Annotated in this window: 215 protein-coding genes and 12 pseudogenes (2 of these 227 running past the window's edge); 131 read left to right on the top strand and 96 right to left on the bottom strand. The window is 66.7% G+C overall.

Annotated features, from left to right (window positions below; genetic code table 11):
* Both QZ853_RS16860 and QZ853_RS16855 read right to left on the bottom strand, forming a co-directional pair.
* A protein-coding gene (locus QZ853_RS16860; protein ID WP_295576345.1) for a thioredoxin family protein crosses the window boundary here: on the bottom strand, positions 1–147 show its beginning. Its footprint begins 1377 nt before the window's first position; 147 of the gene's 1524 nt are visible here — the first part of the coding sequence; the start codon lies at positions 145–147; its stop codon lies off the left edge, out of view.
* Positions 148–253: 106 nt separating this feature from the next.
* Complete coding sequence (locus QZ853_RS16855; RefSeq protein ID WP_295575628.1) at positions 254–1228, bottom strand: LysR family transcriptional regulator; 975 nt, start codon at positions 1226–1228, stop codon at positions 254–256.
* A gap of 38 nt (positions 1229–1266) precedes the next feature.
* Between QZ853_RS16855 and QZ853_RS16850 the strand changes: the two genes are divergently transcribed.
* The gene (locus QZ853_RS16850; RefSeq protein ID WP_295575626.1) at positions 1267–2028 is read left to right on the top strand and encodes an SDR family oxidoreductase; all 762 of its coding nucleotides are present in this window, start codon (positions 1267–1269) and stop codon (positions 2026–2028) included.
* 12 nt (positions 2029–2040) lie between these two features.
* Here QZ853_RS16850 and QZ853_RS16845 read toward each other — a convergent pair whose 3' ends face one another.
* Positions 2041–2490: a GNAT family N-acetyltransferase gene (locus QZ853_RS16845; protein WP_295575623.1), complete on the bottom strand. Its 450-nt coding sequence runs from the start codon at positions 2488–2490 to the stop codon at positions 2041–2043.
* A gap of 66 nt (positions 2491–2556) precedes the next feature.
* Here QZ853_RS16845 and QZ853_RS16840 point away from each other — a divergent pair, with 66 nt between their 5' ends.
* The 9 genes from QZ853_RS16840 to QZ853_RS16800 all read left to right on the top strand — a co-directional run bounded on the left by QZ853_RS16840 (position 2557) and on the right by QZ853_RS16800 (position 13660).
* Positions 2557–3492: a TIGR03571 family LLM class oxidoreductase gene (locus QZ853_RS16840; RefSeq protein ID WP_295575620.1), complete on the top strand. Its 936-nt coding sequence runs from the start codon at positions 2557–2559 to the stop codon at positions 3490–3492.
* A 145-nt stretch (positions 3493–3637) separates the two neighbouring features.
* Complete coding sequence (locus QZ853_RS16835; RefSeq protein ID WP_295576338.1) at positions 3638–3949, top strand: DUF3817 domain-containing protein; 312 nt, start codon at positions 3638–3640, stop codon at positions 3947–3949.
* 153 nt (positions 3950–4102) lie between these two features.
* Positions 4103–5299 (top strand): MFS transporter, encoded by a 1197-nt coding sequence (locus tag QZ853_RS16830; RefSeq protein WP_295575618.1) that lies wholly within the window; start codon positions 4103–4105, stop codon positions 5297–5299.
* Positions 5296–6489 carry an isochorismate synthase gene (locus tag QZ853_RS16825; protein WP_295575617.1) on the top strand — a complete coding sequence of 398 codons (1194 nt, stop codon included), beginning with the start codon at positions 5296–5298 and terminating at the stop codon, positions 6487–6489. The genes QZ853_RS16830 and QZ853_RS16825 overlap by 4 nt, the downstream gene beginning before the upstream one ends.
* Positions 6486–8138: an AMP-binding protein gene (locus QZ853_RS16820; RefSeq protein WP_295575614.1), complete on the top strand. Its 1653-nt coding sequence runs from the start codon at positions 6486–6488 to the stop codon at positions 8136–8138. Before QZ853_RS16825 ends, QZ853_RS16820 begins: the two co-directional genes overlap by 4 nt.
* On the top strand, positions 8138–8770 hold the full coding sequence (locus QZ853_RS16815; protein WP_295575611.1) for an isochorismatase family protein: 633 nt from the start codon (positions 8138–8140) through the stop codon (positions 8768–8770). The genes QZ853_RS16820 and QZ853_RS16815 overlap by 1 nt, the downstream gene beginning before the upstream one ends.
* Entirely contained in the window at positions 8770–9027 is a 258-nt protein-coding gene (locus QZ853_RS16810) for a phosphopantetheine-binding protein (protein WP_295575609.1), read from the top strand. Before QZ853_RS16815 ends, QZ853_RS16810 begins: the two co-directional genes overlap by 1 nt.
* Entirely contained in the window at positions 9024–12911 is a 3888-nt protein-coding gene (locus QZ853_RS16805; protein WP_295575606.1) for an amino acid adenylation domain-containing protein, read from the top strand. The genes QZ853_RS16810 and QZ853_RS16805 overlap by 4 nt, the downstream gene beginning before the upstream one ends.
* Complete coding sequence (locus tag QZ853_RS16800) at positions 12902–13660, top strand: 2,3-dihydro-2,3-dihydroxybenzoate dehydrogenase (RefSeq protein WP_295575604.1); 759 nt, start codon at positions 12902–12904, stop codon at positions 13658–13660. Before QZ853_RS16805 ends, QZ853_RS16800 begins: the two co-directional genes overlap by 10 nt.
* Before the next feature lie 6 nt (positions 13661–13666).
* Here QZ853_RS16800 and QZ853_RS16795 read toward each other — a convergent pair whose 3' ends face one another.
* From QZ853_RS16795 to QZ853_RS16775, 5 genes are all read right to left on the bottom strand, one after another.
* On the bottom strand, positions 13667–14227 hold the full coding sequence (locus tag QZ853_RS16795; protein ID WP_295575602.1) for a YrhA family protein: 561 nt from the start codon (positions 14225–14227) through the stop codon (positions 13667–13669).
* A 244-nt stretch (positions 14228–14471) separates the two neighbouring features.
* Positions 14472–14849 (bottom strand): DUF2894 domain-containing protein, encoded by a 378-nt coding sequence (locus QZ853_RS16790; RefSeq protein ID WP_295575599.1) that lies wholly within the window; start codon positions 14847–14849, stop codon positions 14472–14474.
* Positions 14839–15477, bottom strand: coding sequence for an OmpA family protein (locus QZ853_RS16785; protein WP_295575596.1), 639 nt, complete (start codon positions 15475–15477; stop codon positions 14839–14841). Before QZ853_RS16785 ends, QZ853_RS16790 begins: the two co-directional genes overlap by 11 nt.
* Entirely contained in the window at positions 15474–17738 is a 2265-nt protein-coding gene (locus QZ853_RS16780; RefSeq protein ID WP_295575593.1) for a DUF802 domain-containing protein, read from the bottom strand. Before QZ853_RS16780 ends, QZ853_RS16785 begins: the two co-directional genes overlap by 4 nt.
* Positions 17739–17748: 10 nt before the next feature.
* Positions 17749–18402: a DUF3348 family protein gene (locus QZ853_RS16775; RefSeq protein WP_295575590.1), complete on the bottom strand. Its 654-nt coding sequence runs from the start codon at positions 18400–18402 to the stop codon at positions 17749–17751.
* Between the two features lie 144 nt (positions 18403–18546).
* Between QZ853_RS16775 and QZ853_RS16770 the strand changes: the two genes are divergently transcribed.
* On the top strand, positions 18547–19470 hold the full coding sequence (locus tag QZ853_RS16770) for a M14 family metallocarboxypeptidase (protein WP_295575588.1): 924 nt from the start codon (positions 18547–18549) through the stop codon (positions 19468–19470).
* On the opposite strand, the gene QZ853_RS16765 is transcribed toward QZ853_RS16770, so the two are convergent.
* From QZ853_RS16765 to QZ853_RS16735, 7 genes and pseudogenes are all read right to left on the bottom strand, one after another.
* On the bottom strand, positions 19374–21185 hold the full coding sequence (locus QZ853_RS16765) for a phosphoethanolamine--lipid A transferase (RefSeq protein ID WP_295575586.1): 1812 nt from the start codon (positions 21183–21185) through the stop codon (positions 19374–19376). The two genes, QZ853_RS16770 and QZ853_RS16765, sit on opposite strands and share 97 nt — an antisense overlap.
* 73 nt (positions 21186–21258) lie before the next feature.
* Positions 21259–21645, bottom strand: a complete 387-nt coding sequence (locus QZ853_RS16760; RefSeq protein ID WP_295575584.1) for a diacylglycerol kinase — start codon at positions 21643–21645, stop codon at positions 21259–21261.
* 59 nt (positions 21646–21704) lie between these two features.
* Positions 21705–22937, bottom strand: a complete 1233-nt coding sequence (locus QZ853_RS16755; RefSeq protein WP_295575583.1) for a HAMP domain-containing sensor histidine kinase — start codon at positions 22935–22937, stop codon at positions 21705–21707.
* Entirely contained in the window at positions 22934–23608 is a 675-nt protein-coding gene (locus tag QZ853_RS16750) for a response regulator transcription factor (RefSeq protein ID WP_295575581.1), read from the bottom strand. Before QZ853_RS16750 ends, QZ853_RS16755 begins: the two co-directional genes overlap by 4 nt.
* 118 nt (positions 23609–23726) lie before the next feature.
* Positions 23727–24257 (bottom strand): nuclear transport factor 2 family protein, encoded by a 531-nt coding sequence (locus QZ853_RS16745; RefSeq protein WP_295575579.1) that lies wholly within the window; start codon positions 24255–24257, stop codon positions 23727–23729.
* A 72-nt stretch (positions 24258–24329) separates the two neighbouring features.
* Positions 24330–24677 carry an RcnB family protein gene (locus QZ853_RS16740; protein ID WP_345777919.1) on the bottom strand — a complete coding sequence of 116 codons (348 nt, stop codon included), beginning with the start codon at positions 24675–24677 and terminating at the stop codon, positions 24330–24332.
* Between the two features lie 198 nt (positions 24678–24875).
* Positions 24876–25172 (bottom strand): annotated as a pseudogene (locus tag QZ853_RS16735) (hypothetical protein); the annotation flags it as partial.
* 603 nt (positions 25173–25775) lie between these two features.
* On the opposite strand from QZ853_RS16735, the gene moaA reads away from it, so the two are divergent.
* The 11 genes from moaA (at position 25776) to QZ853_RS16680 (ending at position 33741) form a co-directional block, all read left to right on the top strand.
* The gene (moaA, locus tag QZ853_RS16730) at positions 25776–26756 is read left to right on the top strand and encodes a GTP 3',8-cyclase MoaA (RefSeq protein ID WP_295575577.1); all 981 of its coding nucleotides are present in this window, start codon (positions 25776–25778) and stop codon (positions 26754–26756) included.
* Between the two features lie 8 nt (positions 26757–26764).
* Positions 26765–27763 (top strand): bifunctional molybdenum cofactor biosynthesis protein MoaC/MoaB, encoded by a 999-nt coding sequence (gene moaCB / locus QZ853_RS16725; RefSeq protein WP_295575575.1) that lies wholly within the window; start codon positions 26765–26767, stop codon positions 27761–27763.
* Positions 27760–29013 carry a gephyrin-like molybdotransferase Glp gene (glp, locus tag QZ853_RS16720; protein WP_295575573.1) on the top strand — a complete coding sequence of 418 codons (1254 nt, stop codon included), beginning with the start codon at positions 27760–27762 and terminating at the stop codon, positions 29011–29013. The genes moaCB and glp overlap by 4 nt, the downstream gene beginning before the upstream one ends.
* Positions 29013–29273 (top strand): MoaD/ThiS family protein, encoded by a 261-nt coding sequence (locus QZ853_RS16715; protein WP_295575571.1) that lies wholly within the window; start codon positions 29013–29015, stop codon positions 29271–29273. Before glp ends, QZ853_RS16715 begins: the two co-directional genes overlap by 1 nt.
* Positions 29274–29276: 3 nt before the next feature.
* On the top strand, positions 29277–29777 hold the full coding sequence (locus QZ853_RS16710) for a molybdenum cofactor biosynthesis protein MoaE (RefSeq protein ID WP_295575568.1): 501 nt from the start codon (positions 29277–29279) through the stop codon (positions 29775–29777).
* Between the two features lie 105 nt (positions 29778–29882).
* Entirely contained in the window at positions 29883–30425 is a 543-nt protein-coding gene (locus tag QZ853_RS16705) for a molybdenum cofactor guanylyltransferase (protein ID WP_295575565.1), read from the top strand.
* A complete protein-coding gene (locus QZ853_RS16700) occupies positions 30422–30787 on the top strand; it encodes a hypothetical protein (RefSeq protein ID WP_295575562.1) in 366 nt (121 codons plus the stop codon). The genes QZ853_RS16705 and QZ853_RS16700 overlap by 4 nt, the downstream gene beginning before the upstream one ends.
* 66 nt (positions 30788–30853) lie before the next feature.
* On the top strand, positions 30854–31630 hold the full coding sequence (locus QZ853_RS16695; protein ID WP_295575560.1) for a helix-turn-helix domain-containing protein: 777 nt from the start codon (positions 30854–30856) through the stop codon (positions 31628–31630).
* A gap of 22 nt (positions 31631–31652) precedes the next feature.
* Complete coding sequence (gene modA, locus QZ853_RS16690; protein ID WP_295575557.1) at positions 31653–32396, top strand: molybdate ABC transporter substrate-binding protein; 744 nt, start codon at positions 31653–31655, stop codon at positions 32394–32396.
* A 3-nt stretch (positions 32397–32399) separates the two neighbouring features.
* Positions 32400–33083 carry a molybdate ABC transporter permease subunit gene (modB, locus tag QZ853_RS16685; RefSeq protein ID WP_295575554.1) on the top strand — a complete coding sequence of 228 codons (684 nt, stop codon included), beginning with the start codon at positions 32400–32402 and terminating at the stop codon, positions 33081–33083.
* A complete protein-coding gene (locus QZ853_RS16680; RefSeq protein WP_295575551.1) occupies positions 33073–33741 on the top strand; it encodes an ATP-binding cassette domain-containing protein in 669 nt (222 codons plus the stop codon). The genes modB and QZ853_RS16680 overlap by 11 nt, the downstream gene beginning before the upstream one ends.
* Before the next feature lie 94 nt (positions 33742–33835).
* On the opposite strand, the gene QZ853_RS16675 is transcribed toward QZ853_RS16680, so the two are convergent.
* Positions 33836–35365, bottom strand: coding sequence for a sulfite reductase flavoprotein subunit alpha (locus tag QZ853_RS16675; RefSeq protein ID WP_295575548.1), 1530 nt, complete (start codon positions 35363–35365; stop codon positions 33836–33838).
* Positions 35362–35790 carry a PAS domain-containing protein gene (locus QZ853_RS16670; protein WP_295575545.1) on the bottom strand — a complete coding sequence of 143 codons (429 nt, stop codon included), beginning with the start codon at positions 35788–35790 and terminating at the stop codon, positions 35362–35364. The genes QZ853_RS16675 and QZ853_RS16670 overlap by 4 nt, the downstream gene beginning before the upstream one ends.
* A gap of 446 nt (positions 35791–36236) precedes the next feature.
* Here QZ853_RS16670 and glgA point away from each other — a divergent pair, with 446 nt between their 5' ends.
* Genes glgA through glgX form a run of 7 tightly spaced genes read left to right on the top strand, consistent with a single transcriptional unit; the run spans position 36237 to position 48366 of the window.
* On the top strand, positions 36237–37763 hold the full coding sequence (gene glgA, locus QZ853_RS16665) for a glycogen synthase GlgA (RefSeq protein WP_295575543.1): 1527 nt from the start codon (positions 36237–36239) through the stop codon (positions 37761–37763).
* Positions 37760–39994, top strand: coding sequence for a 1,4-alpha-glucan branching enzyme (locus QZ853_RS16660; RefSeq protein ID WP_295575539.1), 2235 nt, complete (start codon positions 37760–37762; stop codon positions 39992–39994). The genes glgA and QZ853_RS16660 overlap by 4 nt, the downstream gene beginning before the upstream one ends.
* Entirely contained in the window at positions 39991–41709 is a 1719-nt protein-coding gene (gene treZ / locus QZ853_RS16655; protein WP_295575537.1) for a malto-oligosyltrehalose trehalohydrolase, read from the top strand. Before QZ853_RS16660 ends, treZ begins: the two co-directional genes overlap by 4 nt.
* Positions 41706–43550, top strand: coding sequence for a 4-alpha-glucanotransferase (locus tag QZ853_RS16650; protein WP_295575535.1), 1845 nt, complete (start codon positions 41706–41708; stop codon positions 43548–43550). The genes treZ and QZ853_RS16650 overlap by 4 nt, the downstream gene beginning before the upstream one ends.
* Positions 43547–46120 (top strand): malto-oligosyltrehalose synthase, encoded by a 2574-nt coding sequence (gene treY, locus QZ853_RS16645; RefSeq protein WP_295575533.1) that lies wholly within the window; start codon positions 43547–43549, stop codon positions 46118–46120. The genes QZ853_RS16650 and treY overlap by 4 nt, the downstream gene beginning before the upstream one ends.
* Complete coding sequence (locus tag QZ853_RS16640) at positions 46089–46259, top strand: DUF2934 domain-containing protein (protein ID WP_080354897.1); 171 nt, start codon at positions 46089–46091, stop codon at positions 46257–46259. The genes treY and QZ853_RS16640 overlap by 32 nt, the downstream gene beginning before the upstream one ends.
* Complete coding sequence (glgX, locus tag QZ853_RS16635) at positions 46246–48366, top strand: glycogen debranching protein GlgX (protein ID WP_295575530.1); 2121 nt, start codon at positions 46246–46248, stop codon at positions 48364–48366. Before QZ853_RS16640 ends, glgX begins: the two co-directional genes overlap by 14 nt.
* A 68-nt stretch (positions 48367–48434) precedes the next feature.
* Here glgX and QZ853_RS16630 read toward each other — a convergent pair whose 3' ends face one another.
* Both QZ853_RS16630 and QZ853_RS16625 read right to left on the bottom strand, forming a co-directional pair.
* Positions 48435–48749: an AzlD family protein gene (locus tag QZ853_RS16630; RefSeq protein ID WP_295575528.1), complete on the bottom strand. Its 315-nt coding sequence runs from the start codon at positions 48747–48749 to the stop codon at positions 48435–48437.
* The gene (locus QZ853_RS16625) at positions 48746–49477 is read right to left on the bottom strand and encodes an AzlC family ABC transporter permease (protein ID WP_295575526.1); all 732 of its coding nucleotides are present in this window, start codon (positions 49475–49477) and stop codon (positions 48746–48748) included. The genes QZ853_RS16630 and QZ853_RS16625 overlap by 4 nt, the downstream gene beginning before the upstream one ends.
* Before the next feature lie 130 nt (positions 49478–49607).
* On the opposite strand from QZ853_RS16625, the gene QZ853_RS16620 reads away from it, so the two are divergent.
* From QZ853_RS16620 to QZ853_RS16550, 16 genes and pseudogenes are all read left to right on the top strand, one after another.
* Positions 49608–50072 (top strand): Lrp/AsnC family transcriptional regulator, encoded by a 465-nt coding sequence (locus QZ853_RS16620; protein ID WP_295575523.1) that lies wholly within the window; start codon positions 49608–49610, stop codon positions 50070–50072.
* Positions 50073–50379: 307 nt separating this feature from the next.
* Positions 50380–51060, top strand: coding sequence for a TonB C-terminal domain-containing protein (locus tag QZ853_RS16615; protein WP_345777910.1), 681 nt, complete (start codon positions 50380–50382; stop codon positions 51058–51060).
* A gap of 16 nt (positions 51061–51076) precedes the next feature.
* Positions 51077–51607, top strand: coding sequence for a sigma-70 family RNA polymerase sigma factor (locus QZ853_RS16610; RefSeq protein ID WP_295575519.1), 531 nt, complete (start codon positions 51077–51079; stop codon positions 51605–51607).
* A 69-nt stretch (positions 51608–51676) separates the two neighbouring features.
* The gene (locus tag QZ853_RS16605; RefSeq protein WP_295575517.1) at positions 51677–52669 is read left to right on the top strand and encodes a DUF4880 domain-containing protein; all 993 of its coding nucleotides are present in this window, start codon (positions 51677–51679) and stop codon (positions 52667–52669) included.
* A gap of 58 nt (positions 52670–52727) precedes the next feature.
* A pseudogene (locus tag QZ853_RS20590) lies at positions 52728–53015 on the top strand (hypothetical protein); the annotation flags it as partial.
* Positions 53014–53238 (top strand): annotated as a pseudogene (locus QZ853_RS16600) (putative porin); the annotation flags it as partial. The pseudogenes QZ853_RS20590 and QZ853_RS16600, both read left to right, overlap by 2 nt.
* Before the next feature lie 98 nt (positions 53239–53336).
* Positions 53337–53666, top strand: coding sequence for a hypothetical protein (locus QZ853_RS16595; protein WP_295575514.1), 330 nt, complete (start codon positions 53337–53339; stop codon positions 53664–53666).
* A 164-nt stretch (positions 53667–53830) separates the two neighbouring features.
* Complete coding sequence (locus QZ853_RS16590; protein ID WP_295575511.1) at positions 53831–54334, top strand: RNA polymerase sigma factor; 504 nt, start codon at positions 53831–53833, stop codon at positions 54332–54334.
* Positions 54335–54416: 82 nt separating this feature from the next.
* Entirely contained in the window at positions 54417–55373 is a 957-nt protein-coding gene (locus QZ853_RS16585) for a FecR domain-containing protein (protein WP_295575508.1), read from the top strand.
* Positions 55374–55555: 182 nt separating this feature from the next.
* Complete coding sequence (locus QZ853_RS16580; RefSeq protein WP_295575505.1) at positions 55556–58678, top strand: TonB-dependent receptor; 3123 nt, start codon at positions 55556–55558, stop codon at positions 58676–58678.
* 54 nt (positions 58679–58732) lie between these two features.
* Complete coding sequence (locus QZ853_RS16575; protein WP_295575503.1) at positions 58733–59497, top strand: Slam-dependent surface lipoprotein; 765 nt, start codon at positions 58733–58735, stop codon at positions 59495–59497.
* An 89-nt stretch (positions 59498–59586) separates the two neighbouring features.
* Positions 59587–61041 (top strand): porin family protein, encoded by a 1455-nt coding sequence (locus tag QZ853_RS16570; RefSeq protein WP_295575500.1) that lies wholly within the window; start codon positions 59587–59589, stop codon positions 61039–61041.
* A gap of 144 nt (positions 61042–61185) precedes the next feature.
* A complete protein-coding gene (locus tag QZ853_RS16565; protein ID WP_295576318.1) occupies positions 61186–61590 on the top strand; it encodes a response regulator in 405 nt (134 codons plus the stop codon).
* Positions 61591–61599: 9 nt separating this feature from the next.
* Entirely contained in the window at positions 61600–63174 is a 1575-nt protein-coding gene (locus QZ853_RS16560) for a PAS domain-containing protein (RefSeq protein ID WP_295575497.1), read from the top strand.
* Positions 63175–63264: 90 nt separating this feature from the next.
* Complete coding sequence (locus QZ853_RS16555) at positions 63265–63606, top strand: type II toxin-antitoxin system prevent-host-death family antitoxin (protein ID WP_295575495.1); 342 nt, start codon at positions 63265–63267, stop codon at positions 63604–63606.
* A gap of 3 nt (positions 63607–63609) precedes the next feature.
* Complete coding sequence (locus QZ853_RS16550) at positions 63610–64236, top strand: AAA family ATPase (protein ID WP_295575491.1); 627 nt, start codon at positions 63610–63612, stop codon at positions 64234–64236.
* An 81-nt stretch (positions 64237–64317) separates the two neighbouring features.
* On the opposite strand, the gene proP is transcribed toward QZ853_RS16550, so the two are convergent.
* Positions 64318–65805 carry a glycine betaine/L-proline transporter ProP gene (gene proP / locus QZ853_RS16545; RefSeq protein WP_295575488.1) on the bottom strand — a complete coding sequence of 496 codons (1488 nt, stop codon included), beginning with the start codon at positions 65803–65805 and terminating at the stop codon, positions 64318–64320.
* Between the two features lie 600 nt (positions 65806–66405).
* Between proP and QZ853_RS16540 the strand changes: the two genes are divergently transcribed.
* A complete protein-coding gene (locus tag QZ853_RS16540) occupies positions 66406–66822 on the top strand; it encodes a host attachment family protein (protein WP_295568921.1) in 417 nt (138 codons plus the stop codon).
* Positions 66823–66827: 5 nt separating this feature from the next.
* Positions 66828–67151, top strand: coding sequence for a thioredoxin family protein (locus QZ853_RS16535; RefSeq protein ID WP_295575485.1), 324 nt, complete (start codon positions 66828–66830; stop codon positions 67149–67151).
* Between the two features lie 87 nt (positions 67152–67238).
* Here QZ853_RS16535 and QZ853_RS16530 read toward each other — a convergent pair whose 3' ends face one another.
* Positions 67239–69260 (bottom strand): autotransporter outer membrane beta-barrel domain-containing protein, encoded by a 2022-nt coding sequence (locus QZ853_RS16530; protein ID WP_295575481.1) that lies wholly within the window; start codon positions 69258–69260, stop codon positions 67239–67241.
* Between the two features lie 946 nt (positions 69261–70206).
* Between QZ853_RS16530 and QZ853_RS16525 the strand changes: the two genes are divergently transcribed.
* The gene (locus QZ853_RS16525; RefSeq protein ID WP_295576312.1) at positions 70207–72567 is read left to right on the top strand and encodes a GH92 family glycosyl hydrolase; all 2361 of its coding nucleotides are present in this window, start codon (positions 70207–70209) and stop codon (positions 72565–72567) included.
* Positions 72568–72625: 58 nt separating this feature from the next.
* On the opposite strand, the gene QZ853_RS16520 is transcribed toward QZ853_RS16525, so the two are convergent.
* Both QZ853_RS16520 and QZ853_RS16515 read right to left on the bottom strand, forming a co-directional pair.
* Positions 72626–74005 (bottom strand): sensor histidine kinase, encoded by a 1380-nt coding sequence (locus tag QZ853_RS16520; protein ID WP_295575478.1) that lies wholly within the window; start codon positions 74003–74005, stop codon positions 72626–72628.
* Positions 73998–74672, bottom strand: a complete 675-nt coding sequence (locus QZ853_RS16515) for a response regulator (protein WP_295575475.1) — start codon at positions 74670–74672, stop codon at positions 73998–74000. Before QZ853_RS16515 ends, QZ853_RS16520 begins: the two co-directional genes overlap by 8 nt.
* A 62-nt stretch (positions 74673–74734) precedes the next feature.
* Here QZ853_RS16515 and QZ853_RS16510 point away from each other — a divergent pair, with 62 nt between their 5' ends.
* The 3 genes from QZ853_RS16510 to QZ853_RS16500 are packed head-to-tail and all read left to right on the top strand — an operon-like array spanning position 74735 to position 80225.
* Entirely contained in the window at positions 74735–75982 is a 1248-nt protein-coding gene (locus tag QZ853_RS16510; RefSeq protein ID WP_345777909.1) for a TolC family protein, read from the top strand.
* The gene (locus QZ853_RS16505; protein WP_295575469.1) at positions 75979–77151 is read left to right on the top strand and encodes an efflux RND transporter periplasmic adaptor subunit; all 1173 of its coding nucleotides are present in this window, start codon (positions 75979–75981) and stop codon (positions 77149–77151) included. Before QZ853_RS16510 ends, QZ853_RS16505 begins: the two co-directional genes overlap by 4 nt.
* Complete coding sequence (locus tag QZ853_RS16500; RefSeq protein WP_295575466.1) at positions 77148–80225, top strand: CusA/CzcA family heavy metal efflux RND transporter; 3078 nt, start codon at positions 77148–77150, stop codon at positions 80223–80225. The genes QZ853_RS16505 and QZ853_RS16500 overlap by 4 nt, the downstream gene beginning before the upstream one ends.
* Positions 80226–80255: 30 nt before the next feature.
* Here the strand turns inward: QZ853_RS16500 and QZ853_RS16495 are convergent.
* A pseudogene (locus tag QZ853_RS16495) lies at positions 80256–80363 on the bottom strand (DNA-binding response regulator); the annotation flags it as partial.
* Between the two features lie 33 nt (positions 80364–80396).
* Positions 80397–80873 (bottom strand): MerC domain-containing protein, encoded by a 477-nt coding sequence (locus QZ853_RS16490; protein WP_295575463.1) that lies wholly within the window; start codon positions 80871–80873, stop codon positions 80397–80399.
* A gap of 33 nt (positions 80874–80906) precedes the next feature.
* Here QZ853_RS16490 and QZ853_RS16485 point away from each other — a divergent pair, with 33 nt between their 5' ends.
* The 7 genes and pseudogenes from QZ853_RS16485 to QZ853_RS16455 form a co-directional block, all read left to right on the top strand.
* On the top strand, positions 80907–81443 hold the full coding sequence (locus tag QZ853_RS16485) for a DUF2796 domain-containing protein (RefSeq protein WP_295575461.1): 537 nt from the start codon (positions 80907–80909) through the stop codon (positions 81441–81443).
* Positions 81440–82135 carry an ATP-binding cassette domain-containing protein gene (locus QZ853_RS16480; RefSeq protein ID WP_295575458.1) on the top strand — a complete coding sequence of 232 codons (696 nt, stop codon included), beginning with the start codon at positions 81440–81442 and terminating at the stop codon, positions 82133–82135. Before QZ853_RS16485 ends, QZ853_RS16480 begins: the two co-directional genes overlap by 4 nt.
* Complete coding sequence (locus tag QZ853_RS16475; RefSeq protein WP_295575455.1) at positions 82128–83381, top strand: ABC transporter permease; 1254 nt, start codon at positions 82128–82130, stop codon at positions 83379–83381. The genes QZ853_RS16480 and QZ853_RS16475 overlap by 8 nt, the downstream gene beginning before the upstream one ends.
* A 2-nt stretch (positions 83382–83383) precedes the next feature.
* A complete protein-coding gene (locus tag QZ853_RS16470; protein WP_295575453.1) occupies positions 83384–83935 on the top strand; it encodes a DUF3299 domain-containing protein in 552 nt (183 codons plus the stop codon).
* A complete protein-coding gene (locus QZ853_RS16465; RefSeq protein ID WP_295575450.1) occupies positions 83925–84545 on the top strand; it encodes a DUF3299 domain-containing protein in 621 nt (206 codons plus the stop codon). Before QZ853_RS16470 ends, QZ853_RS16465 begins: the two co-directional genes overlap by 11 nt.
* Positions 84545–85291, top strand: coding sequence for a hypothetical protein (locus QZ853_RS16460; RefSeq protein ID WP_295575447.1), 747 nt, complete (start codon positions 84545–84547; stop codon positions 85289–85291). The genes QZ853_RS16465 and QZ853_RS16460 overlap by 1 nt, the downstream gene beginning before the upstream one ends.
* Before the next feature lie 70 nt (positions 85292–85361).
* A pseudogene (locus QZ853_RS16455) lies at positions 85362–85559 on the top strand (carboxymuconolactone decarboxylase); the annotation flags it as partial.
* Positions 85560–85595: 36 nt separating this feature from the next.
* On the opposite strand, the gene fdhD reads toward QZ853_RS16455, so the two are convergent.
* Entirely contained in the window at positions 85596–86444 is an 849-nt protein-coding gene (fdhD, locus tag QZ853_RS16450) for a formate dehydrogenase accessory sulfurtransferase FdhD (protein WP_295575444.1), read from the bottom strand.
* 243 nt (positions 86445–86687) lie between these two features.
* Between fdhD and QZ853_RS16445 the strand changes: the two genes are divergently transcribed.
* The 3 genes from QZ853_RS16445 (at position 86688) to QZ853_RS16435 (ending at position 89988) form a co-directional block, all read left to right on the top strand.
* Positions 86688–88973 (top strand): FdhF/YdeP family oxidoreductase, encoded by a 2286-nt coding sequence (locus QZ853_RS16445; RefSeq protein WP_295575441.1) that lies wholly within the window; start codon positions 86688–86690, stop codon positions 88971–88973.
* A gap of 25 nt (positions 88974–88998) precedes the next feature.
* Positions 88999–89340: a hypothetical protein gene (locus QZ853_RS16440; RefSeq protein ID WP_111203641.1), complete on the top strand. Its 342-nt coding sequence runs from the start codon at positions 88999–89001 to the stop codon at positions 89338–89340.
* A 114-nt stretch (positions 89341–89454) separates the two neighbouring features.
* Positions 89455–89988 carry a DUF411 domain-containing protein gene (locus tag QZ853_RS16435; protein ID WP_295575437.1) on the top strand — a complete coding sequence of 178 codons (534 nt, stop codon included), beginning with the start codon at positions 89455–89457 and terminating at the stop codon, positions 89986–89988.
* A 118-nt stretch (positions 89989–90106) separates the two neighbouring features.
* On the opposite strand, the gene blaL1 is transcribed toward QZ853_RS16435, so the two are convergent.
* From blaL1 to QZ853_RS16415, 4 genes are all read right to left on the bottom strand, one after another.
* Positions 90107–90979, bottom strand: coding sequence for a L1 family subclass B3 metallo-beta-lactamase (gene blaL1 / locus QZ853_RS16430; protein WP_295575434.1), 873 nt, complete (start codon positions 90977–90979; stop codon positions 90107–90109).
* A 96-nt stretch (positions 90980–91075) separates the two neighbouring features.
* On the bottom strand, positions 91076–93499 hold the full coding sequence (locus QZ853_RS16425) for a TonB-dependent receptor (protein ID WP_295575431.1): 2424 nt from the start codon (positions 93497–93499) through the stop codon (positions 91076–91078).
* Between the two features lie 70 nt (positions 93500–93569).
* Complete coding sequence (locus tag QZ853_RS16420; RefSeq protein ID WP_295575429.1) at positions 93570–94421, bottom strand: FecR domain-containing protein; 852 nt, start codon at positions 94419–94421, stop codon at positions 93570–93572.
* Positions 94418–94942 (bottom strand): RNA polymerase sigma factor, encoded by a 525-nt coding sequence (locus QZ853_RS16415; RefSeq protein ID WP_295575426.1) that lies wholly within the window; start codon positions 94940–94942, stop codon positions 94418–94420. Before QZ853_RS16415 ends, QZ853_RS16420 begins: the two co-directional genes overlap by 4 nt.
* A gap of 202 nt (positions 94943–95144) precedes the next feature.
* Between QZ853_RS16415 and QZ853_RS16410 the strand changes: the two genes are divergently transcribed.
* The 4 genes and pseudogenes from QZ853_RS16410 to QZ853_RS16395 all read left to right on the top strand — a co-directional run bounded on the left by QZ853_RS16410 (position 95145) and on the right by QZ853_RS16395 (position 97530).
* Positions 95145–95411 (top strand): hypothetical protein, encoded by a 267-nt coding sequence (locus tag QZ853_RS16410; protein WP_111203146.1) that lies wholly within the window; start codon positions 95145–95147, stop codon positions 95409–95411.
* A gap of 9 nt (positions 95412–95420) precedes the next feature.
* The gene (locus QZ853_RS16405; RefSeq protein ID WP_295575421.1) at positions 95421–96593 is read left to right on the top strand and encodes a low temperature requirement protein A; all 1173 of its coding nucleotides are present in this window, start codon (positions 95421–95423) and stop codon (positions 96591–96593) included.
* Between the two features lie 87 nt (positions 96594–96680).
* Positions 96681–97107, top strand: a pseudogene (locus QZ853_RS16400) (EamA family transporter).
* Between the two features lie 33 nt (positions 97108–97140).
* Positions 97141–97530 carry a DUF3224 domain-containing protein gene (locus QZ853_RS16395; RefSeq protein WP_295575418.1) on the top strand — a complete coding sequence of 130 codons (390 nt, stop codon included), beginning with the start codon at positions 97141–97143 and terminating at the stop codon, positions 97528–97530.
* 13 nt (positions 97531–97543) lie between these two features.
* On the opposite strand, the gene QZ853_RS16390 is transcribed toward QZ853_RS16395, so the two are convergent.
* The 7 genes from QZ853_RS16390 to pip all read right to left on the bottom strand — a co-directional run bounded on the left by QZ853_RS16390 (position 97544) and on the right by pip (position 105178).
* Positions 97544–98185, bottom strand: a complete 642-nt coding sequence (locus QZ853_RS16390) for a response regulator (protein WP_111203152.1) — start codon at positions 98183–98185, stop codon at positions 97544–97546.
* On the bottom strand, positions 98178–99233 hold the full coding sequence (locus QZ853_RS16385; protein ID WP_295575414.1) for an ATP-binding protein: 1056 nt from the start codon (positions 99231–99233) through the stop codon (positions 98178–98180). Before QZ853_RS16385 ends, QZ853_RS16390 begins: the two co-directional genes overlap by 8 nt.
* A gap of 198 nt (positions 99234–99431) precedes the next feature.
* Positions 99432–100169, bottom strand: a complete 738-nt coding sequence (locus QZ853_RS16380; protein ID WP_295575411.1) for an MgtC/SapB family protein — start codon at positions 100167–100169, stop codon at positions 99432–99434.
* 31 nt (positions 100170–100200) lie between these two features.
* Positions 100201–102960 (bottom strand): magnesium-translocating P-type ATPase, encoded by a 2760-nt coding sequence (mgtA, locus tag QZ853_RS16375; RefSeq protein ID WP_295575408.1) that lies wholly within the window; start codon positions 102958–102960, stop codon positions 100201–100203.
* 63 nt (positions 102961–103023) lie between these two features.
* Positions 103024–103323 carry a hypothetical protein gene (locus QZ853_RS16370; protein ID WP_164146350.1) on the bottom strand — a complete coding sequence of 100 codons (300 nt, stop codon included), beginning with the start codon at positions 103321–103323 and terminating at the stop codon, positions 103024–103026.
* A 286-nt stretch (positions 103324–103609) separates the two neighbouring features.
* Positions 103610–103909, bottom strand: a complete 300-nt coding sequence (locus tag QZ853_RS16365) for a hypothetical protein (protein WP_295575403.1) — start codon at positions 103907–103909, stop codon at positions 103610–103612.
* A gap of 321 nt (positions 103910–104230) precedes the next feature.
* Entirely contained in the window at positions 104231–105178 is a 948-nt protein-coding gene (gene pip, locus QZ853_RS16360) for a prolyl aminopeptidase (RefSeq protein WP_295575401.1), read from the bottom strand.
* A gap of 157 nt (positions 105179–105335) precedes the next feature.
* Here pip and QZ853_RS16355 point away from each other — a divergent pair.
* A pseudogene (locus QZ853_RS16355) lies at positions 105336–105581 on the top strand (TraX family protein); the annotation flags it as partial.
* A 156-nt stretch (positions 105582–105737) separates the two neighbouring features.
* Here the strand turns inward: QZ853_RS16355 and QZ853_RS16350 are convergent.
* Positions 105738–107933: a TonB-dependent siderophore receptor gene (locus QZ853_RS16350; RefSeq protein WP_295575399.1), complete on the bottom strand. Its 2196-nt coding sequence runs from the start codon at positions 107931–107933 to the stop codon at positions 105738–105740.
* 239 nt (positions 107934–108172) lie between these two features.
* Between QZ853_RS16350 and QZ853_RS16345 the strand changes: the two genes are divergently transcribed.
* Together QZ853_RS16345 and QZ853_RS16340 are read left to right on the top strand one after the other, a co-directional pair.
* Entirely contained in the window at positions 108173–108757 is a 585-nt protein-coding gene (locus QZ853_RS16345; RefSeq protein ID WP_295575397.1) for a TetR/AcrR family transcriptional regulator, read from the top strand.
* 77 nt (positions 108758–108834) lie between these two features.
* Positions 108835–109923, top strand: coding sequence for a crosslink repair DNA glycosylase YcaQ family protein (locus QZ853_RS16340; RefSeq protein ID WP_295575395.1), 1089 nt, complete (start codon positions 108835–108837; stop codon positions 109921–109923).
* Positions 109924–110050: 127 nt separating this feature from the next.
* Here the strand turns inward: QZ853_RS16340 and QZ853_RS16335 are convergent, their stop codons facing one another.
* The 3 genes from QZ853_RS16335 to QZ853_RS16325 all read right to left on the bottom strand — a co-directional run bounded on the left by QZ853_RS16335 (position 110051) and on the right by QZ853_RS16325 (position 112990).
* Entirely contained in the window at positions 110051–110977 is a 927-nt protein-coding gene (locus QZ853_RS16335) for an ABC transporter six-transmembrane domain-containing protein (RefSeq protein ID WP_295575392.1), read from the bottom strand.
* A gap of 216 nt (positions 110978–111193) precedes the next feature.
* Positions 111194–112270: an ATP-binding protein gene (locus QZ853_RS16330; RefSeq protein ID WP_295575390.1), complete on the bottom strand. Its 1077-nt coding sequence runs from the start codon at positions 112268–112270 to the stop codon at positions 111194–111196.
* 3 nt (positions 112271–112273) lie between these two features.
* Positions 112274–112990 (bottom strand): response regulator, encoded by a 717-nt coding sequence (locus QZ853_RS16325; protein WP_295575387.1) that lies wholly within the window; start codon positions 112988–112990, stop codon positions 112274–112276.
* Positions 112991–113244: 254 nt separating this feature from the next.
* Here QZ853_RS16325 and QZ853_RS16320 point away from each other — a divergent pair, with 254 nt between their 5' ends.
* Both QZ853_RS16320 and QZ853_RS16315 read left to right on the top strand, forming a co-directional pair.
* Positions 113245–114426 carry an efflux RND transporter periplasmic adaptor subunit gene (locus tag QZ853_RS16320; protein ID WP_295575385.1) on the top strand — a complete coding sequence of 394 codons (1182 nt, stop codon included), beginning with the start codon at positions 113245–113247 and terminating at the stop codon, positions 114424–114426.
* A gap of 2 nt (positions 114427–114428) precedes the next feature.
* Positions 114429–116372 carry a MacB family efflux pump subunit gene (locus QZ853_RS16315; RefSeq protein WP_295575383.1) on the top strand — a complete coding sequence of 648 codons (1944 nt, stop codon included), beginning with the start codon at positions 114429–114431 and terminating at the stop codon, positions 116370–116372.
* Positions 116373–116464: 92 nt separating this feature from the next.
* Here QZ853_RS16315 and QZ853_RS16310 read toward each other — a convergent pair whose 3' ends face one another.
* On the bottom strand, positions 116465–116980 hold the full coding sequence (locus QZ853_RS16310; RefSeq protein WP_295575381.1) for an alpha-amylase family glycosyl hydrolase: 516 nt from the start codon (positions 116978–116980) through the stop codon (positions 116465–116467).
* Between the two features lie 166 nt (positions 116981–117146).
* On the opposite strand from QZ853_RS16310, the gene xth reads away from it, so the two are divergent.
* On the top strand, positions 117147–117941 hold the full coding sequence (gene xth / locus QZ853_RS16305) for an exodeoxyribonuclease III (RefSeq protein WP_295576300.1): 795 nt from the start codon (positions 117147–117149) through the stop codon (positions 117939–117941).
* Here the strand turns inward: xth and QZ853_RS16300 are convergent, their stop codons facing one another.
* The 10 genes from QZ853_RS16300 to QZ853_RS16255 all read right to left on the bottom strand — a co-directional run bounded on the left by QZ853_RS16300 (position 117942) and on the right by QZ853_RS16255 (position 126557).
* Positions 117942–119660, bottom strand: a complete 1719-nt coding sequence (locus QZ853_RS16300; protein ID WP_295575378.1) for a diguanylate cyclase — start codon at positions 119658–119660, stop codon at positions 117942–117944.
* Positions 119661–119779: 119 nt separating this feature from the next.
* Complete coding sequence (locus QZ853_RS16295; protein ID WP_295575376.1) at positions 119780–119974, bottom strand: hypothetical protein; 195 nt, start codon at positions 119972–119974, stop codon at positions 119780–119782.
* Positions 119974–120609, bottom strand: a complete 636-nt coding sequence (locus QZ853_RS16290) for a DNA-3-methyladenine glycosylase (protein WP_295575374.1) — start codon at positions 120607–120609, stop codon at positions 119974–119976. The genes QZ853_RS16295 and QZ853_RS16290 overlap by 1 nt, the downstream gene beginning before the upstream one ends.
* Before the next feature lie 72 nt (positions 120610–120681).
* Positions 120682–121641 carry a cation diffusion facilitator family transporter gene (locus QZ853_RS16285; protein ID WP_295575372.1) on the bottom strand — a complete coding sequence of 320 codons (960 nt, stop codon included), beginning with the start codon at positions 121639–121641 and terminating at the stop codon, positions 120682–120684.
* 68 nt (positions 121642–121709) lie between these two features.
* Positions 121710–122291, bottom strand: a complete 582-nt coding sequence (locus QZ853_RS16280) for an AprI/Inh family metalloprotease inhibitor (protein WP_295575369.1) — start codon at positions 122289–122291, stop codon at positions 121710–121712.
* 204 nt (positions 122292–122495) lie between these two features.
* On the bottom strand, positions 122496–122753 hold the full coding sequence (locus QZ853_RS16275) for a hypothetical protein (protein ID WP_295575367.1): 258 nt from the start codon (positions 122751–122753) through the stop codon (positions 122496–122498).
* On the bottom strand, positions 122750–124102 hold the full coding sequence (locus tag QZ853_RS16270; RefSeq protein WP_295575362.1) for a TFIIB-type zinc ribbon-containing protein: 1353 nt from the start codon (positions 124100–124102) through the stop codon (positions 122750–122752). The genes QZ853_RS16275 and QZ853_RS16270 overlap by 4 nt, the downstream gene beginning before the upstream one ends.
* 21 nt (positions 124103–124123) lie before the next feature.
* Positions 124124–125263: an SPFH domain-containing protein gene (locus QZ853_RS16265; RefSeq protein WP_295575359.1), complete on the bottom strand. Its 1140-nt coding sequence runs from the start codon at positions 125261–125263 to the stop codon at positions 124124–124126.
* 101 nt (positions 125264–125364) lie between these two features.
* On the bottom strand, positions 125365–126240 hold the full coding sequence (locus tag QZ853_RS16260; protein WP_295575356.1) for an NAD(P)-dependent oxidoreductase: 876 nt from the start codon (positions 126238–126240) through the stop codon (positions 125365–125367).
* Positions 126241–126374: 134 nt separating this feature from the next.
* The gene (locus tag QZ853_RS16255) at positions 126375–126557 is read right to left on the bottom strand and encodes a CD225/dispanin family protein (RefSeq protein ID WP_295575354.1); all 183 of its coding nucleotides are present in this window, start codon (positions 126555–126557) and stop codon (positions 126375–126377) included.
* Between the two features lie 519 nt (positions 126558–127076).
* On the opposite strand from QZ853_RS16255, the gene QZ853_RS16250 reads away from it, so the two are divergent.
* Complete coding sequence (locus QZ853_RS16250) at positions 127077–128540, top strand: helix-turn-helix domain-containing protein (protein WP_295575352.1); 1464 nt, start codon at positions 127077–127079, stop codon at positions 128538–128540.
* Positions 128541–128595: 55 nt separating this feature from the next.
* On the opposite strand, the gene QZ853_RS16245 is transcribed toward QZ853_RS16250, so the two are convergent.
* The 17 genes from QZ853_RS16245 to QZ853_RS16165 form a co-directional block, all read right to left on the bottom strand.
* The gene (locus QZ853_RS16245; RefSeq protein ID WP_295575350.1) at positions 128596–129039 is read right to left on the bottom strand and encodes a hypothetical protein; all 444 of its coding nucleotides are present in this window, start codon (positions 129037–129039) and stop codon (positions 128596–128598) included.
* Positions 129036–130115: a hypothetical protein gene (locus QZ853_RS16240; RefSeq protein WP_295575347.1), complete on the bottom strand. Its 1080-nt coding sequence runs from the start codon at positions 130113–130115 to the stop codon at positions 129036–129038. Before QZ853_RS16240 ends, QZ853_RS16245 begins: the two co-directional genes overlap by 4 nt.
* Positions 130116–130135: 20 nt before the next feature.
* On the bottom strand, positions 130136–130483 hold the full coding sequence (locus QZ853_RS16235) for a hypothetical protein (RefSeq protein ID WP_295575345.1): 348 nt from the start codon (positions 130481–130483) through the stop codon (positions 130136–130138).
* Between the two features lie 47 nt (positions 130484–130530).
* A complete protein-coding gene (locus QZ853_RS16230) occupies positions 130531–131115 on the bottom strand; it encodes a RebB family R body protein (RefSeq protein WP_295575342.1) in 585 nt (194 codons plus the stop codon).
* Complete coding sequence (locus QZ853_RS16225) at positions 131112–131348, bottom strand: RebB family R body protein (RefSeq protein WP_295575339.1); 237 nt, start codon at positions 131346–131348, stop codon at positions 131112–131114. Before QZ853_RS16225 ends, QZ853_RS16230 begins: the two co-directional genes overlap by 4 nt.
* Before the next feature lie 70 nt (positions 131349–131418).
* Positions 131419–131691, bottom strand: coding sequence for a RebB family R body protein (locus tag QZ853_RS16220; RefSeq protein ID WP_005416651.1), 273 nt, complete (start codon positions 131689–131691; stop codon positions 131419–131421).
* 60 nt (positions 131692–131751) lie between these two features.
* Complete coding sequence (locus QZ853_RS16215; protein ID WP_295575336.1) at positions 131752–132018, bottom strand: RebB family R body protein; 267 nt, start codon at positions 132016–132018, stop codon at positions 131752–131754.
* A 26-nt stretch (positions 132019–132044) separates the two neighbouring features.
* Positions 132045–132314, bottom strand: a complete 270-nt coding sequence (locus QZ853_RS16210) for a RebB family R body protein (protein WP_005416649.1) — start codon at positions 132312–132314, stop codon at positions 132045–132047.
* A gap of 43 nt (positions 132315–132357) precedes the next feature.
* On the bottom strand, positions 132358–132648 hold the full coding sequence (locus QZ853_RS16205) for a RebB family R body protein (protein ID WP_005416648.1): 291 nt from the start codon (positions 132646–132648) through the stop codon (positions 132358–132360).
* 248 nt (positions 132649–132896) lie between these two features.
* Positions 132897–133850: an NUDIX domain-containing protein gene (locus QZ853_RS16200; RefSeq protein WP_295575333.1), complete on the bottom strand. Its 954-nt coding sequence runs from the start codon at positions 133848–133850 to the stop codon at positions 132897–132899.
* Between the two features lie 31 nt (positions 133851–133881).
* Positions 133882–135717, bottom strand: a complete 1836-nt coding sequence (locus tag QZ853_RS16195; RefSeq protein ID WP_295575330.1) for a hypothetical protein — start codon at positions 135715–135717, stop codon at positions 133882–133884.
* A 20-nt stretch (positions 135718–135737) separates the two neighbouring features.
* A complete protein-coding gene (locus QZ853_RS16190; protein ID WP_295575328.1) occupies positions 135738–137060 on the bottom strand; it encodes a transporter in 1323 nt (440 codons plus the stop codon).
* A gap of 48 nt (positions 137061–137108) precedes the next feature.
* Complete coding sequence (locus QZ853_RS16185; RefSeq protein WP_295575326.1) at positions 137109–137858, bottom strand: hypothetical protein; 750 nt, start codon at positions 137856–137858, stop codon at positions 137109–137111.
* Positions 137859–137870: 12 nt separating this feature from the next.
* Positions 137871–138575 (bottom strand): C39 family peptidase, encoded by a 705-nt coding sequence (locus tag QZ853_RS16180; protein ID WP_295575324.1) that lies wholly within the window; start codon positions 138573–138575, stop codon positions 137871–137873.
* Positions 138576–138674: 99 nt separating this feature from the next.
* Entirely contained in the window at positions 138675–139991 is a 1317-nt protein-coding gene (locus tag QZ853_RS16175; RefSeq protein WP_295575321.1) for an adhesin, read from the bottom strand.
* Positions 139992–140034: 43 nt separating this feature from the next.
* A complete protein-coding gene (locus QZ853_RS16170; protein WP_295575319.1) occupies positions 140035–140652 on the bottom strand; it encodes a hypothetical protein in 618 nt (205 codons plus the stop codon).
* Positions 140649–141179, bottom strand: a complete 531-nt coding sequence (locus tag QZ853_RS16165) for a hypothetical protein (RefSeq protein WP_295575317.1) — start codon at positions 141177–141179, stop codon at positions 140649–140651. Before QZ853_RS16165 ends, QZ853_RS16170 begins: the two co-directional genes overlap by 4 nt.
* Positions 141180–141576: 397 nt before the next feature.
* On the opposite strand from QZ853_RS16165, the gene QZ853_RS16160 reads away from it, so the two are divergent.
* The 4 genes from QZ853_RS16160 (at position 141577) to QZ853_RS16145 (ending at position 144125) form a co-directional block, all read left to right on the top strand.
* On the top strand, positions 141577–142932 hold the full coding sequence (locus QZ853_RS16160; protein ID WP_295575315.1) for a sigma-54 dependent transcriptional regulator: 1356 nt from the start codon (positions 141577–141579) through the stop codon (positions 142930–142932).
* A gap of 68 nt (positions 142933–143000) precedes the next feature.
* Positions 143001–143462 (top strand): helix-turn-helix transcriptional regulator, encoded by a 462-nt coding sequence (locus tag QZ853_RS16155; protein ID WP_295575312.1) that lies wholly within the window; start codon positions 143001–143003, stop codon positions 143460–143462.
* A gap of 10 nt (positions 143463–143472) precedes the next feature.
* Positions 143473–143895, top strand: a complete 423-nt coding sequence (locus QZ853_RS16150) for a VOC family protein (protein WP_295575310.1) — start codon at positions 143473–143475, stop codon at positions 143893–143895.
* Entirely contained in the window at positions 143895–144125 is a 231-nt protein-coding gene (locus QZ853_RS16145; RefSeq protein ID WP_295575308.1) for a hypothetical protein, read from the top strand. The genes QZ853_RS16150 and QZ853_RS16145 overlap by 1 nt, the downstream gene beginning before the upstream one ends.
* A 7-nt stretch (positions 144126–144132) precedes the next feature.
* Here QZ853_RS16145 and QZ853_RS16140 read toward each other — a convergent pair whose 3' ends face one another.
* From QZ853_RS16140 to QZ853_RS16130, 3 genes are all read right to left on the bottom strand, one after another.
* Positions 144133–144828, bottom strand: a complete 696-nt coding sequence (locus tag QZ853_RS16140) for an HAD family phosphatase (RefSeq protein ID WP_295575305.1) — start codon at positions 144826–144828, stop codon at positions 144133–144135.
* A 104-nt stretch (positions 144829–144932) separates the two neighbouring features.
* The gene (locus QZ853_RS16135) at positions 144933–145673 is read right to left on the bottom strand and encodes a DNA/RNA non-specific endonuclease (RefSeq protein WP_295575302.1); all 741 of its coding nucleotides are present in this window, start codon (positions 145671–145673) and stop codon (positions 144933–144935) included.
* Between the two features lie 298 nt (positions 145674–145971).
* Entirely contained in the window at positions 145972–147276 is a 1305-nt protein-coding gene (locus QZ853_RS16130) for a hypothetical protein (RefSeq protein ID WP_295575299.1), read from the bottom strand.
* Positions 147277–147566: 290 nt separating this feature from the next.
* Here QZ853_RS16130 and QZ853_RS16125 point away from each other — a divergent pair, with 290 nt between their 5' ends.
* From QZ853_RS16125 to QZ853_RS16105, 5 genes are all read left to right on the top strand, one after another.
* The gene (locus QZ853_RS16125) at positions 147567–150923 is read left to right on the top strand and encodes a S8 family serine peptidase (RefSeq protein WP_295575296.1); all 3357 of its coding nucleotides are present in this window, start codon (positions 147567–147569) and stop codon (positions 150921–150923) included.
* A gap of 110 nt (positions 150924–151033) precedes the next feature.
* On the top strand, positions 151034–152260 hold the full coding sequence (locus QZ853_RS16120; RefSeq protein ID WP_295576293.1) for a YadA-like family protein: 1227 nt from the start codon (positions 151034–151036) through the stop codon (positions 152258–152260).
* Between the two features lie 155 nt (positions 152261–152415).
* Positions 152416–153990 (top strand): alpha/beta fold hydrolase, encoded by a 1575-nt coding sequence (locus QZ853_RS16115; RefSeq protein WP_295575293.1) that lies wholly within the window; start codon positions 152416–152418, stop codon positions 153988–153990.
* An 87-nt stretch (positions 153991–154077) separates the two neighbouring features.
* Entirely contained in the window at positions 154078–155529 is a 1452-nt protein-coding gene (locus QZ853_RS16110) for a S41 family peptidase (protein WP_295575290.1), read from the top strand.
* 162 nt (positions 155530–155691) lie between these two features.
* On the top strand, positions 155692–156549 hold the full coding sequence (locus tag QZ853_RS16105) for a retropepsin-like aspartic protease (RefSeq protein ID WP_295575287.1): 858 nt from the start codon (positions 155692–155694) through the stop codon (positions 156547–156549).
* A gap of 17 nt (positions 156550–156566) precedes the next feature.
* Here the strand turns inward: QZ853_RS16105 and QZ853_RS16100 are convergent, their stop codons facing one another.
* Both QZ853_RS16100 and QZ853_RS16095 read right to left on the bottom strand, forming a co-directional pair.
* The gene (locus tag QZ853_RS16100; RefSeq protein WP_295575284.1) at positions 156567–157586 is read right to left on the bottom strand and encodes a sugar kinase; all 1020 of its coding nucleotides are present in this window, start codon (positions 157584–157586) and stop codon (positions 156567–156569) included.
* 10 nt (positions 157587–157596) lie between these two features.
* A pseudogene (locus QZ853_RS16095) lies at positions 157597–158445 on the bottom strand (GDSL-type esterase/lipase family protein); the annotation flags it as partial.
* Between the two features lie 46 nt (positions 158446–158491).
* On the opposite strand from QZ853_RS16095, the gene QZ853_RS16090 reads away from it, so the two are divergent.
* Positions 158492–158968: a serine hydrolase domain-containing protein gene (locus tag QZ853_RS16090; protein ID WP_295575278.1), complete on the top strand. Its 477-nt coding sequence runs from the start codon at positions 158492–158494 to the stop codon at positions 158966–158968.
* A gap of 90 nt (positions 158969–159058) precedes the next feature.
* Positions 159059–159181: a hypothetical protein gene (locus QZ853_RS16085; protein ID WP_295575275.1), complete on the top strand. Its 123-nt coding sequence runs from the start codon at positions 159059–159061 to the stop codon at positions 159179–159181.
* A 13-nt stretch (positions 159182–159194) separates the two neighbouring features.
* Here QZ853_RS16085 and QZ853_RS16080 read toward each other — a convergent pair whose 3' ends face one another.
* Together QZ853_RS16080 and QZ853_RS16075 are read right to left on the bottom strand one after the other, a co-directional pair.
* Positions 159195–160442, bottom strand: coding sequence for an arsenic transporter (locus QZ853_RS16080; RefSeq protein ID WP_295575273.1), 1248 nt, complete (start codon positions 160440–160442; stop codon positions 159195–159197).
* A gap of 13 nt (positions 160443–160455) precedes the next feature.
* Positions 160456–161691 carry an MFS transporter gene (locus QZ853_RS16075; RefSeq protein WP_295575270.1) on the bottom strand — a complete coding sequence of 412 codons (1236 nt, stop codon included), beginning with the start codon at positions 161689–161691 and terminating at the stop codon, positions 160456–160458.
* A 166-nt stretch (positions 161692–161857) separates the two neighbouring features.
* Between QZ853_RS16075 and QZ853_RS16070 the strand changes: the two genes are divergently transcribed.
* The 3 genes from QZ853_RS16070 to QZ853_RS16060 all read left to right on the top strand — a co-directional run bounded on the left by QZ853_RS16070 (position 161858) and on the right by QZ853_RS16060 (position 164009).
* Positions 161858–163057 carry a serine hydrolase domain-containing protein gene (locus QZ853_RS16070; protein ID WP_295575267.1) on the top strand — a complete coding sequence of 400 codons (1200 nt, stop codon included), beginning with the start codon at positions 161858–161860 and terminating at the stop codon, positions 163055–163057.
* A 99-nt stretch (positions 163058–163156) separates the two neighbouring features.
* Positions 163157–163369 (top strand): hypothetical protein, encoded by a 213-nt coding sequence (locus QZ853_RS16065; RefSeq protein WP_295575265.1) that lies wholly within the window; start codon positions 163157–163159, stop codon positions 163367–163369.
* A gap of 85 nt (positions 163370–163454) precedes the next feature.
* Entirely contained in the window at positions 163455–164009 is a 555-nt protein-coding gene (locus QZ853_RS16060; RefSeq protein ID WP_295575262.1) for a hypothetical protein, read from the top strand.
* Here the strand turns inward: QZ853_RS16060 and QZ853_RS16055 are convergent.
* The 3 genes from QZ853_RS16055 to msuE are packed head-to-tail and all read right to left on the bottom strand — an operon-like array spanning position 163966 to position 166661.
* Positions 163966–165000, bottom strand: coding sequence for a methionine synthase (locus tag QZ853_RS16055; protein ID WP_295575260.1), 1035 nt, complete (start codon positions 164998–165000; stop codon positions 163966–163968). The two genes, QZ853_RS16060 and QZ853_RS16055, sit on opposite strands and share 44 nt — an antisense overlap.
* A 39-nt stretch (positions 165001–165039) precedes the next feature.
* On the bottom strand, positions 165040–166017 hold the full coding sequence (locus QZ853_RS16050) for a DUF1852 domain-containing protein (RefSeq protein WP_295575257.1): 978 nt from the start codon (positions 166015–166017) through the stop codon (positions 165040–165042).
* Between the two features lie 56 nt (positions 166018–166073).
* On the bottom strand, positions 166074–166661 hold the full coding sequence (gene msuE / locus QZ853_RS16045; protein ID WP_295575255.1) for an FMN reductase: 588 nt from the start codon (positions 166659–166661) through the stop codon (positions 166074–166076).
* Between the two features lie 75 nt (positions 166662–166736).
* Here msuE and QZ853_RS16040 point away from each other — a divergent pair, with 75 nt between their 5' ends.
* From QZ853_RS16040 to QZ853_RS16025, 4 genes are all read left to right on the top strand, one after another.
* On the top strand, positions 166737–167651 hold the full coding sequence (locus QZ853_RS16040) for a LysR family transcriptional regulator (protein WP_295575253.1): 915 nt from the start codon (positions 166737–166739) through the stop codon (positions 167649–167651).
* Entirely contained in the window at positions 167651–168523 is an 873-nt protein-coding gene (locus QZ853_RS16035; protein ID WP_295575251.1) for a methylenetetrahydrofolate reductase, read from the top strand. The genes QZ853_RS16040 and QZ853_RS16035 overlap by 1 nt, the downstream gene beginning before the upstream one ends.
* Positions 168524–168668: 145 nt before the next feature.
* Positions 168669–170108, top strand: coding sequence for a serine hydrolase (locus tag QZ853_RS16030; RefSeq protein ID WP_295575248.1), 1440 nt, complete (start codon positions 168669–168671; stop codon positions 170106–170108).
* 40 nt (positions 170109–170148) lie between these two features.
* Positions 170149–170988, top strand: coding sequence for a trypsin-like serine protease (locus tag QZ853_RS16025; protein WP_295575245.1), 840 nt, complete (start codon positions 170149–170151; stop codon positions 170986–170988).
* A gap of 27 nt (positions 170989–171015) precedes the next feature.
* Here the strand turns inward: QZ853_RS16025 and QZ853_RS16020 are convergent, their stop codons facing one another.
* Complete coding sequence (locus QZ853_RS16020) at positions 171016–171267, bottom strand: hypothetical protein (RefSeq protein WP_295575243.1); 252 nt, start codon at positions 171265–171267, stop codon at positions 171016–171018.
* Positions 171268–171784: 517 nt separating this feature from the next.
* On the opposite strand from QZ853_RS16020, the gene QZ853_RS16015 reads away from it, so the two are divergent.
* Together QZ853_RS16015 and QZ853_RS16010 are read left to right on the top strand one after the other, a co-directional pair.
* Complete coding sequence (locus QZ853_RS16015) at positions 171785–172216, top strand: BLUF domain-containing protein (protein WP_295575240.1); 432 nt, start codon at positions 171785–171787, stop codon at positions 172214–172216.
* A gap of 363 nt (positions 172217–172579) precedes the next feature.
* The gene (locus tag QZ853_RS16010) at positions 172580–175246 is read left to right on the top strand and encodes an excinuclease ABC subunit UvrA (RefSeq protein ID WP_295575238.1); all 2667 of its coding nucleotides are present in this window, start codon (positions 172580–172582) and stop codon (positions 175244–175246) included.
* Between the two features lie 19 nt (positions 175247–175265).
* Here QZ853_RS16010 and QZ853_RS16005 read toward each other — a convergent pair whose 3' ends face one another.
* Positions 175266–176501, bottom strand: a complete 1236-nt coding sequence (locus tag QZ853_RS16005; protein ID WP_295575236.1) for an acyltransferase — start codon at positions 176499–176501, stop codon at positions 175266–175268.
* 167 nt (positions 176502–176668) lie between these two features.
* Here QZ853_RS16005 and QZ853_RS16000 point away from each other — a divergent pair, with 167 nt between their 5' ends.
* Positions 176669–177529 (top strand): LytTR family DNA-binding domain-containing protein, encoded by an 861-nt coding sequence (locus QZ853_RS16000; protein ID WP_295575234.1) that lies wholly within the window; start codon positions 176669–176671, stop codon positions 177527–177529.
* A 33-nt stretch (positions 177530–177562) separates the two neighbouring features.
* Here the strand turns inward: QZ853_RS16000 and QZ853_RS15995 are convergent, their stop codons facing one another.
* The 4 genes from QZ853_RS15995 to ptsP form a co-directional block, all read right to left on the bottom strand.
* Complete coding sequence (locus QZ853_RS15995; protein ID WP_295575232.1) at positions 177563–178816, bottom strand: carbohydrate porin; 1254 nt, start codon at positions 178814–178816, stop codon at positions 177563–177565.
* An 82-nt stretch (positions 178817–178898) separates the two neighbouring features.
* Complete coding sequence (locus tag QZ853_RS15990; RefSeq protein WP_295575230.1) at positions 178899–180602, bottom strand: fructose-specific PTS transporter subunit EIIC; 1704 nt, start codon at positions 180600–180602, stop codon at positions 178899–178901.
* Between the two features lie 85 nt (positions 180603–180687).
* Positions 180688–181644: a 1-phosphofructokinase gene (pfkB, locus tag QZ853_RS15985; protein ID WP_295575228.1), complete on the bottom strand. Its 957-nt coding sequence runs from the start codon at positions 181642–181644 to the stop codon at positions 180688–180690.
* The gene (gene ptsP / locus QZ853_RS15980) at positions 181641–184151 is read right to left on the bottom strand and encodes a phosphoenolpyruvate--protein phosphotransferase (protein WP_295575225.1); all 2511 of its coding nucleotides are present in this window, start codon (positions 184149–184151) and stop codon (positions 181641–181643) included. The genes pfkB and ptsP overlap by 4 nt, the downstream gene beginning before the upstream one ends.
* A 156-nt stretch (positions 184152–184307) precedes the next feature.
* Here ptsP and QZ853_RS15975 point away from each other — a divergent pair, with 156 nt between their 5' ends.
* From QZ853_RS15975 to QZ853_RS15955, 5 genes are all read left to right on the top strand, one after another.
* Positions 184308–185291 (top strand): LacI family DNA-binding transcriptional regulator, encoded by a 984-nt coding sequence (locus QZ853_RS15975; RefSeq protein WP_295575222.1) that lies wholly within the window; start codon positions 184308–184310, stop codon positions 185289–185291.
* A 233-nt stretch (positions 185292–185524) separates the two neighbouring features.
* Positions 185525–186016 carry a hypothetical protein gene (locus tag QZ853_RS15970; RefSeq protein WP_295575220.1) on the top strand — a complete coding sequence of 164 codons (492 nt, stop codon included), beginning with the start codon at positions 185525–185527 and terminating at the stop codon, positions 186014–186016.
* Between the two features lie 81 nt (positions 186017–186097).
* Positions 186098–186475, top strand: coding sequence for a Rap1a/Tai family immunity protein (locus QZ853_RS15965; protein WP_295575217.1), 378 nt, complete (start codon positions 186098–186100; stop codon positions 186473–186475).
* 134 nt (positions 186476–186609) lie between these two features.
* Positions 186610–186858, top strand: a complete 249-nt coding sequence (locus QZ853_RS15960) for a hypothetical protein (protein WP_295575214.1) — start codon at positions 186610–186612, stop codon at positions 186856–186858.
* Complete coding sequence (locus tag QZ853_RS15955; protein ID WP_295575212.1) at positions 186851–188365, top strand: EAL domain-containing protein; 1515 nt, start codon at positions 186851–186853, stop codon at positions 188363–188365. The genes QZ853_RS15960 and QZ853_RS15955 overlap by 8 nt, the downstream gene beginning before the upstream one ends.
* Before the next feature lie 298 nt (positions 188366–188663).
* Here QZ853_RS15955 and QZ853_RS15950 read toward each other — a convergent pair whose 3' ends face one another.
* Positions 188664–189350, bottom strand: coding sequence for a GNAT family protein (locus QZ853_RS15950; RefSeq protein ID WP_295575210.1), 687 nt, complete (start codon positions 189348–189350; stop codon positions 188664–188666).
* 117 nt (positions 189351–189467) lie between these two features.
* Between QZ853_RS15950 and QZ853_RS15945 the strand changes: the two genes are divergently transcribed.
* Complete coding sequence (locus tag QZ853_RS15945) at positions 189468–190664, top strand: GAF domain-containing sensor histidine kinase (RefSeq protein WP_295575208.1); 1197 nt, start codon at positions 189468–189470, stop codon at positions 190662–190664.
* A 246-nt stretch (positions 190665–190910) separates the two neighbouring features.
* On the opposite strand, the gene QZ853_RS15940 is transcribed toward QZ853_RS15945, so the two are convergent.
* From QZ853_RS15940 to QZ853_RS15930, 3 genes are all read right to left on the bottom strand, one after another.
* Positions 190911–191462: an isochorismatase family cysteine hydrolase gene (locus tag QZ853_RS15940; RefSeq protein ID WP_295575206.1), complete on the bottom strand. Its 552-nt coding sequence runs from the start codon at positions 191460–191462 to the stop codon at positions 190911–190913.
* A 3-nt stretch (positions 191463–191465) separates the two neighbouring features.
* Complete coding sequence (locus QZ853_RS15935; RefSeq protein WP_295575204.1) at positions 191466–192104, bottom strand: DUF6766 family protein; 639 nt, start codon at positions 192102–192104, stop codon at positions 191466–191468.
* Between the two features lie 100 nt (positions 192105–192204).
* Positions 192205–192393: a hypothetical protein gene (locus QZ853_RS15930; RefSeq protein WP_295575202.1), complete on the bottom strand. Its 189-nt coding sequence runs from the start codon at positions 192391–192393 to the stop codon at positions 192205–192207.
* A 148-nt stretch (positions 192394–192541) separates the two neighbouring features.
* Here QZ853_RS15930 and QZ853_RS15925 point away from each other — a divergent pair.
* From QZ853_RS15925 to QZ853_RS15905, 5 genes and pseudogenes are all read left to right on the top strand, one after another.
* Positions 192542–193705, top strand: a pseudogene (locus tag QZ853_RS15925) (zinc-dependent alcohol dehydrogenase).
* A 165-nt stretch (positions 193706–193870) separates the two neighbouring features.
* Positions 193871–194812 (top strand): acyl-CoA dehydrogenase, encoded by a 942-nt coding sequence (locus QZ853_RS15920; protein ID WP_295575200.1) that lies wholly within the window; start codon positions 193871–193873, stop codon positions 194810–194812.
* Entirely contained in the window at positions 194800–195558 is a 759-nt protein-coding gene (locus QZ853_RS15915; RefSeq protein ID WP_295575198.1) for a PIG-L family deacetylase, read from the top strand. The genes QZ853_RS15920 and QZ853_RS15915 overlap by 13 nt, the downstream gene beginning before the upstream one ends.
* Positions 195555–196142 (top strand): SAM-dependent methyltransferase, encoded by a 588-nt coding sequence (locus tag QZ853_RS15910; protein WP_295575196.1) that lies wholly within the window; start codon positions 195555–195557, stop codon positions 196140–196142. Before QZ853_RS15915 ends, QZ853_RS15910 begins: the two co-directional genes overlap by 4 nt.
* Positions 196139–196825 carry a glycosyltransferase gene (locus QZ853_RS15905; protein WP_295575193.1) on the top strand — a complete coding sequence of 229 codons (687 nt, stop codon included), beginning with the start codon at positions 196139–196141 and terminating at the stop codon, positions 196823–196825. Before QZ853_RS15910 ends, QZ853_RS15905 begins: the two co-directional genes overlap by 4 nt.
* 520 nt (positions 196826–197345) lie before the next feature.
* On the opposite strand, the gene QZ853_RS15900 is transcribed toward QZ853_RS15905, so the two are convergent.
* Positions 197346–197738: a response regulator gene (locus QZ853_RS15900; protein ID WP_295575191.1), complete on the bottom strand. Its 393-nt coding sequence runs from the start codon at positions 197736–197738 to the stop codon at positions 197346–197348.
* Positions 197739–197944: 206 nt separating this feature from the next.
* On the opposite strand from QZ853_RS15900, the gene QZ853_RS15895 reads away from it, so the two are divergent.
* The 3 genes and pseudogenes from QZ853_RS15895 to QZ853_RS15885 all read left to right on the top strand — a co-directional run.
* Positions 197945–198289, top strand: a complete 345-nt coding sequence (locus QZ853_RS15895) for a hypothetical protein (protein ID WP_295575189.1) — start codon at positions 197945–197947, stop codon at positions 198287–198289.
* A gap of 151 nt (positions 198290–198440) precedes the next feature.
* Complete coding sequence (locus tag QZ853_RS15890) at positions 198441–198683, top strand: DUF892 family protein (protein ID WP_295575187.1); 243 nt, start codon at positions 198441–198443, stop codon at positions 198681–198683.
* 100 nt (positions 198684–198783) lie between these two features.
* Positions 198784–199124: pseudogene (locus QZ853_RS15885) on the top strand (manganese catalase family protein); the annotation flags it as partial.
* Here the strand turns inward: QZ853_RS15885 and QZ853_RS15880 are convergent.
* Positions 199116–199415 (bottom strand): annotated as a pseudogene (locus QZ853_RS15880) (DUF892 family protein); the annotation flags it as partial. The pseudogenes QZ853_RS15885 and QZ853_RS15880 sit on opposite strands and share 9 nt — an antisense overlap.
* Before the next feature lie 597 nt (positions 199416–200012).
* On the opposite strand from QZ853_RS15880, the gene QZ853_RS15875 reads away from it, so the two are divergent.
* Both QZ853_RS15875 and QZ853_RS15870 read left to right on the top strand, forming a co-directional pair.
* Positions 200013–200462, top strand: coding sequence for a BLUF domain-containing protein (locus QZ853_RS15875; protein WP_295575184.1), 450 nt, complete (start codon positions 200013–200015; stop codon positions 200460–200462).
* 857 nt (positions 200463–201319) lie between these two features.
* Positions 201320–201640 carry a hypothetical protein gene (locus QZ853_RS15870; RefSeq protein ID WP_295575183.1) on the top strand — a complete coding sequence of 107 codons (321 nt, stop codon included), beginning with the start codon at positions 201320–201322 and terminating at the stop codon, positions 201638–201640.
* On the opposite strand, the gene QZ853_RS15865 is transcribed toward QZ853_RS15870, so the two are convergent.
* Positions 201637–201891: a hypothetical protein gene (locus tag QZ853_RS15865; RefSeq protein WP_295575180.1), complete on the bottom strand. Its 255-nt coding sequence runs from the start codon at positions 201889–201891 to the stop codon at positions 201637–201639. The two genes, QZ853_RS15870 and QZ853_RS15865, sit on opposite strands and share 4 nt — an antisense overlap.
* A gap of 180 nt (positions 201892–202071) precedes the next feature.
* Between QZ853_RS15865 and QZ853_RS15860 the strand changes: the two genes are divergently transcribed.
* The 3 genes from QZ853_RS15860 (at position 202072) to QZ853_RS15850 (ending at position 203178) form a co-directional block, all read left to right on the top strand.
* Positions 202072–202287: a hypothetical protein gene (locus QZ853_RS15860; protein WP_295575178.1), complete on the top strand. Its 216-nt coding sequence runs from the start codon at positions 202072–202074 to the stop codon at positions 202285–202287.
* Positions 202288–202345: 58 nt separating this feature from the next.
* Positions 202346–202615 carry a hypothetical protein gene (locus QZ853_RS15855; protein WP_295575176.1) on the top strand — a complete coding sequence of 90 codons (270 nt, stop codon included), beginning with the start codon at positions 202346–202348 and terminating at the stop codon, positions 202613–202615.
* 263 nt (positions 202616–202878) lie between these two features.
* A complete protein-coding gene (locus tag QZ853_RS15850) occupies positions 202879–203178 on the top strand; it encodes a hypothetical protein (protein ID WP_295575175.1) in 300 nt (99 codons plus the stop codon).
* A gap of 45 nt (positions 203179–203223) precedes the next feature.
* Here the strand turns inward: QZ853_RS15850 and QZ853_RS15845 are convergent, their stop codons facing one another.
* Together QZ853_RS15845 and QZ853_RS15840 are read right to left on the bottom strand one after the other, a co-directional pair.
* Complete coding sequence (locus tag QZ853_RS15845; protein WP_295575173.1) at positions 203224–203535, bottom strand: hypothetical protein; 312 nt, start codon at positions 203533–203535, stop codon at positions 203224–203226.
* Between the two features lie 235 nt (positions 203536–203770).
* Positions 203771–204724: an alpha/beta hydrolase gene (locus tag QZ853_RS15840; RefSeq protein WP_295575170.1), complete on the bottom strand. Its 954-nt coding sequence runs from the start codon at positions 204722–204724 to the stop codon at positions 203771–203773.
* Between the two features lie 168 nt (positions 204725–204892).
* Between QZ853_RS15840 and QZ853_RS15835 the strand changes: the two genes are divergently transcribed.
* The 12 genes from QZ853_RS15835 (at position 204893) to QZ853_RS15780 (ending at position 215020) form a co-directional block, all read left to right on the top strand.
* Positions 204893–205462, top strand: a complete 570-nt coding sequence (locus tag QZ853_RS15835) for a TetR family transcriptional regulator (protein ID WP_295575168.1) — start codon at positions 204893–204895, stop codon at positions 205460–205462.
* 62 nt (positions 205463–205524) lie between these two features.
* Complete coding sequence (locus QZ853_RS15830; protein ID WP_295575165.1) at positions 205525–206001, top strand: nuclear transport factor 2 family protein; 477 nt, start codon at positions 205525–205527, stop codon at positions 205999–206001.
* A 149-nt stretch (positions 206002–206150) separates the two neighbouring features.
* A complete protein-coding gene (locus QZ853_RS15825; protein WP_295575163.1) occupies positions 206151–207248 on the top strand; it encodes a hypothetical protein in 1098 nt (365 codons plus the stop codon).
* A 59-nt stretch (positions 207249–207307) separates the two neighbouring features.
* Positions 207308–207574 carry a hypothetical protein gene (locus QZ853_RS15820; RefSeq protein WP_295575160.1) on the top strand — a complete coding sequence of 89 codons (267 nt, stop codon included), beginning with the start codon at positions 207308–207310 and terminating at the stop codon, positions 207572–207574.
* A 237-nt stretch (positions 207575–207811) separates the two neighbouring features.
* Positions 207812–208480 carry a hypothetical protein gene (locus QZ853_RS15815; RefSeq protein ID WP_295575157.1) on the top strand — a complete coding sequence of 223 codons (669 nt, stop codon included), beginning with the start codon at positions 207812–207814 and terminating at the stop codon, positions 208478–208480.
* 114 nt (positions 208481–208594) lie between these two features.
* Positions 208595–209254: a thermostable hemolysin gene (locus QZ853_RS15810; protein WP_295575154.1), complete on the top strand. Its 660-nt coding sequence runs from the start codon at positions 208595–208597 to the stop codon at positions 209252–209254.
* The gene (locus QZ853_RS15805; protein WP_295576286.1) at positions 209251–210741 is read left to right on the top strand and encodes an AMP-binding protein; all 1491 of its coding nucleotides are present in this window, start codon (positions 209251–209253) and stop codon (positions 210739–210741) included. The genes QZ853_RS15810 and QZ853_RS15805 overlap by 4 nt, the downstream gene beginning before the upstream one ends.
* Positions 210738–211412, top strand: coding sequence for an iron-containing redox enzyme family protein (locus QZ853_RS15800; RefSeq protein ID WP_295575151.1), 675 nt, complete (start codon positions 210738–210740; stop codon positions 211410–211412). Before QZ853_RS15805 ends, QZ853_RS15800 begins: the two co-directional genes overlap by 4 nt.
* Positions 211412–212272 (top strand): SDR family oxidoreductase, encoded by an 861-nt coding sequence (locus QZ853_RS15795; protein ID WP_295575148.1) that lies wholly within the window; start codon positions 211412–211414, stop codon positions 212270–212272. Before QZ853_RS15800 ends, QZ853_RS15795 begins: the two co-directional genes overlap by 1 nt.
* Positions 212253–212915 carry a hypothetical protein gene (locus QZ853_RS15790; protein WP_345777908.1) on the top strand — a complete coding sequence of 221 codons (663 nt, stop codon included), beginning with the start codon at positions 212253–212255 and terminating at the stop codon, positions 212913–212915. Before QZ853_RS15795 ends, QZ853_RS15790 begins: the two co-directional genes overlap by 20 nt.
* 24 nt (positions 212916–212939) lie before the next feature.
* Positions 212940–213614 carry a response regulator transcription factor gene (locus tag QZ853_RS15785; protein WP_049455266.1) on the top strand — a complete coding sequence of 225 codons (675 nt, stop codon included), beginning with the start codon at positions 212940–212942 and terminating at the stop codon, positions 213612–213614.
* Between the two features lie 17 nt (positions 213615–213631).
* Positions 213632–215020: an ATP-binding protein gene (locus QZ853_RS15780; RefSeq protein ID WP_295576279.1), complete on the top strand. Its 1389-nt coding sequence runs from the start codon at positions 213632–213634 to the stop codon at positions 215018–215020.
* Between the two features lie 147 nt (positions 215021–215167).
* On the opposite strand, the gene QZ853_RS15775 is transcribed toward QZ853_RS15780, so the two are convergent.
* Positions 215168–215383 (bottom strand): hypothetical protein, encoded by a 216-nt coding sequence (locus QZ853_RS15775; RefSeq protein ID WP_295575145.1) that lies wholly within the window; start codon positions 215381–215383, stop codon positions 215168–215170.
* Positions 215384–216050: 667 nt separating this feature from the next.
* Between QZ853_RS15775 and QZ853_RS15770 the strand changes: the two are divergent.
* From QZ853_RS15770 to QZ853_RS15745, 6 genes and pseudogenes are all read left to right on the top strand, one after another.
* Positions 216051–216407 (top strand): annotated as a pseudogene (locus tag QZ853_RS15770) (aldo/keto reductase); the annotation flags it as partial.
* A gap of 199 nt (positions 216408–216606) precedes the next feature.
* Positions 216607–217254 carry an aldehyde dehydrogenase iron-sulfur subunit PaoA gene (gene paoA, locus QZ853_RS15765; protein ID WP_295575143.1) on the top strand — a complete coding sequence of 216 codons (648 nt, stop codon included), beginning with the start codon at positions 216607–216609 and terminating at the stop codon, positions 217252–217254.
* Positions 217251–218201: a xanthine dehydrogenase family protein subunit M gene (locus QZ853_RS15760; protein WP_295575141.1), complete on the top strand. Its 951-nt coding sequence runs from the start codon at positions 217251–217253 to the stop codon at positions 218199–218201. Before paoA ends, QZ853_RS15760 begins: the two co-directional genes overlap by 4 nt.
* Positions 218201–220405 carry an aldehyde oxidoreductase molybdenum-binding subunit PaoC gene (paoC, locus tag QZ853_RS15755; RefSeq protein WP_295575139.1) on the top strand — a complete coding sequence of 735 codons (2205 nt, stop codon included), beginning with the start codon at positions 218201–218203 and terminating at the stop codon, positions 220403–220405. Before QZ853_RS15760 ends, paoC begins: the two co-directional genes overlap by 1 nt.
* 8 nt (positions 220406–220413) lie before the next feature.
* Complete coding sequence (locus QZ853_RS15750) at positions 220414–221475, top strand: XdhC/CoxI family protein (RefSeq protein WP_295575136.1); 1062 nt, start codon at positions 220414–220416, stop codon at positions 221473–221475.
* Positions 221451–222119 (top strand): nucleotidyltransferase family protein, encoded by a 669-nt coding sequence (locus QZ853_RS15745; RefSeq protein ID WP_295575135.1) that lies wholly within the window; start codon positions 221451–221453, stop codon positions 222117–222119. Before QZ853_RS15750 ends, QZ853_RS15745 begins: the two co-directional genes overlap by 25 nt.
* A 531-nt stretch (positions 222120–222650) precedes the next feature.
* On the opposite strand, the gene QZ853_RS15740 is transcribed toward QZ853_RS15745, so the two are convergent.
* Positions 222651–223007, bottom strand: a complete 357-nt coding sequence (locus QZ853_RS15740) for a hypothetical protein (RefSeq protein WP_295575133.1) — start codon at positions 223005–223007, stop codon at positions 222651–222653.
* Positions 223008–223830: 823 nt separating this feature from the next.
* Here QZ853_RS15740 and QZ853_RS15735 point away from each other — a divergent pair.
* Positions 223831–223929 carry the 5' portion of a DUF6531 domain-containing protein gene (locus QZ853_RS15735; RefSeq protein ID WP_295575131.1) on the top strand. Its footprint extends 3042 nt past the window's final position, so the window shows 99 of its 3141 coding nt (coding positions 1–99); its start codon is at positions 223831–223833; the stop codon falls past the right edge of the window.

The following is a 223929-nucleotide window of genomic DNA, read 5'->3' as shown; positions in this document are numbered from 1 at the left end:
GTCGACGTCGCCCTGGCGCCAGGCGATGGCCGTGGCCGGTGCGGCTTCGGCCGCCTTGGCCGCAGCGAGCGGCTCCTGCGCCGGGGAGCAGGCGCTCAACGCGGTAACCAGCAACAACAGGGGAAGGGCAGCGCGCATCGGCAGCATCTCGAAGAGGCGGGGCAAGCCGGCATTGTAGGAAGGCCGGTGCCGGGCGTTGATGCAATTTGCTTATGAGCAGCGTGGCGGGCGTCATGTGCCGCGGGCGCAACGCTCAGGCCTGGCGCTGCATTTCCGTCGCCAGCAGCCCGGCGAGCCAGGTCATGAACGCGTCGACGCGGCGGGGCAGGTGACGGCGCTGCGCATAGACCAGGCTGACCGGCATCGGCTCGGCCACGCAGTCGGGCAGCACCTCCACCAGCGTGCCGCTGCGCAGCGCCTCGCGCGCGCCCATTTCCGGTACCTGGATGATGCCCAGCCCGGCCAGTGCGGCGGCACTGTAGCCGTCGGCGCTGTTGACGGTCAGTGCGCCCTGCATCGGCCAGTTGCGGTAGTGCTGGCCATCAAAGTACTCGAAACCGGGTGAGCGCTGGCCGAGCGTGCCGACGTAGTGCACCAGCGCGTGCCGGTCCAGGTCGGCGAGCACCCGCGGCACGCCGCGCGCTGCCAGGTAGCCGGGGCTGGCGACATTGACGATGCGCATGTGCCCGAGCAACCGCGCGACCAGGCTGCTGTCGTCCAGGGTGCCGACGCGCAGCACGCAGTCGAAGCCTTCGCGCACCACGTCCACGCGCCGGTCGGTGGCACTCAGTTCAACCTCCAGCCCCGGGTGCAGAGCCAGGAAGGCAGGCAGCTGCGGGATTACCACGTTGCGCGCCATGCTTCCGGGCATGTCCACCCGCAGGCGTCCGCTCAGTTCGCTGGGCTGGCGCCGGAACAGGTTCTGCACCTCGTCCATGTCGTCGAGCAGGTCGTGTGCCCTTTGCTGCAGTTGCGCGCCGTCGGCGGTCAGGTGCACGCGGCGGGTGGTCCGGTGCAGCAGCTGGGTGCCCAGGTCGGCCTCAAGCCGGGCGATCGCCTGCGACACGCTGGCCTTGGGCAGGCCCAGGCTGTCTGCGGCGCGGGTGAAGGATCCCAGTTCGGTGACGCGCAGGAACACGCGCAGGGTGTCGAGGCGATCCATGGATTGTTCGCTTGGATTGAACAGTAAAATCAGCATCGCGCGATTTATGCGTGACGGCAATCCCAATAGTCTGGCCGCACCTTCTCCTTTCCAGGTGCCTGGCCATGACTGCTTCTTCGCGCATTGTCCTCATCACCGGCGGTAGCCGCGGCCTCGGCCGCAATGCCGCCCTCGCGCTGGCCGCCGACGGCGCCGATATCGTGATCACGTACCGCGCCCAGGCCGAGGCGGCGGCCGAGGTGGTGCAGCAGGTGCAGGCGCTCGGCCGTCGCGCGCAGGCGCTGCCACTGGACGTGGCCGACAGCGCGGCATTTCCGGAATTCGCTCTTCGCTTGCGTGACGCGCTGAAGGCGTGGGATACCGATACGCTGCAGGGCCTGATGAACAATGCCGGCGAAGGCCTGTACGCACCCATCGCAGACACCACCGAGACGCAGTTCGATCACGCCGTGGCCGTGCATCTGAAGGGGCCGTACTTCCTGACCCAGGCCCTGCTGCCTCTGATTGCCGACGGTGGCCGCATCCTCAATGTGTCCAGCGGGCTGGCGCGCTTCTCGCTGCCAGGCAGTTCGGCCTACGCGATGATGAAGGGCGGCATCGAGGTGTTCACCCGTTACCTGGCCAAGGAGCTGGGGGCACGTGGCATCAGCGCCAACACGCTGGCACCGGGTGCCATCGAGACCGACTTCGGCGGTGGTCGCGTGCGCGACGATGCGCAGGTCAATGCGATGGTGTCGTCGATCACCGCGCTGGGTCGTGCCGGCCGGCCCGACGACATCGGCCCGGTGGTGGTGGCGCTGCTGTCGCCGTCCACGGGCTGGGTCAACGGCCAGCGCGTGGAAGCCTCCGGTGGCATGTTTGTCTGATCGCCGCAGCTGCTAGGGCGCGGCGTAGCTGAGGGACTGGTACACCAGGCCGTTGAACTCCCCGACGTCGCCGTCCAGCACGAAGCCGTAGCGCTGGTACGTCGGCACTGCATTGAGCGAGGCGCGTACCGTCAGTACCGGTTCGCGCACCTGCGGCAGTATCGCCTCGAACAACGCGTGGCCGATGCCCTGGCCCTGGCAGGCGGGATCGACGAACAACATGGCCAGATGCCGGCCTTCCTTCAGTTCGACCACGCCGACGATGCGGCTTTCGTGCTCGGCGACCATGATGAGATTGTCGCCGTGCAGCCGCGCAGCGAACGCATCGGCGGTCGCGACGCCGCCGAAGGTCGCGATGCCGGCCTCGCTGAGGGACGGCGCGACCGCCGCGTTGAATGCGGCCAGGCACACCGCGCTGATAGCGGTCAGGTCATCGGCGTGGGCAGGGCGGATCCTCGGCATGCAGTGTTCTTCCTGTGGTGGGCGGCGCGTCATCACCGCCGCAGTCCTGCACGCTAAGCTGTCGCCATGAGTGAATTCAATGCTGCGGACGCGTTGTTGTTTCCGACGCAGGGCCTGAGCCTGGGGCTGATGACGCCGGTGGCGGCGCGTGGCTTGGCCGATCCGCATGCGGCACGACGCATTGCACGGCTGGCCGATGACCTGGGCTTTGCCGCGCTGTGGACGCGTGACGTGCCGCTGATGGTGCCACAGGGGCCAGACGCGACAGCGAGCGCGCTGGACGATCCGTTCCTGTGGCTGGGCATGCTGGCTGCCGTAACCGAACGCATCGCCGTTGGCAGTGCCGCCATTGTGCTGCCATTGCGGCAGCCGCTGCAGGTGGCGAAGTCGGCGTTGAGCCTGGACCGGATCAGCGACGGACGCTTCGTGCTGGGCCTGGGGTCGGGCGATCGGCCGGAAGAGTTCGAGGCATTCGGCGAAGACCTGGAGGGCAGAGCGGCGACGTTCCGTGAGCGTTGGTCGCTGTTGCGTGCCGCGCTGTCCCCTGATGCGGAGGAACGGGGTTCGGTTCGGCGGGCCACGGGCGGCTTCGATGTATTGCCAGCGCCCACCACGCGCATTCCGATGCTGGTGGTGGGTACCGCGCGACAGAGCCTGCAGTGGATCGCGCGCGAGGCCGAAGGCTGGGCCACCTATCACCGCGAAGAGACCGCGCAGGAGGGACGTATCGGCCTGTGGCAACAGGCGCAGGCGCAAGGCACTGGGCCAGCCAAGCCGTTCGTGCAGTCGATGCTGCTGGATCTGCAGGCCGATCCGCAGGCGCCGCCCGAGCCGTTGCCGCTGGGGTTGAAGGTTGGCCGCGATGCACTGCGCGACTACCTGCTGCGCGTGCATGCGCAGGGGGTGGCGCATGTGATGTTCAACCTGATCGACAACGGGCGGCCGATCGACGCGGTGCTGCGCGAGATTGGAGAGCAGGTGTTGCCGGATATGCTCCGGTAGTTGTCCACCTTGGAGGACACGCCGTGTTGCTGATGACAGTGCGCTCGCCGGGCATGGCCCGCCGCTTCCTGCCGCGACGCGCATCTGCGTATCATTCGCATTTGATATCCCGATGCCGGAGCCCCGTGTGACCCAACGTTCCCCCATGCACCCGACCGGACGCCTGTTCGCGGCGGTCGCCTTCACCGAGGCCGTGACCTGGGCCGGTCTGCTCATCGGCATGTGGATGAAGTACGGCCCCTTGGCCAACGCGGCGCTGGTGAAGCTGTTCGGGCCTCTGCACGGGGTGGCCTTCCTTGCCTACGTGGCGGTTACCCTGTTCGCAGCGATGCGCCTGCGCTGGCCGTGGTGGGCCAGCGCCCTGGCCCTGCTGGCGGCAATCCCGCCGCTGGTGACATTGCCACTGGAGTGTTGGTTCAAGCGTCGCGGCCTGCTCGGCCCGCGTCCCATGCGCTGAACCCACTATTGCGCGCCCATTCAAGAGAATGGGTATCAAATGCAAATACGAGCCGTTATCATTTGAGCATGGCATCCGGTCCTGAACGGGACGGATGCCGGGCAGGGCGCGCAGACGCGTCCGCTCATCCTTTCCTGTTACGGCTGGTGTTCCATGCACGCACGTCCCGTCGTTCCCGGTTTGCCGGCGCTGGTGTTGGCTGCCCTGATCGGCACCATGGCGATGATGTCCTTCGTCGCGGTGATCGGCCCGGTGGTCCGCATGCTCGGCCTGTCCGAATGGCATGCGGGCCTGTCGGTCACTGCCGCAGGCGTGTTGTGGATGCTGGCCGCACGCCCCTGGGGCCAGCTCAGCGACCGCATCGGCCGCAAACGCGTGCTGATGCTGGCGATGAGTGCCTACACCGTGGTCTACATCGCACTGGCCGTGTTCATCGACGTTGCCCTGCAGGCAGTACCGCCGGTACTGGTATCGGTGCTGGTGCTGGTGAGCGCCCGCGGCCTGATCGGCCTGTTCTACGCCGCCGTGCCACCCACCGCCGCGGCGCTGATTGCCGACAAGGCGCCGACCGGACAGCGCGCCAGCTTCCTTGCGCGGCTGGGCAGCGCAAATGCGCTGGGCATGGTGATGGGCCCGGCGGCTGCGGGCTGGCTGGCCTATACGAATCTCTCGCTGGCGCTGTATGTCGCCGCACTGCTGCCGCTGCTGTCGCTGGCATTGCTTGCGTGGCGGCTGCCGGCGACGCCACCGGTGGCGGGGGCCACCGCGCAGCGTCGCGCGCCGATGAGCCGCCTCGACCGGCGCCTGCGCCTGCCGCAGCTGGCCGCCTTCATCGCGATGGTCTCGGTGACCATCGCGCAGGTCACGGTGGGCTTTTTCGCGATTGATCGGCTGGGGCTCGATGCGGCGGCCGGCGCTCGCATGGCTGGGATCGCGCTGACTGCGGTTGGCGTCGGCCTGATCCTGGCGCAGACGCTGGTGATGAAGCTGGACGTGCATCCACGCCGCTGGATCGTTCTAGGTGCACTGATTTCCGGCATCGGTTTCGCATCGGTGGCGGGCGTGCAGCAGGCATGGCAGTTGCCCACAGCCTACGCACTGGCCGCCTTCGGCATGGGTTTCGTGTTTCCGTCGTTCCAGGCGCTGGCCGCCGACGCTGTGGAAGCGCATGAGCAGGGCGCCGCCGCTGGCACCGTTGCCGCCGCGCAGGGACTGGGCATGGTGGCCGGGCCGATGCTCGGCACGCTGTTGTATCGCGGCGGGCCCAGCCTGCCTTACCTGCTGGTGGGGGCGCTGCTGCTGTTGCTGTGCGCGCTGGCCGCAGCGCATCGGATGAAGGAGACCCCATGAACGATTCCCTGATGCAGGGGGCGTGGCCGGAGGCTGCGTCATCGACGTTGGAGAGCGCGGACGACGCCTCGTTGTTCCTGCTGCAGCACGCCGGGCAGCATGTGCACGCGCGTGGTTGTCGCGCGGCGCTGCCCGCAGGCGCACTGGCGACGTTGTCCGAGCGTGTCGCCGCGTTCTTCGCGCAGCAGGGCGGCGGCCCCGGCCTGCTGGTCGGGGCGGTGCCGTTCGAACCACGCGCCGATGATGCGCTGTACCAGCCCGAACGCCTGCTGCCTGCACTCCGGCTGCAACCGCAGGCAGCGCCCCCGCTGGACCGTGCCCCACAGGCCGAGCCCGCGCCCCAGGACTATGCCGCCGCAGTGACCACGGCGGTGCAGGCGCTGCGCGCGCCCGGGCGCGACCTGCACAAGGTGGTGCTGGCGCGCAGCCTGCTGGCACGCACGCGCCAGGTGTTGTCTCCGGAACGGTTGCTGGCACGTCTTGGTGCCGATCCCTCGGTGGCCACCTATGCAGTGCCGCTTCCGGTGGAGGTGGGCCAGGCACCGGCATGGCTGGTCGGTGCGACGCCGGAGCTGCTGCTGCGCAAGCGTGGCGCCGAGCTGCTGTCACACCCACTGGCGGGCTCCGCCCGGCGCAGCGCCGATGCCGCAGAGGACGAGCGTGCCGCGCAGGCGCTGCTGGCCTCGACCAAGGACCATGACGAGCACCGGCATGTGGTCGAGGCCATCGTCGATGGCCTGGCGCCTTACTGCAGCCACATCGATGCACAGCCGCGCCCGGTGCTGCATGCCACTGCAAGCATGTGGCACCTCGGTACCCGCATCCACGCCACACTGAAGGATCCGCAGACCTCCGTCGCTGAACTGCTGGCGCAGCTGCACCCCACGCCGGCGGTCTGCGGGACGCCGCGAATGGCGGCACTGCAGCGCATCCGCGAGCTTGAGCCGGTGCCGCGTGGCTTCTACGCCGGCGCTGTCGGGTGGCTGGACGCGCAGGGTGACGGCGACTGGTATGTGGCGATCCGTTGTGCGCGGCTGCAGGGCACGCAGTTGCGCCTGTATGCAGGCGCCGGCATCGTCGCCGACTCGCAACCCGAGGCCGAGGTGGCCGAAACCGCAGCGAAGTTCGCTGCCCTGTTGAATGCGTTGGGCGTCCACTCGTCCGCGCCTGCGATCGAGCCTGCCGCATGAACACGTCCCACGTTTCTTCCCGCCTGCCCCTGCAGCAGGTGTGGCCCGATGAACTGGCTGCGCGCTATCGCGAAGCAGGCCACTGGCGCGGCGAGACCTTCCCGGCGTTCCTGCGCGAACGCGCGGAACGCTACGCCGACGATATCGCCGTGGTCGCCGGCGATGTGCGCCTGAGCTATGCGCAGCTGTGGCACGAAGCCGGGCGGATCGGCGCCGGCCTGCTGGCGCTGGGCCTGCAGCCCGGGGAGCGGGTGCTGGTGCAGCTGGGCAACACGGCAGGCTTCATCACCACGGTCTGTGGCCTGTTCCGTGCCGGGCTGGTGCCGGTGTACGCGTTGCCGGCGCACCGCATCACCGAGCTGATGCACTTCGCGAACAAGGCCGAGGCCAGCGCCTACATCACCACCGACGTGCATGATGGCTTCGATCACCGTACGTTGGCGCGGGCGCTGCAGGCCGAGCTGCCGGCAATACGCCAGGTGATCATCGATGGAGATGCAGCGGAGTTCACCGCGCTGGAGACGCTGCAGGGCGACCGTGGCCAGTTGCCGGCCGATCCGGACCCGCAGTCGGTGGCGTTCCTGCAGATTTCCGGTGGCAGCACCGGTCTGTCCAAGCTGATTCCACGCACGCACGATGATTACATCTACTCGTTCCGCGCCAGTAACGCAATCTGCGGCATCGACCGCGACAGCGTCTATCTGGTCGCGCTGCCGGCCGCGCACAACTTCCCGATGAGCTCGCCGGGCTTCTTCGGTGCGCTGTACGCCGGTGCCCGCGTGGTACTCAGCCCCGGTCCCGGCCCGGACGCGGCCTTCCCGCTGATCGCGCGGGAGCGCGTGACCTGCTGTGGCCTGGTGCCGCCGCTGGCGTTGCTTTGGGCGCAGGCGGCTGCCACCAGCAAGCACGATCTGTCCAGCCTGCAGGTACTGCAGGTGGGGGGGGCCAAGCTGGTGCCGGAAGCCGCGCGGCGCGTGATCGACGGCCTGGGCTGCACCCTGCAGCAGGTATTCGGCATGGCCGAGGGCCTGGTCAACTACACCCGGCTGGACGATCCGGAAGACCTGATCGTGGCTTGCCAGGGACGACCGATCAGTCCGGATGATGAGGTGCGCGTGGTCGATGACCATGACCAGCCGGTGGCGGAGGGCGAGGTCGGGCACCTGCTGACGCGTGGCCCGTACACCATCCGTGGCTACCACAACGATGCGGTGGCCAACGCACGCTCATTCACCGATGACGGCTTCTATCGTACCGGTGACCGTGTGCAGCAGCTTTCCGGTGGCTACCTGGTGGTGCAGGGCCGGGCGGGTGACCACATCAACCGCGCCGGCGAGAAGATCTCCGCCGAAGAAATCGAGGACCACCTGCTGGCGTACCCTGGCGTGTTCGATGCCGCCGTGGTCTCCATTCCCGATGAATACCTGGGCGAGCGCAGCTGCGCCTTCGTGATCCCGCAGGGCGAACCGTTCAAGGCACCCGCCCTGAAGGCCTGGATGCGCACGCGTGGCCTGGCCGCGTTCAAGGTGCCCGACCAGGTCGTGTTCGTCGACAGTTTCGATACCACCGCGGTCGGCAAGATCAGCCGCCGCGAACTGCGCGCGCAGCTGCGCGCGCGTCATCTGCAACAGACAGGAGGAACGCGCTGATGGCGCTGCCCCGTATCACCGACTATCCCTTGCCGACCGCCGCCGAACTCCCGCAGGCGCGTGGACCGTGGCGCCCGCACCGCGATCGTGTCGCGCTGCTGGTGCACGACATGCAGCGCTACTTCCTGGCCGCATTCGACGCCGGTAATGCACCACTGCGCCCGGCCGTGGACAATATTGCACGCCTGCTTTCGCATTGCCGCACGCACGGCATTCCGGTGTTCTACACCGCCCAGCATGGCGACCAGGACCGCCGCGACCGTGGCCTGCAGGCCGACCTGTGGGGGCCGGGCATGCGCCGCAGTGCCGACCACGAGCCGATCATCGAAGCACTGGCGCCGCAGCCGGGGGAGCACGTGCTGGTAAAGCACCGCTACAGCGCCTTCCAGCGCAGCAACCTTGAAACGCTGATGCGGGTACGTGGCCGTGATCAGCTGCTGGTCACCGGCGTCTATGCGCACATCGGTTGCACGGCGACCGTGGTGGAAGCGTTCCAGCGTGACATCGAGGCGTTCATTGCCGCCGATGCGGTGGCGGACTTCTCACGTGCCGATCACGACCAGGCGCTGCACTGGATCGCGCGCACCAGCGGTGTGCCGATGACTACCGACCAGCTGCTGGAGGTACTGTGATGGCTGCCATGGGTGAGGCGCTGGATCTGGAGCGGATGCGGGCCGACGTGGCGCGGGTGCTGGAGTGCACGCCGGCCGAGATCGGTGACGACGACAACCTGATCGACCTGGACCTGGATTCGATGCGCATGCTCGGCCTGGTCCTGGCCTGGGGCAACACCGGCCTGCCGCTGGAGTTCTCGCAGTTGGCCGAACACACCACGCTGCGGCAGTGGTGGGGCGTGGTGCAGACGCTGCAGGCCGCGCAGAGCGCATGAACGCCGTCGCGCTGGCCACGCCGGTGGCGCTGACCGAGGCCCAGGCCGGACTGTGGTTCGCACAGCGGCTGGCGCCGGACAATCCGTCATTCAATACCGCGCATGCGGTGTGGATCGACGGTCCGCTGGACGTGGCGGCGTTCGTTGCGGCGGCAGACCAGGCGGCGGTCGAAGCCGAGGCCCTCGCGCTGCGCTTTGCCGAGGGTGCCGATGGCCAGCCCGTGCAGTGGCATGAGCCGGCGCACGTGCCACGGCTTTCGGTACGTGATGTTTCCGCCGAGGCGGATCCCGCAGCTGCGGCGCGCAGCCTGATGCTGGCCGACCGGCTGAGCCCGGTGAATCCCAGCCGCGACCGGATCAGCCAGCAGCTGCTGCTTGATCTGGGCGGGCAGCGCTGGGTCTGGTACCTGCGTGTGCACCATCTGGCCGCCGATGGCTACGGCATGGCGCTGTTCACTGATCATGTGTGCGCCTTGTATGTCGGTCGTACAGGTGAGCCGCTGCCAGGGCTGGCGGGCGTGCTGGCCGATGACGTCGCCTATCGTACCGATCCGCGTCGCACGCAGGCCGGGAAGTGGTGGCGCGAGCACATGCAGGGCGCACCGGCCGGCACTGGGCTGGTGGGAACACAGGGGTCAAGCAACGACGCGCTGCGCTGGGTGCAGCGGCTGGATGCGACGTTCCGCGAGCGCCTGCTGCAGGTGTCGACAGGCTGGCTGCAACCCTGGCCGGATGTGCTGGCTGCGCTGTCGGCCGAGTACCTGCGGCGGATGAGCGCTGCCGACGAAGTGGTGCTGGGCGTGCCCTACATGGGGCGGCTCGGCAATGCGTCGGCGCGGGTGCCGGCCATGGTGATGAACGTATTGCCGCTGCGTGTGGCGGCCGGCGAGGGCAGCGTCGAGGCCTTCACGCGCGCGCTGGGCCGGCAGCTCAGCCAGGGCCGCAAGCACGGCCGCTACCGCGGCGAGCAGCTGCGCCGGGACCTGGGCCTGGTGGGCGCGCAGCAGCGCCTGCACGGCCCGCTGGTGAATGTGCAGCCGTTCTACAAGCCGCTGGCGCTGACGGGCGTGCAGGCGACGCTGGAGGTGCTGTGCACCGGGCCGGTGGATGACCTGACGCTGGGCTTCCGTGGTGATGGCCAGAGCCTGCTGGATCTGGAGATCGAGGCCAACCCCGCGCTGTACAGTCGCGAGGATGTGCAGGCGCACGCGACGCGGTTGCTGCATTTCGTGTCGGCGGCACTGCAGGCTGAAGACATCGCGGCCGTGCCGCTGGCCACTGTCGAAGAAGCGCAGCAGGTGGTGCATGCTTTCAATGCCACCGCGCATGCGGTGCCACCGACCACGTTGGTCGAGCTGCTGCAGCAGGGCATGGACCGTGATCCGCACGCACCCGCGCTGGTCTTCGGTGTCTCCACGCTGGACTACGCAACACTGGAAGCGCGCAGTTTCGCACTGGCCGCACAGCTGCGTGCGATGGGGGTCGGCCCGGGCAGCGTGGTGGCGGTGGCATTGCCGCGCTCGCGGGAGCTGGTGGTCGCGCTGGTCGCGGTGCTGCGTGCCGGGGCCGCCTACCTGCCGTTGGACCTTGCCCATCCGGACGAGCGCCTGGCGCGTATTCTCGCCTCTGCACAGCCGGTGTGCGTACTGGCTGCGGCGGACGTCTCGGCGCGCGTGGCCGATGTGCCGGTGCTTGCGCCGGAGCAGTGGACTGCGCTGAGCTTTGCCGCACCGTGGGCCGATCCTGCACCTGACGATGCGGCCTACGTGATCTATACCTCCGGCTCGACCGGGGAACCCAAGGGCGTGGTCATCGAACACCGCGCCATCGTCAACCGCCTGCTGTGGATGCGCGAGCACTATGGATTCAAGGCAGATGACTGCGTGCTGCAGAAGACCCCGGCCACCTTCGATGTCTCGGTCTGGGAGTTTTTCCTGCCGCTGCTGTGCGGGGCCACGCTGGTGGTCGCCGGGCCGGACACGCATCGCGACCCCACCGAACTGGCGCGGCTGATCCGCGAGCATGGCATCACCACGGTGCATTTCGTGCCGTCGATGCTTGATGCCTTCCTTGCTTCACCGGCCTCCGAAGGCCTGCAGCTGCGACGGGTGTTCACCAGTGGCGAGGCGCTGGATGCAGCGTTGCGCGATCGCTTCCACGCGCGCGTGCACGCCGACCTGCACAACCTGTATGGCCCGACCGAAGCGGCAGTGGACGTGAGCTACTGGCCCGCCCCGGCGCAGGATCGCTCGCGACCGGTGCCGATCGGCTTCCCGGTCTGGAACACCCGCCTGTACGTGCTGGACGCGCGGATGCAGCCGCTGCCGGTGGGCGTGGCAGGCGATCTCTACCTCGGTGGCGTGCAGCTGGCGCGTGGCTACCTGGGTCGCGATGACCTGACCGCCGAGCGTTTCCTTGCCGACCCGTTCCTGCCTGGCGAGCGCATCTATCGCACCGGTGACGTGGCGCGCTGGCGTGGCGATGGCGCGGTCGAATACCTGGGCCGCAGCGACCATCAGGTGAAACTGCGTGGCCTGCGCATCGAACTGGGCGAGATCGAGGTGGCACTGCGCGAACTGCCCGGTATGGAGCGGGTGGAGGTGCTGCTGCGCCAGGACGCGCCCGGCGATGCCCGGCTGGTCGCCTATGTGCCAACCGCGCTTGCCGATGCTGTGCTGCTGCGCAGCCACTTGGCCACGCGCGTGCCGGACTACATGGTGCCCTCGGCGTTTGTCGGTGTGGAGCACTGGCCGGTGACTGCCAATGGCAAGCTCGACCGCAACGCGTTGCCGAAGCCAGCCCAACGTGAAGTTGCCGGCTTGGCGCCGCGCACGCCGTTGGAACAGGAGCTGGCGTTGCTGTTTGCCCAGGCACTCGGGCGTGAAGCGCCGGTGGCGGCCGACGCCGATTTCTTCAGCCTGGGCGGCGATTCGCTGTCTGCGGTGCACCTGCTGCTGGCCATTGAGCAGCGCTGGCGCTGCGATCTCGGCCTGGGTGCGCTGTTCGCACAGCCCACGGTGGCTGCGCTGGCGGGACGCATCGCTGAGCCGCCTGCGCTGGCTGATCACGCATTGGGCCCGGTGATCGCATTGGCCGCGCCCGAGGCCGATACGATGCCGCTGTTCGTGCTGCACCCGGCCGGTGGCATTGCCTGGAACTACCGCGCCCTGGCCCGGGCATTGCAGCCGGCCCGTGCGGTCCATGGCCTGCAGTCGCCGGCACTCGATCCGAAGCAGCCGTTGCCGTCCAGTATCGAGGCAATGGCCAATGATTACGTGCAGCGGGTGGTCGCACTACAGCCGAAGGGGCCGGTGCACCTGCTGGGCTGGTCGGTGGGGGGCATCCTCGCGCAGGCGATGGCGGTACGCCTGCATGAGATCGGGCGCGAGGTCGGCGAGCTGGTACTGCTGGATGCCTATCCCAGCGAGTGCTGGCGGGCCGAGCCGGAGCCCGATGCCATCGCCGCATTGCGCGCACTGCTGGCGATTGCCGGCCATGACCCGGACGCACATCCGGAACTGGACAGCCGTGAGCGCATTCTTGGCTTCCTGCGTCGCGGCGGCAGTGCGCTCGGCAGTCTGCCGGATGTGGTGCTGGACGGCGTGGTGCGCGCGGTGACCGGCACCAACCGACTGATCCGCGAACACATTCACCAGCCGTTCGACGGCACGCTGGTGCACGTCCGCGCTGGCCGCGATCATCAGGCACGGCCGCAGCTGCAGTCGGCGTTGTGGCGGGCGCATGCGCGGAGGGTGCAGTCGTTGGAGCTGCCGTTCCTGCACGCAGAGCTGACCGGACGCGATGCGGTGGCACAGCTGGCGCCGTGGTTGTCGGCGCGGTTGCGCCAATGGGACGAACAACAGGAGATCGCAACATGCAGTTGACCGGGTTTGAAGGCCGCGTGGCACTGGTGACTGGCGCTGCCGGCGGCATCGGCAAGGCACTGGTACGGTTGCTGGCCGAGGCCGGTTGCACCGTAGTGGCGACCGATCGCGAGGCGCCTGTTACGGCAGATGTGCGTGTGCACACCTTTGCGCTCGACGTGACCGACAGTGCCGCCGTGGACGGCTTGGTGGATCAGGTCGAGTGCAGCATCGGGCCGATCATGCTGTCCGCCAGCGTGGCCGGTGTGCTGCATGTGGGCGGCGTGACCGAGACCGGCGATGACGACTGGCGGCGGGTGTTCGCGGTGAACACCGACGGTGTGTTCCATGTCGGGCGTGCCCTGGCGCGGGTGATGTCGCCGCGCCGGCGGGGCGCGATCGTTACCGTCAGCTCGAATGCGGCCGGCGTGCCGCGGCACGGCATGGCCGCCTATGCGGCATCCAAGGCCGCCGCCACCATGTTCACCCGCTGCCTCGGGCTGGAACTGGCGCCGCTGGGCATCCGCTGCAACATCGTCGCCCCGGGCTCGACGTTGACCCCGATGCAGACCGGCATGTGGCAGGACGAGCACGGTGCCGAGCGGGTGATCGCCGGCAGCCTGGAGACCTACAAAGCCGGCATCCCACTGCGCAAACTCGCCACCCCGGAGGATATCGCCCATTCGGTGATGTTCCTGCTCTCCGAGCAAGCCGGGCACGTGGCGATGAGCGATCTGTATGTCGACGGCGGCGCCACCCTGCGCGGCTGAGCTTCCTCAGAGCCGGACCCATGACTCGGCTGATTCAGAAGGCAGCTGGTGCAGCTGTGAATGCCAACCCGTCGTGGCATGGGCATTCTTGAATCTGTTTGTCCAGCAATGCTGTTCGATCAGACTGATGATGTGGCCGAGTAGGCCATCCAATGAAGTGAATTCTTGGTAGACCTTATCGAACGCTACTTTGTCACGGACCTGGTACCGGCCTGTTGCGAATTCAAAGACGTAGCAATCCATATCGCTCTCTCCGATCTCTACACAGCCGCCCAGGGATCCTTGGCCGCCAGCGAGAAGGTTCATTCCCACCAGGGCAAGCGCTGATCCGCCATCGCAGTATGAGCGTGAAGCGCTCGAGCAGAGGAAGACTCCTGCTGCTGCCAGGCCATCGTGGCGTGAAAGAAAGCCCAGATAGGACTCTGGCAGGACGGTGCCTGGCGTAGAAAGCGCCGAGCTCTGGAGTGCCTCGATGTCAGGACGTCCAATCGGAGGGCCAAGGTACATCTCGGCTTCGTTGAGATCCGCGCGGAGCTTGAGAAGTCTGGCTTCTACTGAAAGCTGCATTTGCTGAGATTGAATTCGAGTGCAATGGGGCAGTCAAACACTGGGGAACTGGTCATTCGACGCCAATGACGGTCGCCTCACGCTGTTCAAGTTGGTCAACCAATGACGTGGTGGGCTCGCGGTAGCGATTGGACAGCAGCGCTGCGGGGAGTCGATGAGCGCCAACCAAAGTTGGCTTCTACCAGGAGCGCGGAACAGGATTGCCTGTCCAGGAGCGCCGAACGAGGTCGGCGTCAATGTGCGATCAACCCGCGTTGCGCGGCTTGCGCGTGCGCTTCGGTTTCGCGGCATCCGTACCGCTGGCGCCACCATCCTGCAGTGCCTGCAGCCAGGACAGGGTGTCCACGTAGTCGATGAAATGGCGCAGGTAGCCGGGGCTGGTTGCCTGCATCATGTCGAGCATGCGTTGCACCAGCACCGCCGAGTTCAGGGGGCCGCCATCGGCGGGGGCCTCGGCGCGCAGCGAGCGGCGCACCTGCAGTTCGCTGCGCAGCTCCGACCATTCGCGCTGCACCTGCTGCAGCATCGGCACCTGCGGGTAATGCGGCAGCGAGCGCGACCCTGCATCGAGGTCACGCACCAGGGCGCGCAATCCTTCCAGGGCGGGTGGCTTATTTGGCATCCGGCACCTTGGGCTTGGGGATCGGGGCGATCTCGACGCGACGGTTACGTGCGCGGCCTTCCTCATTGGCATTGGAACTGACCGGCTGCTCGCTGCCGAACGCGGCGGCAAACACGGCGCCAGCCGGTACGCCATCGGCGATCAGGGTGCGGGTCACGGTCAGCGAACGCTGCGCGGACAGCTCCCAGTTGTCGGCAAAGCGGCGATTGCCTTCGCGCACCGGCGCGTCATCGGTGAAACCACTGACCATGAGGATTTCTTCGCGACTGCCCAGGTAGGCGGCCAGCGGCGCGGCCAGGCTGCGCAGCAGCTCCTGGCCTTCCGGCTGCAGCTGGTCGGAGTTGAGCGCGAACAGCACGCTGCCGCTGATGCCGATGCGGCCATCCACCAACGTCACGCGGCCGGCCGCCAGCGGTCCAGCCAACGCCTGTTCCAGCGTCTGCAGGCGCTTGGCCTCGGCCTGACGCTGTTTCACTTCCTGGTCCAGCCGCTGCGACAGCTCCAGCTGCACCGCGACCACGCCGACCAGGATCAGCACGAATGCGCCCAGCAGCACCGACATCAGGTCGCCGAAGGCGGCCCAGATCGGGGCGTGCGAGCCGCCATCGACCTCCAGCTCGTCGCTCATGCGTTGCCGCTCTTGCCGCGGCGCGCGGCCAGCTGCTGCAGTTCTTCCATCACCTGCTTCTGCGACAGCAGGCTGAGGTCGACCACCTCGCGCGCTTGCGCCACGTAGTAGGCCAGCTGTTCATCGCTGCGCGCCAGCGAGGCATCCAGCGCGCCGCCGATCTGTTCCAGGCGGCCGGACAGCGCGGTGGCGGTGGCGCCGAACTGCGCGACCGCTTCGCCGAAGGTGCCGGCCAGCTGGCCCACTTCGGCAGCGCTGCCGTTGAGTGCGGCGGCGATGCCGTCCAGCTTGCCGGTCTCGGCAGCGATATGGTCGGTGAAGCGGTTGCCGACGCGTTCCAGCAACTCGGCCGAGCCACCGACCAGCGCGTCGACGGCGGTGCGCTGTTCGTGCGACGCATGGTTGACCGCATCGAGCAGGGTCTGCACGGTGGCCAGCAGCCGACCGCGTTCTACCAGCATCGCGTTGTCGCGCACGAGGCTTTCAGAGAGCGTGCCGCGCAGCTCGTTGATGACGTCGGCAGCGGCCTTTGGCGCGGCGGCGGCGGTCTGCAGCAGCGTCGACACTTCGGCCAGTGTGGCGCTGGCCTGCGCACGACCGTTCTCGCCGATCTGCTGTGCGGTCGCCGCCAGCGTGTCGCAGACCTGCTGCTGCTGCGCAGCCAGGCGCTCGCCTGTGGCCTGCAGGCGCTCGGCCAGGTCGCTGGAAACATGCTGCAAGGCATCGCTCCACCGCTGCAGGCGCTGTTCGTCGCCGGCCTGCAGCTGCGCCTGCAGCGTGGCATGCGCCTGCTGCAGCTCGGCGCTGACCGCGTCCCAGCGCGCCTGGCGCTGCTGCTCACGGTTGTCGAGGCTGGCCTGCAGTTCGGCGTGCGCGGTTGCAGCGGCGGCTTGAGCGGCCTGCCAGTCCTGCGAGCGCTGCCGTTCGTGGTCCTGCATCAGCGACTGGCTGGCGCTGTGGCGCTGCTCCAGTGCCTGCAGCAACACCTGCGCGTGCTGGTCCAGCTGCTGTCCGGCCGCCAGCAGCGCCTGCTGCTGGCGTTCGACCAGCGCGCTGTTCAGGGCCTGCTGCTGCTCGGCGGCAGTGCGCCATGCGTCTGCATTGCCCTGTGCATCGGCCTGCAGGCGCTCGCCGATGCGCGCGACCAGCGCTTCGGCCTGCGTGCCCTGGCCATCACTGAACGCCTGCAGGTGCTGGCGCAGATCGTGCACCAGTGCCTGCTGTGCCTGGCTCTGTTCACCCACTACCTTGGCCCAGCTCGCTTCGGTCGCAACGCGGCTGCGCTCGAAGCCGTCGCTGAGGCCGGCCAGCTGCTGCTGCACCGCCTGCTCGACACGGGTGTGCAGTGCCTCGCCGTGACGGGCGAGGCCGGCCAGCGTGGTCTCGGCCATCGGCTGCAGCGCACCACCGATGGCGGCGGCGCTGGCTTCGGCACCTTCGCGCAGCGACTGTTGCAACGACAGCGCCAGGCGTTCCTGCAGCGCCTGGCTCTGGGTCAGGAACTCGGCCTGGCCGGCGAGCAGGCGCTCGTTGGCGGCCGTGCTGTGCTGTTCAAAGGTCTGGGTCATCGCCTGCAGGCGGTCGACCAGCGCCGGCAGGGCGGCGGACTGCGCCTGCAACAGGCGCAGCGATTCGGCACGCTGCCAGGCCTGCGAGTACGGGTGCAGGTCGCCGGCAATGGCACGGTCCAGCTGCTGCACGCCCTGCAGGCGGTCGCGGCGCAACAGGGCGGCCAGCAGGCCGAGCATGGCCGAGCTGGCGACACCTGCAATCGAGGTGCCGAATGCCACCGCCAGGCCCTGCACCGGCGAGGCCAGCGAGCCACGGATGGCGGCCATGTCGGTCGCGCTCTGCAGGGCAAGGCCGGTGCCGCGCAGGGTATCCATCATGCCCAGCAGGGTGCCGAGCATGCCCAGCAGCACCAGCAGGCCGACCAGATACGGGGTCAGCACCGGTGCGGGCAGGGCGGTTCGCTCACCTTCCACCCGCAGGCGCACGGCGTTGCGCAGGCTCACCGGCACGCGCTCCAGCCAAGGGGCGAGCTGCTCGCTGGCGGCGGACAGGTCGCTCAGTGCACTGCGCAGGCCGTTGCTGGCCTGGCGATAGCGGTACAACTCCACGCCGCCGGCGATGTAGCAGGCCGCGATGATCGCCGCCACCGCCGCACCCAGTGGATGCACCGACACATAGCCAATGCCGATCCAGCACACGGCCAGCAGGCCGACAAGGAAGACTACGACATGGAAAGCAGTTCTGGACATGGTGTTCCGGTCAGTAGGAGCGCAGGGCGTTTTGCAGCCCTTCGATCGGGTGGAAGCGCAGCTGCAGCTCGGCGAGCAGCAGCGTGCGCATGTCATGGCGGAAGGCCGCGCGCCAGCCGGGCTGGCCGTACACGCGTTCAAAACGGGCGCCGAGCACCGCCGGCGCAGTGGCCAGCAAGCTGTGCTCGCGCGGGGTGAGGGTCTGCTCCATCACCGCATCGACCTCGGCCAGCCGCGCCAGTTCCGGCGACGCCTGTACCAACTGGTCGCGCAGGCGTCCGCGCAGGCGCCCGGTGGCGGTCTGGATGGCCTGCTGCAGCACCCGGTAGCGCTGGCGCAGCGAGGCAAAGTTGGGCGCAGCGGCGGCTTCCGCCAGGTCGAGCAGGCGCTCGGCCTCGGCATCCTCGCCGATCGAGGCCAGCAGGCTGGCGTGCGCCTGGGCGCAGTCGGCCAGCACATCCTCGACCGCTTCGGTGGCCTCACCCGCCTCGGGCGGGCGCCCGCCGAGCGCCCCGGACAGGGCCACGGCGCGGCTCCAGTCCACCCACTGGCCGAGGCGATCGGTCAGGGCGGGACTGGTGGCCGGCATCGCGCCGTCGCTGAGACGGGCGAGCAGGCGGAGGAACTCCGGTCCATCCGGGACCGGCTGCGCTGCGTTCGCCATCAAGGGGTGAGGGGCCAAAAACCGTTGATTTTACAACCAGATGACCCTGGCTGGATGAAGGCGAGGGCGGGGCGGGGGCGCCCGCAGGCGCGACAAGGCTTAGAATGCCCGGCTGCACCCATCGTTCGACCCTTGGAGTTCCCCATGACTGTTGCGCAGTTCTACCCGATCGGTACCCCCGGACAGCCCTGGGGCGACGCGGAACGTGCACAGTGGCGGGCCCGCCAGCAGCGCCAGCGCAGCTACCAGGATGACGTGGTGGCCGCGCTTGAGCGCCTGGACGACAGCATCTTCGACGTGATCCAGTACGGCCAGCTGGACTATGCGCCGGACCACTATCCGTTGTTCGCCGTGGTCAACCACGACTGGAACCCGGCGCTGCCGACCGCGCTGATCACCGGTGGCGTGCATGGCTACGAGACCAGCGGTGTGCACGGTGCCCTGCAGTTCCTGGAACAGCAGGCTGAGCGTTACCTGGGCCGGCTGAACCTGATCGTGGCGCCGTGCGTCAGCCCTTGGGGCTACGAGCGCATCCAGCGCTGGAACCCAGATGCCATCGATCCGAACCGCAGCTTCCGTGACGGCGGCCAGATCGAGGAGGCGGCCGCGCTGATGGTCTGGGTGGCCGAGCGCAAGCCGAACCTGCTGGTGCACCTGGACTTGCACGAGACCACCGACAGCGATCTGCACGAGTTCGACCCGGCACGCTGTGCCCGCGACGGCAAGCCGTTCGAGCGCGACACCATTCCCGACGGCTTCTACGTGATCGGCAACAGCGAGGATCCGCAGGCCGAATTCCAGAAGGCGCTGATCGCTGCGGTCGCGCCGGTCACCCACATCGCCCCGGCCGATGCCGAGGGCAACCTGGTCGGCCTGCCGTTGCAGTCGCCGGGCGTGGTCTGGGGCGAGTCACGTTCGATCGGCGCCTGCGCCGGCTTCACCGACGCGCGCTTTGCCACCACCACCGAGGTCTACCCGGACAGCCCACGCACCAGTCCGCAGGAGTGCAACGACGCCCAGGTGGCGGCAGTGTGCGCGGGCCTGGATTTCGCCCTGGCGGCGCAATAACGCGCTACGTTGCGGGCAGCGACCGGCATCAGCCGGCGCCGTTCTTTTGGCGGCGAGGTGGCCACCGATGGCGTGGCTGCCGCCCGGCAACCGGCGAAGACATCCAGATCGCGTTGGTACACCGCGCTGCTGACCCCGAACAGGCCCAGCAACGAGTGGAAGACGTTGTCGTGGCTGTGCGCCCGGTGCCGGGCATTCTCGCGCAGGCAGGCCAGGTCCAGGCCTGCGTTGCGGCTGAATTCCGGTGAGAACCACATCACCATCGGCACCTGGGTCTGTTCGCGTGGTGCGATGAAGTAAGGCGTGCCGTGCAGGTACATGCCACGCTCGCCCAGCGACTCACCGTGGTCCGAAACATACATCAGGGCCACATCGCGCTGGTCCGAATAGCCCTGCAGCAGGTCGATCGCCTGGCCCAGTACGTGGTCGGTATGCACCAGGGTGTTGTCATAGGTGTTGACCAGCGCCTGATTGCTGCAATGCTGGATCTGGTTGCTGTCGCAGGTCGGGCTGAATGCCCGCGATGCGGCCGGATAGCGCTCGAAGTAGGTCGGGCCGTGGCTGCCCAGCTGGTGAAGCACGATCAGGGCGTCACCGCTCAGTGCGTCGATGCGTGCACCGAGCTGATGCAGCAGCACGTCGTCATGGCAGGTGCCGTCGGCGTTGACGCACGGGCCAGGCACCTCCAGCGCAGGCATGTCTTCGGTCGGCACGCGTTCACATACGCCCTTGCAGCCGCCATTGTTGTTATTGCGCCAGAGTACGCCAACGCCGGTACGCTGCAGGATGTCGATCACGTTCTGTTCGGTCGCCGCGCGTACTTCGTCGTACTGCGCGCGGGTCATCTGCGAAAACATGCACGGCACCGAGATGGCCGTTGCGGTGCCACACGACGAGACATCGCTGAAGCTGATGACGCCATCGGTGCGCGAAAGGCGTGGATTGGTCGCGCGTGGGTAGCCGTTGAGCTGGAAATTCCGCGCGCGCGCGGTCTCGCCGACGACCAGGACCACCAGCTTCGGGCGCGGGCCGGGTGTGCGTCGTGCGTCGGCGCCGATCACGCGCAGCGGCTGCTGGCGGGTGCTGTAGAGGCTCTTCAGGTAACCGTGGGTATGTCGCACCACGTTCAACGGCAGCACCTGGTCGCGGATAAGGCGGTTGTTGCGCAGCAATGAAGAGTAGTCCTTGTAGAACGCAAAGCCGATCGCCAGCAGTACCATCATTGATGCCAGGACGTTGGCTGGCCATGCCAGCAGGGAACGTATTGAACCCGTCCCGCTCGTAGTGCGCAGCAGGGCCAGCCCGGCAGCGGGCAGCACGCCCAGCACCAGCACAGTCAACAGCAGTGGCAGCGAGAAATAGGCGTTCAGTTCGGCCTGGTTGGTCTCGAACACGTTCTGCACCATGCTGCGATCGATCAGCACGTTGTAGTGCAGCATGAAGTAGCTGCAGGCGGCGCTGATGACAACGAGCAGCACCAGCAGCGGCCTGCGCACGAACGGCAGTGCCAGCAGTGGCGTCAGCACCAGGTTGAACAGGCAGAACAGCACCAGCGGCAGGCTGGCCAGGAACAGCGCGCTGCGCAGGCTGTTGAGGTCGATCAACCCCCACAGCGACTTCCAGAGCGTGATGTTTCCAATCGTGGTGAAGAACAGTGCGGCAGCCCAGACCAGAATGATCGGATGGGGCCGTGGAAAACGAAGGCTTTGGCGCACGAGCAGGTTCCGCGGAACGGGAGTGCGCGCAGTATCGAAACGGCTTTATCAGGAAGTTGTCAGGATGGCAGGACTACCCCAGCAGGATCACGCCCCACACCGCACTCACCATCAGCAACGCAGTGGTCTGTGCGGCGCTGCCCATGTCCTTGGCGTTCTTCGACAGCGGATGCTGCTCCAGCGAGATGCGATCAACCACCGCTTCGATCGCCGAGTTGAGCAGTTCCACCAGCAGGCTGATGAAGCAGACTGCCAGCACCAGCGCTCGTTCGAGCTTGCTGATATCCAGCACGAACGCTGCGATGATCAACAGCGCGTGCAGAAGCAGCAGCTGGCGAAAGGCAGCCTCGCCGCGGAAGGTGGCGATGAATCCATCGCGCGAATGGATCAGGGTGTGGAAGATGCGGCTCAGGCCGGTCTTGCCGTGCGGGTACTTGCCGCTGTCCTCGGGGTGCTGCATGCCGTTTCCGCCGTGAAGTGGGCAGTCCCCAGCATGTGCACGCGCGCGTCAGGAAACCGTCAGATGGGCCACTCCAGGCTGAACCGGCATCCCTGCTGCGAGGAATGCACCGTCATCTTCCAGCCCAAGTGCTCGACGATACGCCGCACGATCGACAGCCCCAGTCCCTCGCCACTGTGTGGGCCGCCGGGCAGAAAACGCTGGAACTGCTGTGGGTCGATACTGGAGGGCAGGCCGGGCCCCGTGTCGGCGACGATGAGTGCGGAGTCGTGGAGGGTGATCCGCACTTCGCCCCGATCGGTGTACTGGCAGGCATTGCGCAGCAGGTTCCAGATCACGCTTTGCGCCAGATCTGCGTTGGTATCCAGCACGGCGTCGCGCCGGGCATCAAACGCAATGACCACTGGCTTTCCGGAAAGCCAGGGCCGGCAGCGCTCCATGCAGGATTCGATCAGCGGACGCAGGGCCACCTCATTGCGTGGCACGGTGCTGGGGGCGCGTGAGAGCAGCAGCAGGCAGGTCAGCTGGCGCTGCATCTCCTGGGTGGTGCGCAGGATGCGCTCTGCGCTGGCAACCAGGTGGCTGTCGGCCGGGAGCTGGCAGGCCAATGTCTCCGCAGCGCCGCCGATGATCGCCAGAGGTGTGCGCAGCTCGTGGCTGGCATCGCCGCTGAAGCACTGTTCGCGATGCAGGAACCGTTCGAGCTCGTCACTGTGCCGGGCGAAGGCGCGGGCGAGTACACCGATCTCATCGCGGGCGTGCTGGTAGGGAAATGGCTTCTGGCCGTCCTGCACCGCGTCCGCCAATCGCGTGATGGGCGCGATGACGTGGGTCGCCACTTTGCGACCGATCAGGAAGGCGCCGAGTACGCAGATCGAAATGACCAGCGCCGCAAAGGCATTGATCAGGTGTTCCAGGTAGCCATAGTGTGCCGCGTCCTGCAGCAGGTAGTAGCGCTGGTTCTCGTTGTCGAACACGCTCAGGTGCCACTCGTTGGGCGCCTCCTCGCCGTGATGGCCCGGGCCGTACTGGCGCAGCACAACAGGCACGTCATGGCCATCGAACAGCTGGGTCCCGGGTGGCAGGGCGGGGCGTTGGCCACGGGCCAGCGCGGCCTGCAACCTTTGCACCTCGCTTTGCTGGGTCCGCGCGACGACCGCGGCCCGGACCTGGTCGTAGTCGACCTGTTCGGCCAACACGATGAAACCCATGGCACCGGCCATCAACAGCACAAACGAGATCGTGATGCGGGTGCGCAGGGTCAGGCGCCGGTAGAGCGAGGCAGGGCTCACGCCTGCATGCGCCAGCCGACGCTGTGCACCGTGGTGATCAGCGCGGTTTCGAAGCTGCGGTCCACCTGCAGGCGCAGCTCATGGATGTGTGTTCGCAGCGCGCCGCTGTCCGGTGGCTCGTCGCCCCAGACCAAGTATTCCATCTCCTGCTTGCGCACCACGGCGGGTGCCGCACGCACCAGGCTCATCAGCAGTTTGTGCGACGTGGGCGTCAGCGCAATGCAGCGGCCTTGCCGCCAGGCCTGTGGCGAGCGCGTGTCCACCTGCAGGTCCTTCCAAGCGAGCACGCTCTGGACGAGGCGACCCTCGGCTCTTCGCACCAGGGCCTTGATCCGTGCATCCAGCTCCGTCAGCGAGAACGGCTTGACCAGGTAGTCATCCGCACCCATTTCCAGGCCCTGAACGCGGTCTTCGACCGGATCGCGCGCGGTCAGCATCAGGATCGGCACCGGGTTCTGGAACTCCTGGCGCAGCTTCTGGCACAGCGTCATGCCGTCCAGCCGTGGCAGCATCAGGTCGAGCAGGATGGCGTCGAAGTCGTGCTGCGTGGCCCGGCGCAGGCCGCTGGCGCCGTCGCGGGCGTCGTCCAGTACGTAGCCCAGCGGTTCAAAGAAGGCGTACAGATTGGCAACCAGCTCGGGGTTGTCTTCGATGATCAGCAGGCGGGTCATGGCATGCATCCTTGCGCGTGGCCAGACTCTGCCCGATCGCTGGCCGGATGCCAATGCCCTGGCTGAATGGATCGCAATCGGCAATCGGCAATCGGCGCTCAGCGCCCTCAAGCGACGTTCAATCGGCCGGGCTGCGTGAATCGCGGATCGAATAGATCACCGAAAAGATCTTCCAGCCCTGTTCGGTGCGGATCAGCTGCCACATTTCCTTGCCCCAGTTGGTCTTCACCCCATCGTCGTGGAAGCTGTAGTCGAACGACACCGAGGCCACGTCGCCGTCTGTCTCGATCTTCGTGTTGGAGAACTTCTCCTCCTTCGGCTTCGGCGAGGCCACCGCCCCATCGATCAGCGCGATGAAGTTGTTGGCGGGAATCTGCCGCGCCTTGATCGCATCTGGCTTGGCCTTGCGGATGTCCAGCAGGCGGACGTCCTCGGAAACATACTGCCAGCCGATGTCTTCCGGCTTGTCCGAGAAGAACAGGCCCATGTAGGTCGGCTTGTCCTTGTTGATCAGCGAGGTGCGGAACGATTCGACCACCTGTTCGATGGCCTTCACATCAGTCGAGGATGTGGGCTGGCTCGCCAGGGCCGGCAGGCCTGCGGCGAGACACGCAGCGAGAAACGTGCTCTGGATTCCGGTGGTTCGCATCGTCCGTGACGGCCTTGGTAGGGTGGAAGCGCCGCCGGGGCCACGACCACAGGGCCCCGGCGCGCTCCATATTCAACGATGCAGCGCGTCAATGATCAACCCGGTTGCGATTTCCACCAGCAGGTACTCGCTATCGGACTGCCGCACCCAACGCCGGTCGCGGCCCGGATCGCGCAGGTGATAGTGCGCATAGTCGTCCACCCAGTAGCGGCGGTCCACTTCTGCCCAAGGCAGGCGCTCACCACGTCGCCAGGCCTTCTTCTGCCAGCCCGGGGGCGGCGCATCGCGGTTGTGCGGCCCACCAGCATGTGGTGGTGGGCCATTGCCACGGGCGTGGTGCGGCGGATCGGCGAAGGCCGGGGTCGCCACCAACGCGGTGCCGGTGGCCAGGGCGATGACAAGCAGTTGCATGGTTTTCATGAAGCGCCCTCCGTCGTGGCCGCAGCATGCGGCGCTTTGGTCGGAATATAGGGTGGGCAACGTGAATGAATACGGGTGCGAGCGGAACGTCCGTGAACGGCAGACGGATTCATCCGTGCGCTGCAATGGCACGCAGAAGGCGGCGGGGCACCGGGGTGCTGGGTTCCATCGCCCTCGGACGCCCCGCCGGGATTGCCGGTCGACCTGCAACCGCGCGACTGCCTGCGGATCCAACGTCAGGCACGCCAGTTTCAACCCTTCCATTCCCGGGTCGCCCACGTATTCCTCGGGCTCGCCGTTCTGCCGTGTGCGCTCAGCGGTCAGCAGCCGTTCGTGCACCACGGGCAGCCCGGCCAGGGCGAGCCGGCGGCCCGATCGCAGGTGCCGTTCCGGCCAGGGCTGGCCATGGGCGGCCGCGCCGGTGCCGATCCTGATCGGATTGGCGATGAGCGTATTGGGATTGACGGGCGGAACGGCTGGTGATGTGCCAGCCATTGCTGGCCGGGCCGTGGTGCGTGCGCGGGTGAGGGACGTCGGGTTCCGTTCATGTCAACGCTCCGCGCAGGGCAGTCGGGAGCCGCCACCCGAAAGCTGGCGGGCGGTACGTAGTTCCAATCCGGGTTGATGTCATTCCGGCGGGCCCGAGAGCCCCCATGCGTCGTCCGCCATGACCGGTCGACGGATTGCCAGCCAGCGCCAGGCAAGGCGACCGGCTGGCAAGCGCTGACATCAATATCAACTCGGCGTTCCAAGCCCGGCCAGCAGTGGCACGTCGTGTGAGCGTGCGCAGCTGTGTCATGCCAAGCGAAGGACTTGCAAACATCGGCTGATCGGAGACGTTTTCGGCGTTCTCCCACGCTGTTAGGTACCGGCAGCGCTGGCTGGCGCGGCGATCCAGCGGCACTTGGCAATCTGCGACATGGGTCTGGGGTGTGGGGGCATGCGGCGGCGCAACCGAGCCTCAGACGCCAAAGTGCCCAGCTCATGGCGGGTACTCCCCGGGTTGACGCCTTCACCGCCCCAGCGCACTCTGGGCACTGGCGTCGACAACCCGTTCAGGGGGCAGGCTGCAGGGTGGTGCCAGGAGGTGGAACAGCCATGAGCCAACTCACCGACAGCTTCGGACGCAGCTTTCCGTACCTGCGCTTGTCGCTCACCGAGGCCTGCAACTTCCGTTGCAGCTACTGCCTGCCCGATGGTTATCAGGCCGATGGGCGCCCCCGCTTCCTGCAGGTGGACGAAATCGCGCGCCTGGTGCGTGCGCTTGCCGCGCTGGGCATGAGCAAGATCCGCCTGACCGGCGGTGAGCCAAGCCTGCGCAAGGACCTGGACGAGATCATAGCTGCCGTGGCGGCGGTGCCGGGCATCGCCAAGGTGGCCATCACCACCAATGGCACGCTGCTGCCCAGGCGCCTGCCGGGCTGGCACCGCGCCGGGCTGACTGCGTTGAATGTGAGCATGGACAGCCTGCAGCGCGCGCGCTTCGCGGCCATCACCGGGCATGACCGGCTGCCGGAAATCGAGCAGGGCCTGGCCTTGGCGCAGGCACTGGGCCTGCAGTCGATCAAACTCAACGCGGTGCTGCTGCGTGGCCTGAATGATGATGAGTTGCCGCAGTGGATGGACTACCTGCGCGAGCGCCCCTTCAGCGTGCGCTTCATCGAACTGATGCGTACCGGCGACAACGAAGCCTATTTCCAGCGCCATCACCTGCGCGCCGACCTGATGATCGAGCAGCTGCTGGCCGCCGGCTGGCACGAGCACCCGCGCGCGGCCGATGCCGGCCCGGCACGGGAGTTCGGCCACCCCGACCATCGGGGCCGCATCGGCATCATCGCGCCGTATTCGCGTGACTTCTGCAAAGGCTGCAACCGCCTGCGGGTAACCGCCAAGGGTGACCTGCGGCTGTGCCTGTTCGGCGAGTTCGGCGTGCCGCTGCGGCCGCTGCTGCAGAACGACGACGACCATGACGCGCTGCTGGCGCGCATCACCACCCAGCTTGGCCTGAAAGCGGCCGGGCATGGCCTGCACCAGGGCCGGACCGGGTTGACCCCGCATCTGGCGTCCATCGGAGGATGAGCAACACGATGAGTGGGGAATGGAATGCGGCCTTCCACATGGCCGATGTCCGCGACAAGCGCATCACCCGCCGGCGTGCGGTGGCGGTGGGCGAGCTGCATGCCGGCCCAGTGGCCTATCCACTGATCGTCGAGCGCCGCCTGCCCAAGGGCGATGCGCTAGTGATGGCCGAGATTGCCGGCCTGCAGGGCGCCAAGATGGCCTCGATGCTGATGCCGCTGTGCCACCCCTTGCCGCTGGAACTGGTGCAGGTGTTCTGCGCGCCGGCGCCGGAACGGCAGGCGATCCGCGTGTGGTGCGAATGTGCCAGCGAAGCGCGCACCGGCGTGGAAATGGAAGCACTGGCCGGGGTCAACGCGGCGCTGCTGACGTTGTACGACCTGAGCAAGCCGGTGGAGCCGGCCCTGCGCATCGAAGGCATCCGCCTGCTGTTCAAGGAGGGCGGCAAGCGCGGTGTGTGGCTGCACCCCGATGGCATGGACGACGCGGAGCGTACGCGCTTCAAGCCGCGTGCGCCTAGGGACCTTGGGGGCGCCAGGTGCGCCGTGATCACCCTGAGCGACCGCGCCAGCGACGGCACCTATGAGGATGTTTCCGGCCCGACGCTGGTAACCGGCCTGCAGAAGATGGGCGGAGACGTCGTGACCGCCGAAGTACTGCCCGATGGCATCGAGCCGTTGGCCAGCCGATTGCAGGCGCTGGCGGGCGAAGGCGTGCGCCTGTGCCTGTGCACGGGCGGCACTGGTTTGGGCCCGCGTGATCTGACCCCGGAGGCGCTGCGTTCCTTGAATGTGCGGCCGGTGCATGGGTTGGCGCAGATGGTGCGGGCACTGAGTGCGCAGCACACACCGATGGCCTGGTTGAGCCGTGCCGAAGTAGTACAGCTGGGCAACATGCTGGTCTTCGCACTGCCCGGCAGCCCGAAAGCGGCGGCACAGTGTCTGGACATCCTGGCGCCGGTGGTGGGCCACGCCCTGGCCATGGTCGATGGCGGTGGCCACTCATGATTCCCTACAGCGAGGCCTTGCAGCACCTGCTGGGCGCGGCCAGGCCACTGCCGGCCGAGCGCCTGTCACTGCATGAGGCCGGTGGTCGTACCCTGGCCAGTGACATCCACAGTGCGCAGTCGCTGCCGCCGTTCGACAATTCGGCGATGGATGGCTTTGCGCTGCGGGCGGAGGGCCGGGTATTCGAGCCGGGTACCGCATTCGCGGTGCAGGGCTGGCAGGCCGCCGGTGATGCTGGCGCCGAAGGCGGGGAGGGTGCCTGGGAAATCATGACTGGTGCACGCATGCCGTCCGGGCTGGATACGGTGGTGCCGGTCGAGAATGTGCAGATCCTTGCCAGCGACGCAGGCCGACCGACCCGCATCGCACTGACCTCTACGGTGAAGCTGGGCCAGAACGTGCGCCTGCGCGGCCAGGACGTCCGCGAGGGTGAGTGCGTGCTGTGCGCCGGCCAGGTGCTGGATATCAATGCCCGCACCCTGCTGCACGCCCTTGGCGTGGGCGAGGTGGCAGTGGTGGCGCGGCCAAAGGCGGCAGTGATCGCCACCGGCAAGGAACTGGTGACCGATGCGGCGCAGGCGCTGGAATCGGGCCAGATCCGTGACAGCAATCGCCCCTACCTGGTGGGCCGCCTGCAGGCGGCCGGTGCCGAGGTGGTCTGGCAGGGCACGGTGGGTGATGAGGTGGCCGCGTTCAATGGCGTGCTGGATGAGGCGTTGGCCGCCGGCGCACAGGTGTTGGTCAGTACCGGCGCGGTGTCGGCTGGCCGCTACGACTTCATTCCCGACGCGCTGCGTGAGCGCGGTGCACGTATCGTGTTCCACAAGGTGGCAATCCGCCCGGGCAAGCCGCTGCTGTTTGCGGTGCTGCCCGACGGCGAGCTGTATTTGGGCCTGCCGGGCAACCCGGTGTCGGCAGCCGTGGGCCAACGCTTTTTCGTCGAACCGGTGCTGCGCCGCCTGTTGGGGCTGGCACCGGAGGCCGTGTTGCAGCTGCCGTTGCAGGCCGACGTGCGCAAGCCGCGCGGCCTGCGCTTTCACGCGCGGGCGCGGGTCGAGATGGACGCACAGGGACGCCTGAGCGCGCGCGTGCTGTGTGGGCAGGAGTCGTTCCGTTTGATGTCCATGCTACAGGCCAACGCCTGGGTAGTGCTGGAGGCCGACGGTGACCTGGCCAGTGCGGGCACCTATGTGCGCGTGCAGGGCTGGGGCCACCATGATCCGGTGCAACTGGTGAACCAGGAAACGTGATGAGACAGGTGACGTTGCAGTTGTTCGGTGCGTTTTCCGATCTGGACGCCCGCCGCGAGATCGCGGTGGAGGTGGCCGGTGGCACCGTGGCCGACCTGCGCCAGGCGCTGCGCGAGCTGCTGCCGGTGCGCTGGCCGGGGTTCCGCGCTGGCCTGCTGGATTATTCGGCGTTTGCCGACCAGCAGCGCGTGCTGCGCGACCACGACATGCTGCCGGCTGACGGCCGGGTGGCGATCCTGCCGCCGGTAAGCGGGGGCTGAGTCATGAGCGCGAACGTCATCGTCAGGGTGGTGGACCGTGCACACGCTGCAATCGATCCGGCCGAAGGCATCGCGTCGGTATCCGATGCGGGATTTGGCGGCATCGATGTGTTCATTGGCAAGGTGCGCGATGTGAACATCGGCCGCGCAGTGACCGGCATCACCTACGACCTGTTCGAGCCGCTCGTGCTGAACGAGTTCAAGCGCCTGGCTGCCGAGGTCGAGGCCACGTTCGGCCCGAGGCTGAAGCTGTATGTGGCCCACGCCAGGGGCCGGCTGGGCATTGGTGATGTGGCGGTGGTGGTGGCCGCAGGCAGCCCGCATCGCGACGAGGCGTTCCGCGCCTGCCGGCAGTTGATCGAGGTGGTGAAGCACCAGTGCCCGATCTGGAAGCAGGAGCATTACCTGGATGGCGACAGCGCGTGGAGCGAGGGTTGCAGCCTCTGCCATGCCGACAGCGAGGCTTCGCACCTCCATGACCCTGCACATGATGATCGGCATTGACTGTGCCCTTCGGGTGGCCACGGGGTTGGGTAGGTCCGCAGCATGCGATGGGGCGTTTCCCGCGCATCCGGCCGGTGCAGCCACGCATGGCGTGGCCCTGCTGCGGTGAGCATCAACGGCATCGTGCTGGCCGGTGGCCTGTCCAGCCGGATGGGCCGGGACAAGGCCATGCTGCTGTGGCAGGGCCGCACCCTGCTGGAGCACATGCGGGGCCTGCTGACGCAGGCCGGCGCGCGCGAGGTCTGGGTCAGCGGCAACTATCCGGCCTTCAGCGGCATCCCTGATCGCGTTGCTGGATGCGGTCCACTGGGTGGCCTCCATAGCGTGGCAATGCGGATGCCTGACGGGCCGGCGTGGGTGGTGCCGGTGGATACGCCACGGTTGAGCGCGGGACTGCTTCAGCGACTGGGCCTGGCAGAAGGCACTGCCTGCGCGATGTTTGCCGACGAGCCATTGCCGATGCGGTTGCAGATCGATGATCATTGCCGCCGCGTGCTGCAGGCCTTGATCGATGACCCGGCGGCGCGCCGTTCACTGCGCGCCCTGCAGGAGCGCCTGGGCGTGACCCGGTTGCCACTGGCACCAGGGGATCGGGCGTTGCTGCTCAACTGCAATACCCCGTCGGAATGGGAGTCCGCCGCATCATGAAGGTCCAGCTGCAACAGCAATCGATGCGCCTGCGCGTGGATGAAGAGGAACTGGCGCGCCTTTTGGCAGGTGAGTCGGTGGAGAACCTGACCCGCTTTGGCGGTAGCGGTGGCTGGGGTGTGGCGGTGTCGCTGCATGGCGGCGATCAGGCGGTGCTGCTCGATGGCGGCACGTTCTGCCGGTGGGTGCTGCCGCGTGCAGGGGTCGAGGCGTTGGCGCAGCGATTGCCCTGCCGCGATGGCTTGGGCTTCAGCATCGCGCTGGACGACGATAGCACGCTGCAACTGCAGTTCGACGTGGATGTGCGCGACAGTGTGCGGCAGCGTGATGCGCAACCGCGTTCGCAGTCTGCGTCGGAGTAGGTGCATTGCGCAGGGGCGGGCAGCATGCTGTCGTATGATGGGGGCATTCGTTCCTGCGTTGCTGCAATGCCCCTGAATCGTTCTGCTCCTTCTCCGTCGCGACCGGCCACGCCCAATCCTGCGGCAGCCGATGACGGCGATGCGCTGCATTTCTGCAGCACCTGCGCGTTTTCCGATGCCTGCATGTCGCAGGGCTATGACAAGACCGCGCTGGGCGAGCTGCACGTGCTGGTGGACCACGTGGGTCCGTTCCAGGCCGGTGACTACCTGTTCCGTGCCGGTGATCCTTTCGACTCGATCGCTGCCGTGCGTGCCGGCATGGTCAAGACCTTCGTTGACGACAGCCAGGGCAACGAGCAGGTGCTGGGCTTCAGCCTGCCTGGTGAAGTGATCGGGCTCAATGCCATCCACGGCGCGCGCTTTCCCTGCAATGCCGTCGCGCTGGACACGGTCTATCTGTGCCGCATTTCCTTCCCGCGATTGAGCCTGCTGGCCACACGCATGCCGGGATTGCAGGCCCGGCTGTTCAGCCTGCTCAGTGCCGAGATCGGCAAGATCGCCACGCTGGCCGCCAACCACCGCACCGAGGAGCGCATGGCGGCGTTCCTGCTGGATCTTTCCGAGCGCTATGCACGGCGCGGCTTCTCGGCCACCCGCTTCAACCTGAGCATGGCCCGTACCGAGATCGCAAACTACCTGCGGATGGCGCCGGAGACCGTGAGCCGGGTGTTGCGCCGGATGAGCGATGAAGGTGTGATTGCAGTCAACCAACGTGAGATGCTGTTGCTGCAACCCGAACGTCTGGCGGAACTGGCCGTGAGCCGGGAATCCGGACGGGACTGATCAGACAACCAAGGAGCCGGCCATGAAGCGAGCGGGGCTGTTGTTGCTGGGAATGCTGGCTGCGATGCCGGCGTGGGCGGCCAACCTGACGGTGTCGGCGGCATCGAGCCTGACCGAGAGCTTCCGTGAGCTCGGCGTGGCGTACGAGAAGGCGCACCCGGGCACCAAGGTGGATTTCAACTTCGCCGCCTCCGGGGTGCTGCTGCAGCAGATCAACCGTGGAGCGCCGGTGGATGTGTTTGCTTCGGCCGATGAAACCACGATGGACCAGGCGCAGCAGCAGGACCTGCTGGCTGCGGGAACGCGCGAGGTATTCGCGGTGAATGCACTGTGGGTGGTGGTGCCGCCGCAGGCGAAGGCCGCGCCGCGCACCTTGGAGGACCTTGCCGGTACCGGCGTGAAACGCATCGCACTGGGCAACCCGGACAGCGTACCGGTCGGACGCTATGCCAAGGGTGCACTGGAGGCGGCGGGCCTATGGGCGTCGGTGCAGGGCAGGACCATCACCACTCAGAACGTGCGCCAGTCGCTCGACTACGTGGCACGCGGTGAAGTGGATGCCGGCTTCGTCTATGCCACCGATGCGCAGGCGATGCCCGACCGGGTACGTCGCGCCTTTGCGGTGCCGGTGGCCGGTCGCATTGCGTATCCGCTGGCCGTGATCAAGGCCAGTGCGCAGTCGGCGGAGGCCAAGCGCTTCACCGCGTTCGTGCGCTCCGCACGGGGCCAGGCCATCCTGGCCAAGCACGGGTTCGGCAAGCCCTGAGGCATGGATCTGGACTGGAGCGCGCTGGGGTTGTCGCTGAAGGTGGCCGGGTGGGCCACCGCGATCAACCTGGTGCTGGGCGTAGCACTGGGCGCGTTGCTGGCGCGCCGGCGCTTTCCCGGCCGCGAGCTGCTGGATTCGCTGCTGACCCTGCCGATGGTTCTGCCGCCGACGGTGTTGGGCTACTACCTGCTGGTGCTGATCGGCCGCAACGGCCCGATCGGTGCGTGGCTGCAGTCGTGGTTCGGTATCAGCCTGGTGTTTACCTGGCAGGCGGCGGTGATCGCTGCGGCGGCGGCCTCGCTGCCGTTGGTCTTCAAGCCCGCACGCGCTGCGTTCGAGGAAGTGGACGGGCAGCTGGAGCAGGCCGCACGAACGCTCGGTGTTTCTGAAGCGGCCGTGTTCTTCCGCATCACGCTGCCACTGGCCTGGCGCGGCATTCTCGCTGGCCTGTTGCTGGCGTTTGCGCGCGCGATGGGCGAGTTCGGCGCGACATTGATGGTGGCGGGCAGCATTCCCGGACGCACGCAAACCCTGTCGATCGCCATCTACGAGGCGGTGCAGGCGGGGCAGGATGGCAAGGCCAATGCGCTGGTGATCCTGACCTCGGTGGTGTGCATCGTCATCCTGCTGCTCGCCGCACGGCTGGTAGGCGGGCGTCGCCGGGAGCTGCGCAATGTGGCTTGACCTGCTCGTGCAACGTCACCTGCGCGCGGCGGGCCAGGAGTTCGCGTTGGATGTGTCGCTGCAGTGCACGCAGCAGCAAGTGGTGCTGTTCGGTCCCTCTGGTGCCGGGAAGAGCCTCACCCTGAAGGCGGTTGCCGGGCTGCTGCGCCCGGACCAGGGGCACGTGCGCCTGCAGGGGCAGGCGCTGTTCGATGCGGCTGCCGGTGTGAACCTGCCGCCCCAGCGTCGACGGCTGGGCTATATGTTCCAGGACTACGCGCTGTTCCCGCATCTGAGCGTGCGCCAGAACGTGGCATTTGGATTGCAGAAGGGCTGGTTGAATCCACGTCCCGGCCAACGCTTCGACGCGGTGGAGCAGTGGCTGCACGCGTTCCGCATCGACACGGTGGGCGATCTGCTGCCTTCACAGGTGTCCGGTGGCCAGCGCCAGCGCACGGCGTTGGCGCGTGCGCTGGTCACGCAGCCACAGGCGCTGCTGCTGGATGAACCGTTCTCCGCGCTTGACCATGACCTGCGCGAACATCTGCGTCAGGAGCTGGAAATGGCGTTGGGCAGGACCGGCATCCCGCTGCTGCTGATCAGTCACGATCCACGGGATGTGGCGATGTTCGGCCAGCAGGTGGCGCGGGTGGTGGACGGACGTATCGTCGGCGGTTGATCCGCCACCTGTAGCGCCGCGCCCATCCTCGGCAGCTCTGCGCGACACCGCGGACAGCGGCCGAACATGGGCTCGGCTCGGCAGGATGAACGGATCAATAGAGTTCGCAATGGATGCGGCCCTCACCCCGCAGCGCGTCCCAATGCCCCTCGCCACCGATGGCATCGATGGCCTCGCGAACCGCGCCCTCCAGGTGGCTCTTGTTGCCGCACAGGTACACGTGTCCGCCGCGGGCCAGCACATCACGCACCTCGCTGGCGCGCTGCTGCAGCACGTGCTGCACATAGACCTTTTCAGCGCCATCGCGCGAGAACGCGGTATGAAGGCCGGCCAGCAGGCCGCGCGTGTGCCAGTCCAGCAGCTGGTCGCGATACAGGTAGTCGTGCTGGCAGTGTTTCTCGCCAAACACCAGGTGCACCTCGCGTTCGCAGGCGCTGGCCTGCAGCTCCTGGATCAGGCCCATCAGCGGTGCAATGCCCGTGCCGGTGCCGACCAGCAGCAGCGGTGCTTGGCCGTTGTCGGGGAGATGGAAGCCAGGGTTGGAGCGGCAGTACACACGGGCATGGTCGCCTCCATGCAGCAGGCTGCCGGTGGCAGTGCCGAAGCGCTCACGGCCGCGCAGGGTGTAGTGCACTTCGCGCACGCACAGACTCAGCTGGTCGTCGCAGGGGTGCGAGGCGATCGAATAGGCGCGCGGCAGCCGCGGTGACAGCAGTTCACGCAGCCGGGCCAGCGGAACGCTGTCCGGTGTGGCGTGGTCCTGCAGCACGTCCAGCAGGTCCAGGCCATGCAGGCAGGCTTCCAGCTCGCGCTTCTGGCTGACCTTCAGCAGGCCTTTCAGGACCTCGCTGCCGCCGAGCCTGGCCAGTTCGCGCAGCAGGCCCTTGCTCAGCAGGCGCAGCTCGCGGTCATGCAGGGTGGCCATGGCGGCGGTGTCGCCGTACCAGCTGGCCAATGCCTGCAGCAGGGCAGGGTCATTCTCCGGCACCACGTGCAGGGTATCGCCCGCGCGGTAGGCCATACCACTGCCGGCAATGTCCAGCTGCAGGTGCCAAGCCGCCGGGTCGCTGCTGTTCAAGCGACGGCGCTCGAGGATGGGGGCGGCAAAGGCATTGTCTTCGCCGTAGGCGGTGACCTGCAGGCGCAGGTCCTGCCCAGCGCTCAGGTCGCCCTGCAGCACCTGGCCCAGCACCGGTTGCCATTGCTGGAAGAATTGCTCGTAGCCCCGGTCAGCGTCCACGCGGTGCAGCAGCGGTTGCGCTTGGCGCTCGCGCAGCGCCGCATCCAGCGCCTTGCTGAAGCCACAGAAGCTGGGGTAGCTGGTGTCACCAAGGCCGAACACTGCATAGCGCAGGCCGCTCAGGGTCGGTATCTGGCGCAGTGTTTCGAAGAACTGCTCGCCATTGGCCGGTGGCTCGCCATCGCCGAACGAGCTGGAAATCGCCAGCAGCACATCGCCTTGGCCGAGACTGGCCACGTCGATGTCGTTGAACGGGAGCACCTGCGGCCCGTGCGGCTGCAGGTCCGCGCCCAGGCGCTGGGCCAAGGCGCGGGCATTGCCCGACTCGGACGCGAAACCCACCAGCAGGCGGCTGAAGGGCGTACTGGTCGGGACGGCGTTCACGCGGCCTCGTAGAAGTCGTCGAACTTTTCCTTGCTGAACTCGACCAGGTCGTAGTTCTGCATCAGATCATTCACCACGCGGCGGATGCTGATGTAGGAGGTGATGCTGCCGTCAGCGTCGAACAGCGGCTGCACGGTGGTGTCGACCACATAGAGCACGCCGCCCTTGCCGAGGTTGGGCACGATGCCGGTCCAGGTCTTGCCGGCCTTGATGGTGTCCCACATGTCCTTGTAGACCGCCTTGGGCACATCCGGATGGCGCACGATGCTGTGCGGCTGGCCGATCAGTTCCTCGCGGGCAAAGCCGGTGAGCGTGCAGAACAGGTCGTTGGCGTAGGTGATGTTGCCCTGCAGGTCGGTGGTGGAGATCACCATGACGTTCTGCATGGCGGTCAGCAGCTGGGCGTTGTCGGGGGTGTAGCTCATCGCAGGGTCCTTGTGGATGCCGGTAGCGCCGGCGTGTTCGGGTCCTGCATAGAAATACGCCCGCGCGGCGGTGGTTGGTTTGACATTGATCAAGCGCGTGACGCGAAGGGCTGCGACCGGGTGTCGCAGGCAGATTTCTGCATGGCCGCGCCTGCGCTGTGCCCAGGTCGCAAACGGGCGTTCCAGCAGCCGGACGAAGGTTCGGTCCTACAGGAAGGGCACCGGGCGCATGCGCGTGATGAACACGACCTCGCGTACTGAGCTCATGACGTGTTGTCACAAAGAAATCGCCATGGCTTCACGATTGGTTGATCGCATGCAGGGCTATTGTCCTGTTGAGCCTCTCGCTGGCGTCCCCCACGTCCTGCGTCGACTTCCCTCCCAGTATCAGCGCCCGTCCGGGCGCCGCTGGTGTCTGTCTGCCTGAAGCATCCGAGATCATCCCCATGGCCCGCGCCACCCAATCCGCTCCACCCGTTGCGTTCTCTCCCGTTACGCCCGTGCCGATCGGCACCCGCTGCGGCCACTCGCAACCGTTGGATCTGCCGGAACTGGTGCAGCGCGTGTTGTTCGTTGCCACCGAGATGGCGGACTTCGTCAAGGCCGGTGGCCTGGGCGACGTAGCCGCGGCCCTGCCGCGTGCGGTGCGCGGTGCCTGTGATTCGCGCGTACTGCTGCCTGGCTACCCCGAGGTACTGCAGCGCCTGCCACAGCTGCAGCGGGTGGGTCAGGTCAGCGCGCGGGCCGGCTTGCCGGCGTGCACGATCGGCATGGCCGTGCAGGCCGACGGCCTTCCGATCTACGTCCTGCTGTCGCCGGAGCTGTACGAGCGTGAGGGCTCGCCCTACGTGGACGGGCAGGGCCAGGAGTGGAAGGACAACGCAGTTCGTTTCGCCACGCTTTCGCATGCGGCAGCGGAGATTGCAGCCGGGCGTGCCGGGCTGGACTGGTCGCCGCAGCTCCTTCACCTGAATGACTGGCCGGTGGCCATGGCAGCAGCCTACGTGCGTTGGGACCGGACGGCGGTGCCGACCCTGCTGACGATCCACAACCTGGCTTACCAAGGGCTGTTCCCGTACGCGCTCGCGCCGGTGCTGGGCGTGCCGGCCGAGCATCTGGATGAGCTGCACTTCCACGGGCAGATGTCGTTCCTGCAGGGCGGCATCACCAATGCCACGCGCCTGAACACGGTGAGCCTGCGCTACGCGCAGCAGATCACCGCCCCGGATGACGGCTGCGGGCTGCATGATCTGTTGGCGCGTCGCGCGGCCGGCGGGCACCTGAGCGGCATCGTCAACGGTATCGACGCCAGCTGGGACCCACGCCGCGACATCCATCTCAAGGCCCACTTCGGCATTGGGGAGTGGACCGGGCGCGCCACCAACGCCCATGCGGTGCGCAAGGCGTTCGGGCTGGCGCCGTCGACCGGGCCGCTGTTCGCGGTGGTCTCGCGGCTGGTGCACCAGAAGGGCCTGGACATCACCTGCGACGTGGCGCCACAGATCGTGGCGGCCGGCGGCCAGCTGGTCATCATCGGCGGTGGCGAGCCGCAGGTGGAAGCGCAGGTGCAGGCGCTGGCCCGGCGCTACCCGGGGCGGGTGGGTGCCTTCATCGGGTTCGAGGAAGCGCTGGCCCGCCAGATGTTTGCCGGTGCCGATTTCCTGCTGATGCCTTCGCGCTTCGAACCCTGCGGGCTGAGCCAGATGTACGCGCAGCGCTTCGGCTGCCTGCCCATCGCGCACGCGACCGGCGGGCTGGTCGATACCGTTGAGGATGGCGTGACCGGATTCCTGTTCCACGGCGCCAATGCCGATGGCCTGCGCCGCTGCGTGGAACGGGCGATGCGCACCTTCCGCCTGCCCGGCCTGCTGCAGGCCATGCGCCGCGCGGCCATGCTGCGGCCGGGCGGTTGGGATGCGGCAGGGCGCGCGTATCTGGCGTTGTACCAGCAGACCTGCCAGGTGGCCGCATGAGCCACGACAGCCTGCCTCTGGCCGCACTGGAGGATGAAGCCATCACCGAGACGGGATTGGACCAGCGCATCGCGCCGGCGCTGGAGGACCTCGTCCACGCGCGCCCGGCCGATGCATTCGCCTGGCTGGGCCCGCATCGCCAGCCAGAAGGCGGACGCCAGCTGCGCGCGCTGGTGCCGCACGCGCAGCGCGTCGAGGTGATTGCAGACGACGGGCGGCGCTGGGACCTGTCCCCCGGCCCGTTGCCAGGCCTGTTCGAGGGCGCGGCCGGCGACGCAGCGATACCGCTGCTTGCCCTGCACTTCGAGCAGGGCGTGGAGCAGGTGCACGATGCCTATGCGTTCGGTCCACTGTTGGACGAGGCACTGCTGCAGCGGTTCCATGCCGGTGATGCCGATGCGGCGCGGCAGCTGGGTGCGGTGCCGATGCAGGTGCAGGGCATAGCGGGTGTGCGCTTCGCGGTGTGGGCGCCCAATGCCCGGCGGGTCGCCGTGGTTGGCGATTTCAACGGGTGGGACGGCCGACGCCATCCGATGCGGCTGCGTCACACCGCCGGCGTGTGGGAACTGTTCCTGCCCGGTGTGCAGGCCGGTGCCCGCTACAAATTCCGCATTGTCGGCGCCGACGGCCGGGTGATGCCCGATAAGTGCGACCCGATGGCGCGCTGGGCCGAGCTGCCACCGGCTACCGCCTCGCGAGTGCCCTCGGCCGCGCCGATGCAGTGGCACGATGACGCATGGTTGGCTGCCCGCCGCCAGGCAGCAATCCGCGCACCGCTGTCGATCTACGAAGTGCATGCGGGTTCCTGGCAGCGCAGCGACGATGGTACGCCGCTGGACTGGGATGCCTTGGCCGACCGGTTGATTCCGTACGTGGCCGGACTCGGTTTCACCCACATCGAGCTGCTGCCGGTCAGCGAGCATCCCTTTGGCGGTTCCTGGGGCTATCAGCCGCTGGGGATCTACGCGCCTACGGCACGCCACGGTACACCGCAGGCCTTCGCAAGCTTCGTGGACCGCTGCCATCAGGCCGGCGTAGGGGTGATCGTGGACTGGGTGAGCGCCCATTTCCCCAACGATGCCCATGGCCTGGCCGGGTTCGACGGCACCGCGCTGTACGAGCATGCCGACCCGCGCGAAGGGGTGCACGCCGACTGGGACACGCTGATCTACAACTATGGCCGCAACGAGGTGGCCGCCTACCTGATCGGCAGTGCATTGGAATGGGTGGAGCGGTTCCACATCGACGGTCTGCGCGTGGATGCAGTGGCGTCGATGCTGTACCGGGATTACAGCCGAGCCGAGGGGGAATGGGTACCCAACGAGCAAGGCGGGCGCGAGAACCTGCAGGCGGTCGCTTTCCTGCGGCGGATGAACCAGACGCTGCGGGAGCGCTTCCCGGACGTGCTGGTGATTGCTGAGGAATCCACCGCGTGGCCGGGGGTGACCGCGCCGGTGGAGGAGGGCGGGCTTGGCTTCACCCACAAATGGAACATGGGCTGGATGCACGACACCCTGCAGTACCTGGGACGCGATCCGGTCCATCGCCCGCATCACCACAGCCAGATCAGCTTCGGCCTGGTCTACGCGTTCTCCGAGCGGTTCGTGCTTCCGCTATCACATGACGAGGTGGTGCACGGCAAGGGAGCGTTGCTGGCCAAGATGGCAGGCGAGCCAGCCCAGCGGCTGGCCCAGCTCCGCGCGTATTACGGTTTCATGTGGGCGCATCCCGGGAGCAAACTGCTGTTCATGGGCGGTGAGTTCGGCCAAGGCCATGAGTGGTCGCACGATGCGGCACTGGACTGGGTACAGGCGGCCAGCGGTGAGGGCCGGGGCCTGTCGCGCCTGGTGGGCGACCTCAATGCCGTGCTCCGCGCCGAACCCTCGCTGTATCGTGACGAGCGTGACGAGCGCAGTTTCGCCTGGAGCGTGGCCGACGACAACCGGAACAGCGTCTATGCCTTCATCCGCCGGGATCCTGCCGGCAGCGGCCGCACCCTGCTGGTGGTGAGCAACTTCACCCCGGTGCAGCGCGACGGGTACCGGGTCGGCGTGCCGCAACCGGGCCGTTGGACCGAACGTCTCAACACCGACAGCGGGTATTACGGTGGCGGCAATGCGGGAAACCTCGGTGCGGTGCATACCGAGCCGAGTCCGATGCATGGTCATGCCCAGTCGCTGCGGCTGACGCTGCCCCCGCTGTCTACGCTGTACCTGCAGGTTGAAGCATGACCACAGTGGCCCCGCGCTTGGGCGCATGGCCGGTGGCCGGCGAAGGTGTGGAGTTCCGCGTGTGGGCACCGGATGCAAGGACGATGGCGCTGTGCCTGCACGGCACCCAGCGGCCGATGCAACGCGACCCGGACGGCTGCCACTGGCTGCGAGTACCGGCATCGCATGGCGACCGCTACCGGTTCCGCCTGCCTTCCGGCCAGGACATACCCGACCCGGCCTCGCGCTGGCAGCCGGACGGCATCGACGGCGACAGCGCGGTGGTGCTGGATGCGGACGCGACGGGTCCTGCCTGGCACGGGCATGCCTGGCAGGACCTGGTGATCTATGAGGTGCATATCGAGGCCGGCGGTGGCTTTGCGGCGTTGACCGCGCAGCTGCCGATGCTGGCCGCGATAGGCATCACCGCCATTGAACTGATGCCGGTCGCGCAGTTTCCCGGGCAGCGCAACTGGGGTTACGACGGCGTGTTCCCGTATGCGCCGGCCCATGCCTACGGCGGGCCGTCAGCGCTGAGGGCCTTCATCGAGGCGGCGCACGACGCTGGGCTGTCGGTGCTGCTGGATGTGGTCTACAACCACTTCGGACCGCAGGGCAACCACCTGCGCGACTACGCGCGTGGGTTCTTCCGTGACGATCGCAGCACGCCGTGGGGCGAGGCCATCGACTTCCGCCAGCCCTGGGTGCGACGGTTCTTCATCGACAATGCGCTGATGTGGTTGCGCGACTACGGCTTGGATGGCCTGCGCCTGGACGCGGTGCACGCCATTGACGATGACCGATTCCTGCAGCACCTGGCCGATGAGGTACGCGCAGTGGCCCCGCACGCGCACCTGGTGCTGGAGAACGAGCGCAACCAGGCGCGGTGGCTGCGCGGCGCCTACCAGGGGCAGTGGAACGATGACTTCCACAATGCGCTGCACGTGATGCTGACCGGCGAGCAGGAGGGCTACTACGCGGCCTACGCCGGTCGCGCTGAAGCACTGCTGGCCCGCTGCCTGGCCGAGGGGTTCGCCTGGCAGGGCGAACCGGATCTGCGCGGCGATCCCCGCGGCGAACCCAGTGCCGACCTGTCGCCCGCGCGTTTCGTGGTATTCGCACAGAACCATGACCAGGTGGGCAACCGCGCTCTCGGCGAGCGCCTGTCGATGCTGACTGATCCCGCCCCGCTGCGCGCTGCACTGGCGCTGACCCTGCTGACGCCGATGATCCCGCTGCTGTTCATGGGCGAACCGTGGCAGGCGCAATCGCCCTTCCTGTTCTTCACCGACTACGCGCCGCCGCTGGACGAGGCGGTGCGCGAGGGGCGTCGCCGCGAGTTCTCCGGTTTCAGCGCCTTTGCCGACGCCGCCGCGCGCGCGCGTATTCCGGATCCGAACGACCCGGCCACCCTGCAGGCGTCGTACACGCCGCCGCCCGGCGATGATCCCTGGTCGCAGCACTGGCTGCGCTGCACGAGCGGGTTTCTGACCCTGCGCAGGCGCTATCTGCAGCCTGGTGTGCTGCAGGCGAGGTCGTTGGGTGCGCGCGTGCTGGGCGAAGGCGCGGTGCAGGCGGGCTGGCAGTTGCCATCTGGCCAGTGGTGGATCGCGATCAACGTGGGTCCGGTGCCGGTAGCGCATGCGGTGCCGGCCGGCGAGTGCGTCGTGGGGCCGGACGCTGCGGGGATGCTGCCGGCAGGCGGCGGCGTGGTTGCTTGTTGGGTTGCCGCATGAGTACGGATGCGGCGGTGCGGGAGGCGGCGCGCCGCGCGGGCCTGCTGGATCGCTGGACCGACGTGGCCGGTGTCGAGCGCGAGGTCGCGCCGGACGTGCTGCGCGCCGTGCTGGAGGGGCTGCAGCGGGATGCGGCACCCGAGCACGCAGGCCTGCGCACAGCGTGCTGCGGGCAGCTGCTGATGATGCCGGAGGCAACGGGCGCAGCGTGCTGGGTGGATGACCAGGGCACGGAGCTTCCCGCACGTGCCGACACGCGAGGGCGCTGGCGTGTGCCGGACCAGCCGGGCTACTGGCAGTGGTGCCAGGGCGGGCAGCAATGGGCGGTGGCAGTGGCGCCACAGCGTGCCTGGTGGCCGCAGGGCATGTTGCGCGGCTGGGGCCTGTCGGCACAGGTCTACAGCCTGCGCGCGCCCAGTGATGCCGGCATCGGTGACAGCGCCGGCTGCGCGCGGTGGAGCGAGCTGCTGCACCGCCACGGCGGCGACGCACTGGCGTTGAGTCCGCTGCACGCGGGCTTGCCACCGGGCCCGGGGTACAGCCCCTATTCGCCCAGCGACCGGCGCTGGCTCGACCCGCTGCAGGTATCCCTGCCGCAGGTACTGCCCGATGCTGCCAACAGCGTACTGGGCGGGGACGAAGCGCTGGCGGCGGCCGTGGAAGCAGGGACGGCCGCACGTCGCATCGACTGGCCGCACTCGGCGGCAGTGAAGTGGCGCTGGCTGCGGCAGGTTCGCCAATGGATTGCATCGCAGGCACCGGTGCAGCGCGCGCAGATCGAAACCTGGTGTGCCGTGCAGGGCGATCCGCTGCGGCACTATTGCCAGCATGCCGCCGACCCCCTCACCGGCAGCGCGGACGACCATGCGTTCGCGCAGTGGTTGGCACAGCAGGGGTGGGCGCAGGTACAAGCGATGCTGCGCGCCGAGGGCGCGTCGATCGGGTTGATTGCCGACCTGGCCGTGGGCTGCGCGCCGCAGGGCGTGGAGGCATGCACCGGTGGTGCTGATCTGCTGCAGGGACTTGAGCTGGGTGCGCCGCCGGACGCGTTCAATCCGCTTGGCCAGGCCTGGGGCATCACCAGCTGGTCCCCATTGGCGTTGCAGCGCGAGGGCTTCGCACCCTACCTCCGCGTGCTGCGCGCCGTGATGGCCGGCCGCGGCGGGCTGCGCATCGATCACATCCTGGGCCTGCTGCGGCTGTGGGTGCTGCCCCGTGGCGCGGGCGCCGGGCAGGGGGTGTACCTGCGCTATCCGTTCGATGATCTGATCAACCTGCTGGTGCTGGAGTCATGGCGGCATCGCTGCGTGCTGATCGGCGAAGACCTGGGCGTGGTTCCGCCGGGCATGCGCCAGCGGCTGGCAGCCCGGGGCATTCTGGGTATCGAGGTGCTGCCGTTTGCCCGCAACGGCGCGCGCTTCCTGCCGGCGCCGCAGTGGCGCCGCGATGCGGTGGCGATGCCCTCCACCCATGACCTGCCGCCGCTGGCCGGCTGGCTGCGCGGGCGTGACCTGCGCTGGCGTGCACGCCTGGGTGAGCTGGCGGATCTGCCCGCGGCACTGCGCGCGCGCGCAAGCGACGCGCAGGCACTGTCTGCGGTGGCCGGCGGCGCGGGCGCGCCGCTGGACGCCGGGGCGCTTTCACTGGTCGCCCACTCGGCGTCCCGGCTGGCGTTGCTGCCGCTGGAAGATGCGCTGGGCGGTCGCGCACAGGTGAACCTGCCAGGCACTGTCGACGGCCATCCCAACTGGCGCCGCCGCCTGCCGCCGACATGGGATGCTGACGCTGCCGATGCGCGCGTGGCGCGCCTGAGTGCCACGCGCCGCAGGGCCGGGCAATGACGGGGCTGCGTGCCACCGCGCGCCTGCAGCTGCACGCAGGCTTCGACCTCGGGGCGGCTGCCGCGCAGGTGCCTTACTACGCCGCGCTGGGCGTCAGCCACCTTTACCTGTCACCGATCGCTGCTGCGGTGCCCGGGTCGAAGCATGGTTACGATGGTATCGACCCGGCTCGCATCAATCCGGAACTGGGCGGTGAAGCGGCCTTCCGGCAGCTGGCGGAAGTGACGCGCGCGCACGGTATGGGCCTGATCCTGGACATCGTACCCAACCATCTGGCGGCGTCCCCGCACAGCCAGTGGTGGAGCGATGTGCTGATGCACGGGCGTCGAAGCCCGCACGCAGCGTGGTTTGACATCGACTGGGAGGCGCCGGGCTGCGAGGGCCGGCTCTGGCTGCCTGTACTGGATCGGCCGTTGCACGACGCCGTGCGCGACGGCGTGGTGCGCGTGGTGGCGGACAACGCGAGGCCCGTGCTGCGTCACCATGGGCTGGCATTGCCGCTGTCGCCGCGCAGCCATCCGCTGGAACCGGCGCAGTGGCCGGCGTGGGCCGAACGCTGCAATCGCAGCGTTGAGCGGTTGCACACGCTGCTGCAGCGGCAGCATTACCGACTGGCCTGGTGGCGCACGGCCGGCGATCAGGTGAACTACCGGCGCTTCTTCGATATCAACGAACTGGCCGCGCTGCGAGTGGAGCGCGAGGATGTGTTCGAGGCAGTGCACGCACTGCCCCTGCGGCTGGTACGCGAGGGCTGGGTCGACGGCCTGCGCATTGACCATGTGGATGGCCTGTCTTCGCCCGGTGCCTACCTGCACCAGCTGCGTGCGTCGCTCGACGCGGCCTGCGCGGCCGGCGGTCGTGACCCACAGTCAGTGAGCGTGCATGTGGAGAAGATACTGGCGGAGGACGAGCAGCTGCCCGATGGCTGGGCCTGCGACGGCACGACCGGCTATGACTTCATGGACCAGGTTGGTGCGTGGCTGCATGACCCGGCAGCTGCACCCGCGCTTTCACGCGCCTGGCAAGCCGCGAGTGGCGACGCGCGCAGCTTTGACGACTTGCAGCAGGGTGCCCGCGGCATGCTGCTGCGCACGTCACTTCACGCTGATTTCCAGCGGCTGCTGCGCAGCGCGCAGCAGGTTCTGCAGCCACGGCTGGCCGAAGCCGATATCGGACTGGCTGCGCTGGCGCGCGCATTGGCTTCAGTGCTGGGGCATTACCGCACCTACCGGCCCTATTCGCTGCAGGGGGCGGGCGAACGAAAGGCGCTGGCGGACGCCGCCGCGGCGGCACGCGAGGCGCTGGACGGTGCGGCACGCGCGGCGCTGGATCTGCTGCTGCGCGGGCTTCCGGGCGACGCGCTTGCCGATAGCGCGCTGCGCGTGCGCTTCGCTCAACTGGCCGCGCCGTTGAATGCCAAGTCGGTGGAAGACACCGGGTTCTATCGCTACTTCAGGCTGCTGTCGCGCAATGAAGTCGGCAGTGATCCGCAACGGCTGGGCATGGAGGGGCGCGAGCTGCTGGACCATGCCGCGGTGCGCTTGCGGCGCCATCCAAAAGCATTGCTCGCGCTGGCGACCCATGATCACAAGCGCGGGGCGGACAGCCGCGCGCGGTTGGCAGTGCTCAGCACCTGCACGACGGAGTGGCGGGCCGAGGTACGGCGCTGGAGCCGGATGGCGACCAAGGCCGGGATGCCGCTGCCATTGCCAGGCGCGGAGGCGTATGCGCTGTGGCAGGCGCTCGTAGCGGCGTGGCCGATGCATGGCGACCCGAGCGCCGACTTCGCATCGAGGATGGTGCAGTGGTCGATCAAGGCGTTGCGCGAGGGCAAACGGGTCAGCAGCTGGTCCGATCCGAACGTGGCCGTGGAGAAGGCCGCCGCGCAGTGGCTGCACGCACTTCTGGATGCAGCAGCATTGCAGCCGGTGCGGGAGGCGCTGGCGACCTTCGTGGCGCGCATCGCGCCGGCAGGCGCCAGCAATGGGTTGGCACAGCTGTGCCTGCAGCACTGCCTGCCCGGCGTGCCCGACCTCTACCAGGGCGGCGAAGGCTGGGACCTGAGCCTGGTGGACCCGGACAATCGGCGTGCCGTGGACTTTCCGGCGCGGCAGGCGTGGCTGCGCGACGCGCGCGCGTGGCCCGCGCTGCTGGAGGAGTGGCGGGACGGTGGTATCAAGGCATTACTGCTGCGGCAGTTGCTGGATTGCCGCCGCAGGCATCCGTGCCTGTTCCTGCGCGGCCAGCTGCATTGGCTATCCCTGCCTGCGCCCTCGCCCTGGCTGGCATTCACGCGCAGGCATGAGGCGCAGGTGCTGCTGGTGATCGTGCGGCGTGGTTCGCCCACCGCCATGCCCGGTCCCGGCCTGCGCACGGCGCACGAGGTCGGTACCGGCGTGACGCTGCGCGGGCTCCCAGCAGGCCCCATGCGCAACCTGCTGGACGGGCGCATCGAACATTTCAACGCAACCGCGGATGTGGGCAGGCTTCTGGCTGGCAGCCCGCTGGCAATATGGATCAACGAGGAGACAGGTAGGGATGGACAGCAGGGAACGACGGCAGCGGATTGAGGCACTGGCACACCAGATCTGGGAAGCAGAGGGTCGCCCGGACGACCAGCAGCAGCGGCACTGGCACATGGCCGAGCGGCTGGTGGAAGCCGAGATTGCCGCCGCGCGCGGCGAGGAGGGAAGCGATGGCCAGCCGTAAATGGGCACAGACCTCGCGCGTGCGCGAAGGGCGGCCCTTCCCGCTGGGTGCAACCTGGGACGGGCTGGGCGTGAACTTCGCGCTGTACTCACGGCATGCCACCCGGGTGGAGCTCTGCCTGTTCGACGCCCGCAACCGCGAAGTGGAACGCATCGCGCTGCCGGAATACACCAATGAGATCTGGCATGGCTACCTGCCCGATGTGAGGCCCGGACAGCGCTACGGCTACCGGGTGCATGGCCCGTATGCGCCGGAGGAAGGCCATCGTTTCAATCCCAACAAGCTGTTGCTGGACCCCTACGCCAAGCAGATCGTCGGCGAGCTGAAATGGGCGCCACACTTGTTCGGCTACACCCTCGGCCATCGCGATGGCGACCTCAGCTTCGACCGCCGCGACAGCGCCGGCTACATGCCCCGCTGCGCCGTGATCGATCCCGCCTTCAGCTGGGGCGCCGAGCGTGCGCCCGCCACGCCCTGGGACCGCACCGTGATCTACGAAGCGCACGTGCGCGGGTTGACCATGCAGCACCCCGGTGTTCCGCAGGCCGAACGAGGCACGTTTTCCGCGCTGCGCCATGATGCGCTGGTCGACCATCTCAGCGACCTTGGCGTGACCGCCATTGAGCTGCTGCCGGTGCATGCCTATGTGGATGACCAGCAGCTGCTTGAGCGTGGCCTGCGCAACTACTGGGGGTACAACACCATTGGCTTCTTCGCGCCGCAACCGCGCTACCTGTCGCTGGGTACGGTGGCCGAGTTCAAGCAGATGGTCGCGCGGCTGCACAATGCCGGGATCGAGGTCATCCTGGACGTGGTCTACAACCACACGGCCGAGGGCAACGAGCTGGGCCCCACGCTGTCGTTCAAGGGAATCGACAATGCCAGCTACTACCGTCTGGCCGATGATCGCCGCTATTACATCAACGATACGGGCACTGGCAACACATTCGATCTGACCAATGCCGGCGCGCTGCGCATGGTGATGGACTCGCTGCGCTACTGGGTGACCGAGATGCGGGTGGATGGGTTCCGGTTCGACCTGGCCACCATTCTCGGCCGCGAGCGGCATGGCTTCGACGCCTCGGGCAGCTTCCTCGATGCGGTACGCCAGGACCCGATCCTGAGCCAGGTGAAGCTGATCGCCGAGCCATGGGACATCGGCCCGGGTGGCTATCAACTGGGGCAGTTCCCGCCAGGCTGGGCGGAATGGAATGACCGCTTCCGCGATACGGTGCGCGCGCTGTGGCGCGGCGATGGCGGCCAGCTGCCGGAGTTCGCTACGCGTTTCACCGGCTCTGCCGACCTGTTCGAACATCATGGCAGGCGCCCCTCGGCGAGCATCAACCTGGTGACGGCCCACGATGGGTTCACGCTGCACGATCTGGTCAGCTACAACGATCGACACAATGGGGCCAACGGCGAAGACAACCGCGACGGGCATTCGCACAATCTTTCCAGCAATCACGGCGTGGAGGGCGACACCGACGATCCGGCGATCCTCTCCCTGCGCGCGCGGCAGATGCGCAACCTGCTGGCTACGCTGCTGCTGGCGCAGGGAACGCCGATGTTGCTGGCCGGCGACGAGTTCGGCCATTCGCAGCAGGGCAACAACAACGCCTACTGTCAGGACAACCCGCTGAGCTGGATCGATTGGGAGCGTGCTGCGGGACCCGCCGCCCAGGCCCAGGTCGCATTCGTGCGCCGCGCGCTGTCACTGCGCAGGCGCTACGGCCTGTTGCGCAGGAACCGGTTCCTGCGCGGTGAATACGATGAAGCACTGGGCCTGCGCGATATCGACTGGCGGCATCCTGATGGCCGCACGATGGAGGAGGCGGACTGGCATGATCCAGCGCTGCGGGCACTGCTGATTGTGCTGGACGGTCGAAGTCCCGACAGCGGCCTGCGCGAGCCTGGACGGCATGTCAGCCTTGCCCTGCTGCTCAACGCCGGGGACCAGCCGCAGCGGTTCCACGTGTCGGATGAGGCGCTGTCGTTCCGGCGCGTATTGCTGCAGACCGATGAGACGCCGGTGGAGCCGGACGAGGCGGGTGCCTGGACCCTGCCACCGCGCAGCCTGTGGGTGCTGGCGGCCAGCAGCAGCGGCTGACGGCAGCGCGTGCCCAAGCCATGCGGTCATCGATCGTCAGTGCCGGGCCGTGCCCGGCGCCCGTCCAGTCAGCTCATCAGATAGCGCAGTGCGCCGGCCGAGATCACGCCGATCAGCACCGTCGGCAGCATCGACAGCCGCGTGGCGGCCAGCAGGGTGATCGCCAGTGCGGCCAGGTCGGCGGGCTTGTCGGCGACGAAGTCCGGCGCGATCACCGAGATCAGCACGCAGCCCGGCGCGGCCTCCATCACTGTCACCGCACGCTGGCTCAACGTGCGGTTGCGCAGCGCGAGGAAGCCGACGATGCGGGTCAGGTAGGTGGCGGCAGCCATCAGCACGATGGTCAGCACGGAGGTCCAGTGGATCAGTCCGTTGAAGATCATGCTGCGTCCTCCGCCAGCAGCCAGGCAGCCGCCAGGCCGGCCAGGGCGCCGCTCGCCACGTACCACGCGCCCGGGATCAGCAGGTGGGTGGCAGCGGCCACCACCAGGCTGACCAGCCACGGCCGCGCCGCCTTCATGCCTTGCCACATGCCGCGCAGCAGCACCAGGAACACGGCGGGGAAGGCCATGTCGAAGCCGTAGGCGTGGATGTCGCCCAGCATCGGTCCGACGATCGCGCCCAGCGCGGTGCAGGCCACCCAGACTGTGTACAGGCCGGCTGACACGCCCAGGTAGTAGGCCAGGCTGAAGCCAAGCGCGCGGCGGCGTGCATCGGCCACGCCCATCGCCCAGCTTTCATCGCACATGAAGAACAGGGCCGGAAGCACCCGGCGGCGTGGCAGGTGCTGCAGGAGCGGGGCCAGGCTGGCGCCCATCAGCAGGTGGCGGCTGTTGACCAGCGCGGTGATCGCCACGATCAGGGCGATGTGCGGCGGCGAGGTCCAGAGTTCGACCGCCGCGAATTCCGAGCCGCCGGCGAAGTTGAGTCCGGTCATCAACGGCACTTCCAGTGCGCTCAGGCCCTTCTGGGCCGCTTGGGCGCCGAGTACCAGGGCGAAGGGAATGAAGCCGACCATTACCGGTACGGCGGCGCGCAGGCCTCGCAGGAACTCGGCACGCGGTGCGGTATCGCAGGTATCGGGCAGGGGAAGGGTGGTACGGGCGTCCATGGAACGGCACAGCGAGATGGGGGTGGTGGCTCATGCTAGCGGTCCGATCGCAAAATCGGGTTGCGTTGATGCCATTGGATTCGGGAATATTGAAATTGCATGCGGCCATCGCCGCCAATGGTGAAATGCAATGCAGTGCCAACTCGACAACCTTGATCGACGCATCCTTGACGCCCTGCAGCGCGATGGGCGCCTGCAGAACCTGGAGCTGGCCCGGCAGGTGGGCCTTTCGCCTTCGGCCTGCCTGCGGCGGGTGCGGTTGCTGGAGGAGGGCGGTTACATCGACCGCTACGTGGCCCTGCTGAATGAGGCCAAGGTCGGCCACGGCTTCACCGTGTTCGTGCGCGTGTGGCTGCGCGGGCAGGACGAAGACACCACCCATCACTTCATCAACAGCATCAAGTCTTTCCCGGAAGTTCTTGAATGCCATCTGATGGCCGGTGACTGCGATTTCCTGCTGCGGGTGGCGGTGGCTGACCTTGATGCCTACCGGCAGTTCCAGATGCAGCACCTGAACCGGATTGCCGGGGTGCAGAACACCAAGACCGAAATTCCGATGCAGCGGATCAAGCAGACGACCCAGCTGCCGCTTTGAGGGATGGGATTTGTGGCCGGGTTGCACCCGGCACCTGCGGCAGTGCCGGCGGCTGGCCGACAACCTCAGGAGCAACAGCAACAGCGATGCCTGGTGCGGCGAGGGGGTATCGCCGTCCTTTCTGCTCGAGTCATTGATTCCTGATGGGTGATCGGCTTAGCGGAGCCTGGCTCGACGTCGGTCGTAGGCGGTCATCGCAATGACATGTGGTCCGGGTACGGTTTGAGCCCGCTTGCGGGTCGAGCGCGGGCCGGGGCTCCGGTCGTGCCGCGCGTCCACTGCAGCTGCTGTCGCTGCCGAGGGTCATGTGTTCTACGTCAGGGGGCTGAATGGACACCATGCGATCAGAACGTGGAGGCTGGCCATCGCCGGATGGTTGCTGCTGCCCTATGCCGCTGTCGCACAGGACGGTGTTCATGCCTACGACATCCCTGCGCAGCCGCTGGAACAGGCGGTCGAGCACTTCAGCGTCATCAGCGGGTGGTCGGTGATGTACCCCGGTGACCTGGCCGCCGGTCGCAGCAGCCATGCGCTGCAAGGTGACCTGCCGCCGCTGCTCGCATTGCAGGCACTGCTGCAGGACTCCGGGGTCGAGGCCGAGGTGATTGGCGAACAGCGCGTGGTGCTGCGCCGTGGCGCCTCTAGCGCCGGCCGAGCCACCCTTGATGCTGGACTGCCCGACGCCGAGCGCCGGCGCCGTTATGGCGGCCTGCAGCAACGCCTGCGCGATGCGTTCTGTGGCGATCCCGACCTGGCTCCAGGTCGCTACGCCGCGACCCTGCGTTTCAGCGTTGGCAATGACGGCCAGGTGTACTCCCCCGAACTGCTATCCGGCAGTGGCAATGCGCGTCGCGATGCACGCCTGCTGCAGGCGCTGCAGGCGCTGACGCTGGCAGCCGATGCCGCCGCGTTGCCGCAGCCGGTGACGCTGCAGATCCGCCCTTCCGGCACCGACCACGACTGTGGCCGGCGTGCGCCCCTTCCATGACTTCAAGGATTCGAACATGAGCAACGGTGCGGCTGCGGCAGTTGACCTGATGGACCATCTTCTGGGCGCCTATGACGAGCTGAAGCGCCGGCTGGTGCGCAAGCTGGGTTCGGAGGAGCTGGCCGGCGATGCGCTGCAGGACACCTGGATGCGCCTGAGCGCGCGCCGTGACCGCCTGGACGCCGTGCAGAATCCGGTGGCCTACCTGCTGCGCATGGCCATGAACACCGTGATCGACCGCCAACGTGCCGACCATCGGCTGCTGAGCCTGGAGGAAGTGGACACGCTGATGGACATGGCCGACCCGTCACCGGGCGCGGCGCAGGCCGCCGAACTGGAGTTCGCGCTGGAAGACATGGTCGGGCTGCTGCAGCGCATGCCCGAGCGCCGGCGCCGCATCCTGCTGGCGATCCGCGTCGACGGCCTGCAGCAGCGGGATGTGGCCGATCACCTCGGTGTGTCGCTGCGGCTGGTGCAGCGCGAGCTGAAGGCAGCCCAGGACTACCTGGCCGAGCGCAGCGGGCAGGGGCGCCAGGTGCGGCTCTGAGCGACGGCATCCGTCTACACTTTGACGCCGAGCAGAACCCCGCAGCGTGCGGGTCCGGCATGAGCCCTCATGGATCCTGACGATCGCCCGCAACGCCCGCTGGATGCCGTCGAGCGTCAGGCCCACGCGTGGGTGGTGCGATTGACCTCGGGCGAAGCCACCGCCGCTGATGGGAGCAGGTTCCGCGCGTGGTGCGAGGAAGACCCGCGCCATCGCGAGGCGTTCGGTCGTGCGCGCCGGCAATGGGAGCAGGTACGCCTGGCGGGCGAGCAGTTACCCGCAGATGCACGGCAGCCTGTCGCGCCGACTGTCGCGCCGACACCGGCCCAGCGCTGGAGCCGCCGCGCCTTCCTCGGCGCCGCCATGGCGGCGCCGGCCAGCTTGGCCGTGGTGGCAGCGCTCCGCCCGCCGCTGGGGCTGTGGCCATCGGTGACGGCGATGGCGGCCGATTTCCATACAGGCTCCGGTGAACGGCTGCAGATCGCGCCTTCGCTGCAGTTGAAGATCCAGCTGGATACGCAGAGCAGCCTGCGCCGGCGCGCTGGCGCGCAGGGCGAAGGTTTCGAACTGATGCAGGGGCAGGCCGCGATCGAGGCCCGGGCCGGGATGCGCCTGGCGCTGTTTGCGGGGCCAGGCTGCGTGATCGCCGATGAAGGTGCGGTGCGCCTGGACGTGCGCAACACCCAGGGCCAGGTGCGGGTGACCTGCCTGCAGGGCAGTGCCCGAATCGAGCACCCGCAGGGCCGGCTGCAGCTGCAGGCCGGCCAGCAGACCCGGTACGACGAGCGTCTCAGTGGCGTGGTGGCCGAGGCCGTGGCTTCGGAAGTGAGTGCCTGGACCGAGGGCATGCTGGTGTTCCGCCGCGCACCGCTGCGTGAGGTGATGGCTGAGATCAATCGTTACCGCCGCGGCAAAGTGATGCTGGGCCAAACCGCGCTGGCGCGTGCGCCGGTGAGCAGGCGATTCCGCATTGATGATCCGGATGCGGCGCTGGAACAGCTTAGGTTGACGATGTCGCTCGCGCTGCGTCGCTTTCCCGGTGGTATTGCCGTCCTTGGTTAGATGAAGGCGCTGGCCGTGCGCACCGCGCAGGGCTGTTGCAAGCAAGGAGAAGCCAAGGATGCGCAATGAGACCATCGGCGTGGTGGATCTGCGCCGCAATCTGTCGGCGTTGCTGGAAACCACGCAGCAACGCCCCTTGATGGTGCACCGGTACGGCTCGCCGTGGGTGTGCGTGGTGTCCGACGCGCAGTGGCGGCAGCAGGCCGTGCTGCTGGCGTTCGAGCCGCAGGCGCATCCGCTGGCTATGCTGCTGCGGCTGCAGCAGCAGGTACTGCCGTTCTGCGAAACGGGTGCGCTGTCGCCTGCGGCGCTCGCTCGCGCGTGGCTGCTGATGCGCATGCACGGCCCTGCTGGGTTACAAGCGCATCGAAGCCGATGCGCTGCCCGATGCCTACAACGATCCGAACTTCCACCTGGGTGGTACCAATGCCCGTGGCTACTACGTGGGCGGCGCCTACGCGCTGGACGCGCGCAGCTGGATCAGCGGCAAGTGGATGGCGGCCAAGGAAGTGTCCGGCGCGCCGTTGTCGATCGATGTGTTCCAGCTGGAATTCAACACCGGGTTCTGAGTGGTGGGCGTGATGGGGATCACGTAGTACGTGGCGGGGGCGCAGCGATGCGCCCGTCTAAGGAAAGGAGACCACGCGTTGTTCAAAAGGAGGAGTGGATGAGCCGTCGCAAACTGTTCGAGAGTCCCGAGCCGTCCAGCCAGTCGTTGGGCATCGGGCCGGCCTACGTGTCGGTGGAGGGGCTGCGCCAGCACCTGGCGGAGTTCCTGCTCTATGCCGGCCGACCGGTGGTCATCATGCGCGGACGCAGCGAAGTGGGCTATTTCCTGCCAGCGCGCTGCTGGCGCCAGCGCGACGACGATCCGCTGGCGGCTGTGGCCGCCGACCAGGTGCTGGCGGCGGCCGGGTTCCAGGCCGAGGACATCCAGCAGGTGGAACAGGAGTTCAACGCCATGCGCCAGCGCACCGTGCTGCATTCACGGCGCTGAGCGGTATGTGGAGCCGAGCCCACGCTCGGCTTCCCGTTGCGCGAGGTTCCAGATCCACGCGATACGTGGATGCAGGAACTTGCCGCCTGCGGCCGCGCAGCCCACAATCCACGTCCGGACCGTCGCCATCACGCCCATCATTCCCCGGTCCGGCCTTGGCACCTATGTCTCCCAATGCCCTGGCGTTGGTCGAGCTGCTCATCCGCGAGCGCAGTGCGTTGTCTCGCTTCATCGCGCGCTACCTCGACCCGGCCAGCACCGAGGACACTCTGCAGAACCTGTACCTGAAGGCCAGCAGTGTGCCCGGCGATCCGCCCATCCTGGAGCCTCGCGGCTATCTGTACCGCATGGCCTACCACCATGCGCTCAACCGCAGCCAGGCCGATGCCCGCGAGCGGCGTGCGATGGCCGAGTACGCCGTCGACATGGCCGAGGCACGCGGCGATGGCGAGGCGCAGGCACTGGACCAGGCGCAGCTGCGCGAGATCACCCGAACCATCCTCGCCCTGCCGGCACAGGTGCGCGAGTGCTTCGTGCTCAACCGTTATCTGGGCCTGAGCGAGCGGGAGATCGCCACGCGACTGGGAATCTCCAAGAGCCTGGTCGGTAAGCATGTGCTGCGCGCGGCGCTGCGGATCCAGCAGCACCAGCAGGGAGCGCGTCGATGAGCGGCGATTACCGTGGGCAGATCGCCCCCACCGTTGTCACAACAGGAAAGCGCACCCGTTCGTGGTGCGGCAGGCGACAACCATGACTACGTCCGAACCCTCGCCGCGTCAGGCCAGGCAGGCGTTGCGCTGGGTGATCCGGTCCAGTGCAGGCCTGCTGCCGGAACGCCAGCAACGAGCCCTGCAGCGATGGCTGCAGGCCGATCCGCGCCATGCGCTGGCCTGGCGCCGGCAGCAGGCGTTCTGGCAGGGGCTGGATGCGGCCGGGCCGGAGGTGCTGGCCGCGCTGCCGGAGCTGACCGCGGACCGCCAGGGGCTGCGCCTGATCGCGCCGCGTCGGCGCTTGCCATGGCTGCTGGCCTCGGCCGCGGCAGTGGTGATGATGGTCGCGGCCGCACCGCATGCGCTGCTGCTGGCGCGTAGCGACCTGCGCAGCGGCGATGCGCCGTGCGTGGCGCGGCTGGACGATGGCAGCACCGCGGTTCTCGACGCCGGCACCGCGCTGGCACTCGAGTTTGACGACCAGCAGCGACGACTGCGCCTGCTGCGCGGCCAGGCCTGGTTCCAGGTGGCGCATGAGCGGCGGCCGTTCCAGGTCGACGCTGGCGGTGGCCAGATCCTGGATATCGGCACCGCCTTCAGCGTGTCGCTGCAGGGCGCCACGATCATCACCCAGGTCAGCGAGGGCGTGGTTGATGTACGCCCCGGCGACGGCAGCGTGCAGCGCCTGCGTGCCGGACAGATGCGCGCGTTCCGTGACGGGCGCTGGCTGCAGCCGCTGCGGCGGGCTGCGCCGGAGGCGATGGCGCCGTGGCGGCGCGGTGAGGTGGCGATCGACGACCAGCCGGCCGCGCAGGCGATCGCCGATCTTGCCCGCTACCGGCGTGCGCCGGTATGGGTGCTGAGCGGGCAGGGCGCACGCGTGCGGGTCAGTGGCCTGTTCCATCTGCAGCAGCCGGAGACGGCCATCGATGCGGTGGCCACGCAGGCAGGCCTCCGGGTGCAGCGCTTGCCCGGTGGTGTGTTGCTGGTGTGGTGAAGCACCTGCGGAGCATGGATGAGCCGGCTGCATGAAAAGAACATGAAAAAACCGTGGGCAGTCGCTGCGCCCCATTGTCTGTAGAGGTATAGCCAGAGCGAAACACCGTTTCTCCTCAAGCCACAGACGCCACCGGCACCGGATGTACCGCTGGTCCCGCCCCGCTTGAGGAGTTGCTGCCCATGCCTTCCACGGCATCTGCCTGTCATCGCCGCGCCACCGTGCTGGCCCTGGCCATTTCCATCGCTCTGTTGCCGCTGGCCTGGGTGCCGGCCGTGCAGGCACAAGCGGCGGCCGCCGCGCCACTGCGCACGTACGCCATTCCGGAGCAACCGCTGGCCGATGCGGTGCGTGCCTTTGGCCGCCAGGCCGACGTGCAGGTGGTGTTCCGCAGTGATCTGGTCGAAGGCCATCGTTCCAGTGCGGTGCAGGGCGAGTACAGCCAGGTGCAGGCCCTGCAGCAGCTGCTGCGCGGCAGCGGTGTGCGCGCACAACGCGGCATGGACGGCACCTGGACCCTGCGTGCCGCAGCGGAGGCCGGTGAAGGGGAAGGGGTGCGGGTGACCGGCACCCTGGACGTGGCCGGCCGCCTGCAGCCGGAAGGGGGCGAGGCCCGCGATCGGCGCGGCTACGATGATGTGTTCGCGCTGGACCTGACCACGGCGTATTCGGGGCGCGACCGGGTGGAGCGCTACCGCGGCTCCAATCCGGCCGACGTGGTCAAGGATCTGGTCGGCGTGTTCAGTGGTGATGCGCGCAACAGCGGCGCCCTGGACATCAACATCCGCGGCATCCAGGGGCCGGGACGGGTGCCGGTCAGCATCGACGGGGGCGAACAGGCGCTGACCGTCTGGCGCGGCTACAACGGCGTCAGCAACCGCAACTACATCGATCCCAACCTGATTGGTGGCATCCAGGTCATCAAGGGGCCAGGGCTGGTGCGCGATGTGCACAGCGGGATCGGTGGCGCGCTGGTGATCAAGACCATCGACGTCGATGACATCGTCGCTGCCGGCGAGCGCTTCGGCGGGGAGCTGAAGATCGAAGGCAGCAGCAATGCGGTGGCGCCTCGCCTGCCGCGCCTGCACACCGGTGAGGACTACCGCACGGTGCCGGGCTTCCCGCAGGGCTCGCCAGCCTCCCCCTACGATGACCGCACGCTGGTGGTGCCGGTGAAGTCGCGCAGCGGCAACAATCCTTTCGACGGCGAGGACCAGGCCTGGCGCCTGGCGCTCGGCTACCGCGGCGACACCGTGGACCTGATGGCCGCCTATGCCTGGCGCAAGCGCGGCAACTACTTCTCCGGCGGCAAGGGCAGCGCTTACTACGACCAGGAACCGCGGGAACAGTTCGAGTACCAGGGCATCGACTACATCACCACGCTGGCGCGCTATTTCAAGCCCGGCGATGAAGTGCCCAACACTTCAAGCGAGCAGGAATCGTGGCTGGTGAAGGGGACGTGGCAGATAAACGACGACCAGCAGCTGAAAGCAACCTGGCGGCGCACGTTGTCGCACTACGGCGAGATCATGCCGTCGCGCATCCTGTCAGCGCCGGACTACGGCCGCATCCAGTGGCCGCTCAGCCGCGTCGACTCCGATGCCTGGAACCTGGAGTACCGCTGGCAGCCGGCCGGCAGGCGCTGGCAGGACCTGTACGCCAACCTGTGGCGCACCGAAACGGAGAGTGATACCTACACTGCAGGCGGCTTTCCCAATTTCGCACCGGGCAATCCGGCGTGGAATCCCGGGGTCAGCCCGATCCTGCGCAACACCGCACTGGGCAACGCGCGCAATGATCGTACCGGCCTGGCCCTGAGCAACCGCTTCGCGCTGCATTCCACGCTCGACCTGACCGTGGGTGGCAACTGGCAGTACGAGAAGCTCGCGTCGCGTGACCCGTACTTCGGCACGACCGATGGCTGGCGCATGTTTCCGCGTGCCGGCCGCCGCCAGGAGGGCGAAGGCTACCTCAACCTCGAATGGCGACCGGTTGAGTTCCTGACCCTCAACGCCGGCGTGCGCTACAGCCGCTACTGGGCCTTCGATGACTTCCTGCAGGCGCATCCGGAGCTGCTGACCAAGGGCGTGGGCAGCAAGGAGGCCACCTACCGGGTCAACGAGCTGCCCGAGCGCCCGGCCAGCCTGCAGGCGGAGATCGATGCGCTGCAGGCCGACCGCGAGTTCTGGGAAAGCATCGGCATGGGCTGGGTGGTCGATGATGCACTGCGCGGCCTGCTGGCCTACTACGAAACCCCGCAAGCGGTAGAGCACCGGGTGCCGTGGTTGCCCGATGCCAACGGCAACTATGCGCGTGCGACCAACCCCTGCCTCAACGGCCAGGTGGCTGCCATTCCCGGCGTGCTGCCGGTCTACCCCGGCAGCGACCTGGTCTGCACTATCGGCAACACCATGCAGACGCGGCCTGTGGACGGGCGCAATGATCGCCAGCGTGATCACGCGTGGCTGCCCACCTTCTCGGCCACGGTGAACCTGTCCAGGTCAGCGCGCGTCTACCTGCGCTACAGCGAAGCGGTGCGTTTCCCGAGCATGTTCGAAAGCACCATCGCTTTCTCCAGCAGCCTCAATCCGCTGTACACCCTCAAGCCCGAGCACGCCCACAACTACGAGCTGGGCTACGTGCACAACCTGTCGGGTCTGTTCGGCAACACCGCCGATGCCGATGTCAAGCTGGCCTACTACGTGCACAAGACCCGCAACGTGATCGAACGCGATGCGTATTTCCGGTTCGACAACATCGACAAGCAGACCATCCGTGGCATCGAACTGCAGGCACGCTTCGACAATCGTCGCTTCTTCACCGACCTGGGCATCTCGCGCACGCTGGAAAACAAGGTCTGCGACGAAAGCAGCGCCGTCCTGCTTGACGCCAACCGCGGTTTGGTGCCGAACTGCGTGCAGGATGGTTTCGTCAGCGGCTACCTGCTGACCCAGGCCATTCCGAAACTTTCGGTGAACTGGTCGCTGGGCACGCGCCTGTTTGACGAGCGCCTGGAACTTGGCAGCCGCATCGTCCACTACCGGCGCCACGACAACCCCGATCTGCAGGCCTACCGCGACCGGTTGCTGGCCGGTGGCAGCAGCCTGCTCTGGCAGAACGTGCCGTTCACCTGGGGCAACATCACCACCGTCGATGCCTATGCGCGCTGGCGCTTCAGCAACCATGCCAGCGCCGAGCTGGTGGGCAGCAATCTCGGCAACCGCTACTACGTCGATCCGGCCACGCGCTCCACGCTGCCGGCGCCCGGCCGCACCCTCAAGCTCGGCATCACCGCGCGCTTCTGACCTGCCGCTTTCAACCGTTGTACCCGTAGTTCCCACAACCCAAGGAGCAATACCATGAAGATGATCTCCCGCTCGGTGCTCGCCGTTGCTGCCACCTTTGCCCTGGCCGGTGCCGCGCATGCCGCTGACATCGTCGGTGCGGCCAGCCCGGTGACCGACGCCGAGCTGTACGTTGCCGTCGGCGAATCGCAGGTCAACGGTGGCCCGCACCAGGCAGGCAAGGCCGGTATCGGCGTCGGCACCGTCTCCAACGCCAAGCCGGTCGATTTCCAGGGCCTGAGCCTGTACTCGGGCACCACCACCGTCAATGGCACCGCCGTGCGCACGCTGGCCATGCCGATCACCGGTGCACCGGGCAGCCATGCTGGCATGGGCCACTTCAACTTTGTCAAGGTTGGCAGTGGTGACGTGTGGTTCGGCGAATGGTCCAAGGATGGCGCCGCCGGTGGCTTCAACAACCGACAGGTGTACTTCGCTGGTGACCGTGCCGGCACCACGCTGCCGGCCGGTGTGGCCACCTACAGCGTGGCGGGCCTGAACAAGTTCAACGGCAGCAATCTGCTGTCGGGCACCTTCCGCGCCAACTTCGGCAGCGGCACCCTCCTCGGCGGCCTGACCGGTGGCGGCCTGTCGATCAACGTCAACGCCAACATCAACAGCGCCACCGCCTCGTTCGCCGGCACCGCTACGGCCAACGGCAGTGTCACCGGCACCACCCACGGCCAGTTCTTCGGCGCCAACGCGGCCGCCCTGGCCGGTATCGCCACCTTCAGCGGCAACAGCCAGTACGACACCGCCTTCGGCGGCAGCAAGAACTGATCGCCACGCCCCTGACGGGGCAGGGCAGGGACAAGCCGCGATCCGCCAGTCCCTGCTTAGGCCCGTTGTACGCCCCACACGGATCGACCATGCGCCACCCCATCTTCGTTCTCGTTCTGCTGCTGGCCGCCGCCGATGTGGGCGCCCAGCAGGACGATCTGCGTCGTGTTCTTGAGCAGGGCAGCGAACTGCGCCACCAGCAGCAGGACCAGCAACGGCTGCAGCAGGCCGAATCGCAGCGGCCGACCATCACCATCGACGGCCAGACCCTGCGCGTGGAGCGCACCGTCGACGACCTCGGCCAGGCCCTGTACCTGTCGCTGCAACAACAGCAGTGGCAGGCCGCCGCCGCGTTCCTGAGCGAATACATTGAACTGCCCGGGCACGACCCGTTGCTGCGCCACTATGCGCAGGGCGCGTTGGCGCGGGTAGCCGGTGACCACGCGCGGGCCGCACGCGAATACCAGCGCCTGCTTGCCAGGCAACCGGATTTCCTGCCAGCGCGCCTCGAACTGGCGCGTGTCTACGCCGAGGACCAGCGTGACCACGAAGCCGTGGCACTGTTCAGCGTGATCGCCGCCGACATCAATCGTGATGATCCCGCCACGGCTGGCGTACGCGCGCGCGTCGACGGCTATCTGACCGCGCTGCAGGCACGGCAACGCTGGAAGGGCGCGCTGGCAGCCGGTACTGCGTGGAGTGACAACACCAACCGCAGCTCGGCCAGCCGCACCTGCTTGTTCGGCGTCGGTGCGGACTGCATCATCGAGCGCAAGTTGCCGGATGCGCAACGCGCTGCCGGACTGGACTACGACGCCAACCTCGAACGGCGCTGGGCATTGTCGGGTCACCACGGCCTGTACGTGCGCGGGCTGGCGTTCGGCCAGGCCTGGCGTGGGCACAGCGCCTACAACGAACTGAGCGCCAGCGTGCAGGCTGGCTACAGCTGGCGCAGCGCCCGCCACACCGTGCGGCTCGCGCCCAGTTACGACTACCAGGCACTGGGCAATCATCCATTGCAGGGTGGCAGCGGTGTGCACGGTGAATGGCAGTACGCGCTTGATGCACGCAGCCTGCTGAAGCTGGAGGCCGACTGGAAGCGGCAGCGCTACCGGCAGCAGGGGCTGGCCGACAACTACGATGGCGAGCTGGCCGCCCTGTACGCGACCTGGTTCCGTGCACTGAACCCGCGTTGGACCGTGTTCGCCGGTGTCGACCTGACCGACAGCAGTGCCGCCGACGCCGCCAACGGCTACCGCCAGCGTGGCATCCGCCTGGGCCTGGCACGGCAGTGGAGCGGCACCACCGCCACCGTGTTCGCATCGCTGCGCGAGCGCGACTACGATGCGTGGAGCCCGCTGCTGGAGGCACGCCGCCAGGACAGCGAACAGAACGTGATCGCCATCGTGCGCAGCGAACGGTTGGCGGTGGCTGGCCTGGTACCCAGCCTGAGCCTGCGCTACGCGCGCATCGACAGCAACGTCGGCTGGCTGTACAGCCATGACCGCAGCCTGCTCAGCCTGAAGTGGGAGCGGGCCTTCTGAGACGGCGCCGACCATGCATGCACGTCCGGGGTGAATGGCGCGTGGTGGCGTTCGCCATCGATCGTCACGCCCCCTTGTAACCCGTTTCGCGCATCCTGCCCACATTGCGGCGAGGCATGCTGCGGGTACGGAGGAGTGCAGGGCGTGCGGGAAGCAGGTAACAAACCAGAGGGCCTGAACGGCCTGCGTGTACTGGTGGCAGAAGATGAATTCGCCATCGCGATGTTCCTGGTCGACTATCTGGAGCTGAAGGGCGCGGAGGTGGTCGGGCCGGCCGGTGATCTGGCGGCGCTGGGCAAGCTGGTCGACACCCAGCCGATCGATGTCGCCCTGCTGGATATCAATCTGGGTGGCGAACAGGTCTATCCGTTGGCCGATCGGCTCGCTGCGGCCGGCACTCCTTTCCTGCTCACCTCCGGTTACGACGACAATCTGCCCAGCCGCTTCGCCGAGGCTCCGCGCTGTACCAAGCCGTATCACATCGAGGCCCTGGTCCAGCAATTGGCTGCACTGGTGGCAGCACCGCAGGCTTCTGCGGGCATCGCCTGATTGCGCGGCATGGCGCGGTCGAGCCAAGGCATCCACGTCGCGAACCCGCGTGCGGCGATGCCGCCAGCGATGCACGCGCAGGCGCGTCACGAGGGCATGGCCGCGCGTATCGCCCGCCATGACTGGGCGGGTACACCGCTGGGCGCCATCGAGGGCTGGCCGCCGCACTTGCGCGCTACCGTCGACCTGATGCTGGCCCACGGCTTCCCGATGATCGTGCTGTGGGGCGAGCAGCTGGTGCAGCTGTACAACGATGGTTATGCCGAAGTGTTGGCCGATAAGCATCCCGGGGGGCTCGGGCAGCCGACGCGCGAGTGCTGGCCCGAGGTGTGGCACATCAACGGCCCGCTGTACGCCCGCGTCTGGCAGGGCGAGACGTTCACTTTCGCGGACAAGCTGTACCCGCTGGTCCGTCACGGGCAACTGCAGGACGTGTGGTTCACGATCAGCTACAGCCCGATCCGTGGCGATGACGGCCACATCAACGGGGTGCTGGTGACCATGTTCGAGACCACGGCGGCGCACAAGGCGCTGCTGGCCCGCGATCGCGAGGAGCAGCGCCGGCGCGAGAGCGAGCGGCGCCTGGAGCTGGCCTTCAAGCTGCTGCCCGTAGGGCTGTGCATCGTCGATATGCAGGGGCGCATGCTGCTCAGTAATGACCAGATGCGCGGCTATCTGCCGAGCGGCAAGGTGCCGTCGGCCGACGCCGAGAACCAGTATCGCTGGCGCGGCTGGCACGCGGACGGCACGCTGATCGAACCCCAGGACTTCGCCATCGCGCGCGCCATGCGCGGCGAAACGCTGGTGCCAGGGCTGGAGTTCCAGTACCTGCACGACGATGGCCGAGCGCGCTGGACGCGGGTGGCGGCGGCGCCACTGCGCGATGGCGACGGTGAGGTCAGTGGTGTATTCGCCATTGCGGTGGACATCGACGACCTCAAGCGTGCCACCGAGCGCCAGGCGGTGTTGCTGGCCGAACTGCAGCACCGCGTGCGCAACATCATGTCGACCATCCATGCCATTGCCTGGCGCACCCGCGAGTCGGTCGGCAGCGTGGATGACTACGCCGAACGGCTGTGCGCGCGGCTGATGTCGCTGGCGCGCACGCAGAGCCTGCTGACCCGGGGCGCCAATGCCGGCGTCTCCCTGCGCGGCATGCTGGACGAAGAGATTGCGGCGCAGACACCCGCGGCAGCCGCCTATCGGTTGCAGGGCGAGGACGTGCTGCTGCCGCCGAAGGCCGCCGAGGTGCTGTCACTAGCGATCCACGAGTTGGCCAGTAACGCATTGCGGCATGGCGCGCTGACCCATGAAGACGGTCGTATCGATGTCACTTGGCACCTGCAGGTGCAGGACGGCGGGCCTTGGCTGGGCCTGCACTGGTGCGAGCGTCATGCCGCGATCGACGGCTGGGAACTGCCGCAGCAACGTGGCCTTGGGCGGGCGCTGATCGAGCAGCGCGTCCCCTACGAACTGGCCGGCAGCGGCGAGCTGCGCTTCGGTCCCGAGGGGGTGGACGCGTGGATCCGCTTCCCGCTGCGGCAACGCGACAGCCTGTTGCAGACCGACGCGCCGCGGGCCTGAACGGCCGGGCAGGGGCCTGAACGCGCATTTATTCCCAATTGGGCCAAATTGGGGATAATGGCCTCAATCTTTCCTGCCTGGAGCCGTGTCATGACCCTGCCGCTGGATCTGCCTGGCCTTGAGAAGGCCCCGGCCTCGTCGGTGAAGACCCGCGGCTGGCCGAGCCTGATGCGCACCGTGCGTGAAAAGCAGGCGCTGGTCATCACCAACCACAATCACCCCGAAGCGGTGATCGTGGACATCCGCACCTACCAGGAGCTGCTGGCCAAGGCGGCTGGCGGGGATGCTGGTGAACGCAGCGAGGAACTGCAGCGGCTGCGCATCGAGTTCGATCAGGCCCTGGCCAGCCTGCAGCAGGGCGAAGGGCTGGGCAAGGTGCTGGGCCAGCCGATCCGGCGCGGCCGCAGGGTCACCCTCGGCCGTCCGCTCTGACCGATGGCGCGGATCCTGGTGCTGGCCGGCGTCAATGGTGCCGGCAAGAGCTCGCTGCTGGGCACCTGGCTGGAAGCCGAAGGGCTGAGCTGGTTCAACCCGGATTCGTTCACCCGCCGCCTGGTCGAGGCTGGCCGGCCGCTGCCCGAGGCCAATGCCGAGGCATGGCAGGAAGGCACGCGGCGCCTGCGCCAGGCGATGGCCGATGGCACCGACTTCGCATTCGAGACCACGCTGGGCGGCAACACCATTCCGCGGCTGCTGCGTGAGGCCTGCACACAGCACCAGGTGGCGATCTGGTTCTGCGGGCTGGCATCGGTGGAGCTGCACATTGCCCGCGTTGCCGCGCGGGTGGCGGCGGGCGGGCATGACATTCCGGTCGAGAAGATCCACGCCCGCTTCGACTCGGCACGCGAGAACCTGCTGGCGCTGTTGCCGCACCTGGCCGAACTGCACGTGTACGACAACAGCGCCCCGGCCGATGCCGAGGGCTGTGTCGAACCGCTGCCGGTGCTGGCGATGGCCAATGGCCAGCTGCAGTACCCGGTCTCGGTGGCCGAACTGCTGCACACCCCGGACTGGGCCAAGCCCATCGTCATGCGCGCGATGGCGTTGAACACCGCCGGGTAGGTCCACGCCACGCGTGGATGACGTATCGCCGCGCCCATGCTCGGCTGAACGCTCGAAAAGCAGCCGAGCGTCGGCTCGGCTCTACACGGAACGTTCGGCCTGCGGCTCGCCACCTTCCGGCAACGGCGGCAACGCCGGGTCCACCGTCACCGGCACATCGCTCTTCAACAACGCCGCCGCTTCCTTCTCGCTGCCCACTGCCGGCGGTGAACCGCGCAGCGGCAAGCCGGCGGTTTCCTTCACGAACAGCATCGTCACCAATCCGATCACCGCCGCGCCCATCAGGTAGTAGGCCGGCACCAGCGGGTTGCCGGTACGCTCCACCAGCCAGGCGGTCACCAGCGGCGTGCTGCCACCAAACAATGACACCGACACATTGAACGCGATCGAGAGCGCGCTGTAGCGCACCGGGGTATAGAACAGCGCCGGCAGCGTGGACGGCATCGAGCTGGTGAAGCACACCAGCGCCAGGCCCAGCAGCATCAGCCCAAGGAAGATCAGCCAGTCATTGCCACTGCCCACCAGCAGCAGGCACGGTACCGCCAGCACCAGCAGCGCGATGCACGCGCCGATGATCATCGGCCGACGGCCCAGCCGGTCACTGAACAAGCCGCCGACGATGTTCAACGGCATCATCACCAGCATCACGATGATGATCAGCAGCAGGCCCTTGCTCTCGGCATAGCCCATCGTCACGCTCAGGTAGCTGGGCATGTAGGTCAGCAGCATGTAGTCGGTCACGTTGAACACCAGCACCAGGCCCATGCACACCAGCAGCTGGCGGCCATGCACCTGGAACAGCGCAGCCAGCCCGGGGCGATCATGCTCGCGCTTCTCGGCTTCCTCGGCGAAGGCACGGAAGGCCGGGGTTTCCTCCAGTTTCATGCGCATGTACAGGCCCAGCAGGCCCAGCGGGCCGGCCACCAGGAACGGAATGCGCCAACCCCAGTCCAGCATCTGGTCGCTACTGAGCAACATGTGCAGCGCGGTCACCGTGCCGGCACCAGCGATGTAGCCGCCCAGCGTGCCGAACTCCAGCCAGCTGCCCATCAAACCACGGTTGCGGTCGGTGGAATACTCGGCGATGAAGGTCGCCGCACCGCCATACTCACCGCCGGTGGAAAAGCCCTGCACCACGCGCGCCAGCAGCAACAGCACCGGCGCCCAGATGCCGATGCGCTCGTACGAGGGAATCAGACCGATGGAGAAGGTGCCCAGCGCCATCAGGATCATGGTGAACGCCAGCACCTTCTGACGGCCATAGCGATCCCCCAACGGGCCGAACACCAGGCCGCCCAGCGGCCGCACCAGGAAAGCCACCGTGAACGTCGCGAACGCGGCGATCACCTGCGCGGTGGGATTGCTGGAGGGGAAAAACACCTGGCCGATGGTGACGGCGAGATAGCCGTAGACACCGAAGTCGAACCACTCCATGGCATTGCCCAGCGCAGCGGCGCCGACGGCGCGCTTGAGCATGGGCTTGTCGACAACGGTGATCTCATCGACCTTCAGGTGGCGGCGACGTTTGAACCAGCCGAAATGGGCATGTGCCTCGGGTGTGTCCTGCATGGGGGCTCCCTTGGTAGCGTGGTGTGTGGGGAATGGGGCGGTGTGGTGTGTCCCGGAAATCGGAAACGGCGATGCTGGCGCAACAGGCGCAGGGCATCGGAGTGGTGGGCCATCACGGCCGGAAATGCGCGCCGGCGGACGCCAGGCACGGCCAGGCACTGCCTGCGCAGTGAAAACGCGCGATGCCATGCTCCGGCACCGCTGGCGGTGGCGCGGCAGGCGCTGCAGTCAGGAGAGTGCGGGGCAGGTGCGCCGAGGGGTCAGGCGGACCAAGGTCCTGCGGGTGTCATCCGCCAGGATCCAGTGCGCGGCAGTGGAGTTCCAGGGCGGGTGCAGGCGTGGAAAGCGAAGCGCCGGTCGGCAGTGCTTCCCACGTAACCGGTACACCCGTTACGTAGTGCTTCGTGTCGATCATCACGCCATCATACCGGCACCGCCGTGAGCGTGCAGCGAAGCGGGCGCGACCGGACCCGGTGTTCCGCGCGGTTTTCCACGTGTTTCGCCCGCAGGATGAACACGATGACGCCGCATCCACGGCGCGTGGTCACGCTGATGACAAGCGCGCTTCTACGGTTGACCTGCACACCACAGGAGCAGACCATGACCCAACGCATTCCAGAAGGTACCTTGATCATCGTGGCCAACGGCGGCTCTGCGCGTGTCTTCACCAACGTCGGCAGCGACCACACGTTGACCCTCAAGCAGCAGGGCGAGCTGACGCTGCAGGACCTGAGCGCCGAAGGCGTGTCCGGCCAGGGCCCATCGGGCTCGGTACCGCCGGACATGTCACCGTCGCAGTTGAACGAGGCCACGTTTGCAAAGCAGGTGGCCGAGCAGATCAACGACGACGCACTGCATGGCCGCTATGCGCATTTCGTGCTGGTGGCCGACCCGACCACGCTGGGCCGCATTCGTCCGCTGCTGCACAAGGAAGCGCAGGCACGTTTGTTGCACGATCTGGCCAAGGATCTGACCAACGCCCCGCTGGATGATATCCAGCGCGCTCTGGCCGCCTGACGGCCATGCCGTTCCTGCGCGACCACGCCGCCATTGAGCCGCCGCTGGCGGATGTCGAGGGCATCCCGGGGTGGTTGCTGCTGGAATTCGGCGCCCCGTGGTGCGGTCACTGTCAGGCCGCACAGCCGGCACTGCAGCAGTTCGTGGATGCACACGAACTGCTGCACCTGAAGGTTGAGGACGGCAAAGGCCGGCCGCTGGGTCGCGCATTCAAGGTCAAGCTGTGGCCTACGGCCGTGCTGCTGCATGACGGTACCGAAGTCGCCCGTGTAGTGAGGCCGCAGACCATGGCCGACCTCCAGAGCCTGGCGGCCGCGCTCCCGGATTGAAACAGGGAGTGTCGGCCATTGGCCGGCACCACATGCAGGCCTTCCACCGGCCGCCGCCTCCGTGCGACGGCCCGATGTCCATACGCCTCACCAGCGGTAATTCACCCCCAGCTGCGCGCTGGTCTGGTGGTAGCCCTGGCCCTGCTGCCGCGCGATGCCGGCCCAGATGCCCACACCGCTGCCGAACTTCACCGAAGCACCGAAACTGAACTCGCCGCGGCTGCGCGGGATGCGTGCATCCACCACCTCGCCGTCCATGCTGATCTGCGACTCGGCGCGGGTATGCAGCCAATTGGCGGCCAAGTAGGGCTGCACTTCGGCAACACCATTGCGCCAGCGGGTCACGCCGGACAGGCGCACGCCGGCGCGCCCGAACAGGCCATCGGCATTCTCGGCACCGACCACGGTGCCGTTGGTTTCGGTGTGGCGATAGTCATCCCAGCGGCTGTAGCCCACCTGCAACTGCGGTTCCAGATAGATGCCGCCGTTGCTGGCACCGCCCACGCGGAAGGCATAGCCGGTCTCCACCGCACCCTGCCAGGCGCGGCTGTCGTAGCGTTCGGTGGCCAGACCGATGCCTTCCACACGGTTGCGGAACTGCGCACGCTGCACAGAGCCATCCACGTAGAACCCCGCATACGGATCGGCGCCATTGCCGCCGCGCCACGTGCCATACAGGCCCAGCGCCTCGCCCTTCACCTTGCCGCGCGCGTAGTAGCCGGTCAGCTCGTTGGTGGAGGTGCTGCTGGCATTGCCGGTGGACAGCATCACGCCCACGCTGCTGCCCGAATCGTGGCGCCACAGATCGGCACCTGCGGTCAGCGCCTGGCTGTTGCCACGGATGTCCAGCTGCTGGCTGACCGCATCGAAGCCGTTGCGAGAACCGTCTACGCGGGCCCAGGCGCGACCCGCATTCTGTCCAGCATGGCGATCGTGGTAGCCGAGGCGGAACATCGTCTGCGCGGCCTGCAGGTTGGCCAGGTACGCGCCGGGCTCGGGGCGCAGCACCGGCTCGGGAACTTCCGGGTTGCACTCGGGCAGGCTGGGATCGATCACGCACGGGTCCGGCTGGGTCGGCAGCTGCGAGCGCAGGTACCAGTTGCCGTCGGCACCATTGCCCTTGTGCAGGAAGTACTCGTACTGGCCGCCGACCGCGCGGCCGGCCAGGTTGAACTGGCCGTTGGAGGCGCCGGCCACGGTGATCAGTTCGATGCCGTTGACCGTCTGCGCGCCCGCGCCGCCGACGTTGTTGACGCGCACGTTGGCGGTGCCGCTGGTGTCGCCGCCGATGACCAGCTTGTCGGTGGCCGCATCGTCGCCGGCCAGCACGGTGTTGAACAGCAGGGTGCCATCGGCGCCGGTGAAGTTGCCGGACACGTTGAGGGTGTGGAAGGCCGACCCATCGCCCAGCGCCAGCTCGCTGCCACTGCCCAGAGACAGGCTGCCCGTGCTGCTGTTGCCACTCATCTGCCAGCGGGCGTTGTCCAGCGACATGGAGGTGATGTCGCGCGTGGTGCCGATGAGGCTGGCGCCATTGCGGAAGGCAACGTCGAGCGTGCTGCCGACGGTGTTGATGATGTTTCCGGTCAGGCGTGAATTGTCGACGTTCAGGCCGATCGTCGCGTCAGACGCTTCGACGGAGAGGAGGTTGCCATCTCCACCGACCAGCTGGCTGTTGTTGCGTACATTGAAGACCACGTTCGAGGGCGGATAACCTGCACCACGCGAGGGAGCAACGTGGATGGCGGCCGCAGTACGGCCCTCTACCCGGGAGCTGTCGATGTTCATTTCCGAGGCGCCGCCCACGTCGGTATCAATGGCGTAGATGCCATTCTGGTCGCCGATGACCGTGCTGCCGTTCTGGATGTCGATATCGGCAGTTCCGATCAGCAGCAGACCATTGCCGGCCAGTGGCCCGACGTTGCCGGCGTCGGCCAGTCCCTCGGCACGCGTTGCGTCCAGGACAAGAACTGCCCGTTGAGTGGGGTCATCCGAAGTGACGCTTGCCCCCAGACCCAGCCCCGTCAGCGTGCTGCGCCGGATCGTCGCTGTGGAAGCTGGTAGTGACCCGCCGACGCCGAGGTGGCCGAGCGAAAGCGCGCGACCCACGCTGTTCACAATGGTCGTGTCACTGATTTCAGCGTTGCTGTTGCGCAGGTCAACAGCAATGTCGGGTCCTGAGGAAGAAACCTGCGCTCCATCCAGAATCACGTTCGAAGAACTTTGTGCAACGATCTGCAGCGTCTGCCCGCCGGGGCGCACCTCAAGACGGGCGCCATTCATGGTCCATGTCTGGGCGGGATCGCCTGGCTGCACAGTTGCGCTTTGGCCTGGTGCGAGCGCAGCAGCATGGCCAGCACCGGCTACCAGCAGCAGGCTGGCCGAAATGGCGATGGAGAGGGTGTTGGCGGTAGTAGGCATCATTGGAGAACTCCAGTAGGGATGGATTCCAGATGGGAGGCGTGGGTGCACGACGACGCGTCGCGGCATCGAAAGGCACAAGAGGGCAGGCGTCGGCGGCCGGTCCGCCACCAAGACGTGCCGTGGGCCGCGGATCAGTCCGGCTGGGGGACGACAGCGGCGCTGCCGTCCGTACGGGCGACGGGGTCGGTGCGCGGGGCACGCTGCATGAGCCTGGCCGTAAGGCACGCGCACGGCCAGGGAGTGATTGACGGCAGGGCGCCAGTGGCGCGTTGACGGAGGGCACTGCGAACGGCGGTCTGCATGACAGACTCCTTTGAGGGGAAACTCCAGGAACTGCGCATTCACTTCGTCAGCGTTAGCACCATGCGGATCCGGCGTGAAATGAGCGTGAAACGTAAAGGCGTTTAGCGACGGGGAATCGACTCCATTGCGTCAATCAGTTGCGCCACAAAGCGTTGCTGTCGCTTACGGCAGGGCGACAGTTTCGTCCGCTCCCGGGCTGTATTCCATCCAATTAATTGCATTCCGCAGCCGACGCGCCGCCGCGCGACGGCGTTCATTCAGCTGCACCGCAACATGCGGCCACGCCGGTTCCAGTGCTACGATCCCGACACCACCTGAATCGATCCAAATACCGATGCCGACGCTGGACCGTCGTCTCCTTATCGCTGTCGCCGCCGGGGCGATGCTCGCCACCGGCGTCGCCGCTGCCGCTCCCGCCAAGACCGCCGCCGACAAGGCCTATGCCGCGGTCGATCCCTTCATCGGCACCGGCGGGGAAGGGCATACCTACCCGGGTGCAACCGTGCCGTTCGGCATGGTCCAGCTCAGCCCGGACACGCGCATCCAGCCGCGCGAAAAGGCCTACGGTTGGGCCGCCGGCTACCGTTACGACGACAGCAGCATCGTCGGCTTCTCGCACACGCATTTCTCCGGCACCGGCCACTCGGACCTGGGCGACATCCTGGTGATGCCGTTCACGGGCGAGCCCGGCCTGGAACGCGGCGATCCGGAAAAGCCGCGCAGCGGCTATGCCTCGCGCTTCCGCCATGACGACGAGAAGGCCGAGCCGGGCTACTACGCTGTCACCCTCGACGATTACAAGGTGCGCGCCGAGTTGACCACCAGCGCCCGCGTCGGCGTGCATCGCTATACCTTCCCCAAGGGTACCGACGCGAAGATGCTGGTGGACATGCGCACCAGCATGTACGACTACCCGGGCAAGATCCTGTGGTCGCGGGTGCGCGTTCGCGACGACGGCACGGTCACCGGTTTCCGCGAAACGCGCGGCTGGGCGGCCGGCCGCCAGCTGTATTTCGCGATGCGCTTCTCGCGGCCGCTGGCCAGCCACGCGCTGCACAGCACCGAGAAGGACATCGTCTACAAGGGCTTCGCGCCCCCGGGTGAGAAGGACCCGAAGCAGCGGGCACAGATCGAGGGCCGGCAGCTGGTCGGCACCTTCGATTTCGGCAAGCTGGACGCGCCGCTGATCGTGAAGGTCGCGATCTCGCCGGTCAGCGAGGCCGGCGCCATCGCCAATCTCGACGCAGAAGTGGCCGACTTCGACTTCGACCATGTGCGTGCGCAGGCGAAGCAGGAGTGGACCAAGGCGCTGTCGGTGCTCGACATCGACGCACCCGAACATGCGCGCCGCAGCGCCTACACCGCGCTGTACCACACCCTGCTGGGGCCGACGCTGTTCATGGATGCCGACGGCCAGTATCGCGGCGCCGACAATGCCGTGCACAAGGCCGAGGGCTACACCAACTACTCGACCTTCTCGCTGTGGGATACCTACCGCGCCCTGCATCCCTTGCTGACCCTGGTACAGCCTGAGAAGCGCAACAGCGATTTCATCAACTCGATGCTGGCCCACCACGACCACAGCCCCTACGGCATGCTGCCGGTGTGGTCGTTCCACGGCCTGGAAGACTGGTGCATGATCGGCTACCACGCGGTGCCGGTGATCGCCGATGCCTACGTCAAGGGCATCCGTGGCTTCGACGCCGACAAGGCGCTGAAGGCCATGGTCGAGACGGCCAACTACGGTCCCTACGACGGCATCGCGCAGTATCGCGAGCTGGGCTACGTGCCGATCGACGAGGAGGGCGAGGCCGCCAGCAAGACGCTGGAATATGCCTTCGATGACTGGACCATCGCGCGCATGGCGCAGGCGATGGGCAAGACCGACGTCGCCACCACCTTCGACAAGCGTGCCGGCAACTGGCGCAATGCGTTCGACAAGGACACCGGCTTCATGCGCGCGCGCAAGCGCGATGGCAGCTTCCGCACGCCGTTCGACCCGAGTGCCAGCGGTTACGGCACCGACTACACCGAAGGCAATGCCTGGCAGTATTCCTGGTATGTGCCGCAGGACGTGGCCGGGCTGGCCGCAGCGCACGGCGGCAGCGACAAGCTGCTGGCGCGGCTCGACGAGGTGTTCAACGCCAAGGTCGATCCGTCCATCTTCGAGCACATGGAAGACATCACCGGCCTGATCGGCTGGTATGCGCACGGCAACGAGCCCAGCCACCACGTGGCCTACCTGTACTCGTACGCCGGACAGCCGTGGCGCACTCAGGCCCGCCTGAAGCAGATCATGGACACGCAGTACGCCGACCGCCCCGATGGCCTGGCCGGCAACGACGACGTTGGCCAGATGTCGGCGTGGTACGTGTTCACGGCGCTGGGCTTCTATCCGGTAGCACCGGGATCGGGCGAGTACATCCTGGGCCGTCCGTTCCTGCCGAAGACCGCGATGCGCCTGTCGAACGGCAAGACGTTCACCATCGTGGCCAACGGCCTGGACGACAAGCACACCTATGTGGGCAGCGTGAGCCTCAACGGCAAGCCGCTGCAGCGCACCTTCCTGCGCCATGAGGAGATCCTGGCCGGCGGCGAACTGACCTTCACCATGCAGGCCGAACCGAACAAGGAATGGCCGGGGCAGGGGGCGCAGGCGCCGTATTCGATGTCAACGCCGAAACGGTAGCGCCGGGCCATGCCCGGCTCTGGCACCGCGCCAGAAGCAGCCGAGCATGGACGCGCCTCTACCGGGTGATGAACTGCATTCCCACCCGTGCGCCACCCATCGGCGCACTGCCGATCTCCAACGCGGCACCATGCCGCTGCGCGATCTCGGCCACGATGGCCAGGCCGAGGCCGCAGCCATCGCCCTGGCTGCTGGCGCGGTAGAAGCGTTCCGTGACGCGGCCACGCTCGGCTTCGTCGATGCCGGCTCCATCATCATCCACCCAGACCTGCACACCGTCGTCGTCGCATTGCACTGCCAGGGTGATCATTCCGCGCACGGCGCCATAGCGCAGCGCGTTGTCCAGTAGATTGCCCAGGGCCTCGCGCAGCAACGGTGCATCACCCCGCACCGGGACCCCTTCGTCCGGCCCCTCGTAGCCCAGATCCACCCCGGCAGCCAACGCCCGGTCGGCATAGCGCTCGACCACGGTGCGCGCCAGCGTGGCCAGGTCCAGCACCTGTAGCGGCAAGGAAGCACCCCGTGCATCCTCCGAACGGCTGAGCAGCAACAGCTGGTTGACCAGGTGCTGCAGCCGCGACAACCCAGCCAGGGTGCCGGACAAGGCCAGCTGCTGCGCCTGCGGATCGTGCTGGCGCAGCGAACTTTCCAGCTCCACCTGCATGGCTGCCAACGGCGTGCGCAGCTGGTGCGCGGCATTGCTGACGAAGCGCCGCTGCGCCGCCTGCATTGCATCCAGCCGCTGCAGCAGGGCGTTGTAGGCCTCCACCGCGGGCCACAGCTCGCGCGGTGCCTCCTGCTGCGGGTCCAGAGGTGCAAGCGGGTCCGGTCGCGGGCTGGCCAGTCGCCGGGCGACCTGATTGGCGTGGCGCGCTGCCGCGCCGGTGCCGGACCAGGCCAGCCATGCAGCGAGTGCCAGAATCGCGGCCTGGAAGGGAATGCTGGTCATCAACAGTTTGCGTTCCAGCCGATGGCGCTTGCGCAATGTCTCGGCCACGCGCAGGCGGATCTCATGGCCGGGCCCGGCGCTGACCACCACTTCCACCATGCGTACCGCCTGGCCGCGCAGGCGTGCATCATAGTAGACCGCGTCGTTGCCATCGGCGGCGACCGCTGGACGCGGCAAGGCCTCGGGCAGATCGCCATACAGCCGCCGGCCCGTGGCATCGACCACCTCGCCATGCACTTCGTCGGCGGTATCCCAGGTGAACATGCGCGAGACCGCTGGGGTGATCTCGATGGACGCGTGGCCGTCCTGGACTTTAACCAGCTCGGACAAGGACATCGCCGAGTCCAGCAGCCAGCGGTCGTAGACCTGGCCGGCGTAGAAGCGGGCCAGCGCGAACGAGCCGACCGCGCTGCACAGCATCAGCACCAGCAGCGGCAACCACAGGCGGCGCAGCAGCAGGCCACGCAGGCTGTGCACGCGCTCAGTCACCGCCGGCCTCCAGGCGATAGCCGAGGCCGCGCAGCATGCGGATGCCCACGCCAGCGCGAGCCTGCTCCAGCTTGCGGCGCAGGCGGCTTACATGCACCTCGATCACCGACAGGTTGGCATCGTGGTCCCAGCTGTACAACGCGTCGAACAGGCGCTGCTTGGTGACGGTGCGACCGGGGTGCTGCATCAGCGACTCCACCAGCGCCAGCTCACGCGCAGTCAGCTCGACGCGCTGCCCCTCCACCTGCACTTCGTTGCGGATGCTGTCGAAGCACAAGCGGCCGAGCCGCTTCTGTGCCGGTGCGTCGCTGCGCCGGCGTGACAGCGCCCGCAGGCGCGCTTCCAGTTCGCCGAGCGCGAAGGGTTTTGCGAGGTAATCGTCGCCACCGCGGTCAAGCCCAAGAATGCGGTCCTCCACGCCGTCGCGTGCGGTAAGGATCAACACCGGCAGGGTGACGCCATCGTTGCGCAGCCGCGACAGCAGATCGAGCCCGTCCACGTCGGGCAGCGAGAGGTCCAGCACCATCACATCATACGGCGCACTGGCCAGTGCCGCCGGTGCATGCAGCCCGCGCGACAGGTGGTCGCACAGGTGGCCGGCCCCCTGCAGGGCGCGGATCAGCCCATCGGCCAGGGCGGCATCGTCTTCGATCAGCAGGATTCGCATTGCAAGCTTCGTGCAAGGTTGGGGCAAGTTTGGCGCAAGTGCGTCACCTTAACGTGACGTGCATGAATTTCTCCCTTCATGTTGCGGCCGCGTTGGCCGCCCTTGTGTGCGCGCCCATGGCTTCAGCGTTGTCGCTGGCGGAAGCGCAGCGTGCAATGGACGCCCACAACCCGGCCCTGCGTGCGGCGGCACTGGAGCTGCGCGGGGTGCAGGGCGATGCGCAGACCGCCGCGCTGCACCCGGCAGCCGAGCTTTCGATCGGCAGCAGCAAGATCAGCCCGAAGCATGGCGTCGGCACGGGTCGCTGGCAGGACAAGCGGGTGGACAGCACGCTGGGCCTGGGCTGGACCTGGGAGCGTGGCGGCAAGCGAGCGCTTCGCATCCGCCAGGCCGATGCATTGCTGCAGGTAGCCGCGCTGGAGATGCTCGATACCCGTCGCCGCCAGCAGGTGGCACTGCATGAAGCCTATTTCGGGCTGAAGGGCGCACAGGAGCGGGTGCAGATTGCCGAGGCGAACCGGCAGAGCTCGGCCGAGCAGATGGCGGCGGCGGACAAGCAGGTGGCCACCGGTGCGATGGCGCCGGTCGACCGCGCGCGACTGGCGGTGGACGATCTGGCAGTGGCCGATGCCGCGCGCGGAGCGGCGCTGGATCTGCGCGACGCGCGCCACGCGCTGGGGCTGTTGCTCGGCCGCGATGACAGCGAGGAGCTGAGTGCCGATGACGCGTGGCCGGACGCCACCGGTGTGGCCGGTGTGCGGGCCTTCGTTCCGCAGCATCGCGCCGACCTGCGGGCCGCGCGTTCGCGGCTGGCCGCCGCCGATGCCGGCGTGGCGCTGGCACGCAGCGAGCGCCACCGCGATATCCAGCTGGGCGTGGAGGCCGAACGTGAGCCGACCGATATCAGTGGCGTCACCTGGGGCGTGTCGTTGACCATTCCGCTCGGTGGCCCGTCGCGTGCACGCGGCGCGATCCAGCGCGCCGAAGCCGATCGGGACACTGCCGCGCTGGAACTTCAGGTGCTGCAGCGTGAGGCGCATGCCGAACTGGACCGGCTACAGGCCAGTGCGCAAGCCGCCGCGCAGCGCCGTACCGACTATGAAGGCCTGCATGCCGACGCCGCGCGCAAGGCGGTGCAGGGCATCGAGCTGGCCTACCGCCGCGGCGCCGCCAGCCTGACCGATCTGTTGGATGCGCGGCGTAGCTGGCGCGACTTCGAGGCCGCGCTGATCGAAGCACGCGCCGACCATGCCATTGCCCTGGCGCGCTGGGAAGCGGCCACATCCGTTGTTGAAGGAGCATCCCGATGAAGTCCACCGTCGTCCATCGCCCTCAGTCGCGACATGCTGTGCTGCCGGCGTTGCTGGCGCTGGCCCTGCTCAGCGGCTGCGCTCGCGAACCGGCCTCGTACACCGAGGACGCGCCACAGGTCAGTGCCGGCCAGATCCAGTTCCCGGCCGGCAGCCGCCAGCTGGATGTGCTGCGCAGCGAGACGGTGACCGCCGATGCCAGTGCGCGCCTGCAGCTGCCCGGACGCGTGGTCTGGGACGAGACCCGCTCCAGCCCGTTGCGCACGCCACTGCCGGGGCAGGTGGCACGCATCGAGGCGCAGCCGGGGCAGAAAGTGAAGGCTGGGCAAGTGATCGCCTGGATCAATTCGCCCGAGTTCGGCCAGGCCCAGGCTGAGGGCGCACGTGGCCGCGCCGAACTGCAGCAGGCGCGCAAGGAACTGCAACGCACCCGCGAGTTGCACGCGGCAGGTGTGGCGTCGGGTCGTGAGCTGGATGAGGCCGAGGCCCACTTCGCCGGCAGCGAGGCCGATCACGCGCGCGCGACCGCCTTCGCCAGGGCCTATGGCAATGGCCAGCACGTCGATCAGCGCTTGCCGCTGCGCGCGCCTATCGACGGCGTACTGGTGGAGCGACGGATGAGCCCGGGCATGGCGGTCAGCCCGGACAGCGAGCAGCCGTTGGCGGTGATCGGCGATCCGGACCGCCTGTGGCTGCTGCTCGATGTTCCCGAAAGCTTGGCCGGGCGCCTGAAGGCCGGCATGCAGGTGAGCGTGCGCGGCGCCGACGGCACGCCGTTGCAGGCCACGCTGCAGCACGTGGATGACTTCGTCGACAGCGAACGCCGTGTGGTGCGGGCACGCGCCGAGCTGGGCAACCGTGCCCGTGGCTTCAAGGCGGGCCAGTATGTGCGTGCGCACGTGGCATTGCCGGCCGAGGGCGGTGTCTCGCTGCCCGACGCGGCGGTGCTGCTGATTGATGGCAAGCAGGTGGTGTTCGTCGAAGAGGGCAAGGGCCGCTTCATGCGCCACGCGGTGCATGCGGAGGAACTGGGCGATGGCCGCCTGTGGGTGCGCGAGGGCCTGGCGGCAGGCAGCAAGGTGGTGGTCGAGGGCGGCCTGCTGCTGCAGCAGCTGATGGACAGCGCACCAGCAGCGGCAGGCAGCGGCACGGGGCACGCCGCGCCATGATCGATCGCCTGATTGACTATTGCCTGCGCCAGCCGTTGATGGTGATGCTGGCGTTGCTGTTGTTCATTGGCGCTGGCATCGCCGCGTTCCGCGTGCTGCCGGTGGAAGCCTTCCCGGATGTGTCCGACACCCAGGTGACCGTGGTGTCGCTGCACCCCGGCCGTGCCGCCGAGGAGGTGGAGCGCGAGGTGACGATGCCACTGGAGGTGGCGTTGTCCGGCATCCCGCATTCGGTCCGGGTGTTCTCGCATACGCAGTTTGGCCTTTCGATGATCATCCTGACCTTCGACGACAAGGCGGATGACTATTTCGCGCGCCAGCAGGTGCTGGAGCGGCTGCAGGGTGTGGAGCTGCCGGAAGGGGTGACGCCGGAGCTGGAGGCGATGAGCTCGGCCGTCGGCGAGATCTACCGCTATGTGCTGAAGGGGCCGCACCTGACCCCGACCCAGCTGCGCACCGTGCAGGAATGGACGATGGAGCGCAGCCTGCGCACGGTGCCAGGCGTGGCCGATGTGATCAGCTTCGGCGGCTTCGCGCGTACTTTCCAGGTCAAGCCGGACCTGGACAAGCTGCGTGACCGCGGGATCAGCCTGGGTGAGTTTGCCGAGGCGCTGGAAAAGGGCAGCTCGAATGCGGGCGGCGGCTATGTGGAGCGCGGCCAGCAGCAGTTCCTGATCCGTGGCGTGGGTTTGATGCGTTCGTCGGCCGACATCGGCAACGTGGTGGTGGCACAGCGCGGCGGTACGCCGATCCTGGTGCGCGACCTTGCCGGTATCACCGATACGGGGCTGCCGCGGCAGGGCCTGGTCGGCCAGGACGACAACGATGACGCAGTGTTCGGCATGGTGCTGATGCGCAAGGGCGAGAATCCGTCCGATGTGCTTGGCGCCCTGCATGCACGCATTGCCGAGATCGAGGCGAACCAGCTGCCGTCGGGGGTCAGCATCGAGCCGTTCTACGACCGCTCCTGGCTGGTCTCGACCACGTTGAAGACGGTGTTCCGCAACCTGCTGGAAGGTGCGGTGCTGGTGTTCCTGGTGCTGTGGCTGTTCCTGTACAACGCCCGCGCGGCGTTGATCGTGGCAGCAATGATGCCGTTGGCGCTGCTGTCGACCTTCCTCGGCCTGCACCTGTGGGGCGTGCCGGCCAATCTGCTGTCACTGGGTGCGATGGACTTCGGCATCATCATCGATGGCGCGGTGATCGTGACCGAGCACATCGTCTCGCGACTCTCGAAGCTGCCGCCCAGCACCGACAGGAAGACACGGTTCTCGACCATTCTCTCGGCGGCATCGGAAGTGGGGCGGCCGACGTTCTTCTCGATGTTGATCATCATCGCCGCGCACATCCCGATCTTCACCCTGCAGCGCCAGGAAGGCCGCATGTTCGCGCCGATGGCGTACTCGGTGACGTCGGCGTTGATCGGTGCCTTGATCCTGGCGCTGGCCGTGGTCCCGCTGTTCTGCTACTGGTGGCTGCGACGCGACCGCATGCGCGACGGCAATCCACTGATGGATCGCCTGACCGGCTGGTACAAGCCGGTGCTGGAACGTGCCCTGGCCCGTCCCGGTGCGGTGGTGCTGACCGCGGTGGCGCTGCTGGTCGGTACGCTGGCACTGGGTACCCGGCTGGGTTCGGAGTTCCTGCCCGAGCTGGACGAGGGCTCGATCTGGCTGACCGCCACGCTCGACCCCAGCACCAGCCTGGCCGAGGCGCAGCAGCAGTCGCGGCGCATCCGCGCGCTGGTTGGTACCTTCCCGCAGGTGTCGACGGTGGTGGCCAAGCTCGGCCGCCCGGAGGACGGCTCCGATGCCAAGGGCGCCAACCAGATCGAGGCGCTGGTAGCGCTGAAGCCGGAGAAGGAGTGGCCGAAGGGCGTGGACAAGCGGCAGCTGGTCAGTGACCTGCAGCGCACCCTGGAGCAGCGCATTCCAGGCCCGGAGTTTTCGATCTCGCAGCCGGTGCGCGACAACATTCTGGAGAGCATTTCGCAGATCAAGGGCCAGGTGGTGATCAAAGTCAGTGGCTCGGATCTGGACGTGTTGAACCGGCAGGCACAGGCCATCCTGGTCCAGGTGCGCGGGGTGGAGGGCGTGGAGAGCGCCTTCATCGACCGCGACGGTTCGCTGCCGCAGCTGCAGATCGAGATCGACCGCGACCGTGCCGCGCGCTATGGCCTGAACGTGCGCGACATCGACGAGGTGATCGAGACCGCACTGGGCGGACGCCAGGTGGGCGAGCTCTGGGAAGGTGATCGCAAGTTCCCGATCACGTTACGGCTGGATGATGCCGACCGCGACCTGCAGCGACTGCGCACGGTTCCGGTGGGCATCGGTGACGGGCACACGGTAACGTTGTCCGATGTGGCCGATTTCCGCTTGGCCAGCGGCGCGATCAACATCTCACGCGAGAACGCGCAGCGGGTGAAGGCGGTGAGCATCTTCATCGCCGGCCGCGACATGGGCAGCGTGGTGGCGGACATGCGCAAGCGGGTGGACGCCAGCGTCCAGATGCCGGAAGGCTACCGGCTGGAGTGGTCCGGCGAGTTCGAGAACCAGCAGCGCGCGATGAAGCGGCTGGGCTGGGTGATTCCGCTGTCGGTGTTGCTGATCTTCGTGCTGCTGTTTGATGCCTTCAAGGACATCAGTAGTGCGGCGCTGATCCTGGCCAACGTGCCGCTGGCGATGATCGGCGGCATCCTGGCGCTGTGGCTGACCGGCATTCCCCTGTCGGTGTCGGCGGCGATCGGGTTCATTGCCTTGTTCGGGCAAGCGGTCTTGAATGGGGTGGTCATGCTCAGTCGATTCGCCCAGCTGCGTGAACAGGGCATGGACCTGCTGCAGTCAGTGGTGCAGGGTTCGCTGCAGCGCTTGCGCACGGTGCTGATGACTGCGCTGCTGGCGATGTTTGGCCTGCTGCCGATGGCGACCTCGCACGCGATCGGCGCCGAGACCCAGAAGCCGCTGGCGGTGGTGGTGATCGGTGGCCTGCTGTCGGCGATGCTGCTGACGCTGCTGGTGTTGCCGACGCTCTATTACTGGGTGCATCGCCGCCGCGAAGCGCGTGCCCCCTGATCCACGCTTCCGCCGTGCGACTGCGCTGATGCGCACGGGCGCCAGCAGCTTGGCTAAGGCAAACGGCCAGGCGAGGTCGTCATCGGCGCCTAGCTCCAGGCCCTGCACCCGGTCGGCGATGCTGCACCGATCTGTAAGGTTGGCGGCGGTCCCACCGGGCAGGGCCGGGCGCTACCGGAGCTGGCGCAATGCGCGGCGGTTGCTGATGTGCGCTGCGGCCAGCAGTACGCCGCCGCAGGCGGTCGCCACGCCATGCCAGAGCAGTGATTCCTTCAATGGCAGGTACAGCGAGGCTGGCAGCAACAGGCCGGCGCCGACGCTGGCAAGCGCTACCGATCGCCAGCGGCCATGCCGGTGCAGCCCTGCGGCTGTACTGGCCATTGCCAACACCGAGGCCAGCAGCGCGAACAGCCATTCCCAGCGCGACATCACCAGCAGCAGGGTCATTGCTCCGTGTCCGGGATGCTGAAACGAGCGCAGCGCCATCATTGCCGCGGGCACGAAGGCAAGCAGCAGGGGCAGGACGATGCAGTGGGCAGCGCAGGCCAGCGACAGCCAGGCACCGGCCAGATCGAGGTGGGGATGCCAGCGTGCCGAAGTTGGCGGCTGGGGCGGGGCCCTTGCAGGCGTCGTGGGGATGTGGTCCATAATGTTACATAGTAACAATTGGAGCTGTCCCCCATGAAACGTCCTGCTGCTCTGTTCTTCCTGCTGGCTGTCCACACCGCCGCACACGCCCATGACGTTCGCGCGCTGGGCGCGCATGTGCATGGCCAAGCCACCGTCGATCTGGCGCTGGACCAGGGTGCGCTGGAACTTGCGCTGCAGGCGCCGGGCATCGGCATCCTCGATTTCGAGCGCCCGGCGGCGACCGGGGCCGAGCGCGCCGCGCTGGCACGCGCCATCGCTGTGCTCAAGAGTGGCAATTGGGTGACCTTGCCGACGGCGGCGCATTGCCGTCTGGCCAGCAGCAGCGCCCGCGCCGACGGCTTCGATGCCACCACACCGGCCGCGCCGGCAGGACAGCACCGCCATGCCGGTTTCAGTGCCAGCCTGCAGTACCGCTGCGCGAACCCAGCGGCGTTGCGCGCTCTGGTGGTGCGCCTGCCCGCGCAGTTTCCGGGACTGCATGAGGTGATCGTCAATACGGCCACCGACCACGGCCAGGGTCGCAGCGTACTGACCGCTGGCAACCTGCGCGTGGTATTGGCGCCGTGAGCGCTCGGCCGATGATCGCGATGGACGGGGTGCAGTTCGGCTACGACCTGCGCCTGGTGCTGGATATCCCGCGGCTGTGGATCGAACAGGGCAGCAGCGTGCTGCTGAGCGGGGCCAGTGGTGGTGGCAAGAGCACCCTGCTGGGCCTGCTGGCCGGCGTGCTGCTGCCGAGCGAAGGGCGGCTCGAGGTGGCCGGGCATGCCTTGCACGGCATGCGCGATGCGGCGCGCGATCGTTTCCGTGCCGACCACCTGGGCGTGGTCTTCCAGCAGTTCAACCTGCTGCCGTTCCTCAGCGTGCGCGACAACATCGCGCTGGGCCTGCGCTTTTCGCGGGTGCGCAGCGCGCGCATCAGCGGGCCATTGGACGATGAGATCACGCGCCTGCTGCGCGCCCTGCAGTTGGATCCGGCCCTGATGAAGCGCCGTGCCGGCACGCTCAGCGTCGGCCAGCAGCAACGGGTGGCTGCCGCGCGTGCGCTGATCGGGCGGCCGGCACTGCTGCTGGCCGACGAACCGACCTCGGCGCTCGACCGCGAGGCGGCCACCGCTTTCCTGCAGTTGATGTCCGCACAATGCCAGGCCGCCGGTACCACGGTGCTGGTGGTCAGCCACGATGACAGCCTGCAGCCGCTTTTCGACCGTACCCTCGTGCTGTCGGAGATCAACCGCGCAGGTGCCGTCCATGTTTGAGCTTGCCTGGGCCAGCCTGCGCAGCCGTGCGTTGAGCGTCAGCCTTGCCGTACTGGTCATCACCCTCAGCGTGGTGCTGCTGCTGGGTGTCGAGCGGGTGCGCACGCAGGCGCATGAAGGTTTTGCCAGTACGGTATCGGGCACCGATCTGATCGTCGGCGCGCGCTCGGGGCCGGTGAACCTGCTGCTCTATTCTGTGTTCCATATCGGCGACCCGACCAACAACGTATCCTGGCAGTCCTACCAGGCGCTGGCAGCGCTGCCGCAGGTAAAGTGGGCGGTGCCGCTGTCGCTGGGCGATTCCTGGCGGGGCTACCGGGTGGTCGGCACCAGCGGCGGCTATTTCGAGCACTATCGCTATGGCGCCGGCCACCGGCTGGCGTTTGCGCAGGGGCGGCCGTTCGCGGATCTGTACGACGCGGTGATCGGCGCGGAAGTGGCGCGGGCGCAACGGGTCGGCATCGGCGATGAGATCGTGCTGGCCCACGGCACCGGGGCCGTCACCCTGGCCACGCATGCCGACAAGCCCTTCCGGGTGGTCGGCCTGCTGCAGGGTACCGGCACGCCGGTGGATTCGTCGGTGCTGGTTTCGCTGCCGGCGATCGAGGCGATCCATGTTGACTGGCGCTCCGGCGTGCAGCTGCGCAGCCAGCAGGTCAGCGCCGAGCAGGCTCGCCACCTGGACCTGACCCCGACCAGCATCACCGCCTTCATGCTCGGGCTCAACTCGCGCATCGCCACGTTCTCGGTACAGCGCAGGATCAACGAGTACCCGGAGGAGGCGATGTCGGCGATCCTGCCCGGGGTGACCCTGCAGCAGCTGTGGCAATCGCTGGGTACGGGCGAGCGGGCGTTGCAGCTGATCAGTGCGATGGTGGTGCTGCTCGGCATGGTTTCGCTGGTGGCGCTGCTGGTTTCCACGCTGCAGGAGCGGCGGCGCGAAATGGCGGTGCTGCGGGCCACCGGTGCACGACCGGGCTATATCGCGGCCCTGCTGGTGGTCGAAGCGGTGGCGACCAGTGCCGTCGCCTGCATGCTGTCGCTGTCGCTGCTGGTGCTGGGCAGCCTGCTCGGTCGGGGCTGGGTGCTGGCCAACTTCGGCCTGTCGATCACCCGTATATGGCCGGATGGCCGCGAGCTGGGCTGGGTGGCAGCCGTGCTGGCGATGAGCGCGCTGGCCAGCCTGCTGCCTGCGCTGTTGGCGTACCGGCGCACATTGGCTGACGGCCTGTCGCCCGGAGCCTGAGCATGCGCAGGATCTGGTTGCTGCCGATGATGTTCGCGCTGGCCGCATGCGAGCGGCCGGTCGATACCGGCGTGCAGGCGTTGCCACCCTCGCCGGTCGATGATCGCGGGGGTGCCGCGGCGGTTGAAGAGCAGGAGCTGGACTGGCTGCAGATGATGCCCAAGGACGAGCTGGCCGCACTGGAGCGCGGTGAAGGGCCCGAGGTCGAGCACAGTGGCAATCGTCGCATGCCGCAGTTCGGCACCTTCCGCACCGTGGACAAGGTACTGCAGCGCCCCATACGGCTGCCGGGCTACGTGGTGCCGCTGGCCAATGCGCAGGATGGGCGGCTGACCGAGTTCCTGTTCGTTCCGTATTACGGCGCATGCATCCATGTGCCGCCGCCACCGCCGAACCAGATCGTGCACGTGGTGCTGCCGCGTCCGATCCAGATGCCGGACATGTATTCGCCGTTTTTCCTGGCCGGCACCCTGCAGGCCGAACGGCTGGACGACGAGCTGGCCGGTTCGGCCTACACCATGCGTGATGCGCAGCTGAGGGCATATGAACCGTAGACACCTGTTCGCCATCGCCTGTTGGCTGTGCCTGGCTGGATGCGGGCAGCGCAGCAGTGATGCCGCGACGCCGACGCAGGCAGTGGCCGCTGCCGCGCCGGGCGCAGAGGTTGCGCCGATCGATCGCTGGGATGCGCTGCGTCCCGATGAGGTGACCTACCAGCGGCCGCCGCCGCAGATCGGCCTGTTGCGCAATGGCATGGCTGGCGTGGGCGGCCTGATCGACGACACCGGTTCGGGCACGCCGCCGGGTCAGGATATCGACCACTCGAGCCCGGAGCGGGCCCGGCAGTTCGGCTCATCGCGTGTGGTCGACGCCGTCGACGGCCGCGCCGTGGACCTGGACGGCTATGTGGTGCCACTCGGCACCAACGATGCCGGCCTGGTCGACGAACTGCTGTTCGTGCCGTTCTATGGCGCCTGCATCCACGTGCCACCGCCGCCGCCGAACCAGATCATCCATGTGACCCTGGCCAGGCCGATCGCGCTGGGCGACCTGTGGGATCCGTACCGCCTCGCCGGGCGCCTGCAGGTCAGGCGCTTCGATGCGGACATCGCCAGCGCGTCCTACGACGCAGCCGCGGCGTCGCTGACCGCGATCCACAACTGATGCGCGCGCGTTGGTTCATCGCCGCCGGCCTGCTGGGCATGGGTGCGGCGCTGGTCATCGGCTGGCAGCATCGTGCTGCGCGCTCCGCACCACCGACGGCCGCCTTTCCCGCGCCCGCCGCCGACGCCGGTCGGCGCATCGAACGTCGCCTGGTGGAAGACATCGCCTTCCGCAACGACATGCTGTTCCTGCTGGCGGCCACCCTGCGCGACCGCTGCCAGCCGCAGCAGGTCGGGCTGCTGGCACGCATGGCCAATCGCGCGTCGCTGCCGGTGCTGGGCGCGGTCAGTGCAGTGACCGAACGCGAGCCGGCGCTGGACCGCCCGATCTACCAGTACATCCAGCATCGCGCCGACGCGACGCAGTGCGGGCAGCCACTGCAGATGCCGTTGGCAGGCGGGCGCAGCATGGCCGTGGACATCGAACAGTACGCGCGCACCTTCCCCGACAGCTACTTCGACCCGCAACGCAGCAGCGAGCCGCGCGATTTCGGCAGCCAGTCGCTGCAACAACGCGCGGGCAATGCCTGCAACAGCGTGGTGTACGCGGTATTGCCGTTGGGCGGTACCGATTGGCGCTGCAGCAGCCTGCGCGCCAGTGCGAGGTCGCGGGTGCGTGGGCTGTGCGAGGCGGAACTGCGACGCCAGCATGGTGGCATCGGCGGTGAGCTGGACATGGCCGTGGGGCAGGGCATGCAGGGCGCTGTGGTGGCAGCGATCGCCGCATTGCCGCAGGACTGCCGTTGACCGTTCACCGAGCGGCGCAATCCGTCGAGCAAGCTCGACACTGCCAACGCTGAACCGATCGGACGCAAACGCCGCCCTGGACTTCGCGCGGAAAGTGGTCGAGCAGCGTGCGCAGATTGCCGACGGCGACGTGCAGGCACTGCGCGCGGCCGGCTTCGATGACGAGCAGATCGTCGAGATCCTCGCCCGCGTGGCCCTCAACCTGCTCACCCACTACGTCAACGTGGCGCTTGATGTGCCGGTGGACTTCCAGAAGGTGGCGCTGCGCTGTGCCAGGCCGGAGGCGCCGTCCCTCCGGCCATCCTCAGCGGGTCTCGCCGTCGTCGGCCTGCAGCCGCTCAGGATGGGTATACACGTTGAACCCGGTCTCGCGCGCGAACCCGACCAGGCACAGCCCGGCGCTGCGGGCCAGGTCGATCGCCAGGGCGGTCGGCGCCGATACCGCTGCCAGCACGCTGGCGCCTGCGCGCACTGCCTTGCTGACCATCTCGTAGCTGGCCCGGCTGGAGATCACCAGCAGGCCGCCGTCGATGGCGTGTTCGTTGTGGTGCAGGGCGCCGATCAGCTTGTCCAGTGCATTGTGGCGGCCGACGTCCTCGCGTACCCAGCCGATACGCCCGCTGGCATCGGCCCAGGCTGCGGCGTGGATCGCGCCGCTTGCCGCATTCATCGGCTGGTGCTGCGCCAGGGTGGCCAACGCCCGCTGCAGGGCGGCGGCCGTATAGCTGCGGCGCTCGCGGATCTGCGGCAGTGGCCGCAGCACTTCTTCCAGCTGCCGCGTGCCACACAGGCCGCAGCCGCCCCGGCCGGGCAACAGGCGACCATTGGCGGGGTCGAGGTTGGCGCCGGGCGCGTCTTCGGCAACGGTCATCAGCAGCTCGATGCCTTCCAACTGCGGCTTCACCGCGACCGCCAGCAGCTGGGTGGCCGAGGTGATCAATCCCTCGCTGAGCGAAAAACCCAGCGCGAAGTCTTCCAGGTCACAGGGCGTGGCCATCATCACCGCGAAGGCCGCACCGTTGTAGCGCAGGGCCACCGGCACTTCTTCGGCCACCACGTCGACCTGATGCAGTTGCCCCTCGCTGCGCCAGCGCTGCAACGGACGCTGCGCGGTGCCGGCGGGCGGAGTGTGCGGCGGAGTCGAATCGGGCATGCAGCGTGTCCGGATAGGAAAGATGCACAGATGGCCGACCACCTGCACATTCGAGGATAGCGCAGTGGCCGTGCGCAGACGCGGCTGTAACCGTTGCCATGGCAGGCTGCGCCTGAAGCCGTGCGCTGCGCTGGCGCCGTGGCCAGGTCCGTGCTTGACTGTGACGCTGGCCGCGCCTCCACAGCGAGATCAGGCCCGTGTTGCGCCGTTCGCCATTGCGTTCCTCCCGGAAGGTTCCCGAGCATGTCCGAGCAGAAGCCACCGCGTTACAAGCCCTACAACCAACCGGCCGGTGGCTGGGGCGCGGCCGGCGCGACCGCCAAGGCGCTGCTGCAGCAGAGCGTGATCGGCAAGGGCTCTAAGGCCTTGCTGGCGATGAACCAGCCGGGTGGCTTCAAATGCCCCAGCTGCGCCTTTCCTGATGCAGACGAGCGCAAGAAGCTGGAGTTCTGCGAGAACGGCGCCAAGGCCCTGGCCTGGGAAGCGACGCAGTTCCGCGCTGGCCGCGAGCTGTTCGCGCAGCACACGGTCACCGAGCTGATGGCGCAGACCGACTACTGGCTGGAAATGCAGGGCCGGCTGACCGAGCCGATGCGCTATGACGCGGCCACCGACCACTACGTGCCATGCAGCTGGGATGAGGCGTTTGCGCTGATCGGGCGCCACTTGCAGGCGCTGGACAGCCCGAACCAGGCCGAGTTCTACACCTCCGGGCGCACGCCGAACGAGGCAGCGTTCCTGTATTCGATCTTCGTGCGCGAGTTCGGCACCAACAATTTCCCGGACTGCTCGAACATGTGCCATGAGCCGACCAGCCGCGGCCTGCCGCCGGCCATCGGCGTGGGCAAGGGCACCATCGTGCTGCAGGATTTCGAGCACGCCGAGGCGATCTTCGTGATTGGCCAGAACACCGGCACCAATTCACCGCGGATGATGAGCAACCTGGTCGAAGCGCGCAGGCGCGGCATTCCAATCGTGGCGGTCAACCCGATGCCCGAGCGCGCGCTGATCCGCTTCTCCGAGCCGCAGGACGTGGTGCAGATGGCCACGTTCGGCTCGACCGAGATCACCAGCGAGTTCGTGCACATCCGCATCGGCGGCGACCTGGCGCTGATCAAGGGCATGATGCGGGTGATGTTCGAGCGAGAGGCGCAGGGCGAGCGGGTGCTCGACCACGCCTTCCTCGCTGAACACACGGTGGGCCTGGACGCGCTGCGCGAGGACGTGATGGCGCAGGACTGGGAGGAGATCGTGCGCGTCTCCGGCATTTCGCAGGCACAGATCCGCCGCTGCGCCGAGATCTACATCCGCTCCAATGCCACGGTGATCTGCTACGGCATGGGCTTGACCCAGCACCAGTATGGCTCGCGCCTGCTGCAACAGGTCGCCAACCTGCTGATGCTGCGCGGCAACTTCGGCAAGCCCGGTGCGGGCATCGGGCCGATCCGCGGGCATTCCAATGTGCAGGGCGACCGCACCGTCGGCATCGACGAGAAGCCCAAGCCGGCCTATCTGGACCGCGTGCACCAGGTGTTCGGCTTCGATCCGCCGCGTGAGCATGGCCATCATGTGGTCGAATCCATCGAGGCGATGCTGGACGGCAGCGCCAAGGTGTTCATCGGCCTGGGTGGCAACTTCATCCACGCGGTGCCCGATACGCCTCGCGCGTATGAAGCGATGCGTGGGCTGGACCTGACCGTGGGCATCGCCACCAAGCTCAACCGTGGGCACTTGGTTCATGGCCGCGATGCACTGATCCTGCCGGTGGTGGCGCGCTCGGAGCGCATCGTCACCCCGGCTGGCGAGCAGTTCGTCACCATCGAAGACGCGATGTCCAATGTGACGGCCTCGCGCGGCGTGCTTGAGCCTGCCAGCGCCGACGTGTTGCCTGAGGTCGAGATCGTCTGCCGGATGGCGATGGCTGCGCTGCCGCACAGCAAGGTCGACTGGGCGCGCTGCATGCACGACTATGCGCCCATCCGCGATCTGATCGCTGCCGTGTACCCAGAGATCTACACCGGCTTCAATGAGCGCATCCAGCAGGCGCATGGCTTCCACCTGGACATTCCGCCGCGCCGCCGGGTGTGGCCAACGCCCAATGGCAAGGCCAACATCCTGGTGATGCCCGGCCTGGACGTGGACGACCCGGTGGATGATCCGCAGATGCTGCGGCTGGCCACGGTGCGCTCGCACGACCAGTACAACACCACCATCTACAGCTATAACGACCGCTATCGTGGCGTGTACAACGACCGCATGGTGCTGTTCATGAACATCGAGGATCGGCTGGCGCGCGGGCTGGAGAAGGAGGCACTGGTCAGCCTGGAGACCATCAGCGACGATGGTGTCGTGCGTCGCATCGACGGCCTGACCGTGCTGGACTACCCGATGCCGCGCGGCGCGCTGGCCGGTTACTACCCTGAACTGAATCCACTGCTGCCGCTGGACTACTACGACCGCATCAGCGGCACGCCTGCCGCAAAGTCGATCCCGGTGCGGGTGAGCGCAATGGTGGCGACGATTGCGTGACGTGCGCATCGGCTATCATCGGCGGGTGAACCTGCCTGGCCTGCTGCTGCGATGGATGCTGCTCGTTGCCCTGGTGCTGAATGCACCGGCGCTCGCGCTTGCCTCATCTTCGTACAGCGGGTCGGCCAATCAGGATCACTGCGCTGCACCGCACTCAGCCGCGATGGCGGCAGCTGGCTGCTGCGATGATGCGGCCCCGGCGGCCTGCCAGAGTGGTGAGTGTGAATGCCCGCCGGCCTGCCTTGGCATGCTGGCCATGTTGAGCGGTACGCCCGCCTCGCCGTGGCGCGAGGCGCCGGTAGCCGCCAGTACCCGGCAACGCGCACCGCCGCCGATGCCGGACCCATTGCGGCCCCCTATCGCGTGATTCCCTGCAGGCCTCAAGCGCCTGCCGTAGCTACTCGACTTTTCTCGACTCTGCCCGCGCCTTCGATGCGCGGGGGGCGGGCTACGTTGCCCGCCTCTGCAAAGGAAACACTCAATGAACCGTACTCTGTCCCTCGGCCTGCTGCTGGGCACCGTGCTGGCCACCACCGCCTGCGCTCGTGCCGCCGAAGAATCTTCCGCGGCGCCGGTCGCCAGCGAAGCACAGGCACCGGCCCATGCCAGCCCAGCCAAGATCGATCAGGCCTTGCCGGTGGCCATCGTGCACAAGACCGCCAGCTGCGGTTGCTGCGGCATCTGGGTCGACCACCTGAAGGCGGCTGGCTTCCAGGATGTGCGCAACACCGACGACATGAACCCGATCAAGGTCCGCCTGGGTGTACCGGTCGGCAAGGCCTCCTGCCATACCGCCGAGATCGGCGGGTATGTGGTCGAAGGCCACATTCCGGCCGAAGACATCAAGCGCCTGCTGGCGGAGCGTCCCACGGCGCGTGGCCTGGTGCTGCCCGGCATGCCGGCCGGTTCGCCGGGCATGGAGATGCCGGACGGCTACGTGCAGCCGTACACCGTCGAGCTGGTGCGCACCGACGGCAGCACCGAGCTGTTTGCCCAGCACGGGCAAGGTGGCTGACAGCCAGTGGTGGTGCCGGTCGGTCTGACCGGCACCTTCCCACGCGTCCTGTGTAGAGCCGAGCCCACGCTCGGCTGTTTTCTTCGGGCAAGCCGAGCGTAGGCTCGGCTCTACAGGATCAGCGGTGTGCCGCGGATTCCCTGGCCAGTTGCGCGTCGAATTTCTTCTCGGCCCCATCCGCGTAGGCCTTGCAGGTCAGTGCGTTGGCGCTGGCCTTGCTGCCGGCGGCATAGTTCCAGTTGCTGGCACCCGGGTGCGGGGTCAGCAGCAGATCGCAGGGCAGGTCGCGCACGGTAGTGAAGCTGCGCTTGTAGTCCTCGATCAGGCGCGGATAGCGGGGGTTGTCCTTGAGCTGGTAGCCCGGCGCACTCAGGCTGTCGGCGTAGGCGATGCGCAACGGCTTGCCATCGCGGGTATCGGTCCAGGTCCACGCGGTGCTTCCCGGAGTGTGCCCCGGCATGAAGTGCGCGGTGAATGCGATGCCGCCCACCGTGACCACTTCGCCATCCATGATGATGCGGTCGGCGCTGGTGGGCGGATAGGTGATGCCGTCGCCAAAGTGCAGGTCGTTGCTGCCGCCGCGCGCCAGCAGCACAGCCGATTCGGCATTAGCCACCACGTGCGCGCCGGTGCGACGCTTGAGCTCGGCCACCGGGCCGGCGTGGTCGGCATGCGCATGGCTGAGCAGGATCAATCGCAGGTCCTGCGGGGCCACGCCGCGCAACTTCATGTTGTCCAGCAGGTGGCCGGCCATCTGTGGCATGCCGCCGTCCAGCAGCACTGCGCCCTCGGCGGTCTGCACCAGCAGAGCGGTCAGGTCCTGCGTGCCGATCTGCCAGGTGTGATCAGCAATCTGCAGCGGTGCCATCGGCTGCAGCCAGGACGTGTCCACCGTGTAGGCCCGCAGCTGCGGCAACGGCGCTTCGGCGGCGCTGGCGTGGCTGATCGGAAGTACGGCCGCAAGGGTGAGGGTGAGCAGAGGGAAACGCATGATTCACGTCCGTTTGAAGGAGGCCCAGAAACTAGCACGGGCCTCCTTCAGCGCGTCCCGCATAGATTTCATGGCTCCCATAAGGGCGCCGATGGCTCAGTAGCGGTACTGCCACCCCAGCGTCAGCACCCGGCCGCGGCCGGAGAAGTAACTCGGGTTCGACGGCGTGGTCTGCGAGTAGTAGCTGATGTACTGCTTGTCCGCCAGGTTCTGCACGCCCAGCGTGAACGCGTGCTTGTCCAGCGTGTAGCGCGCGACAAGATCCACGGTGGTGTAACCCTTGAACTCCGCCACGCGCGCGCCACGCAGGTCGAAGTCGCGGTCGAAGGCATGGCTGGCCTGCAGGCGGGTGCTCAACTGCGGCGTCCAGCCCTGTTCCCAGAACGCAGTCAACCGGTTCGGTGCGATGTTCACACCCGCCAGGTCGCTGTCGAGGCGACCGTCAATGTCGGCATCGTAGCGGCCGTTGGCGCGCGCATAGCCCAGGCCGAGCCGGCTGTCGCCCAACCGCAGGCGCAGGTTGCTTTCAAAGCCTTCCACGCGGGTGGCCTGGCGCTGCACCGCATAGGCATCGATGCCCGGATCGTAGATCAGTACCGAGCCGAGCCTGGATTCGGAGCTGTAGTAGGCAATGTCACCGCTGAAGCGGCCATCGTCGTACTCCAGCCCGATCTCGCGGTTGTCCGACACCACCGGCGACAGGTCGATGAGGCTGTCGACGCGCTGGCCGTCGCGGTTGATCGCGCGCAGCACGCGGCCGACATCGGCCACGGTGTATCCCTCCGAATAGGAGGCATAGGCGTTGAGCCGATCGTTGATGTACCAGACCGCGCCGAAGTTGGGCAGGGTCTCGCTCATGGTCGGCTTGCCGCCGGCCACCCTGCGCGCGCCATAGCGGGGCAGGGTGGTGTAGTCGCCCACCTCGAGCTCACCCTTTTCGTAGCGCAGGCCGCCGGACAGCATCAGGTGGTCGGTGGGCCACCAGTGCAGCTGCAGCAGCGGCGAGAGGCTCTGGTAGGTGGTCAGCGGTACCCAGTTCATGCCACTGGCCAGCAGCACCTGGTGGGTGCGGTCACGCAGGCCGTCCAGGCCCAGGGTCACATCCAGCGTGGTGCCGGCGATGCGGCTCCAGCTCTGGGTCAGCTTGAAGCCGCGCTTGTCCGATTCGTTCTGGGTCTGGTCCCAGGCGGCGTTGGCGCCGGTATTGCCCCACGGGTCCCACTGGCTGGCGCCATAGCGTCCCTCGAAGTCGACCGCGAACGCCTGCGCCTGGAAGCGGCCACCGAGCAGGTCGGCGGCGCTGTAATCCACGGTCAGGGAGCGCGAACGGTTCATTGGTGGGTCCAGCGGCGTGTCACCGCGCACCGAAATCGTCGGGCGGCCAGTGCGGAAGTCGCCGTTCACCGCGAAGTAGTTGTCCAGCCCGCGCAGTTCGTAGCGGTTGGCCATCACCTGCAGGCGGTGGCCTTCGGCAAGGTTCCAGCCCAGCTTGGCGAACACGTTCGATGAGGTCGAGTCCATCAGCTCGCCCTGCGCGTTCGTGCCGATCGATCGGCCCTCCCCGTCGTGGTACAGGCCCTGCTTCTCATAGGCCAGGCCGGCAACCAGGTCGAACTGCTCGCCGCGCACGCCCACCAGGGCCGAGCCGCGCTGGCCGTTGTCATCTTGGCGGCTGGGCAGGGCCGAGCTGTAGCTGACATTGGTGTCGAGCAGGAACGCACCTGGCTCGCTGGGCGCGCTGCGGGTGATGATGTTGACGATGCCACCGGTACCGCCGATGCCCTGCAGCGCGTTGGCGCCGTGGATGACCTCGATGCGCTCGATCATCGCCGGGTCGATGGTGTGCGAATCCCGTGAGCCGTCACGCAGGGGGGTGGACTGTGGCACGCCGTCGACCATGTACAGGATGCCGCGGCCACGCATTGTTTCGCCATAGTTGGACATCTTCTCGCGCGCCGGGGCAAACGCCGGGATCTGTGACGACAGCACCCGCGACACATCCGAACCCAACGCCAGCTGCTGGGCGATGTCCTCGCGGGTCAGCACCGTAATGGTGTTGGGCATCGCCGTCTCGCCCTGCGGCATGCGAGCGGTCGAGGCCGAGACCGTGACACGGGCCAGCGAGGTCGGATTGGCCGGCGCGGCGGGGCGTGCCGTTGCGTTGGGCCTGGCCTTGGCCTGCGCAGCAGTTGCACTGACCACGAATACCCCGGGGGAGCGTTCCTGCAAAGTCAGATCGTGGCCCTGCAACAGGCGTTGCAGCGCTTCGCGTGGTGCGTAGCGGCCGTCCAGCGCCGGCGCGCTGCGACCATTCACACTGTCGGCGGCGAACAACAGCTGGATGCCACTCTGGCGCGCCAGCGCATTGAGCGACGCATGCAGCGGGCCGGCGGGCAGGTGAAGCTCGACGGGCGCGGATGCAGCGCTCTGCGCCATGGCGGGCAGGGCCGCGCACAGGCAGGCGGCGAGCAGGGCAGGGGCCAACCGGCGCAGGGCGGCAGGCGGGACAGGGCGGGTCATGCAGGGTCCTTCGGAGGGGTTCAAGCAGCTGCCGGATGGGACGACCCGCAACCCACCCTCGCGGGAGCCATCAATCGCGTGCGCGCAGATGCAGACTGCCATCGTTGGCCGTGTGCACCTGCACCGGCAGGATCTCCGGCAGCAACGCAACGGCAGTTTCGGAGTGATCGGCATCGAACACGCCCGAGACCTGCAGCGGTCCCAGCTGCGGGTCATCCAGCACGATGGGACGGTCGTGATAACGCTGCAGGATGCGCAGCACTTCGGCCAGCGGCAGGCGATCGAACTGCAGGCGGCCACGGGTCCAGTCGGCCCGGTCCGGGCTGACCGGCTCGGGTGGCGACAACGATCCCGGCTGGGCCAGCACGCGCTGCCCCGGCTTCAGGCGCTGCTCGGCGTCCCCGCCATCCACGCGCACGCCTACCTCGCCGCGCCACAGGGTTACCTCACTGAGGTTGCCCTGCCGGTCCACGTCGAACACCGTGCCGTAGTTGCGCACATGCACCGGCCCGGCCTCGACCTCGAACGGGCGCCAGCTCGAGTGCTGCACCTGGAATCGGGCCTGGCCCTGCACCAGCACCACCTGCCGCGAGCGAACGTGCCTGCGAACCTGCAGATGGGTACCGGCGTCGAGCAGCAGATGGCTGCCATCGGGCAGGCGGACGTCGCGGCGTTCGCCCACCGCCGTCCGATAGTCGCGCATCTGCCATGCCGGGTCGGCGATGAACACGCCGGTGACCGCGATCAGCAGCAGCGGCAGGACGATCTTCGCGGCACGCCCACCGCGGCGACGCTGCAGGGCATCCGCGCTGGGCATGGGGAAGCGTTCCTTCAAGGCATCGCGATGCTGGTCCAGCACCTGGTCGGTGGTAGTGGGCGGGACCGGCGGTTGCGGCGTGGATGGCGGCGGTTGTGGACTCATCGCAGGCCAGCCGACAGTTGGCAATCGGCCATGGCCAGGCGCAGGTGGCGCTCTACCGCCTTGAGACCGATGCCCATGCGCCGGGCGACCTCGGCCTGTGGCAGTTCATGGATCTTGTGCAGGATGAAGACCTGCTGGCGGCGGCAGGGCATGCGTTCGATGGTCGCGCCCAGTCGCTGCATGGCCTGCTGTCCCTGCGCCTGCTGCTCCGGCCCGGGGCGCGGGCAGGCGTCGTCGGGCAGCTCGGCACGCGCCTCCACCCAGTGCCGGCGCAGATCCTCGGCGCGGCAGCGGTCCACCGCGGCATCGTGCGCGATCCGCCGCAGCAGCGCGACCGGTTGCCGCGCGTCGTGCGCCACCGGGCGCTCAAGCAGGCGCACGCAGACGTCGTGCACCACCTCACGGGCCAGCCCCGGCGAGCGGAAACGGCGGCGCAGATACTCCACCAGTTCTTCGTAGTGGCGCACCAGCGAGGACATCAACGGCGGCGCAGGCGGGCAGGGAGAGGGAAGGCGGGACATCCGGGCCGGCAGTGGAGGCAAAGGGTGGGCGCGGGGAGGGCATTCCTGCGCGATGAAGCAATACTAATGGGAACTGTTCTCGTTTGCCATGCGGCACTCGGGTCGGGATTGTCCGCCAGGGCTGGAAGGTGAAACCACGATCATCAGCTGGAGCGCAGAATCGGCCGCGGCTAGGCTGCCAGCAGGCTCAAGGAGATGGACCATGCACGTGCTTCTGGTGATGGTGGGTGGGGTTCTGCTGTTGGGGGTATTCCTGCTGTTCGGGCGGCTGTGGAGCGTAGGCCAGTCACAGCTGCCCACGGCCCTGATCGCGTTCATCGCCACCTGGCTGCTGGTGACGCTGGCCAACATGTGGGTGGGCGTGAGCAGGGCCGGCTACGCCGTCCGCGAGGAACTGCCGATCCTGCTGCTGGTGTTCGCCGTGCCGGCCTTGCTGGCCGGTCTGCTGTACTGGCGCCTGACGCGCTGAAGGACGGCCATGAGCACACGACTGCGGCTGCCCGCCCTGCGCCAGCGCGATGGCCACCACGCCCGCGTGACCTACGAAGAGCTGTTCTTCGACCTCGTCTACGTGTTTGCCGTTACCCAGCTCAGCCACCATCTGCTGCATCACCTGGACCTGGCCGGCGTCATGCAGACGCTGGTGCTGTGGTTCGCGGTCTGGCTGGGCTGGCAGTACGCCTGCTGGGTCAGCAACTGGTTCGATCCGGAGGCACCACGCATCCGCGGCCTGCTGTTCGTCACAATGCTGCTGGCGCTGCTGATGTCTTCGTCCATCCCCGAAGCCTTTGCCGATCGCGCCTGGGTGTTTGCCGGGGCTTACGCCACCATGCAGGTCGGGCGCACCGTGTTCGTGCTGCTGGAGGTCGGTCGAAGCCATCCGCTGGCGCCCAATTTCCGTCGCATGCTGGCCTGGGTGAGCGTCTCGGCCTGCTTCTGGCTGGCGGGCGCTGCGGCCGAAGGTCATCTGCGGCTGGCATTGTGGGCGCTGGCGGTGGCCTGCGAGTACATGTCGCCGATGTTCGGCTTCGCATTCCCGGGCATGGGGCGTTCGCACACCCGGGACTGGACCATCGAGGGTGGCCACCTGGCCGAACGCTGCCAGCTGTTCGTCATCGTCGCACTGGGCGAGACCCTGCTGGCCACCGGCGGCGTGCTAAGTGAGGTCGAGCACTGGAACGGGGAAGTGGTGTCGGCGGTGCTGGCCACGTTCGCCGGCACCATCGCCATGTGGTGGCTGTACTTCGGCATCTCCAGCCACGATGCCACCGAGGCCATCAGCCACGCCGAAGATCCCGGACGGATGGGCGCCAACTTCCACTACGTGCATGCACTGCTGATCGCCGGCATCATCGCCACGGCCGTCGGTAACGATCTGGTCATGGATCATCCCGGCGCGGCGGTCACCCCGATGTACGCCACCGTGCTGGTGGCGGGCCCGTTGATCTACCTGCTGGGCAGCGCCCTGTACAAGCGGGTGGTGTATGGGCGTGCGCCCTGGTCGCATCTGTTCGGTGCCGTGGCGCTGGTGGTGCTGGGTGTACTGTTGCCGCAGACCCATCTGTTGGCCGCCGGTTGGCTGACCAGTGCGGTGCTGCTGGCGGTGGGGCTGATGGATACGCGCTTGAAGCAGCGCCCGCAGCGCGCCTGATCCGCGCGGCGGCCGGTACTGCTTGCGCAGGCGGGCAATGGGAGTAGCGTGGGCAGTGGGTGCTCTGGGAACCGGGAGTGGCGCAGCATGCAGAACGTTCCGCAGTGGCTGGTCTGGGCCGGCTTGTCAGCCTGTTTCGCCGCACTGACCGCGCTGTTTGCCAAGGTGGGCGTCAAGGGCGTCGACTCGGATGGCCATCCGCACCCTGGTGGTGGCGGCGGTGATCCTGCCGCTGGTGGTGGTCACTGGCAAGTGGTCCAATCCGTTGCTGCTGCCCGGGCGCACGCAGCTGTTCCTGGTGCTGTCGGCGCTGGCCACGGGTGCGTCGTGGCTGTTCTACTTCCGCGCGCTGCAGAGTGGCGAGCTGGCCAAGGTGGCGGTGGTCGACAAATTCAGCGTGGTGCTGGTGATCGTGCTCGCCTATCTGTTGCTGGGCGAACGTCCGACCCTGCGGGAATGGAGCGGCATCGGCCTGGTGGTGGCCGGGGTGATCGTACTGGCGACGAAGAAGTAGCGGCGTTCAAACCCATCGACGAGGGAGAGCAGGATGCAGGGCGAAGCGCACGGAACCTTTGAAGTGAACCTGCTGCCGATCGGTGGCAACGACGGCCCGATCGGGGTGATGTCGATCAACAAGGTCTTCCATGGTGACCTGCAGGGCAGCAGCGTCGGCCAGATGCTGGCGTTCCGCAGTCCGGTACAGGGCTCGGCCGGCTACGTGGCCATGGAACGGGTGAGTGGCACGTTGGCCGGACGGCAGGGCGCTTTCACGCTGCAGCACAACGGTCTGATGACCGGGGGGACGCCGGAGCTGAGCGTGGTGGTGGTGCCCGATTCGGGCAGTGAAGGGCTGCTCGGTCTGAGCGGCACACTGGAGATCTCCATCAGTGAAGGCCACGACTACCGGTTCGTCTATGCATTGCCGGAACCGGAATAGCCGGCTTCCGGATTCAAGCGCTGCCCGCCTGCAGGCGGTCATACATCCGCACCAGATCGACCAGGGTGCGCGCGCCCATCTTGCGCATCACCTGGGCGCGACGCACCTTCACGGTGATCTCGCTGACCCCGAGGTCGCCAGCGATCTGCTTGTTGAGCCGGCCGCGCACCACGCCATCGACCACCTCGCGCTCACCGGCATTGAGGGAGTCCCAGCGCTGTTGCAGCGCGCCCAGTGCTTCGCCCTCGCGGCGCCGCAGGCGGTCGAGCTCGATGCCCTTGTGGATCGCATCGAGCAGTTCCTGGTCGCGGAAGGGTTTGGTCAGGAACTCGATGGCGCCGTCCTTGATCGCGTTGACGCCCATCGCGATGTCGCCGTGGCCGGTGATGAACACCACGGGCAGCTGCAGGCCCAGGCTGCCCATGCTGCGCTGGAACTCCAACCCGCTCTGGCCCGGCATGCGTACGTCTAGCACCAGGCACGCAGGGGTGTCTTCCAGTTCGTGTTCAAGGAAGGCCTGGGTGGAGGCGAAGGCGCGCACCTGCAGGCCCATCGAGGCCAGCAGGTCTTCCAGCGCCGCGCGCACCGATGGATCGTCGTCGACCACGTAGACGATCGGCGCCGGTTCGGCCGCAGGTGCAGGGGGCTTACGCATGAGGGGTATCCAGGGCGATGGGCAGGTCGAAGATGAAGCAGGCGCCGCCGCCTGCCGGTCGTTCGGCGCGGATCTGGCCATCGTTGGCCTCGATCATCGAACGGCTCAGGCTGAGGCCCAGCCCCAGCCCGTGTGACTTGGTGGTCCAGAAGGCATCGAATACGCGCTCGGGATGATCGGCGGGCAGGCCGACGCCGCGGTCGCGCACGCTGAGACTGACCCGCTGACCGTCACGTCGGGTCAGCAGCGACAGGCGTCGGTCGGCTGGAGGCACGGCTTCCATTGCGTCCACCGCATTGAGAATCAGGTTGCCGATCACCTGCTGCACCTGTACACGATCGGCCTGCACCGGAGGCAGGTCGGCATCCAGCAGCAGGGCCACGGCCACGCCGTGCTGGTCCAGTTCACTCCGTGACAGCGCCAGCATTTCCTCCACCGCCTGGTTCAGATCGAAGGCGCGTCGTTCCGGTGCTGCGCCCTGTGTGAGGCCGCGGATGCGGGCGATCACGTCGCCGGCGCGGTGCGCATCGGCCAGGATGCGGGCTACGGTCTGTCGTGCCTTCTCGACGTTCGGCGGGTCCTGTGCGAGCCAGCGCTGGCAGGCTTCGGCGCTGCTGGCGATGGCCGCCAGCGGCTGGTTCACTTCATGCGCGATGGAAGTGGTCAGTTCGCCCACGGTCGAGGCGCGCGCTACCCGCAGCAGGCGGCCCTGCGCTTCGTGCACGGCGGCCTTGGCCGCTTCCATGTTCAGGGCGAGATAGGTGGTGATGCCGATCACCAGCATGCCGATGACCGAGTTGACCAGGCCGATGCGGTAGGTGCCGAACCGGGTCAGGAAGAAGCTCAGCCCGGTCAGTGCGATGCAGGCGATGGCCAGGGTGATCAGTCCGCGCGCGCTGAGCACGCGCGACGCCGCAAGGATCACCGCCGCGTAGAAGCACGCTGCCGCAACGGCGTAGTCGGTGACGGTATCGATCAGGAAGATCGCCGCCATCACCACGATCAGGGCAAGCAACACCAGGGGACGGCGGGGCGACAGCGATGGCATCGGGACAGCTCCCTGGCGTGGGGGGAAAGGATAGCAAAGCCGCCACTGTTGAACGCCGACCTTGGTCGGCGTGCTCTCGTGGGGTGGGTGCCGACCGTTGGTCGGCACAAGGCGAAACGAAGCCTGGTAGTGCCGGCCGCTGACCGGCAGCTGGACGGTGTTGCCGGAGCTACTGAGGTTGCCGGCCAGCGGCCGGCACTACTCTTCCAGGCTGGCGTTCCAGAATCCCTGCAGTACCCCCGGCGTGGTCGACAGGGTCGCCAGCACGGCGTCCAGTTCGCCTGCATCGACCGTGGTGGCGTACAGCACCGCTTCGATCTCCACGTCACGCTCGCCGAATGGTCGCTGGTCCACTGCGCGTACCGGGTACTGCGCCTGCTCCAGCAGCAGCAACAGCTGGTCCAGAACCTCGGCCTGCTGTTCGCGCTGGCAGACCACGTTGATCGCATACGTTGCCTCACTGAACGCTTCCGGCAGCGGCTGGCGCTGGATGCGGTTCACCACCGGCCGCAGCAGGGTGTTGGCGGCCAGCACGAACAGCGCCGCCAGCACCGCCTCCGGCAGCAGCTTGATGCCCGCGCATGCGCCCACCGCAGCCGAGCCCCACAGGGTAGCGGCGGTGTTCAGGCCGGACACCTGCGCACCATCCTTCATGATCGCGCCGGCGCCCAGGAAGCCGACGCCGGAGATCACATAGGCCACCACATGCAGCGGTGACGGCGGGCCGCCGTACAGGTCATGGAAGCGCACTGCCAGATCGACAAACACCGCTGCGCCTACCGCCACCAGCGTGTTGGTGCGCAGGCCCGCGGTGCGCTGCCGCAGCTGGCGTTCCAGGCCGATGATCGTGCCCAGTACAAAGGCCACCGACAGGCTGATCAGCGAGCTGAGGGTGGCGCCGGCGTTGAACGTCGGCAGGTTGGGATTGATGTCCATCCTGTTTCTCCCTGGACATGGCGGCGGGCCGTTACTGCCAGCCGTAGCGACGGATGTAGAAGCGCTTCAGCGCGGTGGTCAGCACCGCATAGCCGGACAGGATCGCCACCAGGAACGGCCAGTAGCCGGCCGGCAGTGCCTGCAGCTTGAAGTAGCCGGCCAGCGGGCTCATCGGCAGCGCCACGCCGATGGCCATGATCAGGCCGGTCATCATCAGCAGCGGCGGTGCGGCGATGCTCTGCAGGAACGGCACCTTCGGCGTGCGGATCATGTGCACGATCAGGGTCTGGGTCAGCAGGCCGACCACGAACCAGCCGGACTGGAACAGGCCCTGGTCGGCCGGCGTGCGTGCATCGAACACGTACCACATCAGCGCGAAACAGGTCAGGTCGAAGATCGAGCTGATCGGCCCGAAGAACACCATGAAGCGGCCGATGTCCGCCGGGTTCCACTTCAGCGGCTTGCGCACCAGCTCCTCGTCCACGTTGTCGAACGGAATGGCGATCTGCGAGATGTCGTACAGCAGGTTCTGCACCAGCAGCTGCAGCGGCAGCATCGGCAGGAACGGCAGGAAGGCCGAGGCCACCAGCACCGAGAACACATTGCCGAAGTTGGAGCTGGCGGTCATGCGGATGTACTTCAGCATGTTGTTGAACGTGCGCCGGCCCTGGATGACGCCTTCCTCCAGCACCATCAGGTTCTTTTCCAGCAGGATGATGTCGGCGGCCTCCTTGGCGATGTCCACGGCGCTGTCCACGCTGATGCCGATATCGGCTGCGCGCAGCGCCGGTGCATCGTTGATGCCGTCGCCGAGGAAGCCGACCACCTTGCCCTGGGCGCGCAGCTCGCGCACCAGGCGCTCCTTGTGCAGCGGCGTCAGCCGGGCGAAAACGCGATGGTTGTGCAGCGCCCGCGACAGCGCGCCGTCATCCATGCGCTCGATCTGCGGGCCGGTCAGGATGGTGTCGGCGTCCAGCCCCACCTGCGCGCAGACACGGGCGGTGACCAGCTCGTTGTCGCCGGTGAACACCTTGACCTCCACGCCATGCGCGGCCAGCGCCTGCAGCGCCTGCGCTGCCGATTCCTTCGGCGGGTCCAGGAATGCCACGTAGCCGACCAGGGTCAATCCGCACTCGTCAGCCTGCGTGTACACCGTCTGGTGGGCTGCGGTCTCCTTCATCGCCACCGCCACCACGCGCAGGCCCTGTTCGTTCAACTCCTCGGTGGTCTGCCGCACGCGGGCCAGGCGATGCTCGTCCAGTGGCATGTCCTGGCCGTTCTCGCGCACGGTGCTGCACACCGCCAGCATCTCTTCTACCGCGCCCTTGCAGATCAGCTCGTGGTGATCCTCCCGCTCGGAGACCACCACCGACATGCGGCGGCGCTCGAAGTCGAACGGGATTTCGTCCACCTTGTGGTAGTCCTGCGACAGCCGCAGCGAGCTCTGCAGCTCAACGTGCTCCAGTACCGCACGATCCAGCAGGTTGATCAGGCCGGTCTGGAAGTGGCTGTTGAGATAGGCGAACTTCAGCACGTCTTCCGAGTCGTGACCGAACACATCGGTGTGGCGCTCCAGCGCGATCCTGTCCTGGGTGAGGGTGCCGGTCTTGTCGGTGCACAGCACTTCCATGGCGCCGAAGTTCTGGATGGCGTCCAGGCGCTTGACGATCACCTTGCGCCGCGACAGCAGCACCGCGCCCTTGGCCAGGGTGGAGGTGACGATCATCGGCAGCATTTCCGGCGTCAGGCCCACAGCCACCGACAGCGCGAACAGGAACGCCTCGGTCCAGTCGCCCTTGGTCCAGCCGTTGATCAGCAGCACGAACGGGACCATCACCAGCGCGAAGCGGATCAGCAGCCAGCTGACACTGTTGACGCCGGCCTGGAACGCGGTCGGCGCACGGTCGGTGGCGGTGCTGCGCTGGGCCAGCGTGCCGAAGTAGGTGCGGTTGCCGGTGGCCAGCACAATGGCGGTGGCGGTGCCGGACACCACATTGGTACCCATGAACAGCAGGTTGTGCTGCTCCAGCAGGCCGGCCAGGCCGTCGCCCGGATTAGCGAACTTCTCTACCGGCAGCGATTCGCCGGTCATCGCGGCCTGGGCGACGAACAGGTCCTTGGCGGTCAGCACGCGGCAATCGGCCGGAATCATGTCGCCTGCCGACAGCACGATGTGGTCGCCGGGCACCAGTTCGCGGATCGGCAGGTCCAGCAGGCGCGCCGGGCGCCGGCTGTGCAGGTGCGCGCCGAAGTACTGGTCGGCCACATCCGCAGCCTCGGTACCCGGATTGCGGCGCAGCACGCGTGCGGTATTGCCGACCAGTGCCTTCAGTCGCTCGGCGGCGCGGTTCGAACGCCCCTCCTGCACGAAGCGGATCAGCGTGGACAGCAGCACCATCGCACCAATCACGATCGTCGCCTTGATGTCCTCGGTCAGCCAGGACACCGCCGCCAGCACGGTCAGCAGTAGGTTGAACGGATTGCGGTAGCACTGCCACAGGTGGCGCCACCACGACAGCGGCCTTTCGTGATCCACCTCGTTGGGGCCGAGCGTGGCCAGTCGCTCCTCGGCCTCATGCGGGCTGAGGCCATCGGCATGTGATTCCAGCGTGGCCAGCAGCTCGGCTTCGTCCTGCTGGGCGAGCGTGACCAGGCCGGTGGTGAGCGCGAACGGCGCCGCTTCGGCGCTACCCGGGCCGAACCCGGCTTCGGGCATCGCACGGCGGCGGAACAGGTTGCCTGCGCGACGGCTGCGCAGGAAGGCGTTGAACCAGGCGTTGAGCAGGCTCATGGGACTCTCCTCGAATGTCAGAGCCGGCCGCGGCCGGAACACGAACGGAATAGTTGGAACAGGTCAGGCGTGGCGCATCGCCAGCACCGCCGGCGACCATGGCTGCATGTGCAGCCGCTGGCTGCCACCGATGCACAGTGGCTTCATCGCATCACGCAGGGGATGGGGCAGATGACGCAGCACGGTGATGCGCTCGCTGATCGGCAGCAGCGAAAGTGCATCGGCCACCACACGTGGCGAACCGAGCGACAGCGAACGGGCGAACATCACGGGGCCGTGCTGCAGCAGCTGGCTGCGCAGGCCGGCAACATCGCGCTCGCCAATCAGGCGGCGCAGGGTGATGTAGAGGATCTTGTAGGACATGGGGGTGCTCTCCAGGCAAACGGCGCCTGGCGGCCCCCGTCACTCAGGCAGGCAGGGACCGGCGGGCAGGCGCCAGGAACAGGCAACAAGCGGTCATCCGGGGCGCGGTGCGCCCGGCAGGGTCGGGGTCCATCTGCGTCTCCATGAGGGGAGGGGCCAGCCAGGGTTGCCCTGGCCAGTGGCGCTATTGTCCGCCCCTGAATGGGGCAGTCCTAGAGGCTCGTGGGTTAGCCCGGCTATACCTTGGTATAGCCGGGCCTGCGCAGCGCCAAGGTTCAGTGATGGATCAATGCGAAGCGCTGGTCTGCTTGCACACGTCGTACTCGCCGCGGCTCAGCGTCTTGTTGTGGTCGGTATCGCAGGCGTGCAGTCGCTCTGCCCAGTCCGGCGCGACGGCATCCACCTCGGCCAGCGTGACGATGCCGTCCTTGTCCTTGTCCAGCGATTCGTAGGCAGGGATGAGCTTCACTCCGGTCACGTCCTCGGCGGCGGTGGCCTTGCTGGCCTCCTGGGGCTTGGAACAGGCGCCCAGCAGCAGGCCCGCACAAAGCGAGAAAATGATGGGGAGGTAGCGAGAACCGGTCATGGCATGCTCCAGAAGTGAGGATGTAGGCCAACGCTGTGCATGGCCACGGCCGGATCATCTGCGCGGGGCTGTAAGCGGGCTGCGAAGAAGCGGGCCGCAGGCCGTTGCCGGTGGGCCACCATTCACCGGGCCGGGCAGCGGCGATTGCGCGCGGACGCCTTGGGGGTGGTGGCTCGAAGGAGACGGCTCGGTAGAGTCGACTGCCAGTCGACTTTCGCGCGCAGCGCGGGGTTTTCAGCGTCCTGCCAAGAGCAGTCGACCAACAGTCGACTCTACCCTCGCACGGTGGGGTGCCGGCCTGCAGCCGGCACTACCATCTCCTTAGAAACGGTCGGCAAAGGCATCTGTCGCCCGCACCAGCGCATCCACCGTGGCCGGCTCGTTGGCGCTGTGGCCGGAGGTCACCATCTCCAGTCGCGCTTCCGGCCAGGCCTTGGCCAGGTCCCAGGCGGTGCGCGGCGGGCAGATGATGTCGTAGCGCCCCTGTACGATCACGCAGGGCAGGTGGCGGATGCGATCGATGTCGCGCAGCAGCTGGTCGGGCTCCAGGAAGATGCCGTTGCGGAAGTAGTGCGCTTCGATGCGGGCCTTCGCCAGCGTGTCCAGCGGATCATCCGTGGATTCGGCATCCACGTCGTGCTGCAGGGTGGCGGCGTTGTCTTCCCAGCCCAGCCAGGCCTGCGCGGCTTCGATGCGTTTCGCTTCATCCGGGCCATCCATGCGCGTCCAGTACGCCGCGATCATGTCGCCACGCTCGGCTTCCGGAATGTAGGCCTCATAGCGGTCCCAGCGCTCGGGGAAGATCCAGCGCGCACCGCCGTTGGCCTCGGCGAACCAGCGGTTCTCGATCTCGCGGCCGAGGAACACGCCACGCACGATCAGGCCGGTCGCGCGTTCGGGATGCGTCTGTGCATAGGCCAGCGACAGGGTCGAGCCCCAGGAGCCGCCATAGACCAGCCAGCGTTCGATGCCCAGGTGTTCTCGCACCTTCTCGATGTCGGCCACCAGGTTCTGCGTGGTGTTGTCGCGCAGCTCGCCGAACGGCGTGGAACGGCCGCTGCCGCGCTGGTCGATCAATACGATGCGGTAGCGCGCCGGGTCGAAGAAGCGGCGATGGGTGGGTGAAATGCCGGCGCCCGGGCCGCCGTGCAGGTATACCACCGGAATGCCCTCCGGGGTGCCGCACTCTTCGATGTGCAGCGTGTGCAGATCGCTTACTGGCAGGGTGAACTCGCGGTACGGCTCGATGGTGGGGTAGAGGGTGCGCATGACGGGTGTCTCACAAGCAGGGGCGGCCAGCATAGCGCCCGGCGCCGGCCAAGGCAGGGGGTGTCACGTGCCGGATGCTGGAAATGGGCTTGCCGATGCGCATAAGCTCCCGTGATGCACGAGACCACGACAAGGGCGTCCACGTTCAGCATCAACCTTGGCAGCCGTGGCGGTGCACGCGCTGGCCAACAACCGGCCCCTGTTGCTGTTGTTGGCGGCGGGTCTACTGCCGATGCTGGTGGACTACCAGTAGGCCGGCGTCGGCAGTGTCCTGCTGGCCGTTCCCGTGGTGCTGCTGGCCGCACGGGTGCAATGGCAACTGCCGCGCTGGCGCTGGATGTTCTATGGATACTACGTGGGGCATCTGCTGGTATTGGCGGTGGTGGCGCGCGTGCTTTCGTGATCAGTGCATGCATGGTCGTGCCTTGTGCCGGTAAATCAACGCCATGCGTGGATGCGTTTGGCGGATCACCATGGAACCAGCCAGGCATGGCTTGGTTCCATGATTTCCGGTAGATCCACGCCACGCGTGGAACCCGTTGACCGTTTGTCGCCCGGCTCAGAAATCCATAGTGGCCGACACCAGCACCGTCCTCGGTGCACCCAGCGCCAGGCTCGACAACAACGGCATGCCCCAATACGCCTTGTTGGTCACGTTGTTCACCGTGGCCCGCAGCGCAAGTGGTCGTCCGGCCAGCGTGGTGCTGTAGCGCGCGCCCACGTCGAACAACGTCCGCCCCGGCACCGACAGACTATTGTCGGCACTGATGTATTGCTTCGACATCGCCGTGGCATTGCCGGTCAAGGTCAGGCCCTGCAAGGTCGGCACATCCCACTCTACGCCCAGCTTGGCCTGCCGCTGCGCCACGGCGGTGGCGATGCGCCCTTCATTCACGCCACCGGCCGTGCGGGTCAGCTTGGGCTGCACGTAGGCCACGCCGCCCAGCAGGCGCACGCCGTCGATGGGTGCGCCGAAGAAGCCCCATTCCACGCCGCGGTTTCGTTGCTCGCCGCCGAACGAGAAGATATTCGTGACCGGGTCGGTGTAGCTGCTCGGTCGCTTGATCTCGTACACGCTGAAGGTGTGCCCGAAGCTGCCCATGTCCAGCTTCAGGCCCAGCTCCTTCTGCTTGGTGCGGAAGGGTGCGAACACATCGCCGGCATTGGCGGCAGTCATCGGCGCGGTGGCGCCCTGGCTGAGGCCTTCGATGTAGTTGGTGTAGAGGGAGATCCTGTCGGTCGCCTTCACCAGCAGCGCCGCGGCCGGGGTGGTGGCGCTCTCGTCGTAGCGTGAGCTACGTGCGCCCGTGGCCACGCTGAAGGTCTCGCTGACTACCTGCTGGCGGCGCACGCCCAGCGTCAGCTGCACGCGGTCATCGGCGAAGGAGAGGGTATCGGCGAAGCCGAGGCTGTCCAGGCGCAGGTCGGTATGCGAGATGTGCGGCGCCACGAACGGCGCGGCCGGGCCCCACACCGGGTTGTACAGATTGGTGGTCCAGTCCCAGCCGGGCACGCTGCGGCGGCCATAGTCGTTCTGGGTGTGCTGATAGTGGGTCACGTTGGCGGCCCATTGGTGGCCAACGCTGCCGGTACGGAAACTGCCGCGCAGGCCGGCATCACCTGATTGCTTCTTGATGTCGAACGCCAGCTGGCCCATCACCGTGGTGAAGTCACCGGCCGGGTTGAGGATCTGCGCACTGATCGAGCCGTTGTAGCGATAGTCGGTTCTGCTGGTGCCGTAGGCCAGGTAGGCCATCAGGGTATCGTTGATACCCAGCTCGCCGCGCAGCATCGCGCCCTTGTCCTGGCTGTCCACGTAGGCCCAGTCCGGGTTGATCAGCGTATCGCCACGCGGCGGCCGCGGAATGGCGACGCCCGGTGCCAGGCCGACGCCACGCGCGGGGCCGTCAACACGGTCATCGGCGCTGTACAGATCGGCCGACAGCCGCGCATCTTCGCCGCGCCAGTCCAGTGCCAGCGAACCGAGCTGTACCTTCTTGCTCTGCTTGCCCACGGCGCCATCGCCATCACGGTACGCGCCGTTGAAGCGGATGCCTAACTGCTTGTCGGCGCCGAGCCGACGGCCCATGTCCACATGGGTGCCGAACTGCGCATCGGAGGCGAAGTTGCCACTGACCCGCAGCAATGGCAGCTCACCCGCGCGCTTCGGCACCAGGTTCACCGCGCCGCCCACCGAGCCGCCCGGCGGCATGCCGTTGAGCAGCGCGGAGGGGCCCTTCAGCACTTCGATGCGTTCGAACATTTCCGGCGAGGTGCGGTAGTAAGGCGCCATGCCGCTGAGTCCATTGAAGGTGGTGTCGCTGGTGCTGGAGGCAAAGCCGCGGATCGCGTAGTTCTCGCTCCAGGAACCGGTGACGCCGTTGCTGAACACCGTGGGGTCAGTGGCGGCGATGACGTCGGTCAGGTCCTTGGCCTGGCGGTCGCGGATGAAGGACTCGGTATAGCTGACCGTACTGAACGGCGTGTCCATGAAGTCCTTGTCGCCCAGCAGGCCGACACGACCGCCGCCCGCCACCTGTCCTCCGGCATAGTCGGCGGTGGCCCGCCGCTGTTCCTGCACCTGCACCGAGGGCAGGGTGGACGGCGCGGAGTCGGCCAGCGCGGCAAACGAGGCCAGCAGCCCCAGCGCCAAGGCCGACACCCGGTAGCGCCGGGCCATTGGCGGATGCATCTGCACGCGGGTTGCGGCGGCCGCTGCACGCTGCAGCGGAGAGGAAAGGTGGTGCACGGTCATGCCAGGTTCCTGTGAATCGCAGGTGCGAGCGCGCCTGGCGCGCTGCCGACGGCAAGCACGGGGGAGGGCGCAGCGCAGGGTTGTTGGCTGGGTGGGGACCTGGCGGGAAGTGAGCCATGGGCTCGATTGCGGACGGCGGCGGGGTTGCGAACCACACGCATTCCTAATTAGTTGAGTAAATTAAACTAAACCATATGAAGCGGACAAGAGGGTCCCTTTGCTGGCACCCTCGCTACGGTATGAACATGCACCCTGAGACCCTGGCGGCGGCCCGTGGCCGCCCGCCCACCATCACCCCCGATCGCCTGGCCGACATCGGCATCAAACTGGGACTGCCGAACCTGACCATGGCCAACGTGGCCGCCGAACTGGCGGTGACCCAGGCCGCGCTCTACAAGCGCGTGGCCAACCTGGAGGCATTGAAGCGACTGGTGGCCGATACGGTGTTCCAGCGCTGGCAGATTCCGCGCGCCTCGGCCGATGCACCGGGCGGGCTGCAGGCTTACCTGCTGGGGTTCGTGGATTCTCTGTGCGAAGTGGTGAAAGCGCACCCCGGCCTACCGCCGTACCTGCTGCGCCGTTCGGTGGCGACCGCGCCGATGCTGGACAAGATCGCCTCGCACCAGGCGCATGTGGCCGAGGTGTTCGGCCTGCCGCTGAACAAGGCGCGCTGGCTGCTGGCCACGATCGCGTTCTACTGCATTGCCGGTGCGGACACGGTCTACGGGATTGCGGACGACGAAGAGGGCCAAGTGATCACCGAGTTCAAGCAGGGCATGCGTGCGCTGGTGATCGGTTCGCTGGAGGTATTGGAACTTCGATAGATCCACGCCATGCGTGGGTGCCGTTGCACGGTTCGCCACGGCCCCATACACGTATGGCGTGGATCTACAATGTGGCCATGCCTGCCACACCCACCCTCGATGATCTGCGCCGCCATGCGGTGGCGCGTACGCTGTTCAAGCCCACCACGCTGCTGACTGCGATCCGGCGCCTGGGCTTCGTGCAGGCCGACCCGATCCGCGCACCGGCACGCGCACAGGACCTGACCCTGCGCCACCGGGTGAAGGACTACCGCGCCGGTGACCTGGAGCGGCGCTATGCGCGCCTGCCGGTGGAGGAGGATTGCCTGGTGAACTACGGCTTCCTGCCACGCGAACATCTGGCGTTGATGCATCCGCGTGTCTCCAGGCGCGCATGGGATGCCGAGACCCGGCGCAGAGCGGAGGACGTGCTGGCCTTCGTGCGCGAACGTGGGAGCGTGCATCCACGCGAAGTCGATCAGGCGTTCGCGCATGGCCGGGTGACCAACTACTGGGGCGGCACCAGCAATGCCAGCACGCATCTGCTGGACGGCATGCACTACCGCGGCCTGCTGCGCGTGCAACGGCGCGACAGCGGCACCCGCATCTACGCGGTGGCCGATCACCCTGAGGCCGATGCCAGCGAGCAGGCGCAGATCGAACGCGCCGCCGCCTTGATCGACCTGGTGGTACGCAAGTACGCGCCACTGCCGTCGGCCAGCCTGACCTATCTGGTGCGCCTGCTGGGCTATGGCGCACCGCATCTGGCCGAGCAGACCCGGCAGGCATTGAAGCTGGCCAAGCAGCAGCTGGCCAGCTGCACGCTGGAAGGTACCACCTGGTACTGGCCAGCGGACGAGAATCCTCGCTCGCGCCGGCATGCGCCGGACGAGCAGGTGCGTCTGCTGGCGCCGTTCGATCCGGTGGTGTGGGACCGTCGCCGCTTCGGGCTGCTCTGGGGTTGGGTCTACAAGTTCGAGGCCTATACACCTGCGCCGAAGCGGCAGTATGGCTACTACGCACTGCCTGTGCTGTGGCACGACCAGGCAGTGGGCTGGGCCAATCTCAGCGTGAGCGACGGTGAACTGGCGTCCAGCGTGGGCTACGCCGGCAAGTCACTGGCCCGCGACAAGGTGTTTCGTGGCGCGCTTGAAGACGAACTGCAGCGCATGGCAGCTTTTCTGTAGAGCCGAGCCATGCTCGGCTGTTCTTCGCGCGGGCCAGAAAATCGAAGCAACGCTCATCATTCTCGGTAGCCGCCAACCTTGGTTGGCGCTGGCTTCCACCGGTGCCGCCAATGTGGGCATCTACCGGTCAAGCGGCGTCCTTGCGCTCCGCGTCCTCCATGCCGGGGCTGACGCGGCGGCCGATGTCCTTCAACCGCGCCAGCTGATCCACCATCGACGGTGCATCATCCAGGCTGCCGACGAACGTCCACAGATAGGTCATCACGGCATAGACGTGGCCCGGAGTGACGCCCTCGCTGGTGGCAAGGCGGCCGATGGTCAGCGCGAACAATGCCGCAGCAGCCAGCCCGATCACCACATAGGCGCCGGCTTCGCGGTCGGACAGCAGGATGCGCAGGCGTGACAGCGTGGTGTAGTGGCGGCGCAGCACCGAGGGGTTGACCCGGTCGACCAGGCGGATCTCGTGTTCCAGGCGGTTGTTCAGCCGGCCATGCAACTGCTCGTTGCGGCGTGCGAACGACGGCAGTACCAGCAGGGCGCCGAGCAGGGTGACCAGGCCGGCGGCACCGACCATCGGTTCGATCGCCAGCAGCATGGCCACCGCACCGAACATGGATGCCAGCGCGGTGGCGATGATGGGGACGTGCTTTTCAAAGAAGTCGACGAACTCGCGGGCCAGCACCACGCGTGCCGCCGAGGTGGACGTGGCCTGGCCCAGGCGGCGCTGCGCCTGCACCACGCTCACTGCCAGATCGGCATAGATGCGGGTGAAGGTGCGGGTATCGACCGCTCGACGGGCGGCGCCGACCAGCCAGAACAACAGCACCACGCCGGCATAGGAAACGGCATGGCCGATGTTGCCGCTGATGATCGCGTCCACCGCGAAGCCGGCGAACAACGGATAGGCCAGCAGCAGCGCATTCTCCAGTGCCACCAGCGTGAACGTACCGGTGAGCTTCCAGGGATAGCTGCGCAGGATGGCTTTCAGGGTCGCGGCCGCGTTCTGCTGGCCGATGCTGCCGGCGGCGGGCGCCGGGTCGTAGGGGTGTTTCATGGGATGCCTGGAGAGAACGGAGACGGGGCAGGGGATGGATGCCAGCCATCCCCCGGGTCGCGCCCAGTATCGGCAGCCCTTTGGAGCGGGCATGGAGGATCGATGGAGATTGCGTGGACAAGAGCGCGACGTTCAGCAGAGAGCGTGGTGCCCGCCAAGGTGGACATCTACCAGGGCAACGGTGGTCGCCAACCTTGATTGGCCCTGGCTTGATCGTCAGCGACGCGCGTGCACCGGCCAGCGGATCTCGAAGGCACTGCCGCCGCGTTCGGTCGCCCTGCATCGCGCCGTTCCGTGATGGGCCACGGCAATCGCTCGCACCACTGCCAGGCCCAGTCCGGAGCCACCGCTCTGCCGTGAACGTGAGACGTCGGTGCGCTGGAATGCTTCGAAGATGCTGTCGCGCAGTTCATCGGGCACGCCGGGGCCGCCGTCTTCCACGCTCACCGTGCAATGGCCTTCGGCCAGCGCGACGCGTACCCGCAGCGGGCAGGGAATGGCGTGGCGGCGTGCGTTCTCAAGCAACGCCAGCACAGCCTGGCGGATGCGTGCCGGATCGCAGTCGGCCAGTGACGGCCGCGCGTCCAGCGTGACCGAAAAACCACTTCCGGTCAGCGCCTCCGACATGGCCTCCACCACCGCCGCCACTTGTATGCTGACATCGCTGCGCTGCAGGCGCAGGTCCAGATGGCCACTCTCGGCCACGCTGACCACCCGCAGGTCCTCGATAATGCGGGTCAGGCCTTCCAGCTGGGTGAGCATGCCGTTGAACTGCTCCGGACCGGGCTCGAACACGCCTTCGGCGATGCCCTGCAGGCGCCCGCGCAGGATGGTCATCGGCGTGCGCAACTCGTGCGCGATTGCCGCGTTCCAGAACACCCGGTTCTGCGACATCCGGCTGAGGCGCTCGGCCATGGAATTGAAGTCGCTGACCAGTGTGGCGGCCTCGGCCATCGTGGTATCGCCACCGCGCGCTCGCGCCTCCAGATCACCGCTGGCGACGCGGCGCAGGCTTTCCGCCACCGAGTTCAACGGGGTGATGATGCGCCGGGTCAGGCGCGAGGCGATCAGGGTGGCGAAGATGACGACCACGCTGGCGGTCAGGCCGATCCACAGCCATTCCAACCCGGACGGCATGATCGTTTCCGGCTGGTCGTACCAGCGCGGATAGAACACCTCCATCAGGTAGTAGAACAGGTAGAAGCCGCCGATCGACAGCACCGTCGAACACAGCGATGCGACGGTGATGGAGAGGGTGATCTGGCGGCCGATGCTCTTGCCTTTGCGGCTCATCATTCAGTCCAGGAAGCGGTAGCCGACGCCGCGGACGGTGGCGGGAACGCCGATCACGCCCACGTCTTCGAGCTTGCGGCGCAGTTTGCTGACATGGCTGTCGACGGTGCGTTCCTGCGCATCACCTTCGGGCAGGCAGGCGTGCAGCAGATCCACGCGCGCATGCACCTGGCGTGGCGCGCGGGCCATGTGCACCAGCAGGCGGAACTCGGTGAGGGTGACGTCCAAGGCGTGCACCTGGTGGTCGTTGCGCACCGTCACCTCGTGGCTGCGCAGATCGATCTCGAACGGTCCCTGGCGGATCACACCGGTCGAATCTTCAGCCTCGGACCGCGCACTGCGGCGCAGCACGGCCTGGATGCGGGCGACGATCTCGGCCGGATTGAACGGCTTGGCCACGTAGTCGTCCGCACCCACGCGAAGGCCGGTCAGCTTGTCTACGTCCTGGTCGAGCGCGGTGAGCATGATCACCGGGGTGTTGCCGCGTCGTCGCAGTTCGCTGAGCACCTGCCAGCCGTCCATCTTCGGCATCTGTACGTCCAGCAGTACCAGGTCCGGGCGCAGCTGGCGGTGGCTGGCGAGGGCGGCTTCACCATCGGCGACGCGGGCGCTGCGCAGCCCGGAGCGGGCCAGGTAGGCGCCGAGGATGTCGGCGATTTCGCCTTCGTCCTCGGCGATCAGCACCAGCGGCGGCTGGCGGGAATGGGGTGCCTGTTTCATTGCGTGGTGCGCAGCATGCGGGTGGCGGCCAGTCGGCGAGGCCGACGAGGCTAATGCCCATTGATGGAGACTCGGTTGAGATTGTGTCGAGATTCCATGGACGCGCGCCTCGGCGTTCAGCTGGGGCGCGCCTGCCTGAATGGCGCTGCCGCCTCCACGAAATATCCATGCTGGCTCCAGCAAACGTCCATACGGGCGCTCCAGACTGCAGTATTGGCGGCCGCACCGGGCGACCGCACGAGCCGGACATCTGGATGAACAACCACAGGATCTGGGTAATTGCCGCAACCATGGCCATAGGTGCGGGCGTCGCTGGCGGTTGGGCATTGAGTGGCGCCGACGAGGCAGCGCTGATCACCGCGCCGGCACGCGTGGCCGATCTGGAGAAGACCGTGCAGGCGGTGGGCCGGGTCAATCCGAAGGAACTGGTGGCGGTGGGCGCGCAGGTTTCCGGGCAGGTCAAGCGACTGCATGTGATGCTGGGCCAGCACGTGAAGGCCGGCGACCTGATCGCCGAGGTGGATTCGCAGCCGCAGCGCATCGCGCTGCGCAGTGCCGAGGCCGCCACCAGTACGCTGCGTGCCCAGCACGTGGCCAGCCAGGCCCGCTACGCGCAGGCCAGCCGTGTTTTCGAGCGGCAGTCGCAGCTGGTGGCGTCGCGGCTGGTCTCGCAGGAAGCTTTTGAGACCGCACGGGTGGCCCGCGATGCTGCCCGTGCAGACGTGGCCGCGCTGCAGGCGCAGATCGACCAGGCGGTGACCCAGGTGGAGACCGCACGGATCAATCTGGGCTACACCCGCATCGTGTCGCCCACTGACGGCTACATCGTTGCGATTGTCACAAAGGCCGGGCAGACGCTGAACTCAATGCAGACCACGCCGACCATCGTGATGCTGGCGCAGCTGGACACGATGACCGTGCGCGCCGAGATCGCCGAGGCCGACGTGGAACTGGTGACGCCGGGACAACCGCTGTGGTTCTCGACGCTGGGGCCAAGCGGGCGCCACTACGACGCCCGGCTCCAGCAGCTTGAACCGGCGCCGTCGTCGATTGCTGAAGTGGCCAACGGCAACAGTGGAGGATCGGCACAGACGCCCAAGGCGGTGTACTACGCCGGGCTGTTCGACGTGGCCAACCCGGGCCTGGCGTTGAAGCCGTCGATGACGGTGAAAGTTACCATCCAGCTGGCGCGCGCGGCCAACGCACTGCAGGTGCCTCTCACCGCGCTGGCCGGAACGGACGACAGGCAGGGCAACCGCGCAACCGTGCAGGTAGTGGATACCAAGGGCCGCACGCGCGAGCGCGCGGTGACCACCGGCCTGCGCACTGCCACCGCCGTGCAGATCCTGTCGGGCCTCAAAGCCGGCGAGAACGTGGTAGTCGGGCATGCCGCCAGCGACAGCGGTGCCGAGCCCGCCAGCCTGCTGGGGATGTGAGCATGGCCGACGCACTGCTTGAACTGCGCGGGGTTTCGCGCGCCCATGGCTCGGCCGCCGGTGAGGTGGTAGTGCTGAAGCAGGTCACGCTGCGCATCGAGGCCGGCGAGTTCATCGCCATTGTCGGTCCGTCGGGTTCGGGCAAGTCTACGCTGATGAACATCCTGGGCTGCCTGGACCGGCCGACCGAGGGCAGCTATCGCGTGGGGGGCGTAGCGACCGAACAGATGTCGCCCGACGATCTCGCGCAGCTGCGCCGCGAGCACTTTGGTTTCATCTTCCAGCGTTACAACCTGATGGAGAGCCTGAGCGCCACCGAGAACGTGGCGTTGCCCGCCGTCTATGCCGGGGTGGACGCCGGCGTGCGCACCGCGCGGGCGCGCCTGCTGCTGGAAAGACTGGGACTGGGCGAGCGGACCACGAACCGGCCGAGCCAGCTGTCGGGTGGCCAGCAGCAACGCGTGTCCATCGCGCGTTCGCTGATGAATGGCGGCGCCGTCGTGCTGGCCGATGAGCCCACCGGTGCCCTGGACCATGCCAGCGGCACGCAGGTGATGGCTGAGTTGAAGCGCCTGCACGGGCAGGGCCATACCGTGATCCTGGTGACCCACGATGCTGCGATCGCCGCCCACGCATTGCGTGTGGTCGAGATTGCCGATGGACGCGTGGTCGCCGACCACAACGCGGGACGCGCGCCGGTTGCGCAGCGTACAGTGGCAGCGGCGTCTGCTGCCCCTGTGGTTGCCGAGCGCCGTGCGCGCATTGACGCCATGCGTGAGGCGATCCGCATGGCGGTGCGCTCGATGCTGGCCCATCGCCTGCGCACGCTGCTGACCATGCTCGGCATCATCATCGGCGTGGCCGCAGTGGTGACCGTGGTGGCGCTGGGGAAGGGCGCTCAGGCGCAGGTCGAGTCGCAGCTCAACGAGCTGGGCGCCAGCACGCTGGACATCTATCCGGGCTCCGATTTCGGTGACCCACGCTCGGTGGAAATCGAAACACTGGTGGTGGCCGATGCCGATCACCTGGCCGCACTGAGCTATGTGGACAGTGTCAGCCCCAACCTGAGCGGCTCGGTGGCGGCGCTGCAGGGCGGCCGGCGTGCCACGGCGCAGGTGCTGGGCGTCGGCGCGGATCTTCCGCGCGTTCGCGGGCTGCGGTTGAAGGCAGGCCGCTTCTTCAGCGAGGACGAGGTGGTTGCGCATCGCGCGGTGGGCATTGTCGACCAGAAGGCGGCCAAGGCACTGTTCCCTGGTAATCCGATCGGCAGCACGCTGCTGTTGGGGGGCATGCCGGTGGACGTGATCGGTGTGGTGGGGCCCAATGCCTTTGCCGGTGGCGCGACGCCCACGGTCTACATGCCGTACACCTCGGCGGCCTCGCGGCTGCTGGGCAGTCAGCGCCTGGAGAGCATTACCGTGCGAGTACGCGACAACGTGCCGACCAACGCCGCCGAGGCCTCGCTGGGCGCGGAGCTGCAACGCCTACACGGGCGTCGCGATTTCTTCATTTACAACGCCGACCAGATCCGCAAGGCGGTGATGAAGTCCAGCCAGACCCTGGCCGCGCTGGTGTCTGCCATTGCGGCGGTGGCGCTGGTGGTGGGCGGCGTAGGCGTGATGAACATCATGCTGGTATCGGTGAAGGAGCGCGTGCGCGAGATTGGCGTGCGCCTGGCGGTGGGCGCGCGCCAGGGCGACATCCTGCGCCAGTTCCTGATCGAGGCGGTGTTGATCTGCCTGTTCGGTGGCGTGCTGGGCGTGCTGTTCGCATTCGGTGTGGGGGCGCTGTCCAGCCTGCTGTCGCTGGGTGTGCCGTTCCTGTTCAGTGCCGGGCCGGTGCTCGCTGCGCTGGCATGTTCGTCCGCCATCGGGCTCGGTTTCGGCTACTTCCCGGCGCGCAGCGCTGCACAACTGGACCCTATCCAGGCATTGGCGGCGGAGTAGGGAGCGCTCGACCATGTACGGAACCACGTTCAGGCAGAAGCCAGTCGAGCCGTGCCGCAGCCAGAACGCCATCAACCGCAGCAGTTCATCCCCTACTGGCGCATGGTCCAGTGACAGGCCCGGCTCTTGCCGGTGGAACATGTGCCGGTTGAACGCGCCGGCCCCGGCATCCCATGTCCAGACCGAGGCCTCGATCGGTGGAAACATCGGCTGCAGGTCGTCGTCAGGCAGGTGGTCGCGCCACAGGTACCAGCGGCGTCATGGCGGGCCGTCCTGCTGTGCAGCGACGAACCACGGGTGCGCGCTGGCAGTGTGCTGCGTCGCCCGTTCGACGATGATGCCGATGCCGCGTGCGTCGGCAGCATCGACCAGCTCTGAATCGCGGCGTCGTCGTCCGAGTGGGGATCGATACGGTAGTGATCGGTGACATCGTAGCCACCATCACGGCCGGCGTTGCAGTGGAACGGCAGCAGCCAGACATGGCTGATGCCGAGCCATTGCAGACAGTCCAGCTTTTCCGTGATGCCATCCAGGGTTCCCCAGCCGAGGCGGTACCTGTCGCGGAACAGATAGGGGGCGAGCTGGTAGATCGCGCGCAGCGGATGCACCCTCTTGGGGCTTCTCCGGCACTGTTCACGGGTGACCGGCCTGCTGCCGCGCTTGGCATCGGTTCGTGAAACCACCGGCACCCTATCGTGACAGGGCATCCACGGATTCTGCATGCGCGGGCGCGCACAGTGAATGCCCGTTTCCGGCGCAGAGGAGGCTTCCTGCATGGCCCGGCGCAAGACGCTTCGTATCGCCACGTTCAACGTCAACGGTATCGGCACACGCCTGCCGCAGCTTCTGGACTGGCTGCACAGGGAATCGCCGGACGTGGTTGCCCTGCAGGAACTGAAGGCGACCGACGCCGCGTTTCCAGTTGCGTCGTTGGAGGAGGCTGGGTACGGTGCGCTCTGGCAAGGTGAGGCGCGCTGGAACGGCGTGGCGCTGCTGGCCCGAGGGACCACGCCGGTTGAGAGTCGCCGCCGATTGCCAGGTGAGCCCGGGGACACGCAGAGCCGCTACCTGGAGGCAGCGGTGCACGGGATCATCGTGGGTGCCCTCTACCTGCCCAATGGCAACCCGCAGCCTGGGCTCAAGTTCGACTACAAGCTGCGCTGGATGGAGCGCCTGATCCGGCATGCGCGCAGCCTGGTCGATCTGCCGCACCCGGCATTGCTGCTGGGCGATTTCAATGTGATTCCAACCGGTGCCGACGTCTACGACCCGAAGGCGTGGCGCCGAGATGCCCTGTTCCAGCCCGAGGTCCGCGATGCCTTCTCGCGGCTGCTCGCACAGGGCTGGACCGATGCGGTGCGGAAGGTGCACGGCGACGCCACGATCTACACCTTCTGGGACTACTTCCGCCAACATGCCCAGCGCGATCGTGGGGTGCGTATCGATCATCTGCTGTTGAATCCCGTACTGACGGAGCGGCTGAAGGACGCAGGCGTCGACCGCTGGGTGCGCCTGCAGGAAAAGGCCAGCGACCACGCGCCGACGTGGGTGACGGTGCGGGCGGCGTGATCAACGCACGGCAGGGCCCTCGCGCCGCTCGCGGCGCACGCGCGCGCGGGTCCGGTAGAGGTGGCTATCCGCTTTCTGGATGGTGTCGGCCACGGGTTCACCGGGCTCATTGATGGCTGCACCCATCGAGAAGGCGCTGGGCGACAGTGCCGCGTGGTCCTGGTACCAGTGCTCCAGTTCGCTCAACCGGCCATTCGCGGGTGCGACAAGTACCACCATGAATTCGTCGCCGCCCAGCCGCACCACGGTCTCCTCATTGCCCAGCGGCGAGCGCAGGAAGGTGGCGAACTCGACCAGGACGGCGTCGCCGCGGCGGTGGCCCTGGGTATCGTTGATGTGCTTGAAGTGGTCCAGATCGAACATCACGCAGGCCCACCGCTCATCAATCAGTTCATCCAGCCGGTGCAGGTAACGCCGGTTGTAGCACTGCGTGAGCGGATCCTTGAAGGACATTTCGCGCAGCTGCTGCTCCTGCATCCTCAGCGCGGTGACGTCCTGTGCATGCCCGAGTACGTAGGGCGGGCTGGCCTCGCTGTCGAGCACGTTGTGGTACGCCCAGTAGTGGCGCGTACCATCGGCGGCAATCAGCTCGATCATGCCAGCGTCGGTGTGGTTTGCCTGGATCCGAGCGAGGTAGGCCTTGAAGCCCTCGCGTTTTTCCGGCGGCATCAGGTCACACAGGCTGCGCCCGATGATCTGGCTTTCCTCGAAGCCCAGCGACTGCACGGCCGCCGGATTCACCGAAGTCAATGTCCCGTCCAGCGTGTGGGTGCAGATCAGGCCCAGGCTGTAGTGGAACAGTCGCCGGTAGCGGGTCTCGCTCGCTTCCAGCGCGTCGAGCGCGGCTCGCTCGTCAGTAATGTCCTGGATCGCCCCGACCAGGCGCGGATGGCCGTCGACCTGTTGCCGGCTGCCGACTACCCGGGTCCAGATCGCGCGCCCGTCGGCGGTGGTCATCGGCAGCTGTACTTCCCAGGAGGTCCCCTCGTCGATGCAACGCTGTACCGCCGCTTGGATGATATTGCGGCTGTCCTCGCGATAGAACGAAAGCGCGGTCTCCAACGTGGGTTCGAAGTTGCTGCGCACGCCGTGCAGCTGCTTGGTCTCGCGGGTCCAGCGCACTTCGCTGGTGACCAGATCCATCTCCCAGCCGCCCACCCGGGCGGCTCGGTTGGTGCGCTCCAGAAAATCTTCGCTGCGTTTCAGCTCGCGATGCAGCGCCTTGGCCTGGCCGACCTGCGCCATCAGGGTGCTGCGCTGTTCCAGTACCTGGGTAGTGACCCGCGCCAGGTGAACCATCAGTTCGCGTTGGGAGGGAGACAGCACGCCGGGCATCGGGTCGAGCAGGCACAGCGTGCCAATCCGTGCACCATGGCCCGAGCGCAGTGGGATGCCGGCGTAGTGCTGGATGCGCGGCCCGGCGGTCACCAGGGGATTGGTCGAGAAGCGGGGGTCCTGTCGAGCATTGGGTATCTCGAACAGCTCGTCGTGGCGGATTGCATGCGTGCAGAAGGAGATCTCGCGGGCCGTTTCGGTGACGCCCTCCAGCCCGATATTGGCCTTGAACCACTGGCGGTCTTCGGCCACCACGGTGATCAGGCCCATGGTCATGCCGGTCGCGGCGCGGGCGGCGGCGACGATGGCATCGAACACCGGCTCAGGGGGGGTATCCAGCAGGTGCAGTCGTTCGATCTCGAGCAGACGTTCGGCTTCGTCCATGGCGCTTTTCAGGGCTGGGTGGCGAGGGCGGTTGCGGCGGCTGTCCAACGCTACGCTAGTGCGCGAGGCGTTATGTATCGCCACGGCGGAGTGATGCCGATGTGAGGTGATCGCACCGATCAGCGTTCCCTTAGCGATGCCTGCAGTGCGGTCGCCAGCGCAGCGTCCCCGGATACCAGATCCTGCCAGCGCAGTGCGATGCCCTTGCGTCGCCCCTTCTCAACCAGCTTGAAGCCATCAGGGGCCACGGTGAGGGTATAGGGCCGGCCCTCGATGTCCAGTTCGCGGCGCAGTGGTTTGTCGAGCGGGGTCATCATCCTTTCCTCGCAGGGGCGGGAGTACGACGTGGCGGGGTCGATACGTGACGATTGTCACGTATGTGCCATCGCCAGGGAAAATCGACGGCGCGCGTGATGCCGATGCGAGGGCCCACCACCGGTTCCGCCGGAGGCGGCACGCCATCGCTGGCAATGACAATGCCGTGGCTGCCGGTCACCAGGTCTGCGCCATCGAAGCTGCGGTCCAGCCCGAAGGCCTGTGACAGCTTGCCGGGGCCGCTGGCCAGATCATGGTCACGCCGAGCCGCCGGTCGCAGTTCGCGCATTCGCTCCAGCCCCGCCAAGGGCTCGGTGGCGCGCAGCAGGACGGCCACGCCTTCGCCAGTTTCGCCGCAGACCACGTTGCTGCCCCAGTGCATGCCGTAGGTGAAGTAGACATACAGGTGGCCAGCCTCACCGAACATGCTGGCCGTGCGCGGCGTCTGCCCACGATAGGAGTGCGCCGCCGGATCGACGCTGCCCGCGTACGCTTCCACTTCAACGATGCGACCCGTTCGGCCATCGTGACGGACCAGGAGTTTGTTGAGCAGCTCGGGCGCGACCACGACGGGCGGGCGCCGGTAGAAGCTGCGCGGGAGGATCTGAAGAGAGTCAGGCAACCAATCCGGCACGGCAGAGGCAGGCTCGGCTAAACGTTGGTGGCACTGTCGCATTGGACAGGTGAAACGGGCGCAGACGCAGCGTCATTCCGGCACAGGCGGCGCGGCCAGGGCGGCGCGCCGGGCGGCATAGACCTCGGGCGTCTGCGGCTTGATGAACAGCGCAACCAGTTCCGGATATTCCCGCTTCACCGCCGTTTCGATGCGGGTGATGCAGGCTTCAATCTGCGGGGTCTGCCGATCGTCCTCGAACTCGGCGCTGAGCATGGCCACGACCTGTTCCGGCCCCATCTGCATGGTGGTCACGCCGTTCGCGCGACGCAAGTCCGGATCGGTTTCGGCCACCGCCATGATCCGCTCGGCCACTGCAGGGTGGGCAGGCTCTCCAACCAACAGGCCCTTGGTTTCACGGGCCAGAAGGAAGGCGGTTGCAGCCAACACGCCGGCGATGCACAGTGACGCAACGCCATCAAGCACCGGCATTTCCAGCAGCTGGGCGGCAAGCAGCCCGATCAGCGCGAAGCCCAGGCCGAGAAGGGCGGCACTGTCCTCCAGCAATACGGTGAAGGTGGACGGGTCCTTGCTGCGGCGGAAGGCTTCGAAGTAGCCGAGTTTGCCCTTGGTACGCCGGAACTCCCGCAGCGCCACCCACCAGGAAGCACCCTCGAACAGGATGGAAATGCCCAGTACGCTGTAGCTCAGCGCGTGGTTGCTGGCCGGTTCCGGCCGACGGATGTGCTGGATCCCCTCGTAGGCCGACACGCCGGCACCGGCCGCGAACACCAGCAGGGCGACGATGAAGCTCCAGAAGTACAGCTCGCGGCCATAGCCGAACGGATGCAGGGAATCCGGCGCCTTGCCGGCACGGCGCAGCCCGTACAGCAGCAGAAGTTCATTCAATGTGTCGACCAGCGAATGCACGCCCTCACTGAGCATGGCCGAGCTGCCGGAGATACCGGCCGCGATGAACTTGGCGATGGCAATGGCCAGGTTGCCGGCGAGTGCGGCATAGATGACCAGGCGGGAACCGGTGGGCGCGGACATGTCAGCTACGAGGCACGAAGGACGCTGATCTTCGCGGTCGGCCCGTGCCCATCGTGTGCACGTCGCGGTCAACGCCCCTTGGGATTGAGATACAGCCGCGCTCCATCCGAGTCGCGGGACCCCGACCAACGCCCACCTCCGGACGCGCGGAAACGTCCGAACACGGTGTTGCGGGTGTCAGTCAGCAGCAGCTGGTTGCCCGACAGCACCCAGCGGTTGGCCGAGAAGAAGCCATCCGGGCAGCCGGCAGGCACATAGGCACTGTAGCCGCCGAACCATGCGATGTTCTTCAGCTCGATGGTGCAGGCGCTGCCGTTCTCCTGGCCGAGCGTCCAGCTGCCGAACAGATCGCTGTCGCGCACATCGCGTTCATCGCGCCGGCGGTCAGGGTCCCAGTCGCCGTTGTCGTGGACGCCTAAGCCCACGTCGATCTCTTTGCTTTCGCTGCGGGACTCGGACTGCGAGCGGCCGCTGGTGGTGGTCTGGGTGGACACCGCGCCAGTGCTCTGGGTCTGGGTGCTGCCGGATTGCGTGGTCTGGTCGGTGCGGGTGGTCTGTTCAGCGAAGCCGAACGAGGCGTCCTGGGCGAAGGCGGGCGGAGCCAGGCAGCACAGCGCGAACAAGCAGGTACGGGCGAGCACGGCAGCCATCGCAGCATCCTCGAAAGGGTGGACCGCGCGAGTATCGAACCGGCGGGGCGGAAGGCGGTGTGAGGGTGCGCCTCGTGCAGCCCTGCCAGGAGCAGCGGGGTAAGCTGAGGGGGAGTGCCGGCCGCTGGCCGGCTCCTCCTTGACGTCCAGAGAAGGCATGGCAACCCGCGGCCGGCAGTACGGGCAGCAACGCAGGGCCTGGCGCTACGGGTCGGGCTTTACCCGCACCACCCGCTTCCGGTACTCGTACACATTGTCACCGCCGATACGCTTCTCCTCGGTGCCGGTGACACGGCCCACCTGCTGGTCCGAGCCGGTGACCGGCTTGGCCTCGATGGCGGTCTCGTGCTCGAAGGAGTGCGATTTGTCGGTGTTGCGGTAATACCGGTACAGCGCCCAGTACAGCGCGGTTGCGCCGGCCGGGCCTGCCGCCAACAGCCAGAGGCCACTGTCATCACTCATGTCGATGCCACCAGGAAGGCAATTGCGAGGGCTTCAATGACGGTGCCGGTGGCCAGGGCCGCCAGCAGCATCTTCCATTGCTGCACGGGCACGCTGCCCATGGTTTCGCCGGTACGGCCGTTCACTGCGATGTAGTGCAGCATGCCGCCGTTCTTGCCGGGCTGATGGTACGAATACAACCACACCGGCAGGTACATCGACACCCAGCGCGTGCCATGCACCTCCAGTTGCTCCTGCTCCCAGCGCACGCCACGGTTGTAACGCCTCACTGAACCTTCCACTTGCGCGCGGGCGATCGACAGGAGCTGGTCTTCCAGCCGTGGCCGCAACGTTTCCACGTCGAGGTTGCGCTTCTCAGAGGTGAATCCGGCCAGGTACGAGGCGTTCCATTTCACCGCGTTCTTGGTATCGAACGGCAGGATGGTGTTGATGATGTTGTTGGTATTGGCGCGGGTATCGAGATTCCCGCGCTCGGCCGAGGATTCCAGCGGCAGGTCATCGACGGTGAAGTCGACCTGGCGTTCGACCTGGTAGACATCGGCGTCGTACAGGGTGCGCTTGTTCTTCTCGCTGCCCACGGTGTATTCACGCGTCTTGATCTCGCCCTTGCCGGCCACCGCCGCGCTGACATTGCTGTCGACGATCATGTAGGGCAGGAACACGCCCACCACGTTTTCCGGGGTGAACTGGTCCTTGAACGCCTTCAGCGCGAACATGCGGCGCTTGTCGACGAACTGGCGGATGCGCGCGACCGCGTCGTCCTTCCTGATATGGAAGGGCAGCACTGCATCGGGCACGGCGCCGTTGCTGATCTGCTCGTTGACGCCGAACACGTGGCGGCACCAGTGGCAGCGCGCCGTCATCGTACTCTCGGTATTGACCGTGACTTCGGCGCCGCACCCGGTGCATTTGAACGTCATCAGTGCCGAGGTGTCGGCATCGATGTCACGTGCGCCAGAGGCAATGATGGTGCCGCGCAGCTGGTCGATAGCTTCGCCCAGCCCGAATTCTTCCTCGACCCGCGCGCCATGCCATTCGTGACGGCAGTACAGGCAGACCAGGATGTCGGTACCGGCCTTTGGCCGGATGTCGGTGGCGCCGCACTTCGGGCAACGGTTGAGGCCGTCCTTCAGCTCGCTGGCCGAGGTGTCGATGGCCACAGGATCGGGCGCTTCCACTTCATCGCGGATGGCCTGTGGCAGTTTCGAGGTGTCCAGCGGGAAGCTGCCGGGCAGGGGAGGGACGTCCTGCGGCGAACCCGGTCCATTCAACGACGCCGCCGGCAAGGGCGGCGGCGTCGCGGGAGCGGATCCGGGCAGCGGCGGTGGGCCGTTTCGAGGATCGGACATGTGGGTGGTAGTTCCTGCCGGTTACAGGCCTAGTGCCTTGGCCTTCAGCGCGTCATAGTCGCTCTGGGTGATCAGGCCCAGGTCCAGCATTTCCTTGGCCTTCTTCAGCTTGGCCACCGGGTCATCCGCGGCCGGCGCCACCGGCTGCTGCATGCCGCCGGCACCGAACATGCCCGAGGCCATGCCGACGCCCACCAGGCCCGCCGCACCGCCGTTCTCGCCGGCCGACTGGATGCCCTGGGCGACGCTGGCCTGCAGGTTGGAATTGCCACGCGAACCCGACAGCGCATCGGCGCGCTGCACGGTCTTCAGCAGTTCGCGGGTGTTGGCGTCGTACTCGATGGAGACGATGGCGGTCTTGACGATGGCCAGGCCGCGATCGGATTTCCACTGGTACGCCTGTTCGACCGCGGCCGACAGGCTCTGCGCGAAGCCCAGCGAATCCTGCTGCAGCTTGGTGATGCGGTTGCCCTTGCCCGGATCGTTGGTATACAGGCTGAAGGCCGGGGCAAGTGAACCGACCACTTCATTGAACAGCTGGCTGGCGGCAGCGTTGTCCAGATCGGTGAAATCGAACACCTGGCCCGGACGCAGATAGCTGGCCGGCACGAAGTTTTTCACGAACAGGATCGGGTCGACGATCTTCAGCGTGTACGAGCCACGGGTGACCGCGCCGACCTGCGTATTGAGGAAACCGTCGTCCCAGTAGATCTCCGACTGGGTACCGAAGCGGTTGTCCGGCAGCTCCTTCAACGATACGAAGTACGCAGCCTGCTGCGAGCCGGGCTGGCCGCCAAACTTGAAACGTTCCCAGCTCTGCTTGATGAAGGTGCTGACCAGGCCGTCACCGGCGAAGATCGACTGCGAATTCAGATCGTCCGAACGCCACTCGTAGCCACCCGGCTCGGCGACGAAGGCGGTGATTGCGCCATCCTGGAACAGCAGCAGGCCGTAGCCTTCCGGCACGACGATCTTCGAGCCATTGCTGATGATGTTGGAGGAGCCGCTGGTGTTGGAACCGCGGCCGGCATTGGTGCCCTGCGGTACCGCCGCGAACAGGGCGGCGGTGGACGGCAGGCCCGCCGGCACGGTGTAGAAGTCCTTCCACTGGTCGGCGAGAACGCCGCCAACCGCACCCTTGACCGCCTGTACCAGACCCATGTCCAACTCCCTGTGATTCGAGGACAGGCACCATGCCTGCCCACCTGCGCTGAATATAGCAGCGGCCGGGGACGCCAGGAGTGCCGGCAGATGAATCCCGGTCAGGCGTGGTCGGGACCGGCACGCACCGCTTGCAGCACGGCCGCCATGTCCAGCGCGCCCAGCCCGGCGCGCTGCGCCTGGGCGAACAGCGCATCACTGGCGTTGATCAGCGGTGCATGCATGCCGACCTCGCGTGCGGCGTCGGCCACCAGCGCGCTGTTCTTGTGCACGTCGGTGATAGATGCCTGCACTGAAAAGTCGCTCCGGGCCATCTTGTCCAGCTTGATCCGCGACACGTCGCTGGCCATCGGCCCCGCATTGAGCACCTGCGCGAAGCGTTCCAGTTCAATGCCATGGGCCTCGGCGAAGTGCACGGCTTCGGCCAGGCCGGTGACGAGCGTGATGAGGTACAGGTTGACCGCCAGCTTCATGCGCAACGCCGACGGCACGCTGCCGCAGCTCACCGTCTGCCGGCCCATCGGTGCCAGCAGCGGTGCGGCCACGGCGAGATCGTCGTCGGTACCGGCCAGCAGGATCACCAGCTGCGCCGCTTCGGCCTGCACGCGTGAGCCAGACACCGGCGCTTCCACGTAGCGGCCACCCGCGGCAAGGATCTGTGCGGCCAGCGTCTGTGAGTACGCTGCCGAGCTGGTCCCCATGTTGATGAGCAGGCGGCCCTCGACCCGCGCGGCGAACGCCGCGCCACGCCGATCGAGCACGCTGTCGATGGCATCGTCATTGGCCAGCATCAGGATGAGCGTCTCGCAGTCCGCGAATACTTCGTCCACTGCGTCGCAGACGTCGATGCCGGCGGCGCGCGCGGCGGCATGGTTGCGGCCGGAGCGCGACCAGCCACTCACGCTGTGGCCGGCACGCGCCAGATGCGCAGCCATCGGTGTTCCCATCACGCCCAGGCCGATGAATCCAACGGGCATGGCCGACTCCAGATCTGGACAGGGCGCCCATCATGCCGCATATGGGCGCCGTGTGGCTCAGGTGCGCGCGCGCAGGATCAGTGCGCAGCCCACCAGCAACAGGACGCATAGCGGCTGTGTAACGAAGGAGGCAGTCATCCAGCGCAGCGCCTTGCGCGATGCCACCGTGGCGGGCCGATCTGGCCGGCGGCGAGTAGCGAGGAGGTGCGGTTGGCGTAGACCGTGGCGACGATGCCGAAGGGCCAGAAGCCACCGAAGATGCTCAGGATCGCCCACATCAGATAGTTCTTCGGGGCCGCCGGGGTGGTGTGTTCCATGTATTTGATCTCCTTGGTTGGCGGGATTATGTGATCCGTTCTGGCTGCAGGACAGGAGCGGAATGCTGCGCGCTGCGCAGGAGTCGCTGGGTGGCGCCGGAGCGTGTGAAAACGTGTGTTTCCTCTCGCCGCAGCACCGTGTCGGGCGTGAAGAAGGGCGGATGCCAGGGATATTCACGTGATTATCATCATGTTTCTCTTGAAACTCGGATTCGATAATTGGAAGCGCTGGCGCTGTAAAGGCGCTGGCGGAATCTGGATCCGTCTGACGTCCGCATCGACGACCCACCGACGGCAACCCCCTGGGGCCATGGGGCGGACAGCGTGCGCGTTGATCTGTGTGTGCAGCGGATGGTGCGCAGCGCGGCGTAGGCATCGCAGTATCACGCAATGAAGCCAGACGCTAGGCATTGCGCGATCGCCTGGTGCAGCAGCGCCGGGGCGCCATTCGCAAGGGGAGTTTCAATGCACAGGCAAGTCAGTGAGATGTTGCAGCGCGCCTATCAACCGTATCGGTCCTTGACCGATCTGCTGGGCGCGTTCGTCAAGGAGTTCTCGCAGCACCAGGCGTTGCGCGGAGGTCGCGTCCATCTGCGCGGTGCCGGCGCCAGCGTGGCGGAGGCAGGCCGCGACGGGTCCGGCGTGCGTGCGCGCGGCAACAGCCAGCGCCTGCCGATCCGCTATGGCGGCGAAGTTCTGGGTGAACTGCAACTGGAAGGTGACGCCGGTGATCTGGACAGCAGTGCGCTGGCGCTGGGCGAGGTGTTCGCGCACCGTTGCGCGCACCTGATCAAGCGCTACGAGGCGCAGGCCTGGGCGGAGCAGGCACTCAGCCGGTCGTTGCTGCTGGTGGGCGCTTGCGACGCGCTGAAGCGGATGGAGGAATTCGTCGAGCGCGCTGCCGCCAGCCGACTGCCTGTGCTGCTGCGTGGGGAGTTCGGCACCGAGAAGATGGAGCTGGCCGCCGCCCTGCACAGTTGCGGGCCGCGCCGACGCGGACCGTTCGTCGAGGTCAACTGCGGCCATCCGCAGGAAGGACCCGCAGACTGGTTCGACCGGGCCCGTGGCGGCACCGTGTACTTCCATGAGGTGGACGAACTTCCGGTGCCGCTGCAGGCGCAACTCTCGCATTGCATGCGCAGCCTGCAGTCAGCGTCGGTCGACGCCGGTTCCGCGCGTGCGATCCGGGTCATCGCCTCGACCAGCGCCGACCTGGAGCAGCGGGTGCGCGAACGCCAGTTTTCGCGCGCACTGCTGGCCGGGCTGGAGTTCCTGACCGTGGACGTTCCACCGCTGCGTGAGCGCAGTGAAGACATCGATGCGCTGGTGGCGCGCTCGCTGCAGTTGCATGGGTTCAATCCGCAGGTCATCAGCGAAGACGTTCTGCAAGCGCTGCGCAGCCATGACTGGCCGGGCAACCTTCTGGAGATGGAGCGTGTGGTAGTCCGTCTTGCGGTGATGACAGGGGGCCGCAACATCCATCGCGAAGACCTGCTGCGCCATGCACCGGGATTGAAGCTGTCCGGCGTTCCTGCCGGCAATGACCCTGCCTGCACCGGGGTGCCGCTGCCGCATGCGGACGACCCACTGCCGAGCGTGCCGATGCCGGTGCCGGAACCGGCTGCGGCGGACCCCGCGGTTGCATCACGCGAGGGCCTGCACGAGGGTCTGAAACGTGCGCTGGCCTACCTGAAGGATCACACCGCCGAACCGGTGACGCTGGGTGACCTGGCCCGCCAGGCGCATGTCAGCCAATCACACCTGGGCTTCCTCTTCCGCAGCGAACTGGGCACCACCTTCAAGCTGCTCCTGCAGCAGCTGCGCATTGAGCACGCCAAGCAGCTGCTGCGTGGCGGCCAACGCCTGCGCATCACCGATGTCGCCTTGCAAGTCGGCTTCGGTGACCTGAGCCATTTCGAGAAGAGTTTCCGGCGCGTGGTCGGGGTCAGCCCGCGCAGTTATCGCCGCACGCCGGAGCAATGAAGAACTCCGGCGCAGGCACGGGCCTGGCCGGAGTGGGCTACCGCCGCAGCGGACGCTATTTGGCGTTCGCTTCGGCGGCCCGTCGCACGGCCTCTGCGGCGGCCTCGTCGGCAAGCCGTGCCGCTTCGTTGGCGGCCTCGATCGCCTTCTCCGCCGCCGCCATTGCCGCGCGGATGCCCTCCTCGCTGGCGGCCATTGCCGCATCGGCCAGCTCCTGCGCGATCTGCATGGGGGTCTTGCCACCGGGGTGTTCCATCGTTGGGAACGGAGAGCGCGGAATCGGGAAGGTCATTGCAGGAACTCCTTCTGGGTCTAGGGATGAGGGACCGCCGCGGCGGTCCCCGAGGCTGTGGCGCAATGCCGCCTGGGCATCGGCCACGATCTGTCGGGCCTGCTGCCGTGCGGCTACGCGCTCGGCAACGACGGCAGCCAATGCCAGTGCTGCCGGGGCCGCCTGCAGCTCTTGATCAGGTCCGGCGGCGAGGCGTTCGCGGCTCACACCGCATCCGCCTGGTAGCCGATCTCGGCCTCATCCTCGGCGAAACGACGGATGCGCCGGTAGTCGAGCAGCGTAATGACGTTGTCCTCCACCTGGATGACCGCCTGTTCCTTCGAGCCATCGATGGCGAACAGGACACTGGCACCATCCTGGCCAAGCCGGCCGTGCGAGACCGGGTGACTGTTGAGGAACTCCTGTGCGCTGCGCAGCTGCCGGCGCGCAGCATCTCGCAGGTGCTCGCCGTCCAGGGGGGCGCCGCTGCCATCGTTCATGAACTGGGCGACCTGCTGCGCAGCCAACGAGATGCGGGCGTAGCCGATCTGGCGGTTCGCCGCCAAGGTCTCGGCAATTGCCGCGCGCACCTGGTCGGGCGACGGCAGGTGCGGGAGCTGGGGGCCGTCGAGGTAGCCGAACAGCATCGGCAACAGCGTCTGCAGGGCATGGGTTGCACGTTCAAGGCGCAACGCGCTGCTGGAGCCGGTGGGCTGTGAGCGCTGGTAGAAACGGAAGTAGTCGGCGAACTCGATCGGCCTGCGTGCGTGCAGCAACGCGAAGCGGGCTGCCTCGGCCAGCGTCTCGGAGGCGCGGCCCGGGCCGCCCTGTTCGCTGGCCAGCTCCCACAGTGCCAGCGACTCGCGGAAGTCCAGCTGTTGCAGCAGCGGTGCATCGCCGGCGCCGACCGCGACGAGGAAGGCGCGGTAGGCGCCCAGTGCCTGATTGCTGAGCAGGCTGTGGCGGGCCAGCACACCCTGCACCTCATGGCTCAGCAGGTTGCTGGGCTGGCCCGCTTCGAGCTGGCGCAATGCGTCCAGCTCGTCATTGTTCAGGCTGAGCAGCTTGACCGGGCTGACCTGCACGCCGGCGTTCGGCAGCCAGGTCATGCGCGAACCATGCAGACCCTGCTGCACATCGTCGAGCATCATGCCTTCGTCGCTGAAGGCGTAGCGGTGCTCGTGCGAATCGATGGCCCACTGCAGCCAGTACTGGCCGCCGTCGACGAAGGACAGCACGCGCCGGGTGCGTGAACCGAGCTGACCGGGGTGGGGAATGGAACGACCGTCAATGAAAACGCTCATGCGTTGCTCTCCTGTCGGCCTCACGTGGCCGGAAAATCCTTGAGGACGGTCGCGGCAGCACTGCCGACGCGGGTGAAATCGTCGGTGGCACCCTGCATCATGGTCTGCGCCTGCGTGAGTACCTTCGCATACTTTTCGTCCCCCGTCGCCAGGTACTGGGCCATGGCCACACCGGCAGCGGTAGTGGCGATGGTGGAGACGTTGCGCAGCGCGTCGGCGGCGTCCTGCACGGCGATCGCCGCCGACTGCGCGACCGACTGGTAGGCCTTGCCGGCACCACTGGTCTTCACCACGGTCGTGGCCATGGTGGCCGTCTGCACCTGGTTGATCACATCGATGACCTGGGCGTTGACGTTGCTCGGGTCCATACGGGCTCCTTGATGGGCGGGTGCGGCGGGCGGCCGCTGCTACCGGGTCACGACGCCGGGTCGGTACCGTCGGCGGCCGGGGTGGAGGGAGAGTCGGGCGTGGGGTCCTGGGCGGGACCCGCTGCCGGTTCCGGACCAGGCGTGGAGTCGGGCGCAGGACCGGGCGCTTGCGCCGCGCCGTTGCCTGCGAGCTGTTCGAGCGTATGCAGGCTGGCGGTGGCGGCCGCAGCGTCGGCAGTGGCACCGTGGGTCTGTGCCTGCAGGACGCTGATGGCGGTCTTTCCTTCTGCGGTGGCCGCGGCGATCACGGCCGCTGGCGCAGGTGGGGCCGGCACCGGGCCGGGCAGCGGGATCACGTTCGGTGGCGGTGGCGTGGGCGGTGGCGGGGCCGGCGGTGGCACCGGCCACGGCGCGTTGATCATCTTCGCGCAGGCGGCAGTAACCGCTGCCGAGCTGACCATGCCGGCGCCCTGCTGGCGCGCGACCGCATTGTGCATGGCCGTGCCCAGCGTCTCCAGCATCACCATGTCGAGCATGCCGAAGGCCTGCGCCGGCGCCTGGCCGACCAACAGGGTGGAGGCGGCGGCGACGCTGTCGACGATCTGGCTGTTGACGGTGTTATCACTGCTCATGACGGAACGGCTCCCTTCTGGATGATCAGGGCCAGGACCTGGGCCAGGCTTGCGCCGGCGGTCACCTGGCCGCGTTGCTGGTTGGCGACGGCGTTCTGCATGGCCAGGCCGAGACTGTCGGCCATGGCGAGGTAGGTGGCCGACATGGCGAACGAGGGTGCCAGCGCGATCGCCAGCCCGGCGCCGGCGCTCGCAGCGTCCAGCAGATAACCGGTGGCAGGCGATGCCGGCATCGGTCAGGGGCCCGGCGTGACGCCACAGGGGGCGGGGGCGCGGTAGTGGACGTCACGCCGGGCCGACACGTCAGCGCAGACCCAGGATTTCGCGGGTGGCTACGCCATTGGAGGCGGTGTCGATCGCATACAGCGTGGACACCCCCTGGGTGGTCGACGCCTGCATGGTCACGTAGGACTGCTGCTGGTTGTTGGTGGCGTTGTGCGCGGCATTGGACAGCGCCTGGCTGGTGGCCACGAACAGGTTGCCCATTGCGATCGCCGGCGCATCACCGAGGACCTTGGTGTTGACCTGCGAGACCGAGTCGGTGATCTGACTGTTGACGGCGGTGGGAAAAGCCATGGTGAATGCTCCTTGGGTGGACAGCACTACAGGAACGGAGATTGCCGGCGGCTAGCGGACTCAGCCGAGAATCTTCCGGGTTGCGGCGCCGGTGGCGCCGGTATCGACGGCGTAGAGCAGGGCGACGCCCATCGTGGTCGCGGCTTGGGCGGTGACATACATCTGCTGCTGGGCGAGCGTCGCGTTGTGGGCCGCATTGGCCAGCGCCTGCGCGGTGGCCTGGCACAGCGTGCCCATGGCCGTGGCCGGTGCCACTCCCAGCACCTGCAGGTTGGCCTGGCTGACCGAATCGGTGATCTGGTCGTTGACGGACGTGGGAAATGCCATGGCTCAGCTCCTTGCCTGCCCGCGCATCACGCGCCGAGGATTTGCTTGGTGGCCACGCCGGTAGTGGCCGTATCGATGGAGTACAGCGTGGCCACGCCCATGGTGGTGGCGGCCTGCGCGGTCACGTAGGACTGCTGCTGGGCGTTGGTGGCGTTGTGCGCGGCGTTGGCCAGCGCCTGCGCGGTGGCCTGGTACAGGTTGCCCATCGCCACGGCGGGGGCGTCGCCCAGCACTTTGGTATTGGCCTGGGTGACCGAATCGGTGATCTGGTCGTTGACAGCGGTCGGGAATGCCATGTGATGCTCCTTGGGGTTGGCGGGTCAGCTACGGAACGACGGATCAGGAACCCAGGCCGCGGACGCGGGTGCTGAGAATTTCCTTGCTGGCCACCGCGGTGGTGGCGGTATCGATCGAGTACAGCGTTGCCACGCCCATGGTGGTGGCCGACTGCGCGGTCACGTAGGACTGCTGTTGGGCGTTGGTGGCGTTGTGGGCGGCGTTGGCCAGCGCCTGGGCAGTGGCCTGGTACAGATTGCCGACCGCCACCGCCGGCGCATCGCCCAGAACCTTGGTGTTGGCCTGGGTGACTGAATCGGTGATCTGGTCGTTTACCGCGGTTGGAAATGCCATGTCCTGCTCCTGCGAAAAGGTGGAAGTGCGTGGTATCCAGTGTCACGGTGCGTGATGCCGAACTGCCTGTGCGTCACCGTGGATGCAGAGTAGAAAGAAGCGCTGCTGGCGGATTGGTGGAATCGACGGAGAATGCGGGGAAAATGGTGTGAAGATCGGAGCCGTGATACGGGCTGATTGCTGGTCGGCAAGGTATTTCGACGATTGCGCATCGGTCCCCGCGCGGCCCGTCACGCGCAGTCTCAGTCTCACTCTGCGGGCAGGCCCTCGATGTAGCGCGCGATTGCGGCATACCAGTCGATGCTCTGCGACTCCGTGCGGCCTACCGGTGCGGGTTCCACCGGCTGGCGCACGCCCAGGAGGGAGCAGATATCGGCCTGCGCCACGACCTGCAGGCGCGACAGTTCCCAGTCCACCACCGATTTCGACGCCGGGCGTCCCATCCATTCGGGACGCGGTGCCAGATTCAGGTTGAGGCGTGCGGCCAGCTCATCCAGATCGATATCGGGCGGCGCTGCAAAGCAGGCCAGGTAGAACGCTACACGGCCCGGGCGGTAGCCGAACGCAACCGAACGTTGCATGACAAACAGCGGGTCCAGCGCCACCCCGGTTTCCTCGAAGAATTCACGCCGGGCTGCTGCTTCGGCAGACTCGCCATCTCCCATCGCGCCACCGGGCAGGGCCCATTGTCCGGCCTGGTTGACCGTTGCCTGCGGTTGTTCAGAGGCCCATTTCTCCAGCGCTTGCTGGGCCGTGGTAATGCGCCCGGCAAGAGCCGCATCCGGCCAGACCGTGATGGGCGGCGTGGGGAGTATCCGACGGCCTGCAAACCCAGCGGCCTGCGACGCACGGTCAACGGCCGTCAGTACCGAAGGTATGGCATTCTGCAGTGCCTCGACGCTATCGAGGCCCAGCGCCGTCTGGACATCGCCGACCGCGGCCGCCACCGCGGCAATGGCAGTGGCTTTTTCGGGCGTTTTACTCCACGCAGTCCGCGCTGCGACATGGGCGTTCACCAGCAGGTTGATGGCAGCCACGATGGGGGGTCTTCTTTCCGGCGCAGTGAGCGCTGTATTGAGCAGGACTGCGGCTTCAATCACCAGGATGGGTGCGGCGATGGCGCTCCACCAGTTGTTGGTGGCGCGCTTCTGGGCAATCAACCAATGGGTGCCGGATCTTACGGCGGCGTAGACTTGGGTCATTCGGTGTTCTCCTTCGGGCAGGTGAGGGTGGTCAGTTGTTGCGGTGTTCGATCAGATAGCGGGCAGGCTGCACGGCATTTCCCTCGGCGTCGGTGACGATCGGCCGGTACAACGTGTCGTAGCGCGCTTCCCATGGCGGAACGCCTTCGCGCTCCAGGAAGCGGCGTTGATCTGGTGGTGGCAGGTCGACCGGCCCCGGCACCGGTGGCAACGGTTGGCCGAGACCGGTCAACCGATCGGCCAGTTCCCGCGCGACGGCCTGTATGCGTGCGGTCAACGCCGCACGTGTCTCACGGCGGCGGAAGTAGTCCAGGTCATTCCAGTCCACATCCGCGCGATCGCGCAGTTGTTCAATGGTTCTGAGTACATCCCAGTCTTCGAACGCGGTGAACCAGATGGTGGGATCCCTCAGCACCGCAGGCAGGTTCAGCACCGCCCATTGGTAGGTGGCCAGATCCTGTGTGCGCAGTACATCCAGCAGCGAGGCCTTCAACCAGATGCCGGTCAGATCCTTCAGGCTGCTGTGATAGGGCGCCCAGTCACGCTGCGCCGACGTCAACGTGCTGCCTTGGTCCGCGTCGATGGCCTGGGTGGAGCTGGCGTCCCAGGCGGCACGTTGCATCTCCAGCTGCAACGGCTCGCTGATGGCGGCCATGGCACCGGTGAGCAGCTTGCTTGAGACCAGGTAGAGCACGGCGCAACGCGGCAGCTGTACCGCATCGAACGCATGCTGTGTGTCCAAGCCCTGTACCTTGAAGATGTAGCCACAGCAGGCGCGCAGCAGGACATGCCGCCAGTACCAGTGATTGAGCTTGCGGTTGTCGCGCTCGGTGATGCACGGAGGATGCCCGAGGCCGGTGAGCAGTTCGTTGTACCGGGGCATGGCTGTCTTGCGCAGCATGTACAGGTAGTAGCCACACAGGGTCATGGGCAGGTTCATCTGCGAGGAGAATCCGCTGGACCAGAACTTGCTGTACTTGGCAAGAATGATCTGGCGGGTGTAGCCCGGCCATGTGTCCTGCTGCAACTGGAGGCGATAGCGGGCGGCAGGAATGTTGATGCCATCGTCAACGTTGTAGAGGTTGACCTCCCCGTCCACCCGGTTCCAGTCGGCGTACTCGCAGCTGGGAGGCGCAAGCTGCTGTGCAGCGTTGTCCTGCTCGTGCAGGCCAATCAGGCCCGCATGGGCAGCATCAGTGAGAAGGGCACGCAGGCGTCCCCGGAAGCGCTCCTCCCAACGGTGGAAGAGGCAGGCTACGATCGGGGTGCCGGCGTCCATCGGCGCATCCTCGATCTCCGTCCGGCCGTCCGGGGGCGGCACAGTGACCGCGACCGAATCGCGTAGCGCCTGAACCACCTTGGCCTTGAATCCATACGCTGCCTCGATGGTGCTGAAGTGCAGGGGCGGACTGACAAGTTCAAAGGTGTGGTCGGAGTCGGATTCGATCATCCATGGACCGTTCTCGCCCAGGTCCAGCTTCGTGGTGTTCTTCCACGGGATCTCTCCGGGCCACAGACGGGCGGCGGTCACATGGGTGAAGGCGAAGATCGAACTGTCGTGCGTACAGAACTCGATCTCCATGCCGTAGGTGTTCCACGGAATGGCTTCGCCGCCCTTTCCGACGGTGATGTTGTTGAGGACCAAGGCTTCCGTCGGACTCGAGTCCTGCACGGTCCAGCCGATGATGTCGTTGCGGATGATGTTCAGCATGGAGCACCCTGCGCGGCGCGAGGCCTGGAATGGCCGGCTCAGGGGCATGCTAGAAACGGGGCGACTGCGGGAATCGGCCGAATCGACGCGCAATGCGGCGCCATCGCGCGGATCCGTGCCGATGCGGTGGAATCGACGACGGCGGGCCGCAGCCACGCCGTCGCCGGGCCGCGGGGCTAGAGCATGTACGGGATCTTGAACGCCAGGGTGAAGTCCGGCGCATCCGGGGTCAGGCCGATCCCGAGCAGCGTTACCAGGGTGGTGTGCGGGTTCAGGGCGTAGGTCACGCCGAGATTCAGTGACGCCGCGTTGGCGTCGCTGCCGATCACCTTCATCCACTGTCCGCCCTGGAAGCGGGTGGAGGCGCGGGCGCTGATGCGATCGCTGAAGGACAGGCTGAGGCTGGTGCGTTCGTTGAAGGCGAAGGCCACGCCGGCCCCGAAGTACACCGAGCCGCCGAGCTTCACATCGCCGGGATTGACGGTGTCCGGGTTGCTGTCGATGTCATCGAAGCCATGCGGGAACGAATGCACATAGCCGAGGTTGGCGAACAGGATCGCCGGATCGGCCGTCTTGACCATCGACAGGCCGACATTGGCCTGCCACACCCCGTTGCCGGTGGGCTGCTCTTTTGGCACGGCGAAGCGGATGTAATCGTCGTTGTCGCGCTCGATCACCTTCCAGTCCAGGCCGTAGGGTGCGCGCCCGGTGGGCGCGGTCACTCCGGCAGTGAGCACCGTCTCGGGCCGCCAGCCGCGTTCGCCAAACAGGCGGTAGTTGGCGCTCACGCCGATGTCGCCCAGGCCATTGCCATTGGTCTGTTCCTGCGCGATCGCGGCTGCTGCGCCACCGGCACCGCCTTTCTGGTATACCGTGCGCCGTGCCAGGTAGGGCACGTCCAGGTTCAGCGTAAGGTTCGGGCTCACGCCCCAGCGTGCGGCCAGGTTGTAGGTGAGCGAATCGGACTCCACGTTCTCGATGGCGATGTTGCCAAGGAAGATCGCATCCAGCGCCAGGAAGCCGTTGAGGGTGAGCTGCTTGCGGTCGTAGCGGGCGTAGGTGAGGCTGTTTTCGATGGTGAAGCGGCGTGAGAACAGCGCCGACTGCTGCTGCTTCACATCATCCACGCTGCGCCGCGACTCCTGCCTGGCCTGCTGTGCCTCGGCGGCGGTGCTGGCATAGCCCTCACCACCCGGCGGCGTTTGCGGAGTCGAGCCATGCTCGACTGCCGTGCCCGTGCCCGTGCCCGTGCCCGTTGCTGCCGCCGTTGCCGGCCCGGTAGCCCCCGTGCGTCCACTCAATCGCGCCTGCATCGCCTGCACCTGCATGTCAAGCTCGCGCAGCCGTCGCACCTCCGCTGCGTAGTTGCTCTTCAGCTGCTCCAGCTGGTTGGCCAGCGCCTGTACGTCGGTGCTGTCGTCGGCCGTCGGTGGCGCGGCGAGAGCGGTGCCCGCCAGCGCCGCCAGCGCCAACGGGGTGATCCTCAGAAGGGTATGCATGTTCGTGTCCTGCGTTGTGCAACGCGTCCCCCAAATGCCGAGCCCGTGCTACTGGCCCGGCCCCATGCCACGGTTCAGCGCAATCGCCTGGGCCACGTTCTGGCTCAAGGGCAGGTTGCCGCCCGCGGAATCACGCACCAGCTCCAGCCGCAGCTGGTTGCTGGCGGCCTGGCCGTCACCGCTCAGGGCGATGCCCTGGCCGACGCTTCCATTGCGTATCCATTGCTGGACCAGTCCCTGGCCGTCCATCTGCAGCAGCAGGCGTGCCTGGTTGCTCTCCAGCGCCGCAGTGGCGCGGACGCCAGCTTGCTGCACGCTGGCCGAACGCTCGCCGCGGGCGGCCGGGGTGGGCAGCGCGCCGTCGCGCACCGTCAGCGTGGTGGTGTTGCGCGCGACGTTGCCATCGCCGGCCACCTGCACGCTCTGCACGAGGCCGTTGGCATTGGCCAGGCCACTGCTGTCGATGCTGCGCCCCGGCGTGGCTGGCAGTGGCGCATCGGCGGCGGTGACGTGCACGCTGGGCTGGAAACTCAGCTTCGGTGCGCCGCCGCCACGGAAGTCCATGCCCAGCGCCAGTGCGCCCTGCAGCGCGGTGCCATTGCTGGCGTGCCATTGCGAGACCATGGTCACCCCGAACCAGGCCACGCGGGTGTCACCGACGGTGTAGCGGCCACGCATCAGGTTCAGTTCGGGGTCCGGGATTTCCTTCAGCCCACGCCCGGGCGTGCCTTCCGCTGCCAGCACGGGCAGGGCCGGGGTCGCCAGCAGCAGGACCATCAACAGGGAACGGCGCAACATGTGAAGCCTCCTTCAGAACAGGTCGGCGTGGCTGAAGCCGAAGTCGACCAGTTCGGCATCGGTGATCGGTCCCTGTCGCGCGTAGAGCGCGCGGGCACTGGGCCGTTCGCTGGGCTGGAGCAATACCGTGTTGCGATCAAAATCACTGCCGATCACCACGAACACGGCGCGTGACGGCCAGGCCGCCAGGAATTCGGGCAGGGCCATGCTGCGGTTGCCGAGGATCGGGTCTGCCACTTCGACGAAGCCTTGGTGCACCTGCTTGAGCACCACGAAATGGCGGAAGCCGCGCACGTCCATCAGCACCAGGCCGGGAACGCGCAGGGTGCGCAGGCGCGTTTCGTCAATGCGGTACCCGCGTCCGCGCATGCCCAGCGACTCGACGTAGCGCTTGATGTCGAGCAGCGAGAAGCCGCGCTCGGCCACCAGCGCCGGATCGGACACCCCCATCATCCCTTCGATCACCGTCGCCTCGTCGGTATCCAGGTGGTAGGCGTGGCGCAGGATGGTCGCCAGCGCCGCCGCCCCACAGCTGTAGTCGGTGTGCTGGCGCACTACGTTGCGGTAGCGCCGCTCCTGCATGCTCTCCACCTTCTGCTGCAGCAGTGCGCCGTTGGGCAGCACGCCACTGAAGCGCACCTCGCCGGCCCACGCCGACGCGGTGGCCATCACCAGCAGGCAGGACAGCAGGCGTATCGAAAGACGGCAATGACTCATCACAGTCTCCAGCAGCAGGGGGGAGCCCCCGTTCCAAGGGGGAGGAGGAACAGGGGCTCCCGGGAACCCGGCCATTGGCGGACGGCCGGGGTGTTGCGCTTACTCGCCGCTGCCACCACCGCCGCCGGTGCTGGGCTGGGCGACGGCCAGAGCGAGGCTGTTGGCCTGCAGATTGCCAGTGCCCGAGGCCACGTTCACGCCGATGTTGCCGGAGGCGCCGGAGAAGGCGCTGCCGGACAATGCCGAGGTGTTGGTCGCATCCACGTTCACCCAGCGTGTGGTGTTGACCGTGCCGCTGAGGCTGGCGTACAGGTCGGCAACGCCCAGTTCGACGAACTGGCTGGTGCCGCTTTCACGCGTATCGAAGCCCAGGCCGCCGACCCCCGGCCGGTTGGGGTTCATCGTGGCGTTCTGGATCTGGTTGTCGAGATCGATGTGGCCGGTGCTGTTGCCACCCGGATGCGGCAGTTCGCCGTTCCACGTATCCAGGTAGTAGTTGGCCATCTGGTAGGCGTTGCCGGTGCCGCGGTAAGTGCCGGCTCCATAGGCCAGGGTCAGGCCGCTGACACCGCCACGCATGCCGACCTGCACGGTATCGGTGTAGGACTTCACGAAGCCGGCGTTGCTGACCGAGTTGCCGGTGGACACCTGGTTGGAGCTGATGCTGGACTGCGCCACCGCGGTGGTTGCCACCGAGGCGGCGAGCGCGTTCTTCTGCTCGTTGTTGTTGCCCGAGGCGATGTTCACCCCGATGTTGCCGGATGCGCCGCCGAAGGCATTGCCACCGAGGCTCGCGGCGTTGGTGACGCCGGAGTTCTGGGTGACGTTGCCGAACCCGGCTTGGTTGACGAACACTTCGGCGTCGGCCATGCCGAAGCTGAAGGAGGCGTCGGCCGCGGACAGCGATGCGGCGTTGTCCTGCGCGTTGTTGTCGCCGGATACCACGTTGAAGCCGAGGTTGCCCGACGCACCGGCACCTACGCTGTCACCGATCGAGGCACGGTTGGTGACCAGGCTGTTGCTGGTGGCGTTGTTGCTGATCGACTGCCGGTTGTCGATCACCGCGATCGCGGCCGAATCCAGGTCGATGTCACCCGAGATGGTGGGATCACCGGAGAAGTTCACGTCGGAGCTCAGGCGCAGGTCCTTCTCCAGGTTCACATCAACGCCGTGGTTGTTCTTTTCCTTGCGTTCGTCGGCCTGGATGGTGCTGTGCTTCTGCACGTTGACATTGACGGTGCGGTTGCGCACGTCGTTGTCGGTGTGGTTGTGGGTGTCGTTGCGGGTTTCGCTGACGGTGTGGTTGTGGTTGATGTTCGCGTTGGCGTTCTGGTTGTCCCAGCCATTGGCCGCAGCGGCGGTCGAGGCAGTGGCAATCGCCATGGCGAGCATGGTCCGTTTGAAGGTCGCTTTCATGGTGCCCTCTCTCTCATCAGGTGGTGCATCGGTTGGGTGGTTGTCACGGGCGGTCCTGCACGACGAGGCCCAGCACATTGGCCGTGTCGTTGCCGCTGCCCGCGATCTGATTGAGTTGCAGGACCCCGTCGAATCCCCGCAGTGCGGTGCTGGCTACACCGACGCTGCGGGTGCCGGTCGCAACGCCGCGACCGGCGTCGTCCCGCCCCCCTGCCAACGCGGAACCCTCGGCGGCCAAGGCCGAGTCGTCGGTTTCGCGTATGCCCTGTCGGGCCAGCGTCGCGCTGACGACGTTGAGCGTCGTGTTGGCGATGCCGCTGGCCTGGTTGATGGATGCGATGCCGCTGGCGCCGGCCAGTGCGTCACCGCCGATGTCCGCGTGTGCCTGCAACGGTGCCGACAGCACCCGGTTGCCGCGCTGCAGCTGCTGGGCGCTGATCGCCACGTCGGCGCGTCCGCCGCGGGCGAGGCCGCGCAGGTTGGCCTGCTGGTTGAGGTCACCGGCGGCCTGGTTCACCGCGATCGCACCCGACGCGCCGGCCAGTGCGCGGCCGTCGATGCGGGCCACATCCAGGTAGGCCAGCATTCCGGTGTAGTCATCGGCCAGCGCGAGCGGCGGCGCGAGTGCGAGGATCAGCAGCGGCCAAGGCACGCGTTTCACTTGCCACCCGCCGGGGCCGCCGGGTCCTGCAGCGGAAACTGGGCCAGCGCGCCGCGCACGGTATCGCCGATGCCGCGCGTGCCGCTGCCCACGGCACCCAAGGGGCCGCCGAGAGCGCCGCCGAGGCTGCCGCTGACCATGCCGTCGCTGCTGCGTCCGAGCGTGCCGCCCAGTGCTTGCTGCGTCACGCGCTCGACCGTGGTGCCATGCCCCGACGCGAGCATGTCGCTGTGGCCGGCACCCATGCCGGCGTAGTCGTCATCGCTCAATTCAGCCATGCCGTTTGCCGTGCCGCTGCCGAGCGCGGCGGCGATTTCGCGCTGAGGCTTCGGGTCGGCGATCAGGGCCACGCCCGGTGGTGCCATCCGATAGGCCGGCCGCGCAGATACATCGCGCAGCAGGACGATTTCTCCCGGTTGCGCCTTCACGCCCTGGCGGGCGCCGGACGCGCCGGCGGCCGGGGACGCTGCGAGCAGGGCCAGCGCCAGCGATGCCGCCAAGCCGCGATTCAGGGTGCTGCCGTCCATGCCGATCTCCCGCGATGGGTGCGGCGGAACCACGCATCAACCGTGCCAACTGCCGGAGGTCCGCGCCGCAACCGATGGCCGGGGGTCGGCGCGGTCGGGTGGCGCGAGGGCGTTACAACGGCGTGCGGAAATTGTTGGGATTGCGCGGCCCGCAGCTGCCACAGGGCAAGGCAGACGCACGACTGTCGCATTTCTGTTACAGCCGCTGTCCCAGAGTGCAACGGTGCCGCTTCAGTCGAGTAAGTCTTGACGCGCTGCTCATTGCGCAGTCGTTTAGCGCAGCGCTAGGATCCGCCCAGCAAAGGCCGCTGCGGTGGCCGTAGAGGTCCCGGCGGGGGTCGGCGCGCCGGTGATTGCCTGACAGTCCGCCGACGGTGTCCGGATGCTGGGGGAAAGCATGGCGGCGGTCCCGGAGGCTTCAACATCGCGCTGCGTACTCTGGTTCGGCGAGCCGCTGGCCAGTGAGCGCAGCGCGCTGGCGGCTGCAGGCTGGTACGTGCGCAGCATCCACCCCGACCCCGGCATGGCGATCGGCCTGCGCGGGCGTGATCGATTGCTCGCGGTGCTGGATTTTCGGCACCTGGATGCAGCCGCATTGCAGTTGATGGCACCGTGGGTCGAGCAGCACCAGCACCTGCCGTGGTTGGCGGTGCTGCCGCCCGGTGCCGGCGCCACGCCGCCGTCCTGGCAGCCATTGCTGCAGGCGTGCCGGGCGCGGTTCACGCTGCCGTTTGGGCTGCAGGACCTGGTCAGCGCGATGCGCCAGCAGTTCGATGCGGACGATCCCTCGGTCGATGGTGCGTGCAACGGGCACGGGCCGCGTGCATTGATCGGCGAGAGCCCTTCGCTGCATGCAGTGCGCACGGTGCTGCACAAGTTCGCGCCGGTGGAGCTGCCGGTACTCGTCACCGGTGAAACCGGCACCGGCAAGGAACTGGCCGCGCACGCGCTGCATGCGTTGTCCGGCCGCGCCGGCAAGCCCTTCATTGCAGTCAACTGCGGCGCGATCCCGGCCAACCTCGTGCAGTCGGAGCTGTTCGGGCATGAGCGCGGCTCGTTCACCGGTGCCGACAAGCGCCAGATCGGCGTGTTCGAATCGGCGCAGGGGGGCACCGTGTTCCTCGACGAAGTGGGGGACCTGCCTGCCGAGGCACAGACCAGCCTGCTGCGCGTGCTGCAGGAAGGCACCTTCGAGCGGGTCGGCAGCAGCCAGCCGCTGCGCGCCGATGTGCGCGTGCTGGCCGCGACCCATGTCGAATTGGAACACGCGGTGGCCCATGGTCGCTTCCGCAGTGATCTTTACTACCGCCTCAACGTGCTGCGCTTGCCGATGCCGCCGTTGCGCGAGCGTGGTGCGGACGTGCAGCTGCTGGCCGCGCATTTCCTGCGCTGCTTCCGCCTGCGCCACAGCGTGCGTGCGCGTGGATTCTCGCCGGCGGCGATCCAGGCGATGCGCCGCTTCGACTGGCCGGGCAACGTGCGCGAACTGCTCAACCGGGTGCAGCGCGCTGCGATCATGGCCGAAGGCGAGCTGATCAGCGAGCGGGACCTGGAGCTGGGCACTCCCGTGCAGGCCGTGCCCGGTGCGATGCTGCACGATGCGCGCGGCCAGGCCGAGCGCGACGTGCTGCTGCAGACGCTGCGCCAGACCGGCTACAACGTGTCCGAGTGCGCACGGCAGATGCAGATCTCGCGGGTGACGGTCTATCGCCTGTGCCGGAAGCACCGGCTGGAGCTGCCCGCGCAGCGTTGAGCCGGTTGACGGCGCAGGCCACACCACCCAGGCTTCGGCAATCGCCCCTGCCTGGCAGCGCGCATCCGATGAACCAGAGCCCCGAACTGCTGCGGCGCCTGCTGCGTGCCAAGGACCGCATGGACCATGCCAGCCATGAAGACTGGCCGGTTTCGCGCTTGGCCGAGGTCAGTGCGGTGTCGACGGCGCATTTCGCACGGGCCTTCAAGCAGGCCTTCGGCCTGCCGCCGCATCGTTACCTGCTCAGCCGCCGCATCGAGCGGGCGGTGGCGCTGCTGCGCGAGACCGACCTGCCGGTCACCGAGATCGCGGCGAAGACCGGGTGGGCCAGCCTTGGCACCTTCGGCCGGATCTTCCGTGACATCACCGGCGACAGCCCGGGCAATGTGCGCCTGCGCGAGCGGTCCGGCCATGCAGGCGCCGATCACGTTCCCGAATGCCATGCCCGCGCCGCGCAGCGCCCCGACCTGGATATCGCAGTTTTGGAGAAGCGTCGCCGCCAGGCGATTGCTAACGTGGACCGCACCTGAGGGAGGTCCCATGGCGAATACCGTGAACACGGTCGGCCTGTATGTACGCGACCAGGATGAAGCACTCGATTTCTACGTCGGCAAACTGGGCTTCGAAGTCCATACCGATGTCCGCAACGGCAGCTATCGCTGGCTTACCGTGCGCAGTCCCGGCCAGGACGGTTTCCAGCTGGGCCTGTTCGTGCCCGGACCGCCGACCCACGATGCTGCGACGGCACAGGCCCTGCAGCAGCTGGTGGCCAAGGGCGCGATGCCGCCGCTGGTGCTGGCCGTGGAGGACTGCCGGGCGCGCCATGCGCAATGGCAGGCGAAGGGAGTGGAGTTCACCCAGGAACCGATCGAGCGTTTCGGTGCGATCGACGCCGGATTCCGTGACCCGTTCGGCAACGGCTGGAAGATGATCGAAGCCCGTTCCGAAACCAGGCGCCGGTAGTGAACCGCGGGGGCTGGGCGCGGTCGGTACACCGCTGGACGTCGATCGTGTTCACCCTGGCGGTGATCGGCAATTTCGTCGCGCGCGGGCTGGGGCAGGCCGAGCCAGCGGCATGGATCACCTATTCGCCGTTGCCGCCGCTGTTCCTGCAGCTGTTCACCGGGCTCTACCTGTTCGCACTGCACTACGCCGGCAGGCGCCGCAGCGCCGGGCAGGGCGCTGCGGGGTGAGCCATGTTCAGGCGGCCGCGTCGGCAGCGTAGGCCGCCAACAGCGCCGGAAGATCCTCCATGCGCTGGAAGATCACCTGCGCACCGGCCGCCCGCAGTGCCTCGGGCGTGCTGTGGTGCGGGCCGCCTTCGCTGAAGCCGAACACGGTGGCACCTGCCGCAACGCCGGCGGTCGCACCGGTCACGGTGTCTTCAATGACCGCGCAGCGCTTGGGATCCACGCCCAGCGCGGCCGCAGCCGCCAGGTAGACGTCTGGGTGCGGCTTGGTGTTCGGCATGTCCTGGCCGCTGTAGACGTGGTCGCCGAAGGCATCGAGGAGGCCGACCTTGCCCAGCTGCAGCTGCACCTTGTGCAGATCTGCGCCGGACGCACAGGCAATCCGCCCGCCAGTTGCCGCTGCGATCGCACGCACCGCCTCCGGTGCGCCCTGGATCGCCTGCAGGTCACGCTTCAGCGCAACGTTGCGCTGCAGGCGGAATTCTTCCAGCCATTGCTCGGTGAACGGCTTGCCGGTGCGTTCTTCGATCAGCCCGGCCAAGTGGGCTACCGACTGGCCGAGAAAGACTTCGCCGGCCTGCGCCGGGGTCAACGGCCAGCCGCGCTCGGTCAGCATCTCCGAGAGCACGCGGGCCACCAGCGGCTCGGAATCGACCAGCACGCCGTCACAGTCGAACAGCACGGCATCGAAGGGAAAACGGGACATCTACAGCTCCAAGGGGCAATGCGATGGTGCAATTGCCTGCCATTTTCCCACAGCCATCCTTGTGTGGCACCCGGTCCGGGTGCCACTCATCCCCAATAGGCCGGTCAGCCCAGGTCACAACCCGCCGGCTGCGGCCAGGTGCTGGCCGGCAGCATGTTCTTCAGCGACGCGGGAGCGTCGATCGCCACGTAGCTCGCACCCAGCAGTTCCTCCAGATCGGCGATGGTCACCAGGTAGCTGTCCAGGCTGCCCAGGTTGGTTTCGTTGGGGATGATCCAGCTGATCGCTTTGGCGGTACCGGTGTCGGGGTCGCGGGTGATGATCGTCTTCCAGAAGAACTCCGGGGTCGGAATGCCGTGGCTGGCCAGGAAGTAGTCATTGGAGGCATCGCCGTAGACCACGCCGCCGTAGACGTCCACCGGCGCGATGTCGCGGTAGCACTCGGCCACGTTCTCGGCCTTCACCCAGATGCCCTGGTTGAAGCCGGACACCTGCGGGACGATGTTGGACATGTAGTTGGCGCGGCGGATGTAGGTCGCGTTGTAGTCCATGTGATTGGAGGTCACTAGATGGCCGCGGTCATAGCCGGACTTGATGCTGGCATACGAGGCGGTGCTGTTCTGGCCGAGGCAGCCGGCCGGCAGGTCCGGGTCCTTGTAGAAGCTGGACGGGCGCGCCGCCGAGCCGGTGTCGAAGGTGAGCGTGTATTCGTAACGGGTGGCGCTGTGGATGCTGCAATCGTAGGTCAGCACGAAGCCGCCCTTGTTGAGGGTGACGACCTGGGCTTGGGCGGCGCCGGCGCCGGCACTGAGGACAAAGGCAAGGAAGAAGCGTGCAACGCGCATTGCGGTTCTCCAGAAAGAAGGTTCAGGGCGCACGCGTCTGCCATGGCCTGGTCAATGCGAGGTCATGGGGAGCCGATGCGGATGCGGAATACGGGTGCTGCGGAGTGCGGTGGAGCGTGACCGCAACGAGCGGGCCAGAGCGGCCCTGCGGTGTCGAAAGCGTCACAAGCTGTCGCCTTTCGGTCAACGACGAAAACGCGAAGCTGTGACAGTGCGCAAGCACTGGCCTCGTGTCAGATCAGGCGATGGATGGCTGAAATGGGCGCGTGCTAAGGCGGCGCGACGCCTGTGGCGCGGCTCAGGGCCGCGCCTTCACTACATAGTCGCCGGGGCGTGCACCCGCCACCACCGACCAGCCGGGCGCGAGGCGCAGCGACCAGCCGTCGCCCTGCAACAACGGCCCGTCTGCTGCCGGTGCCTGTACGTACACGGCTTTCCAGTCGCTCTGCATCAGGGCGCCGTCGGTCACCTGCAGGGTGCCCCATACATCGGTCAGCTGCAGGGTTGGATACACCGTGCCGCTACCCGGTAGTGGCTGCAGGCTGTTGGGGTCGAACTGGATGCGCATGTTCTGCAGATCCAGCCGCAGCACCGGCCCGGTCACGAAACGCGCCCGGTTGTGCTGCAGCTGTGCCAGGCGCCGTTGCTCACGCTGGGTTTCCGCCTGGTGCAGCGCCGGCCCGCCGTAGCGCGCGGCGGCCGCACGCAGCGCGGGTTCGTCGAGGGCAGGGGAGATCCGTTCCGCTTCCGCCAGCTGCGTGCCGAGATCGCGGGCATGCTCGCCGAGATTGCTGCGCCAGCGCGGGGAAACCTGGTCCAGCAGCAGGCCATACGCCGGGCCGGTGGCATAGGCGAACGAACGCACAAAGCTGCGGTCATCGACGTGGGCGCGAAGATCGTGGCGTGCGGCGTCGATGCGCGCCGACGGCGTCGGATTGCCAACGACAACGCCGGTGTACTCGGCCAAGCCCTCGTTCAACTCCAGTGCGGCTTCATCCTGCGCGGCCGCCGGGAAGCGGGCATGGCGCGCAGCACGGAACGCGAGCGCGTCGGTTACCGCAGTGCGCTGCGCAGCGGCATCACGGATGGACAGCGCGGCGTCGAGCGCCCGCCATTCCAGCTGCAGCAGGTAGCGCCCGTCGAGCGTGTCCAGGTGTTCGTTGCCGCCTTCAGCGGGCCGCGTGATCGACAGTGCCGGTTGCAGGCGATGGAACATTTCGTGCGCCAGCAGCGTGCGGCGGCGTGCCGGGTCCTGTGGCAGGGGCCAGCGCAGCTGCGTCCAGCGGGTGCCCGACCAGTCAACGGCAGTGTTGGCAACCGTCGCATCGGCCGGCAGTTGGGCCACGAAGATTCCGTTGCGCGCGGTCAAGGTGCCCTGTGCGTCCGGATGCGAAGCGGCCAGCTCGCGGCTGGAGGCATCGACCAGCATCATCGGCCCGCACAGCGAGGCGCCCCACAACGCCCCCGCATCCGACCGGCACAGCGCATCGCCCTCGGCGAAAACAGCACGCGCGGCAGCATCGGGAATCGTTGTTTCTGCCGCCGCTGCGAGGCTGCTCAGGCAGGGCATCACGCAGATCAGTAGCGCGCGTCGCAGCTCCATGGCATCCCTGCAGTGGCGTGTAGCGTGCACTCATACCACCGGTAGCAGCCGAACGCCACTGGGGTGCCTGGGCGTCGCCCGTACCGCAGCGTACAGACGAACCCGGCAACACGAAGTCAAGAAAGTGTGCGGCACGTCAAATTTTAGGGTAGTGTCGGGGTCGCTGCCGGGGAGGCAGCAGGGTGCACGCCGTCGGGGACTACGCGCGGCACCAGCCATTGAAGCACCAGACATCACAGCGCCGGCGCTGCGCCGGCGTGCATCTCGGGCTTTCATTGAAGGGGTATTCGATGCGCAATGCATGGATCAAACGAAGCAAATGGGTCGCGTTGACACTGGTGGCCAGTGCCGCTCTGGCGGCTGCCGCCATCGGTGTGCGCAGTACCGCCACGCAGTCGAAGAGCGGCAATCCGTCGGTGGATGCGCGAGCCGGCAATCCTGCCGGTCCGGCCGCATCGGGCCTGGGCAGCGGCCTGGGCGAACTTTCCAACCGCTATATCGTGGTCTACCGCGAAGAGCCGCTGGCCACCTACAAGGGCGATATCCGCGGCTTGGCGGCACCAGAGCGGCTGCGTCCTTCGGCCAGTGCCGCCCGTGCGGCCGCGGCCACCGGCAACACGCCCACCCCACGCATTGCCGTGCAGGGTGCACGCTCGCGTGACTACGTGCGCTTCCTGGCAGATCGCCAGGTGCAGCACGAGGCACGCATCAATGCCACGCTGGGCCGTAGCGTGCGTGTCGAGCGCCGCATGCAGCACGCCATCAATGCCTCGGTACTGCAGATGAATCCGCAGGAAGCCGAGCGCGTGCGCCAGCTGCCGGATGTGGAACTGGTCGAGGAATACCGCGAGTACGAGCAGGACACCGACGTCGGCCCGGGCCTGATCGGTGCGCCGGCGTTGTGGAACGGCACGCCCACCCCCTACCGGGGCGAGGGCATCGTGGTCGGCGTGATCGACTCGGGCATCAACTTCGGCAGCCCGGCGTTCACCGCTCGTGCCGAAGACGGCTACGAGCACGTCAACCCGCTGGGCGCGGGCAATTACCTGGGCACCTGTGCGCCAGGTGGTGTCGATGAGGGGCGCTGCAACAGCAAGCTGATCGGCGGCTACGACTTCGTCTGTGCGGCGCCGGGCAACCAGTGCGGCGTTGCCGATGTGCGCGAAGAACCCGGCTTCGGCGATACCAACGGGCATGGCAGCCATACCGCGTCCACCGCGGCGGGCAATCCACACACCGCGTCGTACCGTGGCAACCAGATCCATATCTCCGGCGTCGCCCCGCGCGCCAACATCATCGCCTACGATGCCTGCTACACGCAGGTGTCGACCGGGCGTGGCTTCTGCCCCAACACCTCGACGCTGGCGGCGGTGAACCAGGCGCTGGCCGACGGCGTGGTCGACGTCATCAACTACTCCATTGCCGGTGGTACCGCGCCGTGGGGCGAAGCGGTGTCGCTGGCCTTCCTCAATGCTTCCGATGCCGGCATCTACGTGGCCACCTCGGCCGGCAACTCCGGCCCGGGCCCGAACACGCTGGGCCATCTGGAACCGTGGACCGGCAGCACCGCTGCCGCTACCCACGGCCGTGGTGACATCGAGCTGTATGCCGCGGTGAGCGGCCCCGGCGTGGTGCCGCCGGCGTTGAGCGTGATCCTGCTGAGCGAAGGCTCCGGCGGCGTACCGTTCACCACGCCGATCCCGGCCACCACGCCGCTGCGCGTCAGCACCGGCATCGATACCGCCAACGATGGCTGCGCCGCGTTTCCGGCCAACAGCTTCCAGGGCGCGATCGCCGTAGTTCGCCGTGGCTCGTGCAACTTCAGCGACAAGGTCAACAATGCCGCCGCGGCCGGTGCCATCGCGGTCCTGATCGCCAACAACCAGCCGACGCCGATCCTGCCCAACGTGGCCGGTGCCACGGTGCCGGCCTTCGCCATCGACCAGGCCGATGCAGATGCGCTGCGCACCTTCGCCAACAGCGTCGGCAATGCCGCCACCGGTGGTATCGCCTATCCAGCCACCAAGGTCAGCAACACCCCGGACGTTCTGGGCGATTTCAGCTCGCGTGGCCCGGCCGGCATCTTCGATCTGGTCAAGCCTGACGTGACCGCACCGGGTGTGCGCGTGCTGGCCGTGGTTGCCGGTACCAGCGTGACTGGCTCGGAGAATGCCGTGGGCCTGATGGACGGCACCTCGATGGCGTCGCCGCATCACGCAGGCGCGGCAGCCCTGCTGCGCCAGGCACGGCCGGACTGGACCGTGCAGGAAGCGCGTTCGGCGCTGATGATGACCGCCCGCCAGGAAGTGCTGAAGGAAGATGGGCTGACCCCGGGCGACGCCTTCGCGATGGGCGCCGGTCGCATCCAGGTCGATCAGGCGTTGCGTGCCGGCCTGGTGCTGAACGAGACCAAGGCCAACTTCCTGGCGGCTGATCCGGCCAATGGCGGCGACGTCGCCTCGCTCAACATCGCCAGCATGGGCAAGCGAAAGTGCTCGGACAGCTGCAGCTTCACCCGCGTGTTCCGCAACGTGCTGCCGACCCGGCAGACCTGGACCGCCAAGGTCACCGGCCTGACCGCCGTGGTCTCACCGTCGGTATTCACCCTGGCTCCGGGCGAGAGCAAGGCGGTGCGGGTGATCGTCACCACCGGCTCGGTGCCCAACGATGGCACTTGGCGTTTCGCCCGGCTGACCGTGGCGCCGCAGGGCGGTGATACCACGCAGCCCCTGCTGCGCCTGCCGATCGCCGTGTCGGTGCCGCCGCCGCAGATCGCCGCCACGCCGCCGTCCAGTTCGCTGACCCTGCCGACCGGTGCCAGCGGTTCGATCAACCTGCAGATCGCCAACACCGGCGGCTCGCCGCTGGAATGGCAGATCGACAACTCCGGCGTGGGCACGCGCACGCTGGTTGCGCAGGCGCCCAACAACGCCAACGGACGTCGTTCCACCCGCTTCACTGATGCCGCCTCGGTGGGCGCGCGTGCGCAGTTGTCCGCCGATGACTTCACCCTCACCGAAGCCACCGGCATCACCCGCATCGTTGCCGACGGTTTCGTCAACGGCGGCACCTTGGCCACCTCGACCAACATCAACTGGTCGATCTTCCGTGATGTCGGCGGCAACCCGGAAGGCAATCCGGAATCGTCGCCGCAGCTGGCCGTGTGGTCGTACACCGCGACGGTCGGCGGTGCCGGTGTCAGTACTTCGTCCACCCTGGCAAGCATCAACCTGGACATGGCCGGGGCAGGACAGAACCTGAACCTGCCTGCGGGCCGCTACTGGCTGGTGGTCTCGGTACGCGCACCGCTGGCCACCAGTTGGTTCTGGTTCAACGCCACCAGCGGTGACAGCGTGTATCGCGGTGCCATCATCAACCCCGATGGCAGTGGCGCCTGGTCGGCGACCACCGGCGCGCCGGGGCTTGCCTACGGCCTGGGTGGCAGCAACGCCTGCGGTGCCGGCTGGATCGGTACGCCTTCGCGTGCACTGGGCCGCGTCGTGGTGGGCGGCAGCCAGACCACGCAGGTGCAGATCAACGCAGGCGGGCTTGCTCCGGGCAGCTACACCGGTTTCGTCTGCGTGGGCAGCAACGATCCGAGCGCGCCGAAGACCGCGGTGCGTGTTGCATTGACTGTCACGCCGTAGCGCGTGCGCAGGCTCCGGGCCGGTCCTTTGCGGGGACCGGCCCGTTTTCCAGCGTTTCCGGCAGTTGCCGGAAACCTTCCTTGATGGATCCTGGGGGTACCGTGAAGACGATGCACAAGCACATCCTTGCCGTGGCGCTGGCCATGGCAACTGCACCGGCGTGGGCCGGTGACACCTGCCAGCTGGACGATGGGTTCGGCGGCGTTTCCAACGGCGGCGCCAGCGCCGGCGGTGCCGCTTCGATGGCCTGCGGCAATGGTGCCGCTGCCAGTGGCGACCTGTCAGCGGCGGTTGGTACCGGCGCCACTGCCAGTGGCACCGGAAGCACCGCGATCGGCGCGGCCAGCAGCGCCTCGGGCGACCAGAGCGCGGCGATCGGCGTCGGCGCGTCCGCGTCCGGTGCCAACAGCGCGGCGATCGGTGACAGCAGCACCGCCAGCGGTGATTTCAGCAGCGCCAGCGGCTCGGGCAGTTCCGCAACCGGCAGCTTCTCGACCGCCTCCGGTGCCGGCAGCAACGCCACCGGCGAGAACAGCACCGCGGTCGGCAGCCTGTCCGAGGCCAGCGGCAACAACAGCAGCGCCGTCGGCAATGGTGCCGTGGCCACTGCCAATGACAGCGTCGCGCTGGGCAATGGTTCGGTGGCCGACCGCGCCAACACGGTGTCGGTCGGCAGTGCCGGCAGCGAGCGGCAGGTGACCAACGTGGCCGCCGCAACTCAAGGCACCGACGCGGTCAATCTCAACCAGATGAACACCGCCAACGCCAACACCTTGTCGTCGGCCAACAGCTATGCCGATGCACGTGCTGCTGCCACGATCAATTCGGTCAACGCCTACACCGATGCCAGCAGTGCGAGCACATTGTCGTCGGCCAATGGCTACACCGACACCAAGGCCGCCGCAGCGGTCACCACCTCCAAGGCCTACACTGACGCCAGCAGCGCGGCCACGCTGTCGTCGGCCAACGGCTACACCGATACCAAGTCGGCGCAGGCGGTGACCTCGGCCAATGCCTACACCGATCAGCGCCTGGCCCAGTTCGCGCTGGACAACAATGGCCTGCGCCAGGAAATGGATCGTCGCCTGCGTCATCAGGACCAGCGCATCGATCGGATGGGGGCCATGGGGTCGGCGATGTTGAACATGGCCATCAATGCCGCCGGATCGCAGAGCCCGCGTGGCCGCATCGCGGTCGGTGCCGGTTTCCAGGGCGGCGAACAGGCACTGTCGATCGGCTATGGCAAGCGCATCGGCGAGCGCGCGTCGTTCTCGCTGGGCGGCGCCTTCAGCAACGGCGAGAAGTCCGCTGGCATGGGCTTCGGCGTGGATCTGTAAACCACCGCGGGGGCAGGGGGCGTTGATCGCCCCCTGTTCAGCCGTTAAGCGCGCCCAACATGCTGCAACCGTCATGTTGCGTCGCAAGGTGCCAGCTACCATTCGCACTGGTACGGTCCGGCCCGTTGCATCACTACCAACGGGGAGAGACGACAATGCGCAAGATGTTGCTGCTGTTGATCCTGCTGACCGGGCTGCTGCCCAGCGCCTTCGCGGCCACCGTCAAGACCACCCACCGCGCCATTCCCAGCTGGGATGGAACGCCCCTCGGGGCCTTCGTCATCGAACCGCAGGATGCGGGCAACGGCCGTTACCCGTTGCTGGTGATGCCGAGCAGCTGGGCAGTGCCCAGCGTCGAATACGTGGGCGTCGCCCAAGCGCTGGCAAAGCGCGGCTATGTGGTCATCAGCTACAGCTCGCGCGGCTTCTGGGAATCCGGTGGCGCGATCGACATCGCCGGGCCGGCCACGGTCGAGGATGTCAGTGCCCTGATCGACTGGGCGCTGGACAACACCCCGGTCGATCCAACGCGCATCGGTGTCTCGGGCATCTCGTACGGCGCCGGCACCAGCCTGCTGGCCGCAGCACGCGACCCGCGCATCAAGGCGGTGGCGGCGCTGAGCGGCTGGGCCGACCTGCAGGCCTCGCTGTACAGCAACGACACCCCCAGCGCACAGGGCATCGCCCTGCTGGTGGCGGCTGGCCTCGCCACCGGCCGTCCGGGAACGGAACTGGCCACCATCAACCGCAATGTGCTGGTGGGCAATTACCAGGGTGCGGTGGACTCGCTGTTGCCGGTGGCGGCGCAGCGCAGCCCCGGGTCCAGCATCGATGAGATCAACGCCAACCAGCCGGCGGTGTTCCTGGCCAACGCGTTCAACGACAGCCTGTTCCCGCCAGGCCAGCTGGTGGATTTCTTCAACCGCCTGAAGGGCCCCAAGCAGCTTCAGCTGCGCCATGGTGACCACGCGCTCAACGAGGCCTTTGGCGCACTGGGCATTCCCAACGAGGTCTACGACTCGGTGGGCGACTGGTTCGACCACTACCTCAAGGGTGAAGCCAATGGCATCGACCGGCAGCCTGCAGTGCAGCTGAAGTCGCAGAACGGCAGCTGGAGCACCTACCCCAACTGGCAGGCGACCCATGCCGGCGCCGTGAGCTATGCGCTGACCGCACCCAAAGGGCTGCTGCTGCCCACGGGCGGCCTGGACGGGGACGGAAGCAGCACCGGTTGGAACTACCGTATCGGCAGTGGCCTGCTGACCCCTGCCAACTCCGGGGTGGCGATGGCTTCCGGCGCGCTGCAGATGATCCACCTGCCGCCGGGCGCCTATGTGCCGTTTGTTGGCCGTAGTGCCGCCGGTGTCTGGCAGGGGCCGATCCAGTGGAGTGCCAAACGCCTGGACGGTGCAGCGGAAGTGCGCCTGACGGTCACGCCCACCCGCGCCAACACCACCCTGTATGCCTATCTGTATGCCGAGGATGTGCTGGGTCATGGCCAGCTGATCAGCCACAAACCCTACACGTTGCGCGGTGCCACGCCGGGGCAGGCGAAGACCCTCGACCTGCGGCTGGAGGCCAGCAGCTGGGACGTGCCGGCTGGCAGCCGTCTGACCCTCGTGGTGGACACCGTGGACCTGCGCTACGCAGGCATCAGCCAGCTGGGTGGTACGGTGACCTTCAGTTCACCGGCGAACGCGCCGTCGATGCTGAAGCTGCCGCTGCATTGATGCAAGGCCGCGCCCGTTGCCGCAGGCGCGGTACGCCCGGCCGGAAAACTGCGAGACTGGCGTTTGCTACGGAAAAGGGATGAATCCATGGTCATTGCAGGGCTGCTGCTTGGCGCGGTGCTTGCGGTACCGACCGCGCAAGGCGCTCCGATCGACTGGTCGGACACGCTGTTGAAGGATCTGGTCGCGGCCGACGCCGCCATGCGCGGCAGCCATCCGGGTGCCGTGGATCTGCGGAATCCTGGTTTCGGCGCGCAGCTGGACGAAACCCTCGCACTCGCCCGCTCCCGCGCGGGCAACGTCGACAGCTTCGCGGGCTACTGGTGGGCCATGAAGGGTTACGCGGCCTCCTTCAACGATGGGCATGTCAGCCTCAACGCGCTTGCCGGCGCTCCCGATGTTCCAACGCAGTGGCCCGGGTTCCTGACCGGATTCGACGGCGATGCACAGTTGGTCATGACCGTGGATGGTGGTCCGGACCATCCCCCGCTGGGGGCTCGATTGCTTTCCTGTGATGGCATCGATGCGCAGACGTTGGCTGCACGGCGGGTGGGTGACTTCAGCGGGCGCTGGAACCTGCTAGCCAGCCGCATCCACGGTGGCGGCGAAGTGTTGCTGGATCAGGGCAATCCGTTCGTGCCTGCGCTGCGCACCTGCGTCTTCCAGGTAAATGGACGCGAGAAATCCTACGCACTGCAGTGGCAGCCACTGCAGGCGGCACAGCGCAAGGAGCGTCTGGCCGACACCCGGCGCAGCTCCCGCCCGGCCAACGGCTGGCACATCATGCCCGATGGCGGCTACTGGATCACCACCAGCAGCTTCAACGCCGACCCCAAGGAGCAGAACTTCAAGGAACTGACCGCCCTGCTTGTGCAGCTTGCTCCGAAAGCCGAAGCACTGCAGCAGGCACCGTCGGTCGTGCTGGACGTGCGTGGCAACAGCGGCGGTGCTTCACAATGGAGCATCGAACTGGCGCGATTGATCTGGGGCCGGGCGGCCGTGGACGTGCTGCCCGACCCTAGCTGGGTGGAGTGGCGGACCTCCGAGGCCAACATCGCCCAGTTGCGCAGCTTCCTGCAGAAGCTGGTGCAGGCGCCCGACGCGTCGCCAGAGCTGCGTCGCATGCTGGAATCGGTGACGGCGGGCATGACGCAGGCTCGCAGCCGGGGTGAGGCATTGTGGCGCGAGCCATCCGAGGCCAGCGCAGATACAGCACCAACCTCACGCCCGTCCGTACCGCGGCGAACGGGCAGGGTGGTGATCGTGGCGGATGCCACCTGTGGTTCGGCCTGCCTGGATGCGCTGGACCTGTGGAAGCGGCTGGGCGCGGTGCAGGTGGGCGTCGAGACATCGGCCGACAGTCTCTACATGGACGTGCGGCCAGAGCGGCTGCCAAGCGGACTGGCCAGGATCTCGGTGCCGATGAAGGTGTTCCGTGGGCGGGTGCGCGGTTCGAATGAACCGCACGTGCCCGATCATCGCTATACAGGCGACATGCGGGACACCGCAGCACTTGAGGCGTGGATCTCCGGACGATGATCCCGTCCTGGCGGCGTACCGGTGAAGCAGTTGCGGTGCATTGAACCTTTTCACCGGCAGCTGCATCCAACCCGCAATGAGCCCTGCAACCGCTGCTGCAGCTCTACTGACCGAAGGAGCCCTGGGATGTGCGGACTGCCTCGTACTGCGCTTCAATACGCGATGTTGATCATGCTGGTGCCTTTCGCAGCAGGTGCTGCGGTCACCGAAGTTCCCTTCGAGCTGGGCAAGGATCACCGGATCTACGTGGAGGGTACGATCAACGGCTCGCGTCCACTGCGCTTTCTCGTCGATACAGGCGCGTCGGCCATGGCCGTTGCCAGGCACATCGAGCAGGACGCGAAGCTGGTCATTGACGACCAGAGTGAGAACACCGGTTCCGATGGCGTGACGTTTCTCGACTACAGCACGCACAACTCCGTGCAGATCGGAGGGGTGCAGCGACCGATGGGAGCCGTGGTGATCGACTACACGGTGCGCCCGTTCGATGCGGTGCTGGGCTGGACCTTCTTCCAGGACAAGGTCCTGGAGATCGACTACGACCGCAGTCTGCTGCGCGTGCACGACGATGTTCCCGACCTTGCCGGGTATGCCCGGGCCAACGTGCGCTGGATCGACAATATCCCGGCCATCCAGGTCACGCTCGGCAACGGAAGCAGCACTTTCGCACCCTGGCTTACCCTGGACACCGGCAGCAACGGCAGCATCGACCTGTCCCACGCCTTCGGCACCGCCCACCGCCTGCAGCAGGCATTTCCGGAACGACTTGGAACGTCACAGTTCAGCGGCAGCGCGGGCCGGAAGATCCGCGCGGTCGACGTGCGCGTGCCCGTGGCCAGCATCTCGACCCTGCAACTGAAGGGGCCGAAAGCCTCGATCACCCTCGATGACGATAGCTCCACGGACGACAGTACGCTTGGCAGCGAAGTCCTGCAGCAGTTCAATATTCTGCTGGATGCCCGTTCCGGCAGCATCTATCTGCGTCCCAACCGTCGCTTCGCCGCCAACCCGGCGGGGTGACCACGCGCGCTCGGCATTCAGCGCCGGACATCCGGACCTGCATTGCCCAGCAGAGCCAGCACCTGCGCCTCAGCTACCGGGCTGAAGTCGCCCGGAATGGCGTGCTTCAACGCGCCCGCGGCCAGTCCGAAGCGCACGGTGCTTTCTGCGTCGAGTCCGGACAGCATTCCGTGCAGGATGCCGGCGGCAAAGGCATCGCCGCCCCCGATGCGATCAACAATACCGGGCAGCGGGCGCGGTGGTGCCTGCGCCCGCGCGCCGTCGCGGCCCAGCAGCAGCGCGCTCAGGATGTGATGGTCTGCACTCGCCATGTCGCGCTGGGTGCACGCCTGCCATTGCAGGTGCGGGAAAGCGGCGAAGGCGGCGGCCGCAGCGGCTTCGGTTCGGGCAACCGCATCGTCCTGCGGGAAGTGCAGCCCCAGCACCAGTTCGATGTCCCGATGATCGGCGAAGACAATGTCGGCCTCGGCGAAGACCTTGCGCAGGATCGCAGCGGCGTCGCCAGCCCAGCGTTGCCACAATGAGGGACGGTAATTGCCGTCGAAGGACACCTGCACACCGGCCGCGCGAGCCGCGCGCACGGCACCCAGTACGGATCCGGCCAGGTTGGCGCCCAGCGCCGGGCTGACGCCCCAGACATGCAGCAGGTGCGCGCCGGACAGCAGAGCAGGCCACGCATGTTCCTCGGCGCTGCTGTTTGCGAATGCGGAACCGGCCCGGTCATACACTACTTCGCTGGCCCGCTGTACCGCACCGGTGGCCAGGAAGTACAGGCCCATGCGGTCGCGATCAACTTCGCGCACGCCGGCCACGCCCACGCCATGCCGCCGCAGCTCGGCGACGGCATGCCGGCCCAGCGCGTTGCCGGGTACCGTGCTGACCATCTGCACATCGTGTCCGAGGCAGGCCAGCGAGACCGCCACATTGGCCTCGGCGCCTCCCACATGGACCTGCAGCTGCGGCGTCTGCAGCAGCAGTTCACGACCCGGCGCACCCAAGCGCAGCAGCAATTCACCGAAACAAACGACGCGGCTCATCGGTTCTCTCTCATTCAGAGGTGGCGCAGCCCAGCATGCGCAGATCGATGGCATCGGCCATGCGCCGGTAGCCTTCGTCGTTGGGATGCAGATGGTCGCGGGTGATGTCATTGGGCAACGATTCCGCTGCCTTCGGGTCACGCAGCGCGGCATCGAAATCGATGATGCCATCGAACCCGGTCTTCCCGCCGCGTGCCCACTGGTTGATCGTGGTGCGAGTGGCTGCGGAGACGGGCTCGTAGCGCTCGTAGCCGCCGAATGGGGTCAACGTACCCAGCCAGGCGCGGATGCCGCGCGCATGCAGTCGCGACGCAACCTGCTGATAGCCCAGCAGCATGTCCGCCGCATTGCGCCCGGGCGGCGGCTGCGCGCCCCCTCCGCGGCGGATGTCGTTGATGCCTTCGAACAGGATCACCTGATCGGCATCGGCCACCGCGATCACATCGCGATCCAATCGTGACAGGGCGCTGTGGCTGCGGCCATGGTCAAGCAGCTTGTTGCCGCTGATGCCCTGGTTGAGCACCACAAACCGGTTCGGGCAGGCCTGCTGCAGGCGCTGCGCCAATCGCTCCGGCCACTGGTTGAACGTTCCGCGACGGGCGGTGGCGCCTTCCGTGATGGAATCACCCAGCGCCACGATCACCTGGGGGCGATCTGCGCGCAGCACCATCACTGCCGAGAACACGTTCTGCTGGTAGCCCAGGCGCACGCTGTCGGCAACGGTTGTCTGCCTGCCGTCCGCTACCCGAAGCTCGGTGTGGCGCACGGCGGGGCGGGTGGGCTGCGGGAAATAGGCACTCACGCTGATTTCCTGCAGTGCCACCACGGGGATCGGCACCGGGTCGCTCAGCAACGCGGCGCACACCAGTGGCCTGCCGAACATGCTGCCGGAGCGTGCGAACACGGTGCTGGAGGACTTCACCGAGCACCGCACGCCGGCGGCACTCAATACCCTCTACGCAGGCTACGGCAAGACGGATTTCCTCAGGGATCTGCACAGCGTGCGGATCCAGCAGATGCCCGGCAAGGCGTACGCGTACTCCAGCGCAGGATCGCAGTTGACTGCGCACATTCTGGAACGGGTCCACCCGGGCGGCTACGAGTCGCTGCTGCGTGGCTTCTTCGGCGACGCGGCGGCAATGGACGGGGTCAGGATCGTGCTGGGCGATGCCGAAGCGCCACGGCTGGCGGTCGGCTACCACAGCGACAACCCGGTGCCGACCACGCCCATGCCCGAGTTGCCGTGGGGCGCCTCCGGAAATGTGAAAGCGACCGTTCCGGATATGGTGAACTACCTTCGATGGCAGCTGGCCAACGGGCCCGGGGTAAAGGAATCGCATCGACCGCTGGCCAGGTTCGACGATACGTTCAGCGTCGGCTAGTTCTGGAACATCGTTTCCGGCGATCGCCTGAAGGGCACCTACTACACCCACCACGGCGGCGTGCCGCGCTCGCAGTGCTATATCTACATCATGCCGAAGCACGATCTGGGCATCTTCGTCATCACCAACCAGAGTGGCGAACAGACGGCACGCGCCATGGAAGTGGCGGTCGATACCCTGGTTGAAAGGATTGCCGCGCGCAGGATCCGGTAGCGGAACCTGCCGGCTACAGCAGCAACAGCGCGCCGATCAACGCCGGCGGCATCACCAGCACGCCCACGCGCAGGAAGTCGAGCGCGCTGACATGCTCACCTTCGCGGCGCAGCGCCACCAGCCACAGCATCGTGGCCAGCGAGCCGGTCACCGACAGGTTCGGGCCAAGGTCCACGCCCACCAACAGGGCCGCGCGCGTCTGTGCGGGCAGCTCGGCCATCTGGCCCAGCGAGCCCGCTGCCAGTCCGACCGGCAGGTTGTTGGCCAGGTTGCTGAGGACGGCGGCGACACCACCGGCCAGCCAGCCTGCCTGGCGTGGCGATGACTGTGCCGCCGCCTGCAGTGCGTCGGCCGCTGCCTGGATGACGCCGGTCTGCGCCACCGCTTCCACCAGTACGAACAGGCCGGCCACCAATGGCAACACCCCCCAGGACACGTGCCGCAGCAGCGGTACGGGGCTGCGGCGTTGGCGGATGGCCACCACCGCCACGCTCAGTGCACCGGCGCAGAAGGTGGCCAGGCCGAGTGGGCCGTTCAGGGCGGAGGTCAGTAGCAGCACGCTGCCGGTGAACAGCACGCCCCACGCACTCAATCGACCGCCCTCGGTCAGCGGCCGGTGCTCGGGCGCCGCCGCCAGGGGTTGTGCAATCTCGCGTCGATGCACCCAGCGCAGCACCAGATAGGTGGCACCGATCGCGGCCAGCGAAGGCAGCGCGAACTGCCCCAGCCACTGCAGCAGGGGCGGCATGTGTGCGCCATACACCACCAGGTTGGCCGGATTGGAGATCGGCAGCACGAAGCTGGCCGCATTGGCGATGAACGCGCAGACGAACAGGTAGGGCAGAGGGTTAGCGCGCGCCGCCTTGCAGGCGGCGTAGACGGCGGGCGTCAGCACCACCGCCGTCGCGTCGTTGGAGAGGAACACGGTCACCAGCGTGCCGACCAGGAACACCAAGTCGAACAGGCGCCGCCCCGAGCCGCCGGCATGCCGGACCGCATAGAGTGCCAGCCAGTCGAACAGGCCTTCGCGCCGGGCCAGTTCGGCCAGCGCCATCATGCCGACCAGGAACAGGTAGACATCGCGCCCTTCGGCCACCGCCCCCCATGCTGTGGCCGCTGACACCGCGCCGCTGAGTGTCAGCAACGCGGCAGCCGCCAGCGCCCACACGTATTCCGGGATGCGCAATGGCCGGAACAGCAGGCCGACAGTGGCAATGGCGACAGCGGCCCAGATGATGGGGGAAGAAGAGGAGGTGAGCATGCAGTGGGAGGTCTCAGCTGCGCCGCCGTGCTGATGCGCGGCCCGTTTCCGGTACACGCATCGCCAGCAGGAACGCGCCCGCTGCAATCACGGCAAGTGCAAGGAAGGCGGCATCATACCCTGCAAACTGCACCACCAGGCCCGCCAGGCCTGGACTGAATGCCGCGCCTACGCCGAACACGGTGGAGACAGCGCCGAGCGTGACATTGAATCGGCCCGTGCCTTCGGTCAGGTCGCTGACGATTACCGGCAGCAGCGCGCCGAACAGGCCCGCACCGACGCCATCCAGCAACTGCACGCCCAGCAGCCATGCGGGTGCATCGGACAGGGGGTACAGCGCTGCGCGGATCGGCAGGATCAGGAAGCCTGCCAGCAGCAGCGGGCGCCGTCCCCATGTGTCGGCACGCGCCCCGACCAGCCAGGCCATCGGGATCATCACCAGTTGCGCGGCCACGATGCAGCCCGCCGTCATCGTGGTGGCCAGGGCGGGAGCGCTCAGCGCCAGCTTCTGGCCCACCAGCGGCAGCATCGCGGCATTGGCCAGATGAAACAGTGCGCAGCATGCGGCCAGCACCAGCAGGTTGCGATCATGCAGCAGCAGTCGCGCCGACGCGGGCGCGCGATCGGTGCCAGTGGTAGCGCCCATGCCGCGTGCGCGCTGGTTGTCGATCGCCTGCGCCGGAATCGAATGCAGTGCCGCCAGGCTGGCTACGGTCAGCGCTGCCATCAGCGGGAAGACCACCACCGGGCCCCACAGATACGCCAGGGCGCCGGCCAGCACGGCGGCCACTGCATTGCCGGCGTGGTTGAAGGTTTCATTGCGTCCCATCCGGCGGGCGAAGGCGCGGGGACCGCCGACGCCCAGCGAGATGGCCGCGATGGCCGGCGCGATGACTGTAGCGGCCACGGCACTGAGTGCTTGGGTCAACGCGATCAGTGTGAACGAATGCATCCACGGCAACAGCAGGCAGGTGCCGGTGACCAGTATCGCGGCCAGCGCAAGCGCCGCACGCTTCGCGTCGACGCGGTCCATCAATGCACCGGCCGGGGTCTGGGTCAGCAGGCCGACCACCGCCGATACGGTCATCAGCGCCCCGATGCTGGCCGGTTGCCAGTGGTGCACCGCCAGCAGGTAGATCGCCAGATAGGGCCCCAGGCCGTCGCGGACGTCGGCGAGGAAGAAGTTCAGTGCATCCAGGCCGCGCTCAGCGCGAGCAGCAATTTGAGGAGCAGCGGGCTGTGCGGTCACGGCGGCGATTCGTCAATCCAGAGGCACCACGGCGGGTGCCGGGTGGGGGAGTTATGCGTGTCCCGCCGTGATGATCGCGTCGCGCAGCAGGCGGCATGACTTCAGGCACTGCAGCATGACTACATCTGTAGTCATGCTGTAGCGGCATTCATCGAATGAGGCCTCCATGACATCCGTACACTGGTTCCGCCGCATCCTCGCGCTGGCGCTGCTGATCCCGCTGACTGTCCTTGCAACCCCGACCGACGATGCGCTTGGCACAATCGAGCGCAATGCCCGTGCCGCTCACTCGGATGCGGTGCTGATCAGGCACGATGGAAAAACCCTGCTTGAGCTGAAGCCTTCCGCCGCAGCGGATGCCGTCCATTTGATGTCAGCCACCAAGTCGGTGATGGCGCTGGCCATCGGCCTGCTGCTCGACGACGGCACGTTGGCCTCGATCGATGAGCCGGTCAGCCGCATCTATCCCGAATGGAGGCAGGGCCAGAAACAGGGCATCACCGTGCGCATGCTCCTGGACCACACCTCAGGCCTGCAGAACGTGGCCAATGCCGGCGAAGAACTGGAAGGCGCGCCCGACCTGGTGAAGCTGGCCCTGGCTGCGGAGCTGAGCCATGCGCCGGGCAGCACCTTCTCGTACAACAACAAGGCCACCAATCTGCTGCCGGGTATCGTGCAACGCCTGGCCGGCCAGCCGCTGGATGCGTACCTGGACGCGCGCCTGTTCAGGCCGCTGGGCATCACCCACTACACGTGGATGAAGGACGAGGCCGGCACTCCGCTGGGCATGGCCGGGCTGTCATTGCGTGCAGCCGATCTGGCGGCCATCGGGCAACTGCTGCTGGATGACGGCGTGGCGCCGGATGGAGCGCGCCTGCTGAGCGCGCGGTCGGTGGCGCTACTGACCGCTGAGAGTGCACGCTCGCCCGACGTGGGCCTGCTGTGGTGGCGGATTCCGGCATGGGAGCGCTATCAGCTGAAGCCGCAGGTGGCCGATCTGTTGTCCGCGCGAGGCGTGGAAGCCGGCGTACAGGCCGCCCTGCAGTCCACGGCCGGGCGCAGCTTCGATAGCAGGACCGCGTTGATTGCTGCGCTGGCCGAGCAGCTGGGTCCGGAGTGGCCACAACGCTACGGCAGCGAAATCACCGGACGCGGCCTGAAGCTGGCCGACCTCTACGACATCGCACGCGGACCGGTCGTTGGCTACGCCGCCAACGGCTATCTGGGCCAGTACCTGTTGATCATCCCCGAACAACGGGTCGTGGCGTTGCGCCTGATCCACCGGCGCGACAGCCACGAGGCCCCGCGCGACGACTACAGCGGCTTCTTTGCCGACGTTGTGCAACTGGCGCAGACACTGCGCTGAGCGGTGGCGCCCACGTGCTGCGAACGCTTTCTTCGGCGGTTCTTCACCGGTGACGCGCATAGAGTGGCACGCACGTGACGGCTTTCGTGTGGAAACGCAATGTTCGATTATCAGGATTGGACTTTCATTGCCAACGGCCGAACGCTGGTTGCGCGCGTGGAGCTGGACGGCGAGGGCGGCGGCACCATCAACCGCTATCAGCTGAAGCCGGGCCCGGCCCAGTCCGGGCTGTGCATCAAGGTGGCCTCGCAGACCGAAGCGGCGCAGCGGCTTGAAATCGAGGTCGCGAAGCTGCTCGGCCCGGACTGGTGAATACCGCGCGGCGGCGACCCGGGCAGGCGAACGGAGGGCGATTCCAGTCTCAGCCCATGCGACGGGCGATCGTATTCTTTCGCCCATGCACGCCTTCCTCGACCGCACCGATGACCGGCCCGCCGCACGCCCTGGTAACTGGATGGAGCGCGGTGGGCGCTGGGATCTGTGGTGGAGCGGGCGTCCGCTGGCGAGCATCGTGCCGGATGCCGCGCCTGGTGTCCTGCTGTACCTGCACGCACCACCACGGTCGCAGGCCAAGCGTGTTGCCGCCAGTAGCTTCAGTCAGGCCAAGCGTTACGCCGAACGCTGGTGTGCGGTGCGGGTCTACCCGCAGGTGCCGCTGCGTGAAGCGGTGGCACGCCTGGTCGGTGCACCCGTATCCTTGATGCCCGAGGCGTCGCTGGGCGCGCCTACGCGCGAGCAGCGGCAGCAGGCCCGGCGCCTGGACGCAGCCGGGGCGGGTGAGGTTGAACGCATCAAGCAGGCCCTCGCACTGCGTGCAGCCTCATCACGCAAGCCTGATGTGCAGCGGGATACTGGAACCAGGCCGGATTCCGGCCAGGCCCAAGTGACGCGGTTCCTGCGAAGCGATGTCAGACCGACAGCTCTTCACGGACGATCTTCGCCCCGGCGCTGAGTGCGCACAGCTTGCCGCGAGCCACCTCCCGCGGCAGCGGCGCCATGCCGCAGTTGGTACTCGGGTACAGCTTGTCGGCGTCCACGAACCGCAGTGCCTTGCGTAGGGTGTTGGCCACGTCTTCCGGCGTTTCCACCGTGTTGGAAGCCACGTCAATGGCGCCCACCATCACCTTCTTGCCGCGCACCAGCTCGATCAGGTCGATCGGCACGTGCGAGTTCTGGCATTCCAGCGAGATGATATCGATGCTGGAGGTCTGCAGCTTCGGGAATGATTCCTCGTACTGGCGCCACTCCGAACCCAGCGTCTGCTTCCAGTCGGTATTGGCCTTGATGCCGTAGCCGTAGCAGATATGCACGGCGGTTTCGCACTTCAGGCCTTCCACGGCCCGTTCGAGGGCGGCCACGCCCCAGTCGTTCACTTCGTCGAAGAACACGTTGAAGGCCGGCTCATCGAACTGGATGATGTCGACGCCGGCCGCCTCTAGCTCCCGGGCTTCCTCGTTGAGGATCTTCGCAAACTCCCACGCCAGCTTCTCGCGGCTCTTGTAGTGCGCGTCGTACAGCGTGTCGATCATGGTCATCGGGCCGGGCAGTGCCCACTTGATCGGCTGCGTGGTCTGCCGGCGCAGGAACTTCGCGTCCTCGACGAATACCGGCTTGGGGCGGCTGACCGCGCCGACCACGGTGGGCACGCTGGCGTCGTAGCGGTTGCGGATGCGCACGGTCTCGCGCTTCTCGAAATCGACGCCGTTGAGGTGCTCGATGAAGGTGGTGACGAAGTGCTGCCGGGTCTGCTCGCCGTCGCTCACGATATCAATGCCGGCGTGCTGTTGCTCCTGCAGTGACAGGCGCAGCGCATCCTGCTTGCCTTCAACCAGGCCGTCGTCCTGCAGCTTCCAGGGCGACCACAGCTTTTCGGGCTCCGCCAGCCAGGAGGGCTTTGGCAGGCTGCCGGCGGTGGAGGTGGGGAACAGTTTCTTGGTCGACATCGCGTCTTGCTTCCTGGGGGCGAGTGGGGAATCGATGGATCAGCGGGCAGCCCACTGCTCAAGCACGGCGCGGTATGGCTTGATGAAGTGTTCTTCGGTGAACTTGCCCTGCTTGACCGCCAGCTGGCTGCGCTCTTCGCGGTCGTAGACGATGCGGGTGGAGGAATAGTCCTGGTGCTTCAGGCTGGGGCGGTAGACCTTGCCGGCCACCGAATTGGCGTTGTAGATTTCCGGGCGGTAGATCTTCTGGAACGCTTCCATGGTGCTGATGGTGCCGATCAGCTCCAGGTTCGAGTAGTCGCCCAGCAGGTCACCCTGGAAGTAGAACGCCAGCGGCGCGACGCTGCCTGGCGGCATGAAGTAGCGCACCTGCAGGCCCATCTTGTCGAAGTACTGGTCGGTGGGGGAGAAGTCGCCCTGCCGGTATTCCACGCCCAGGATCGGGTGCTGGTTCTCGGTGCGGTGGTAGGTCTTGCTGCTGGACACGCTGATGCAGATCACCGGCGCCTTGCTGAAGTTGGCGCGGTAGGCATCCGACTCCAGGAAGTGCTTGAACAGCTTGCCATGCAGGTCGCCGAAGCCTTCCGGGATACCGAAGGTGGGCTTGCCCTCGTTGCTGGCGGGCAGTACTACGCTGAAATCGTAGTCACGCACGTAGGACGAGAAGTTGTTGCCGACGATACCTTCGGTGCGCATGCCGGTCCGCAGATCGACGATGGTCGGTCGCAGCACCTCAATCAAGGGGAACGGATCGTTGCCGTCGTCGCCGTTGATGTGCATCTCCACCGAGATGATGTCCAGCTCGACCGCGTAACGGTCCGCGCTCGGGTTGTCCCAGTGCGCCAGGTCATTGAAGCGGTTGTTGATCATGCTGATGGTGTTGCGCAGGTTTTCCTGGCGCGACGCACCGCGGGCGAGGTTGGCGAAATTGGTGGTGATGCGCGTGCCTTCAGCGGGCTGATAGTCCTCGTTGAAGGGGATGCGCGTAATGCTGAAGGCGAAGGTGTGGGTCGTCATGGGCGGCGTTCCGTGTTGCAGGGTGACATCCGGATGCAGGCAAGGGCACCCGGCATTCAGGGAACTTCGGTGGTTTCGGCAAGAGGCAGCGCGCGGCGGGGCAGCGCCAGCAGCGGCACCGCCCGCTGTACCGCCAGGCGCGCGCGCTCGATCAGCGCTGCGTTGTGCAAGCGGCCGTCGGCGAAATCGCGGTCGGTCGCGTATACGCCCAGCGGCAGGGTGCGGGCCTGGAAGAAGCTGAAGAGCGGCCGCAGCTGGTGGTCGATCATCAGCGCATGGCGCTCGCTGCCGCCGGTGGCGGCGAGGAGGATCGGGGTGTCGACCAGCGCGTCCTGATCGATGAAGTCGAAGAAATGCTTGAACAGACCGGTGTATGAGCCGCGATAGACCGGCGTTGTCACCACCAGCACGTCGGCCTGCTCGACCGCGACCAGCTCGCGCTCCACGCTGTCAGGCAGCTGCGAGCGCCAGAGTGCACCGCCCAGCTGCGGCGCCAGCCCGCCCAGTTCGATCAGGTACGGGTCGCTGGGCGCGAGCTCGCCGATCAGGTCCAGCAGGTGTTCGCACAGGGTGGCCGCGCGCGATGGGCGCTGCAGGCCACCGGAAACGGCGACGATACGGAGGGGGCGGTTGGCTGAATGCATGACCCGATGCTAGCCATGGCCTTCCATGACGTAAAATGGTTTTACTTCACACATCCATGAGCGGGATTCATCGTTATGCTGGAACGAATCCACCTGAGCATCGTGCAGCAGGTCGAGCAGCAGGGTTCGCTCACCGCTGCCGCCGGCGTGCTCAACCTGACCCAGTCGGCGCTGAGCCACAGCATGAAGAAGCTGGAGCAGCAGCTGGGCACCGACATCTGGCTGCGCGAGGGCCGCAGCCTGCGCCTGACCCAGGCCGGGCAGTATCTGCTGGCCGTGGCCAACCGCGTGCTGCCGCAGCTGGACCTTGCCGAGGAGCGGCTGGGCCAGTTCGCGCAGGGCGAGCGCGGCACCCTGCGCATCGGCATGGAATGCCATCCCTGCTACCAGTGGCTGCTGAAGATCGTCTCGCCGTATCTGGCCGCGTGGCCTGACGTGGATGTGGACGTCAAGCAGAAGTTCCAGTTCGGCGGTATCGGCGCACTGTTCGGCTACGAGATCGACCTGCTGGTCACCCCCGATCCGCTGCTGAAGCCAGGCCTGAAATTCGTCCCGGTGTTCGACTACGAGCAGGTGCTGGTGGTGGCCAGCAGTCATGCGCTGGCCAAGGTCGACCATGTAAAGCCGCGCCAGCTCGCCCAGGAAGTGCTGATCAGCTACCCGGTGCCGTTCGAGCGCCTGGACATCTACAACCAGTTCCTGCTGCCGGCCGGCATCACGCCGCGGCGGCACAAGGCCATCGAGACCACCGACATCATGATGCAGATGGTGGCCAGCGGCCGCGGCGTGGCGGCGATGCCTCGCTGGCTGGTGGAGGAGTACGCTGCGCGCATGGACGTGGTGCCTGTGCGCCTGGGTGCAAAAGGCATTCCCAAGCAGATCTATCTGGGGGCACGCCAGACCGACACCGGCATCGACTACCTGGAAGCCTTCATCGAGCTGGCGCGGAACAGTACGCCGGTCGCCAGCAATGCGCGCGGCGCCGGCTGATGCCAGCGCACGTCCCATCGCGGGCCGCCGCCTTCATCGACACGCTTTCACTGGAAGTCAGCGCGAAGGCGATGCCTGCGCTGCGTGCCGAGGCCGCCCGCATTGCCCCCGGCACGACGATCTCCATCCCCTGGCTGGCCAACGACGATGACGAAACGCGGCTGGCGGCAGCGCGCACGGTCCACGAGCTGGGCTTTGCGCCGATGCTGCATGTTGCCGCGCGGCGTGTCCCATCACGCGCCGCGCTGGAACGCTTCATCAATCGCGCTGCCGGCGAGGCGGGGGTACAGCAATGCCTGCTGGTCGGTGGCGACCTGGCCACGCCCGCCGGGCCATTCGCGGACAGCGCATCGATCATCCGCAGCGGCCTTCTCGAGCGCGCCGGCATCAAGGTCGTTGCCGTCGGTGGTCATCCGGAAGGTCATCCGGTGATGAGCACTGCCGAGTGCTGGCAGGTGCTGGAACACAAGTGCCAGAGCATCACGCAGCGCGGCATGGCGCCGTTGATCATCACCCAGTTCGCGTTCGATGCAGGCATCGTGCTGGCCTGGCTGGATGCGTTGCGCGCACGCGGTATCCGTCATCCGGTGCTGGTCGGCGTGCCGGGGCCTGCCAGCATTGCGCGCCTGCTGCGCTATGCCGCGATGTGCGGTGTTGGTGCCAGCGCATCGATGCTGTCCCGGTACGGCATCTCCATCGGCCGGTTGCTCGGCAATGCGGGGCCGGAGGTGTTCGTGGACCACTTGGTGAGCGGATTGGACGCGGGAAGTGGCCAGATCAGCCCGCATTTCTTCCCGTTCGGCGGTATCGCGCCCTCGCTGGACTGGATGGAAGCCTACCGGCGGCGTGCGGGATCTGGCGGCCATGCCTAGGCCATCAGTCATGGCTGCCAGCAGGCATGAACGCCGCCCGGCACCGCTACACTGCGGCATCGATGAGTGAGGTCACGCGATGTCCAGCGCCATCCTGCGGTACACCATGGAAGGGAAACGGTCCGCGCTGCGGAATGTGTTTGCATTGGCAGGTTTGCTTGCGGTGCTGGCCGGCACTGCGGCGCCGGCCAGGGCAGACACGCGCCCGGCCGAGCTGAAGCAGCTGGTCGACAGCTACGCGGCAAACCGCGACTTCAATGGCGTCGTGCTGGTCGCCCAGCATGGGCAGATCCTGTATCGCGGCGCGCACGGGCTGGCCAACCGGGAATGGCAGGTGCCGAACACCGAGGACGGGGTGTTCCGTATCGGCTCGTTGACCAAGCCGATCACCGCGATCCTGGTGATGCAGCTGGTGCAGGAAAACAAGCTGCGACTGGACGGCACGCTGGGCGAGTACCTGCCGACACTGTATGCGGGCACGCCGGCGGCCGCAGTGACCGTGGCGCAGCTGCTGAACCATACCTCGGGCATCGCAGACCTGCCGCGCAACTATGAAGACCCGTGGTGGCAGACGCAGGCCCGGATCGCATTGCAGCCCGTCGACTTCGCCAAGGCGTGGATTCCGGCGACGCTGCAGAGCGCTCCGGGTGCGGAAATGCGCTACAACAACAACGGCTTCTTCCTGCTTGGCCTGATCATCGAGAGCGTGACCGGTGCCAGCTACGAAGCCAACCTCCAGCAACGGATTCTGGACAAGGCCGGCATGCGGGACAGCGGGCTGTATCACGCCAGCGAGCTGATTCCGCGCCTGGCCACCGGCTACCAGACCCGGCCAGACTTCAGCCTGGCGCGCCCCACGCCGATTGACCCCAGCGTTTCCTACTCGGCGGCCGGGGTTTATTCCACGGTCGACGATCTGTTCCGCCTCGACCAGGCGTTGCAGGGCGATACGCTGCTGCGCGAATCGTCGCGCCGCGCGATGTGGACCAGCTACCGTTCCGGTTATGGCTATGGCTGGGAGGTGGACACCTGGTCGTCGCCGGCCAGCGGCACGTACCAGGTGGAATCGCACACCGGCAGCGTGCCCGGCTACCAGGCCTATTGGCTGCGCGCCGAGCAGGACCGGTCGGTAGTGATCGTGCTGGACAATTACTGGCAAGGCGAGACAGCAGTGACCCTGGGCAGGGAGCTGATGGGCGTGCTGCACGGCAAGCCGGTTGTGCTGGCCAAGAAGAATCTGGGCACCTTGCTGGTGCCGCTGGCGCTGACGCAGGGCGTGCCGGGCATGACCCGTGCGTATGAAGGGCTGGGCGCCGGCGGTGGACCGTACGATGTTTCCGAGCAGGCGCTGAATTCGCTGGGCTACCGCCTGTTGAGAATGAAGCGTGTGCCTGAGTCGGTGGCAGTCTTCCAGTGGAATGCCAACGCACATCCGGATTCCGCCAACGTGTACGACAGCTTGGGCGAGGCCCAGCGTGCCAACGGTCAGCTCGATCTGGCGAAAGCCAACTACCGCAAAGCTGCCGAACTCGCACCCACTGACGCGCGGCTGCGCCGCATTGTCGCTGAGCTGGAGGCCGAGTGAGTTGCGCAACTTCCGCTTGGGCACCATGACACGGGTATCGATGAACCGATGGCTGTTGCTGGTGCTTGCTGTGCTGCCGCTTGCTGCGGGCGCGGTGGTCATCCGTCACGATGTTGACGATGCCGATTATCGCGTCGACCCCGCCGAGCTTCCCGCGCTGGCCGACATGCCAGGCGAAGGCCACGGTGTTCTGATCGCCCCGCGCTGGGTGCTGACCGCAGCGCATGCGGCGCCGATGGAAGGCATGGGCGTCACCGTCGCCATCGATGGAACACGCTACGCCGTCGATCGGGTGTTCCTGCATCCCGGCTTCAAGCGCATGCCGGACGCCCTGGGCAAGGAGGCGCTGGCGACAGGGAGCGCCTCGAAGATCCACGCCTTCCTGGCAGCCTCGGACGACATCGCATTGATCCGGCTCACCGCACCGGTGGCGGGTGTAGATCCGGTCGCACTCTATCGCGGCACCGGCGAGGCCGGGCGGGTGGCCACGCTGATAGGGAAGGGGGCCACCGGCAATGGTGCCGTTGGGTTGCTGCCCGGAAGTGCGCATCGCACATTGCTGCGCCGGGCCAACAATGCGATTACCGGCGGCAACCAGCGCTACCTCTGGTACCGCTTCGATGCCCCGCCGCACGGCCTGCCACGTGAAGGGGTGCTCGGCAACGGTGACAGTGGTGGCCCGTTGCTGATCACCGTCCGAGACCGCCAGCAGCTGGCCGGCCTCGGCTCCTGGATCACCGCCGTTCCAGAGCATGCGCTTGAAGCCGGTTTCTATGGCCAGATGGTCTACAACGTTCGCGTATCACGTTATATCGACTGGATCGAACGGGTGATGGAACAGAACGGCGATGCACTCGACCCAAAGAATGGGTTCCATTGAAAACCCATTCAAACCGGCCATTGCCGCTCAGCGCTGGGGATGGCGGATGTCCGACGGGCAACGGATCAGGCGGGCATTGCTGATCGCCTGTCGCGTGCCACAGGTGCGGCATGCCAGCACCGTCCCTCCGGCCACGTGCTCCATGTCCTGCTCGCTCCAGACACTGGTCGATCCACAGGCCGTGCAGGTGGCCTCGATCTGCAGGGCCCGGGCCAGGCCGCCCTCTGCGCCGGGTCGGTAGGTGAGGTCGGTAATCTTGAAGAGGCCGGTATGACGCATTGTTACGCCGAATGGGGTGTATGTCTGGAAAGTAGAACCAAAGGGATATCGGGAGCGTGGGTGCAATGTTGAGGTGAAGTGCAATGCCCGCTCACTCACCGCCCACGACATTGAACTCCTCAAGCCTCGCGCGGCTGACCGACTGGTGGTTGCCGCACTCCGGGCAATCGAGCGCAGCCGCACCGTTGAGGTCGACCAGCCCATGGCCGGGCGTGGCCCGGAACTGCCTTGAGCACTTCAGGCATGAACAATCAATCCGGGTTACCTGAAGCAGGGTGCCATCTGCACGTGCCACTCCTTCGACGCTTGTTACATAGAACTGTCCGATGTCACGCATGAAGATGAATAAGGCCCTGAACGTGGGGTGCCCATGATGCGCCTTGGGCGCACGAAGCACGCGCCCGGGCCTGACGTGGATCCTGAAGAGTTAAGAATGCGGCCCCGGGGGCCTTCTTGAATGAAATGGTAGAGTGTGAGTTGGTGCCGATGTGGCGCCACTTTCCTCAAGGCAGAGACCATGCCCATCCGGGCCGTTGTATACGCAAGTGAAGTGGCTGAAGGTCTTTCGATTGATCAACGCGGAGCACTGGTCGCCGATGCGGCGAGGTTCAACCGGATTGCAGGCGTGACAGGCGTGCTGCTGTTCGATGGTGTTCGATTCGTGCAGTACCTTGAAGGCCCCGAAGACGGAGTTGCCAGCGTTTACGAGCGCGTCCTGCACTCGACCAGCCACACCAATGTTGTCGAACTGGCGCGCGGCCGCGTCTCTTCCAGGCAGTTTCCCTATTGGTCGATGCATGAAATTCCCGCCGATCAGCAGCTGGTCGGCAAGCTCGCACGGGCCGACTGGTCGCGCTTCAAGATCAGCGGGCCTGAAGAAACGGCCAGCTCGGCGTGGGGCATCGACCTGCTTGCCGCTGCCGTGGCCCCGTACGTACAGGCCGCCTGACGCCCCCCGGATCCAATCACGACGATGCCCTTTCGGGGCGCCAGCAGCCGATGGGCGTGCTCACCATCACCTGTCCTGTGCACTGAGTGGGGAAGGCTCGTGCGTATGGCCGTCGTCTTTCATCTTGCGGCGCCAGTGTTGGTCCACGACGATCATGTAGCATGCGGTGTTCACGAGCCGGTGAGTGAAGCGTCGCCAGGGCGTGAGTGAGGTCCAGCGTGACGCATCACGCTGATCGCCCTCTCCGGCGTCGAGCCACGCTCGATCTGCGCACTCCATCCCTCGCATTCACCTCGCAGCAGCGAAAATGCTTCCCTGGGCCCGCCTTGGCGCGCGCCGCTCACTGCCCGCAGGATCGAGAACATGGCCCATCCCCCCTTTGGCGAGTCGTCATGTGCTGCTGCCGCCAGCGGTTGCGTTGAAGTCCGCGGCGCGCGCGAGCACAACCTCAAGAATGTCGACGTCTCCATCCCGCGCAACGCCTTGGTGGTGTTCTCCGGGGTGTCGGGTTCCGGCAAGTCATCGCTGGCCTTCGGCACGGTCTTCGCCGAGGCGCAGCGGCGCTACTTCGAGTCGGTTGCCCCGTATGCCCGGCGCCTGATCGACCAGGCCGGCGTGCCTGACGTCGATGCCATCAACGGGCTGCCACCGGCCGTGGCATTGCAGCAGCAGCGCGGTGCCAGCAACGCACGTTCATCGGTGGGCAGCGTCACCACGCTGTCGAGCCTGGTGCGCATGATGTACTCGCGTGCCGGGGCGTACCCGGCCCATCAGCCGATGCTCTACGCCGAGGACTTCTCACCCAATACGCCTCAGGGCGCCTGCACTGCCTGCCACGGGCTGGGGCACGTCTACGAGGTGACCGAGGCGTTGATGGTTCCCGATCCGTCGCTGAGCATCCGTGAGCGCGCCATCGCCTCGTGGCCACCGGCGTGGCATGGGCAGAACCTGCGCGACATCCTGGTCACGCTGGGCTACGACATCGACGTGCCGTGGAGGACACTGTCGAAGAAGGACCGCGAGTGGATCCTGTTCACCGAGGAGACGCCGAGCGTGCCGGTCTATGCCGGCTTCACGCCCGCCGAGACCCGGGCCGCGCTGAAGCGGAAGCTCGAACCCAGCTACATGGGCACCTATACCGGCGCGCGCCGCTACGTGCTGCACACCTTTGCCAACACCCAAAGCGCGCTGATGCGCAAGCGCGTGTCGCGCTACATGGAAGGTAGGTTGTGCCCCGCCTGCCAAGGCAAGCGGCTCAAGCCGGAAGCGCTCTCGGTCACTTTCGCCGGTGTCGACATCGGCGAATTCATGCAGCTGCCGCTGGATCAACTGGCTGATCTGCTGGAACCCATCGCGCAAGGTGATTTCGGCGCACACCGCCAGGGCGCGCGCACGCGCGGCAATGCCACCCGCCGCGATCGCACCCAGCGGGCGGCCTCCGGCCGTGCCGTCCATGCCGCTGCGCCGGATGTGCGGCTGACCTCGGCCCTGTCTGAAGAGAAGCGCTTGGCCGCACAGCGGCTGGCAGCCGGGGTGATGGCGCGCGTGCGGCAGTTGCGTGAACTGGGCCTGGGCTATCTCTCGCTGGACCGCGCCACGCCGACGCTGTCCGCTGGCGAACTGCAGCGCCTGCGACTGGCTACCCAGCTCAGCGCGTTGCTGTTTGGCGTGCTGTACGTGCTCGACGAGCCTTCGGCCGGCCTGCATCCGGCCGACAGCCAAGCGCTGTACGACGCGCTTGGCCGGCTGCGTGACGGCGGAAACTCGGTGTTCGTGGTCGAACATGACCTGGAGCTGATGCGTCGCGCGCAGTGGCTGGTGGACGTGGGCCCGGAGGCCGGGGAACGGGGAGGGCGCGTGCTCTACAGCGGCGAGCCCGAGGGACTGCGCCAGGTGCAGGACTCGCGCACCGCGCTGTACCTGTTCGATCAGGTGCGGGCGCCGGTCAGCTGTCAGCGCCGCGCCGAGAGCTGGCTGGAACTGAAGGGCATCCACCGCCACAACCTGCGGGGCGTGGATGCGCAGGTGCCGGTGGGGGTGCTGACCGCAGTGACCGGCATATCAGGCTCGGGCAAGTCCAGCCTGATGGCACAGGCGCTGCCTGAGTTGATGCTGCTGCACCTCGGGCACGAGCCCGCGGACGATGGCGCCGAGGCCTCGCCGATCGAAGGACCGACCGTGATCGAAACCACGCGAGGCCAGTTGGCCGGGGATGTGGGCGCCATCCAGCGCGTAGCAAGGGTGGACCAGAAGCCGATCGGTCGCACGCCACGCTCCAACCTGGCCACCTACACCGGGTTGTTCGACCACGTGCGCAAGCTGTTCGCCGCCACACCCGCCGCGCGTCGCCGCCGTTTCGATGCCGGCCGCTTCTCGTTCAACGTGGCCAAGGGCCGGTGCGATACCTGCGAAGGCGAGGGTTTTGTCAGCGTCGAACTGCTGTTCATGCCCAGCGTCTATGCGCCGTGCCCCACCTGCCACGGCGCACGCTACAACGAGGCGACACTGAAGGTGCTGTGGAACGACCGCAACATCGCCGAGGTCCTGCAGATGACCGTAGACCAGGCGCATGCCTTCTTCAGCGAGGAGGAGGCCATTGCCCGGCCGCTGCAGCTGCTGCAGGACATCGGCCTGGGCTACCTGAGGCTGGGGCAGCCGGCCACGGAGCTGTCAGGCGGCGAGGCCCAGCGCATCAAGCTGGCCACCGAGCTGCAGCGCAGCCAGCGTGGGCGCACGCTTTACGTGCTGGACGAACCTACCACCGGCCTGCATGCCTCGGATGCGGACCGACTGCTGGTACAGCTGCAGCGGCTGGTCGACACAGGAAACACGGTGGTGATGATCGAGCATGACATGCGTGCGGTCGCCCAGGCCGATTGGGTCATTGATGTTGGGCCGGGCGCGGGCAGTGCCGGTGGCACCGTCGTGGCCACTGGAACACCGCAGCAGGTCGCTCGCGCGAAAGGCAGCCGAACCGCGCCCTTCCTGGCGCGCGAACTGGCACTGCACGCCGCCTCCATTCCTTCATAGCGTCGAGCGTGTTCGACGACTACCTGCCATCACACCGCGCATCGCCCGCGGCGGGGGGGTGCGACGCGTTGGCTGCATCGCGACGCGGTGAGCCCAGCTTCAGTCCGAACAGGGGTCGCAGCCAGCGTGACCGGCGGATCACCCACTCATGCAGCAGCAGGCAGCCGGCAATGGTGCCCAACAGCAGCAGCATCGGCTCAAGCCAGGCCGCCAGCTGCAGGGGCTTCAACCAGAACAGCAGCACGATCAGCAGGCTCTGGTGCAGCACGTACCAGGGGTACACCGCCTCGCTGCAGTACGGCAGCCACGTGAAGGGGCGATCCAGGTAGCGCTTGCCCCAGCCCAGAACGGTCATCAGCATTGCCCATACATACAGCACTTCGCAGTACTGCGACTGCAGACGCCAGAAGCGCTCCGGCCACTGCCGGAGCACGGAATCACCGGGCAACCAGCGTCCCAGTGCTTCCAGAAACAGGTACCAGGCCAAGGCGCCCGCGGCGGCCGACAACGACGCCCAGCGAAGATCCTGCACGCGCTGCCAGAACCTGGGCTCCCGACCCAGCAGATAGCCTGCCAGGAACACGGTGCCGTACTTGGCGTGCTGGTAGAAGTCGTCCACGAACGTGTTGGTGGCCGGGTGTGAGGGGGCCAGCCATACCAGCCACAACAGCAGCACCAGGGCAGGCATTCCAATCAGCACCATGGCCGGGGCCGCGGACAACCACTGGCCAAACCGCCGCATCGCCGACCCGTCCAGCAACGGCATGACGAGCACCAGCACCACCGTATAGGTCCAGAGATAGGCCAGATACCACAGATGGTTCCAGGTGATGCCGAAGCGATCGCCGGCGAAGCTGCCCTCCGGCCAGGGGCGGACCTGCCAGTAGCGCAGCAGGAACTCCCAGAAGCCTGGCGTAACCGTGCCCCTGCTGACGCCCTCGCAGTAGGGTTGGATCGGTACCACCACGAACATTCCGAACAGCAGCGGCAGCAGTAGTCGCCAGCTGCGAACCAGCACGAACCGATCCCGTTGCATGCGCGGCCGCACCAGCGCAATGGCCACGCCGGAGATCAGGAACAACAGCGACATGCGCCAGCCGTTCACCAGGCGCATCGGCCATTGCAGTGCATCGGTGGTGAAAGTGCCTTTCAGGTGGAAGCCCCAGTCCCCCACATACGCCATGGCGGTGTGGTAGAGGATCAGCAACGCAAAGGCGAAGACGCGGAGCGCGTCGATATCGTGGCGGCGGTTCATGGCGGATCGTTGCGTGAAGGGGCATGCAGCGTGCAATCAATGCCCTGCGCAGGTGGGGGGCAAGGGGCTATCCGTGAGCCGCCAGTGACCAACGGCAGGCGTGCAGGGACGAGCGGTGCCGCTACAATCGCCATTTCATCGCGCGGCGCGCGTGGTACGGAAACCCGATGTCTTCAGTTTCGCCGGGACGCTGGCGCCTCATTCCCCGCCTGTTCCTGTGGGCCGCAGTCCTGCTGGTGATGGCACTGGCAAACACCGCGGTCGAAGTAATGGATGTCCAGCGCAGGGGCGATGCACTGGCGGCCTGGGAGCCGTTGATCTGGGAGATCAGCAGCGTCACCGTGATCCTGTTGACCCTTCCCCTCGTGTGGTGGGGCTGCAGGCGCTGGCCGCTGCATGAAGACACGTGGAAGCGACGCCTCCCGGTTTACGTGTTGGCCAGCATCGGCTGGTCGCTCCTGCACGTGCTGGGCATGATGGCGCTGCGCAAGCTCGCCTACCTGGGCGTCGGTGCCAGTTACGTGGACGGCACAGGCTGGGCCTCGCGCCTGCTCTACGAATACCTCAAGGATGTCCGCGTGTTCTTCAGCTTCGTGGCGCTCGAACACCTGATGAGCTGGCTGGTGCGCCGGCGGCAGGGGGAGGCGCACCTGTTCGCTGCGCCGGAAGATGCCCCGCCCGAGGCGCCGGTTGTTCGCCCGCAGCATTTCCTGGTGCGCAAGCTTGGCAAGGAGTTTCTGGTCGCCACCAACGATGTGGAGTACGCGCAGGCATCCGGGAACTACGTGAATCTCCGGGTTCGTGGCCAGGACTATCCGTTGCGGACCACCATGGCCGCACTGTCCACCCGGCTGGATCCTGCGCTGTTCATGCGCTGCCACCGCAGTTGGATGGTCAACCGCCGCCACCTGCGCTCGATCGAACCGGCCGAGGGTGGCGATGCGGTCCTGCACATGGCCGATGGTGCCCGGGTGCCCTGCAGCAGGCGACAACTTCACGCACTTCGGCAGGTGCTGGGGGCAGGTTAGCCAGGGCAGCCCCTCGCTTGCCCTGTTGTCCGCCTAAAGACGCCAGTCAACCCGGAGGCCGGCGATCAGCGCGTTCGGCAGGTTGCGCTGGCGCGTGGGTTCGTTGAACTGGTCCGGATGCACGATGTAATGCAGGTTCGGCGCGAGCCGCAGTTGCGGGGTCAACTGGATGCCGTAGCTCAGTTCCATCATCACCTGGCTCCCGTGCGGAATGCCGTTACCGCCAGCCTCGGCGCGGGCAAGTCGCAGATTGTCCAGAGCGATGCCGCTGTACTTCTGCTGGGTCACGACGAACGCGATGCTGTCCTGTGCCCGGTCGGCGAAGGTACCTTTCTGCACTATGCCGGCCTGGAGGAAGTGGTCCTCGATCAACTGGCCGGAGGTGCCTTTGAGCGCCGCACCGAACACGGTAAGGCCACGGCCGGCACCCTCACGGGTGAGTTGCTGTTCGAAGCGGGCGAACACGCCGGACCGGCCGTGACGTGTCGCGTACTCCTGGCCGCTGAGCAACGCCGGCAGGCCATTGGCATCGCGCAACGGGTCACGGTAGGTCGAGTTGTCCTGCCAGCCACCCAGTTCGTAGCGGGCCTCCAGGGGCGCCGATGCCGGGCTGCGCCAGCCTATCGTGTAGGGCACGATCCAGCCGGTGGCCTGGTGCGTGCTCCACTTCAGACCGTGCTGGCCCTCTTCGGCCTGGCTCGGATCGACCTGGTAGGCGCCCACACGCACATAGACATCAGGCGTCACCCAGGCCGTGGCGTCGGCCATCCAGCTCGATACCGGCCACCAGGTGAAGTTGCTGGTGCGGAATACATAGGTCGGGTTGCCGCAGGCCGAGTTGCCCTGGAAATACTGGCACAGCTCCGAGCCCAGATGATGGATGTTGGCGACGCTGCGCCCCGCTTCCAGCACCAGTCGTCCGTCCAGCAGCTTCTGTTCCAGCGTCAGGTTGGCCAGTCGCGTACCCTGGCCACCGTAGATTTCCTGCACCGAAGTGCTGTTGCCGGTGCTGCTGTTGGCAAGATTGGTGCCATGGCGGTTGATGCCGTAAGCCTTGATCGTCGCGCCCCGCCAGCCAAGCGCAGCGTCCAGGTTCACATCGGCGCCGAACATCAACTGGCCGGCATAGGCGGTGCCGCTGCGCTTGCCACCCTCCAGCGTGGCGGCAGCTTCGCCCGTGTAGGCGAGCTTCGGGGTGATGACGTCGCTGGCGTCGGCGGCTGCGGCCAGTGAAGGCAGCGCCAGCAGGATCGCTGCCAGCAAAGAGCGGTGGGGAGAGCAGGGCATGGGCGAGGCTCCGTGTGCAGGACATCTGTCGCTGGCCCCCTGATGCACAGGGGCGGCGCGATGATCGTGAATAAGGGAAAGATCAGGCCGGCGTGGTGACCGGCTTCTTGAGGACGCGCAGTGCGACCGCAGTGACGGCCACGCCGGCCAGCAGCGCAAGCAGATACACGGCCAGATGGGTGACCGCGTTCGGGATCGGCAGCACGAACACACCGCCGTGCGGCACCTTCAACTCGACCCCCGCGGCCATCGAGATCGCACCGGCCACGGCAGAGCCAAGGACCAGCGCCGGAATCGTGCGCAGCGGATCGCGTGCGGCGTACGGGATTGCACCCTCGGTCACGAAACTGAGGCCGAGTACGCCGGCAGCACCGGCAGTGCCACGCTCCTCGGCAGTGAAGCGATTGCTGAACAACCATGTCGCAAGCGCAATACCCAGTGGCGGCGTCATGCCACCGATCATCGTCGCTGCCATCGGCGTGTACACCTGGCTGGAAATCAGGGCAGTGGAGAACGCATAGGACGCCTTGTTGACCGGCCCCCCCATGTCCACTGCCATCATTCCGCCCAGCAGCAGGCCGAGCAGAATCGCGCTGCTGCCCTGCATGCCGCGCAGCCAGTCGGTCAGCCAGGCCAGCAGCCCGGCAACTGGCGTGCCGATCACGTACATCATCAACAGGCCGACCAACAATGTGCCCAGCACCGGCAGGATCAGTACAGGCTTGAGGCCTTCCAGGCTGCGGGGAAGGCGTAGTCCGCGGTTGATCCAGTACACGCCATAGCCAGAGATGAAGCCGGCCAGGATGCCGCCGATGAAGCCTGCGTCCATGTTGACCGCTACCAGTCCGCCGATCATGCCGGGCGCGATGCCGGGACGGTCGGCGATGGAATAGGCAATGTAGCCAGCCAGTGCAGGCACCATCAACATGAATCCGGACTTGGCGCCGATCTGGAACAGCGACCAGGCCAGCGTTCCCTTGTGTGCATCGTCGAAGGCGTAGATGCCGCCGAGCGCGAACGCCAGCGCAATCAACAGGCCGCCGGCGGTGACGAACGGCAGCATGAACGATACGCCGGTCATCAGGTGCTTGTAGGGGCCGGTCGCTTTGCTCTTCTCGGTCGTACGGCCTGATGCCGCCGTACCGGCCTGCACTGCGGCCTCGGCCAACGCCTTGCGGATCAGGTTCTGGCCATCGTTGATCGCTGGCTTGGTGCCACTCTTGAACAGCCGCTTGCCTGAAAAGCGCGACAGATCGACCTCGCGGTCGGCGGCAATCAGCACCAGGTCGGCGGACGAAATTTCCTCATCGCTCAATGCGTCCTGTGCGCCAACCGAGCCCTGGGTTTCAACCCGGATGTCGTGGCCCAATGCCTTGGCCGCCTGCTGCAGGCCTTCGGCGGCCATGAAGGTGTGCGCAATGCCGGTCGGGCAGGAAGTGACGGCGACGATGCGCTTGCCGGCGTCCGCAGTGGAAACGGAGGTGGCAGCGACCGCCAGCGGCGCCAGTGCGGCGAGTGCATCGTCCAGCACTTCGCCGAGGCTGGCGCGCACGATCCGTGCGTTGCCGAAGCGGGAGGTGGCCGCCTCGCCGTCGCCGACCAGCAGCAGCTGCGTCGCCGCAGCGGCATGTGCAGCGGGTAGTGCGCCGGTCACGCCCTGGTCACTGCGGATTTCGATCATCAGCTCGAGCCCGCGATGGCGGGCAGCACGGCGCAGCGCTTCAGCGGCTAGAACCGCCTCGATGCTGCGTTCGCCTGCGGCGATGACTACGGTGGAAGCATGCATGGAAACTCCTGGAGTTCTTCGGGTTCGTCCTTGCAGGAGGGCCATGCGTAGCCTGAGGCCAGTCGCCACTCCCCCTGCAGGGGTTTCAATCCAACCGCTCGATCAGTACCTCGCCGGACCACTCGCGTACCTGTGCCGGGTCCAGTCGTCGCGCATCGCCACTTGCCAGTCGGCTCATCGAGAACGCCGTCGCCAGTCGTGCGCAACCGGCCAGGTCAAGGGAGGGCTCGAGCCAAGCAGCAGCAATGCCGGCGACCATCGCGTCACCTGCACCTACCGTGCTGCCCTGCGACAGGCGCACGGGGCGCGCGACCAGCGCGTCGCTGCCATCAATGAACAGCGCACCGTCGGTGCCCATCGAAATCACCACCAGAGCGACCCCGCGCTCAATCAGAGCCACGCCCGCCGCCCGAAGGGCGTTTCGATCCCGCAGCGGCGTGCCGGCCCAGGCCTCCAGCTCGTGGCGATTGGGCTTGACCGCGTGGGGCAGTGCCACCCGTGCGTCACTCAGGGCGGCGGCAAGCGCGTCTCCGCTGGTGTCCAGCAACACCCGCGCACCTCCTTCGGCGGCCTGTGCCTGCAATCGCGCCCACGCATCGGCTGGCAGGCCGGAGGGCAGGCTGCCGGACAGCACGACCGGCCGCCCCGGCTGCAGCACGGCGGCGAGCTGGCGCGACACTGCATCCAGATCGGCCTGACACAGCGACAGGCCGGGCAGGTTGATGTCGGTGGTCTCGCCGATGGCCTCTTCGACCAGCTTGATGTTGGTGCGGGTGCGGCCCGGCCTGCGCAGGCAGCGGTCGGCGATGCCACGTTCAGAGAACAGTGCGCCGAACACGCGGTCGTTGTCTTCGCCGAGCACGCCCAGCGCCGTGGTAGGTACACCCCAGTCGGCGAGGCAGGCAGCCACGTTGACGCCCTTGCCGCCGGCGTCATCGCGGGTGCTACGGGCGCGGTGCACATGGCCCGGCTGCAGCTGCGCCAGCCGCACGGTCTGGTCGATGGCCGGGTTCAGGGTCACGGTGATGGCGTGGGGCCTCATGCGCGTGCTCCGTCGAGGGCGCGCACCTGCTCGGCGGTTTCGCAGTCCAGCGCGGTGCTGGCCAGCGTCTGCAGCTCCTCCAGCGTGTTGCCACGCAGCCGCGCCTTCACGGCTGGGATGTCGTTGGGGGTCATCGACAGTTCGTCCACACCGAGACCGGCCAACAGCACTGCGCCGAACGGATCGCCGGCCAGACCGCCGCAGACACCGACCCAGCGGCCATGCAGGCGAGCGCCCTCCACCGTGGCGCGGATCGCGCGCAGCACGGCCGGATGCAGGCTGTCGGCTTCGGCGGCAAGCTCCGGGTTCTGGCGGTCAATGGCCAGCACGTACTGGGTCAGGTCGTTGGTGCCAATCGAGAAAAAGTCGGCGTAGCGGGCCAGCACATCGCTCTGGGCAGCTGCGGCTGGCACTTCGATCATGATGCCGATCGGCACCTCGGGCGCGTCGAGCTCAATGCGCAATCGCTCACAAATCGCGCGCAGGGCGATCAGCTCCGCTACCGAGGTGATCATCGGGAACATGATGGACAGCCGGGCACCGTCTTTGGCAGCGCGATACAGCGCACGTAGTTGCGGCTCCAACAGATCGGGGCGGCGCAGCAGCAGGCGCGCGCCGCGCACGCCGAGGAAGGGGTTCTCCTCGCGCGGCAACTCCAGGTGTGCCACCTGCTTGTCGCCGCCGATATCGAGCGCGCGCACGATCAGCGGCCGACCGTCGAGCGCCTTGGCCATGGCCAGGTAGGTGGCGTGCTGCTCATCCTCGCTGGGCGTGCTGCCACGTTCGAGGAACAGGAACTCGGTACGCATCAGGCCGACACCCTCCGCACCCTGTTCCAATGCCATGGGCACCTGGTCAGGCAGGTTGACGTTGGCGCCGATGTCGATGCGGTGGCCGTCAGGAGTCTGTGCCGGTTGCGCGCGCTGCGCCGCTTCGCGCTCGCGGATCTGCCGCTGTTCGTCGATCCACGCGCGCGCCGAGGCGAGATCGGCCTCGGAGGGGGATAGATAGAGCCGGCCGCTACCGCCGTCGATGATCGCCTCTCGGCCCGCGCTGATCGCCAGCAGGTCCGGGCCGGCAGCGACCAGCGCCGGCAGCCCGAGTGTGCGCGAAAGAATCGCGGTGTGCGAAGTCGGTCCGCCCTGCGCGGTGGCGAGGCCGAGCACCCGGTCGGTGTCGAGGTTGGCCGTGTCTGATGGTGACAGGTCAGCCGCGAGCAGGATGCACGGTTGCGCGGGAAGGTCTGCAAGCCCACCGCCGGCAGCGGAAGGATCAAGCTGAGCCAGTACGCGCCGGCCCACGTCACGCAGGTCGGCCGCACGCCCGGCCAATACCGGGTTGCCCAGCGCCGCCAGTCCGGAGGCGATCTGCTCGATGGCCTGATGCCATGACCACGCAACGCCATGGCCTTCAACCATCAGCTGGCAGGTGCGGGTAATCAGGTCGGTATCGTCGAGCAGCGCAGCCTGTGCCTTGAAAATCGCTGCATCCGAGGCGCCGAGGCGGCGCTGTGTGTCGTCGTGCAGCGCCGCCAACTGCTGGCGGGTGCGACCGAGTGCTTCCTGCAGGCGGGCACCCCCTTCGCCGAGCGGGGCGGGGTGGTCGGCAATGTCGGCATGCGTGCTGGCCAGCACATGCACCGGGCCGATGGCCAGCCCCGGGCTGGCGCCGATGCCGATGATCGCCGCCTGGGCTTCAGGCGGATTCCAGCCCGCGACCGGCGCGGCCCTGCGTTGCGCCGCACGCTCGGCGTCGGCCTTTTCCTGGGCTACCAGCCCCTCCATGACCTTGCGCAACGCGGCCAACAGCGCGGGGGCGTCGGCGCCCTCGGCAGACACGCTGACCGCATCACCTTGGCGTAGCCCGAGTTGCAGCAGCGCAACCAGGCTCTTTGCATCCGCTGCCTGATCGCCCGCCCGCACCTGTGCGCGGGCCGCAAAGCTGCGCGCCGTCTCGGCCCAGCGCGTGGCTGGGCGCGCGTGCAGCCCGCTGGGGTAGGCGATGGTCCAGTCGAAGTGCTCGGCCAGATCAGTCACTGGCGCATCGGTCGTCGTGGTCGCGACATCGCTGGCCAGGGCGGTGACGATGTCGCCCGCATCGGCGGTTGAGAACAAGCGCTGCAGGGTGGCGTCATCCTGGATCAGCCGGGTCAACCGCCGCAGCAGCGTGATGTGGGTATCGGACTGGGCGGCGATGCCGACCACCAGGCGGGTGACCTGGCCCGGATTCCATTCCACGCCATCCGGAAACTGCAGCACCGCGATGCCATCGCGGCGCACCAGATGGCGGTCCTCGCTGAGCCCATGCGGGATGGCCACGCCGTGGCCGAGGAAGGTGTTGGCCACGGCTTCGCGACGCTCCATGCTGGCCTCGTAACCCGGCCTGACGCATCCGGCGGCAACCAGCAGTTGCGCTGCTTGGGCGATGGCGTCCGCCTTGTCCTGCGCATGGGCGTTCAGGCGGATCAGTTCCCGGCTGACGGGGGAGAAGGAGGGCAGGGGCTGCAAGGCGGGCTCCGGGAGGGGTGGGCTGGGGCGTATTGGGAACGTTCCCAGTCGTCATTTCAATGTGCACTGCACAAAAAGCCAATAGTGCTTTGGCGTTAGCATTGTCACGAGCGGCCATTTGACCCTGAATAGAGCAAGTACCCGGGAACGTTTCCAATGAGCATCAGTATCAACGACGTCGCCCGCGTGGCGGGGGTGTCCAAATCCACGGTGTCTCGGGTGCTCGGAGGGGGGGCGGTCAGCGGGGAGGTGCGCGAACGGGTCGAGGCGGCAATCCGCCAGACCGGCTATCGGCCCAACCTGCAGGCCAGGCGCCTGCGCTCCCGGCATACCGGCATCATCGGGCTGATCGTGGCAGACATCCGCAACCCCTTCTTCACTGCGCTGATCCGCGCAGTGGAGGAGGTCGCCTATCGCGAAGGCCTGCGCGTCACGCTCTGCAACACCGACGAAGACCCCGAACGCGAGGCGTTGTATCTGCGATTGATGCACGAAGAGCGCATCAGCGGCCTGATCTTCGCACCCACCCGTACCACGGTCGGCCGGCTGGAGCGGCTTGCACTGGACTTCCCGACGGTACTGGTGGACCGCGCCGCCCCCAGCGGATCGATCGACAGCGTGGTACTCGACAATCCTGCGGCGATGGGTGGGCTGGTCGAGCACCTCATCGAGCGAGGTTATCGCCGAATTGGAGGGTTGTTCGGCAGCACCAGCACCACGGCGGCCGAGCGACGCGACGGCTATCTTGCTGCGATGCGCAGCCATGGATTGGAGCCGGACTACCGCGAGGTCGAGCCCACCGCCGAAGCCGCCATCGCAACGGTCGGGCAGTGGCTGGGCGGTCCATCGCGGCCCGAGGCCCTGGTTACCAGCAACAGCCTGCTGCTCATGGGCGCATTGAAGGCGGCCCGCAGTGCCGGTCTCGCAATTTCCGACGAGTTGGCGCTGGCAGGTTTCGACAACGAGCGCTGGACCGAACTGGTCGAACCCGGCATTACCGTGGTCGAGCAGCCCGTTGAAGAGATGGGGCGAGCTGCGATGTCGTTGTTGCTGGAACGCCTGCGCACGCCGGAGCTGCCCGTGCGCAGACTGGTAATGACGGGAAAGTGCGTGGTGAGAGGGTCAACGGCTGCGCGATAGTTCGTGCCCGCCTGCGGCAGTCCATGAAGCTGCCACCAAGGTGTTGGCGGGTCATGCGTTGTCTGCTACAAGCCATCTGTACACAGACACAGTGGATGACGGCCTTGTCAGAGCCCTATTCAGCGTTGCTCCGCCTGCAGATATCCCAACAGGAACTTTCCAGATGGCTGGCGGCGCCCGTGCCTCCAGCATCCCGCTGGTCCGACTGGCGATGCATTTCCGGGCAGTGGCGCATGGCCAACGGCCGGCACCTTGCATCTTCAAGCGACCAGCAGTTGGATCACCTGATGGCGGATTGCCAAGCGCTGTTGGCGCGCTTTCCCGACAATCGCGCCGCATTGCAGGCCTTTCTTGCCTCTGCTCAGGCCGAGAACATCCAGATTGCCGCCCATGATCGCACCGGTAGGCACTTCGTCGCAGGATCGCTGGCGTATTCGGAGAGCCTCTACGATCTCATCGCGTTTCTTGCGGTGGCACGAGGCGCCGCCGACTTCCTGAAGCCGGGCGACCGGGGTGTGGCACTGATCCACGACTATCTCTGGGCCGAGGAAGGTGAGCGGGAGACGGTTGCTGCGATTGCTCTGGCCGGCCCGGGGAAATCCGGATTCATGTCTTCTACAGACCTGGATATCGCCACCGAGTCCTTCGAGGCATTGGTGGAGGCCATGTTGGAAGGCAAGGACGACCCGGACTTTCATCCGCGCAACCAGCTTGATCGGCTCTGACCGACGCCGCGTGGAATCCAGACGAACGACAGCCAGGACCGCAGCATGAGAGGACATCCCGCTTCCCACACGCGCCGTCGAATGCGTCAACTCGTTGCCCTGGGGCTCTGCGCCCTGGCTGGATCCGTCCTGGCCGGAACAACGCATTCGGGACGCACTTGGCTTGTCAGCGGCGCGGAGCTCATCACCCTCCTGCAAGGAAAAGGCACTGACGGATTCTGCGACGACGAACAGTGCCGGAGCCTTTCCAGCGCACGCGCCAGCGCCTACATCCAAGGCGTTGCCGATGCCAGCGGCGGGCAATGGTGCGGACAGGGCAGGATTCTTCCGCATGAGCTGGTCGATCGTGTTTCTTCCCACCTCCGGCAGCTACCCCGCGAGCGAGTACAACAGCAGGATGCGTTTTCCCTGGTTGTCGAAGGGCTGCGGGTGGCATTTCCCTGTCCTCCAGGCAAATGACCCGGCTCTGACCGCGTGTGACGGACTCCACCGCGGAGCCCCCTCCAAGGGAATCCCTGTTCCGCACGAAGCCGGAACTGAGAAAGTGAGGACACGCGTGCGATTGGCGAGTGGAGGATCTCGAGCAGGTCGCGATGCTGTTCGACAAGTATCGCCAGTTCTACGCGCAGCCCGCAGCTCCGTCGTTGGCAAGGAAATTCATGAGTGCGGGCCTGTCGGTGGTACTGGCACACGCATTGGGGCGTTGCGATGCGCACCGCAACGCCTGCCCTTCAACCACGACACGCTGCGCGCCAAAAAACCGGCGTTTGGGTGTCCAGCGTTGCTTTGATATTCTCAGGCATGCCACCTCGCTCCAGCGCGTGACGCTTTCCAATGGCTGAACTGCCATTGCCGGGCCTGGGCGGATTCAGGGTAGTGGAACGGCAGTCAGAGGAGGCTCTGGTGATGACGGATCGCGCGGTAGACACCGGGCGTGGCGCTCTGAAATTCAGAGGCGCTGCTCGCCGCGAGAAGGTGTCCGCCATACTTTCGCTCGCGGGCATCTCCTGCATCTGCCTGGGCTTGGCCTGGACATCCTGTTACCTGTACTTCGGCCGGGCCGAACTATCCATTGTATTTGTCGGCTTGATTGCCGTTGGCATCCTCGCGCTCCTCCGAAGCAAGCGCAGTGACGGTGCGTCGATCCTGATCGTCGCCCATGGAGTGCTGGCAGCTGTCTGTGCGATCGCGGCCATTGATGCGCCCATCGCAGGGGTGCCACGTTCGGTTCACCTGTTCCTTCTGCCATTGGCCGCTGGCGCTGCTTTCACATTCGAAGCGCGCGAACGCTATGGCTCCCAGGTGTTCCCCTTGCTTTGCCTGGCAGTGTTTGCGGCGTTCGCCCTTGGAACACTCGATCGAATTGCGCCAGGCATCTCACCGCCAGTGGAGGTTCGCCACTGGGGCGCACGCTTCAATACAGCGATCTCGATGGTTCTTCTAGCGGCGATCTTCGGCATCTACCGCCTGGATATCGGCAAGCGCCTGCGCCTGGAGCGTGAGCTCGGCCGCGCAGTGCGCAACGGCGAGATTGAAGTCCACTACCAACCTCAGGTGCATGTCCAGTCCGGTGTGATCGGTGTTGAAGCACTGGTTCGCTGGCGGCATCCGTCGGGGGGCATGTTGTCGCCGGACGCATTCATTCCGCTGGCCGAAGAAAGCGCGTTGATCGACGAGATAGGGCTGGAGGTGCTTCGACAGGCCTGCGAGCTGCTCGCGGGATGGTCCGGGCAGCTCCATACGCGCGGCATGCGGGTGGCCGTAAACATCAGCCCGATTCAACTCCTGAGTGAGGCGTTCGTCCCCTCCGTAGCCAAGCTGGTCAACCAAAGCGGAATCAACCCAGCCTTGCTGGAGCTGGAACTCACCGAGTCCGCACTTTCCGCCGATACGGCCGAGATGATCGAGCGCATGCTCGACCTTCAGGCACTGGGCGTGACCTGGGCGCTGGATGATTTCGGCACGGGCTACTCGTCCCTGTCCACGCTGCGGACATTGCCGATTCGCAAGCTGAAGATCGACAGGCAGTTCGTGCAGGAGGTCACCAGCCAGGAGAGTGCGCAACGCCTGCTGGGCAAGATTGTTGAGATCTCCGAGGTCATGGGCATGAGCGCGCTGGCGGAAGGGGTCGAGACGGCGGAGCAACGCGACCTGTTGATCTCACTGGGGTGCGAGTATTTTCAGGGCTATTTCTTCGCGCGACCGATGCCGCTGCCCATGCTGAACGCCTGGATGAAGGAACGTCGCAGTCTGTCCGTATCGCACTGCAGTGGCGAGATTGAGCGGTCACGGACAACGGCCACTGCTACCTCAGCCGCGAGCGAGGAAAACTGCGGCGGCGTGCGTTGACCTGCCGTTGACAGCAACGCGACAGACCGGGCAGGAACAGAAGGCGACTGGGGACCTCATGGACACGGCTGGGGGACGTGATGCCCTTCTTCACTGATTCGGGCGAGGCTGCCGTTCAAGGCCTGGGCGACCGCCCGCCGGATCGGGTGGATGCGCTTCGTGGGTGCCTCGCTGGCCGCACTCCCCATAGCATCGGTGGGCCTTGCGCGCGGTGTGGGCAGGCGGGCGCGCCTACCCGCCATGGAGCCGGCTCGAACAAGCCAACCACACGCGTTGCAGCAGACGAGCCTGCCTCCTCTCATCGTGCATTTCGCAATGACCACTCTTCAGCCAGAAGACCGAAGATCAAAGAATCCCGAATGCCGATATGCGTATGCCATTCAGCGCGCAGATGCCCTTCGCGTGAGAAACCGAGCGCGGTGAGGAGCGCGATCGATGCATGATTTTCCGGATCGGTATCCGCAAATACCCGCCTGTTTCCTTCTTCGAACAGGTGGTCAATCAGCATGCTGACGGCGTTGCGTGCATAGCCGCGTCCTTGGGCGTGGCGCGCCAGCAAGTAGCCAATCTCCATCACGCCTTCACGCTTCCAGCCAGCAGAGACGAATCCGATAGCCTGGTCACTACCGGCCGGAATGATCGCCCAGGATCGCCAGGCCGACTGACCATCGCTGGCAAAGTTCTCGCGGAGCTGATCGATATGATCGAAGGCCGGGCGAGACCACCAGCGCATGATGGAGGGGTCGGCCATCGTGGGAAACAGCGCTTCGGCGTCAGCGGCACGGCGCGGCCGCAGCATCAACCTGCCTGCGCCTGCCTTGTCAGCAGTCAATATCGGTGCACTCTGCGATGACGACATTTCGACCTTCTTCTCACCATGCGAACGACGCGGGACGAGCTTTCCCGGCGCCAGCAACCGCTGACGCCGGCAAGCGTCATCCATGATGCGCCATGATAGCCGCTGAGCAGTGATCGAGCGCGCCACCGCGCGCCCCGCCACGCGAAAGACGGGGAGGCGCCGCGGCCGAGCAGGGCCATGGAAGGTACCGGCCGCGCTGACGGTTTCATGGGATGATGCACCACTGCGTCCAACGTCCCCCACATGCCTACCCTGACTGATCCCAACCTCTTGAACGACATTGCTCGGATCGGTCGTATTGAAGCAGTACCCCGCATCCTCGAAACCGTCGCTCATATCACGCGCTCAAGATTCACCGCCATTGCCCGGGTGACAGAGACAACCTGGACGGCGTGCGCCACCCTGGACACACTGGGGTTCGGGCTTGTGCCGGGTGGGCAACTGGTCCTGGAAACCACCATCTGTGACGAGATCAGGCAGTCATCAACATCCGTGGTGTTCGCTCGGGCCAGTGCGCACCCGCTGTACTCCACGCATCCCACGCCGCGCATCTACGGGCTTGAGAGCTACGCGTCGGTTCCAATTCATCTCGCCGACGGCAGCTTCTTCGGCACCCTGTGCGCGATTGACTCGGTGCCGGGCGAGTTCGATGAAGCCCATGTCCAGCGGTCCATGGAGCTGCTGGCCGACCTTGTCGGCAACTATCTCGACAAGGAAGATCGCCTGCAGGAGGCCGAAAAAGCACTTTCGCATGCACAGCGGGATGCCGACCTGCGCGATCAGTTCATTGCGGTGCTGGGGCATGACCTGCGCAGCCCGCTCCAGGCAATCAGCGTCGCGGCGGAGTCGCTGGAAATGGAGGCGATCTCCGAGCGTCAGCAGCAGATGCTCGTCCACATCGCATCCGGCGTGGCGCGGATGGATGGTCTCATCAACGATGTGCTCGATTTCGCCAGGGGGCGGTTGGGCGGCGGTATTCCGATCGCGCTGCAGGAGTGCCATTCGCTGCAGGCTGACCTTGAACGTGTTGCGCAGGAGGTGGCGATTGCTACCGGTCGCCAGGACATCAGGGTTCAGATGCGTATAGAAGGCAGCGTGGTCTGCGATCCCAGCAGGCTTTCGCAGCTGCTGGCCAATCTGCTGACGAACGCGGCGCAGCACGGTGAGCGCACTTCCCCGGTGACCCTGATGGTTCAGGCCACGTCCAATCGCCTTACGCTGGATGTACACAATGCAGGCTGCATCCCCAGCGAGCGGCTGGACAGCATTTTCAGTCCGTTCTCGCGAGAGAAGGGCGGGCTCCCGAGACCAGGGCTGGGCCTGGGCATCTACATCGCATCGGAAATTGCCAGGTCTCACGGCGGATTGCTCGATGTAGCGTCGAGCGAAAGCGCGGGAACCCGATTCACCTTCCAGATGCAATGCGCGGGTCGCGCCTGAGGGTGGCAGCCAGCGCTTGCAGGGTCGCGCTTGCCCGACTGCTGGCCGCTGACGCCCGCGTCATAGGCGCCACCATCGTCACCGTTCCAATGAGTGCGGTGAAGGCCCAGCAGCTGATAGCGGCCGACAGAAGTCCGCCGACGGTAACGTTGATGTTCTGATCGCGAACTGGGAGGCGCTTCGCCACCGGAAGCCTTCACGGACATGTGGTGAACCCACCCAAGCGGGAGAAGCGATCGTAGTGATTCAGACAAAGATGAGGGAGGAAAGCCGAGCGACCCGGGCCGTTCCCGAATCTGTGAGGAGAGCCAGCGCACGCCGCTTCTGAGAGGGCATCCCCGCCACAGCCTCCATTGCCAGAACTACTTCGAACTCTCTGGCGTTGGCATCAAGCGCTGTCGCCAGAACGCATGAATCGGCCGTCATGCCACTGAGCCAAAGACGTCGAACCCCCAACTTCGCCAGCAGAACAGGCAAGGGGCTGGCGAGGAACGCGGAGTGCTTGGGCTTGAGCACGAAATAGTGGTCCGGCAAGGGCAAGAGCGCTGTGGCGATTCGCGCAGCCAGGCCTCCGTCCTGCCGGCATTGTTCCACTTGCTGGCGGAAATCCCTCTTCCAATCTGAAAAGTTGTCGTTCGCATACACCACGGGCCACTTGCGCGCATCGCACTGGTCCCTCAGGCGCCGAATCTGCCTGGCTGCCCTCTCTGCTATGGGCGCCAGCTCCCTGGCGCCAGGGAAGTCGAAACGGCTGAACATGTCGATGATCAGCAAGGCCGTTGTCGGATCATTTGCCATGGCTCAATCACCTGTCTGCGCGTGCGGGGCTTCGACCGGCTTGGATTGCGGTGAATCTTCCTGGCGCAGGAAAATCGTCAGCACAACCAGTGACAGCACAGCAAGAAATTCGCTCTGCCAGTCCTGCATGGACTCGAACCAGAAAGTGCTGCTGGCCAAGTGCTCGAGAAGCCGAGGCACAGGCAGACCTTGCAACTGCTGCTCGGCCTGCTCAGCTCGCCAGCTTCCCAGTGCACGCAGCGCAAAGCTCAGCAGGAACAACAGCCCGAATGCGATCGCAAGCGAATGGCCAGAGATGACTCTCCATGCACCGCCGCGCCTCACTGGCCAGGGCGTGGCGCCTGGCTCGATGCGATTCTGTTCCTGTTCTGGACTCAAGGGGCGCGATTCGGCCGAACCACGCTGGCGCAGGCTGACCGTCAGCAGGACGTACATCCCCATCTGAAGGAATTCACTCTCCCAGTTCTCGAACTCGGCGCTGACGAAGTGCCCCGTTCCCAGGTAGTGCCAGAGATCGATAGGCACGCGTCCGTGCTCGAGCAGATCCTGGTTGTGCACGTGATGCCCGGCAACTGCCTGCCCAACGATGAACACGAATGCCAGCGCAAGCAGCACCAGCGAGAGACCGTTGCGCTTCCACATGCAACACCTCGTTCAGTCTGTTCCGGAGGCCGTGCGCGAAGCTTGCGCGATCATGGGGCCGTGACCCGTGAATCCGGCGCATCCAGAATGTGAGGTGGACTCAGCGCTTGCCTGTTGGGTCAGGATCAGGACGCTCGTAGTCCTCCGGTACGGCCTTGGGGCCATCGCCGTCGTCGGGCATGTCGTGCTCCTTCCACTTGGCTCGGTCGTTGCGCCGCTTGTCCGCTGTGTGCGCCTTCGACTGATCGTCCACGTCCGTCGTCGGGTTGAAGGGCAGCTTGTCGTTCATGGTCAGCTCCTGCAGAGAGAAAATGAAGCCTGCGCCCGGCTCGGTTAACGCCATGACGCCGCAGAATGAACGCTGCGCACACCGGGATGTCACCGAAGCGGGATGGCGGTCCTGCGATGCTGACCTCCCGAGTTCCTGGAGAAGCACGATGCAGGCATTGACCTATCACGGCCGCAAGGATGTCCGCCTCGAGACTGTGCCGGACCCGGTACTCGCGGCCAAGGACGATCTGATCCTGAGGGTGACCTCCACCGCCATCTGTGGATTGGACCTGCACCTGTATCGCGGCAAGATTCCGGACCTGCACCCTGGCGATGTGCTCGGGCACGAATTCATGGGCGTGGTGGAAGAGGTCGGTAGTGGAGTGACTCAGGTGAAGCCAGGCGATCGTGTGGTGATCCCTTTCGTGATCGCTTGAGGAGAGTTTTTCCATTGCCGCCTGGCCGAGTATGCCGCGTGCGAAACCACCAATCCTGGCAAGGGCGCCGCGTTGAATCAGAAAGGCCTTATGCCGCCGGCAGCACTGTTTGGATACAGCCATCTCTACGGTGGCGTGGCCGGCGGACAGGGCGAATTCGTGCGCGTGCCGCGGGCGAACGTTGGCCCGCAGCGAATCCCGGACGGCTTGGCCGATGAGCAGGTCTTTTTCATGTCCGACATTCTCCCCACCGGCTATCAGGCCGCGCTGAATGCAGGGGTGAAACCGGGCTCGACAGTGGCCATTTTCGGCGCGGGCCCAGTGGGGTTGATGAGCGCGGCGTGCTGCCGGCTGCTGGGTGCCGAGACCATCTTCATGGTCGGCCATCTAGGGTACCGTCTGGACTATGCGCGCCGTGCTTTCGGTGTAACGCCGATCGACTCCAAGGAAATCGAGGATCCGGCTGATTACATCCTTGCGCAGACCAGTGGACGGGGCGCGGACGCGTGTATCGAAGCCGTCGGCTTCGAAGCAGAGGGTAGTGCCCTGGAGTCAGCGCTGACCGCTGTGAAGCTGGAAGGGAGCAGTGGCGTGGCGATCCGGCAATGCATCGCGGCAGCGCGTCGCGGCGGCGTGATCAGTATTCCAGGTGTCTATGCGGGCTTCATTCATGGCTTTCTGCTGGGTGATGCATTCGACAAGGGTCTGACATTCAAGATGGGACAGACCCACGTGCAGGGGCTGATGCCCGAGCTACTGGATGCGATCATGCAAGGGAAGCTGGATCCCGGTGACATCATCTCGCACAGAATGCGCCTGGCCGATGCAGCGCAGGGCTATGCGATGTTTGATAGCAAGGACGGCGACTGTCGCAAGATCGTATTGACGCCATGAGCATGCCGCCATGAGTGCGATCGTCCGTGCTGGAGAACAACGCACGCGGACGAGCGTGTGAGGATTACTGTGCAGGCATTCATGTGACCGCCACACCATCAAGACAGGCATGTGACCGCCTGCCGCCTACGTTCATGGCGTATCTCCATTGCAGGTCTGCCACCCATGCAGGATGTGACGTCATCCTCTTCGTTGTTCAATCGCGCACGCCAGGTGCTGGTACAGCAACCGGCACTGCCTTTGCCCGGTGGCGGCCAGACGCTGCAGCGTTGGCAGGCGCTGGCAGCCTGGGGGGCAGAGGATCTTTGCCTGGCAAAGGTACTGGAGGCCCACTATGACGCCCAAGCGATCGCTGCCGAGTTGAGGGAGCCCACCTTCGCTGAAGACACGCTGCTGGCGGTCTGGGCTGCAGAGGGTCCGGCCAACACCGTTCGCATCGATGCCGGCGGTGGGTTGCGCGGTGACAAACCCTGGTGTTCCGGCAGCGCATGGGTGGATGCGGCACTGGTAACGGTTCGCAACCCGCAGGGGGTGTGGCTATGCCGAGTAGCGGCGGAACACTGGCACACACTGGCGGGCGAGGCATGGCCTGCCGTGGGCATGGCCGCAATCCCTTCCACCACGGTGCGTTTTGATGGCGCACCGATGGTGATCCTGGGGGCGCGCGATGACTACCTGCAGCGCCCGGGCTTCTGGCACGGCGGGGCAGGCATCGCGGCGGTCTGGTTTGGTGCAGCGGCCGCATTGGCCGAGCGCATGCGACCGGCCTGCACCAGGGGAAATCGCGCACGGCTGCTGGGTGAAGTGGATCTCGCCCTGGGCCCGGCTGCCGCGCTGCTTCGCACGCTCGCGGCGCGCATCGACGACGCGCCCGGACTTTCGCATCGCGAGGATGTGGTGCGCCTGCGCTGTGTCATCGAGCGCGCGGCAACGCATGTGCTGGACCTGGCGGGTCGAGCACTTGGGCCTGGCCCGATGTGCATGGAGCACGCGCATGCCCGGCGCTGTGCGGACCTGACCGTGTTCCTTCGCCAGAGCCACGCCGATCGAGATTGGGAATGGCTGGGCGAGCAGCGTGCAACACAGGAGGCAGCATGGGCGCTGTAGCCAGGGCACCCCTGCAAGGGAAAGGAACCCAGGAGCAGGCCTGGCTGCACTGCGACTGGCTCTGGCGGCAACCGACCACATCGGCCACCGCACTCTGCAGCGGGCATGACCGCATGGTGGTGATCGCGCCGCATCCGGATGACGAGATCCTCGGCTGCGGGGGGCTGCTGCATCACGCTGTGGGGCAGGGTATCGACGTCAGTGTCGTTGCCGTGACCGACGGCGAAGCATGCTACCCGGGCGAGCCGTGGTGGACGCCTGCACGCCTGCGATCAGCGCGCCGAGCGGAGCTTGCCGCGGCATTGGGCGAACTCGGCATCCCGATCGGCTCCATTTTCCACCTCGGTATCGCCGACGGCGCGGTCAGCGCGCATGAGCAGGGGCTGGAAGGTTGGCTGCAGCAGTATCTGCAACCGCGCGACCTGGTCCTGGCACCATGGCGGTTTGATGGCCACCCGGATCACGAAGCCGCAGGGCGCGCTGCATGCCGCGCCGCGCGGGCGGTCGGTTGCCACCGGCTGGAGTATCCGGTGTGGGGCTGGCATTGGCTTGACCCTGCCTGCGCACATATGGCGTGGGAGGTTCCGAAGCTGGTCGACATTTCAACAGCGGCGTCCGCAAAGCGAAACGCGATTGCGCATTTCCGGACGCAGACGGGCGACGTGGCGGGCCTGAACAGCCCGCCGGTGCTGCCCGCGAATGTACTCGCCCGATTCTTCCGAAACTACGAGGTATTCCTGGCATGAGCGCGCAACCATACTTCGATCGCCTGCATGAGCAGGAGGATCCGTTCGGCTACCGCAGCCGGTGGTATGAAGAGCGCAAGCGTGCGCTGCTGCTGGCAAGCCTCAGCCAACGCCAGTTCACTCGCGGCTGGGAACTGGGGTGTTCCAACGGCATACTGACCGAGGCGCTGGCGGCACGCTGCGAACGCCTGCTGGCGACTGATATCAGTCCACGCGCTGCGTTCCGTGCCCGCCGCAACCTCGCTCACCTGCCGCATGTGCAGATTCACTGCGCGAGCCATCCGGAGCAGTGGCCACCAGGTCGTTTCGATCTGATCGTGTGCGGGGAGATGGGCTACTACCTCGGTTCACGAGCACTGCACGATCTTCGCGCCGGCATCGATGAAGCACTTCGCGATGACGGGCTGCTGGTGGCCTGCCATTGGTTGCCTTCGTTCCCCGGGCGCGCGAGCCGGACCGACGTCGTGCATCGCTGTTTGGGCGAAGGGCTGCAGGAAGCGTTCCACTACCGTGATGCAGACTTCGTACTACAGGGTTGGACGCGGAGTGCGTTATCGTTGGCTCGGAATGAGGGCTTGCGGTGATAGGCGTCCTGATCCCCGCCCACAATGAGGCGGACAGTATCGTGCGGTGCCTGCAATCCATCCGGGTGGCGGCCCAGCACCCTGGCCTGGGTGGTGAAGCGGTGGAGGTGGTGGTGGCGCTGGACGCATGCTCGGACGCAACGGGCGCCATCTGCCATCAGCTCCGTGTCTGCTGCGTACAACTCGATGCGCGTTGCGTCGGTGTCGCCCGGGCCGCAGCCGCGGCTGAACTGCTGGGACGGGGTGCCAGGTGGCTGGCAAGCACGGACGCTGATAGCGAGGTGCCTCCCGATTGGTTGGCCGCACAGGTTCAGGGCAGGTCTGATGCCTTCTGCGGACTGGTGGACATAGCCACGACCAGCCAGGGTGAACGGCGCTTGCGAACGGTATTCCAGTCACGACAGCAGTGGGGCGACGATCATGGGCGCATCCACGGTGCCAACCTCGGCGTCTCTGCCCATTTCTATCGGGTCGCTGGCGGCTTTGCTCCCCTGAGCTGTAGCGAAGACGTTGCGTTTGTAAGAGCGTTGCAGCGTTGCGGTGCGGTGGTGCGATGGGCCCGCGATCCCGTTGTAATGACCAGTGCCCGTCTGCAGGGGCGCGCCACAGGCGGATTCTCCGCCTATCTGGCGGCGCTGGGAGGAGCGCGCTACGCCGCGGAAGTGTCGGCCTTGAACACCTGAGGATCGGCCGCCTCGCCGCGCACGTGCTGCGTGTTATCGGAGCGTGCGGGTGACGAGCCAGCCTACCTCCGGGAAGCGATGATGGAGGAGCAGGAAGTTTCCCGTGCCAGAAGGACCGAATGTGCCCCTTCGTGCGATCTCCTACGCAGATGAGGCGATATCGGGGCATTCCATGGACCATGTAGATGACCTCGCCAGGACCGCCACCCGCATCAACTTTGAAGCCGGCGCTACGGGCGTGCTTCTGTATGACCGGCTCCTTTTCCTCCGGTACACCAAGGGACCGGGAGACAGCATCAACGTGGTGTACGTGCCCGCAACCATCGCGAGCTGATTGAGCTGGGGCGGGGCGGGGGTTTCCGGCCGCTTCTTTCCCTATTGATCGATGCAGCTGCTATGGGTCGATCCCTCCGAGATCCGCAGCGTAGCGCGCGGCAACTGGAATGGACTTTTCCGCGTCGGCGCGCTGCGCCGGCCGGGCCAGGTGGCGCCCCCCCCACTGAGTTGACCCCGATGGCAATCAATGCGCGAGCGGTTGCGCGCAGGCATCTCCCAGGACGCGCTGAACCGTGTCCTGCAACTCACCGACGTGGAACGGTTTCGCCACGAAGGCGGCGCGACGGTGACGCTGAGGCACCAACTGGTCGTAGACCGCAGAAACGAACAGGAACGGGATGCCGAGTTCCGTCAGGCGGTCGGCCACTGGAAAGACTACGCCGTCGCGTAGCTCGACATCGAGCACGGCGCCATCGAATCGCTGGTTCTCCAGCAGCCCCAGAGCATCGAATACGCTGTAGGCATGTGTCACCTGGTCGCCTGCGTCCTCGAGCGCCTGTTCCATGAGCGCAGCCAGGTCAAGCTGGTCTTCCACCAGCAGCAGCTTGCATCTGCGCTGGCTGATTCCCGATTGCATGCGTGCACGCCTGTTTTGTTTTGGGAACTGAATTCTGGGCGGTTCTAGATCAACGTCATGCGTGTGCATTGTCAGGCCGGCGCGAAGCCCCTGCGAGCGCGTCGCCCACCGGGTGGAGGGTGGGTGGAAGACGGTCTGGATTCGTTGACGGCGTCTTGGCACGCGCTGTGGATACTGCCGCCGTCCCCTGCATCGGAGCTTCTGTCATGCCGCTAAGCGAAACCGATTCTGCCGCTCCAAGCGTGCTGCGTGTCGAGTGCATGCCGCTCGACTGCGGCGGTGCCGCCATCGTTGTGGAACTGGACCGCCCGCCTGAACGGGCCTGGATGAAGTCAATGAAGCGGGCACTGCTGGCCGACGACGCGATGGAAGGCGCACAGGCCAAGTTTGATGGGCGCTTCGTCTATGTCGTGGGCTTCGACGGTGGCGGGCATCGTGCTCAACATCGGGTACTGCAGGCCGTGATGGCGGCGGAGAGTGCGTACGCCTCGAACGCCAAGCGCCCGCGGCCTGCAGCCGACGCGGGCATGTCCAACGCCTTGGCAAGCTGAGAGCGTCCCGGGTCCGGCCCGGACCGCCAATGCAATCGCCGCATCACCGCTGCGTGCAGCCTCTACCTTTGGGGGGCTCACACCGGCCGGCAGGGCGGTGATTGCCAGCGGCCCACCAGGGTCTCCCGCGGCATGTCGCCCCGCACCGGAGATGGGAATTGCGGACCGGAACAACGCTCTGATCGAGCGCCTGCTCAAGTGGCTGCAGGACGCCTACGCCATGGAGCAGAACGCGGAGACCATGATGAAGGCCATGGCTTCGCGGATCGAAAACTATCCCCACGTCACCGAAAGGATCGGCCAGCACGTCCAGGAGATACAGGGGCAGGCGGCCTCGCTGCGCGAGTTCATTGAAGCGTTTGGCGGAAGCGTGCCGACCGCCAATGGGCTCTAGGCGAGCCTGACTGCGACCTTGCATGCGGCCGGCACCCGTCTGATGGAAGACGAGCCGGTCAAGAGCGTGGGCCTCTCGTTCGGATTCGAAAACGCAGCCTGAAGGACTTGCCGAGCTGGAGGATATGCGGCTGCTGGGCTAGAACAGCACCAGCCATACCGAGCGGATCCTGTATGGCGGCGGGCCGGCGCCGGTCAATTCCAGCGGGGTGCCGTGGACCGCCGCCTACATCGACTCGATCGGGAGCCTACCGCCGATCTGCGCTCGGACATGGCGGCCGAGGCGCGCGCCACGGGGGTGTATGAGCGGCTGATCAACGTCACCGACGACCCCGGCATCAAGGACGCGCTGCGCTTCCTGATGACGCGCGAGATCGCGCACATGAAGTCATTCGGGAAGGCGCTGCACCGCATCCAACCGATGTTCCCGCCGGGCGGCATCGCGCACAGGGCCCTTGTCGATGCTGTCGATCACGTCCTTGCCTTCTTCTACCAGTCCTTCCATCGCCGCGCACTTGATGCGCTTCAGACGGATGCCGAGAACCTCCACCACCTGGTCGATGCGCTCGATCCGGCCCTGGGTTTCTTCCAGGTACGTTTCAAACGCTGTGGCCAGATCCGGATTTTCGGCCGCACGGGCCAGGCGCGGGAGGGCCTTGGTCAGCTGCTTTTCGGCGCTGTAGATATCCGAGAGTTCGTGGATGAACAAGTCTTCCGCTGTCTTGATAGCCATGCTGGGCGCCGCTGTGACTGGAGCGCTCAGAGTAGGTCCCGCCCGGTTGCGACCAAGCGCGGGCTGGGTGATGACGGCATGTGAATTCCCGCCCGAATACTCCGCACAATCTTCACGAGCGGCGGGCGGAGTTCGCAGCCACCTGACCCATCAATGTCAGGGTACCGCGCCGGCTTGGGCGATACATCATCGCATCCGACCAAGCGCGCGTTGCCGACAGTCTGGCGCGACGGGCAATCACCACACATCAGCGTCGTAGCACCGGGTATTGCACCCAGTTGGCCTGCAGGTGTCCGTGTGATCCCACCGCAGGTGCTGCACCGGACGCGGACCGGCCGGACGTATTCAATGCAGTTCACACCGGTAGCGGCATCGAGTTCCAGAGCATGCAACAGGCCTGTGTGGGGCATGGGGCGGGCCTTGAGTCATCTGCCGCGAGCGTAAGGGGTCCCTCCTGCACGGAGGCCGCATTGCACGCCGTTTGTCGGCCCAAACCCAACGGATTCACAAAATGCACATGATGGGAACAACGCCGGGGCGCAGGTGGCCTATCCTAGCGGCACGGAATCTTGGGGGATTCACTACAGGAGCAGCCAAATGCCGATCAGGGCAGTCGCATACGTGAGCGAAGCGGGCCCAGCCGTTGCAGGAGACCCGCTGGGCCTGTGCAGCGGCAAGCTGGACGATCTGGTCGATGACGCCGCCCGATTCAACCGGAGTGCCGGCGTCACAGGTGTGCTGCTGTTCGACGGCACCCGGTTCCTGCAGTACATGGAGGGGCCCGAAGACGGTTTGAGAGTGGCGTACTCGCGAGTGGTGGGTGCTTCCAGCCACGCAGGTCTCATCGAGTTGCAGCGCGGCAGGGTGGGCAACCGGCGGCTCCCGTTCTGGCCGATGCGCTGGTTGCCGACGCAGCCGGAGGAGTTGAAACGACTTGCCTGCGCGGACTGGTCCGGGTTTGCCCAGCACAGCGGTGACGATGCGACAGCCGTAACGGCGATGGATATCCTTGCCAGGCTGGTGAAGCCCTATGCCGTCGCCGCGTAATGCACCGGCTTGGCGGCCTGGGTGGTCGCGCATCGGTGGATTGGCCACGAGAGCACGTGGCTGTCCGGGCCATGCCAGTCGCTTTTCCGCCCCACCGGCGCTAGCGCGCGGGCGGTGACCCTCAGGCTTCGGCGGCCGCATCCCCATCGCAGGGCATGCAGCGCTCCTTCTTGGGCTTGCGACCCAGGTGATGGTCACCGCCAGCGCCGCAACAAATGCCCCCAGGCTGCCGGACAAGCGCGCCGTCGCGGCCACGATACGGGCGAAGCCCCGGCGGATCTCTCGTCACCTCCTGCGGCCTCCTCGTCTGTACGGCGGTCTGGCAGCCTGACCCGGTCCCCAAGGCGTTTGGCCTGCTCTTCTGGCGTTGGCGCCGCGACGAAGGGAGCGATCGGGCCACTGCCGGGGAGAGTTTCCGCAGCGCTTCGTCATGATTGCGGTGGTTGTGAAGATATGACCGCAGCGGACTGGCAGGATCGGGGGGCTGCGCTTCTGGGTCCGGGCGGGGAAGGTCTTTCTGATCTCGTTGCACGGTGCGTCTCCAAGTACACCGCCACGGTTCGGGGGGCGCGCCCAGCCAGGAAGTGCGCCGTGGGCGGCGTCATCAAAAGTGCGGCAAAGTCGTGTCAAACCCTCCGGCAATGCAAGCTAACACTCCAGGAGTGTGGCGCGGTCCGCGTCGCGGGCTTGGCGCCAGGCGCATGTGATGGATGAGCCCAGCAGGGGTTTTCATGCGCCGGACGCGGACACGCTGCTGCAGCTGGGGCAGGCCAGCTGACACCATCCCATGTGGGGCTGACTCATTCTGTTGTACTGTGGCCAGTGCTCGCAGCGCCCATCAGCGAGAGGATGCACAGGTGAACGCTTCCATGCTCCCAAGAATCGTCGGCTTCGATGTCCCGTTGCTGCATGAGCGTGTAGACGCATCCAGCGACGAGGCCATCACCGCGCTGCTGGATCTGGCGCCCGGCGCCCGCTGGACAGAGATGTTCCTCATCAAGTGCAGCGCCCTGGCGTCCCAGCTCCAGCTGGCGAATGTTCGCATTGAAGGCGCGAGGATCTACTTCTACGGATCCGTAAGCGATTCCCGTGGACTTGCCGACGCGGTGGTGTCCATTGTCCACCTACTGAATGATGAGCTGATGCGCGAGCGGAATCACGCAGCCAGCTGCACCTAGGCGCAGCCAGGCAGCGACCAGCACCGATCGGCAATCTCTGCTGCGCCCGGATGGCCGCGCAGGCTCGATCGCTTCGCAAGCCTGCCCTGCAGATCGTCGATCCATGCCGACCGGGCGCCGTGCGGATCTCTCACATAGATATCGCAGGCAAGCCGGATAACCCGCGCCACTTCATATCGGAAGCTCATCGCGGGCAGGGTGCCCAGGTTGAACGCGGCTTTCCAATGGGCCAGTTCACGCTCTACGTCCACAACGTGCTCGCTTCTTCCATGGATCATGGCGTTCCCCCTTTTCGAAACCCCACTGTACACGCTTGTTGCCGCGGGCCTGTTCATGACCGTTGTTCATATGGGGCACCTTTCCGTACGTTCCCGTAACAACAATACGCCCACAGTCAATCGGCAGCGGACTTGCTGCCACGGAGAATCGAAATGAACAGCGCTCCCGAACAGAACAGGAATGACCGCTCCAACGCTTCCTCTGAAGCAGAACACCCCACGCAGGAGGAGCAGCTCGAGTGGAGCGAACCCGGCGGGAAGGAGCCTGGCAAGCAAGGGCAGCAACAGCAGCAGGACAACAAGGATCGCGAGAGCGCGAGGCCAGCGGACGAGAAAAAGGGCGGTCTCGGCGGCGATACGCGCCGCTGAGGAACAGGAGGAGCCGCGCGCCGCGCGGCTGCTTCCGCGCAGCAGACAGGGAGCGCGCATGTCCTCGCAAAGCCAGGCGATCAGCCTGATGACCAAGATCATGTACCAGTGCCGCCCGGAGAAAACCACAACAATGGCGCAATGCCGTTGCTGCCGCGCGCCCAGCCCTGGCGGGATGGAGTGCGCACGGTGCTTGACAGAAAGGCTCGGCGACACGATTCACAATCGTGGCGCCGCGTTCGGCTGGCTGGAATCGTTCCGCAGGGTCCAGCAGGACGAAGCACACGTTTTCGAATGCGCAAAGCGCGCCGATGCCGCATCTTCCTAGGCGTCGCATCCGGACCTGACATCGCGCAAGCGTATGCTCGGGTCATCCAGGAGCAACGCAATGACTTTTCCGATCTGCATTTACGATAGAACGGGCACGGGGCTCCGGCTGCCTACAGGCTGGTGGATCGACCTTCAATCCGATCTGCCTGCACTCGTGAAGGGCGCTACGCGCATCGATCTTCCGCGATCTTCAAAAGACGAGCATCCACGATTGGATCCTGAGGTTCTCAGGGATCTTTTCCGGCGCATTGGAGGCTCGCAGTGGCTAGGTTGAATCCGGCCCAGTCCCTGGGAGTGCGCTGGCTGTTCTTTCGCCTTCGCAACGGGCAGTCCATCAGCCCCGCCAGGTTGATGTCTGTCTGGTCTGAGGCGGCAGAATCCAACGACTGCGCCGTGCGCCGCGAGATCATTGACGGCGCCGGCTACGTCTATGCCCTGTACGCGCCCAACAGCCTGCTTTCCCCCCGGCGCGTGGAGCTGCGCATGAGGGCGCTGCTGGAGGAGGCGGGCTACGCCTTCACGATGGGTAGCCTGGCAGGGCGTCACCCCGGCGACGGTTGAGGCGCGGCGCTGAGGCGCCGGCCCAACAGTCCATGACAGCCGCTCTCATTCGGGGACACCAGGCTCCAGTGGTTCGTCAGGTGCGGGATCGAAGAGCGCCAGCATCTGCTCACGCCGGCACTGTTCGAGCCAGTGGTGCCATATCTCCACCTCGTCCATCAGCCCGGTGGCACCGCACGCGGGGCACGTGAGCGTCGTGCCCAACGGACTCGTCTTGATGCCCTCGTCCCGAGTCATTGATGAGCGCAAGCCGCAGCTCTTGCAGGTGGATCGCAACTGATCGAGGCGGACGATGGCGCCATTGCGCGCAAGAAGGGGCTGGATCGTGTGGATCCGGAAGGCATTGGGAGGATGCATGGCCGTGTCGTCTGGGGCTGGACACGGGAGCAAAGGATTCTGCGCCGGAGAAGAGCCGTGAGAGCGCAGTGTCCTCTGCTGGAGGTTAACCCTTCATCAAGGTGCACGCCGCGCTCCATGGTTGGCCTGAAATTCCACGGCCGCAACCGTGTATTAGCGGGCAATCGGCGCTCATCCGGTGCCGGTCCTGCTTGTGGGCAGGAGGGGCTCCGCCATCACAACGGAGCCCGGTCGCTCATTTTTCCTGCAGGAAGGTCAGCAGGTCCTGGTTGACCTTGTCCTTGTGGGTATCGGTCAGGCCGTGCGGCGCCCCCTGGTAGACAATCAGCCTGGCGCCTTTGATGAGCTTTGCCGATTGGCGGCCGGAGATGTCGATTGGCACGATCTGATCGTCGTCACCGTGGATCACCAGGGTGGGTACATCGAACTTCTTCAGGTCCGCGCGGAAATCGGTGGCCGAGAACGCGGCGATCGAATCGTAGGTGTTCTTGTGGCCGCCCTGCATGCCCTGCGCCCACCACGCGTCGATCAGCGTCTGCGACACCTTCGCGCCCGGGCGGTTGAAGCCGTAGAACGGGCCCGAGGGGATGTCCTTGTACAGCTGGGCGCGGTTCTCCATCTGTGCTTTGCGGATGCCATCGAACACTTCAATCGGCAGGCCGTCGGGGTTGTCGGCGGTCTTCAGCATGAACGGCGGCACCGAGCTGATCAGCACCGCCTTCTTCACGCGGCTGGTGCCATGGCGGCCGATGTAGCGGGCCACTTCACCGCCGCCGGTAGAGAAGCCCACCAGCGTCACCTCATGCAGGTCGAGCGTGTTGATCACCGTGGCCAGGTCATCGGCATAGTGATCCATGTCGTTGCCCTCCCACGGCTGGCTGGAACGACCGTGGCCACGACGGTCATGCGCAATGACGCGGTAGCCGTGGTCAGCCAGGAAGATCATCTGCGATTCCCAGCTGTCCGAGTTCAACGGCCAGCCGTGGCTGAAGGTGACGACCGGGCCGTCCTTCGGGCCCCAGTCCTTGTAGTAGAGCTGCACGCCATCGGTGGTGGTGATGTAACTGGCCGTACGCGTGATGCTGGTAATGGCCGCCGGCTTGGACGGTTCGGCAGCCAGCGCGGGCAGGCCGGCCTGAACCGAAAGGGCGAGCGTGGCAATGGCCAAGGAACGGGCGAAGGTATTCATGCGAGGACTCTCATGGGTGGGCGGTGAAACGTACTTTGCGCCTGCAATCAGGCGTCCGGGTGATGAACCGTCCGGATTTCTTGATAGATCGTCCTGCGCTGACGTGCGCGGACGTGCAACGTGCCATCGCCGGTTGACAAGGTAGAACGATCGTTCTACCTTGCAGCCATGAGCAAGGCCACCACCGATACCCAACAGAAGATCCTGGCCACGGCCGAAGCGCTGATCTACCAGAACGGGATCCACGCCACCGGCATGGACCTGCTGGTAAAGACCTCCGGCGTGGCGCGGAAGAGCATCTACCGCCACTTTGAGAACAAGGAGCAGGTGGCCGTTGCGGCATTGAACGCGCGTGACGTGCGCTGGCTGGCATGGTTCCAGCAGGAGTGCGAAAAGGTCGACAGCCCGGAGGCACGCATCCTCGCCATGTTCACCGTGCTCAAAGGCTGGTTCCAGTCCGAGGACTATTGCGGCTGCGCCTTCATCAATACCGCAGGCGAGGTCGGCGACCCCGATGATCCAATTCGCCACATCGCAAAGCATCACAAGCAGAAGCTGCTGGACTACACGCTTGAACTCACCGCGCAACTGGATATCGAGCAGCCGGCCGCGCTGGCGCGGCAGTTGCTGGTCCTGATGGAAGGCGCCATCACTGTCTCGCGCGTGATGGGCGACTTCAACGCCGCAGACACTGCCAGGGATGTTGCACAAGTGTTGCTGGAGCAGGCCAGGCGCTGACGCCTGAGTCTCCTCAAAACCGTCGAAGTACCCCGTACATCCACTTGGCTGGAGGCCCCACCGTGTCCACTGAAGCTCCCCGTCCGCCACTTCCCCCTTTTACCCTTGAATCGGCCATCGAGAAGGTGCGCCTAGCCGAGGATGGCTGGAACTCCCGCGATGCCGACAAGGTCGCGCTTGCGTATTCGCTCGACACCCGCTGGCGCAACCGTGCCGAGTTCACCCGCGGCCGCGAGGAAGCGCGGCAGTTCCTGGCCCGCAAATGGAAGAAGGAACTGGAGTACCGCTTGATCAAGGAACTGTGGGCCTTCACCGGCAACAGGATTGCCGTGCGCTACGCCTATGAGTGGCGCGACGACTCCGGCAACTGGTTCCGTTCCTATGGAAACGAAAACTGGGAATTCGGAGCCGATGGCTTGATGGAACATCGGTTCTCGAGCATCAATGACGTGCCGATCAACGAAAGCGAACGCAAGTTCCATTGGCCGCTCGGGCGTCGCCCGGATGATCATCCGGGGCTGTCTGAGCTGGGCATGTGAGCACGGCTGCCCCGACGTTTGCTTCACCCTCCATTGCGTAACCTGCACGCCGCAGTACGTCATGCCTCTCTGTGAGGCATGACGCGCGCGAAAGCGCGAAGGCTGGAAACGAGTGCTTTCACTCGTACAAAAGGAGGCAGGACGCGACCGTGAGGGCAGTCCCCATCATCATCGCAGCAGCACTGGCCGCACCCTCGCTTGATGCGAGCGCGGCCGGCGAAGACCGCAGTACCGCGCCCCATTTCGATCTCGGTGGCGCCGTACGATTCAACTATGGCTGGCTCGATTACGGGCCCACCAGCCGCCTGCAGCTGGAGCTGCTTCGCGCCGACATTGATGCCGGCAGCGGGCCGTTCTCCTTCTCCGCGCAGTACCGCTGGTACGACGGTTTCGACGCCGTGCATCACGCCTACGCGGGGTGGCAGTTCACCGACGCAACGCAGCTGAAGGCCGGCATCCAACAGGTACCTTTTGGGCTGCTGCCCACGGTCTCGCAGAGTTTCTGGTTCGGATCCGGGTACTACCTGGGCATCGAAGACGACTACGATCCTGGCGTGGTGGTGATCCACCACGCCGGCAATACGACCTGGCACCTCGGCTGGTTCTCCGGTGACGAATACGGAACCGGGGCGCGCTACGACCGCTATTCCTTCGATGTGGCACAGACCGATGCGTTGCCGTATCGCGAACGGCAGCGGTTCAATGTGCGCGTCGAGCAATCGCGCGACTGGGCAGGCGGCGAGCTGCTGATCGGCGCATCGGCCTTCGCGGGGAAGGTGCAGAACACCCGCAGCCGCCGCCATCATGACCATCAGGCGGCCGCAGTGCACGCGCAGTGGCGGCGCGATGGCTGGACCACCCAGCTGCAATGGGCGCGCTACCGCTACACCGTGCCCGGCGAACGCATTGCACTGTCGGCGTTCCAAGCCCCGTTTGAAATCTCGACCGAGGCCGACGTGCCCAGCGCCAACGTTGCCTATTCCTTTGGCCCGAGCGGGTGGCTGGACGACCTGACCTGCTACAACAACCTCAGCATGACGCGCCCGGTGGAGCACAGCAGCGGGCTGCGCGATTCCTGGCAGAACGTGACCGGTTGCAGCCTGCAGAAGGGCATGATGCTCACCTATGTCGATTGGATTGCCGGCCGCAACATGTGGTTTGCCGGCGGCGATGGCATCGGCATCAGCAACGGCGGCCCGTCGCGCTGGCATTCGCGGCTGAACCTCAATATCGGGTTCTATTTCTGAAAGGCGCCGCGCGTCGGCTACGATGCTACGGCCGGCATCGTAGCCGGGGGCAGGGGGCAATGGGCATGCAGGCGGAGGGCGGACTCGATTCGCCGGCAAAGGCAGATTCGCAGGAACTGACCTTCCACTGGCTTTACCAGCGTGTGCACGGGCTGGTTGAGCACAACATCTACCCGAAGGCGGCAGGGTGGACATGCTCGGTCAGTCGACAAGATCCCAATCACCCAGCAGGCCGGGCAAGTCAGTTCGACGCCACCTTCTACATCGGCAAGTCCGCATGGCCGGAACATGCGGGACTCGTCCGCACATGCGCCGACTTGGCCTGAAGCGTCACGACGCGCTCGATGGATTCGCGCCCAGGAGGAGCCAAGTGCAGCCAGCGTAAAGCATAAGTTGCTAAGAATCCTCAGACTGACTTGACCCGTTGGCGCCGGCGCGAATGTCCTGGCGGGGACTCGACTCAGCAAGACTTGCCGCAATGGTTTGGCCGACAGCTGCATTTCGTTCCGGCCCGGGCGGCAGGGAGAGTAAGCTCACCTTCAACCATTGGACCCGGGTCTCTTATGGATCTCATCAGACTGCTGCGATCGCTTGAGGAGTTCCTCTATGAACTCGTGGGGTGGCTGGTGTTCTACCCGCGGACCCTGTGGCGGGTGCTGGTGCAGCCGGGCGAGGTAGCGCACTACACCCGCCGAGAGTTCTCCAAAGATCCGGAACATCGATTCGCCGATGCCATCAGCCCTGTGCTGATGTTGATTCTGTCAGTGGTGCTCGCGCACGCATTGGAAATGTCTACGCGCACCGCGCCCCTTGCGGTATCAGGACCCGTGGGCAAGCTGCTGTTTGAGAGCGAGCAGGGGCTGCTGCTCACCCGTTCGGCTGCCTTCTGCATCTTCGCCCTGGGGGCGGCGCTAAGCACGCTGTGGCGACAGCGCCTGCCCATCAACCGCGACACGCTACGGGAGCCCTTTTCCATCCAGGCGTTCATTGCGTGCCCGTTTGTGATTCTGCTTGCAGTTTCGCAGGCAGTCGGCTCTGCAGGTGGAGACTTCGCGCATGGCTGGGATGTGGGGATCGGAGCGCTGGCAGTTGCATGGTATTTGTGGGCGCGCACGCGCACCTTCGCAGCACTGAACGGCACAGGATGCCTCCAGGCATTTGGCTTTGTACTCGGCTCCTTCCTGGTGACGCTGGCACTGGTCGTCGCACTGACGCTCGCCTTGATTCTCTAGATCAAGCGACCGTTGTTGCAGCCGAGCCTGGAAACGAAATCCGATCAAATGCCTAACAATCGGCTAACAAAGGCCTAATTTCGCCTTAATCGGCGCGCGGCAGGATCGTGCCCCATGGACACGATCCCACAGCCGATTCCAATGGCCCCGCATCCGGGCAGATTCGCGGAAGCCAACCTCGTCGGGCTTGATCACCCACTTCGTGAACAGGTGCAGTGTTTCATCGCCGAGACCTATCGTCAGCGCTTCGGCGCTGAGGTCCGCGACTTCATGCCACAGCTGTTGGCCTACCGCGACACGCAAGGGGCGTTGGTGGCGGCGGTCGGGCTTCGGCACGCAGGCAGTGGGCCATTGTTTGTGGAGCACTATCTGGATGCACCCGTGCAGGACGCGCTGGCGCAGCACCTTTCCAGTGCGCCTCGGCGAGCGCGGATTGCGGAGGTGGGCCACTTTGCCGCGTCGACGGCGGGCATCGCACGCGAGCTGATCGTGCAGCTGGCCTGGGTCCTGCACGCCGCCGAGGTGGATTGGGTGATGTTCGTGGCGACCCAACAGCTGCGCAACGCGTTCGCCCGTCTGCATCTGGCACCGATCGAACTGATGCCCGCGCGTGCCGAGCGCATGGGCGACAGTGCGGGCGACTGGGGCCGCTACTACGAGTCGCAACCACGGGTGATGTGCGGCGATATCCGCGAAGGCATCGCCTTTCTTCGCGGAAAGGCCTGTCCGATGGATCCAATGGATGTGGCCAGTTCCGCGGAGGCGGCCGGATGAGTACTGATGCACAGAACGTCCTGCGCCTGCTGCAGCAGCATAGGCAGCCAGTACTGACCGCACAGGAGACGCTGAGTGCGTCCGAGCTGCGGTCGCGCGTACTGGACCTGGCGAAATGGCTGCAGCAGGCAGGCGTGACCTGCGTGGCCAGCCGACTGGACAACGGCCCCGATTGGATGGTGCTGGACGTGGCTCTTCGCATTGCCGAAGTGGTGCACGTACCGTTGCCCACCTTCTTCTCCGATGAGCAGGTGCAGCACGCGCTGCAGACCAGCGGCGCCCAGCTGCTGGTGCTTGCGGAGGGCGCGCCGCCGCCGTACGGGATCACGGACGCGCCCATGGCGTTGCCGGCGCTGAGTGCGCACGGATTCGGCCTGGACGCTCCTGCTGGCAGTGTGCTGCCCGCTGGCACGGCCTGCGTGACCTACACCTCGGGCAGCACAGGGCGCCCGCGCGGCGTATGCCTGTCTGCCGGAATGTTGATGGCCACGGCCGCTTCGCTGGCGGACGCAGCAGGTGACATTGCACCACGGCGGCATCTGTGCCTGATGCCGCTGTCGACGCTTCTGGAGAACGTCGCGGGATTGTATGCCGCGTTGCTGTCGGGCGCCGAGATCGCGCTGCCGTCCCTGCAGGAGATTGGCTACACCGGCGCAGCAGGGCTGGATGTTCCCACGCTGCTGAGTTGCCTCAATCGTTACCGTCCCGAGAGCATCATTCTCGTGCCACAACTGCTCCTGGCCCTGGTCATGGCGGCAGAGCGGGGCGCTGAGCTGCCGGCATCACTGCGATACCTGGCCGTTGGTGGAGGTCGTGTTTCTCCCGGACTTCTTTCGCGGGCGCGGCGTCTTGGGCTGCCGGTGTTCGAAGGCTACGGCCTGACCGAGTGCGGGTCGGTGGTGTGCCTGAATCGTCCGGCCGCCCAGCGCGATGGCACCGTTGGCCAGCCCCTGCCACATGTACAGGTGCAGATCGTGGACGGAGAAATCGTGGTTTCCGGTGCGCGTGCACTGGGTTATCTGGGCGGCGAGGCGCTGCCGGAGGGGCCGATCCACACCGGTGATCTGGGACACATCGATGCCGACGGCTTTGTGCAAGTGACCGGGCGGCGCAAGAACGTATTCATCACTGCGTTTGGCCGCAACGTGTCGCCCGAATGGGTGGAGAGCGAACTGCTTTCGCACCCGGCCATCGCGCAGGCCCTGGTCTGGGGAGAAGGGCAGGCCGACAACGTGGCATTGCTGGTTCCGCGCTTTGCGCAGCAGGGCTCCGCCGCGCTCGACGCGGCATTGTCCGCCATCAACGCCGGCCTGCCCGACTATGCGCGCATCGCGCGCTACGTCACCGTTGCGCCGTTCAGTGCGAACGCCGGTCTATTGACCGCCAATGGTCGCATTCGTCGCGAGGCCATCCTCGCCCATTACCAGGCAGAGATCGACGCCGCCTACCGGCGCTCTGCGTTCAGCACCACCGGAGACCCCGCATGAGCTTCCACGATCACCTTCTTGCCCAGACCGCCAGTGAGCGCCAGTCGCTGCTGCAGATTCCCATCATCGGCGATGCACTCGCGGGTCGCATCGACCGCGGCGACTATCTGGCCTTCCTGCAGCAGGCGTACCACCACGTACGCCACACGGTACCGCTGCTGATGGCCTGCGGCTCGCGCCTGCCTACGCGCCTGGAATGGCTGCGGACCGCGATCGGTGAGTACATCGAAGAAGAGATGGGCCACCAGGAATGGGTACTGGACGATATTGCAGGTGCCGGTGGTGATCGGTCCGCGGCTGCGGCATCCGAACCCGCACTGGCCACCGAACTCATGGTCAGCTACGCCTACGACACCATCCAGCGCGGCAACCCGGTGGGCTTCTTCGGCATGGTACTGGTACTGGAGGGCACCAGTGTGGCGCTGGCGACGCAGGCTGCCAACACGCTCCAGGCGTCGCTGGATCTTCCGCGCAACGCCTTCAGCTATCTGCTCTCGCATGGCGATCTGGACATCGAGCATGTCGGCTTCTTCAAATCGCTGATGGACAGGCTGGATGATCCCGGCGACCAGCAGGCCGTTATCCACGCGGCACGCCGCTTCTACGTGCTGTACGGCGATATCTTCCGCACCCTGCGCAGTGGCGGCGCGCGTATGGCGGAGGCGGCCTGATGGACCTGCGTGGACGTACGGTCGTTCTGACCGGAGCCAGCGGCGGCATCGGAAGGTTGCTCTGCGGAGGCCTGGTGGGCGAGGGCGCGCAGGTCGTGGCGGTGGGGCGGGACCACGATCGGCTGCAGGCGCTGACCGACGCGTTGCCGGAAGGGGCTGTCATCCCGATGGTTGCCGATATCGGCGCGGGGGCGGGCCGTAGCGCGTTGCTGGCGAAAGTGGATGCGCTACCCAGGCCGCCTTCGGTGCTTGTCGTCGGCCATGCCACCGCTGCCTTCGGATTGTTCGGCGCGCAGACCGAGCAGGCATTGGAACAGCTGATGCAGGCCAACCTGGTCGGCTCCATGCTGCTGATCCATGCGCTGCTGCCCGTGTTGGAGCGGCAGCCGCAAGCCAGCGTGGCCGTTCTCGGCTCAACGTTCGGCAGCCTGGCCTTCCCGGGTTTTGCCGCATACAGCGCCAGCAAGTTCGGATTGCGCGGCCTGGTCGAAGGACTGGGCCGCGAGTATGCCGCCAGTACAGTCAAGTTCCAGTACCTGTCACCACGCGCCACCCGCACCGATTTCAACAGCGCTGCCGTGGACGCCATGAACGCGGAACTGGGCGTGTCCCACGATTCAGCCGAGAAGGTCGCATCGGCCTTGTTGCAAGCACTGCGCTCTGGCAATCCGCGCTTGCAGCTTGGCTGGCCAGAGCGGCTGTTCGCCCGGTTGAACGGCCTGCTGCCAGAGCTGGTGGACCGTAGCCTCCGCAAGCAGTTGCCCATCGTCAGGCGCCATGCCAGCAGTGGCACCACCGCAGCGAGTTCTTCCGCATCCTCTCCCAGCAAGGACACCTCCCATGAAGCGCACGCAGGGTAAGACCATGTTCTATCTCATTCTTATTGCCGCAGCCGTATTGGTCGGGGTCGCTGTGGCAGCTGAACCATCAGTGCCGGTGACGCAGATCCGTGACCGCTGGGCGCAGATCAACTACCAGACGCCCAAGCCGCAGCGCGAGGCGGCGTTCATGGCCCTGTCCAAGCAGGCCGCACAAGCCCGGCAAGCGGCCCCCAGGGATGCCGGTGCGCTGATCTGGGAGGGCATCGTGCTGTCCAGCCTTGCGGGCGAGAAAGGTGGCATGGGCGCACTCAGCCTGGTCAAGCAGGCCCGCGCCGATTTCGAGGCCGCGCTGAAACTGGATCCCCGGGCCCTGGATGGCGCGGCGTATACCAGTCTGGGCGCGCTCTACTACCAGGTTCCGGGCTGGCCGCTGGGCTTCGGCGATGACGATCAGGCGCGGCAGATGCTGAAAAAGGGGCTGGATATCGATCCCAACGGCATTGATGCCAACTATTTCTACGGCGATTTCCTGCGCGATCAGAAGGAGTGGGGCCCGGCCCAGGCAGCGCTGCAGAAGGCGCTGGCAGCACCGGCCCGGCCAGGACGGGATGTGGCCGATGCCGGCCGCCGGCATGAGATCGAGGCCAAACTGCACGATGTGATGGGCCATATTGCAAAGTGAAGTCCGCGACTGGACACTGCCTTCATGCGCATCCTCCTCGTCGAAGACGACCGCTCCCTGGGTGAAGGCATCCGGACCGCACTTCGGCGGGGCGCGTTCGCCGTGGACTGGGTGGAAGACGGCACGGCCGCCCTCCTGGCTGCGCAGGACGGAGATTTTGATCTGGTGGTGCTCGATCTGGGTCTGCCACGGGTAGACGGCATCGAAGTGATCCGCCGCCTTCGGGCGGCGGCAAACCCGGTGCCAATTCTGGTGCTCAGTGCCCGTGAACGCCCGGCCGACCGTACGCTCGGGCTGGACGTCGGGGCAGATGACTACCTCGGGAAGCCCTTCGATACCGCCGAGCTGCTGGCACGCGTCCGCGCGCTCGTCAGGCGCAGCAGCGGACGTTCGCATCCCACGCTGGACGCCGGTGACCTCCATCTTGATCCGGCGACGCTGGAGGCGCGATGGAAGGGACGGACGCTGGATCTGACCCGCCGCGAGTTCTCGCTGCTGAGATTGTTGATGGAGCAGAACGGGCGGCCAATGGCGCGAGAAACGATCCAGAAGCACCTCTACGGCTGGGATGAGGACGTCGCCAGCAACGCGGTGGACGTTCATGTGCATCAGCTGCGGCGCAAGGTCGACCCTGCGATCGTGCGTACCGTGCGGGGCATCGGGTATGCGCTGGGGCAGTCGCCGGAGCCGGATGCATGAGGTCGATGCGACGTACCCTGCTGCTGACCCTGCTGAGCACCTTGGCGGTTCTGATGGCCGTGGCTGGATTCTTCAGCTATCGCGCCGGCCTACAGGAGGCGGGGGAAATGTTCGATGCCCGGCTGGTGCAGTCCACGCGGGTACTGATGGGCCTGGTAGATGAGCCGCTAAGTGATCTGACTGCGTTTCCGGGCGACCCCGTTGTGCTGCGTGGTTGGCACGGGCACGCTGAAGGCGTGGGGGACGCGCTGGCGTTCAGCGATGGCCATGCCTATGAGAGCAAGCTTGCCTTCCAGGTATGGGACGCGAAGCAGCGCCTGTTGCTCCGCTCCGACAGCGCTCCTACCCGGCCACTGGCTGCATTGGTGGCCGGCTATGCCAGTCCCGTGATCGACGGGGAACAATGGCGCACCTTCACGCTGCAGACACGTGGGGGCCGATGGTTCCAGTCTGGCGAGCGGTCGGACATCCGCGAAGAGCTGGCCGAAGATATTGCAGGAGGCACCCTGCTGCCGTTGCTGCTGGCGCTGCCGCTGATGGCGCTGGTGATCTGGTGGAGCGTCAATTACGTGACCCGCTCGCTGCAGAGCGTCTCGGACCAGATCGGCAGGCGTGATCCCGAGCGCATGTCGCCACTGGACGCGGCTGACGTGCCGCGCGAGGCGCGAGGACTGGTGCAGGCAGTGAACGGTCTGCTTGCGCGACTGAACGACGCACTGGCGCGTGAGCGGCGGTTTGTAGCCGATGCCGCACATGAGTTGCGCACCCCGATCAGTGCGCTCAAAGTGCATGCAGACAACGCACGCATGGCGCCGGATGATGCAGGAAGGGTGCGCGCGCAGGAGATGGTCAGCGACTCAGTAGCGCGGCTGGAGCGGCTTGCTTCGCAGCTGCTCACACTCAACCGCGCAGAAGCCGTATCCCGATTGACTTCGGTGCGCCTGAGCCTGGACGGCCTGGTCGGCATGGAGGTGGATGCGCTGCGTCCTATCCTTTCCGTAAATCGACAGTACATCGAACTGAAGCTGGACAGCGCGGAGATCAGGGGTGATGAGGCCGCGCTGACTGCGCTGGTTCGTAACCTGCTGGAGAACGCGGTGCGCTACACCCCCGTCGGCGGTCGCCTGAATGTCTGCGTGATGCAGGAGGAGGGAAAGGTGTTTCTCATCATCGCCGACAGCGGTCCCGGCATCGCCGAGGAAGAGCGCGATCGCGTCTTTGACCGCTTCTACCGAACGCTGGGGAGCCGGGTTCAGGGCAGCGGGTTGGGGCTGTCCATTGTCAGGGAGGTGGCCGATGCCCACGGCGCGGACGTGACGCTGGGCAGTTCACAGAAACTGGGCGGGCTTGAGGTGAAGGTGAGCTGGCCAGCCGGCTCGGCGTACCGAGCCGCCATTGACAGCTGAGTGCCAGGCGGCCGGGCCTGGGAAGGCTCTCAGTTGCATTGGAGCACCGCCGTACATGCTGCGGCATGCGCCAGAAAAGAAGGTGTCCGCCATACGCTCGCTCGCGGGCATCTCCTGCACCTGCCTGGGCCTGCCCTGGACATCCTGTCAGCTGTATTTCGGACGGGCCGAGTTATCCATTGTATTTGTCGGCTTGATCGCCGCTGGCATCGTCGCGCTTCTCCAAAGTAAGCGCAGTGACAGTGCGTCGATCCTGATCGTCGCCCACCGAGCATGGTTCTTCTGGCGGCGATCTTCGGCATCTACCGCATGGATATCGGCAAGCGCCTGCACCTGGAGCGTGAGCTCGGACGCGTAGCGCACAACGACGAGATTTCCGGGTGCTTGGCTCCACTTGGACCACCTCGTCCCACCCTGACACCTTCGCTTCGAGTGGAGGTGGCTCGCGCTACCGTTCGCGGGTCTCAGAAGAAGGGCAGACGGCCTCGCGTTAGCTACGCGAGCGTGGAGTACGGCTCGCCGATTCTGGCCACGCGCTGGGATCTGATCGGGCGGTCGGTCACTCGCCAGGGATGGCTGCATCTGGCCGTGGTCACCAGCGTCCAGACCCGTTTCCAAGCGTCTGGCTGAAGCGCTGGTGGTGAGAGTATTTGCCAATGCTTGGGCTCTGCATCCACAACGACCCGGCCTGATCTTCCATTCAGATCGAGGTGGACAGTACTGGGAAAACGAGTTTCGTTAGCTGCTGCAGTCCCATGACGTGGTCCAAAGCATGAGCCGGCTTGGCACTTGTTGGGACAACGCGGTGGCCGGAAGCTCCTTTGCGACTCTCAAGACAGAAGAGGCTGCCGAGCCTTACGTCAGTAGGGAACAAGCCAGCCAGTCCATCGCTGTTCATATCCACGGCCTCTACAATCCAGCCCGGCCACACTCGGCGCTGGGCTACCACTCGCCTAACAACTACGCCCGGCAGCTCCGGGCTGCCGCCTGAAACGACTTCATGGCGTCCGTTTTCAGGGGCAGATCAGCTTTACCCCTGCCTGAGGAACTGGGCATTGGCTTCGCACCCTTCAGTCCGCTTGGCGCTGGCTTCCTGACCGGACCGATTGACGAGCACACGCAGTTCAATGCGACGGACTTCCGCAACCCGGTAACGCGCTTATCCATGGAGTCACGCCGGGCCAACATAGACTTGGTCGACGTAGTGAAAGCGGTGGCCGCAGCGAAGAAAGCTACGCGCGCGCAGGCCGCTCTGGCGTGGCTGCTTGCCCAAAGGTCGTACATTTCGCCCATTCCTGGCACGACCAAGCTTCACTGGCTGGATGAGAATCTGGGTGCCGTGGATCTGGCGTTGGATGGAGCCGACCTGGCACGCATCAGTGCCAGTGGCGCACGTTTGCCAGAGGCAGCATTGAAGATGACCGGCCAGCAGGCTCGGCCGACGATCCCGGCACGCCCCGGGCCGGTTTCACAAATCTGTGCCCCGCAGACGGGCATAGTGCCCGTTGAGTCGTGTGAGCGCGTCCATCCAGCCACGGGGTTTCCCCGAACGCCAGGAGGTCACTGTGCCAAGTTGGGATGAGGGAATGAAGCTGACGCGTCGCCAGGTGATTGCCGGCGGCGCCACGACCGTGGCGATGTCCGCCGCACCGGGGGCGTCATCGCTCGCCGCAGAACTGGCGGCATCCCCGCCGCCCAGGCCGCCGGTCATCAGCACGGTGGCCTTGACCGTCAACGGCGCGCGCCGGGAGCTTGAGCTCGACACGCGGACCACGCTGCTCGATGCCCTGCGCGAACATCTGAAGCTGACCGGGACCAAAAAGGGCTGCGATCACGGTCAATGCGGTGCCTGTACCGTCCTGGTCAACGGGGAGCGCATCAATGCTTGCCTCAGCTTGGCGGTGCAGCACCACGGCGATGCCATCACCACCATCGAAGGCCTCGGCACCCCCGATGACCTGCATCCGATGCAGGCCGCCTTCATCAAGCATGACGGCTACCAGTGCGGGTATTGCACGCCGGGTCAGATCTGTTCGGCGGTGGCGGTACTGGACGAGATCAAGCGGGGTGTCCCCAGCCATGTGCAGGCGGACGTCAGCGCACGGCCCCAGGCCACCAGCATGGAAATGCGCGAACGCATGAGCGGCAACCTCTGCCGGTGCGGTGCCTATTCCAACATTGCCGAGGCGATGCAAGAGGTCGCCGGGGTGAGTTCTGCAGGGAGGCGCTCATGAGGGCCTTCAGTTACGAGCGCGCGAAATCCCCGGCCGAGGCCGCCAGGGCCGTCGCCGGTACCGAAGGCGCGAAGTTTCTCGCCGGGGGGACCAACCTGCTCGACCTGATGAAGCTGGAGGTCGAGACGCCAGCGCACCTGGTCGATGTGCAGGACATCGGCCTGGACAGGATCGAACCCACCGACGAGGGCGGCCTGCGCATCGGCACGCTGGTCACCAATACCGCGCTGGCCTCGCATGAGCGAGTGCGCCGCGACTACGCGGTGCTGACCCGCGCGATCGTGGCAGGCGCGTCCGGGCAGCTGCGCAACAAAGCCACCACCGGAGGCAACCTGCTGCAGCGCACGCGCTGCCCGTATTTCTACGATCCCCATCTGCCCTGCAACAAGCGCCTGCCCGGATCAGGCTGCGGCGCGCTCGAAGGGTTCTCCCGGCAGATGGGCGTGATCGGCACCTCGGACAGCTGCATCGCGACCTATCCGGGCGACATGGCGGTGGCCCTGCGGGTGCTGGACGCTTCTATCCAGACCGTCCGAGGTGACGGCAGTACGCGCAGCATCCCGATCGCCGAGTTCCATCGTTCCCCCGGCGACAGGCCGCAGCAGGACAACGTGCTGCAGCGCGGTGAGCTGATCACCCACGTCACGCTGCCGGAACCCTTGGGCGGTCGGCACGTGTACCACAAGGTACGTGACCGCGCGTCCTATGCGTTCGCGCTGGTGTCGGTCGCCGCAGTCGTGCAGCCAGACGGCTCGGCGCGGTTCGCCTTCGGTGGAGTTGCGCCGAAGCCGTGGCGCATCGAGGCAGCCGAACCCCTGCTGCGTGACGGCGTAAAGGCCGCGGCCCGGCAGGTGTTCGCCGGTGCCCGTCCGACGCCGGAGAATGCGTTCAAGATCGCTCTCGCCGAGCGCACCCTCGCAGCCGTGCTGGTGGAAGGAGAGCGCTGATGCCCCTTGAATTCAACGCCCCCGCCGGCGACAACCTGTTCGACAAGGCCAAGGTCGTCGGCAAGTCGACGCCGCGCATCGACGGTCCACGCAAGACCACCGGCACCGCCCCCTATGCCTACGAGCGCCATGACGTGGCGCCGAACCAGGCCTACGGCTACATCGTCGGCGCGGGCATCGGCAAGGGGCGCATCATTTCGATGGATGCGTCCCGCGCACGAGCCGCCCCAGGCGTACTGGCGGTCATCACCGCACCGGAGACCCCGCCGGTCGGCAAATCGAACTGGAACAATGCACCGTTGTTCGGCGGAGCCGAGGTGGCCCACTACCATCAGGCCATCGCCTGCGTCGTGGCAGAGACCTTCGAGCAGGCCCGCGCCGCCGCGGCGCTGATCCGCACCCGCTACGAGCGCGGCAAAGGCCGCTTCGATTTTCCCGCACTGGCGCCGTCCGCGCCGCTGGCAAAGGGGCGCGACGGCAAGCCCGACCGGCAGGCGTTGGGCGATTTCGACGCCGCCTACGCGAGTGCCGCGGTCAAGCTCGACGAGACCTACCGCACCTCCGACGAAAGCCATTCGATGATGGAGCCGCACGCCACCATCGCCGCCTGGGAGGGTGACACGCTCACGCTGTGGACGGCGAACCAGATGATCGACTGGGCCAGGCAGGGCATGGCGGCGATTCTTGGCATTGATCCTGCCAAGGTACGCGTGGACTCGCCCTATATCGGCGGCGGCTTCGGCGGCAAGCTGTTCATCCGTGCCGACGCGGTGCTGGCCGCGTTGGCGGCCAAGCAGGTCGGGCGACCGGTGAAGATCGCGCTGCAACGCCCGTTGATGCCCAACAACACCACGCACCGGCACGCCACCCTCCAGCGCGTGCGGATCGGCTGCGGAAAGGATGGCCGGATCTCCGCCATCGCCCATGAGAACTGGTCGGGCAACATCAACGGCGAGGACGGCGAGAACGGCACCCTGCAGACGCCCAAGCTCTATGCGGGCGCCAATCGCCTGGTGGCCAACTACATCGCCACGCTCGACATGCCCGAAGGCAATGCGATGCGCGCACCGGGCGAAGCCCCGGGCCACATGGCGCTGGAAGTGGCGATGGACGAAATGGCCGAGAAGCTGGGTCTTGACCCGATCGCGTTCCGCATCCTCAACGAGCCCGAGGTCGTGCCCGGCGATCCGTCCAAGAAGTTCTCCGACCGCAACCTGGTGCGCTGCCTGCGCGAGGGCGCGGAGCGTTTCAACTGGAACAAGCGCAACGCCAGGCCGGCGCAGGTCAGGGAAGGGCACTGGCTGGTCGGCATGGGCGTGTCCGCGGGCTATCGCGGCGCACCGACGATGAAGTCGGCGGCGCGGGTGCGGCTCGACGGCCAGGGCGGGGTGATTGTCGAGACCGACATGACCGACATCGGCACCGGCTCCTACACGATCATTGCGCAGACGGCAGCCGAGACCATGGGCGTGCCGCTGGACCGGGTCCAGGTGACCCTCGGTGACTCCCGTCATCCTGCCTCCGCCGGTTCCGGCGGCCAGTGGGGCGCGGCAAGCTCCACCGCGGGCGTGTACGCGGCGTGCGTCAGCCTGCGCCGCAAGGTGGGCGAGAAACTCGGCTTCGACGGTGACACCGCAAACTTCGCCAATGGCCGCATCCAGGCGAATGGGCGGAGCATCGAGCTGGCGGAGGCGGGCGCACTGTCGGCGGAGGACGGCATTGCCTTCGGCGACTTCAAACAGGGCTACGACGTCGGCACCTATGCAGGGCATTTCTGCGAGGTCGCCGTGCATGCCTACACTGGGGAGACGCGCATTCGCCGCATGCTTGCCGTATGCGATGGCGGCCGGATCCTCAATCCGCTGTCCGCACGCAGCCAGGTCATCGGCGGGATGGTGATGGGTGCGGGCGCGACCCTGATGGAGGAGCTGGTGGTCGACAAACGGCTTGGTTTGTTCATCAACCACGACCTGGCCGGCTACGAGGTTCCCGTGCACGCCGACATCCCGTACCAGGAGGTGGTCTTCCTCGACACGCTGGATCCGGTGATCTCGCCGATGAAGGCCAAGGGTGTGGGTGAGCTGGGCATCTGCGGGGTGGGCTCCGCGATCGCCAATGCGATCTACAACGCAACCGGCGTGCGCGTGCGCAACTATCCCATCACCCTGGACAAGCTGTTGCCCGGCTTGCCCGACGTAGGCTGACGTTGCGCATGGAGAGATCCGTAGCCTCACCCGCGCCGGAAGCTTCAGCGGCAGGCAGAGGGGAGCCCGGCGATCTTGCCGAAGACCTGTCCGCAGCGCCGGGCTTCCTCGCCGAAGGCAGCCCGCGCGGCGTGCTTGAGACGGCTTTGACGCGCGTGCGCTCGGGGGAGCACGCCGTGCTGGCGCTGGTGCTGGATACCGATGGCTCTACCTACGCCGGTGCCGGCGACATGGTGCTGTTCTGCAACGGCAGCCAGGTTGGCTGGCTCAGCGGCGGATGCCTGGAGCCCGAGCTCGCGCGACGCGCAGAGCAGGTAAGCGCGGCGGGGCAGGTCGATTGGATCGAGATCGACACGCGCAGTGACGAGGACCTGCTGAGTGGGTCCGCGCTTGGGTGCCGTGGTCGGCTGCGGATTGCGCTTCTGCCATTGCGTGCCATGGCCGGCATCGACGTTGTCATCGAGGCATGGCTGCGCGAGGGTGTGCCACTACAGCGCGAGCTTCGCGCATCGGGGCAGATCGTTTTCCGCGCAGGCCGTCGCGAGCGGGCGTGGCAACTGCATCCGATGGACGGTATGCAGCCCTTTGGTGAGGGTGCGTGGCGTTTGCCGTTGCCCCGGCTTCCGCGAGCCCTGGTGTTGGGGGGCGGTCCCGAAACGCCCTTCCTGGTTCCGTTGCTGCGGGGCCTGGGGTGGCGGGTCAGCGTGGCCGAACGTCGAGCGCGCTGGGCCTCAGCCGGGCACTGTGCGGATGCGCATCTTCAGACCAGCCCGGCCGAGGCCCTTCATGTCGACCCGTGCGACGCGGCACTGGTGATGCATCACGATTTCGAACTGGACCGGGAGGCGCTGGTGGCCCTGGCTGATACCAACGTCGCGTTCATTGGACTGCTGGGGCCGCGGCGAAGGCGCGAGGACCTGTTCAAGCTGCTGACACCGGATCAGCGCCACCGCCTCTCCCCGAGACTTCGGTCACCGGTCGGCCTGAGCATCGGCGGCCGGGGGCCAGAGGCGATTTCGCTCAGCATTGCCGCGCAGCTGCAGCAATGGCGAAGCGCGCACCGCAGGTGACTGACGCGCATGCCGTCGTCGTGCTTGCCGCCGGCGGGAGCACCCGACTTGGCCAGCCCAAGCAGCTTCTAACCCGGCAGGGCGAGGCGCTGGTACATCGCGTGGCGCGGTTGGCGCTGGAGCTCGCGCCAGCGCAGGTCCTGGTCGTGGTGGGCGCGAACGCACAGGCCGTGACATCCAGCATTGCCGGGCTGGATGCCACTCCGGTCGCCAACCACCACTGGGAGCGCGGCCTGGCGAGCAGTCTGCAGGTTGCCGGCGCACACCTGCTGCCCACGGCGAATGCGGTGATGGTTGTGGCATGTGACCAGCCCGCAATCGAGCACTCCCATCTGCAGGCGCTGCTTTCGGGTGCCCGCGTCTCGGCGTCAGGGTGCGCGGGTACCCATCATGGCAACGCGCTTGGCGTTCCCGCGGTAGTGCCGCGCGTATGGTTCACTTCTGCGGGCGCAACCGGTGACCGCGGCTTCGGAGCGCGCCTGCGGCAACTTCCTGCCGATACGGTGCATGTCCTGCAGGCACCGGAACTGGGCCTGGATATCGACACGCCAGAAGATCTCGCGCGTGCGCGGTGTTTGGGCTGGATTGATGCCGGGGTTGAGTCGCACGATCACGGTGCCAACGCGCGTCGCGCAGGTGACTAGCGGTAGAGCCGGAGCCCGAACCCTCGCTGCCCGCAGCCCTGCAGAGTCGAACCATGCTCGACTAAGGCACGCCACATCGCGCCCGATCAGGCACATCACTAGCGAGAATCTGCAGCACCCGATCCAACAGAACGGGCTCCGGCACACCAGCCAGTACCTCCTCCAGGTAATCCAGCGGCGTCAACTGCCATTGGAGGAGCACCCGCAACCGCACAACGGCGGGCGCCCACCGCGTCGCGTCCAGTAAGACCTGCAACAGAAGATGGTGCGAGCGCCTCTCCAGCCACAGCACGGGTATGCCTCGGCAATGAATTTGGAACTCGGCATCTCGGTGCCGCTCGACGAACTGGAAACCGTGACCTGGTCGAGCCTCCACGAATTGCGTCGTTTGGCGGCGCAGCCGTGAAAGGTGATCGTCGGAGATGTTCTGGAGCGCGTGCTGCAAGGGCATTGGGGGGGCGGCCACTTGATCTGTGCCGCAACCACTGCCGCCAGGCAGAGTGCCGTGGCAGCCGAGCGCCACACTGCCACTCAGGGCTCCGGCCGTACCCGATCGCTGGCGTGTGACGTGAGCCCCAGCCCGGCCATGATCTGGCCCTCCATGATCCGCGGGGCGACGTCCTGCTCCGGCTCGTCGTTCTCGCGCGCACGTTGCGCGGCTAGCAGGATCTCAAGCACCACGCGAAGGCCCGCCAGCGAGTAGTCGCCATCGGCCTGGGCGATGCGTCGGCCCGGCATCTGGTGGCGCTCTGGCCAGGGCTGGCCATCGGAGGCGGCGCCCGAGCCGATGCTGTGCAGCAGGGCAATGAGGGTGTTCTGGTCCAGTGCAGGGCCGTTCGTGGGATCTTCCTGGATCGGTTGCGGGGCAGGGGAGTAGCGGGTGGTCATGGCAGGGCTCCATGCGGGCAGGCAGAAGCCGCCACCGATAAAGGTGGCGGACGGTGCGAGGTTCGAAACCCGGTGTGCAATCAGACCGGCGGGCGCAAGGCCCCCAGGCACCGCCCGCCATAGCCGGCCGACGGATTGCCAGCCGGCACCGCACGGAGTGGTGCCGACTGGCAAGCGCTTTTTACGATTGCGACAGGCCGAGGCCGGGCTGGCTTCCGTCAACATCCCTCACTCCGCGCGGGCGCCGAACTTCAGGCAAGCCGGCTGCCAGTCGGATGCGCTGTAAAGCTGATGAGTCCTGGGAGATGGAACTGGATTGCGATATGGGAATGCATGCAGCCCCGTCGTTGCTGGGGCCAGCGCCCGGTCTGGCACAGGGGGATTGAGTAAGGGGGGTAGTCGAATGTGACGCGTCACGTTAATTGACTCTAATTCCGCATCGCCGCATGACCCGGTCGTGCGCGCAATGCATGTCCGCCCGCGGTGTCTTCATCGGCAAGCAAAGAATGGAGGCAGCATTTCTGCCTCCCTGGCTGGCAGCACCGGCTGCGTAGCGCCGTGCTTCATCGGTTGGCGATCAAGCGCCCGAGTCCCGTTACCTATCACACTTCACGGCTCTTCCACTTTGCTTAATCTGCTGTTAGCCTTCACAAATATGAGTGCAACATTCAGGTGAGGTTCGCCAAGTGCGAATCACCCCCAATAGGAACCCGGAGAGAGCATGAAGCTCGGCACGACAGGTAAGTCCCGTTCCAGAGTTCTACTTTTCCTACCCGCACTCAGTTTCTGCGGAGGCCTGGTAAGCAGCCCTCCGGCGACCGCCATGAAGACCATGGATAAGGTCGAAACGCGAATGAGGCACTGGGATCCGTTCTCAGGCTCCTTCTTCTGGTTTGAGCCAGGGCTCGGGCCCGGAGATTCT

It is taken from the genome of uncultured Stenotrophomonas sp., from assembly GCF_913778665.1.
Classification (GTDB): Bacteria; Pseudomonadota; Gammaproteobacteria; order Xanthomonadales; family Xanthomonadaceae; genus Stenotrophomonas.
Note: the sequence above shows the minus strand (reverse complement) of the source record. Positions and strands in the feature narration are given on the sequence as shown.

Excerpts from the sequence above, each read along its gene's own strand:
- QZ853_RS16850 (WP_295575626.1), top strand. The coding sequence starts at position 1,267 with ATGACTGCTTCTTCGCGCATTGTCCTCATCACCGGCGGTAGCCGCGGC.
- QZ853_RS16845 (WP_295575623.1), bottom strand. The coding sequence starts at position 2,490 with ATGCCGAGGATCCGCCCTGCCCACGCCGATGACCTGACCGCTATCAGC.
- QZ853_RS16840 (WP_295575620.1), top strand. The coding sequence starts at position 2,557 with ATGAGTGAATTCAATGCTGCGGACGCGTTGTTGTTTCCGACGCAGGGC.
- QZ853_RS16835 (WP_295576338.1), top strand. The coding sequence starts at position 3,638 with ATGCACCCGACCGGACGCCTGTTCGCGGCGGTCGCCTTCACCGAGGCC.
- QZ853_RS16830 (WP_295575618.1), top strand. The coding sequence starts at position 4,103 with ATGCACGCACGTCCCGTCGTTCCCGGTTTGCCGGCGCTGGTGTTGGCT.
- QZ853_RS16825 (WP_295575617.1), top strand. The coding sequence starts at position 5,296 with ATGAACGATTCCCTGATGCAGGGGGCGTGGCCGGAGGCTGCGTCATCG.
- QZ853_RS16820 (WP_295575614.1), top strand. The coding sequence starts at position 6,486 with ATGAACACGTCCCACGTTTCTTCCCGCCTGCCCCTGCAGCAGGTGTGG.
- QZ853_RS16815 (WP_295575611.1), top strand. The coding sequence starts at position 8,138 with ATGGCGCTGCCCCGTATCACCGACTATCCCTTGCCGACCGCCGCCGAA.
- QZ853_RS16810 (WP_295575609.1), top strand. The coding sequence starts at position 8,770 with ATGGCTGCCATGGGTGAGGCGCTGGATCTGGAGCGGATGCGGGCCGAC.
- QZ853_RS16805 (WP_295575606.1), top strand. The coding sequence starts at position 9,024 with ATGAACGCCGTCGCGCTGGCCACGCCGGTGGCGCTGACCGAGGCCCAG.
- QZ853_RS16800 (WP_295575604.1), top strand. The coding sequence starts at position 12,902 with ATGCAGTTGACCGGGTTTGAAGGCCGCGTGGCACTGGTGACTGGCGCT.
- QZ853_RS16795 (WP_295575602.1), bottom strand. The coding sequence starts at position 14,227 with ATGCAGCTTTCAGTAGAAGCCAGACTTCTCAAGCTCCGCGCGGATCTC.
- QZ853_RS16790 (WP_295575599.1), bottom strand. The coding sequence starts at position 14,849 with ATGCCAAATAAGCCACCCGCCCTGGAAGGATTGCGCGCCCTGGTGCGT.
- QZ853_RS16785 (WP_295575596.1), bottom strand. The coding sequence starts at position 15,477 with ATGAGCGACGAGCTGGAGGTCGATGGCGGCTCGCACGCCCCGATCTGG.
- QZ853_RS16780 (WP_295575593.1), bottom strand. The coding sequence starts at position 17,738 with ATGTCCAGAACTGCTTTCCATGTCGTAGTCTTCCTTGTCGGCCTGCTG.
- QZ853_RS16775 (WP_295575590.1), bottom strand. The coding sequence starts at position 18,402 with ATGGCGAACGCAGCGCAGCCGGTCCCGGATGGACCGGAGTTCCTCCGC.
- QZ853_RS16770 (WP_295575588.1), top strand. The coding sequence starts at position 18,547 with ATGACTGTTGCGCAGTTCTACCCGATCGGTACCCCCGGACAGCCCTGG.
- QZ853_RS16760 (WP_295575584.1), bottom strand. The coding sequence starts at position 21,645 with ATGCAGCACCCCGAGGACAGCGGCAAGTACCCGCACGGCAAGACCGGC.
- QZ853_RS16750 (WP_295575581.1), bottom strand. The coding sequence starts at position 23,608 with ATGACCCGCCTGCTGATCATCGAAGACAACCCCGAGCTGGTTGCCAAT.
- QZ853_RS16745 (WP_295575579.1), bottom strand. The coding sequence starts at position 24,257 with ATGCGAACCACCGGAATCCAGAGCACGTTTCTCGCTGCGTGTCTCGCC.
- QZ853_RS16740 (WP_345777919.1), bottom strand. The coding sequence starts at position 24,677 with ATGAAAACCATGCAACTGCTTGTCATCGCCCTGGCCACCGGCACCGCG.
- moaA (WP_295575577.1), top strand. The coding sequence starts at position 25,776 with ATGAGCCAACTCACCGACAGCTTCGGACGCAGCTTTCCGTACCTGCGC.
- moaCB (WP_295575575.1), top strand. The coding sequence starts at position 26,765 with ATGAGTGGGGAATGGAATGCGGCCTTCCACATGGCCGATGTCCGCGAC.
- glp (WP_295575573.1), top strand. The coding sequence starts at position 27,760 with ATGATTCCCTACAGCGAGGCCTTGCAGCACCTGCTGGGCGCGGCCAGG.
- QZ853_RS16715 (WP_295575571.1), top strand. The coding sequence starts at position 29,013 with ATGAGACAGGTGACGTTGCAGTTGTTCGGTGCGTTTTCCGATCTGGAC.
- QZ853_RS16710 (WP_295575568.1), top strand. The coding sequence starts at position 29,277 with ATGAGCGCGAACGTCATCGTCAGGGTGGTGGACCGTGCACACGCTGCA.
- QZ853_RS16700 (WP_295575562.1), top strand. The coding sequence starts at position 30,422 with ATGAAGGTCCAGCTGCAACAGCAATCGATGCGCCTGCGCGTGGATGAA.
- QZ853_RS16695 (WP_295575560.1), top strand. The coding sequence starts at position 30,854 with ATGCCCCTGAATCGTTCTGCTCCTTCTCCGTCGCGACCGGCCACGCCC.
- modA (WP_295575557.1), top strand. The coding sequence starts at position 31,653 with ATGAAGCGAGCGGGGCTGTTGTTGCTGGGAATGCTGGCTGCGATGCCG.
- modB (WP_295575554.1), top strand. The coding sequence starts at position 32,400 with ATGGATCTGGACTGGAGCGCGCTGGGGTTGTCGCTGAAGGTGGCCGGG.
- QZ853_RS16680 (WP_295575551.1), top strand. The coding sequence starts at position 33,073 with ATGTGGCTTGACCTGCTCGTGCAACGTCACCTGCGCGCGGCGGGCCAG.
- QZ853_RS16670 (WP_295575545.1), bottom strand. The coding sequence starts at position 35,790 with ATGAGCTACACCCCCGACAACGCCCAGCTGCTGACCGCCATGCAGAAC.
- glgA (WP_295575543.1), top strand. The coding sequence starts at position 36,237 with ATGGCCCGCGCCACCCAATCCGCTCCACCCGTTGCGTTCTCTCCCGTT.
- QZ853_RS16660 (WP_295575539.1), top strand. The coding sequence starts at position 37,760 with ATGAGCCACGACAGCCTGCCTCTGGCCGCACTGGAGGATGAAGCCATC.
- treZ (WP_295575537.1), top strand. The coding sequence starts at position 39,991 with ATGACCACAGTGGCCCCGCGCTTGGGCGCATGGCCGGTGGCCGGCGAA.
- QZ853_RS16650 (WP_295575535.1), top strand. The coding sequence starts at position 41,706 with ATGAGTACGGATGCGGCGGTGCGGGAGGCGGCGCGCCGCGCGGGCCTG.
- treY (WP_295575533.1), top strand. The coding sequence starts at position 43,547 with ATGACGGGGCTGCGTGCCACCGCGCGCCTGCAGCTGCACGCAGGCTTC.
- QZ853_RS16640 (WP_080354897.1), top strand. The coding sequence starts at position 46,089 with ATGGACAGCAGGGAACGACGGCAGCGGATTGAGGCACTGGCACACCAG.
- glgX (WP_295575530.1), top strand. The coding sequence starts at position 46,246 with ATGGCCAGCCGTAAATGGGCACAGACCTCGCGCGTGCGCGAAGGGCGG.
- QZ853_RS16630 (WP_295575528.1), bottom strand. The coding sequence starts at position 48,749 with ATGATCTTCAACGGACTGATCCACTGGACCTCCGTGCTGACCATCGTG.
- QZ853_RS16625 (WP_295575526.1), bottom strand. The coding sequence starts at position 49,477 with ATGGACGCCCGTACCACCCTTCCCCTGCCCGATACCTGCGATACCGCA.
- QZ853_RS16620 (WP_295575523.1), top strand. The coding sequence starts at position 49,608 with ATGCAGTGCCAACTCGACAACCTTGATCGACGCATCCTTGACGCCCTG.
- QZ853_RS16610 (WP_295575519.1), top strand. The coding sequence starts at position 51,077 with ATGAGCAACGGTGCGGCTGCGGCAGTTGACCTGATGGACCATCTTCTG.
- QZ853_RS16605 (WP_295575517.1), top strand. The coding sequence starts at position 51,677 with ATGGATCCTGACGATCGCCCGCAACGCCCGCTGGATGCCGTCGAGCGT.
- QZ853_RS16595 (WP_295575514.1), top strand. The coding sequence starts at position 53,337 with ATGAGCCGTCGCAAACTGTTCGAGAGTCCCGAGCCGTCCAGCCAGTCG.
- QZ853_RS16590 (WP_295575511.1), top strand. The coding sequence starts at position 53,831 with ATGTCTCCCAATGCCCTGGCGTTGGTCGAGCTGCTCATCCGCGAGCGC.
- QZ853_RS16585 (WP_295575508.1), top strand. The coding sequence starts at position 54,417 with ATGACTACGTCCGAACCCTCGCCGCGTCAGGCCAGGCAGGCGTTGCGC.
- QZ853_RS16580 (WP_295575505.1), top strand. The coding sequence starts at position 55,556 with ATGCCTTCCACGGCATCTGCCTGTCATCGCCGCGCCACCGTGCTGGCC.
- QZ853_RS16575 (WP_295575503.1), top strand. The coding sequence starts at position 58,733 with ATGAAGATGATCTCCCGCTCGGTGCTCGCCGTTGCTGCCACCTTTGCC.
- QZ853_RS16570 (WP_295575500.1), top strand. The coding sequence starts at position 59,587 with ATGCGCCACCCCATCTTCGTTCTCGTTCTGCTGCTGGCCGCCGCCGAT.
- QZ853_RS16560 (WP_295575497.1), top strand. The coding sequence starts at position 61,600 with ATGGCGCGGTCGAGCCAAGGCATCCACGTCGCGAACCCGCGTGCGGCG.
- QZ853_RS16555 (WP_295575495.1), top strand. The coding sequence starts at position 63,265 with ATGACCCTGCCGCTGGATCTGCCTGGCCTTGAGAAGGCCCCGGCCTCG.
- QZ853_RS16550 (WP_295575491.1), top strand. The coding sequence starts at position 63,610 with ATGGCGCGGATCCTGGTGCTGGCCGGCGTCAATGGTGCCGGCAAGAGC.
- proP (WP_295575488.1), bottom strand. The coding sequence starts at position 65,805 with ATGCAGGACACACCCGAGGCACATGCCCATTTCGGCTGGTTCAAACGT.
- QZ853_RS16540 (WP_295568921.1), top strand. The coding sequence starts at position 66,406 with ATGACCCAACGCATTCCAGAAGGTACCTTGATCATCGTGGCCAACGGC.
- QZ853_RS16535 (WP_295575485.1), top strand. The coding sequence starts at position 66,828 with ATGCCGTTCCTGCGCGACCACGCCGCCATTGAGCCGCCGCTGGCGGAT.
- QZ853_RS16515 (WP_295575475.1), bottom strand. The coding sequence starts at position 74,672 with ATGCGAATCCTGCTGATCGAAGACGATGCCGCCCTGGCCGATGGGCTG.
- QZ853_RS16510 (WP_345777909.1), top strand. The coding sequence starts at position 74,735 with ATGAATTTCTCCCTTCATGTTGCGGCCGCGTTGGCCGCCCTTGTGTGC.
- QZ853_RS16505 (WP_295575469.1), top strand. The coding sequence starts at position 75,979 with ATGAAGTCCACCGTCGTCCATCGCCCTCAGTCGCGACATGCTGTGCTG.
- QZ853_RS16500 (WP_295575466.1), top strand. The coding sequence starts at position 77,148 with ATGATCGATCGCCTGATTGACTATTGCCTGCGCCAGCCGTTGATGGTG.
- QZ853_RS16490 (WP_295575463.1), bottom strand. The coding sequence starts at position 80,873 with ATGGACCACATCCCCACGACGCCTGCAAGGGCCCCGCCCCAGCCGCCA.
- QZ853_RS16485 (WP_295575461.1), top strand. The coding sequence starts at position 80,907 with ATGAAACGTCCTGCTGCTCTGTTCTTCCTGCTGGCTGTCCACACCGCC.
- QZ853_RS16475 (WP_295575455.1), top strand. The coding sequence starts at position 82,128 with ATGTTTGAGCTTGCCTGGGCCAGCCTGCGCAGCCGTGCGTTGAGCGTC.
- QZ853_RS16470 (WP_295575453.1), top strand. The coding sequence starts at position 83,384 with ATGCGCAGGATCTGGTTGCTGCCGATGATGTTCGCGCTGGCCGCATGC.
- QZ853_RS16465 (WP_295575450.1), top strand. The coding sequence starts at position 83,925 with ATGAACCGTAGACACCTGTTCGCCATCGCCTGTTGGCTGTGCCTGGCT.
- QZ853_RS16460 (WP_295575447.1), top strand. The coding sequence starts at position 84,545 with ATGCGCGCGCGTTGGTTCATCGCCGCCGGCCTGCTGGGCATGGGTGCG.
- fdhD (WP_295575444.1), bottom strand. The coding sequence starts at position 86,444 with ATGCCCGATTCGACTCCGCCGCACACTCCGCCCGCCGGCACCGCGCAG.
- QZ853_RS16445 (WP_295575441.1), top strand. The coding sequence starts at position 86,688 with ATGTCCGAGCAGAAGCCACCGCGTTACAAGCCCTACAACCAACCGGCC.
- QZ853_RS16435 (WP_295575437.1), top strand. The coding sequence starts at position 89,455 with ATGAACCGTACTCTGTCCCTCGGCCTGCTGCTGGGCACCGTGCTGGCC.
- blaL1 (WP_295575434.1), bottom strand. The coding sequence starts at position 90,979 with ATGCGTTTCCCTCTGCTCACCCTCACCCTTGCGGCCGTACTTCCGATC.
- QZ853_RS16425 (WP_295575431.1), bottom strand. The coding sequence starts at position 93,499 with ATGACCCGCCCTGTCCCGCCTGCCGCCCTGCGCCGGTTGGCCCCTGCC.
- QZ853_RS16420 (WP_295575429.1), bottom strand. The coding sequence starts at position 94,421 with ATGAGTCCACAACCGCCGCCATCCACGCCGCAACCGCCGGTCCCGCCC.
- QZ853_RS16415 (WP_295575426.1), bottom strand. The coding sequence starts at position 94,942 with ATGTCCCGCCTTCCCTCTCCCTGCCCGCCTGCGCCGCCGTTGATGTCC.
- QZ853_RS16410 (WP_111203146.1), top strand. The coding sequence starts at position 95,145 with ATGCACGTGCTTCTGGTGATGGTGGGTGGGGTTCTGCTGTTGGGGGTA.
- QZ853_RS16405 (WP_295575421.1), top strand. The coding sequence starts at position 95,421 with ATGAGCACACGACTGCGGCTGCCCGCCCTGCGCCAGCGCGATGGCCAC.
- QZ853_RS16395 (WP_295575418.1), top strand. The coding sequence starts at position 97,141 with ATGCAGGGCGAAGCGCACGGAACCTTTGAAGTGAACCTGCTGCCGATC.
- QZ853_RS16390 (WP_111203152.1), bottom strand. The coding sequence starts at position 98,185 with ATGCGTAAGCCCCCTGCACCTGCGGCCGAACCGGCGCCGATCGTCTAC.
- QZ853_RS16385 (WP_295575414.1), bottom strand. The coding sequence starts at position 99,233 with ATGCCATCGCTGTCGCCCCGCCGTCCCCTGGTGTTGCTTGCCCTGATC.
- QZ853_RS16380 (WP_295575411.1), bottom strand. The coding sequence starts at position 100,169 with ATGGACATCAATCCCAACCTGCCGACGTTCAACGCCGGCGCCACCCTC.
- mgtA (WP_295575408.1), bottom strand. The coding sequence starts at position 102,960 with ATGAGCCTGCTCAACGCCTGGTTCAACGCCTTCCTGCGCAGCCGTCGC.
- QZ853_RS16370 (WP_164146350.1), bottom strand. The coding sequence starts at position 103,323 with ATGTCCTACAAGATCCTCTACATCACCCTGCGCCGCCTGATTGGCGAG.
- QZ853_RS16365 (WP_295575403.1), bottom strand. The coding sequence starts at position 103,909 with ATGACCGGTTCTCGCTACCTCCCCATCATTTTCTCGCTTTGTGCGGGC.
- pip (WP_295575401.1), bottom strand. The coding sequence starts at position 105,178 with ATGCGCACCCTCTACCCCACCATCGAGCCGTACCGCGAGTTCACCCTG.
- QZ853_RS16350 (WP_295575399.1), bottom strand. The coding sequence starts at position 107,933 with ATGACCGTGCACCACCTTTCCTCTCCGCTGCAGCGTGCAGCGGCCGCC.
- QZ853_RS16345 (WP_295575397.1), top strand. The coding sequence starts at position 108,173 with ATGAACATGCACCCTGAGACCCTGGCGGCGGCCCGTGGCCGCCCGCCC.
- QZ853_RS16340 (WP_295575395.1), top strand. The coding sequence starts at position 108,835 with ATGCCTGCCACACCCACCCTCGATGATCTGCGCCGCCATGCGGTGGCG.
- QZ853_RS16335 (WP_295575392.1), bottom strand. The coding sequence starts at position 110,977 with ATGAAACACCCCTACGACCCGGCGCCCGCCGCCGGCAGCATCGGCCAG.
- QZ853_RS16330 (WP_295575390.1), bottom strand. The coding sequence starts at position 112,270 with ATGAGCCGCAAAGGCAAGAGCATCGGCCGCCAGATCACCCTCTCCATC.
- QZ853_RS16325 (WP_295575387.1), bottom strand. The coding sequence starts at position 112,990 with ATGAAACAGGCACCCCATTCCCGCCAGCCGCCGCTGGTGCTGATCGCC.
- QZ853_RS16320 (WP_295575385.1), top strand. The coding sequence starts at position 113,245 with ATGAACAACCACAGGATCTGGGTAATTGCCGCAACCATGGCCATAGGT.
- QZ853_RS16315 (WP_295575383.1), top strand. The coding sequence starts at position 114,429 with ATGGCCGACGCACTGCTTGAACTGCGCGGGGTTTCGCGCGCCCATGGC.
- xth (WP_295576300.1), top strand. The coding sequence starts at position 117,147 with ATGGCCCGGCGCAAGACGCTTCGTATCGCCACGTTCAACGTCAACGGT.
- QZ853_RS16300 (WP_295575378.1), bottom strand. The coding sequence starts at position 119,660 with ATGGACGAAGCCGAACGTCTGCTCGAGATCGAACGACTGCACCTGCTG.
- QZ853_RS16295 (WP_295575376.1), bottom strand. The coding sequence starts at position 119,974 with ATGACCCCGCTCGACAAACCACTGCGCCGCGAACTGGACATCGAGGGC.
- QZ853_RS16285 (WP_295575372.1), bottom strand. The coding sequence starts at position 121,641 with ATGTCCGCGCCCACCGGTTCCCGCCTGGTCATCTATGCCGCACTCGCC.
- QZ853_RS16280 (WP_295575369.1), bottom strand. The coding sequence starts at position 122,291 with ATGGCTGCCGTGCTCGCCCGTACCTGCTTGTTCGCGCTGTGCTGCCTG.
- QZ853_RS16275 (WP_295575367.1), bottom strand. The coding sequence starts at position 122,753 with ATGAGTGATGACAGTGGCCTCTGGCTGTTGGCGGCAGGCCCGGCCGGC.
- QZ853_RS16270 (WP_295575362.1), bottom strand. The coding sequence starts at position 124,102 with ATGTCCGATCCTCGAAACGGCCCACCGCCGCTGCCCGGATCCGCTCCC.
- QZ853_RS16265 (WP_295575359.1), bottom strand. The coding sequence starts at position 125,263 with ATGGGTCTGGTACAGGCGGTCAAGGGTGCGGTTGGCGGCGTTCTCGCC.
- QZ853_RS16260 (WP_295575356.1), bottom strand. The coding sequence starts at position 126,240 with ATGCCCGTTGGATTCATCGGCCTGGGCGTGATGGGAACACCGATGGCT.
- QZ853_RS16255 (WP_295575354.1), bottom strand. The coding sequence starts at position 126,557 with ATGGAACACACCACCCCGGCGGCCCCGAAGAACTATCTGATGTGGGCG.
- QZ853_RS16240 (WP_295575347.1), bottom strand. The coding sequence starts at position 130,115 with ATGAGCGTTTTCATTGACGGTCGTTCCATTCCCCACCCCGGTCAGCTC.
- QZ853_RS16235 (WP_295575345.1), bottom strand. The coding sequence starts at position 130,483 with ATGGACCCGAGCAACGTCAACGCCCAGGTCATCGATGTGATCAACCAG.
- QZ853_RS16230 (WP_295575342.1), bottom strand. The coding sequence starts at position 131,115 with ATGAGCAGTGATAACACCGTCAACAGCCAGATCGTCGACAGCGTCGCC.
- QZ853_RS16225 (WP_295575339.1), bottom strand. The coding sequence starts at position 131,348 with ATGCCGGCATCGCCTGCCACCGGTTATCTGCTGGACGCTGCGAGCGCC.
- QZ853_RS16220 (WP_005416651.1), bottom strand. The coding sequence starts at position 131,691 with ATGGCTTTTCCCACCGCCGTCAACAGTCAGATCACCGACTCGGTCTCG.
- QZ853_RS16215 (WP_295575336.1), bottom strand. The coding sequence starts at position 132,018 with ATGGCATTTCCCACGTCCGTCAACGACCAGATCACCGATTCGGTCAGC.
- QZ853_RS16210 (WP_005416649.1), bottom strand. The coding sequence starts at position 132,314 with ATGGCATTCCCGACCGCTGTCAACGACCAGATCACCGATTCGGTCACC.
- QZ853_RS16205 (WP_005416648.1), bottom strand. The coding sequence starts at position 132,648 with ATGGCATTTCCAACCGCGGTAAACGACCAGATCACCGATTCAGTCACC.
- QZ853_RS16200 (WP_295575333.1), bottom strand. The coding sequence starts at position 133,850 with ATGACCCAAGTCTACGCCGCCGTAAGATCCGGCACCCATTGGTTGATT.
- QZ853_RS16190 (WP_295575328.1), bottom strand. The coding sequence starts at position 137,060 with ATGCATACCCTTCTGAGGATCACCCCGTTGGCGCTGGCGGCGCTGGCG.
- QZ853_RS16185 (WP_295575326.1), bottom strand. The coding sequence starts at position 137,858 with ATGTTGCGCCGTTCCCTGTTGATGGTCCTGCTGCTGGCGACCCCGGCC.
- QZ853_RS16180 (WP_295575324.1), bottom strand. The coding sequence starts at position 138,575 with ATGAGTCATTGCCGTCTTTCGATACGCCTGCTGTCCTGCCTGCTGGTG.
- QZ853_RS16175 (WP_295575321.1), bottom strand. The coding sequence starts at position 139,991 with ATGAAAGCGACCTTCAAACGGACCATGCTCGCCATGGCGATTGCCACT.
- QZ853_RS16165 (WP_295575317.1), bottom strand. The coding sequence starts at position 141,179 with ATGGACGGCAGCACCCTGAATCGCGGCTTGGCGGCATCGCTGGCGCTG.
- QZ853_RS16160 (WP_295575315.1), top strand. The coding sequence starts at position 141,577 with ATGGCGGCGGTCCCGGAGGCTTCAACATCGCGCTGCGTACTCTGGTTC.
- QZ853_RS16155 (WP_295575312.1), top strand. The coding sequence starts at position 143,001 with ATGAACCAGAGCCCCGAACTGCTGCGGCGCCTGCTGCGTGCCAAGGAC.
- QZ853_RS16150 (WP_295575310.1), top strand. The coding sequence starts at position 143,473 with ATGGCGAATACCGTGAACACGGTCGGCCTGTATGTACGCGACCAGGAT.
- QZ853_RS16140 (WP_295575305.1), bottom strand. The coding sequence starts at position 144,828 with ATGTCCCGTTTTCCCTTCGATGCCGTGCTGTTCGACTGTGACGGCGTG.
- QZ853_RS16135 (WP_295575302.1), bottom strand. The coding sequence starts at position 145,673 with ATGCGCGTTGCACGCTTCTTCCTTGCCTTTGTCCTCAGTGCCGGCGCC.
- QZ853_RS16130 (WP_295575299.1), bottom strand. The coding sequence starts at position 147,276 with ATGGAGCTGCGACGCGCGCTACTGATCTGCGTGATGCCCTGCCTGAGC.
- QZ853_RS16125 (WP_295575296.1), top strand. The coding sequence starts at position 147,567 with ATGCGCAATGCATGGATCAAACGAAGCAAATGGGTCGCGTTGACACTG.
- QZ853_RS16120 (WP_295576293.1), top strand. The coding sequence starts at position 151,034 with ATGCACAAGCACATCCTTGCCGTGGCGCTGGCCATGGCAACTGCACCG.
- QZ853_RS16115 (WP_295575293.1), top strand. The coding sequence starts at position 152,416 with ATGCGCAAGATGTTGCTGCTGTTGATCCTGCTGACCGGGCTGCTGCCC.
- QZ853_RS16110 (WP_295575290.1), top strand. The coding sequence starts at position 154,078 with ATGGTCATTGCAGGGCTGCTGCTTGGCGCGGTGCTTGCGGTACCGACC.
- QZ853_RS16105 (WP_295575287.1), top strand. The coding sequence starts at position 155,692 with ATGTTGATCATGCTGGTGCCTTTCGCAGCAGGTGCTGCGGTCACCGAA.
- QZ853_RS16100 (WP_295575284.1), bottom strand. The coding sequence starts at position 157,586 with ATGAGCCGCGTCGTTTGTTTCGGTGAATTGCTGCTGCGCTTGGGTGCG.
- QZ853_RS16085 (WP_295575275.1), top strand. The coding sequence starts at position 159,059 with ATGCCGAAGCACGATCTGGGCATCTTCGTCATCACCAACCAGAGTGGC.
- QZ853_RS16080 (WP_295575273.1), bottom strand. The coding sequence starts at position 160,442 with ATGCTCACCTCCTCTTCTTCCCCCATCATCTGGGCCGCTGTCGCCATT.
- QZ853_RS16070 (WP_295575267.1), top strand. The coding sequence starts at position 161,858 with ATGACATCCGTACACTGGTTCCGCCGCATCCTCGCGCTGGCGCTGCTG.
- QZ853_RS16065 (WP_295575265.1), top strand. The coding sequence starts at position 163,157 with ATGTTCGATTATCAGGATTGGACTTTCATTGCCAACGGCCGAACGCTG.
- QZ853_RS16060 (WP_295575262.1), top strand. The coding sequence starts at position 163,455 with ATGCACGCCTTCCTCGACCGCACCGATGACCGGCCCGCCGCACGCCCT.
- QZ853_RS16055 (WP_295575260.1), bottom strand. The coding sequence starts at position 165,000 with ATGTCGACCAAGAAACTGTTCCCCACCTCCACCGCCGGCAGCCTGCCA.
- QZ853_RS16050 (WP_295575257.1), bottom strand. The coding sequence starts at position 166,017 with ATGACGACCCACACCTTCGCCTTCAGCATTACGCGCATCCCCTTCAAC.
- msuE (WP_295575255.1), bottom strand. The coding sequence starts at position 166,661 with ATGCATTCAGCCAACCGCCCCCTCCGTATCGTCGCCGTTTCCGGTGGC.
- QZ853_RS16040 (WP_295575253.1), top strand. The coding sequence starts at position 166,737 with ATGCTGGAACGAATCCACCTGAGCATCGTGCAGCAGGTCGAGCAGCAG.
- QZ853_RS16035 (WP_295575251.1), top strand. The coding sequence starts at position 167,651 with ATGCCAGCGCACGTCCCATCGCGGGCCGCCGCCTTCATCGACACGCTT.
- QZ853_RS16025 (WP_295575245.1), top strand. The coding sequence starts at position 170,149 with ATGAACCGATGGCTGTTGCTGGTGCTTGCTGTGCTGCCGCTTGCTGCG.
- QZ853_RS16020 (WP_295575243.1), bottom strand. The coding sequence starts at position 171,267 with ATGCGTCATACCGGCCTCTTCAAGATTACCGACCTCACCTACCGACCC.
- QZ853_RS16015 (WP_295575240.1), top strand. The coding sequence starts at position 171,785 with ATGCCCATCCGGGCCGTTGTATACGCAAGTGAAGTGGCTGAAGGTCTT.
- QZ853_RS16010 (WP_295575238.1), top strand. The coding sequence starts at position 172,580 with ATGGCCCATCCCCCCTTTGGCGAGTCGTCATGTGCTGCTGCCGCCAGC.
- QZ853_RS16005 (WP_295575236.1), bottom strand. The coding sequence starts at position 176,501 with ATGAACCGCCGCCACGATATCGACGCGCTCCGCGTCTTCGCCTTTGCG.
- QZ853_RS16000 (WP_295575234.1), top strand. The coding sequence starts at position 176,669 with ATGTCTTCAGTTTCGCCGGGACGCTGGCGCCTCATTCCCCGCCTGTTC.
- QZ853_RS15995 (WP_295575232.1), bottom strand. The coding sequence starts at position 178,816 with ATGCCCTGCTCTCCCCACCGCTCTTTGCTGGCAGCGATCCTGCTGGCG.
- QZ853_RS15990 (WP_295575230.1), bottom strand. The coding sequence starts at position 180,602 with ATGCATGCTTCCACCGTAGTCATCGCCGCAGGCGAACGCAGCATCGAG.
- pfkB (WP_295575228.1), bottom strand. The coding sequence starts at position 181,644 with ATGAGGCCCCACGCCATCACCGTGACCCTGAACCCGGCCATCGACCAG.
- QZ853_RS15975 (WP_295575222.1), top strand. The coding sequence starts at position 184,308 with ATGAGCATCAGTATCAACGACGTCGCCCGCGTGGCGGGGGTGTCCAAA.
- QZ853_RS15970 (WP_295575220.1), top strand. The coding sequence starts at position 185,525 with ATGGCCAACGGCCGGCACCTTGCATCTTCAAGCGACCAGCAGTTGGAT.
- QZ853_RS15965 (WP_295575217.1), top strand. The coding sequence starts at position 186,098 with ATGCGTCAACTCGTTGCCCTGGGGCTCTGCGCCCTGGCTGGATCCGTC.
- QZ853_RS15960 (WP_295575214.1), top strand. The coding sequence starts at position 186,610 with ATGCTGTTCGACAAGTATCGCCAGTTCTACGCGCAGCCCGCAGCTCCG.
- QZ853_RS15955 (WP_295575212.1), top strand. The coding sequence starts at position 186,851 with ATGGCTGAACTGCCATTGCCGGGCCTGGGCGGATTCAGGGTAGTGGAA.
- QZ853_RS15945 (WP_295575208.1), top strand. The coding sequence starts at position 189,468 with ATGCCTACCCTGACTGATCCCAACCTCTTGAACGACATTGCTCGGATC.
- QZ853_RS15940 (WP_295575206.1), bottom strand. The coding sequence starts at position 191,462 with ATGGCAAATGATCCGACAACGGCCTTGCTGATCATCGACATGTTCAGC.
- QZ853_RS15935 (WP_295575204.1), bottom strand. The coding sequence starts at position 192,104 with ATGTGGAAGCGCAACGGTCTCTCGCTGGTGCTGCTTGCGCTGGCATTC.
- QZ853_RS15930 (WP_295575202.1), bottom strand. The coding sequence starts at position 192,393 with ATGAACGACAAGCTGCCCTTCAACCCGACGACGGACGTGGACGATCAG.
- QZ853_RS15920 (WP_295575200.1), top strand. The coding sequence starts at position 193,871 with ATGCAGGATGTGACGTCATCCTCTTCGTTGTTCAATCGCGCACGCCAG.
- QZ853_RS15915 (WP_295575198.1), top strand. The coding sequence starts at position 194,800 with ATGGGCGCTGTAGCCAGGGCACCCCTGCAAGGGAAAGGAACCCAGGAG.
- QZ853_RS15910 (WP_295575196.1), top strand. The coding sequence starts at position 195,555 with ATGAGCGCGCAACCATACTTCGATCGCCTGCATGAGCAGGAGGATCCG.
- QZ853_RS15900 (WP_295575191.1), bottom strand. The coding sequence starts at position 197,738 with ATGCAATCGGGAATCAGCCAGCGCAGATGCAAGCTGCTGCTGGTGGAA.
- QZ853_RS15895 (WP_295575189.1), top strand. The coding sequence starts at position 197,945 with ATGCCGCTAAGCGAAACCGATTCTGCCGCTCCAAGCGTGCTGCGTGTC.
- QZ853_RS15890 (WP_295575187.1), top strand. The coding sequence starts at position 198,441 with ATGGGAATTGCGGACCGGAACAACGCTCTGATCGAGCGCCTGCTCAAG.
- QZ853_RS15875 (WP_295575184.1), top strand. The coding sequence starts at position 200,013 with ATGCCGATCAGGGCAGTCGCATACGTGAGCGAAGCGGGCCCAGCCGTT.
- QZ853_RS15860 (WP_295575178.1), top strand. The coding sequence starts at position 202,072 with ATGAACAGCGCTCCCGAACAGAACAGGAATGACCGCTCCAACGCTTCC.
- QZ853_RS15855 (WP_295575176.1), top strand. The coding sequence starts at position 202,346 with ATGTCCTCGCAAAGCCAGGCGATCAGCCTGATGACCAAGATCATGTAC.
- QZ853_RS15845 (WP_295575173.1), bottom strand. The coding sequence starts at position 203,535 with ATGCATCCTCCCAATGCCTTCCGGATCCACACGATCCAGCCCCTTCTT.
- QZ853_RS15840 (WP_295575170.1), bottom strand. The coding sequence starts at position 204,724 with ATGAATACCTTCGCCCGTTCCTTGGCCATTGCCACGCTCGCCCTTTCG.
- QZ853_RS15835 (WP_295575168.1), top strand. The coding sequence starts at position 204,893 with ATGAGCAAGGCCACCACCGATACCCAACAGAAGATCCTGGCCACGGCC.
- QZ853_RS15820 (WP_295575160.1), top strand. The coding sequence starts at position 207,308 with ATGGGCATGCAGGCGGAGGGCGGACTCGATTCGCCGGCAAAGGCAGAT.
- QZ853_RS15815 (WP_295575157.1), top strand. The coding sequence starts at position 207,812 with ATGGATCTCATCAGACTGCTGCGATCGCTTGAGGAGTTCCTCTATGAA.
- QZ853_RS15810 (WP_295575154.1), top strand. The coding sequence starts at position 208,595 with ATGGACACGATCCCACAGCCGATTCCAATGGCCCCGCATCCGGGCAGA.
- QZ853_RS15805 (WP_295576286.1), top strand. The coding sequence starts at position 209,251 with ATGAGTACTGATGCACAGAACGTCCTGCGCCTGCTGCAGCAGCATAGG.
- QZ853_RS15800 (WP_295575151.1), top strand. The coding sequence starts at position 210,738 with ATGAGCTTCCACGATCACCTTCTTGCCCAGACCGCCAGTGAGCGCCAG.
- QZ853_RS15795 (WP_295575148.1), top strand. The coding sequence starts at position 211,412 with ATGGACCTGCGTGGACGTACGGTCGTTCTGACCGGAGCCAGCGGCGGC.
- QZ853_RS15790 (WP_345777908.1), top strand. The coding sequence starts at position 212,253 with ATGAAGCGCACGCAGGGTAAGACCATGTTCTATCTCATTCTTATTGCC.
- QZ853_RS15785 (WP_049455266.1), top strand. The coding sequence starts at position 212,940 with ATGCGCATCCTCCTCGTCGAAGACGACCGCTCCCTGGGTGAAGGCATC.
- paoA (WP_295575143.1), top strand. The coding sequence starts at position 216,607 with ATGAAGCTGACGCGTCGCCAGGTGATTGCCGGCGGCGCCACGACCGTG.
- QZ853_RS15760 (WP_295575141.1), top strand. The coding sequence starts at position 217,251 with ATGAGGGCCTTCAGTTACGAGCGCGCGAAATCCCCGGCCGAGGCCGCC.
- paoC (WP_295575139.1), top strand. The coding sequence starts at position 218,201 with ATGCCCCTTGAATTCAACGCCCCCGCCGGCGACAACCTGTTCGACAAG.
- QZ853_RS15750 (WP_295575136.1), top strand. The coding sequence starts at position 220,414 with ATGGAGAGATCCGTAGCCTCACCCGCGCCGGAAGCTTCAGCGGCAGGC.
- QZ853_RS15745 (WP_295575135.1), top strand. The coding sequence starts at position 221,451 with ATGGCGAAGCGCGCACCGCAGGTGACTGACGCGCATGCCGTCGTCGTG.
- QZ853_RS15740 (WP_295575133.1), bottom strand. The coding sequence starts at position 223,007 with ATGACCACCCGCTACTCCCCTGCCCCGCAACCGATCCAGGAAGATCCC.